Raw genomic sequence first — 168,161 nt, 5'->3', positions numbered from 1 at the left:
ACGCGCAGTCAGAAAACTCCAGCCGCTCTGGCGCCTTGCTCTAACCCGACTTGTACCGCACCTGCTCAAGAGCTAATCACCGGACTGCCCCAGTTGTGTAAGCGCGGCTCCAATAACGTCTCGACTGCGGTTGGGATCGTCGGACTGTGACGTGACGCTGATCGGCGATGGGCCATGACTCAAGCTCGCCGACGCGGTTAATAGCGTGATCTGGGATCCGTGCGAGCACGAAACACAGATACGTCTCTGGATCGATGCTGTTGTGTCTCGCGGTACCAATGAGCTAGAGATTGCGGCCGCGCGTTCGCCTCCGGAGTCTGCTCCGGCGAACAGATACGCCGATTATGCAGAGTTCTGCATAATCATCGTTATGTGCTGTTGTGCATTATGGCGAGTACGATCCGTCTCGCGATTCCCTTCCTAGGCGCCAACGTCTGGCAGAGTGCGGCCGGACGGCGCTAACTCCGCATAATAAAACGTGGTCTGATGGTGTCCCGCTAACCCATCTGCGGAGATCATCATGTTTATCGATGCATGCCTGAACCGTCTAGCCCGGCGAGACGGGCATGCTACATGAGCCACCGAACCAGTTCATCGCTTCGTACATTGCTGAACTGGAGCGCCAACGCTACGCACGAGGTACTGTTGGAGCGTACCCCCCGGTGCCTCGCTCATTTCAGCTATCGGATGAGACGTAAGCGCCTTCGTGCTTCGGCTATTAATGAAACGCTCGTCGAGCGTTTCATACGGGACCACCTGCCCGTTTTGCCGCTCTTCACAATCTTGCCGATCACTTGTATCGGAGATGCGCACTGCACCATCTTTTAGCGCTGCCGTTCACGCTGACCCCATCCCCGCGATGTCGCCGGATCCCGTAGCTCATGAATTGCGCAACTTCCCCTCAGTGTTTGCGAGACACTTGCGGCTTGGAGCGTTCGACGTGCGTCTATCGCGTGCAGCATCTAAAGGTATTTTTCACAAGCTGCATGATGAACGCCTCCGCCGAATCCTTCACCTCAAGACTCCGGCAGTCGACGCATTTCTGAGCGCTATCGCCCGGCGCCACTGGAAACCTGGCTCGCGCTGGGTTATCTGTACGAGTCTGCGTAGCTATCTGAGATTCCAGCCGTTGCGAGGTGACGATATCCGGCTGGTTGTTCAACATTGCCGCTTATCGCCCACTGGCCGCGCCGAAACCGCCCAACGTACTGTCGGATACCCAGCTCGAACGTTTCCTGCAAGCTTTCGATGCCAACACCGCATCCGGTATACGCGATTCCGCCTTAGCTCGCTGCGGCCTTGATCTTGGGCTGCGCAGAGACGAGGCTGAGCACCGCACACTGGACTTTATCGACTGGTGAGGTGGCATTGTGACTTTACAGCACACCAGGAGTCGTCGCGTCCAACGCATGCCGCGTCCGGAACTGGCTGGTGGAACTCTAGCGCAAGTACTTGCGCGAGGGCGCCCGCACACCTGCAGTCGATCGGTGTTCGTGCGTCACCGCGAATCGTTTGGCATTCCGCTAAGCGTCGACGCGATTCGCAATGCAATGAATCGGACATTCATGCGCTGCTGCCTGGATGGCCAGTTCTGCAACATGCATGTGCTTCGAAGATCAACCGTCACTCGCCTGCAAAGGGCGAACGTCTCGATCAAGAAAATCGCTGAATTGCTGCGGCATTAGAGCCTGAACGCGGCCCGCGACTACGCTCGTGTGGATATCGAGCGCCTGCGAGACGTACGGCGAGCGCCCTGAAGATCGGGGGAGCGATCTCAACTGCTCTGCATAATTCGGACGTGTACAAACGCCGACCGATGGCGACGCCTCGCAGCGCGCGTTCGACTGGCAGATTGTGAAATTCGAGCCGGCCGTTATCGCAATAGCGCATGGGCGTTTCCCACTGGTTCAGCGCATAAACAATGGCCCCGCTCGTGTCGGTTTTGCGCGAGAGCCTTTCCATCATAGATGTGAGCCACGCATAGAATCGATCGAGTAGCGGCCGCGCGTGTTCATGACGCTGCGCATGACTCATCGGGCGGTTTGCCAGCGATCGCGTCGGCAATCCTGTATAGCGCGCCGACACGCTCGAGCGCCTCGGTGTTCAACGCATTCGAGCGCTACGTGCCATTCATGGAACTGTTGTCACGCAAGTGCCCAACAGGCAGCCTCCGTGACACGCCCGGTTTCGCAGATGGCCTGGCAACGACCGTACGCGCCGGCTTGCAGCGTACCGTTGAGTGAGCCAGGGTGACGCATCCGGATGCATGCTCTTCTGATCCGGCGTATAGGCAAACCACACCGCTGACGGTGTCGTGTCGGCAGAGGTGCGATCATCGCGCACGTACACCCACAAGCGTCCGGTCTTCGCTGCCGTACCTGCTGCAAGCACCGGGGCCGAGGTTTCGTCAAGGCGCACATGACAGCCGCCCCGCAAGTTTGCAGGCACATACTCAAGCTGTTCGGATGATACCTTCGCCCAACAACTTCATGGCACAGTCGCAGACCATGGGCGCGGATCCGCTCGCATGCTACGATGGTCCGCTCAATACGCATGCATAAGATCGGAGACATAGATGCGTCCGGAGAGTGCAGCCCGTTTCGATGAACAGTTCGCGCCTCGCATCGCCGAGGCGATCGCCGCCTGTTTTGCCACCACCGTGCATACCGAAGTGCTGCCGTATGGCGGCCCCGGGCATCCCACCCGCGTGCGGATTCATGCTGCGCCGCTCACGGAGCTGGGCCATTACGCGCATCCGTTGAATCTGTATCTGACCTGGGACAGCGACGAAATCGAAAGACTGATGGACGCGCGAGGAGAGGCGCGCTTCGCCAACTATCTCGCCGCGCTGCCGCGCAAGCTAAGCGCGTGGACTCACGCGCGCGAACTGGATTTTCTGTCGCATACGCAAGGTGAACCTGTGGCGTTGATCGGCGGGCTCGATTTCGAGTCGTGAGCGGCGCGTGAATGCGCGCGACGTGACGTGACGAATACGCTGAAAACAGGCGCCACATGAAAAACGGCCACTGCGGATACCCCGCAGCGGCCGTTGCCTTAGTCGACGCGGTCGACAGATGCTCAGCTACCCAACGCCGGATCGCTCATGCTGCTCTTGCCGGTCTCGACGTGCCCCGCAAAACGGCGCACGAACGCCGTGTCCGTATCGACCGTGATGGTCAGGTCGTACCAGCCATGCGCGTTGCGCAGATCGAGGTAGAGCTGATCGGTATCGCCGCCGCGCACCGAATGGTTGATCACGTGGTTCGCATCGTACGCGTTGACGATCGTGAACTGGCAACGCGCGCTGCCCACGTTCTCCAGCCGCAGTTGCAGATTGCCGTTCGACACGTCGTAGCCCTCGGCAGCTTCAGGGCGCGCGACGTCCGGGCCGTGCCATCCATTGTGCGATGCCGGTTTGCCCGCGAAGCGGCGCAGAAAACCGTTCGGACCGTGTACCGTGAAATCGTAGGTGCCGTCCGCGTTCAACGGCAACTGGTCCTGCAGTCGCTTGCCTGGTTCGACCGTATAGCTGCGCGGCGCATCGGCGCTCTGAGCGGCATACACGAGGAACACCGCGCCGGTGCGTCCCGTGTTGACGAAGCGCATCGCCAGCTTGCCGCTCGAACCTTCGCTCTGCACGCGCACGAACAGTTCGTATGGCAACGCGCGGGCGGGGCGCACGCCGGGCTCCTGCTTCGGCACCGTCTGCACGGCCGGCGGTTGCGGCACGTAATCCGGATGACGGTTCTGGTCGGGCGGCACATAGGCGCTCGTGCTTGGCAGCGAGGGCGGCGTGGCGTTCGGGTTCTCGAAGTTGAAGGCCGACATCAGATCGCCGCATACTGCACGGCGCCATGGCGTGATGTTCGATTCGCCGAGGTTGTGCTGCTGACCGAAGCGCTTTTCGATGAAGCGGATCACCGACGTATGGTCGAACAATTCCGAGCACACGTAGCCGCCTTTCGACCATGGCGACACCACCAGCATCGGCACGCGTGGTCCGAGGCCGTACGGCGCTGCAGGCGTCTTTGAGTCGCCCGGGTAGATCTCATGCGTGGTATCGACGGTAGACAGACCGTTGGCGTCTGACGAGGGTGCGAACGGCGGCGCGATGTGGTCGAAGAAGCCGTCGTTCTCGTCGTAGTTGATCAGCAGCACCGTCTTGCTCCACACCTCGGGATTCGACGTCAGAATCTGCAGCACCTGATCGATGTACCACGCACCGTAGTTCGTCGGCCAGTTCGGATGCTCGGAATACGCTTCGGGCGCGACGATCCACGAGACTTGCGGCAGCGCGTTGCTCTGCACGTCGCGCTTGAGAATGTCGAAGTAGCCGTCGCCTTTCGCCGCGTTGGTGCCGGTGCGGGCGTTGTCGTAAAGCGGATTGCCGGGCTGCGCGTTACGGTACTGGTTGAAGTAGAGCAGCGAGTTGTCGCCGTAATTGCCGATGTACGGGTTCTGCGTCCAGCCCCACGAGCCGTTCGCATCGAGACCGGTGCCGACGTCCTGATAGATCTTCCACGAGATGCCTGCGTTCTGCAGCACTTCCGGATACGTGGACCAGCCGTAGCCGAGTTCGGAGTTGTCGATCACCGGGCCGCCGCCGCTGCCGTCGTTGCCGACCCAGCCGCTCCACATGTAGTAGCGGTTCGGGTCCGTCGGCCCCATCAGCGAGCAGTGGTATGCGTCGCAGATCGTGAACGCGTCGGCGAGCTGATAGTGAAACGGGATGTCGTCACGGGTCAGGTAGGCCATCGTCGTCGCGCTTTTGGCGGGCACCCATTGGTCGTTGCGGCCGCCGTTCCATGCGGCGTGCGTGCTGCCCCAGTCGTGCGCGAGATCCTGCAGGAATTGCAGGCCCAGGTTCGGCGCAGTGGGGTGGAACGGCAGCACGTAACCTGCATTGGTGGCATCCGCCGTGAGCGGTTGATACCAGACCGGCTTGCCGTTCGGCAGGTTGATCGCGCGGGTGTCGCCGAATCCGCGCACGCCTTTGAGCGTGCCGAAGTAATGGTCGAACGAGCGGTTTTCCTGCATCAGCACGACGATGTGTTCCACGTCGCGGATCGAACCGGTACGGTTGTTCGCCGGAATGGCGAGCGCATTGCGAATGCCCAGCGGCAGCATGCTCAATGCGGTGGCGGAACCGGCGGCTTGCGCGGCGGAGCGTAGAAAATCACGGCGATTTTTTGAAGTCATGGTTTTGGCTTTCGATCTTCGGTTGACGAACGATGCACACAGCGCGCGTGAGGCTGAGCCGCGCGTCGTGTGCGGCGCGAAACTCAATCCACAGTGTGGATGACAGGCGTGGCGAGCGGCGCCGGCGCGGCGGCGGATAGCGTTGCGCCGGCGTCGGATGCGGGTAGTGCCGGGGTTTGAATCGTGAGCGAGGGTGGTGCGGGCGCGGCTGACGAGCGATTGCCCGGCAGAGCCGCGAATGCGGACGGGTTGCTGTTGTTGCCGTCGGCAGTGCTATTGGTCGAGCCCAGCGTGTTCGTGCGGGCTGTGTCGTCGTCGTTGCCGCAGGCGCCGAGCAGCACGCTTAGCGACGTGGCGATCAATGCGCTCGTCAAACGTTTGCGCAGCAAGGCAGGAGCGGACTTCGACTCGACGGACATGGAAATGTCTCCGGCACGGGGAAGGGGCGCCAGGGCATCCATGTGCCGAGGTCAGCGATGCGGCAGCATAATCGCTTACCTGTGTAACTTTTGTGAAGAAAGCGTGCGGAGTTGGGATGCCGCTCATGGCGGCGGTGTATTCGCGCTCATACGTCGCCAGCGATGCAGTTAGCCGAGGCGCCCCTCTTTCCCCTACCGTCTAACGCTCCCCAAAACAAACGCCTCGATCGCCTCATTCAACTTTTGCGGTGCATCCCGATGCGGAGAATGTCCGCAAGCATCGAGTTTGACAAGTTGTGCGTGCGGCACGCTCGCGGCAATCGTATCGATCTGCGCCATCGTGCCGTAGTCGTCGTCATGCCCTTGCACCGCGAGCAGTGGCTCGCGAATCGACGCAAGCTCGGCCGCAATGGTCCACTGCCTGAACGCGGGGTTCAGCCAGATATCGTTCCAGCCATAGAACGCGGAGTCGACGTCAGCGTGATAGCGGGCGAGCTTGTCTCGCAGATTGGTGGATTCATAGAGCCGCTTCGTCTGCGCGATGCTTTCCACCGAGATGTCTTCGACGAACACATGCGGTGCGATCACCACCGCGCCGGCCAGCGCTCCGGGATACAGCGCGGCGTACAGCAGCGCGATCGAGCCGCCGTCGCTATGGCCGATCACCCACATCCGTTTGCGCTCCCGCATGTCGACACCTAGTGTGTCGAGCAAAGCGGGAAGAATGTCGCGCGCCTGAGCCGTCATGAAATCGACGGGCCATTTGATCTCATGCGCACGCGGCGTCGATAGTCCATAGCCCGGACGCGAATAAACCAGCCCGCGCATGCCGAGCCGCTCGCACAACATTTGCGGCCAGTCACGCCACATGGCCACCGAGCCGAGTCCTTCGTGCAGAAACACGGCGATCGGCGCCTTGACCGCCGTTTCGTTAATCCAACGATATTCGATGCGCAGCGGCCCATGCGATACGGTAGCGGGCAATTCAGCGAAGTCTCCAGCCGTGGTGACAGCAGACGCAGCGGCAACGGTGGCGAGAGCGGGTTTCTCCATGGATCACCTTATGACAGTTCGCGCAGTTTGAAGCGTTGAATCTTGCCGGTAGCGGTTTTCGGCAGATCGTCGACGAATACGATGTCGCGCGGATACTTATGCGGAGCAAGCCGTTCCTTGACGAAGGCCTTCAACTCATCCGCGAGTATCTCAGACGGCGCGAAATCACGCTTCAATACGACGAACGCGCGTGTCTTCACGAGCCCGCCGTGATCGACGCCGACCACCGCCGCTTCGAGCACCGCTTCGTGCTGAACGAGCACCATCTCCACTTCGACCGGCGAGACATACTGGCCGCTGACTTTCAGCATGTCGTCGCTGCGGCCCGCATAGAGATAGCAGCCGTTCGGCAGCCGGCTGTACTTGTCGCCGCTGCGAATCCATTCGCCGAGAAACGTCGCACGCGTTTTCTCGCGATTGCTCCAGTACATCAGCGCGGCACTCGGCCCCTTGATATACAGATCGCCGACTTCGCCATCGGGCACCGGCCGGCCGGCTTCGTCGCGCAGTTCCACTTCGTAGCCCGGCACCGGGCGGCCGGTCGTGCCGTATTCGACCGCGCCCGCGCGATTCGACAGGAAGATATGCAGCATTTCCGTCGAGCCGATGCCGTCGAGAATCTCAGCGCCGAAGTGCGCGGTGAAGCGCTCGCCGATCTCACGCGGCAATGCTTCGCCCGCCGACGTGCACACGCGCATGGCGACCTCGGCGCGCGCGGGCAGGTTGGGCGACACGAGCATGCTCGCGTACAGCGTCGGCACGCCGTAGAAAACCGTCGGGCGATGCCGCACGAGTCGCGCGAAAATCGCGTCGGCGGTAGGGCGCTCGGCCATCAGCACGGCGGTCGCGCCGACCGAGAGCGGAAAGGTCAGCGCGTTGCCGAGACCGTACGCGAAGAACAGCTTGGCCGCCGAAAACACCACGTCGCTTTCGACGATCCCGAGCACCGCTTTCGCATACAGCTCGGCGGTCCAGTACAGATTCGCGTGCGTGTGGACCGTGCCCTTCGGTTTGCCGGTCGAGCCCGATGAATACAGCCAGAACGCAATGTCGTCGCCACCGCTCGCGCAGCCCTTGACGGCGGGCGCGGCGGCGTCGATCAACTCGTCGAGCCGGGGCGCATCCAGCGGCGCGCCGTCGAGCGGCTGCGAAACGATCAACTGGCAACCGTCATGGTCGGCGCTATTCAACTGATCCAACGCCTGCGTGACGCCCGGCAGCAATGCACCCGATGCGATCACGGCACGCGCGTGGCTATGCGTGAGCATGTACACGTAATCGGCGGCAGTGAGCAGCGTGTTCGCGACGACCGGTACGACGCCCGCGTACAGCGCGCCGAGAAATGCGATCGGCAGCGCGACGGTGTCGAGCATCACGAGCAGCACGCGCTCCTCGGGATGCACGCCGAGCCTGCGCAACGCGGTCGCGAAGCGTCGCGCGCGCTCTTCGAGTTCGCCGTAGGTGGTGGTGCCGGTGTCGTCGATGTAGGCGATCTTCCCGGCGCGTGCTTCGTTCAACTGAAACAGATACGCGGCGAAATTGAATAGCGGGGGCGGCGGGGCCACCGTCGCGGGGCAATGACTGGCGGCTGTTTCCAGCAGGGCTTCCATATGTCTCCTCCATCTGTGGGGGGCGGTCCGGCTGTTGTGTGCTCTTGATCCGCGTCATGCCTGCAATATGTCATGCGCCGCTAGGCTGGCGGCGAGTGGGTCGTTTGCGTGAGGGTGCCGATGGCCGCTGCTGATGCCTGAACCGCGCAGCGCCGGTGATAGAACCCCAGCGCGCGCAAGCCGCCGAGTTCTTCACCACCGCCCGCGCGGCCTGGGCCGCCATGCAGCGACATCGGCATCACGTTGCCGTGGCCCGTCTGGCTCTGCTGAACCGACGGCGAGATCGCATGCACGCGTCCATGCGAATCGGCGAGTTCGAGTGAGAGCCGGCCGAGATGCGCATCGTCGTTCGAATAGATCGATGCGACGAGCGAGCCCTGGCCGCGTCGCGCAAGCGCGACGGCGTGCGCCTCGGGCAGTTCGCTGCCGTTTGCCGTCACGCGATAGGGCGCGACCGTGGCCACCGGTCCGAAGACTTCGAGGTCGTGCAGCAGCGTCGCGTTGTCCGGATCGTTGACCACGAACAGATGCGGCGCGACGCATGCTGCAATCGCGGGGTCCGCGTCGATCAGCGGTACAGCCGAACCGTCGTACGCGAGCACCGCTTCTTCGCGCAATGCGGCGATGCCGGCGAGCACGTTCTCGTATTGCTCGCGGCTCACGAGCGAGCCCATCCGCACGGTGTCGTTACGCGGATTGCCTACGCTGACTGTCGCGAGCTTCGCTTTGAGCGCATCGAGAACGGCCTCGAGCGCGGTTTCCGGCACGAACGCACGCCGGATCGCCGTGCATTTCTGCCCGGACTTGACGGTCATTTCCCGCACTACTTCCCTGATGAACAGATCGAAGGCGGGCGTGTCGGGCGTCGCGTCGGCGCACAGGATCGCGCTGTTCAGGCTGTCTGCTTCAACGTTCAGACGCGCGCCGTGCTGCACGAAGGCGGGATGCTCGCGTAGCGTCGCGGCGGTGTCGGCCGAGCCGGTGAACGACACCACGTCGAAGGCCCGAATCTGATCGAGCAGACCCGCCGAGCCGCCGCAGATCACCGAGAGCGCGCCGGGCGGCAGGATACCCGCGTCGATCACATCGGCGACCATGCGCTGCGTGAGCCACGCGGTGGCCGTGGCGGGCTTGACGATGACCGGAACGCCCGACAGCAGCGCGGGCGCCGCTTTCTCCCACAACCCCCAGGACGGGAAGTTGAACGCGTTGATGAAGAGTGCGACGCCGCGTGTTGGTGTCAGCACGTGCTGCACGCTGAACGACTGATCCTTGCTCAGTGCTACGCTTTGACCATCGCGTAGCGCGTGCACGTCGCCGAGCGACGCGCCGAGTTTCGCGTAGTACGACAAAGTAAAAATGCCGCCGTCGATATCGACGGCCGAGTCGTTGCGCGTAGTGCCCGAATTCGCGGTGGCGATCGCATAGTAGTCGTCGCGCTTCGCCTGCAACTGCCTGACGATCTCGGTGAGGCGGGCAGCGCGCTGCGCATAGGTCTGCGCGCGCAGTGCGGCGCCGCCCTCGTCGCGCGCAAAGCTGAAGGCCTGCGCGAGGTCGTGACCCGCGCTCGATACGCGCACGAGCGCGGCACCCGTCACCGGATCGGTCAGCGTCACGCCCGCATCGTTGCCGGCGATCCACTGTCCGGCTACGTAGTTCTTCAATAGTTCGGTCATGACGTTCTCACGCGGGAGTGAATTCGATCGCGCCTTGCGGCAACAGATACAGCACCAGCGCCTCACCATTCGCGACGGTCGGCCGATGCGCGGAGCCTGGGCCGTACACGCACCAGCCGGCCGGGTGGCCGTCGAAAGTCACGCCTTCGGTGAGCGGCATGATCAGATCGATCTCGCCATGCGGGTGAACGTGATGCGGACCGGCGATGTCGCGCATGTCGACCACGTCGACGGAAAAGCCGTGGGTCTCGGGCAAGGGCTTGAAGATGCGGCCGTAGCGAATGCCGCCGCCTTCGCGGTTGCACAGCCAGCCTTCGGCGACGCCGGTCCGGCACGCGTTCGCGAGATCGCGGAACGTCGCGCCGTCGGCCGGATAGGTGTCGTTCAGCCACGCGGCGAGCTGGCCGTCGAGCGGCCGGCCGGCGAGTTGCTCAGTGACGCTCGCAATCAGGCGCTGGAATTCATGTGGGGACATGCGACCTCCAGATTGCGCGTTCACCCGCCGCGGCGCCCTGAGGCACCTTAATGCAGGCGTGTCACCGCGCCGTCTCCATGACGCTGCCGAAAGAGTGCGACAGCGTTTGTTATTGCCTTGTTATTTGGCGAAAATTAACCGTTCACCAAGTGCGTGTCAAGCACTATAGTACATATATCGTCGTCATGAGGTGGTAAAACATGAATCAAAAGTACTCTCCCGCATCGCCGCATGAAGCCGCCGCCGCCGACGCGAGCCACCCCGAGCGAATCGAGCGCGGTGCCGAGCGCGAGGAGCGCGATCCGTTTCTCACGGCGATGGGCGAGCGCGTGCGGCTGCTGCGCGCGCGCCGCGGCATGACCCGCAAGACGCTCGCGACCGAAACCGGCTTGTCGGAGCGGCATCTGGCGAATCTGGAATCGGGCGTCGGCAATGCATCGGTGCTGGTATTGCGGCAGCTTGCGGCCACCTTGAACTGTCCGCTCGCCGAAGTGATCGGCGACGAAACCACCGCGTCCGCCGAGTGGCTGCTGATCCGCGAACTGCTGCACGGCCGCGATCAGGCGGCGCTGCAACGGGCGCGCGTCGCGCTCGCCGAGATGTTCGCGCAGGCGCCGCGCGATCCGCATCGCAAGGACCGGGTCGCGCTGATCGGTCTGCGCGGCGCCGGCAAGTCGACGCTCGGGCGGATGCTGGCGCAGGAGCGCAAGGTGCCCTTCGTCGAGCTGACGCGCGTGATCGAGCAGATGGCCGGCTGCCCGCCGTCGGAGATTCATTCGTTGTACGGAGCGAGCGCTTACCGGCGCTACGAGCATCGCGCGCTCGAGGCCGTGATCCAGGAGCACGAGCGCGCGGTGATCGCGTCGCCGGGCGGGCTGGTGTCCGAGGCGGGCACCTTCAACGCGCTGCGGTCGCACTGCTTCACGGTGTGGCTGCAAGCGACGCCGGAAGAGCATATGCGCCGGGTCGTCGCGCAAGGCGACTTGCGGCCGATGTCGGGCAATAAGGAGGCGATGGACGATCTGAAGCGCATCCTGGCCGGGCGCGGCGAGCTATATGGCCGCGCCGACATGACTTTCGACACCAGCGAGAAGACCCTCGCCGACGCCTATCTGCAGTTGCGAGACCGTCTTGCCGCACGGCTCGCCGCGGAATCGCCGGATGACGCCCGGGTGGGCTGACCTGCAGTGGAGCGCCAGGGTTTACTAGCAAACATGCACTAAAGTGCTTTACACGGGGTTGGCGGTGCACTATTGTTCAAAAAACAGATTTTGCATCGTCCAGTCAGGAGACGCCCCATGTACACCGCAGACACCGTCGTTGCGCCGGTCGACTACCGCACCGATCCTTCGCAGTACAAGCACTGGAAGCTGAGCTTCAACGGTCCCGTCGCGACACTTGGCATCGATATCGCGGAAGACGGCGGCATCCGCGACGGCTACAAGCTGAAGCTGAATTCGTACGATCTGGGCGTCGACATCGAACTGCACGATGCGATACAGCGCATCCGCTTCGAGCATCCTGAAGTCAAGACCGTAGTGCTCACCAGCCTGAAGGACCGCGTGTTCTGCTCGGGCGCCAACATCTTCATGCTCGGACTGTCGACCCATGCGTGGAAAGTCAACTTCTGCAAGTTCACCAACGAAACGCGCAATGGTTTGGAAGACTCGTCGCGTCATTCGGGTCTGAAGTTTCTTGCCGCGGTGAACGGTGCCTGCGCCGGCGGCGGCTACGAACTCGCGCTTGCCTGCGACGAGATCTATCTGGTGGACGACCGGTCGTCGTCGGTGTCGCTGCCGGAAGTGCCGCTCTTGGGCGTGCTGCCGGGCACCGGCGGCCTGACGCGCGTCACCGACAAGCGGCGCGTGCGCCACGATCGTGCCGACATCTTCTGCACGGTGGTCGAGGGCGTGCGCGGCGAACGCGCGAAAGCGTGGCGTCTCGTTGACGAAGTCGTGAAGCCGAACCAGTTCGATCAGGCGATCCAGGCGCGCGCGCTCGAACTCGCCGCGCAAAGCGACCGCCCGGACGATGCACAAGGTGTGATGCTCACGCGTATCGAGCGCACCGAGCGCGAAGACGGCCTGACCTACACCACGCTCGATGTCACGATCGATCGCGCGAAGCGTATCGCGACATTCACAGCCAAAGCCCCGCAAACCGAGCCGCCGACGAGCATCGACGCAATCGTCGCAGCCGGCGCGAACTGGTGGCCGCTGCAATTCGCCCGCGAACTCGACGACGCGATCCTGTCGATGCGCACCAACGAACTCGACGTCGGCACCTGGGTCTTCAAGACCGAAGGCGACGCGCGCAACCTGCTTGCCGCCGACGCCACGCTGATGCAGCACAAGGACCACTGGTTCGTGCGCGAGACCATCGGTCTGCTGCGCCGTACCCTCGCGCGCATCGATGTCTCGTCGCGCTCCCTGTTCACGCTGATCGAACCGGGCTCCTGTTTTGCCGGCACGTTCGCGGAACTCGCGTTCGCCGCCGACCGCACTTACATGGCCGCTTTGCCGGGCAATGAAGACGAGGAGCCGGCCATCACGCTCACGGAAGTCAACTTCGGTCTGTATCCGCTCGTCACGCATCAGTCGCGGCTCGCGCGCCGCTTCTACGAAGAGGCCGAGCCGCTCGATGCGGTGCGCTCGCGCATCGGTGAGGCAATCAAACCGGTCGAAGCCGAGCGCCTCGGCCTCGTGACCGCCTCGCCGGACGATATCGACTGGGCCGACGAAATCCGCATCGCGCTCGAAGAACGCGCGGCGATGTCACCGGATGCGTTGACCGGCCTCGAAGCGAATCTGCGCTTCAACGGTCCGGAAACGATGGAGACGCGCATCTTCGGCCGTCTCACTGCCTGGCAGAACTGGATTTTCAACCGGCCGAACGCAGTGGGCGAGAAGGGTGCGCTCAAGGTGTACGGCAAGGGCAGCAAGGCGCAATTCGACGTCTCGCGCGTGTGATGCCCGCCTGAACCTCGGCACCGCGCAGCGACGCAACGCCACCTGGCCGATACGCACCTCTTACCGCCAGCACTGCAGCTTCCGCACAGGGAACCGACCATGTCAACGATCAACTACAGCGAAAAGATTCCGAACAACGTCAATCTCGCCGACGACCGCGCGTTGCAGCGCGCGCTCGAACAATGGCAGCCGAATTTTCTGTCGTGGTGGGGCGATATGGGACCGGAAGGCTCGCACGGCTACGACGTCTATCTGCGCACGGCGGTGAGCGTCGATGCGGGTGGCTGGGCGCACTTCGATCACGTGAAGATGCCGGACTACCGCTGGGGCATTTTTCTCACGCCGGGCGAGCAGGACCGCAAGATCCACTTCGGCGAACACAAGGGCGAAGCGGCCTGGCAGGACGTGCCCGGCGAGCATCGCGCGAATCTGCGCCGCATCATCGTCACGCAAGGGGATACGGAGCCGGCGTCGGTCGAGCAGCAGCGTCATCTGGGGCTCACGGCGCCGTCCATGTACGATCTGCGCAACCTGTTCCAGGTCAACGTCGAAGAAGGCCGCCATTTGTGGGCGATGGTGTATCTGCTGCATCGCTACTTCGGCCGCGACGGACGTGAGGAAGCCGAAGCATTGCTGGGGCGCCGCTCGGGCGACGACGACAACCCGCGTATTCTTGGCGCATTCAACGAGAAAACGCCGGACTGGCTCGCGTTCTACATGTTCACGTACTTCACCGATCGTGACGGCAAGTTCCAGTTGTCGGCGCTCGCGGAGTCGGGCTTCGACCCGCTCGCGCGCACCACGAAGTTCATGCTGACCGAAGAAGCGCATCACATGTTCGTCGGTGAATCGGGCGTGTCGCGCGTGATCCAGCGGACCGCACAGGTGATGAACGAACTGGGTACCGACGACGTCGCGAAGATTCGCGCGGCCGGCGTGATCGATCTGCCGACCATCCAGCGCTATCTGAACTTCCACTACTCGGTGACGATCGATCTGTTCGGCGCCGATCATTCGTCGAATGCGGCGACGTTCTATAGCTCGGGTCTGAAGGGACGCTATGAAGAGAACAAGCGCGACGACGATCATCAGTTGAACGGTCAGAGCTACAAGCTGCTCGACGTGCAGGACGGCAAGCTGGTCGAGCGCGAAGTGCCGATGCTCAATGCGATGAACGAAGTGCTGCGCGACGACTACATCAAGGATTCGGTGGCAGGCGTGGGGCGCTGGAACAAGGTGCTCGAAAAGGCCGGTATCGATTTCCGCATGACGGTGCCGCACAAGGCGTTCAACCGGCAGATCGGCACGTTTGCGGGCACGCGCGTGTCGCCCGATGGCCGCGTGATCAGCGAAACCGAATGGGCCGCGAACGAGGCGAAGTGGCTCGCGTCGCCGGAGGACCGCGCGTTCGTGGCGTCGCTGATGGGCCGTGTCACGGACGCGGGCAAGTTCGCGAACTGGATCGCACCGCCCGCGATGGGCGTGAACCGTCAGCCGATCGATTTCGAATACGTGCGCTTTAACTGAAGCGAGCGCACGCGCAGCACACCATGGTGGAGGAAGTCATGAACGGCCCAGTATCGATCGAAGTGCTCCGGCAGCATCTGATCGATCCGGAAATCTGCATTCGCTGCAATACCTGCGAAGAGACTTGCCCGATCGATGCGATCACCCACGACGACAACAACTACGTGGTCAAGGCGGATATCTGCAATGGCTGCATGGCGTGTGTGCCGCCGTGTCCGACCGGCGCGATCGACAACTGGCGCACCGTGCTGAAGGCGGACGCCTATCCGATCGAAGAGCAATTCACGTGGGACGTGCTGCCGGAACAGAACACGATGGCGGTGCGCGCCGCGGACGAATCGTCGGGCGCGCACGCGTCGGGCGATACGTCCGCTGACGCGAGCGGCATCGAAGTGGACACCGTGCGCGGCTCGGTCGTGCCGCCGTGGTCGGCCGCGAAGCCCTACGTGAATCTCTATACGCACAAGGCGCCGACTACCGCGACGGTAGTCGGCAACTACCGTCTCACCGACAGCACGAGCGACAGCGATATCCATCACATCGTGCTGGATTTCGGTTCGATGCCGTTTCCAGTTCTGGAAGGGCAGTCGATCGGCATTCTGCCGCCGGGCGCGAGCGCCGATGGCCGCACGCATCACGCGCGCCAGTATTCGGTGGCGAGCCCGCGCGATGGCGAACGGCCCGGCTACAACAACGTATCGCTGACGGTCAAACGGGTCTCGCAGCAACACGGCGACGCGATCGACGGCGTGTGCTCGAACTATCTGTGCGATCTGAAGAAGGGCGATGTGGTCAACGTGATCGGCCCGTTCGGTGGCACCTTTCTGATGCCGAACCATCCGAACTCGCATCTGTTGATGATCTGCACGGGCACCGGCTCCGCGCCGATGCGCGCGATGACCGAGTATCGCCGGCGGCGCCGGCTGAAAGGCGCGACCGGCAGGCTGATGCTGTTCTTCGGCGCGCGCACCAAGGAGGAACTGCCGTACTTCGGACCGTTGACGAATCTGCCGAAGGATTTCATCGATACGAATCTGGCTTTTTCACGCACGCCGGGGCAAGCGAAGCGCTACGTTCAGGACGCGATGCGTGAACGCGCGGTCGACGTCGCGAACCTCCTCAAGGACGACAACACGCATATCTACGTGTGCGGATTGAAGGGCATGGAAGACGGTGTGCTGCAGGCGTTGAAGGAGATCGGCGAGCAGCATCGACTGGATTGGGAGGCGCTGTGGGCGAAGTTGAAGCGCGAAGGGCGGTTGCATCTGGAGACTTACTGAAGCTGACGCCGAAGCCAACGATGCCGTGAGTCGATGAAGGCCCCGCATACGCCCATGCATCATGAGCGTGTGCGGGGCCTTCATGTTCCTGCCTCACCGTGAAGGATCGGCCCCGTCCTCGCGCCGCGAAGGCGACACCGCACCGCACGCGCGAATCACCAATTGCACCACTTCCTCGGTGGTAGCGTCGAACGCTTTCTGCGTCAATGCGCGCTTGCCCTTGAGCGCGCGAATCTGCGCGTCGAAGTCGGCGTAGTGCTGGGTGGTGGCCCAGATCATGTACATCAGCGTTTGCGCATTCACCGGCGCGAGCAGGCCACGCGCGATCCAGTCGTCGATCACTTTCACGCGGCTGTCGAGCCACGGTTTTACGCGTCCCTTGAGGATGTCCTCCATATGCTCCGCGCCGTGGATGATCTCGCTCGCCCACACCTTCGAACCGAGCGGCCGGCGGCGCGACAATTCCATTTTCGCGCGCACGTAGCCGGCAATTGCCTCGACCGGATCGTCGCTGCATTCGAACGTGTCGGCTGCCTTGTACCAGTCTTCGAACAGGTCTTCCAGCACGCGCCGGTAAAGCGCGAGCTTGGTCGGAAAGTAGTAGTGCACGTTGGCTTTCGGTAAGCCGGCGCGCTCCGCGATCATCGCGGTGCTCGCGCCATCGAGTCCCCGTTCGGCGAAAACGGCTTCGGCGCACGCCAGCAGATGCGCTTCATTCGACTCGCGAATGTGTGCCTTGCGCCGCCGCAAAGGCGCGCGTGATTCGTCGTTTTCCGTAATTGCGGCCGCCACGTCGTCGTCTCTCATGTTCGCCTTCGGCGGCATCTGTGCCGCGTCGCGCTTCATTCTAGTCGTTTGATGCGGGGTCCACACGCGGATTCGTCGTGCCCCGTCCGCTCGTGCTGCAACGCAATGGCACGCTTCTCGCTCTGCATCTTCTCCGTACTCTAACGAACGAAAGGCATTGATTTGGCGAGGCTAATCGTCTACAACCTGTCCAACTGGACAGGATTGAGAGAGCGGGCGATGCCCTAGGGTTTGCCCTTTGTATGAGAGGCGAACGGGTGCGTCGAACGTGCACCGCGACCGTGCGGACACGCCCCAAAGCCCGCCGCCGATGCACCAGTTTCATGTCGGTTCACCGAAAGGAGCGAGACGAATGAACGCGGTATCCGAAGCGCTGAAACAGCAAGCCGAACCGTCGACGTCGATCAGGATCGACGGCAAGCGGCTGTGGGACAGTCTGATGACGATGGCGAAGATCGGTGCGACGCCCAAGGGTGGCGTGTGCCGCCTCGCGCTCACCGACCTCGACCGGGAAGGGCGCGATCTGATCGTCAGTTGGGCGAAGGAAGCTGGCTGTACGGTCAGTGTCGATCAGATGGGCAACGTATTCATGCGCCGCGCCGGGCGCAATCCCGACGCGTTGCCGGTGATGACCGGCTCACACGCGGACTCGCAGCCGACCGGCGGGCGTTTCGACGGCATCTACGGCGTGCTGGGCGGTCTCGAAGTGATTCGGAGTCTGAACGATCACGGCATCGAGACCGAGCATCCGGTCGAAGTCGTGATCTGGACCAACGAGGAGGGCTCGCGTTTCGCACCGGCGATGGTCGCCTCGGGTGTCTTCGCCGGCGTGTTTACGCTGGACTACGGCCTGTCGCGCAAGGACGTGGACGGCAAAACGATCGGCGAGGAACTCAGCCGCATCGGCTATGCGGGCGATGTGCCTTGCGGCGGCCGGCCCTTGCATGCGGCGTTCGAATTGCACATCGAACAGGGGCCGATTCTTGAAGCCGAACAGAAAACCATCGGCGTCGTGACCGATGCGCAGGGTCAGCGCTGGTACGAGATCACGCTGACCGGTCAGGAAGCGCACGCGGGGCCCACGCCGATGCCGCGTCGTCGCGACGCGCTGCTTGGCGCCGCGCGCGTGGTCGATCTGGTCAATCGCATCGGACTCGACAACGCGCCATTCGGCTGCGCGACGGTCGGCATGCTGCAGGTCCATCCGAACTCGCGCAACGTGATTCCGGGCCGCGTGTTCTTCACGGTCGATTTCCGTCATCCGGACGACGCCGTGCTCGCGAAAATGGACGCGGCGTTGCGCAAGGGCGTCGCCGAGATTGCCGGCGGCGTCGGCCTCGAGACCGAACTGGAGCAGATCTTTTACTACGCGCCGGTAGCGTTCGACGAAGCCTGCGTGAAGTCGGTGCGCGCGGCAGCGGAACGCTTCGGCTATGCGCATCGGAACATGGTGTCCGGTGCGGGGCACGACGCGTGTTATCTGTCGCAAGTCGCGCCGACCTCGATGGTATTCGTGCCGTGCGTCGACGGGATCAGTCACAACGAGATCGAGGACGCCACGTTCGAATGGATCGAAGCAGGCGCCAACGTGCTGCTGCACGCGATGCTCGAGCGCGCATGCGAGCCGGGTTCATGACGTTTTAGCGGTCGCTTTTCGCTCGTCTCAAGTCTTAACGCAGTGCCCATAGAACACGCCGTTCCGGCTCCGCTTCGGCGCAGCCGGCAGGTACGGCTACGTCCTCACATCGAAGAAGGAACGTGTATGGCCATCAAGCAAACCGGCGACGTGGCGGCGCAGCGCCTCTCGCCCGAGCAACTCTCGTGCGAGTTCTCCGATATCGCGCCCTTGTTCGACGCGAGCGCGGCGGCCGCGGCGGCGAGCCGCTGCCACTACTGCTACGACGCGCCTTGTGTGAATGCGTGTCCGACGCAGATCGACATTCCCAGTTTCATCCGCAAGATCAGTAACGGCAATCTGAAGGGCGCGGCGGTGGACATCCTGTCGGCCAATCCGTTGGGTGGTATGTGTGCGCGTGTTTGTCCGACCGAGATCCTGTGTGAAGGCGCCTGCGTGCGCAACCACCAGGATGCGAAGCCGGTGGCGATCGGCGCGTTGCAACGGCATGCAACCGATCACGCGATGGCGCGCGGCGAGCCGCTCTTCAAACGCGCCGCTGAGACCGGGCGGCACGTCGCCGTGGTCGGCGCGGGACCGGCGGGGCTCGCGTGCGCGCATCGTCTCGCGCTCGCAGGTCATCGCGTGACGATTTACGACGCGCGTGAAAAAGCCGGTGGCCTGAACGAATACGGCATCGCCGCCTATAAAACCGTCGACGATTTTGCGCAGCGTGAAGTGGCGTGGCTGTGTTCGGTCGGCGGTATCGGGATCGAGCACGGCGTCGTACTCGGGCGTGATATCCAGCTCGATACGTTGCGCCAGCAGCATGACGCCGTGTTTCTCGCGATTGGTCTCACCGGCGTGCGCGCGCTCGCGCTGGCCGGCGAGGACCTGAGCGGCGTGATGAACGCGGTGGACTTCATCGAACAGGTGCGCAGCACGAACGATCTGGGTACGGTGCCGGTGGGCCGTCGCGTGGTCGTGATCGGCGGCGGCAATACGGCGGTGGACGCGGCGGTGCAAAGCCGCAAGCTCGGCGCGACCTCGGTGACGATGGCGTACCGGCGCGGCGTCGAATCGATGAGCGCGACATGGGCCGAGCGTGATTTCGCGCAGACCTGCGGCGTGACGCTCGTCACGCATGCAACGCCGCTGTGTTTGCTCGGCGAAAGCGGCGTGGTCACGGGTGTCGAATTCGAACGCACGTCGAGTGGCGGTGACGAGGAACGCTTCGTGGTCGAAGCCGACATGGTGCTCAAGGCGATCGGGCAAACGCTGGTGGCGGTCGGCATCGCGCGCGAGCTGCTGACACTCGACGGCAGCCGTATCGAAGTCGATGCAAACCGGCAAACCTCGCTGCCCGGGGTGTGGGCCGGCGGCGATTGCGCGGCCACCGGCGGCATCGATCTGACCGTGCAGGCGGTGCAGGACGGCAAGGTGGCCGCCGCGGCGATCGATGCGCAGTTCGCGCGCACCGCCGTCAAGGCCGCGTAGGTCCGCATAAAACCGCTCGAACCTGCATCAGCATCCAGACAAAGAACAGCAGTCCCCCAAGGAGCCGAACATGGCCGATCTGCGCTGTACGATTGCCGGCATCACTTCGCCGAATCCTTTCTGGCTCGCTTCCGCGCCGCCCACCGACAAGGCCTACAACGTGAACCGCGCGTTCGAAGCAGGCTGGGGCGGCGTGGTGTGGAAGACGCTCGGCCTCGACCCGCATGTGGTGAATGTCAGCTCGCGCTACGGCGCGGTGCAATGGAACGGCCAGCGCATGGCAGGCCTGAACAATATCGAACTGATCACCGACCGTCCGCTCGACATCAATCTGCGGGAGATCGCGCAGGTCAAACGCGACTGGCCCGAGCGCGCGATGATCGTGTCGCTGATGGTGCCGTGCAATGAGCACGACTGGAAATGGATCCTGCCGCTCGTCGAAGACACCGGCGCCGACGCGGTCGAATTGAATTTCGGCTGTCCGCATGGAATGAGCGAGCGCGGCATGGGCGCGGCGGTGGGCCAGGTGCCCGAGTACGTCGAGATGGTCACGCGCTGGGTCAAGGAAGGCACGAAGCTGCCGTGCCTCGTCAAACTCACGCCGAACATCAGCGACATCCGGCTCGGCTCGCGTGCGGCATACAAAGGCGGCGCGGACGGCGTGTCGCTGATCAACACGATCAACTCGATCGTGGCGGTCGATCTCGACGCGATGTCGCCGCTGCCGATGGTCGACGGCAAAGGCACGCATGGCGGCTACTGCGGACCCGCGGTGAAGCCGATCGCGCTGAACATGGTGGCGGAAATCGCGCGCGATGTGGAGACGCCTGATTTGCCGATTTCCGGCATCGGCGGCATTTCGACCTGGCGCGACGCGGCCGAGTTCATCGTGCTCGGCGCGGGCAGCGTACAGGTTTGCACGGCCGCGATGCACTACGGCTTTCGCATCGTTGCCGATCTCGCCGACGGCCTCTCGAACTGGATGGACGAAAAAGGCTACGCGACGCTCGACGACATTCGCGGCCGCGCCGTGCCCAACGTCACCGACTGGCAGTACCTCAACCTCAACTACGAGATCAAGGCGCGCATCGATCAGGACAAGTGCATTCAATGCGGGCTGTGCCACATCGCCTGCGAGGACACCGCGCACCAGGCGATCATGAAAGAAAAAGATGGCGTCCGGCATTTTGAAGTGATGGACTCCGAATGTGTCGGCTGCAATCTGTGCATGCACGTGTGCCCGGTGGAGCAGTGCATCACGATGGAACGCGTGGATAGCAGCGAATACGCGAACTGGACCACGCATCCGAACAATCCGGCGCGCGTGGACGTGGCCGCATGCGCGCCGACAGGGACCGCTGAAGCCGCCGAAACCGCAACCCAGGTGCACGCTCACGCGCAGCCGGCGAAAGCAGCCTGAGGCATGAAGCACCGTTAGCCACGCAACGTAACGTAGCGCTCGTACTGAACCTGTCTTTCCCCAAAGGCCCGACGCGCCAGCAGAAGCCGCGCGGGCCTCAACGATCAAGTGGAGATCTTTCGATGAAGCAGACAGCGCACTCCGTCGATCCGCAGTTCGCGGCCGGCGCGCAAAGCAGCGTCCTCTACAACGACGACCTTGCGCCGACCGGCCCCGCGCAGCGCACCTGGCGGTGGTATCACTTCGCCGCGCTGTGGGTGGGCATGGTTATGAACATCGCGTCGTACATGCTCGCCGCCGGTTTGACGGAGCAGGGCATGTCGCCATGGCAAGCGGTCGTCACCGTGCTGCTCGGCAATCTGATCGTGCTGGTGCCGATGCTGCTGATCGGCCATGCGGGCGCGAAGCACGGCATCCCGTATGCAGTGCTCGTGCGCTCGTCGTTCGGCACGAGCGGCGCAAAACTGCCGGCGTTGCTACGGGCGATCGTCGCGTGCGGCTGGTATGGGATTCAGACGTGGCTAGGCGGCAGCGCGATCTATGTGCTGCTGAACATTCTCACCGGCAACGCGCTGCACGGCGAGGCGCTACCGTTTCTCGGCATCTCGCTCGCGCAACTCGCGTGTTTCCTCGTGTTCTGGGCGCTGCAGATCTATTTCATCGTGCATGGCACCGAAGCGATCCGCCGCCTCGAAAGCTGGTCCGCGCCGATCAAGATCGTGATGTGCGTCGCGCTCGTGTGGTGGGCGACCTCGAAGGCGGGCGGTCTCGGTTCGATGCTGTCGGCGCCGTCGCAATTCGTGCCTGGCGGCAAGAAGGAGGGCATGTTCTGGGTGACCTTCTGGCCGAGTCTCACCGCCATGGTCGGCTTCTGGGCGACGCTCGCGTTGAACATTCCCGATTTCACGCGCTTCGCGAAGACGCAGCGCGACCAGATCATTGGCCAGTCGATCGGCCTGCCGGTGCCGATGGCGTTGCTCTCGGTGATTTCGGTAGTGGTAACCTCGGCGACCGTGGTGATCTACGGCAAGGCGATCTGGGATCCTATCGATCTGACGAGCCGCATGACCGGCATCGGCGTCGGCGTCGCGCTGATCATCCTCACACTCGACACGATGTCGTGCAATCTCGCGGCGAATCTGGTCGGCCCGGCCTACGACTTTTCCAGTCTCTGGCCGAAGGGCATTTCGTATCGCGTGGGCGGCATGATCACGGCGACTATCGCAATCGTGATGATGCCGTGGAAGATTCTCGCCACCACGCAGGGCTATATCTTCACCTGGCTGGTCGGTTACTCGGCGCTGCTCGGTCCGGTGGCCGGCATCCTGATGGTCGACTACTTCTTGATTCGCGGCACGCGGCTCGACACGCGCGAACTGTTCGACGAGCAGGGCGAGTACAGCTACACGGGCGGCTGGAACATCGGCGCGGTGGTCGCGCTGATCGTCGGCGTGTTGCCGAATCTGCCGGGCTTTTTGCACACTGCGTTTCCGGCGTCGTTTCCGAACGTGCCGGCGATCTTCAATACGCTCTATACGTATGCGTGGTTTGTCGGACTCGCGTTGGCATCGATCGTATACAGCGCGTGGATGAAACTGAGCAAAGGACCGAGTGCGCGAGTGGCGCGCGCATGAGTACAGATGAAGTACGCGGATGAAGTACGCAGATGAAGTGCGCAACATCGAAACCAGCAGTTCATAAGGAGGCGGCACCATGACGACCCTGATTCGCGGCGGCACGATTATCGACGCGGAGAACACGTATCGTGCGGACGTGTTGTGTGCGGACCCGCAGGACGGCGGCACGATCCTGCAGATCGGCGCGGACCTGGAGGCGCCGGCGGGCGCCACGATCGTCGATGCGGGCGGCCAGTATGTGATGCCCGGCGGCATCGATCCGCACACGCATATGGAATTGCCGTTCATGGGCACCACCGCGAGCGACGATTTCTATACCGGCACGGCGGCGGGTTTATCGGGCGGCACGACCAGCATCATCGACTTCGTGATTCCGAGTCCAAAGCAACCGCTGATGCAGGCGTTCAACGAGTGGCGCGGCTGGGCCGAGAAGGCGTCGGCGGACTACGGCTTTCACGTGGCGGTCACATGGTGGGACGAGTCGGTCTATCGCGACATGGGCACGCTCGTGCACGAACATGGTGTGTCGAGCTTCAAGCACTTCATGGCCTACAAGAACGCGATCATGGCCGACGACGAAGTGCTCGTGAACAGCTTCTCGCGTTCGCTCGAACTCGGCGCGCTGCCCACCGTCCACGCTGAAAACGGCGAACTGGTGTTCCAGTTGCAGCGCCAGTTGCTGGCAAAAGGCTTCACGGGGCCGGAGGCGCATCCGCTGTCGCGGCCGCCCGAAGTGGAGGGCGAAGCGGCCAATCGCGCGATCCGTATCGCGCAGGTGCTGGGCGTGCCCGTGTATATCGTGCACGTATCGGCGAAAGATGCGGTCGACGCGATTGCGCGCGCCCGCAGCGAGGGTTTGCGCGTGTTCGGCGAAGTATTGCCGGGCCATCTCGTGATCGACGAAGCGGTGTATCGTGACCCTGACTGGAGCCGCGCGGCCGCGCACGTGATGAGCCCGCCGTTCCGCTCCGCCGAACATCGTGAAGCATTGTGGCGGGGTTTGCAGGCGGGTCAATTGCACACCACTGCGACCGATCACTGCGTGTTTTGCGCGTCGCAGAAGGCGATGGGCCGCGAGGACTTCACGAAGATCCCGAACGGTTGCGGCGGCGTCGAGGATCGCATGGCGGTGCTCTGGCATCACGGCGTGAATTCGGGGCGTCTCACGCCGAACGAATTCGTGCGCATCACGTCGACCAACGCCGCGCAAATTTTCAATCTGTATCCACGCAAAGGCGCGGTGCGCGTCGGCGCGGATGCGGACCTCGTGGTGTGGGACCCGAACGCGAGCAAGACGATTTCGGTGAACACGCATCATCAGAAAGTCGACTTCAACGTGTTCGAAGGGATGACGGTGCAGGGCGTCGCGATGCATACGCTCACACGCGGCGCGCTCGCGTGGACCGACGGCGAATTGCGTGCGGTGCGCGGCGCGGGGCGCTATCTGAAGCGGCCGCCTAATTCCGCGTACTTCGATGCGGTGCGCGTCGCCAATAAGCGCAAGGAGCCGCATCCGGTGGAGCGCTAGGCGCTCATCGCGCGAGGGGCTTTGAAAAAAAACAGATGGTTTGCTACAGTCCGCCGAGTCTGCCGGCCGCGAGCGCCGGCGGGGACAGCCGAACGTAAGACTCAGCCACTGCTGTAGCAAACCTGACGGAGCCTCCCGATGAAGCCGATTCGTTCCATTCTGCTGATCGCCCTGTGGCAGGCGGTGGCGGTGGCGAGCCCGGTATTCGCCGCCGACGAACTCGCGCAAATCCGCTCCACGGGCGTGTTCCGGATCGGTACGGAAGGCACCTATGCGCCGTTCACGTATCACGACGAGGCGGGCAACCTGAGCGGCTTCGATGTGGAGATCGGCAAGGAGATCGCACGGCGGCTGGGCGTCAAGCCGCAATTCATCGAAAGCCGATGGGACGGGTTGATTGCCGGGCTCGACGTGAACCGCTACGACGCGGTGATCAATGAAGTGGCCGTCACCGAGGCGCGCAAAGTCAAATACGATTACTCCGATCCGTACATCACGTCGCACGCGGTGCTGATCGTCGCGTCGGACAACACATCGATCAAAAGTTTCGATGACCTGAAGGGCAGGAAGTCCGCCAATACGCTGACCAGCAACCTCGGCAAGATCGCGGCGGCGCACGGCGCGCAAGTGATCCCGGCGCAGGGCTTCGACGAATCGATCGAGCTGCTGACCGCCGGCCGGGTCGATGCAACGATCAACGATTCACTCACGTTTCTCGACTTCGTGAGGCGCTCGCCGGATGCGAAGGTGAAGATGGTCGCCGTCGATACGTCGCCGGACAGCAGCAATAAATCGGCGGTGCTGATCCGCAAGGGCAACCCGAAGTTGCGCCTCGCGATCAACAAGGCGCTTGCCGACATCAGGAAAGACGGCACGTACGAGAAGATCTCGCGCAAGTACTTCGGCAGGGACGTGTTTCAGTAAGTGCCGCGTGCCCGTTTCGAAGAATAGGGCGCGCAAAAAAAGAGGGGGCGTCGCAACGGACGCCCCCTCGAACACGCTAGACAGTCAACGCAGACCGAAGCCTCAAACCGCCACGTCCTCCGCTGCGTCGATCGACGCCGCGTCGAAGAAGCACGCTTGCGCTTGCGCATTGGCGCGCGTGTAAGCGCGATTGATGCCGCTGATCACCGCGCGAATCGAAGCCGTCACGAGGTTCGCATCGATGCCGACGCCGAAGGCGCTGCCGGCCACATCGGCGCCGGCCATTTCGGCGATCGCGACCGCGCGCGCATCGGCGCCCTGGGTCAGCGCGCGTTCTTCGTAGTGCTGGATTCGCACCGGTGCGCCGATCGCGTGCATCAACGCGTCGAGCGGACCATTGCCTTCGCCGCGCAGCACGCGCGCCGTGCCGTTGATGTCGACCGTGAGCTTGATATGTTCGCGGCCGTCACGCTCGGTGAGGCTGTGTCCGATGTAGCGCACCGGGTCAGCGGTCCGCACGTATTCCTGCTGGAACAATTCCCAGATCTGCGCGGGCGTGACTTCCTGGCCGCTCTCGTCGGTAAAGTGCTGCACGGCCGAGCTGAAATCGACCTGCAGGCGGCGCGGCAACACCACGCCGTAGCTCTGTTCGAGCAGATAGGCGATGCCGCCTTTGCCCGACTGGCTGTTCACGCGAATCACGGAGTCATAGGTGCGGCCGAGATCGCTCGGATCGATCGGCATATACGGCACTTCCCAGATCGCGTCGGGCTTCTGCACGGCGAAGCCCTTCTTGATCGCGTCCTGATGCGAGCCGGAGAACGCGGTGAACACCAGATCGCCGACATACGGGTGACGCGGATGCACCGGCAATTGCGTGCATTCTTCGGCGGTGCGCGCGACTTCATTGATGTTGGAGAAGTCGAGCTCAGGGTCGACGCCCTGCGTGTAAAGATTCAACGCGAGCGTGACGAGATCGACGTTGCCGGTGCGCTCGCCGTTGCCGAACAGGCACCCTTCGACGCGATCGGCACCCGCCATCACCGCGAGTTCCGCCGCGGCGACCGCGGTGCCGCGGTCGTTATGCGGGTGGACCGAGACGATCAGCGAATCGCGGCGCGCGAGATTGCGGTGCATCCATTCGATCTGGTCCGCGTAGACGTTCGGCGTGGCCATTTCGACGGTGGCCGGCAAGTTGACGATCGCCTTGTGCTCGGGCGTCGGTTCCCAGATGTCGAACACCGCGTCGCACACTTCTTTCGCGAATTCGAGTTCGGTGCCGCTGAACACTTCCGGGCTGTATTGCAGCGTGAAGTGCGTTTGCGGCGACGCGTCGGCGAGACGCTTCATCGTGCGGGCGGCTTTTTGCGCGAGTTCCTTGACACCGCTCTTTTCCAGACCGAAGACGATCTTGCGGAATTCCGGCGCGGTCGCGTTGTACAGGTGGACGATCGCGCGCGGTGCGCCGCGCAACGATTCGAACGTGCGTTCGATCAGATCGTCGCGGGCCTGGGTCAATACTTCGATCGTGACGTCGTCGGGGATGTGGCCGCCTTCGATCAGCTCACGCACGAAGTTGAAGTCGGTTTGCGACGCCGACGGAAACGCGACTTCGATTTCCTTGAAGCCGATCTGCACCAGCGTCTTGAACATGCGCATCTTGCGCTCGGCGTTCATCGGCTCGAACAGCGCCTGATTGCCGTCGCGCAGGTCGGTGCTCATCCAGATCGGCGCGCGCGTGATGGTGCGCGACGGCCACTGGCGGTCCGTCAAATTGATGGGCTTGAACGAACGGTATTTGGTAGCAGGGTTTTTCAACATTTTCATCATCCGGAAGTGAGACCAGAAAGCTGGGAGTCGACCGGACGACGAAACGATACAGGGCCGCCGGTCGGAAACCGGGGCTGGGTCAGTTACTGTGGAATCAAGCGGTGCTTCGGTGTATCAGATAGAAGCGCGCAGCAGCAGACCTAGCCCGGTAGAGCGGGCTAGTAGTAGCGATAGGGTGGTCTGGGCGCGGTACATAGTGCGCAATAGGAACATATTATCGGGACGGAGTCAAGCGCCGCACTCGCACCGTGTTCGCGCCGGGTCGCTCAGTGGAGGGGTTTTACGAAGCGCAAGGTCATGCGGTCGGACTCGCCGATCGCCGCGTAGCGGGCCCGATCGGCGTCGCCGCCCTCGTAGCTCGGCGGCAGCGACCACACGCCGTGCGGGTAATTTTTCGTGTCGCGCGGATTGCTGTTCACTTCGCTCCTGCCGGCCAGTTCGAAGCCGGCCGCCCGAGCGTGGGCGATCACGTAGTCTTCCGTGACGTAGCCGCTGTCGATGGTCTGTTGCAGCGACGTGCCGGGCGCCGCGCGGTGTTCCTCGACGCCGAGGATGCCGCCGGGCTTGAGTGCTGCATAGAACGCGCGCAGGTTCGCGTCGATCTCGCCGTCCTTGATCCAGTTGTGGATGTTGCGGAAGGTGAGCACGCGGTCGACGCTGGCGTCGGCGGGAAAGCCGCCGAACTGGCCCGCGTGCAGCGTGCCGACCACGACGTTGCCATAGACGGCGGGCGCGGCCGCCAGCTTGCGCGCGAACGCCGCGCGGCCAGCCTGTGCTTCCGCCGACGGCGACCCTTGCGGGCCGTCGTATTGCGCCTCGTACAGCTTGCCGTGGTCGCGCAGATAAGGCGCGAGGATGTCGGTGTACCAGCCGCCGCCCGGCGCGATTTCCAGCACGCTTTGCGAGGGCGCGAGTTCGAAGAATTGCAGCGTTTCCTTCGGATGGCGGTAGATGTCGCGCGCGCGGGCCTGGGCGCTGCGTTGCGGGTTGGAGACGGCGGCGTCGAGCGAGGTGGGAGGGGCGGAGGCTGGCGTTGCTGTCGCTGTCGATGTATTCGACGCTGAGGGACTGGCGCAGGCCGCCAGCAGCAGTGCCAGGCCGAACGCTGCGAGCGGGCCGCGCAACAGGCGTGTAGGGAATTTGGCTTGAACGTTCATGACAGTCATTATCGGGCTCGATCGGGGCGGAAAGAAATCGGCAATCGGCATAAGCATAGGGCGTGGCGGAATTTGCGGCGGCGTCGAAGGCACCGATCGCGGCGACGACCGAATCCGAAGGGGCGCTTAGCGCGTATAAATGACGGGGTCAGCGCCCGCCGCACCTTGATTTTTCGACAGCGCGGACATGATCCCCTTCATTTCACTTTGCCGGAGGCAAGCATGAAACGAATATCGAGGATCCGTAAGCTACAATTCCCGACGGCTTGAAAAACGGAACATCAATGAAGATTCGGATTCTCTCTATCGCCTGCGTCACGACCGCAGCCGCGCTGCTGGCGGCCTGCACGACCGTCCACAGGAACTCGGGTGCATGCGAGCAGTTGATGCGAAGCAAGCTGGCCGCCACGTCGTCGGATACGCTGAAGGTCGCTCATCGGGCCGCGGCCATCCGCGGCTCGCGGGTGGTGGTCGAAGGAACGATCGAGCACGTGATGACGGCTTCGGAAGTGGCGGCCGCCAGGCCAGCTTCGGCCGCGCGGGCGGCATCCGCCGCGCGCGGGGCTGCGAAGGCGAATACCGTGGCTGCGGGCGCGACGGCAGCTTCGGGTGTCGAGGCGTCCTCGAAGAAGCCGGCTGAACCGAAGACTGTGAGACTGCCGGCCGCCGCCGAGTGCACATTCCACGGCGAAGATCTCGACGTGTTCCGCTGGCTCGCCCCGGCCAAACTCGCAGCACCGCCCGCTCAGGCCGCTAGCGAAGCCGCGGGGTGATGCGCGGGAGCTGCCTGTTTGCGGCTTTGGCGGATGCCTTGCGTGATGAGCCGCGCGGAACTTTGCGCCATGCCCAACCATTGTCCACAAGGTTGCCGCGACGATATTGGCGGATGCGCACTTCGAGTCCACTGCCGGATCCGCCATACGGTTTATTGCTCTGCGATCGCCTCCAGGCGCTGCCTTGTCTTATCGCGCACGAGCTTCAACACGCATTCACCGAACGCCTGAGGCCGCCCCTCGAAACACCGCTGCACCGCCTGCGTGTCGATCAACCTCTGCCGCAGCGCCGTGCGCTCGGCGTGCGCGTCGATCATCCGCACGGCGGCGACAATATACTCGTCGACGCTATCCGCCACCGTCCACGATGGCATCTCCACGCGCTCGAACAACGCGCCGTCGATCCGTTCGAATACTTCTGCGCCACGCTTGCAGACGCCGGGCAACCCCAGCGTCAACGCATCGACGATTCCATTGGTATTGCCGAACGGAAACGGACTCAGAAAGAGGTCCGCCCGGTTGATGCGGGCCAGATAGCCCGCGTAGTCGTGAAAGCCGTGCACTCGCGCGCCCGGCAACGCTTTCTCGATCACGGCGCGCATCCGATCGAGCGGCAGACCGGTCGGCACGCCGCTCATGAAGTGAAACTCGACGCGCGTCTGCGCACGCGCGGCGATTTCACGGCACGCGCCGAGAAAGCCCAGATTGAGCTTCATCGCGCTAGCCGTGATGACGATCTCGAGCCGCTCGCGCGGAGGTGGAATGTGCGCGACGATCTCAGGCATAGCCACCGACGGCCGGTACGGCTGGCCGTCTTTCGGTAGTTTCATCAACCGCTCGCTGAAGCAGGCAGGGTCGCCGACATAGTCTTCCTCGACGCTGATGCGGTCGATCTTGTCGGAATGCGTGGTGGCCGGGTGGCCGAGACCGGCGATCTGCAGCGGCGCGACGCGCAGGTTCGACATGAACACGCTCAGCACGAACATGCCGACGCTCGGCATATATAGCACGTCCGGCTGTTCGGCCGAGGCGAACGCGCGGATCGTCGCGAGGCATTCGCCGATATATTCCGGCTCCTCCAGTTCGATGAAGCGATCGAACACCGCCCGCCCGAGGTCGTCGACGGCGTAGCCGAAGCCGAAACCCACCAGTTCGAAATATTCGCGTGCGGCTTCGAGCGTGCGCGAGTGCGTGCGATAAATCGAATGGGCGCCGCTGAACCACTCCAGCACGACGATCATCAGCGGTTTCTTGCCGCGCGACGGAGCGCGTGCGCGTTTCGTGGGCACAGCTTTCGGCCCGGGTAGATCGGCGAGTCCCAGTTGCGCGAGTTTGCGTCGCACGAGCGCGTTGATGTCGCGCTTGATTTCATGGCGACGCGGCGTCTCCGCGTAACTGCAGAACATGTAGGCGTTGTGCAGCAACGCGGTCGGCAGGTCGTCGAGGTCGCGGATCTGCTGCAGCTTGCCGGGCAGCCATTCGATTAGTGCCTCGCGTTTCAGATGCGCGTTCGCCGAGCCCTTGAACGTCGGCGCCAGCAGGACGAGCGCGAGACTGGCGGCGAGCGTTTTGTCGTACGCCCACAGCGCGGCGAAGTCGAGCTCCAGTTCCGACTCGGTCGAATAGAGCGCGCAGAGCTTTTCGACGAAGCGGTCGCCGGCCAGGAATTGCGCGTTCTCCGGGCCACGCGGATTCAGATAGCGTACGACGTGGTCGGCATTGCCGAACGCGGTGGTGGAGAACACGAGGCCGGTCCATTCGTGCAGCGTCAGAAACAGCCTGAAGCACGCGGGCGGCAGGTCGAATTGGGGGTCGGCGAACAGCGTGGAGGCCGCGCTCGCGAGGCGCGTGCAGAAGCGCCGATGCTGCTCGGCCGCCGGCAGGTCGATCATGCCCGACGCGAGAAAGCGCTCGTCGAGGTTGCCGCGCTTCTGTTGCAGCAGCGCCAGCGCGGCGATGAGTTGAACCGACGCCTTGACGTACTGCCGCGTGTAGACGAGGTGTTCGAAGTTGTCGAGCGAAAAGGTGGGTTCTTCCATCGGGCGGTGTTTGAAGATAGGCATGACTAACTATCGTGAAACGAAAAGTTAGCCGGTTCTCGAATTATCACCGCCGCCCTATATCAAATTTACTCCCCCAATCAATTTGGGAAATTTCCGCACGCACTGGGCCCTATACTGGCTACGTGCCGTAGTGAAGCATCGTTCAGAACGCGTAGTAAGGACCCTGGCCGGCCGACGTATTGCGCGAGGCGATCGCCGTATAAACGCGCCGGCCGTAGAAGAACGGCAGGCCCCAGCCGAAGCCGCGGGCGGCAGGACCGGCAAGATTGTTGAACGCGTTGTTCGGCGAGGCGAACAACGCGGTCGAATTGCCAACCGGGAACGACACCGCGCTCGAGGCGCCGTCAACGCCGACTAGCGCGGCGCTGACCGTTTGCGTCGAGCTTGGGCAGTACCAGAAGCCGCATTGTGGGAATTGGGCGTTGCGAAAGAAGATCCCGTTCGAGCCGCTGTCGATATAGCTTTGCGCATAGGTTTGGCCGGCGGCGTTGGTGACGAGGTAGCCGTTCGTCGCATTCGCCTTGACGATGCTGGCGCCGCCGAGCGTGTTGTTCGCCTGGGTCCCGATGCCGAAGATCAGCGAGCCCGACACGCTGGGCGCACCGGTATCGGGGATCGCGGGCAGGTCGATCACCACGCCGTTGTTGTCGAGCGCGAAGTGGCTGACGGGATTGGCGACCTGTTGCGCGAGCGCCTGCGCGCTCGCCACGCAAGCGCCGTTGACGTCGCAACGGTAGTACCAGCGAGGCAGCGCAGTGTTCGCGCAGCCGCTACCGCAGTCGGCTGTGAACAGGCCGATGCCGAGAATGCCGTTGCCGCGCAGGGCGGCAACCGTCAGCATCGCCGGGCCGGAGTTGGCGCAATCGGTGGGCACGCTGGGCAGCGCCGTGTCGGCGATCAGATGGACCGGGATCGACGCGGCTACCTGGCCGGCCATGCGGACGTCCGCGCTGCGCACCGCGCCCCATGCGTAGCCGCTGCCGAACACCGCGCATTCGCCGGTGACGCCGCTACCCGACGGCGCCGCCGCAAGCGCCAGGCTTGCCGGCAGCGCGGAGGCGAGAATCCGCAAGCCATTCGAGCCGGTGTCGACCTGAATGTCGTCGACCGTCGCGCAATTGGTGGTGCCGGCCTGACAGACGGTGACGCTGGTCGTCAGCATGTTGCGCGTCAGTCCGGGCGCGACGTTGACCGCGATCGGCTGGACGTTCGGCGTGTTCGACTGCGGCACATTCAGGTTCGCGCTGGTGTTGCCCGCGCCAGGCGAGCCGCCGCTTGCCGGTGCGCTGGCGGCGCCTGGACTGCTGGCTGCGCCCGCCTGCGACGAACTCGCTGGTGAGCCGCCGCCTCCACCGCCGCAACCTGTCAACGCCGCACAGACGAGGAAGAGGGTGCAAAGTCGAGCCGAGGGTTTCATGGTGGGTATCGATCGTCGAAGGATTGTCCTGATGCGCGTACGCTTACCGCAGGTCGTCCGCGGTGACGCCGGGAGGTAGCGCCGCGGGCAGCCATGCGCGTCCGAAATAGCCGCGCATCGGCCCGCCGGATTCGACGATCACGTCCGGCCGCGCGATCCGCGAGCTGTGGAGATTGGCGTCCACTTGCGGCATGGCGGTCCCCGCGAGGTACGAGTTGGCATACTTGCCGAGCATCGCGTGCAGATCCGGCATGGTCGGGCCTTCCCACGCGTAGCCGATGATCTGGCCGGTGCTCGTCGCGTACTCGTTGATGGTCGTGTTGCCGGCATCGGTCAGGGTGCGCATGCGCAGCGCACCGTTCAGCAGCATGCTCGGCGCGGTCGCGGTCGGGTTCGCCTGACCAGGCATCGTGCCGCCCAATTCGGCCTGCGCGCCAGCGCTCGCACACAGCGCGCCGAGCGCAAGCGCCAAGGCGGCCAAAGAGGGGGAGAAACGGGACTTTGACATGGCGGTTTGCCTCGCGAGCCGGTCTGTTCCGGTTTTATTGAGATGCGGAGGTGACGGTAGCATCCGGGTTTTTGATGGTCACGGAGCATGTCGCCGCCGCTCGATGCGCGGTCAAAATACGTGTTGGGCCGGTAGAGGAAATTGCTTTTGAAAACAAAGATCTGACAAGGTTATAGATGTGAGCCTACGCAGTAGTAGGAAATGTTGGCAAATGTTAAATGTGCGGCGCACGCGCGATTTTCCGCCGTGAGCGCAACGCGTTTTTTCCTGGGCGAAGATTTGCCGAAGACGAGTTTTTGGACTTTGTGCCGGGGGTGTCGCGACGCGTTCAGAACATGCCGTCGGCCGTTCAATTGAGCGGGCAAACCCCAGTTTTTGCACACGGCTCGCCGGGACCGGTAAAATGTTGGGTTGATCCACGGAAACTTGCCGTGGCGTAGCGGAAGGATTCCCCGAACATGACTGATCTTCGTCTTACCAAGCGGTTTGCAGTAATGCTGATGGCAGGCGGGCTGGTCGCCGGCTGTGGCACTTCGTCGCCGACCAAAATCGACTACAAGAGCGACTCCAAATCAAAGCAGGTGTCACTCGCCGTCCCGCCGAACATGATCGACGAGACGGCCGATCAGCGTTCGTTGCCCCCGCAAGGCGGCGAAACGTCGTTGTCCGCGCTCAAGGAGGTTCAGGCGCAAGCGCCGTCGGCGAGCAATAACGTGGCGGTGGTGCCGCCGGTCAGCGGCATGCATATCCAGCGCGACGGCACGGAGAGCTGGCTCGTGATCGACAACAAGGCGCCCGCGCAGGCGTGGGAGCAGATCCGCCGCTTCTGGCAGGAACAGGGCTTCCTGCTGGTGGTCGACCAGCGCGACAAGGGCGTGATGGAAACCGACTGGAACGAGTCGCACGCGCAGATCAGCGACGGCCTGATCCGCAACACGCTGTCCAAGGCAATGGGCAACAGCTATGTGACCTCGGAGCGCAACAAGTACCGCACGCGTCTTGAGGCGGCGCCAAACGGCGGCACCTACGTGTTCATTAGCCAGAAGGGCATGCGCGAGGCGCTCACCGGCACGAACAACGATTCGAGCCAGTGGCAGCCGAAGCCGAACGATCCGGCTCTCGAACAGGAATATCTGAAGCGCCTGATGGCAGCGCTCGCGCTGGCCGATTCGCGCTCGAAGTCGGGCGGTGGGCAAACCGCCGAGCTGTCGCCGGCCGGTGCGCAAGCGGCGCCGAACGCTGCGAGCGCAGGTGCGAAGTCGGCCGCGGCGGCCACGGCGGCGCAGAACGTCGCGCTGTCGGCGCAGCAGCCGATGCCGGATGCGGATTCGGCGAATACCTCGGCGCAGCTTTCGTCGACCGAACTCACGCTCGGCGAACCGTATGACCGCGCGTGGTTGCGCGTGGGCCTCGCGCTCGACCGCAGCAACTTCACCGTCGACGACCGCGATCTGAGCCGCGGCCTGTACTTCGTCCGTTACGTCGATCCGAAGGATATGTCGTCGGTGGAACAGGGTTTCTGGAGCCAGGTGTTCCACGGCAAGAAGGAGAAGGTCGCCAAGCAGTATCGCGTGAACGTGCGCGCGGTGACACCGGACCAGACGCGTGTGGCCGTGATCGACGACAAGGGTGCGATCGACGAAAGCTCGCAGGCCAAGCAGATCATGAGTCTGATGGTCGACCAGCTGCATTGAGCTGGCAAAGCCTGAGCAGATAGCAGGCGAAGCTGATGTTTGAAAAAACGCCCGGGATTGACGTCTCGGGCGTTTTTTTATGGCCACGGGATTCTGTGCGGGCACCGGCGTCCCGCCGTTCGTCGAGCCATGGACGCACGCGACTAGACACCGACATTCGTCCCCGGCCACGTATACGTCTTTCGCTTCCTTCCTGTGAGCGTTATTCACGCTAGCCCGCCAGGAGTGGGCCATGTTCGACGTCATGCCTTACTGGATGCGCGCGGCAAGCCTGCTCGTTTGGGCGCTCATCTGCGGCCGCTTGAGCGCGGGCAAGACAAGGCGGCAAGCCGGTCTCGTGGCGCGGCATACGGCGTCGCATCCCATGAAGTGATCTCTCTCGTTCGCCGATAAATTCAATAACAATCAATGATTTACGGTTGTTCCGCTGCGAACTTCTGTAACTGGCGGGAAAGCTGCGTTTTATCGTTCATAGGGCCGGATTCGATAAGACCGGCATGAGTTGCCGCGTGCCGGCCTCCCGCGGTCCCGCCATTTCCGGCGCCGGCCGACAAACCGGTGCCGCGCCCGATGACGACCCACGCGCGTGACGCGTGGTCTCGCTGGCCCCGTCGCCTATCCTCGTAGGCCGACGGTTTCACCCACACTCTGACCGGAGTGCAGGCTATTTTTCGGATGCGGAATTCGCGGCGATCAAAGCGGAGGCGGGGGCTGCTGTGGCCGATGAGACCCCAGTCAGCGAAGACGAAAAGACACGAACGAAGACATAGCGCGACGCCGGCTGGCGGCGTCGCGCGAAACGGTTTTCAGGTATCGGCCCGGCGCGTGCCGATCCACGGCAGACGCTTGATCACGCCGGTGGCAAGCGCGGTGCCGACCAGAATCACGGCGCAACCTTCTAGCATACCGGGCGACACGCCTTCCCCGAGAAACAGCGCGCCCCACAGAATGCCGAAGATCGGAATCACGAACGTGACGGTGATGGCACGCGCCGGCCCGGCCACCGCAATGAGGTGGAAGAACAGCATGTACGCGACGCCGGTGCACGCGACGCCGAGCGCGATCACCGCGCCCCACGCGTGCAGCGAGATCGGCGTGACCGGCCAGAACATCACGGCGAGCGGCAGCAACACGATGGTCGCGCCGGTCATTGTGCCGGCGGCGACGGTCAGCGCATCGACGCCGGTGAGGTGGCGCTTGGTGTAGTTCGCCGCGATGCCGTACAGCAGCGTCGCGCCGAGCGCCGCGCCGGCCGCGAGCGCGGTGCTCAGCGGCGTCGCGGCCGAGCCGTTCGGTGCGGCGATCTGATCCCATACCAGCATCAATACGCCGAGAAAGCCGATCACGAGACCGAGCGTGCGCAGCGCGCTCAGCCGGTCGCGCAGCCAGAGAAAGCCGACCAGCGCGCCCCACAGCGGTGTGGTCGCGTTGATCACCGAGGTGACCCCCGCCGACAGTGTCAATTCGGCGTAGGCGAACAGGCAGAACGGCGCCGCCGAATTCAGGATGCCGACCACCAGCAGAGGAAAGGCGCGCGTGCGCAGGATCGTCGCCGATTGCTGCAGCGGCCGCCGCGCGAGCAGCACGATCAGCAGAAAGGCCGCGCCGATGCCGACGCGCAGCGCCATCAGCGGAGCCACGCCGAAGTCGGTGACGCCGACGCGGATAAACAGAAACGACGCGCCCCACAGGGCGGCGAGGATCAGCAGTTGCAGCAGGTTTTGAGGTTTCATCGGGATGGCGCCGCGCGCGGTTGAGTCGGGACGCCTGCGCATCGTAGCAGTGCGATCACCCGAAACGTTTCACGTTGGGATGAAACGGCAAGGTTCGGGAGATCCAGGCGTCCGGTGCCTGTGATCGTAAGCGTCGGCGGGGCGTAAGCAAAACGAGCAATTCTCACGCTGTTGTGAGAAAAATTGAGATATGGCGGCGGAGGGAGTGGACGCGCCCTCGGGGGTTATGGAGTTTGTTGCGCCAACAACTCAGCCGAACAAAGCGGCCCGACGGCCACAAAACCAACGCTCTGCTTGCCGCCGCGCCGACAAGCAGAGCACACGCAAACCACATCGACCATCAATGCGGAATCATCCACTGCAAGAAATTCTGCTGCGCCCACACGAGCAAACCGAGCAACACCGTCAACAGAATCGAATGCTTGAAGGTCTTCGCGAACACCACCCCTTCCTTGCCTTTGAGTTCGGTGGTCGCCACGCCGGTCGAAATGTTTTGCGGTGAGATCATCTTGCCCATCACACCGCCCGATGAATTGGTCGCCGCCATCAGCACCGGACTCAGATTCAACTGGTTGGCCGCGACCACCTGCAGATTGCCGAACAGCGCATTGCCCGACGTATCGCTGCCGGACAGAAACACCGCGACCCAGCCGAGGAAGGCCGACACCAGCGGGAAGAACGGACCCACCGACGCGACGCCGAGACCGAGCGTATAGGTGAGCCCCGAATAGTTCATCAGATAGGCGAGCCCGACGATGGTCGCCACCGTCAGGATGGCGATGCGCGTCTGCACCCACGTGTCGGCGATCGCCTTGCCGAATTCGCGCGCGCTCAGGCCGACCACGAACGTCGTGATGAGCGCCGCGACCAGAATCGCCGTGCCGGTGGCGAGCGGCTGGAAGTCCCACACCGCGCCATAAGGCGTGTTGTACAGCGTGATGAACACGGCCTTGTCGAGCCCCGGCCACGGCACCTTGACGTCGCCGATCGTGAAGACTCTCGCGATGGTCCAGACGATCACCACGACCGACACGATGATCCACGGATACCAGCCCTGGCCGCCGCTGATCTTGCCGCGCACCTCGCCGATCCGGTCGACGTTGATCGCGAATTTAGGATCGGCGGCGGGCTTCCAGATGCGCAGGAATGCGATCGTCAGAATCAGCGACACCATCGACGACAACACGTCGGTCAGGCTGTAGTTCACGTAGTTCGACGCGATGAACTGGGTCAGCGCGAAGCTCGCGCCCGACACCAGCAGCACCGGCCACACGCGCAGCATGTTGCGAAAGCCCGCATACACCGCGATCACATAGAAGGGCAGCAGCAGTGCGAAGAACGGCAACTGACGGCCGACCATCTTGGCGAGCAGATCGGACGGCAGGTGCGTCACCGCGCCGAGCACGGTGATCGGTACGCCGAGCGCGCCGAACGCGACCGGCGCCGTGTTGAAGATCAGCGTAAAGGTGAGCGCTTCGAGGGTGGGGAAGCCCAGCAGGATCAGCAGCGAACTGGTAATGGCGACGGGTGTGCCGAAGCCGGAAATCCCTTCGAGCAACGCGCCGAATGAAAAGCCGACTACGACCAGCACGACCCGCCGGTCGTTCGGCAGGTTGTCGATCATCCACATGCGAAAGGCCGCGAAGCGGCCCGAGCGTTGCGCGATGTTGTACAGCAGGATGGCCGTGACCACGATCCACATGACCGGCCAGCAGGCGAACACCGCGCCCGCGAACACGGAGTTCAACGCGAGCCCGACCGGAAACTGCCACACTGACACCGCCACGATCAGACCGACGATCAGCCCCGCGAGCGAGGCCTGCCAGGCCGGCCTGCGCGCCCAGCCGAGCAGAAGCAGCACGACGATGATCGGCAACGCGGCGACGAGGAATGAAGGTAACAGCGCATTGCCGACCGGGGTGAGTAGTTGGTGAAACATCACGTCTCCTTGGTATTGTTCGGCGCGACGCGGGGATCACGAATGAGAGGCGCGTCTCTGTAGCAGGATGGACGAACGTCAGCGGAACGTAAGAGTCGAACCGCATTGCTTATTAAACGGGTGCTGCATGTGCTTCCCAAGCATAGAACCCCGCGCGGGCACGTCAAGAAGGGAAACTACGGGCGCGCAAAAAGAAGTGGCGCAGAGCGGTTGTCCGCACGATACGAAGCACAGTGCATGAAACGGAGCGGGCGCATGCCGCGTCATTGCGGGTGCGCCCGACTTGCAGTCAGTAACGTGGCGTCGAAGCCTGCACGCGACAGGCGTTCAGTGATGCCAATGATGTCCCCATCCTCCACCCCAATACCCGCCGATGCCGATCGACACCGATGGTCCGTAGTAGCCTGGATAGCCGTAATACGCCGGGTAAGCGGGATAGACCGGAGGGGGATAGTAGGCGGGATAAGCCGGCGCCACATAGACGGGCGGCGGTGCTACTGCATAAGCGGGTGCCGCGTTCTGTGGTTGCTGTTGCTGCGCATCGGTCGAACCGGTTTGGCCCGCCGGGACGCCCTGCTGCACGGCCGTCGCGGGCGCCGTTGAATACGGTGAATAGTAAGCAGGGTAGTAGCCGGACGGATAGTAACCGTATGGGTAATAGCAGCCCGACAATGTCACGACGCAGAGGACGCTGCCGGCAGCAACGACTCTACGGGGCAGCCGTAAAAATACGCGCGGCAGCCATGAGCCCCTCGCGCGAACACTGTTGATGACGCGGGACTTCATGACGCGCTCCTCGTTGTGCCGTACACCGTCACCGTCGGCGTAACGAGATGAGCTTACGCTCCCGCGGCGCGAACACGATTGCAAAACCGTAACGGCGTATTTCACGACATTGCACCGCATCGTTCGACGCTTGCGCTGAACCTTCATGACGAGGCGGTTCGAGCGTCGTCATGAAGGCAAGCGTCGTGTTCGCTTTCGAAATACCGCGTGACTTACCGTGCAGTATGCGCCTTCACATCGCTTATTTGCCGACCTGATTACCGATGATGCCGCCCGCCGCCGCACCGCCGATCGTCGACAGCGCATTGCCGCCGATCGCCGCGCCCGCCGCGCCCCCCAGACCCGCGCCGATGGCGGTATCGCGCCCTTGCCGGCTCATGCCTTCACACGCCGAAAGTCCCGCAACGAGAGCGACGATGGTTGCGAGCGTGCCGATTTGTCGAATCGTTTTCATGATGCTGACTCCCGGTTGTTTAATTGAGTTTGTTGGACGTAATCGCCGAAACGTAAGAGGGACGAAAGCCCCCCGTTCATGCATTCGATGTTAGCCGCGCGTCGCGTATCCAGATGTGTGAGCTTGTCAGCGGATTGACGGCTTCGTAATCAAATGTTTCCCTTCGCCCAGCATGCGGCGTGCCCGGCTTCGCACACCCTCGCACAAACGGAAAAGCCCGCCAGTGGCGGGCTTCGATGCTGCAATGCAGGTTCCTGGCGGAACCGGGCGGCGCTCAAGCCATGCCCGGTCTGCACACCGAACCTTACTGCCGCTGATAGATCTCGGCACCTTTCTTCATGAACTCGATCGACTTCACTTCCATACCTTTCTTCAGCGCTTCGTCGTCGGTGACGCCTTGTTGCGCCGCGAATTCGCGCACGTCCTGAGTGATCTTCATCGAGCAGAAGTGCGGGCCGCACATCGAGCAGAAATGCGCGACCTTGGCCGAATCCTTCGGCAGGGTTTCGTCGTGGAATTCGCGCGCCTTGTCCGGGTCGAGGCCGAGATTGAACTGGTCTTCCCAACGGAATTCGAAACGTGCCTTGCTCAGTGCGTTGTCGCGCACCTGGGCGCCCGGATGACCCTTCGCCAGATCGGCGGCGTGCGCAGCGAGCTTGTACGTGATGATGCCGGTCTTCACGTCGTCCTTGTTCGGCAAGCCGAGGTGTTCCTTCGGCGTCACGTAGCAGAGCATCGCCGTGCCGAACCAGCCGATCATCGCCGCGCCGATGCCCGACGTGATGTGGTCGTAGCCCGGTGCGATGTCGGTGGTGAGGGGTCCGAGCGTGTAGAACGGCGCTTCGTCGCACCATTCCAGTTGCAGGTCCATGTTCTCCTTGATCAACTGCATCGGCACGTGGCCAGGGCCTTCGATCATCGTCTGCACGTCGTGCTTCCAGGCGATCTGCGTGAGTTCGCCGAGCGTCTTCAACTCACCCAGCTGCGCTTCGTCGTTCGCATCGTAGATCGAGCCGGGGCGCAGGCCGTCGCCGAGCGAGAAGGCCACGTCGTACGCCTTCATGATTTCGCAGATGTCTTCGAAGTGCTCGTACAGGAAGCTTTCCTTGTGATGCGCGAGACACCACTTCGCCATGATCGAGCCGCCACGCGAGACGATGCCGGTCATGCGCTTCGCCGTCAACGGCACGTATTGCAGACGCACGCCCGCGTGAATCGTGAAGTAGTCGACGCCTTGCTCGGCCTGTTCGATGAGCGTGTCGCGGAAGATTTCCCACGTCAGGTCCTCGGCCTTGCCGTTGACCTTTTCGAGCGCCTGATAGATCGGCACCGTGCCGATCGGCACCGGGCTATTGCGGATGATCCACTCGCGCGTTTCGTGAATGTGCTTGCCGGTCGACAGATCCATCACCGTGTCGCCGCCCCAGCGGATCGCCCACGTCATCTTGTCGACTTCCTCGCCGATCGAAGACGTCACCGCCGAGTTGCCGATGTTCGCATTTACCTTCACGAGGAAGTTGCGGCCGATGATCATCGGCTCGCTTTCCGGGTGATTGATGTTGTTGGGGATGATCGCGCGGCCGCGCGCCACTTCCTCGCGCACGAATTCCGGTGTGATCGCGGTGAGGCCGTTTGGACCGAACGCGCTCGCACCGAACGCCTGGCCCGGATGCTGACGGCCCATCATCGCGGCGAGCTTCTCGCCGTTCGGGCCGCTCGTCTTCAGGCTCTCCAGATACTCGGCGCGGCGCTGGTTCTCGCGAATCGCGATGTACTCCATCTCCGGCGTGATGATGCCTTTCTTCGCATAGTGCATCTGCGACACGTTCTTGCCGGCGATCGCGCGGCGCGGCGTGCGATGCAGGCCTTTGAAACGCAGGTCGGCGGTGGCGGTGTCGGCGGCGCGCTCGCGGCTGAAGTCGCTCGACAGACCCGTCAGCGCTTCGGTGTCGCCGCGCTCTTCGATCCACGCCTGACGCAGCGCCGGCAGGCCCGCGCGGATGTCGATCTTCGCGTCCGGGTCGGAGTAAGGGCCCGACGTATCGTAGACATAGACCGGCGGATTCTTTTCGCCGCCGAAGCTGTCGGGCGTATCGGCCTGCGAGATTTCGCGCATCGGCACGCGGATGTCGGGGCGCGAACCGCTCACGTAGACCTTGCGGGAATTCGGCAGCGGCGCGACAGCGGCTTCATCGACGTGGGCGTCCGCGGACAGGAATTTTGGATTGGCGTTCATCGTATCTCCATGCAAAGCAATGTGGGCCGCTAAGCAGGAGACGAGATGGAAGTAGTCGGAAATCGCGCGAGAGGTGAGGCGATGGAGCTGGAGTGCGAAATCCGTACGCTTCCCTGCGCTGGCATTATCCAGATCAGGTTCAAAGGGTATTTCTCACCCGCGCGGCACGGACCTCCAAGCTCCATGCGACGCAGGACCCCCGCGTTAGCAGCGCACACGATACACCGGCCACCCGCTGCTTGGCAACCCGTCCGGTTGAACCGAACCGCGCATTGGGGCGCGGACCGCCGTGTCCTATGCTGGTGGTGACGGGCTGGCGGGCGAGCTGCCGCGTGCTTGAATTGCAGCAAGATCAGAGCGAGAAATTGTCGGCGGCTTCGGGCTGGTACAGGATCTTGTCGAGCTTCAGCACTTTCTCCGTGCCGCTCGGCGGCGTGAAACGGATGCGCTCGCCGCGCTTCGCGCCGAGCAACGCGAGGCCGGCCGGCGAGAACACGTTCAGGCGGCCTTGCGCGAAGTCCGCGTTGGGCGGATAGACGACGGTCCAGGTCATCTGCTCGCCGCTGGCTTCGTCGGTCAGGGTGGCTTGCGAATTCATCGTCACCACGTTGGCCGGAATTTCGCGCGAGTCGACGATCACGGCGCGTTCGAGGACGTCGTCGAGCATGTCCTGCAGTTTTGCGTTGGCACCGGGCGCGGAGGCGTGCTTCTCGAGGCGGGCGACATCGAGTTCGGTCAGATAACAGGGTTTCGTCTTTTTCATGACGGGTACTCCAATTCGATCTGCATAAAAGAGAACGGCGTGCGTAAGCGTTCAGCCCGGCGCCCGAAGAAAGTCCCCTTGGGGACGACGCGGCCTGAACAGTGGAGCAAGCAGCGTTAGATCGGGAGCCGGGCGGCGAGGAGCGGGAGCGTTCGGGACGGCTCACCGGCCGGACGCGGCGCGAAGTCCGCGCGCGCCTCACCGGTTGCGCGGCGGGGGCGCAAGCGGGTGAGGGCACGGGAAGTCGGGAAGCGCATCGAGGTAGCCGGCAGGTGTCGAAAGAGAAGAGGGTGAAGGCGTTGCCTGAAAACGGAAAGCAGCGCGATAGAAAGGTCCATGTTAGCACGCGGCCGAGTGTCGCCTGATTCGATCCGCGTCGGCCTGGTGCTCGGGCAACGGGCGGCGCGGTGGCACCTGGGATGCATTCAAGCTCATCGTAAAAATGTCGTTAATGGTTCTGTCGGGGTGTGTGAACTGCTGTTGTTCATTGGGTCTGCGGCAAAGGCGGCTGCCCGGTGCGGTGACATCGCGCCGGACGGCATCAGTGATACGAAACGAATCGAGTCGGCTCACGGGAGAGTGCGCATGAAAACCAAAACATCGCGGGCACGGACGCTCGGTGCAGTGGCGGGGGCAATGACGCTGCTGGCGGCGCCATTGATGACGTCGGCTTCCGAGGGCGGCAGGGTGTCGTTCGTGGGTGCGATCGTGGCGCCGCAGCTGCAGATAACGGAAGGTAGCGCGGCTGATGGCGCGCGCGGCGGAGTGGCGGGCGTGCAGACCGCGCAGGCCGGCTCCGCGCTCACGCTGACGTTCAAAGCGCCGCCGGGCGTGACGGGCGGCGCGGATGTCGCGTTGCAGGTGAACGACGGCGTGCCGGCGCGCGACCTCGTGGCGGCGCGTTTCGTCGATAGCGGCGGGCGAATCGCCCCGGCCCGCAACGGTCACTACCAGGTCGGCCGCGACGGCGGCGTGTTGTCGTTGTCGCCGAAGGATGCGCGCACCGATACGCGCGTGACGGTGGTCGTGAGCTACCAGTGACTTCACGAACTCGCGTGCGCGGATTTCAGGTGATGGCGAGAGAAATGTCCCACTGCTGCACACGCTGAAAACACCGGGGATACGTCCCCGGTTTTGTGTTGCAAGTACACCAAAAAGTTACGATTCTTTCGTTCGGCGCGGTGGGCGCTTACTGCATAATGCGATGCGCGCCGCAGCCTTGGCGCGTGTTCGCCCCGGCCCGATTTCTTTCGCAGGCCGCGGCGTTGTGGCCCCTTTGGTCATCTATCGCCTTTCCGTTCCACCGACATGTCCGCCAGCCTCGCCCGTCAGACCGCGTCTTCGATGCGGTGTCCGCCATCCCGTCAGCGGGTTTTCAGCGGGGGCGCAATACCTCGAGCGGCATGGGCGGGTTGAACGCATGTCGCTGCAACGCTCCAGTTTCTTTTCGCGCGGTCTGCCGATCCGCCTGCCGCAGTCGCACGGCGGCCAGATCGCGCTCGCCCTTGCCGTCGTGTATCTCGTGTGGGGCTCGACGTATCTCGCCGTGCACGTCGCCCTCGGTTCGTTTCCGCCACTGCTGCTCTCCGGGCTGCGCAACCTGTTTGCCGGCATAGGCCTGTTCGTCTTCGCGGTGCGCCGAAAACCGGTCTGGCCGAGCGCCGCCGAAATCCGCAATGCCGGACTCGTCGGCACGATGCTGGTGGGTTTGTCGAGTGGCATGCTCGCCTACGGGATGCGCACTGTCGGCACCGGCACGGCGGCCGTGATGGTCGCGACCGTGCCGCTCTTCGCGACGGTGATCGCCGCCGTCGCGGGCCGCAAGATCGGCCGCGGCGAGTGGTTCGCGGTCGGCCTGGGGCTGGTCGGCATCGCGATTCTGAGTCACGGCGACAGCACGCCGGGTTCGGCGGGCGGCAGTCTGGCGATCCTGTGCGGCGCGCTGTTCTGGGCGGTCGGCGCGCATCTGGCCGGGCGTCTGAAGCTGCCGTCGGACCTGTTTCTGTCGACCGCGCTGCAGATCGGGCTGGGCGGCGCGATGTCGACACTGGTCGCCTGGGTCTCCGGCGAACGCATGCTCGACATGCATGTCCTGCCGTTGCTGGCATTCATCTACCTGATGCTGATCGGGACGATGGCCGCGTACGTCGCGTATGGTTTTCTGATTCGCCACACGAGCCCGATCATTGCGAGCAGCTGCATGTACGTGAATCCGGTGGTGGCGGTCGCGCTCGGCGCGTTGCTGCTGGGCGAGCCGGTCACGCGCTCGACGGTGATCGCGACCGTTGTGATTCTGGCCAGCGTGGGCTTGTCTTTCTGGTTCGATTACAGGAAGAAGGGGCTGGCTTGACGTTCGCCCTGGGGTGGGGTTGGTAGCGGCGCGTCTGGAGCGGCCAAAAAACAACCCCCCGCTTCAAAGCGCCGCCGCCACCTCAGCCCCTTCGCGGATCGCGCGTTTCGCATCCAGTTCGCTCGCCACCTTCGCGCCGCCAATCACGTGATAGCGCGGACGACCTGCCGCAGCAAGCGTCGGGGGTAACAGATCGCGCAGCGATTCCTGCCCCGCGCAGACGACGACCGTCTCCACCTCCAGCCACTCTTCGACGCCATCGCGCGCAATCTTCAACCCGCGCTCGCCGATCTCGAGATACGACACGCCGCCGAGCATCTTCACGCCGTTCCTCGCCAGCGTCGCGCGATGCACCCAGCCTGACGTCTTGCCGAGCCCCATGCCGAGCTTGCCGGCCTTGCGCTGCAACAACCAGATCTCACGCGGCGCTCGCGCCGGGGCCGGCGGCTTCAGACCGCCGCGCTCCCGTACCGCGAGATCGACGCCCCATTCGTCGAGCCACGCATCGCGCGGCATTGGCAGCGGCTCGCCCGTGCGATGCAGCAGGAACTCGCTGATGTCGAAACCGATGCCGCCCGCGCCGATCACCGCGACGCGGCGACCCGCCGGCGCGCCGCGCAGCACGTCGACATAGGACAGCACGTTGGGCCCATCGATACCGGCAATCGTCGGCTTGCGCGGCACGATGCCGGTGGCGATGATCACGTCGTCGTAAGTGCACGCGGCGAGCAGCGCGGCATCGACGCGCGTGCCGAGCCGCACGTCCACCCGATGCCGCTGCAGCTGGCTCTGAAAATAGCGGATCGTCTCGCTGAACTCTTCCTTGCCCGGCACACGCATCGCCAGATTGAACTGGCCGCCGAGCGTCGCGCTCGCATCGAACAGCGTCACACGATGCCCGCGAGAGGCCGCCACCGTCGCCGCCGACAAACCCGCCGGACCCGCGCCGACCACTGCGATCGAACGCGCGGCGCGCGGGTCCGTCAGCGGCCGGTAGACCAGTTCGGTTTCGCGTCCCGCACGCGGATTCACGAGACAGCTCGCGCGCTGATTTTTGAACGTGTGATCGAGGCAGGCCTGATTGCACGCGATACAGGTGTTGATTTCGTGCGTGCGGCCCTCGGCGGTCTTCACCACGAAGTCGGGATCGGCGAGCAGGGGGCGCGCCATCGACACCAGATCGCCGGCGCCTTCGGCGAGCAAGGCCTCGGCGACCTCGGGCGTATTGATGCGGTTCGACACGATCACCGGCACGTTGACGGCGCGCTTCAAACGTCCGCTCAACTCGGCGAACGCCGCACGCGGCACCGAGGTCACGATGGTCGGCACGCGCGCCTCGTGCCAGCCGATGCCGGTGTTGAACAGCGTCACGCCGGCCGCTTCGAGGGCTCTTGCGACCTGCACGGTTTCGTCCCAGGTATTGCCGCCTTCCACCAGATCGATCAGCGAGAGCCGGTACACGACGATGAAGCGCGCGCCGCACACCGCGCGCACCCGCTCGACGATCTCGCGCGCGAGCCGCATGCGGTTCTCGATGCTGCCGCCGTAGCGGTCGGTGCGTCGATTGGTGCGGGGGCACAGGAACTGGTTGAGCAGATAGCCTTCGCTGCCCATGATCTCGACGCCGTCATAGCCGGCGCGCTGGGCGAGCCGCGCGCAACGCGCATAGTCGCGCACGGTCTTCGCAATGCCGGCGAGGGTGAGCGCGCGCGGCTTGAACTTCGAGATCGGCGACTTGAGCGCGGAAGCGGACACCACGAAGGGGTGATAGCCATAGCGGCCCGCATGCAGGATCTGCAGCGCGATCTTGCCGCCCTCGGCATGCACGGCCTCGGTCAGCAGCCGATGATTGCGCAGATCGAACACGGAATTCAGCGTGCCGCCGAACGGCAACAGCCAGCCCGCGCGATTCGGCGAGATGCCCCCGGTGACGATCAGGCCCACTCCGCCTTTCGCGCGTTCGCGGAAATACGCGGCCAGCTTCGGGTAATTCCAGAAGCGGTCCTCCATGCCGGTGTGCATCGAACCCATCACCACGCGGTTGCGCAAGCGGGTGAACCCGAGGTCGAGTTCGGCGAGTAAGTGCTGGTAAGACATGGTGAGGTGGCGTGTAAGTTTTGGGTGCGCCCGAACGATACACCGCGCACCGGGCCAGCCCGCCGAGGAAAAATTCTAATCCTCGCAACCCATTGCTCCGTAAGCCATTTATCAGTCGCTCTCAGCCATCGGGCCACCCCCGGCACACGCATTGCTCGAAGCGATCGTCCATCGACACGGACCGCGCCGTCTGGAGAAACAGGCGTGATGTGCAGCAGGGATAGGGAGGGGGCTGCTTCGGAGAGCCGCCTGGGACCGTTCAAACAAATGATGAACGCGGTGTCCGGCGGTGCGGTGTCCGAAGCGGAACGCCCGTAGATCAATGGGTCGAGAGCCCACATCGATATAGGTGAACACAATGAAAATGATCCGAACCATGGCGGCCGTTGTTGCGGTTGCATCTGTTCTGAGCGCATGCGGCGGCGGGTCCGACGACGTCGGCAAGGAACTCGGCCTGACCAATCCGCAGATCCACTTCATTCACGCGATTCCGAGCGGCCCGGCCGTCGACTTCCTCGTGAACGGCAGCGCACCTTCCGGACAAACGAACGTCGCGTACAAAGGCGTGACGAACTTCACCAATATCAACACGGGTTCCACCAACGTCGGCTATGCGGCGACCGGCACGACGACCGCGCTCGCGAGCGGCAACTTCCCGAACGTCGCGAAGGGCCACGAATACACCGTGCTGGCGCTGCCGGGACTCGCCGCGCCGGATATCGGCCTGATCGACGATCCGTTCGACAAGGGGCTGCTGTCCAATAGCGCGCGGGTGCGCGGCTTCAATGCATCGGCGAACGCGACCAACCTCGATCTGTATCTGGTCCAGTCCAGCGCTACCGACATCACCACCGTTTCGCCGACGATGGCGGGTGTCGCATTCAAGAACGCAGTGCCGGCGAGCGGGCAGGATTCGATCTACGTGTCCGGCGGGCAGTACGTGCTGATCGCGACCGCGGCCGGCAGCAAGACGCCGATCTTCCAGTCGCCATCGTTCACGCTGTCGAACAATGCCGACTGGCTGGTGACGTCGGTGCCGATCGGCGGCACGCTGAGCCAGCTGGTGCCGGGGCAGATCCATTTGCTGATCGCGCAGAACGGCAACACCAGCACGCCGAGCATCGAGTTGTCGAATACGCTGACGGGTGAATAAGCGGGTGAGTTAGCCCGACGCGACAGGCGAAGGCCATAGACGACACGTCCTGGGGAGGACGGAGCGGCGATCCACGCGAGTGGGTCGCCGTTTTGTTTGTGCGTGTTGATACGGATGACTACGTATTTGCTGCCAGCAGCTACGTTCCCGGAAAGCGCGCGGAAGGACCGGTGCACGCGCTTCACGCAAGAACGCGATTCAGGTTCACGCAAGAACCCGGGCAAGAGAGTCTGGCAAGAGCCCAACTAAAGACCCGCTAAAGTACCCACAAAAAAAGCCCGCCACGGTTCCCCGTGACGGGCTGTCGAATCTCTGCATGACCCGGCGCCACAAAAGCGCCGGCCCTTCAGCTACTCGCACATAGCCGGCTTACTTGGCTTTTTCCGCCGAGTTCGAGATGGCGTTGCCGCCCTTCGAAATATCCTCGCCCGCGCCGGCCACCGTGTTGCAGCCGGAGAGCGCGGCCACCGAGCCAGCAATGAGAAACAAAGCGATCAGTCGAGCCATGGAAGTTCTCCTTGTCGAGAATGCGTCGATTGACGTGCCGATGGTGCGTGGCACGCGCTAGCTATCGTCCGACCGGGGCTTACGCCAGTCGATCCGGTCTGACTGCATGGTAAAAAAAGGGCGGGGGCGGCGCTGTCAGTTACGCTGCGATTTTGTTGTAGGCGTGCTCCGGTGTTTGCGTCGGCGCACTCCTACAACGCGGCTCGGCGGTTGCCGCGCCGCCTCGCTAGACGGGCGTTCGCGAAGGCGTCGCCGGCGGCAGATCGACCGACGGCGTCGCGGTGCTGACGCTCGGCATCGCCACGTCGATGTCGGTGCCGTTCGGCACGCCGCGCCGGATCTCGAAGTGCCCGCCACGCGCGGCGACTCGCTGACGCATGCCGAGCAGCCCATGCGTATGGGTGCGCTTCAGATCGGCCGGCTGGATGCCGACGCCGTTGTCGGCGATATGCAGCGCCACCTGGCCGTCGCCGACCTGCAACGCGATCGACACCTTCGAGGCCCTCGCGTACTTCGCGGCATTCGTCAGCGATTCCTGCGCGACGCGAAAGAGCGCGATCTCGGTCTGCTCGTCGAGCTGGATGTCGTCGGCGGGCAGGTGCAGTTCGAGCGTCCAGTTGTTGCGCTGCGCGGCTTCGTCGGCGAGCGTGCGCAGCGCGGTGACGAGCCCGAAGTTCGCCAGGACCGTGGGCCGCATGTCCTCGATGATGCGCCGCTTCAACGCGATGCCCTGGTCGAGATTGGCGAGCGCGCGCGTGAGTTTTTCGGAGATGTCGGGCGCGCTGTCCTTCAGCTTGCGGTTGGCCCACGCGACGTCCATCTTGCTGGCCGTCAGGATCGCGCCGAGTTCGTCGTGCAGTTCGCGCGCGAGCTGGGTCTTTTCGTTTTCGCTGACCGCCTGCAAGTGCCAGCCGAGCGCTTCGAGCTGACGTGTGCGTTCAGCGACGAGCTGGTCGAGTCCTTCCTGCTGCGTGATCAACTGACGCTGCACGCGTGCCTGCCGGTCGATCTGGATCCCGAGATTGCGGAACAGGAGGATGAACAGCACGATGTTCAGCGCCGACAGGCCCGCCGCGCACAGTGTCGAGATCCGCTGATCGGCGCGGCTCGCGGCGAGCGCGTGCTGCGCGCGGCGCTCCTCGTTGTCGCGCAGCAGCGTGAGGGTGCTGTCGATCAGCGAGGCGTCGGCGGGATTGACGTCGCTCGCGCTGCCGCATGCGCCGAGATTGAGTGGCTGCGCCGCCGCGTGTTGCAACGCGGCGGCGCCCGCGCCGATGCGCGCTTCGATCAGCGCGAGAATCTGCGTGAAGCTGGCGAGTTCGGCGCTGTCCGCGCGGCCGCCGCGGTAGAAGCGGTCAAGTTGCTGCGTGCTCTGACGAATACGTGCCGCGGTCGAACAGAAAGCGTGGGCGGACGCGTCTTCCTTCGTCAGAAGAAAATGGTTCTGCTCGGCGGACAGGCGCGATAGCTGACTCGCGAGTGTGCTCAGTTGCACGGTGACATCGCGCGCTTCGAGCGCGGTTTCGTATTCGGCGGTGATGCGTTGGCGCGCCGTTTCGAGAATCACGAGCCCGCCCACCGTGATGACGATCGCCACCGTCATCGCAATCGCCCAGCTGCGGGCACGCATCCAGTCGGCGAGTCGCGCTGCTGCGCCTTGGCCGGCTAACGCTGGCGCGCTCGACAGGTTCTGAACATCTGGCACATTCGGCTCCTCGGATGGGCCATCAGTGTAACGTCCGCGGCGTCCGGGGCCTTCACCGCGCATCCCCCGGCGTAACGCCGCCGTAATCCCATGTAAGCGGATTCTCACACGAAAACCGGCGTGCGCCGGAATGCGCGCGGCCCTGCGGATCGATAGGATGGACCTGATCGTTCATTCACTGTTTCCGGAGGAAGCCATCATGTTGAAGTGGGCGTTGTTCTTCGCCGTCATCGCGGTGATCGCGGGGCTTCTCGGCTTTACCGGCATCGCGGCCGGCGCGGCGGCGATCGCGAAGTTCCTGTTCGTCGTGTTCGTCATTCTGTGCGTGGTGTTCCTTGTGCTGGGCTTCGTGGTGACGAAGAAAATCATCGATTAGCGCCGCTGCGGCGAGCCGGTTGCGTGCCATTTCTCCGGTAGCGCGGAGCGGCTCGCGTCAGGCCGATGCCAGTCAGTATCGGTCGATATCCGTCGATACCCACAGAAAAGGAGAGTCGCCATGCTTCACTATGCCGTTGTCTTTTTCGTGATTGCGATCATTGCCGCCGTGTTCGGTTTTACCGGCATCGCGGCAGGCGCGGCCGAAATTGCGAAGATTCTGTTCTATATTTTTCTGGTCGTGTTCGTGGTCACGTTGCTGCTCGGCGTATTCCGAACATAGACCTGCGCGCACCAACGCGTAGTCTTGATCTCTACCGGCGCATCAGGCGCGATTCGTGCGGGATGCGCGGTTTCCCCCAATACCGCAGAAAGGAGAATTTCGATGGCGAACCAATCTGGCGACACCTTTGTGATGGACGTCAAGAAGATCCGCGAGGATGCGCGCAAGCACATGTCGGACGGCGCGGTCACGCAGACCTATGGCGCGGATCTGAAGACGGTGCTGAAGCTGCTCAACGACGCGCTGGCCACCGAAATCGTCTGTGTGCTGCGCTATAAGCGGCATCACTTCATGGCCAAGGGCATCAATTCGGAAGCCGTGGCGGCGGAATTCGCCGCACATGCGGCCGAAGAGCAGGGCCACGCGGACAGCATCGCCGAGCGCATCGTGCAGCTGGGCGGCGAGCCGGACTTCGCGCCGGACGGTTTGAAGACGCGCGCGCACTCCGAGTACAAGGAAGGCGGGAACCTCACGGACATGATCAAGGAGAATCTGATCGCCGAGCGCATCGCGATCGACACGTACCGCGAGATCATCCGCTATCTCGGCGAGAAGGACGTGACGACGCGGCGTCTGTTCGAAGACATTCTCGCCGTCGAAGAAGAGCATGCCGACGATATGGCGGACCTGCTCGCGGGCCGGGAATAAGGAAAACGCACGAGGCAGTGCGGGCGGCGCGGCGCGCGCGGGCGAGTCCGAAGGTGTGCCGCGTCGCAGGCGTCTTTCGTTTCGTGGACCTCCGGCTGAGCCCGTGCCGGAGGTCATTACAATGTCTGCTTTGGAGCGATTCCATCGCGGGGACACCAGACCGATGATTCGAGTGTTGATAGCCGACGACCATGCGATCGTCCGAGGTGGCTTCAGGCAGTTCGTCGCCGACGAGCCGGATATGTGCGTCGCGGCCGAAGCCGCCACCGGCGACGAAACCATCAGCCTCGTGCGGGAGCAGGCATTCGACGTGGTGCTGCTCGACATCGCGATGCCGGACAAGAACGGCATCGACACGTTGCGCGTGATCAGGCAGGTGCGTCCCGAACAGGGCGTGCTGATCCTGTCGGGCTACCCCGAGAGTCAATATGCGATCAACCTGCTGCGCGCGGGCGCGAACGGTTATCTGAACAAGGACTGCGAGCCCGACGAAATCGTGCGGGCGATTCGCGCGGTGGCGCGCGGGCATCGTTATCTGTCGGAGGCGGTGGCCGACACGCTCGCCGACAATCTCGACAAGCCGGCCGCGGGGCGGCCGCATGAAGCGCTGTCCGAGCGTGAGTTCCAGATCTTCTGCAAGCTCGCGGCCGGGCAGATTCCCACCGAGATCGCGGAGGAACTGCATCTGTCCGTGAAGACGGTGAGCACGTACCGCGCGCGCGTGCTGGAGAAGATGCGGTTGGCGAACAATGCCGATCTGACTTATTACGCGATCAAGAACGGCTTGATCGAATAATGGACGATCGAGATACCCTGATGAACAGCGAATCGAACCGAGTTGCCGAGCAAACCCGTCCCGCTCCGTTGCGCGTGCTGCTGATCGAGGATTCGCCGCTGATCCGTCGCAGCCTCGTGGAGGCGATCGACGCCTCGGGTTTGCTGCAAGTGGCCGCGTATGCCGATTCCGCCGATCAGGCGATTGCGCTGCTCAGCGACGAAGCCTTCGATGCGGTCATCGTCGACCTGCAGTTGCGGGAGGGCTCGGGCGCGCCGGTACTGGCCTATTTGCAGCGCGAAGGGCTGATCGACTCGATGTTCGCAGCCGTGCTGACCAATCATGCGTTGCCCGCCTATCGGGAGCGCTGCGAGCAGTACGGCGTGCGCCACTTCTACGACAAATCGTTCGAGTTCGATCGTGTGATCGACGCGCTGCACGAGTATGCGTCGGCGCGAAGCGGCGGGTGAGTGCGCCGTGTGGAAGAGGAGTCGGTGCGGGCTAAAGCGGATGCGCAGACGCGAAGCAAACGCGAACTGGCACTGAGCGTGAGAGCAGCGCGAACCAGATGCGAGATGAGCGCTGTGAGGCAAGCGCTCTGAGGCAAGCGCTCTGAGACAAGCGCTCTGAGACAAGCGCTCTGAGACAAGCGCTCTGAGACAAGCGCGAGCCGAGCACAAGGCAAGACGAGCACAAGGCAAGACGAGCACAAGGCAAGACGAGCACAAGGCAAGACGAGCACAAGGCAAGACGAGCACAAGGCAAGACGAGCACAAGCCGAGCGCTAATCAGCCTTGCAGGAACGCGGGTCGAGCGTGACGCAAGTGCGCCCTCAGCCCGTGCGCCGGCCACTCAGCCTAATGCCCCGCGCGACGGCAGCCGCAAATGATTCCACGCCGCCAGCCCCGCGAAGACGATCCCCGCCACGCTGACGCCGAGCCACCCAAAGGCCGGCCAGACCACCGCGCCGACGCCCGAGCCGAGCGCTCCGCCGATGAAATACGCGACCATGTACACCGTATTCACGCGGCTGCGTGCCTCGGGTTTCAGCGCGTAAATGCGCGATTGATTGGAAATCTGCGCGGCCTGCACGCCAATGTCGAGCACGATCACGCCCACCACCAGCCCGGCGATACTCTTGCCGGACGCGCCGAACACGACGAACGCGAGCGCCACCAGCACGATCGACACGGTGACGATCGCGCGCGGTCCGCGCCGGTCGGCGAACTTGCCGGCGAGCGGCGCGGCCATCGCCCCCGCCGCGCCGACGATCCCGAACAGCCCCGCCGCCTGCGGCCCGAGATGAAACGGCGCGCCTGCCAGCAGCAATGCCAGCACCGACCAGAAAATGCTGAATGCCGCGAACAGCGCCGCGCCGGTCAGCGACGCTTCACGCAGCGCGCGATGCTCGACCAGCAGATGCCACATCGACACCAGCAGCTTGCCGTAGGGCAGCGTCGAGGTCGGCTGGCTCTTCGGCAGGCGCAGGATGATCACGACCGCGAGCGCCAGCAGGGCGACCACGGATGCGCCGAACACCGCGCGCCAGCCGAAATACTCGGCGATCAGACCCGAGGCGGTCCGCGCGAGCAGGATGCCCAGCAGCAGGCCGCTCATCACCGTGCCGACCGCGTGGCCGCGTTCGGCCGGCGGCGCGAGTTCGGCCGCGAACGGCACCGCCTGCTGCGCGATCGTGGAGAGCACGCCGATCGCCAGACTCGCGACGATCAACACCGCGAGCGTCGGCGCGGCCGCCGCCACGACCAGCGCGACGCACATGGCGGCGATCTGCAGCAGGATCAGGCGGCGGCGGTCGAAGCGATCGCCGAGCGGTGCGAGCAGCAGCATGCCGGCTGCATAGCCGAGCTGGGTGACAGCGGGCACCGTGCCGACCCACGACGCGCTGCCCGGAAACGACTGGCGGAAGTTGTCGAGCAGCGGCTGGTTGTAATAGATGTTCGCGACCGAGACACCGGCGATGGTGGCGAGCAGAAACAGCAGGCCGCGCAACGACCGGTCGGCGGAAGCGGGGGTGGAAGCGTCGGAAATGGACATGAGAGCGGCGGGTCGACGGACCGGCCCATGCGCGGTCCTCAAGCGTGCCGATCATACCGGAGCGGGGCGGTTTGTGCTGACGGCGGCGAAGTGTGCGAAAAAGCGTCGGCGGACAGCCGTTTGCCGCATCGGCCCGCAGATTGACGGGTGGTTCGCGCGCTTTGTGTGTCGTAAAGCGGCGTGCTTTCCGGGACAGGTGCAAACGGGGCCGTTCGCGATTCTCGTGATACGTACCGGTGCGGGCTGCTCAGCGATGACATGATTCATGCGATCTGCGTCGAGATAGCGATGCCCGCGAACTGTTTCTTGCAGGCCGTGCTCGTCGCCGCGCTCGGGATGCCGTCTTTCAGGTGGTCCCGGCGCGTGAGCGGCGACGCTCAGTCGATCAACGCGCCTTCGGGCTCGTAAAACGGATAGGGTCCGTCGGCGCGCTCCACATACGCGTGGTGCGTGACGATGCCCGTGGCCGGATCGTAGCGATGCAACGCATACGCCGGCGGTTCCATCACGAACACCGACGGCGCATCGTCGCGCAGATCGAGCCCGACCTGATGGCCGGGCGCCGGCACCGCGGACGCGATCGTGCCGCCGAAGCGCACGAACATCGGCCGATGGACGTGCCCGCAAATCACCCGCTCCACGTTCGGATGAAGCGCGATCAACGCCGAGAGCCTGGCGGATGCGGCAGGGTCGAGCCTCAGTGAGTCCATATGGCCGATGCCGCAGGTGAATGGCGGATGATGCAAGGCCACCACCGTCGGCGTGTTCCCGGCCGCGTCGAGTTGCGCCGCGAGCCACGCGAGTCGTGCGTCGCACAGCGTGCCGGCGCTTTGGCCGGGGACCATCGAATCGAGTGCGATCACGCGCAGCGGCCCGACGTCCACCGCGTACTGCACGAACTCGCCGCCGCTGCGCAATTCCGCGCGCTCGGGAAACGCCGCGCGCAACGCGGTGCGTTCATCGTGATTGCCGACCAGCAGGAAGTAGGGGATGGCCAGCGGCGCGAGCAAGGTCTTCAGGTGTTCGTACTGTTCCGGGTCGCCTTGATCGACGAGGTCGCCGGTCATGATCACGGCGTCGGGACGCGGTTCGAGCGCATTGAGCGCGGCGACGCAGCGCGCGAGGTAGGCGGCCGTGTCGACCCGGCCGTATGCGAGCGCGCCGGGCCGTTTGATATGCAGGTCGCTAATTTGAGCCAGCAGCATGGGGAGTCCTTGTCATTGCGCGCCGGGACATGGCGCGGCGTTGTTACGATAGCGCAATCAGCGCGTCCTGCGAGATCGAGATGCCGACCGGTGTGCCGCGCGCCAGCTCGACGCGCCCGGCCACGTCGATCAGCAGCGGGTCCGGTGCGGCGCCCCCGATCGTCAGACGGGTGCGCTCGCCGAGAAACGCGCTGCTTTCGATGCGGCCGCGCAGATGCGCGCTCGCCGGGTCGGCCAGCCATGCGTCTTCGGGGCGGAAGAAAATCTCGTGCGGCTGATGCGGGTGCGGGCTCGTGGGTGGGGGCATCGACGGCAGCGGCACGGCGCCGCCGCTCGTCATTAGCATGCCGTCGCGCGCTTCGCCAGCGACCCGGTTGATCGTGCCGACGAATTGCGCGACGCTCCGGTTCGCCGGCCGATAGTAGATGTCGCGCGGCGAGCCGATCTGTTCGATGCGTCCCGCGCTCATCACGACGATGCGGTCGCCCAGTTCCATCGCCTCCGCCTGGTCGTGCGTCACGTAGACGGTCGTGATGCCCAGCTCGCGCAGCAATGCATTCATCTCGCTGCGCAAGGTGTCGCGCAGGCGCGCGTCGAGCGCGGTGAGCGGCTCGTCGAGCAGCAGCACGCGCGGCTGCACCGCGAGTGCGCGCGCCAGCGCCACGCGTTGACGCTGACCGCCCGAAAGCTGGTCGATGGGTTTGTCGGCGTGGGCGCTGAGACGCATCATGCCGAGCAACTCGTCGACCCGCTGCCGCGCGGCGGCAGCCGGCATGCGCCTGATCTTCAGGCCGTAGCCAATGTTGCCGCGCACACTCAGGTTGGGAAACAACGCGTAGCTCTGGAACACCATGCCGACCTGGCGCTTTTCGATCGGCAACGCGGTGACGTCGTCGTCGCCGAACGCGATGCACCCGCCCGCGTCCGGTGTTTCGAGTCCGGCGATCATGCGCAGGGTCGTGGTCTTGCCGCAGCCGGAGGGCCCAAGCAGGACCAGCGTTTCACCCGCGTCGATCCGTAGATCGAGCGGTTCGAGCACGCGCGTGCCGCGAAAGGTTTTCGCGCATTGCGTGAGCGTGATCGGAATGGAGGCAGGTTTCATGGCGTGTCGATGGAGTTCGATGAGGGCTTGGCGGAAATGTTCCTGGCGGGATGCGCAGCGCCTGGCACCACGTCGGTCGCTGCATCCGCTGCAAGCTGTTTCGCAGTAGAGCCGTTGCCGCGTTTCGCCGCCGCGCTGCGCTGGCCGGTCGCATCGACGCCGAGCCATTGCATCGCGACGAGCAGAGGCATCGTCATGATGAAGAACAGAATGGTGTACGCGCTGCCGATCTCGATGCGCAACGACGCGTAGGTGTCGGCGAGGCCGACCGGCAGCGTCTTCGTCTCGGGTGTGTGCAGCATCCACGTGAGGTTGAATTCGCCGATCGACAGCGTCAGCACCGCCAGCGCGCCGGCGACGATGCCCGGCCGCGCGTTCGGCAGCACGATCGTCACGAAGCGTGCGAAGAAGCTCGCGCCGAGACTCGCCGCGCCTTCCTCGAGCGTGCGCAGATCGCTGCTCGCGCATACCGCGGCGACCGCGCGCACCATGAACGGCAACGTGAACACCACGTGCCCGACCACGATGAACGCGGCGCTCATGCGAAACCGCGTGAAGCCGCCGTAGATCACCAGCAGCGCGAGCGCGGACGCGAGACCGGGCAGTGCGATCGGCAGCACGAGAAACTCTTCGATGACGCGCGAGAGCCGCGTCCTGCTGCGCGCGAGCACGTAGCCCGCGGGCACGCCGGTCAGCAACGTGATGAGGAGTGTCGCCGCCGCCACTTCGAGCGACAGCCACACCGAGCCGTGATACTGCGTCCACACTTCGACGAGCCAGCGCAGCGTGAGTCCGCTGGCGATGCCCTTGAAGTAGTTGACCGTCAGCCCGGCCATGATCGACATGATGACCGGCACGATCAGAAACGCACACAGCAGCAGCGTGACGAACCATTGACCGGCGGCGAGCCATGTTCGCGCGCCGGGCGCGCGCAGCCGCAAGCGCGAAGCGGTGCCTGAATGAGTCTCAGATCGTGCTGAAGCAGTGATGGAATTCATCGACGTGTTGTCGTCAGGTTGGGATGCGCCGGGTCGGGACATGCTACTCATGCGCTCGCCGCCACCGCCGCGCCGCTCACGCTGCGCGCGAACGCCAGCACGGCCCACGTGACGATGCCGAGCACGATGGACAGACCCGCGGCCGTCACCATGTTCGCGTTGAGGGTGAACTCGGTATAGATGGTCATCGGCAGCACGTCGATGTCGGTGGCGAGCGTGAAGGCCGTGCCGAACGCGCCCATCGCGGTGGCGAAGCACACGGCCCCCGCCGCGACCAGCCCCGGCGACAGCGCGGGCAACACGATGTCGCGCGTGATGCGCCACGGCGATGCGCCGAGCGAGCGCGCCGCTTCTTCGAGCGAGGCGTCGAGCTTGGTCGCCGAGGCCATCACCGTGACGATCACGCGCGGAATCGAGAAGTACAGGTAGCCGAGAAAGAGGCCGCTCATCGAATACGCGAAGACCCAGCGCTCGCCGGTGAGTTTCAGCGACAGCGCGCCGATCAACCCCTGGCGTCCCGCCAGCATGATGACCATGAAGCCGACCACCACGCCGGGAAACGCGAGCGGAAACGTCAGCAGCGCGAGCAGCGTGCGCTTGAACGCGAACTCGCGGCGCGCGAGCAGCAGCCCGGCGATCACCGACAACACCAGCGTCGCCGCCGTGACCGCCGCCGACAGCAGGACGGTCGCGCCGAGGCTCGACATGTAGCGCGGATTCGTCAGCATCGCGCGATAGGTGGCGAACGCGTGGCCGTCGCCGCTCAACTGCGCAAGCGCGGCCATCGGCAGCAGCCAGAACGCGAGGAACACCGCCAGCGCCGGGGCGAGCAACGCGATGCGCCAGCGCAGCGGGAACGTGATGTCGTTCAATGCATCACCTGCAGATAGCGTTCGCCGAAGCTCGCCTGCTTCTCGGCCATCTTGCCGAAATCGACCGCTTTCGCGCGGGCATAGTCGCTCGCGGGCAGGAATTTCGCGGCGGCTTCCGCGCTCATCGCATTGGCACGGACCGGGCGCAGATAGGCGTCGGCCCACAGCTTCTGGCCTTCGTCCGACAGCACGAAGTCGAGCACCTTGCGACCGTTCGCGTCGTGCGGCGCGCCTTTCACGAGGCTCATCACGTAGGGCACCGAGATCGTGCCTTCCTTCGGAATCACGAACTCGACGTTCGCGTGATCCTTGTACTTCGCGCGATAGGCGTCGAAATCGTAGTCGAGCAGGATCGGGATTTCACCGGACATCACGCGCGCGTACGCGGTCTGCTTCGGCACGATCGGCGCGTTGGCCTTCAGCTTGCGGAACCAGTCGAGGCCGGGCTCGAAGTTATCGAGCGTGCCGCCGAGCGCCTGGTTCACCGCGACCGCGCCCGCATAGCCGACGAACGCGCTCGACGGATCGAGGTAGCCGATCATGCCTTTGTATTCCGGCTTCAGCAGATCAGCCCACGAGCGCGGCACCGGCTTGCCTTCGAGCGCGTCCTTGTTGACGAAAAAGCCCAGCGTGCCCGAGTGGATCGTGAACCAGTAGCCTTGCGGGTCTTTCAGGTTGGCGGGGATGTCGTTCCAGTGCGCCGGCTTGTACGGCTGGATCACACCCTTGTCCTTCGCCTGGAATGCCGACGATACGCCGAGGTACACCACGTCGGCGACCGGGCTTTTCTGCTCGGCCATCAGCTGCGCGATCGACTGGCCGGAGTTCTTGTTGTCGAACGGCACACGGATGCCGGTCTTCTGCTGGATCGCCTTGATCTGGCTGGCCCAGTCGGCCCATTCCGGCGGGCAGTTGTAGCAGATCGCGGTTTCGTCGGCATGGGCCGCCTGCGGGGCGACGGCGGCGAGCGCCGCGCCGGTGGCGATCATGACGTGCGCGAGACGGCGCCACAGCGGTTTGAGCGACGAGGCGAAGCGTGAGGGTGAGCGGATCACTGCGGGTCTCCTGGAGAGGACGAGAGCGGGTGGTTTGAGGTTGGGTCGATCAAACGGGCTTTGGGGCTTTCTGCTTTTTGCGAGGCCGCGCAGGTGAGGTGTGTGTGCGACGCATGCGACTCACGTCACTCACAGCCTCGGCGCGGCTCGTGCAGCGGGTCAGGCCAACGGTTGTTCGGTCGCCGCCGAAGCACGCGGCGATGTACTGTCCGTGCGATTCGAAATCGCCGCGATGGTCGCGCCTTCGCGCAAGCTGTGCGGCAAGGTCAATGCGAGCGATGTGTTGGCGGATGCGTCGTCGTCGCCGGTGACACGCGCGAGCAGGCGCCGCCAGGCCGCACAGCCGATCTCGCGATTCGGCGCGCAAATGCTCGCGAGCGGCGGCGACAGCAGCTCGCCCATCGCGAGGCCGTCGAAGCCGAGAATCGACATGTCCTGCGGAATCCGCAGACGCGCGCGACGTAGGCCGCGCATCACGACCATCGCGAGCAGGTCGTTGCTGCAGAAGAGGGCGGTCGGGCGACTCTGTCCGCTCGTCAGATGCGCGAGCACGGACGGCGCCAGTTCTTCCGCGTTGAAATCGACTTCGAGCGCCGGCGCGGGCGTGAGACCGGCTTGCTGCATGGCCTGCGCGTAGCCGAGATGGCGTTGACGCGCGCGGTCCGATGCGGCCAGCGTGCCCGCCAGCATCAGGATGCGGCGATGGCCGTGGGCGATCAGCGAGCGCACGCCGTCGTAGGCGGCGAGCCGATTGTCGACCGATACCGACGGCCGCCGCACCGTGTCGTTGTGCATCAGCACGTAGAGCAGGCCGGCGCGGTCGAGTTCGTCGAGCAGCGGATGCGTGTCGGCGTCGGTGACGGTCAGAATCAGGCCTTCGACGCGCTGTTCGCGCAGCGTTTCGATGGCGTGGCGTTCGCGGTCCGCGTCGTACTGGGTGGTCATCAGCATGAGCCGGTAGCCTTGCGCCGACGCGAGTTCGTCGATGCCTTGCAGGCACTCGGCGAACACCGGATTGGCGAGCGTCGGCAGGATCACGCCGATCAGCCGTGTGCGCTCGCCGCGCAGCTGCCGGCCGAGCGGGCTGGGGCGGAAGTTCAGGGCGTCGATCGATTGACGCACCTTGTCGAGCGTGATCGGGTTCACGGTATGCGGCGCATTGATCGCGCGCGAGACCGTGGCGATGGAGAAGCCCGCGTGGGCGGCGACATCTTTGATCGTCGGGATCATGGTTTCCGCTCTGGCTGTAAACGTTTTCGTGAGCGGATTATCGGGAACGTTTGTGACTGCCGGATGACTCCGGGTTCGAGCGAGGCGAGGGGGAATGGCGGCGGGTGTCTGCGGCACGAGGCGCCGGTTGGTGCGCCCGCCGGGCAATGGTAGAATTCGCGTCCACGCGCGATTGCAGCACCTGCCGGGGTGATGAAATTGGTAAACATAGCGGACTTAAAATCCGCCGCTTAACAGCTTACGGGTTCAAGTCCCGTCCCCGGCACCACGCTTGCAGCAAGAGTCCTACGCTTTTTGCTCCCTTCCTGCGGGTGCGTGGGGTGTCGGTTTTTCTGCCCTGAACCGGATTTCTCGGCTCCTTCATCTTCTGCCCGATCTTCTCGACTGCGGCCGCCAATCTTTCTGTGATCAGGTGCGAATACCGCCTGGTCGACACGACCGACTTGTGCCCGCGCGCGCATCCAACTGTGAATAGGTCGATCCCGGCATTGATCATCTCCGATGCCTCGCCATGCCGCAGGTCGTGGGACTTCGTGTTTGGATAACCGGGCGCGACACGCGCTCGCTTCCATGCTTTCTCGAACTGCTTGATCGTCAAGGTGAAGCGCATGCGGCGCGCTAAGACCGCGACGCACGGGTGACCACCGCAGCGCCAGATCTGGATGCATGCTGAATGCCGGGTTGTATTGATGAGGCTGTCGCGCTCATCGCCGGTGCTATGATCATCTGTGAAACAGGGAGAGCAACATGACTCCGCGCGCGAAGTACCACGACTATTGGTATGAGATTTCGGCCACTTCCGTAGACCCGGATGGTTCGCAATGGCAGGGTGAACTCAGACTCGGCAGGTACGGAACCGGAGAGACCATTCTGGACGGGCACCTCGTCCCAGGATACTTCGACACTGAGCCTCAAGCACGAGACGCCGCCGACGCGTATGCGCGTGTCTATATCGATCAGCTCTGACCGCAGACAGGCTAAGGTGGGTCGATCATGGGTTCAGGCTCCATTCGAGCAGCGGTTGATCGGCGCGGACGTACAACGGATGGCGTGGGGAGCCGTCCTTCGTCGTGCCGAGACACCAGAGGCGCGCGCCGGCATTGCGCATGATGCTGGCGACTCGATTGGCCCGCTCGAGCCTGGCGTTCGATCCCCAGGCGCACACGACGTCGCCACACTCGCGGGCGAAATTCCACAGGTAATCGTCGTTATCGGGACCGACCGGATCAGGATGCGTCCAGAGCGCCGCTGGATTCGTCGAACGCAGCGCGTAGAGGTTCGCAACCGCGAGGCCGTTGCAGTCCCACATCTTCCCGAAGCCGCGGCATCGGCGAATGGTGGGGTCGTCGAGCTGCGCATCTGCGGTGCTTGGGTTGAGCATGATGAACAGGGCCGTCGACTTAACCGGCGCCAACAATTCAGCGGCACGCGTCAGGCGATAGCGATATGCGCCGCAAGGGCTGATAACGGCGCTCACGATTGATCCTCGACAAAAGAAGCGGCGCATAATGCTGAGATCCCTTTGTCAACACGATGGAGGTGGATGTGACCACTCTCGCTATAGACGCCATTCGCATCAATCCGGCGAACGACAGGATTACCCACGTGCGCTGGGCTCCCGTCGACCCGTCGACGCGTGACTGGTTGTCTCCCACCTCGATTGTCGAGGTAGACGAAGTCGTGGCCGCGATACGTCGGGGAGATGCTGTTTGGTCCCTTTTTACTCTTGGCGGCACACGGTACCTGGGGCCAAAAATTGTGACTGTCGCTCACACCAACGGCCACGACGGGATTAACACCGATGTCCCTGGCGATCATGTCGAGAAATGCATCGACGATCTGCCGCGCATTTGATTGCATACCTTTAAGATTGCTCGGCACTGCGCCTGCATTAGTGGTCATGGTGCCCTCACTCATTTCCCGATTGCTTCGCGCGGTGCGCGGATGAACTCTGCTGCCGCTTGCGCGTTGATCGCGTTACCGTAGGCACGTCGGCCGCGACGACAGCCAAGCCACTCGCCCGAGCAAAGCGTTCAACGGGATGTTCGCGCACTCGCGACCGTCCTTGTGATCGCGCGTAGTCGGCGTCGGCCGCGAAGTACGTTCCGTCGCGGATGTGCGGAGCACCGACGCGCGCACACGGGAAAGGTGTCGCCCCGCAGGCGCAAATCCAAGGTTCCCAGGTCATCGAAAACAAGGTCGATCCAAGGCTCGACGCCCCTGCTTGCAACCTGCTCGCCAAAGGCGATTGCAGGGCCGCGCTCCTGGATAGCGGCGCGGGCGAGTTCCAGTGTGGCGGGTGCCCGGTCGTGATCAGAAAGCGGGCGCGAAGCTCGGCATGTGCTTTGCGTGACACAGTAAGGCCATGCCGTCGAGCTTGCGCGCGTCTTCGTCCGTGATCGGGGCCGAAGAATGTTCCGCAGCATCAGGGGGCACGCTGATAGTGACGGCACGCTCTACCGACGCCTCCACATGAGAACGTGGCACAACACAGAATTTCACTTGCCCAGACTCTTCATCGTAGAAGCTGATTAATGCCAACTCGCTCTTGCTCATCAGTCTCCTCTACACAGTTGATAGTTTCCGAACGCGCGCTGTTTGCACAGTACGTAATGAGTTCAGAATTCGTTTCGCCGATACGGTCGAACTGCGCTGACGACGACCTCTTTACACGTTAAGCGAATATCGAGTCCGATATTGGGTTCAAGATCGAACCGGATCAAATCGTCGGGTGCGGCCGACAAGGAGATCTGCATGATCGAGGCTTCTTCAAGCATCGCATCGACATCGATCTCCGAGCTGCGAATATCCAGGAGATCCAGCACGACCAGATAATCGGGGCCTGCGTCGGCGCGAGGGGCCGCGTAACGGTTGTGCAACACCTCCAGCTGGAGATCGATCAGGTAGCGTCCGCGATCAGCCTGCGGCGGTGTCGAATCCGCGGTTTCGAATGGACGCCGCTTTCGTTGTAAAGAGAACGTCGCCACGGCCGAGTCGTGAAAGGACGGATATTCGCCGAGAATTTTAATGAGCAAACCATTGTTTCTCGCCAGTTCCCAGCCCCATGTCCTGTTTTCACTGCTCATTCGTTTCTCCCTCGAAACACGCTCTACCTGCGATTGATCGGTGACATCGGAAAATGAGTGTCATCTCTCACTCCCGCGTCGAAGTTATGGCCGTGTGCGTCCCCGCGACTCTGATGATATTGGGCGCATAGGTTGCCGTTCGAATCGAAGTAATCTATGTCAAGGCCGCTCGGATGGATGCGATAGCCGCCCGGTTCGTTGCCTGTCAGGCGGACTCCGCGTGCGGCGATCTCCTCCGCGTCGCCAATAGTATCCGGCGTGTACTCGAACGGCTGCGCATCCGCCAGTGGCGTCGACAGGTCTGCCGGGAGGTCATCGGTCTTCATCGCGTTGCGGGCAGCGATACGCTTTGCTTGCTGCGTGCCGGGGTCATACGGGCCGGACAGCAAAGGTTCTCCCGGAGGAAACGCAGCGCCCTCGGCCCACGGCGTGGCCCAGCGCGTTACTGCATCGACGAACCCCATAGCAGCCCCGCTGCTGGGCGGCAGCAACCCACTGGCGATACCACCTGGCGATGGCTCTTGCGCGACCAGCACCACGCTCTCGCCACGAATCATCGACCGCAGGGTCTCTACCACTTCGAGATCCGCACCGACTCTCAGGAGCCGCTGGTGCCAGTAAAAATGCGTTCCGAGAAACGCGCGGACGCGCCGCACAAGTGCGGCATCACGAGCCCAGACATCGGCGTATGCGCGTTGCGTGAATTTCTTGCCTTCCTCAACCGCCTGTTTCTGCTCGGCCGTGAGAAAGATTCGCCCACCCTCATACGCATCCCTGCTGTACATCATCCCGCGGTGCGAAGCATCTGATTTGAGTTCCGTTCCCATTGTTCTGTATCGGGAAGTCAAGCAGGTGCCGAAAAGTATCCTGGAACGCGAAGTGATATTGTCAAGAAAGGTTGTGGCTTGCGTTCACCTGGCGCCGCTGTGATTCCTCCGGAACTCGTTGCGCCCGGTGTCGATGTCGCGGAGTATCTCGCGGCCATTCCCGACGTCGCGGCGGCCGGCGTAGCCAGCCGTGTTACGCTCCCTCGGCCGCCGATGAGGCGACGCGCGAACACATACCCACCACCATGCCCCACCTGAAATACCTGACCGGCTACCCGGCGCCTTTGCAAGAGAAGGTGAGAAAGCTTATCGCCGACGAGCAACTGGGCGCCTATCTCAGCACGCGTTACCCGAACACGCACGACGTGCAAACGGACCGCGCGCTGTACGCCTACTGCGCTGACCTGAAACGCGAACACCTGCGCAGTGCCGATCAGATCGACAAGGTCACTTACGACAGCAAACTCGACGTGGTACGCCACGCGTTGGGCCTGCACACGAGCATCTCGCGCGTGCAGGGCGGCAAGCTGAAGGCGAAGAAGGAAATCCGCATTGCGTCGCTATTCAAAGGCGCGGCGCCGGAGTTTCTGAAGATGATCGTGGTGCACGAACTCGCTCATCTGAAGGAGAGCGATCACAACAAGGCGTTCTATCGTCTCTGCGAGTTCATGCAACCGGGCTACCATCAGATCGAATTCGATTTGCGTCTGTATCTGACGCATCGCGATCTGACGAAGAAGCAGGGCTGAAGGCCCTTCAGGCCGCCACTGCCTCGAGCGCCGCCGACGCCTTCAGCAACACCGGAATCGACTTCGAAGTCGGCGTACCCGCGCCATCGGCCACCGACGACAGCGGCACGAGCGGATTCGTCTCCGGGTAATAAGCGCCGAGGCACCCGCGCGGAATGTCGTACTCCACGAGCAGAAAGCCGTCGGCATGCCGCTCGATGCCATCGGCCCACACGCTCGTGATATCCACCCGCTGTCCCGCGACGAAACCCAGCATCGCCAGATCGTCCCTGTTCGCGAACAGCACGCGCCGTTGCCCATAGACGCCGCGATAACGGTCGTCGAGCCCGTAAATCGTCGTGTTGTACTGATCGTGCGAACGCGTGGTCATCAGCGTCATCAGCTTCTCGCCATGCTGCTTGCGCGCCTGATGAATCGGCGTCGCGACGTCGATCGCATGCACGAGGAACTGCGCCTTGCCGCTCGGCGTCTTCCAGATCCGCTCGCGCGACGCCACGCCCAGGTGAAAACCGCCCGGGTTTTTCAGGCGCTCGTTGTAATCGTGGAAGCCGTCGATCACCTTCGCGATGCCGTCGCGGATCAGCGCGTAATCCGCCGCCTGCGCGAGCCAATCCACCTTGCCGCTGCCGAGCGTCGCATGCGCCATCCGCGCGACGATCGCAATCTCCGACAGCAGATTCTCCGACGCCGGCTTGTTCATTCCATACGAGATGTGCACCATGCTCATCGAATCCTCGACGCTCACGCCTTGCGCGACGCCATTCTGCAGGTCGATCTCGGTGCGCCCGAGCGTCGGCAGGATCAGTGCGTCGCGGCCATGCACGAGGTGGCTGCGGTTCAGCTTGGTCGTGATGTGCACGGTCAGATCGCAGGAGCGCATGGCTTCCCACGTGCGCGGCGTATCAGGCGTCGCGATCGAGAAGTTGCCGCCGAGACCGATGAACACCTTCACCTTGCCGTCGAGCATCGCCTGGATCGTGTTGACCACGTCGAGCCCGTGCTCGCGCGGCGGCTCGAAATCGTAGACCTCGCCGAGCCGGTCGAGAAACGCCTGAGTCGGCTTTTCCTCGATACCGACCGTGCGGTCGCCCTGCACGTTCGAATGGCCGCGCACCGGGCACAACCCCGCGCCGCGCCGGCCGATATTGCCGCGCATCATCATCAGGTTCGACAGCAGTTGCACCGTCGGCACCGAATTCTTGTGCTGCGTGAGGCCCATGCCCCACGTCGAAATCACCGCGCGTCCCTGCACGTAGATGTCGGCGAGCTTCAGCACGTCGTCGAACGGCACGCCCGCTTCGGCGACGATGGTGTCCCAGCGCTCGGCGCGCAGATCGTCAGCGAACGCGTCGAAGCCCACGGTGTGTTCGGCGATGAAGCCGACATCCAGCACGCGTTCGAGACCGGAGGCGAGCGCTTCGTCGTCGAGTTCGATCACGCGCTTGGCGACGCCCTTGATCAGCGCGAAGTCGCCGCCCACTTTCGGGCGAATGAACACGGAGCTGATTTTCGTGCTGCCCATCGTCAGCATTTCCACCGGATGCTGCGGGCTCGCGAAGCGTTCGAGGCCGCGCTCCTTCAGCGGATTGATCGACACGATGGTCGCGCCGCGCTTCGCGCACTCGCGCAGTTCGCCGAGCATGCGCGGATGGTTGGTGGCCGGATTCTGGCCGAAGATCAGCAGCGTGTCGGCGTGTTCGAAGTCGTCGAGCGTGACCGTGCCCTTGCCGATGCCGACCGTATGCGGCAAGCCGCGGCTGGTCGCTTCGTGGCACATGTTCGAGCAGTCGGGGAAGTTGTTGGTGCCGTACATGCGCACGAACAGCTGATACAGAAACGCGGCCTCGTTGCTCGCGCGGCCCGACGTGTAGAAAGCGGCGCGGTCCGGATCGTCGAGTTGCTTCAGGTGGCGCGCGATCAGATCGAACGCTTCGTGCCAGCCGATCGGCACGTAGCGGTCGGAGAGCGCGTCGTAGACGAGCGGGTCGGTCAGGCGGCCGTGCTGTTCGAGTTCGAAGTCCGACTGCGCCATCAGTTCTTCGACCGTGTGCTGCGCGAAGAAGGCGGGCGTCACGCGCTTGCTGGTCGCCTCGGCGGCCACCGCCTTGACGCCGTTCTCGCAGAACTCGAAGGTGGACGCGTGCTCGCGATCCGGCCACGCGCAGCCGGGGCAGTCGAAGCCGTCCGGCTGATTCTGCTTGAGCAGCGTGCGGTAGTTGCCGCCCGTCACCTTTTCCTTGAGCAGGTTGATGGCAACGTACTTCAGCGCGCCCCAGCCGGCGGCCGGGTGCGTGTAGGGTTCGATACGGGGTTCGCTGCGAGCTTCGGATTTCTTCATGATCTTGCCGCTGGATAAGGCCTGGCGCGTGTGAACGGCGCTCGTTAAGCCGATGCCTGCAAGACTACTGTGTTCCAAAAAATGCGCTGCATACAGAAAATCGAAAAGCGGAGGGATACAGTTGGCGGATTTCTGTCATAGACTGGCGCTTCCCACCACGTTTGCGTTTGATCCAGGCCCTTGAAACTGTACGAGAAGCTCGCCGATGAAATGACCGAAGCCGTGCGCCGCGGCGTGTTCGCGGCGGGCGAGCGGATTTTGTCGGTGCGCCAGGCGAGCCAGCAGCACGGCGTGAGCATCAAGACGGTGCTGCATGCGTACGCGTTGCTGGAAAGCCGGGGCATTGTCGAGAGCCGGCCGCAGTCCGGCTATTTCGTGCGTGACGCCGCTGCGCGGGCGCTTGCTCCCGCCGCACCGCAGCCGGGCCGCAGCCGGGCGCCGCAAGCCGCGCCAGTGGCGGCCGAGGTGGACGTGAGCCGGCTCGTGCTGTCGACGCTGCGCAGCATCCGCGCGCACGACGCCGTGCCGTTCGGCTCGCCCTATCCCGATCCGTCGCTGTTCCCATGGCGGCGCATCAACCAGTACGCGAACGCGATTGCGCGCCGTCAGGCGAGCTGGAATCTGATCGACGACCTGCCGCCAGGCAACCCCGAGTTGATCCGCCAGATCGCGCGGCGCTACGCCGAAAACGGCATGCCGGTCGATCCCGGCGAGATCGTCATCACGCTCGGCGCGACCGAAGCGATCAACCTGAGCCTGCAGGCGGTCGCCAAACCGGGCGATACGGTGGCCGTCGAATCGCCGACTTACTACGCGATGCTGCACGCGATCGAGCGCCTCGGCATGCGCGCGATCGAAGTGGCGACACATCCGCGGGACGGCATCGACATCGAGGCGCTTGCGCAGGTGATCGCGCGGCAGAAGATCGCCGCGTGCATGGTGATGCCGAACTTCCAGAATCCGCTCGGTTTCCAGATGCCTGACGCGCGCAAGCGGCAACTGGTCGGGCTGCTCGCCGCGCACGAGATTCCCGCGATCGAGAACGACGTCTACCAGGAGCTCTATTTCGGCGAGGCGCGGCCGTCGACGCTGAAGACCTACGACACGAAGGGACTGGTGCTGCACTGCGCGTCGTTCTCGAAGAGTCTGACGGCGTCGTACCGGATCGGCTGGGCGCTGCCGGGACGCTACCGCGCGCAGGTCGAGAAGCTGAAGTTTCTCAATACGCTGACCACGCCTTCGGTGCCGCAGGTCGCCGTCGCCGATTACTTGCGGCAGGATGGCTACGATCGTCATCTGCGGCACGTGCGCAAGGTGTACCGGCAGCAGGCGAGCATCATGACGGCGCTGGTGCAGCGCTTTTTCCCGGTCGGCACGCGCATGTCGACGCCGCAAGGCGGCTATGTGCTGTGGGTGGAATTGCCCGACAGCGTCGATTCGATGCGGCTCTATCAGGCGGCGCTCGCGCGCAGCATCACGATCGGGCCCGGCATGATGTTTTCGACGCGCAACGATTTTCGCCACTTCATCCGGCTCAACTACAGCTATCCGTGGACGGCGCAGACCGAGGCGGCGCTGAAGACGCTGGGTGAGCTCGTCAAACAGATGACGTAAAGATGACGTAACAAGGAGGAGACACGAATGGACGACGATGAAATCGATCCGGTGCTGGCCGCCGTGCTCGCGCAACTGTGGCGCGCGCATCGGGAAACGCCGGGCGGCGCGTGGTCGCTCGCGAAGCTGTCGAAGCAGGCGGGCGTGCCGATGAGCGGCTTGCGGCGCCAGTTGACGGCGCTCGCCGACGGCGGTCTGGTGGACACCACCTTCGACGAGGAGGGCACCGGCACCGCGCGGTTGAGCGAACTGGGCGAGGGGGTGTGCGCGGAGTTGTTCGGCGGCGAGGGCGAGGCGCCGGATGTCGAGCAGGCCGATGAGCCGCCGCCGAAACTTCACTGACGTGTGCGGTGACGCGAGGGACGTGAGGCACGCGAGGCACGCGGGATGACGGGGCCTGGGCGGCTAACTCGCCTGTGTGGTCAACGCCCCCGCACCTCGCACGATGTTGCCTAACGCACCGGCGGCAGGAACTTCAGCAACGCATCGGTAACGGCCTCCGGCTGCTCTTCCGCGACCCAATGCCCCGCGCCGTCGATCTGCACGGCTTGCACGTCGAGCGCGACATGGCGCAGCTCCTCGCCGACGATCGGCCCGAGGCTGCCCGCTCCGCCGATCCCCAGCACCGGCATCGTCAGCTTGCGCTGCGCGAACGCCTGGTTCTGCCGCGCGTCCGCAGGAAACGCCCGGTAGTACTCGAAGCCCGCGCGCAGCGCGCCCGGCATCGCGTATTCGCGCGCGTAGGTTTCTTCGACGTCGTTCGTGAAAGCCCGCGAATTGACCGCTTCGGAATTGTGGAACCACTTCAGGTACGCGAGTTCGCGGCCTGCGATCAACATTTCCGGCAGGTCCTGCACCGCATAAAAGCGGAAGTGCCAGGTGCGCGGCATCTGCACGATCCGATCCCACGGCTCGATGCCGGGCAACGGCACATCGAGGATCGCGAGCCTGCGCACTTCGTCGGGATGCTGCGCGGCATATGCATACGCGACCATGCCGCCCATGTCGTGACCGACCACGTTCACGTCCGGGCCGAGGTTCAGTTGCGCGACCAGCGCGTGGATATCGTCGGCGATGCTGGCCTTCTCGTAGCCCGTCGCGGGTTTGGCGGTGTCGCCGAGGCCGCGCAGGTCCGGCGCGAGCACGGTGTAGCCGCGCGCGACCAGTTGCGGCATCACGAAGCGCCACATGAACGAAGTCGAGCCCCAGCCATGCAGCAGCACGACCGGCGTGCCGTGTCCTTGAGCGAGCAGGTAGTGGTAGCGCACGCCGTTCACGTCGATCTTGCCGTCGCGGATTTTCGCGGATGCCGCGGCCAGCGCGGACGAATCCGGCGCGAGGGCGGCCGGTGCGCCGGCGGCGTTCGTGGCGTCGCCGGCGCTGTGCGCGGCGGGCGTGATGGCCGCGAGCGACATCGACAGCGCAACGGCCAGCAAAGCGGAAGACAGTTTCAGACGCATGATTGTCTCGTTGGGAAAAAGGGCGCCCGCCGGGTCGTCCTTCACGGAGACCCGGGTGTCGGGAGCACAGGGGGGGTGGTTAGACGCGGCGCAGCGCACGCCGACGGACGAACCGGCTCAATCGCGACATGAGCCGCCGCGATGGCGGGCGCCCGTGCCGGGCCGCGAGCCCGGCGACGACGCTGTCCTGGCTGTCCTTAAAGCTGGCTCATCCCGCCATCGACGATGATTTCCGTGCCGACGATGAACGCCGATTCGGGCGCGGCGAGATGCAGCACGGTCGAGGCGATTTCTTCCGCCTTGCCGAAGCGGCCGACCGGCACCTGGGCGAGAATCTGGGCGGCGGTGGCTTCGAGCGCGGCGGCGTCGAGGCCGAGCTTGCCGTACAGCGGCGTTTGCACCGGGCCGGGGCTCACGACGTTGACGCGCACGCCTTGCGGCAGCAATTCCGCCGACAGCGTCTTCGCGAGCGAGATCAACGCGGCCTTGCTCGCCGCGTACACCGACGATGCCGGCATGCCGATATGCGCATTGATCGACCCGTTCATCACAATCGACGCGCCCTTGTTCAGGAGCGGCAGCAAGGCCTGGATCTGGAAATACGCGCCTTTGACGTTGGTGTTGAAGGTGGCGTCCCAGAAGGTTTCGTCGACGTCGGGGAAGGGCGCGAACTTCGCGGTGCCGGCGTTCACGAACACGGCGTCGAGCCGGATGCCCGCGGCGTCGATCGCGGCGGCCAGTTCGCGGGCCGAGGCGATCGAACCGGCGTCGTTGCGCACGGCGAGCGCATTCGCGCCGAGCTGGGTGCGAGCGGTGTCGAGCGCGTCGGCGTCACGTCCGGTGATGACGACACGCGCGCCTTCATCCGCGAAGGCCTTGGCGGCCGCGAAGCCGATGCCGCTGCTGCCGCCGGTGACGAGAACCGATTTACCTTGGAAGCGAGTCATTTTGTTTCTCCGAAAGAGTGTTGCGGGCTGGTGAGAAGGATATTGCGCCTGATAAAGGGCCTTGCCGTACCACTTTCTTGAGGCACTCGTTCGAAGATATCGAACATGTCTGCCCGACACTGCGCCGGACCCCACAATACGGGTTTCGTTATGGGCGGGATAACGGATAAAAATTTTTCCGCTGAAATTGGCCTTCGAATATGGCCCCGTATGCTGACGCCTTGCCCGGACAGTCCGGGCATTGTGGCAGGCACGGTCAACCATCTTCGGAGAATCCATGAAAACAAAGCTGGCGCGAGCGCTGACCCATTCATTGCGCATCAATGCCGTCCGTTCCGTGCTGGACACCGCATGCAACGCCTGCGTCGGGGTCACTGCCGCGGCGCTCCTCGCGTTCGGCGCGGGGCCCGCGGTTGCGGCGAACACGCAGCCGGTCGGCATCGCGTTCGTCTATCTCGGCAATCCGGGCGACGCCGGCTGGACCTATGCGCACGAGCAGGGCGTGAAAGAGGTCGAGGCGAAGTTCGGCGACAAGATCAAGGTGACGCGGGTCGAGAACGTGCCGGAGTCGGCGGATTCGGAGCGCGTGTTTCGCGATCTCGCGGCCAAGGGCAACAAGATCGTGGTGGGGTCGAGCTTCGGCTTCCAGGATTTCGAGCTGAAAGTCGCGAAGGACTTTCCGGACACCGTGTTCGAACACGCGACGGGTTTCAAGAAAGCGGGCAACTTCGCGACCTATGACGTGCGCACCTATCAGAGCGCTTATCTGGCCGGCCTGGTCGCGGGCTATACGACCAAATCGAACACGTTGGGCTTTGTCGGCTCGGTGCCGGTGCCGGAAGTGGTGCGCAACATCAACGCGTTCACGATGGGCGCGCGCTCGGTCAACCCGAGCGCGCGCGTGAAGGTGGTGTGGATCAACAGCTGGTTCGACCCGGGCCGCGAAAAGCAGGCCGCCGAAACGCTGATCGGCCAGGGCGCCGACGTGCTGATCCAGAACACCGATTCGACCGCGACGATGCAGACCGCCGAGCAGAAGAAAGTGCATGCGTTCGGCTGGGATTCCGACATGAAGAAGTTCGGGCCGAACGCGCAACTCGGCGCGTGCGTGAGCAACTGGGGTGTGTATTACACCCATCTGGTCGAGCAGGTGATGTCGAATACGTGGACCAACGCGCCGGTGTGGTGGGGGCTGAAAGAGAACGCGATCGATCTCGCGGACATTAACACCAGCGCCGTGTCGCCGGTCGCGCAAAAGGCGCTGAGCCAGAAGCGCGACGACATCATCTCCGGCAAATTCAATCCGTTTGCCGGGCCGATCGTGGACCAGTCCGGCGCGGTGAAGGTCGCCGCCGGCAAGTCGTTGAGCGACGCGGAACTGCTGCGCCTGAACTGGTTCGTGCAGGGCGTGGACGGCACGCTGCCGAAATGAGCGATTAGTTTGGCTCACTAACTATTGTCGAAGGAGAGCGTCGTTGAGTCTGAGCGATTCGAATGAGACTGTCGCGCAAGCGGCGAACGCGCCGCCACAAGGATTGACGCCGACGCACGAGCAGATCGTGCGGCATCTGCGGCATTCGAGCCGGATCGCCGAGCGCGCGACGCTGCTCGGCCATCATCCGTTCGGCGCGGTGCTGGTCGGGCCGGACCAGGAAACCGTGCTGATGGAGCAGGGCAATGTCGATACGGTGAATCATGCCGAATCGGTGCTGGCGCGCGTGGCGGCGTTGAACTTCACGCCGGAGTATCTGTGGAGCTGCACGCTGTACACGTCGGTCGAGCCTTGCTGCATGTGCGCCGGCACGATGTACTGGGCCAACATCGGGCGGGTCGTGTTCGGCATGACCGAGAAGCGTCTGCTGGAGGCGACCGGCAATCACGCGGAGAACCCGACGATGAGCGTCGATTGCCGCTATGTGTTCGATCATTGCCAGAAGCGGGTGGAGGTGATCGGGCCGATCGCCGAGGTCGAAGCCGAAGTGATGGAGGTGCAGCGGCGGTTCTGGAGCGGGCGGTAGCGAGGGCTTTCTGTTTGCGGCTGTCGGGTTGTGTGTCGGCGCGAGCCGTGGATGAAGGCGTCAGGGAGCGCCACGGGCATACGCATGGATACGCGTGCCCGTGGCGCTCGCTCACTTGCGGGTCTGTCGTCTGTTTATGAAGCACGCCGCCCTATTGCGACGCGCTCGCCTGCATTTGCGATGACCCCACCATCGCGACCCCGCAGAACCAGTCGCTGCCGTGCACCTTGTATTTCCATGGATGGCCGGTCTCCCTGATCACGGTCGAACACTGCTCGTTCACCACCGGGCCGGGGTTCGCCGCCGTGCATTGAAGCAGCGTGGTTGCCGCTGCCTGAGCCGTCGTCGTCGACGGTTTTCGCCGACCACCGGATGCATCCGGCGCACCCGGTTCCGTTGCGACAGCGTCTGCGCCCGCGCTCGACGGCGCAAGTGGCGTCCCTGTCCGCATGCTGTCGATCAGCCGCTGCAACTCCTCGATACGCGTCGCATACCACGTCCCCAGACACGCCGCGTCGCGGCAATTCGCTTCGCGCCATGCCCACTTGCTGTCGCTGTCATCGAGAAACGCACGACGGTCGACGACTCGCCGACGCGCTTTCCAGTACAGTTGCCCGAGCGTGTCGTCGAGCTTCGAAAGCGCGGGATCGTTGCAGATCATGCGTTCGGTAAGCGAGCGTCCCCTGTGACAGTCGAAGCTGGTGGCGTGGGCGGGCAGATGCGCGAGCATCAGACCGGCGATCAGAAGCGGACGAAAAACTTTCATGGCGTTCCCGGCGTTGCGTGGATTTCTCATGCAACGGATGATCGGCCGGGCAGCCCGAACGCAGACGCCCGAAAAACGCGTGACTTCGGGCAGGTCGTTACCAAATCTTGCTCCGCATGCGTGACGCAGAGCGGGCGGATGCGTCGCGCGACACGCCGGCCGAACGTGTTCACGCATGCGCCGTGCAAGTGCGCGGTTGGCGCACGCATGGCGCAGTGAGGTGAGCTGCGTTGCGTCTGGGAACCTCGGGCGCTCATGCGCTCTACGCTCATAAGTACACACGTTGGCCGGCAAGTCGCAAGCGGCCTTTGAAACGGGAGAAGGAATGAAACAACATCTGGTTCGATGTCTTTATGTAGCAGCCGGCTTGCTGGCGCTGCCCGTCGTGGCCGACGCGCAGTCGCAGGCTTTCACGGCGAGCGGCGTCAACGTGCGCGCGGGCCCTGCTGCCGATTACCCGATCGTCGCGCAATTGCCTCCCGGAGTACCGGTGACGGTGATGGGCTGTATCGCCAACTACCAATGGTGCGATGTCGCGGCGCCGAATCTGCGCGGCTGGGTGTTTGCGTCGCTGCTCAGTTCGCCATACCAGGGTGGCAACGTCCCGCTGATGAACTATGGCACGGTGCTCGGCCTGCCGATCCTCGGTTTTTCGATTGGCGATTACTGGGGCAACTATTATCGCGGCCGGCCCTGGTACAACCAGCAGTCGCGCTGGGCGCATCATGCGCCGCCGCCTCCGCCGCGACCCGGGGCGGGACGCCCGCCGGGACATCCGGGCGCGCGTCCGGGCGGGTATCCGCCGGGGTATGCAGGCGGACGGCCACCAGGCGGTCCGCAACCCGGGCATGCAGGCGGACGGCCGCCAGGCGGTCAGCAACCGGGGAACGCAGGTGGTCGGCCACCGGGCGGTCCGCAACCGGGGAACGCAGGCGGTCGGCCACCGGGCGGTCAGCAACCGGGGAACGCAGGTGGTCGGCCACCGGGCGGTCAGCAACCGGGGAACGCAGGCGGTCGGCCACCGGGCGGTCAGCAACCGGGGAACGCAGGCGGTCGGCCACCAGGCGGACAGCAAGGCGGCACAGGTGGTCGTCCCCCGGGTGGCGAATCACACGGCGGCGGTGGCAACCACCCCCAAGGCGGCCCTTCGCAAGGCGGGGGCGGAGGCCGTCCGCCCGGCGGAGGGAACGGTTGAGGAAGCTGAAGCGCCGAAGCCCGCTGCCCAGGCCGCGCCACGTCAGTGCGGCTCAGGCGGGCTCCGGCCCAACGTCCACGTCGGCCACGACGACCTTGACGCCATCAAAATCGGCGGCATACGCGCAGGCACTTCATCAGCCTGGATTCGCGCAACCGCGTACCTCTGCGCCGTCCCTATCTGCCGCCGTCTTCAACCCATCCCCATACGCCCTGTCATGCATTAAGAATATTCCGCACCGGCTTCGCGTAAACCCCGGTGTGCCGCGTACACTAGATTGCCGATGTTGGGTTGGGGGGCGCATACATGACTAGCGAAGCGACATCAGGTGGCACGATGGGAGCAGCGCCAGAGGGCACCCACTATCGGCCCGATCTGGCCGAGGAGGTGTTGGCGTCAGAGCGTGGCGTGTTGCGGCTGATTACCCGCAACACGCCGCTGCCGGAATTACTCGATGAAGTATGCCGCCGCGCGGAAGCGCTGCTTGGCGAAGGTGCGTCCTGTTCGATCCTTCTGCTCGACCCCGACGGCGTGCACGCCAGAGTCGGCGGCGCGCCGTCGCTGCCGCCGCAATTCAGCGCGGCGATCAACGGCGTCGCGATCGGTCCGCGGGTCGGGTCCTGCGGCACCGCGATGTACGAGCGGCGCCTCGTCATCGTCGAAGACATCGAAATCGATCCGCTGTGGGCGGACTATCGGCACCTCGCGCTGCCGCTCGGCTTGCGCGCCTGCTGGTCCGTGCCGTTCGAGAACGACGCCGGCACGGTCCTCGGCGCGTTCGCGGTGTACTACCCCACCTCGCGCCGGCCGAGCGCCGAAGCGGAGGCGATTCTGCGCGACATCGGCAGCAGCGTCGGCCTCGCGGTTCATCAGGACGTGATGGCGCAGCGTCTTGCGCATAGCGAAGAGCATCACCGGCTGGTGGTCGATCATCTGAGCGAAGGCATCGTCGTGCAGTCGCGCGCGGGTGTCGTGCTGGCCTGCAATCCAAGCGCGCAGCGCATGCTGCGTACGACCGCTCAGATCATCGGCCGCAGTATCCGGACGGTGATGACGCGCAGCTATCACGAGGACGGCACGCTCGTCAGCGAATCCGACCGTCCGACCTCGCGGGTCCTGGCGACCGGCAAGCCTATCCTCGGCGTCACGATCGGGGTGGAACTCGTGGGGGGCGACGTCGTGTGGATTACCGAGAACGTCGTGCCGATCATCCGGCCGGGCGACAGCGAGCCCAGTTCGGTGCTGATCTCGTTCACCGACATCGGCCCCGTGCGCGAAGCCCAACAGCAGCTCAAATTCCTCGCGACTCGCGACTCGCTCACCGGTCTGTACAACCGCGCCTATCTCACCGAACGGATGCGCGACCTGTTCGAGCCGGGCGCGGCGGCCGGCGGCGAACTGGCGAGCGTCGCCGTGTTGTTCGTCGATCTGGACGGCTTCAAGAAGGTCAACGACACCGCCGGTCACGAGGGCGGCGACGCGTTGCTGTGCAGCGTCGCGGAGCGGCTTTCGGCCTGCGTCGGACGCCGCGATACGCTCGCGCGCGTGGGCGGCGACGAGTTCGTGATCGTGATCAGCGCGTATGAGAACAGCGGGCATCTGATCGGGCTCGCGCGCCGCATCCTCGACATGATCGCGGTGCCGTTCGCGGTGGCGGGCAACGAGTACTACCTGGGGGCGTCGATCGGCATCAGCCTGTTTCCCGAGGACGGCCAGGACGTCGCCACGCTGATGCGCAACGCCGATTCGGCGATGTATCACGCGAAGCAGCGCGGCCGCAACAACTTCCAGTTCTTCACCGCCGAGCTGAACCAGCATCTGCAACGGCGCTTCACGATCGAGCAGTCATTGCGGCGCGCGCTCGCCGCCGACGAGCTGAGCCTCGTGTACCAGCCGATCGTCGACAGCCAGGATGGCCGCACGATCGGCGCGGAAGCGCTGCTGCGCTGGTACAACGCCGAGCTCGGCAACGTGTCGCCGGGCGAATTCATTCCGGTCGCCGAAGACGCGGGGTTGATCGTCGAGATCGGCGGCTGGGTGCTGGCGCGGGCCTGCGCGCAGGTTGCGCAATGGCGGCGCACGCTCGCGCCGGATCTGATCGTCGCGGTGAACCTGTCGCCGCGGCAATTCAACGACGGGCTGCTGGAGCGCATCGAAGGCTGTCTGGAGGAGTCCGGGCTCGAACCCGCGGCGCTCGAACTGGAGATCACCGAACGGCTGCTGATGAGCGACAGCGAAACGGTGCTGCCGATCCTGAGCGCGCTGAGCGCGATGGGCGTGCGCATGTCGGTCGACGATTTCGGCACCGGCTATTCGTCGCTGTCGTATCTGAAGCGCTTTCCGCTGCACAACCTGAAGATCGACCGTTCGTTCGTCGCGGGCTTGCCGGATCATCGCGATTCGATCGCGATCACGCAGGCGGTGGTGGCGATGGCGCATTCGCTCGGCATGAACGTGACCGCGGAAGGCGTCGAGACCGTCGAGCAGGCGGCCTTTCTGCGCGCGATCGATTGCGACAAGCAGCAGGGGTATCTGTACAGCCGGCCGGTCGGCGCGAGTGCGTACGCCCGCCGCTTGTGCGACGCGCAGTTGAGTCTCGCCGGGGAGTCTTGAGCGCGGCGGGAGGGGAGGGGGTCGCCGGATTGAGGGCCGCTGTTCTTCGTGTGAAGAGAGGCTGGCATGGGGATAGGCAGATGTCCATGCCAATGCCCGCGAAGCGCCCGAGCCGTAGCGCTCAAGCCGCATACGTAGACGCCCGCAAGCTCGTCGTCACGGTCTCCAAGGCACGCCTGCCGGCCCGATTGTTCAGATTGCCAAACAAGTGCCTTCGCGTTCCCGGTATTTATCCGCGGGTGCGGACTCCCTAAAATTCTCCCATTGGAACGTAAATCGAGTTCGGCGCCGAAGCGGCGCCGGGCGATGGGAGTCGTCATGCCGGCCTTGATCAGGAATCAGCTTTATCGGCCATCGGTGGTCCTGCCGATGGTTGCCCTCATGCAGGTGATGGTGTCGCAGGACTTCAATCTCGGCCAGGTCGGCTGGGTGGTCGCGGCGCGTGGCGCGCAGGCCGCACTGCAACGCTCGCGCGAATTGATCTGCGCGGTGCATTGCCACGCCTGAGCCGCAGCGGGAGACAAGTTTCGGTGATGCACGGCAATCACGCAGCCACCGCGAGGTAACGACGCAGCAATCGGCAACACCGCATCGCGACGCGAGGCACTAAGGGTAAGATGCTACGACCTGCACCCCAGCCTCGGGAGAGTCGCCATGCCACAGCACTTCGACGCAGTCGTGATCGGTACGGGACAGGGCGGCTCGCCGCTCGCGGTACGTCTTGCTCAAAGCGGCCGTCAGACCGCGGTGATCGAGCGTGCGGCCTTTGGCGGAACCTGTGTAAACGTCGGCTGCACGCCGACCAAATCCTATGTGGCCAGTGCCCGCGCGGCGCATGTCGTGCGCCATGCGGCTGAACTCGGCGTGCAGGTGAGCGGCTCCGTCAACGTCGATCTCGCCACGGTCAAGGCACGCAAGGACGGCATCATCGGCCAGTCGCGCGACGGGGTCGAGAAATGGCTGCGCGGCACGGACAACGTCACCGTGTTCAACGGCCACGCGCGCTTCACCGGCGCGCATACGCTCTCGATCAGCGGGCCGGGCGGCCTGGTGCTGAACGAAATCAGCGCCGACGAGATATTCATCAATACCGGCACGCGCGCCGTCGTGCCGCCGCTCGAAGGTCTGGAGCGGATTCGCTATTACACCAACTCCAACCTGCTCGAACTGACCGAGCTGCCGAGCCGTCTGGTGATCGTCGGCAGCAGCTATATCGCGCTCGAATTCGCGCAGATCTTTCGGCGCTTCGGCAGCGAGGTGACCGTGCTGGTGCGCGGCGAGCGCGTGCTCAGCCGCGAGGATGCCGACTTCGCCGAGTCGGTGCGCAAGGTGCTCGCCCGCGAGGGCGTCGAGTTCCGCTTTGGCGTGCAGCCGTCGCGGGTCGAGCCGCATCCGCATCGCGCGAACGACGTGTGCATCGGCTTCGAGCAGAACATTCCCGCGCTGGAGGCGTCACACCTGCTGTTCGCCACCGGCCGCGAGCCGAATACCGACGATCTCGGCCTCGCCGACGCAGGCATCGCGGTGGACAAACACGGCACGATTCCCGTTGACGGCCAGTTGCGCACCAATGTGCCGGGCGTGTGGGCGATCGGCGACGTCAACGGACGCGGCGCGTTCACGCATACGTCCTATGACGACTTCCAGATCGTGGCGGCCAACCTGCTCGACGGCGGCGCGCGCAGCGTCGATACGCGGATCATGGCCTATGCGGTATTCGTCGATCCGCCGCTCGCCCGCGTCGGGATGTCAGAAGAAGAGGTGCGCAGGAGCGGGCGCGCCGCGCTGATCGCCACCATGCCGATGTGTCGCGTGGGCCGCGCGCGCGAGCGCGGCGAGACCGACGGCTTCATGAAGGTGATGGCCGACGCGCAGAGCAAGCGGATACTCGGCGCGGCGATTCACGGCGTCGAAGGCGACGAGGCGATTCACACGTTCATCGACATCATGACGGCGGGGGCGCCGTATCCGACCTTGCAGTATGCGATGCACATCCATCCGACGATCAGCGAGCTGGTGCCGACCCTGCTCGACGGGCTCAAGCCGATGGCATGACGGGCCGGGCACGAACGATGAAACGCGCGCTTGTCACGGGCAATCTGTTCGATCTCGGGGCGTTGATCGGCGCCGATGCGAACGCCGAAGAGCAGGTCGACGCGCTCGTCGAGCAGGCGGGCGTGACGATCGAACGGATCGTGTCGACGGGGCAGGCGAGCCCGCCCGGCTTCTGGTACGACAGCCCGCGCGCCGAATGGGTCGTGCTGCTGAGCGGCGCCGCGACGCTGGAATTCGAAGGCAGCGCCGAGCCGCATCCGATGAAGCGCGGCGATCACGTGTTGATCGAAGCACATCGCCGGCATCGGGTCGCATGGACGAGCGACACGGAGCCGAGCGTGTGGCTCGCCGTGTATTGCCCCGATGTGGCGGATGGCGCGTCGGGTTGAGCGGGCTCGCTCCATAAGTTCGCGCCGTTTCTCCAGCCTGTCGGCGCAGGCAGCGTAGGCAGCGTAGGCAGCACACGCGCGCACGCAGCCCAGGAACGTTCACTCTCATCGGGCACGCGCATCGACAAAGCATCACAGCATCGCGGATAATCGGCAGCGGCGCGGTTCATCCGGCGGACGCGGGCGAGCGGTGCGTCCAACTACATTCTTCATCAGGGAACCCCACCGATGGGCAAGGGACGAGTCGAGGCCTTCAGCGATGGCGTGATCGCCATCATCATCACGATCATGGTGCTCGAACTGAAGGTGCCGGAGGGCTTCGATCTCGCCTCGCTGCGGCCGGTGGTCCCGGTGTTCTGCGCATACGTGCTGAGCTTCATCTACGTCGGCATCTACTGGAACAATCATCACCACATGTTCCATGCCGTGCAGAAGGTCAACGGCGCGGTGCTGTGGGCCAATCTTCATCTGCTGTTCTGGCTGTCGCTGCTGCCGGCCGTCACGCATTGGCTCGGCGAAACCCATCTGGCCGCCTGGCCGACCGCGATGTACGGCGTCGTGCTGTTCATGTCGGCGATCGCGTATTTCATTCTGACGCGCGTGCTGATCCGCGAACACGGCAAGGAATCGACCATCTCCAAGGCGGTCGGCAACGACTTCAAGGGCAAGGTGTCGGTCGTGCTTTACCTGCTCGGCATCGGGCTCGCGTTCGTTCTGCCGTGGGGGTCGGCTGCACTCTATACGCTCGTCGCGGCATGGTGGCTGATCCCGGATCAACGCATCGAACACGTGCTGGGCGCGTAATTGATGCTGACACTCAAGCTCCTGCTGGTGCCGGCTTTTCTCGCCGCGCTGACCGTGGCGGGGCGCGTTTGGGGGCCGTCGGTGGCGGGGTGGCTCGCGGGGCTGCCGGTCGTCGCCGGGCCGATCGTGCTGCTGCTCGCGTTGGAGCGCGGGCCGTCGTTCGCGGCGCAGGCGTCGGCGGCTTCGATTGCGGCGATTGCCGCGTCGGAAGCGTTCAATCTTGCTTATGCGTGGACCTGCCGGCGCTTTGCGTGGCCGCTCGCTTTTGCCGCCGGCATGGCGGCGTGGCTGGGCGCCGCGATGCTGCTGGTGCAACTGCCCGGCTCGCTCGTAGGGGCGTTCGCGGCGGCCTGCGTCGCGGTGATGGTGTCGCAAAGCGGCCTGCCGCGCGTGACGGGCCCGGTGCCGGCGGCGCGCCTCGGGCTCGCCGATCTCGCCGTGCGCATGCTTGCCGGCGCGCTGCTCACGGTCGCGGTGACGACCTTGTCCGCGTCGATGGGCGCGAAGTGGAGCGGCGTGCTGTCGGTGTTTCCGCTGCTCGCCATCGTGCTCGCGGTGTCCGCGCAACGTGCGCATGGCGCGGACTTCGTCGCCTTGCTGATGCGCGGCATGGTGATCGGGCGCGGCTCGTTCGCGGCGTTTTTCGCGGTGACCGCCATCCTGCTGCCGCGATACGGTGTGTGGTGGAGCTTCGCCTGCGCGGCGCTGATCTCGATCGCCGTGCAGGGCGCGACGCGGCGCATGCCCGGCGTGCGGCGGCCTGCGCAAGTTTCAGCCGTGTCGCGCGAGCTCGCCGGTCAGCAGACGGAGTGAGGCCGTTTGGCCGATACTTGACGGCATGACTTCGCGCAGCTCACGTTCCCAGGCCACCCGTATCGGGCTCATCTCCGATACGCATAACCTCATGCGTCCCGAAGCGCTGAACTATCTCGCCGGCTGCGACGCCATCATTCATGCGGGCGATATCTGCAATCAGGCGGTGCTCGATGCGCTGAGGCAGATTGCGCCGGTCACGGCGGTGCGCGGCAACAACGACACCGGCGACTGGGCCGCGCCGCTGCCGACCCATGCGACGCTGACCGTGCAGCAGGTGACGATCCGCGTCGTCCACGATATTGCCGATCTCGGCGCCGATCCGCGCAGCGAAGGCGTCGGCGTGGTGGTGAGCGGCCATTCGCACAAGCCGTCGATCGGGGAGCGCGATGGCGTGCTGTTCGTCAATCCCGGCAGCGCGGGACCGCGGCGTTTCAAACTGCCGATTTGCGCGGGCATCCTGATTGTTGAAGGCGCGCACGCGAGCGCGTCGTTCGATTCGCTGTTGACGTAAAAAAACGGGCCGGCAAAAATTTGCCGGCCCGTTTCCGAGAGACTCGCACTCAACGTGGCGCGGTTAAGGCTACACCGCTCAACGCAGTGCGCCTGCGCAACTCACACTCACGCACGCGCCGTCGCGGCCGCCGCGTAACGCTCATCCATCTCCTCGGCTTCACGCTCGCCGCGCAGCACCGCATGCGCTTCGGCACGCGTGGCCACGCACGGGCCCGAACCGAGCAGCGGCTTGCGCGCGGTTTCACGCAGCGCGAGCACCGACACGATACCGATCAGCGATGCACCCATCAGGTAGTACGCGGGCATCATCAGATTGCCGGTATGGTCGACCAGCCAGGCCGTGACGAGCGGCGTCGTACCGCCGAACAGCGACACCGAAATATTGAAGCCGATCGCGAGCGCACCGTAGCGGATCTTCGTCGGGAACAGTGCCGGCAGCGCCGACGGCATCACACCGGTAAAGCACGACAGCAGCACGCCGAGAATCATCAGCCCGCCGAACACCGGCAGCACCGTGCCCATGCGGATCAGCAGCAGCGCGGGCACCGACAGCGCGAACAGACCCACGCAACCGAACAGCATCACCGGCTTGCGGCCGATCGTGTCGGACAGACGGCCGGCGGCGAGCGTCATCGGCATCATCAGGATCATCACGAGCAGCACGAGGAACAGGCCGTGCGTTTCGTTGAAGTGCAGCGTGGCCGACAGATAGCTCGGCAGATACGACAGCGCCATGTAGTCGGTGACGTTGAAGATCAGCACGAGGCCCACGCACAGCAGCAGCGGCTGCCATTGCTGCGCGAGCAGCTGCCGGAACGATTGCTTTGGCAACGCCTTGTCTTCGGCCTCACGTTCTTCGGCCTGCTTTTTGAACGCGGGTGTTTCTTCGAGCTTCATCCGGATGTACAGACCCACCAGACCGAGCGGCCCGGCGATCAGGAACGGCACACGCCAGCCCCACGACAGCAGCGCGTCGTTCGACAGCGTCGCGGTCAGCACCGCCACCGTGCCCGCGCCGAGCACGTAGCCGATCAGCGTGCCGAACTCGAGGAAGCTGCCCATGAAGCCGCGGCGCTTGTCGGTCGAAAATTCGGCGATGAAGGTCGCGGCGCCGCCGTACTCGCCGCCGGTCGAGAAGCCTTGCACCAGACGCGCGACCAGCAGCAGCACCGGCGCGAAAATGCCGATCGTCGCGTAGCTCGGAATCAGACCGATCGCGAAGGTGCCGAGCGCCATCATGATCATGGTCATCGCCAGCACGCGCTGACGGCCGATGCGGTCACCCAGCGGCCCGAACACCATGCCGCCGACCGGCCGCACGAGGAACGCCGCGGCGAAGGTGCCGAACGTGGCGATCAACTGCGCGGCCGGACTTGCTGACGGGAAGAACACTTTGCCAAGCGTGACAGCGATGTAGCTGTACACGCCGAAATCGAACCATTCCATCGCGTTGCCGAGCGCCATCGCGCCGACGGCTCGCTTGAGGAGGGATTTGTCGACCACGGTAATGTCGTCGAGAGAGAGGCGTTGTTCTTCTTTGTGATGTCGCCAGAAGCCGTTGCTGGAAGCCGTCAAGGTAAAAACTCCAATGACTGCGACGAAACTCATGATGCGCATGAACGTTTCGCCACGGTTGCTGGGAAGGGTCGTTTCGCGAACAAGGCGATGACTGTTCCGCCGCCGGGACCGGCAACGCAGTAGAGGGCGCAAAAGAAAAACAGAACGCCCGTGCCTCGCGAGACATGTCGCGAAAAAACACTCGTCTAGATTGTGCTGACTGTTGCGCCTGCGTGGCCGTGGAAGGGGGGCAGGTGCATGAGGACGCCGGGTGGCTGGAAGCTGGCCCGCGCGCCGCTGGAAGGCTTGAAACGAAAAAGGCCGGTTGCTTTATTCGCCGCTCATGGCAAGAGCTGAAACGGAGAAACGACCGACGAGCCTTCTTGTATATAAAACTGTTCGACTCAGCATGGAACGCGCAGCGCGCCACGATGAAACGAAATGTCAATGAAGGTGAATTGCTGTTTGAACGACGCACATGATAGCACGATGGCGGACGATCGCGCAAACCTGGTGGCCGAAGGGTGCCTTGCGAGGGCGCTCGATCCCTTGACGGGCGGGGGATTGCGGCGGATTCGGGCGGTTCGTCAACGCACCCTGAAAACGGTAGGAAATGAACCGTTTCGATCATTTTCAGGTTGGCGCCTACGGGAAAAATGGGCGGCCAGAAGTGCCGGGATGGGTGGCGACAACGGCGCGAATCGTGCCAAAAAGAGGCCGATAAGCCCTCGCAATGAAGCGGTCAAGGTCGCGAGGTGTCGCCAAAGGCAGCAAGCGGAGCCACGCAAGCCCGCAAAGGGCGAAAAAAATCCGCGTTCGCGGCGCGGATTTTTTCATCGATGCGTGCGGCTCACGCCGCTACGACGGTGTCTCAAGCCGACGGCGGCACGTAACCCTGCGCGGTATCCGCGCCTTCGCCGAAGAAGAACTTTTCGGTCTGCTTCATCAGATATTGGCGCGCGCGCGGGTCGGCCATGTTCAGACGGTTTTCGTTGATCAGCATGGTTTGCTGCTTCAACCACGCTTGCCACGCTTCCTTCGAAATGCCTTCGTAGATCCGCTTGCCGAGTTCGCCGGGCAGCGGCGGGAAATCGAGACCTTCGGCTTCCTTGCCGAGCTTGGCGCATTGAACCATACGAGTCATGCTGTGCTTCTCCTGTAATCGATATGTGGGGCTGGGCGCCGCTCAGAGCTGCTTCATCAGCACGAGCGACTTGCGCTGCCAGTTATAGAGTCTGCGGCGGTCTTCAGGCAGATCGTCGACCGTGACCTTGACGAAGCCGCGCTTGAGGAACCAGTGTTCGGTGCGCGTGGTGAGCACGAAAATGCGCGTGAGGCCGCGAGCCCGCGCGCGCTGCTCGATGCGTTTGAGCAGACGCTCGCCGTCGCCGGTGCCTTGCGCTTCGGGCGCGACCGTCAGGCACGCCATTTCGCCGATGCGCTCCTGCGGATACGGATACAGCGCCGCGCAGCCGAACAGCACACCATCGTGCTCGATCACCGAGAAATGGTCGATGTCGCGCTCGATCTGGTGACGGCCGCGCCGCACCAGCGTGCCGTCCGATTCGAGCGGCTCGATTAGCGAAAGAATGCCGCCGACATCATCCGGCGTGGCTTCGCGCAGGCTTTCGAGGTTCTCGTACGAGATCATCGTGCCGACGCCGTCGTGCAGGAACAGTTCGAGCAGCAGGCTGCCGTCGAGCGCGTAGGGGATGATGTGCGCCCGCGCGACGCCGCCGCGGCATGCGCGGATCGAATGCTTCAGGTAGAAGCCCGCGTCGCCGGTGACTTCGCCGCTTTCGTGCAGCTTGTACGCGTCGTCGAGCGACAGTTCGCGGACCAGTTCGGGACCGTCTTCGCCGGCTTCCATCAGGCCCGGCGTTTCGGTCAGGAACACGATCTTGTCGGCGCGCAGCGCGATGGCCGCAGCCGAGGCCACGTCTTCCATCGCGAGGTTGAACGCCTCGCCGGTGGGCGAGAAGCCGAGCGGCGAGAGCAGCACCAGCTTGCGGCTCGCGAGCGAATGGCGGATCGAATCCGCGTCGATCTTGCGCACCACGCCGGTGTGCGCGAAGTCGACGCCGTCCAGAATGCCGACCGGCCGCGCCGTCACGAAGTTGCCCGAGACCACGCTGATGTGCGCGTGCGCCATCGGCGTGTTCGGCAAGCCCTGGCTGATCGCCGCCTCGATGTCCAGACGCACTTCGCCGGCCGCTTCTTTCGCGGACTCCAGCGCGCGCGCATCGGTGATGCGCATGCCGTGCGAGAACTCCGACTCCACGCCATGCAGGCTCATCTGCTCTTCGACCTGCGGCCGCGAGCCATGCACCAGCACGATCTGGATGCCCATGGCCTGCAGCAGCGCGATGTCGGACACCAGCGCATTCAGGAGCCCCTGATGCACCACCTCGCCGCCGAAACCGACGACGAACGTCTTGTTCCGGAACGCATGGATATAGGGGGCGACTGAACGCATCCAGTCGACGAATTGCGCATGCTGTGCGAGGTTTTCCGTTGTTCCGGCGGGGGCCGGAACGCTCGCGGGCGCGGGGACGAGGTCGGTTTGGGAATTCATGCCGGGGATTATAATGCGCCCCCATGTCGAATGTACCCAAAAGTCCCGCTGCGGCGAACGAGAATCCGGCGCCGGCCGCCGATCCGATGAACTCAGGCGACGCGCAGCGCCGTCCAGCGCAGGACACCGAGCCCAACACGCCGCACGCGGCGCGCGAATCGCGTCGTGCGGCGCAGGTCGCGCAGCCGTCGGCGCAGAAAAAAAATCCGCCGCGTGAGGGTGATGGCCCGCGTGCGCAGGATGATGGCGGCAGTGGCATGTCGCAAGCCGCGCGGGCGGATGAAGGCCGGAGTCCGGGCCACGGTCGGGAGCACAAGCAGGAACACGCGGATCGTGTGGAGAATGTGCCGCAAGGCCAACGGCCCGGGCGTGGTGACGGGCAGCGTGGGCAGTCCGCGCGCGCTGCGGGAGCGAATCAGGGGCGGCGTGGCGGCGAGCAGCGCCCGCCATCGGCACGTGCGCCGGGTTCGGACCAACCGCGGCGCGGCGACGAGCAGCGCGGACAGCCTTCTCATGCGGCGGGTCCAGCTCAGGATACGCGCGGCGACGCCCGCGCGGACCAGCCAAGCCGCGGGCCGGCGCAAGGCGGCGCGCCGCGGCGCGAATCCGGAGCGCCCGCGCAAAAGTCACAGCAAGCCGCTGGTCGCGACCGCAACACTGGCAGCCGTGAGCCACGGGCAGCGAACGAAGCACGCGAACCGCGCCCGACGCGCGAATCACGCCCGCCGCGCGCGCAGCGCGTGGTCGAACCGAACCCGATTCCGCCGATCACCTTCCCCGAAGCGCTGCCGGTCTCCGGCCGCCGCGACGAGATCGCCAAGGCAATTGCAGAGAACCAGGTGGTGATCGTGTCGGGCGAAACCGGCTCCGGCAAAACCACCCAGTTGCCGAAAATCTGCCTCGCGCTGGGGCGCGGTCTCGGCGCGGGCGGCTCGGGGCTGATCGGCCACACGCAGCCGCGCCGGATCGCTGCGTCGGCGACCGGGCGGCGTATTGCCGAAGAGCTCGGCACGCCGTTCGGCGAAGTGGTCGGCTACAAGGTGCGCTTTACCGACAACCTGTCGCCGGGCGCATCGGTCAAGCTGATGACCGACGGCATCCTGCTCGCCGAAACGCAGACCGATCCGCTGCTCAAGGCGTACGACACGCTGATCATCGACGAAGCGCACGAACGCAGCCTGAACATCGATTTTCTGCTTGGCTATCTGAAGGAAATTCTCGCGAGGCGCCCCGATCTGAAGTTGATCGTGACCTCGGCGACCATCGACGCCGACCGCTTCGCGCGCCACTTCGGCAGTGAGGAGAAGCCCGCGCCGGTGATCGAGGTGAGCGGGCGGCTCTATCCGGTCGAGGTGCGCTACCGGCCCGTTGTCGAGGACAGCCCGGCGGTGAAGGCCGCTCAGGGTACGTCGTCGGGATCCTCGTCCGCGCGCGGCGACAGGCCGAAGACCCAGCGCGAAACCGACCGCGATCTGATGGACGCGATCGTCGATGCCGTCGACGAACTGTGCCGCGAAGGCCCCGGCGACGTGCTGGTGTTCCTGCCCGGCGAGCGTGAGATCCGCGACGCCGCCGAGGCGCTGCGCAAGCATCACCCGCCGCATACGGAAATTCTGCCGCTGTTTGCGCGGCTGTCCGCGGCCGAACAGGAGCGCGTGTTCCGCACCTCGAACGCGCGCCGCATCGTGCTCGCAACCAACGTCGCCGAAACCTCGCTAACGGTGCAGGGCATCCGTTACGTGGTCGATACTGGCCTCGCACGCGTGAAGCGCTATTCATACCGCAACAAGGTCGAGCAGTTGCAGGTCGAGTCGATTGCGCAGTCCGCAGCCAACCAGCGGGCGGGGCGCTGCGGCCGGGTCGCCGATGGCGTGTGCATTCGCCTCTACGAGGAAAGTGATTTCCAGGGCCGCGTGCGCTTCACCGATCCGGAGATTCTGCGTTCGTCGCTGGCGTCGGTGATTTTGCGGATGAAGTCGCTGCATCTGACGGCGATCGAAACTTTCCCGTTCATCGAGCCGCCGCCGGGCCGCGCGATCGCCGACGGCTATCAACTGCTCAACGAACTCGGCGCGGTCGACGACGACAATCAGCTCACGCCGCTCGGCCGCGAACTCGCGCGCCTGCCGCTCGATCCACGCGTCGGCCGGATGATTCTGGCCGCGCGCGATCAGCAGGCGTTGAAGGAAGTGCTGATCATCGCGAGCGCGTTGTCGGTGCAGGACCCGCGTGACCGGCCGATCGAAGCGCAGGAGCAGGCCGACCAGGCGCATCGCCGTTTCGCCGACGAGCGCTCGGAGTTTTTGCAGTGGCTGAAAATCTGGAACTGGTTCGAAGAAGCGATCGCGCACAAGAAGTCGAACAAGCAGTTGCACGAGGAATGCCGCAAGAACTTCCTGTCGCAACTGCGGCTGCGTGAATGGCGCGACGTGCACTCGCAACTGCTGACGGTGGTGCGCGAGCACGGCTGGCGTCTGAACGAGGCGGAAGCGACTTTCGAGCAGATCCATCTCGCGCTGCTGACGGGGCTGCTCGGCAATATCGGCCTGAAAGCCGACGATGAGCCGTATTACCTCGGCGCGCGCGGCATCAAGTTCTATCTGTGGCCGGGCTCGGCGCTGGTGAAGAAGGCGGGCAAGTGGGTGATGGCCGCCGAACTGGTGGAGACGAGCCGTCTGTACGCACGCTGTATTGCAAAGATCGAGCCGGAGTGGGTGGAGAAGATCGGCGCACATCTGCTGAAGAAGTCGCTCTCCGAGCCGCACTGGGAAAAGCGCGCGGCGCAGGTGTCGGCGTTCGAGCGTGCGATGCTGTACGGTCTGCCGATCTATCACCGGCGGCGCGTGAGCTTTGGCAAACAGGACCCGGCGCGCGCGCGCGAGTTGTTCATTCGCGGCGCGCTGGTCGAAGGCGAGTTCGATACGAAGCTGGCGTTCTTTGCGCACAACCGCAAGTTGCTCGCCGATATCGAGCAGTTGGAACACAAGTCGCGGCGCCAGGACGTGCTGGTCGACGACGAACTGATTTTCGCGTTCTACGATCAGGCGTTGCCCGATGGCATTTACACGGGCGCGTCGTTCGAGCGCTGGTATCGCGACGAGGTGAAAAAGAGCGGCCAGCCGGAAGACAAGCTGCGCCTGCTGTATCTGTCGCGCGACGATCTGATGCGGCACGAGGCCGCCGGCGTGACGACCGATCTGTTCCCGAAACGGATGACGATGTCGGGCGTCGAGATGGCGCTCACCTATCACTTCGAGCCCGGTACGCCCCGCGACGGCGTGACGCTCGCCGTGCCGCTCTATGCGCTGAATCAGGTGGACGCGCGGCGCTGCGAGTGGCTCGTGCCCGGCATGCTGAAAGAGAAGACGCAACTGCTGCTGAAGTCGCTGCCGCAGAAATTGCGGCGGCATTGCGTGCCGCTGCCGGAATTCGCGGCGGGCTTCGTCGAGCGGCACAGTGGGCCGCGTTTCGGTGCGGGCACGTTGCTGGAGTCGCTGATCGCCGATATTCGCGAGCAGACCCAGGTCGCGATGAAGCAGGCGGACTTCAAGCTCGAAACCTTGCCGCCGCATCTGTTCATGAACTTCAAGGTCGTGGATGAGCACGGGCGGCAGCTTGCGATGGGCCGCAATCTGTCGCAACTGCGCGCCGAACTCGGCGGGCAGGCGCAGCAGCATTTCCAGAAGATCGCGTCGAGTGCGGCGGGTGCGGCGTTGGCGGATGCGGGGGGCGGCGGTGTGGCGACGCCTTCGCAAGGAGCGGGGGCGGCTGGCGCGGCGCAGCGCGGCAAGGGCGCGACGGGTCCGCAAACCACAACGCCGGACGGTGCGGCGGGCACGGCGCTGTATGAAAAACTGACCACCTGGAATTTCGGCAAGCTCCCTGAATTGCTCGAGATTCGCCGGGGCGGCCAGACGCTATTCGGCTACCCGGCGCTGGTGGATCGCGGCACCCATTGCGATGTCGAAGTGTTCGATTCGCCGGATGAAGCCGCGCGGATTCATCGCGCGGGATTGCGCCGGCTTTTCGCGTTGCAGCTGAAGGAGCCGATCAAGTATCTGGAGAAGAATATGCCGGGCCTGCGTGAAATGGCGATGCAGTTCATGCCCCGCGGCACGCAGGAAGAACTGCGCGATCAACTGATCGACACCGCGCTTGATCGCGCCTGTCTTCAGAACCCGCTGCCGGACGACGAGCTCAGTTTCCACACGCGACGCGACGAGGGGCGTAGCCGCCTGACGCTGCTGGCCCAGGAAATCGCGCGGCTGGTCGGACAGATTCTCGGCGAATACGCGAGCGTGACGAAAAAGCTGGTGCAGGCGAAGTCGTTCGCGGCCGCGCATGCCGACATGCAGAATCAGCTGGATGGACTGATCGGCAAGCGCTTCGTGGTCGATACGCCGTACACCCAGTTGGCGCACTTTCCGCGCTACCTGAAAGGGATGGCGCTGCGCATCGACAAGCTGAAGGCGGACCCGCCGCGCGACGCCCGGCAGTTCGCCGAGTTTGCCCCGCTGTTGCAGAACTATCAGCGTGCGGTGGCGCAGCGGGGCGGTGTGCTCGATCCGCGCTTGTCGGAGTTTCGCTGGTTGTTGGAAGAGTTGCGGATATCGCTCTTCGCTCAGGAGTTGCGTACGCCGATGCCGGTTTCGGTGAAGCGCTTGTATAAGGTTTGGGAGTCGATGCAGCGGTGAGGGTTGTGTGTTGGGTGGTCGTTGCTGAGGAAGTGTGGGGGCGGGGCGCTACGGATGCGTCCGTTGCGTGCCGGTGATGCGCAGTACACTCCTGTCGGCTTCGGCTTCGGCTTCGGCTTCGGCTCTCCATCGTCGAGGCGGATGCTGTTGTGTTTGTGTGAGGCCGTGGGCCCGCCCGGGTCAGGCAATGCGTGAGGTCATGCCTTGTGAGAATGACGTCCCGCCACAAAGGGCGCGGGCGTTTTAACCCGCGCTCGACATGACCACGCAACCACGCTGAAACCATCACAGCGGCTGGTCCTTGAAGCGGACCGGCTCCATGACCTCCACCTACCAGTGCACGCCTGCACCGATCGACGCGCCAAACTCGCCGCGCGAGTCCGTACTCGCTTGCAGCTTGTAAGCCCACGTTCCCTTTTCCGACATCTGCGACATGCCGATGGCCAAGGCCGACTGGCCGCCATACGTGCCGCCCGCCATCGCGAACATGCCGCGACCCGGCAGGACTGCCTGCGGTAAGCCTGCTATCGCCAACGCGGACGCAGTGCCGCCGTATCCGTCACGTCGGGCCGAGCGGATCTGATCGTCGGTGTAGCGGTTCGCCTGACTGAGCACGCCGCCCACGGTCTGCTGTAACTGATTGACGTTGACTGCGTCGGTGCCTTGCACCCCGGCTGCGACATTGATGATCTGGCGTTCCTGACCCGCCGTGCCCACCGACACCGTATCCGCACGGTCCGCGACCGAGCCGTGACCCAACGCGACCGAATTGTCCGCACTCGCATGCGCTGCCGCGCCAAGCGCGATTGCGTTACTTCCGCTGGCACTCGCACTCGCACCGATGGCGGTCGCACTTGCGCCCGTGGCCCGCGCGTTCGCGCCCGCCGCGATCGAGTGCGCGCCCGACGACACTGCGCTTTCGGTTTCTCGACTGCCTTCCGCGCTGATGAACGGGTTCGCCTCATTGGCCACGGCGTTGTTGACCATACCATTGACGACAGCGTTCAACTGACCGAGGTTGACTGCGTCAGATGCATCCACGCCATTGGCGACGTTGTGGATGGCAGTGCCGCCGTTCGATGCGTCGTTGCCCAGTGTGACGCTGTTGCGATTGAGACTGCCGTCGGCGTTCTTGTCGTACATCAGCGCGCCGTCGAGTTTTGTGGCGGTCGCTTCGTCCTGATCGCTGATCGTTTTCAACTGAGCGACGTTGACCGCGTCGGTGTCAGCGGTGCCGGCGGCAACGTTGTGAATCACGGTGCCACCGCCTGCCGCATCGCCTGCGAGAGTGAAGCTGTTGTGGTTGATGCTGCCGTCGGCGTTCTTGTCATATATCAGCGCGCCTTCGAGTTTTGTAGCAGTGGCCGTGGTCTGATCGCTTACCGTGTTCAACTGGGCGACGTTGACCGCGTCGTTGTCGGCGATACCCGCAGCGACGTTGTGAATCACGGTGCCACCACTTGCTGCACTGCCGCCGAGTGTGACGCTGTCGTGGTTCACGCTGCCGTCGGCATTCTGGTCGTACATCAGTGCGCCGTCGAGTTTTGCGGCATTAGCCTTGCCCTGATCGCTGACTGTATTCAATTGGGCAACGTTGACCGCATCCGTGGCAGCGGTGCCGTCGGCGACGTTGTGAATGACGGTACCGTTGCCCGCCGCATCGCCTGCGAGTGTGACGCTGTCCCGGTTGACACTGCCGTCGGCGTTCCGGTCGTACATCAACGCTCCGTCGAGTCTTGTGGCGGTGGCATTGCTCTGATCGCCGACCGTGTTCAACTGGGCGACATTGACCGCGTCAGTGTCGGCGGTGCCGGCGGCAACGTTGTGGATGACTGTGCCGCCGTTTGCGGCGCTGCTCCCGAGCGTAACGCTGTCCCGGTTGATGCTGCCGTCGGCATTCTGGTCATACATCAACGCGCCGTCGAGTCTTGTGGCGTTGGCATTGCTCTGATCGTTGACTGTTTTCAATTGAGCGACATTGACCGCGTCGGTGTCAGCGGTGCCGGCGGCAACGTTGTGAATCACGGTGCCGTCACTTGCGGCAGTGCCGCCGAGTGTGACGCTGGCGTGGTTCACACTGCCGTCGGCGTTCCGGTCGTACATCAGCGCGCCGTCGAGTTTCGTTGCGGTCGCCTCGCCTTGGTCGCTGACCGCTTTCAACTGGGTGACATTCACCGCATCGGTATCGGCGGTGCCGGCAGCGACGTTCGTAATCTGGCGCTCCTGGCCGACCGAGCCTACCGACATCGTGTTCGCCCGCTCGGCCAGCGAATCCCGGCCAATCGCGACGGCGTTGTCCGCGGTAGCAGACGCGCCGTAGCCGAGCGCGACACCTGCGTCGCCGACGACGGCCGAGTGCGCGCCGATGACAGTCGCGTTCGAGGCACCAGCAACGGCCGACGCGCCTATCGCCGTGGCATCTGCCTCACCGGCAACCGCACCCGCCCCGATCGACGTAGCGTTCGGCGCGTCTGCCACGGCATTCGCGCCGAAGGCCGCCGAGCCCGTGCCGCCCGCGCGGGCCCTGGCGCCGACCGCTGCCGCATCGGCGCCAGTGGCAGTAGCGCCAGCCCCCGCCGCGAGGGCATAGGCGCCCGTCGCGACGGCGTCATCGGAACCGTCGACGCCGCCTTCGGCTTTGAAGTAGCGCTGCGTACCGCTTCGGGCAATCGCATCGACCTTGCCGTCGATCCCGCTCAACTGGCTGACATTGACCGCGTCGGTCGGCAGCGCGCCAGCCGCGACGTTCGTCAGGCGACGTTCGTTGCCCGTCGAACCGAGCGAAACTTCGCCCGCTGGATCGGGAGCCGCGATCAAGCGGGCGCCGAGGCCGACCGGAGCATAAGCGGGCTGTGTCAGGTCGGCAGTGGTGGTGGAGTTGGCACCCAACGCGACGCTATTCGCAGCGCTGGCAGTGGCGTGGTTGCCGAGCGCGATCCCGTCGACGCCGCTGACGCTCGCGCGGTTGCCGAGCGCCACGCTGCCGTCAGCCGCCGCCGATGCCAGACTGCCGCCGGCGAAGGCTGCGCTGCCCTGCGTTTGCGCGCCGTAGCCTACTGCGGTGGAGGCGGAGCCGGAAGCTGTCGACAGTGCGCCGAATGCGGAAGCGGCCGCGTCCGTTGCGGTGGCCCCCGAGCCAGACGAGATGGAATCGAGGCCCGTTGCGACCGCGTTCAAGCCGACTGCGGTTGCACGGTCGTTCAGCGCGCTGGCGTTCAGGCCCGCTGCCATTGCGCCGGCGCCGAGCGCCCGCGTGCCCGCCCCCACCGAAGTGGCACCGCTGCCTTGTGCATTGGCGTTCAGGCCGACTGCATTGGCGCCGTCTCCTTGCGCATTGGCATTCGAACCGGCGGCCATCGCGGCGTTGCCCTGCGCTCGGGCTTGCGCGCCTAGCGCAATTGAGCTGGAGCCCGGTGCGCTCGCCTGCTTGCCTACCGCGATGGCGAAGTCGCCCGAGGCATCGGCTGCCGAACCTGACTCGATCGCATCCGCGCCCGCAGCGAACGCCGACGCTCCACTCGCAAAAGCCGCGGCGGTGAGTACGGCGTGCACGATGGCTTTCTTTCGCGCCGCCGCGCGATTCTTCCCGAAGTCTGCAGGCCCGGAGACAACCGGCGCCGCGTGCGCCGCTGCGCACCAGGTCATTGAAATACGTTCATTCATCGTGTGAGAACCTCCACGTTATTGTGCGAGTGGACGGCGGCGCGTGACTGAAGGTAATTGATCGGGTTCATTGCCCTGATCAATCGCTAAAAATACGAGGAAAAATAGCGGCTCCTTTTTGCGCTCGTGCTTTTATGCCTTTTCACGCCCGAAACTCCGCGCCACGACCGATGGGTCGACGGGAATGCGCGTCGCGGCGAGGAGTGTTGAATTATCTGGTCCGTAGCCCAGGTTGGGGTATCAGCAAAATCTTAAATGGGTGAAGTGAATAATCTGTATAAATTAATCGGGATTATTTTTATCTGCCAATGGATAAAATAAGGAGTGGTCTGATTCTCTCTGATAGTTGGTTATCGGGCTTTGCGATTATTTAAATATCTGGCCGAATGGGATAGGTCGCAAATCGTCTCAACCCGGATACGCAATATCCCTGCATTCAAAAACCGTTTCCCGTTGCGCTGCGCCCGTTCGTTCCGAGCGCCGCCGCGCTTGCTCACGCCCCTTACTTTCAGCACGCCGCGTATCGACCTACGTCAACCGCTGACGCCGGCAAACGTTCTACAATGACCGTTGTTCTCCGAAGTGAGTTTTCATGCGTAAATTTTTTCTTCCCGGCTTGACTGCCACGTTCGCCGCAAGCGCGGCGCTGGTCGCCGCCGCAGGCTTTTTTTCTCCCGCGGCTTACGCGAACAACGTGATCGTGCTCAATTCCGGTGAAGCCACGCTGAGCCTGATCGACGAGACCACCCGCCAGGTCATCGGCACGGTGCCGACGGGCAAGGAGCCGCATCACCTGATGGCCACGCCGGACAATTCATCGCTGATCGTCGCCAACTCGGTGTCGAACAATCTGATGTTCGTCGATCCGAAGTCGGGTCAGGTGCAGCGCTGGGTCGAGAACATCGAAGATCCGTATCAGATCGGTTTTTCGCCCGACCGCAAGTGGCTCGTCACCACCGGTCTGCGTCTGGACCGTCTCGACATCTATCACTACGACCAGAAGAACCAGATGACGCTGGCCTCGCGTCTGCCGCTCGCGGTCATGCCGAGCCACATGGCATTCACGAACGACAGCAAGACGGTGTTCGTCACGCTGCAGGTGTCGGGCGAACTGGCCGCGATCGACTTGCCTACGCAAACCGTGAAGTGGAAGATGAAGGTGGGCAAGGTGCCGGCGGGCCTGTGGATGACACCGGGCGAGAAGTATCTGCTGGTCGGCATGACCGGCGCGGATTACGTCGCGGTGGTCGACTGGCGCAACCAGAAGGTCGTCAAGACCATCCCGACGGGCAAGGGCGCGCATAATTTCCGTTCGCTGGCCGACGGCAAGCACGTCGCGGTGTCGAACCGCGTGGCGAGCACGATCAGCATCATCGACGAGGACACGCTCACCAACGTCGGCGACATCACCGGTTTGATGCCGGGGCCGGACGACATGGAACTCTCGGCCGACAAACGCTATCTATGGGTGACGTTCCGCTTCGCGAAGCATATCGGCATCATCGACCTGAGCACGCGCAAGCTGATCCAGACGATCGCGGTGGGCCGTTCGCCGCACGGCATCTATTTCTTCAATCGCGCGCCGGTGACGGCGCCGAACGGCGCATAAAGCCGGCGCCATGCCGCACGCAACGCGAGTCACGACGGATGAGGTAACCAGGCCAGCATCATGTTCCATCTGATTTTTTCTTCGCTCGACAGCTTCGTGTCAGCCATGCAGACGCTGCTGTATGTCGACGTGGTGCAGCCGCTGCTGTTCCGCTTCGACCTGATGGACTACGACGAGGACACCTACGACAGCCTGTACTGGGTGATCGTGGGCGTGCTCGAGGTGCTGGCGATGTACGCGATCCTGCGCCCGCTCGAAGCGCTGCGTCCGGTGGAGCAGTGGGAGAGCCGCAAGGCGGTGCGCATCGACGTGCTGTACACGTGGATCGCCAAGCTCGGCATCCTGAACCTGTTCTTTTTCTTCGCGCTGCAGCCGTTTTTCGACAACGTGCAGGGGTGGCTGCGGCTGCACAATATTTCGAATATCGAATTCGACAATCTGTGGCCCGGCGTCACTACGCAGCCGCTCGTCACGTTCGTGATGTACCTGCTGGTGCTCGATTTCGCGGGCTACTGGTATCACCGCTGGGAACACCGGATCGGCGTGTGGTGGGAACTGCACGCGGTGCATCACAGCCAGCAGCAGATGTCGCTGTGGTCCGACGACCGCAACCATCTGCTCGACGATCTGCTGCAGGCATCGTTCTTCGCGGTGATCGCGCTGGTGATCGGCGTGCCGCCGTCGCAGTTCGTCGTGCTGGTCGCGATCACGAACCTCGCGCAAAGCGTGCAGCACGCGAACATCCGTCTGTACTTCGGCTGGCTCGGCGAGCGGCTGCTGGTCAGCCCGACGTTCCATCGCCGTCATCACGCCATCGGTTACGCTCACGCGGGGCTGCAGTACGGCTGCAATTTCGGCGTGCTGTTTCCGTGGTGGGACATGCTGTTCCGCAGCGTCTCCTGGAGCCGCGAGATGGAGCCGACCGGCATCAGCGATCAACTCGAAGGCCGCCGCTATGGCGACGGTTTCTGGGCGCAGCACTGGCTTGCGTTCGTACGCATCGCCGCCAGGCTGACGTCGAAACGTCGCCCGGGTGAACGCAACGACGCAGCCGCTGTCTGAGCCGCCTTTCCCGCATGCCGCCGGTTTCCCCGGCCGCGCTTCCCGTGGTTTATCCTGTGCACGTTTGCGCACGCGTTCGCGGCCCGCTGGCCGGTGCGCCGGGCGCTTCGCCTGATTCCTCCGTTTCGCTCACCGACACAGGCTCGCATGAATGATCTGTTGCGCTCGTTCGGGCGCGCGCTTGCCAGCGCGCTCCACCCGCGCATGCTCTGGCTGACCTTCAAGCCGTTTCTCGCGGCTACGGTCGGTTGGGGCGTGATCCTCTGGTTTTTCTGGCAGACGCTGGTCGGCGGCACCCGGCTCTGGCTCGATAACTGGTCGTTTACGGTCACGCTTTATCGTCTGTTCGACTGGCTCGGCTTTTCGGCGCTGCATGCGGCAATCGCGCCGTTCATCGTGATTGCGATGGCGATTCCGCTGATCGTCGTCACGGTGTTGCTGCTGATCGCCACGCTGTCGATGCCCGCGGTGATCCGTTTCCTGTCCGCGCGCCAGTTTCCGGCTCTGGAAATGCGGCGCGGCGGAACATGGTACGGTAGCCTCGGCCAGGCGTTGTGGACCACGCTGGTGTGTCTGCTGCTGCTGATCGTTACGTTGCCGCTGTGGCTCGTACCGCCGTTCTTCGCGCTGATTCCGCCGCTGTTGTGGGGCTGGCTGACCTATCGCGTGATGAGCTACGATGCGCTCGCATTGCACGCGACGCGCGACGAGCGGCGCGCACTGGTGCGCCGGTTCCGGTTGCCGCTGCTGTTGATCGGCATCGCGAGCGGCCTGCTGGGGTCGCTGCCGACGCTGCTGTGGGCGTCGTCGGTCTGGCTGATCGTGCTGTTCCCGGTGATCACCGCGATGACGATCTGGATCTACGCGTTCATCCTCGTGTTTTCGGCGTTGTGGTTCGGCTATTACTGTTTGCGCGCGCTGCAACGCATGCGCACGGAAGAGCATGGCGGCGTGCGTCAGACGGCGCCGGTTCCTTATTGACTGGTATTGATCAAGCAAAAAGAGGCGGCAATGGCATTTGGCGTCATCATCATCGGCGATGAAATCCTGTCGGGCAGGCGTGTCGACAAGCATCTGCCGAAGGTCATCGAGTTGCTGGGCGCGCGCGGTCTGTCGCTCGGCTGGGCGGAGTACATCGGCGACGACCCCGAGCGCATCACGGCGACGCTGCGGCGCACGTTCGCCACGGGCGACATCGTGTTCTCCACGGGCGGCATCGGCGCCACGCCGGACGACCACACGCGCCAATGCGCGGCGGCCGCGCTCGGCGTACCGCTGGAACTGCATCCGGAAGCCGCGAAGCTGATTCAGGAGCGCATCCGCGACATGTATCCGGTGAACGCGGCGGCGCCGCTCGATCTGGACTCGCCGGAAAACCAGCATCGGCTGAATATGGGCACGTATCCCCAGGGCGCGTCGATCATTCCGAACGGCTACAACAAGATTCCCGGCTTCTCGATCAGGCATCATCATTTCGTGCCGGGCTTCCCGGTCATGGCGTGGCCGATGATCGAGTGGGTGCTGGATACGCAGTACGCGCACCTGCACCACGCGACGCCGCATGCGGAAAAGTCGTTGCTGGTGTTCGAACTGCCGGAATCGCGCATTACGCCCCTGATGGAAAAAATCGAAAGCGATTTTCCGGGCGTGCGAGTGTTCAGCCTGCCGAGCGTCGGCGATGCGGAACGCGGCGGCGTATATGCGCGCCATCATATCGACCTGGGCGTGAAGGGCGAGCCGGAAGCCGTGGCGGCTGCGTTCGTGAAGCTGCGCGAGGGCGTGCACCTGTTGGGCGGCGATATCGTCGAGCCCGAGTCGATTCCGGCGGCGAAGCCGCGCGGCTGAGGCACGGCATGTGGCGGGCGGGGCTGCGGTTCGAGGCTGCCCGCGCCGCAGCGGTTACTCGGCCTTACCAGGCAGCCGGCGTGTGCGCGGCCGGCTGATTCGATCGAGGCCGGCTCACATCATCGGCCTGACACATTAAGCGCCGACGATGTGTCCGTGATGACACGGTGGCCGACCTGATGGTTGATCACGTGAAGACGCCGCGTGCCTGCTGCTCAACGGAAGCGGCCGGCGGCAGCCAGTCCCAGTCAAGCCGCAAGCTGGCGCAGCCCGCTTCTTCGCCGACCCGCTCCGTCCCCGCTCCATCATTACGCGCCGATCCACGGCAATCCGCGAAAGCACCAGCCCGAGACCGTCTTCCGATGCCCCTGGCTGTCCTTGTCGCCTTCGAAGCCTTCCAGCAGGTCGTACGCTTTCGTGAAGCCGGCTTGCGTCGCGGCAATCGCGGCGAGCTTCGAGCGCGCGGCGCTGCGGCACAGAAACAGTACCGGCGTATCGTGCGACGCGACCTGGTTCAGTTGCGCAATGAATTCCTGATTCGGCACCGCGCCCGGGTAGCGCGTCCATTCCACGTGCGTGTATTGCCCGTCGCCGATGACCGGCCGGCCGACCCAATCGAGTTCGGCACGGGTGCGCACGTCGACGAGACGCGTGCTCGGATCGAGTTGCAGCAGTTCGAATGCCTCGGCGGGCGATACCGCGCCGGCGTAGGGCAGTTGGTTCTCGGTGCGGCGGGTATCCGCCTGGGCGTACAGCTGTTCGAGCGTGCTCATGAGCGCCAGTCTCCTTCGGACCAAATGATCATTCTAGCGCGCGGCGAGCGCGACGCACGCGCCGCCGGCCGGACGGGTTGGAGTGCTGGCTACCTAAAATTGCGCGCGCAATTACGGTGCATTTTTGTCGAAATGCACCAAAATAAGGATATCAAGGTATTTCAGGATATCGAACGCACTAATGTGGTGCGATGGCCTGTGCTCCAATATCAGGGCTGCATGCCGGCCGGTGCGTCTATTCCCCGTCACCGCGCGCGCAGTATCGATTTGCGCCGCCTTGGCGCATACGTGGCACAGAAGCTGCTTTACTGGTGCCGATCGATTTGGCCCGGCAAGTTTTTCTGTTCATTCGTGGCGTTTGAGGGTGGACGCGCCGGGACGGGTCAGCTAGATTGGGCGGCGGCTGAATCCGCCGAATTCGTTAATCAGGAGATAGGTTATGAGTAAATCCGTGGCCGACGTCGTTCAACTCGTCAAAGACGAGGACGTCAAGTTTGTCGACTTCCGTTTCACCGACACGCGCGGCAAAGAGCAACACGTTTCGGTGCCGGTGTCGGCATTCGATGAAGACAAGTTCGAAAGCGGCCATGCGTTTGACGGTTCGTCGATTGCCGGCTGGAAGGGCATCGAAGCATCGGACATGTTGCTGGTCCCGGACGCGAACACGGCGTTCATCGACCCGTTCTACGAAGAATCGACCCTCGTGCTGACCTGCGACGTCGTCGAACCGGCTGACGGCAAGGGCTATGAGCGCGACCCGCGCTCGCTCGCGAAGCGCGCTGAAGCGTACCTGAAGAGCACGGGCCTGGGCGACACCGCCTTCTTCGGTCCGGAACCGGAATTCTTCATTTTCGATTCGGTCCAGTGGAGCACGGACCAGTCGGGCTGCTTCATCAAGATCGGTTCGGAAGAAGCACCGTGGTCGTCGGCGAAGGAATTCGAAGGCGGCAACACCGGCCACCGTCCGGGCACGAAGGGCGGCTACTTCCCGGTCGCTCCGGTCGACACGTTCCAGGACATCCGTTCGGAAATGTGCCTGTTGCTCGAACAGATCGGCATTCCGGTCGAAGTGCACCACCACGAAGTCGCGGGCCAGGGCCAGAACGAAATCGGCACGAAGTTCTCGACGCTGGTGCAACGCGCTGACTGGCTGCAGCAGATGAAGTACATCATCCACAACGTCGCGCACACGTATGGCAAGACGGCGACGTTCATGCCGAAGCCGGTCGTCGGCGACAACGGTTCGGGCATGCACGTTCACCAGTCGATCTGGAAGGACGGCCAGAACCTGTTCGCAGGCAACGGCTACGCAGGTCTGTCGGAATTCGCGCTGTTCTACATCGGCGGCATCATCAAGCATGCCCGCGCGCTGAACGCGATCACGAACCCGGGTACGAACTCGTACAAGCGTCTCGTGCCGCACTTCGAAGCACCGGTCAAGCTGGCCTACTCGGCACGCAACCGTTCGGCTTCGATCCGTATTCCGCACGTGTCGAACCCGAAGGGCCGTCGTATCGAAACGCGTTTCCCGGATCCGCTGGCGAATCCGTACCTGTGCTTCTCCGCGCTGATGATGGCGGGTCTGGACGGCGTGCAGAACAAGATTCACCCGGGCGAAGCCGCCGACAAGAACCTGTACGACCTGCCGCCGGAAGAGGATGCAAAGATCCCGACCGTGTGCGCCGGCCTCGACCAGGCGCTGGACTCGCTCGACGCGGACCGCGAATTCCTGACGCGCGGTGGCGTGTTCACGGACTCGATGCTCGACGCGTACATCGAACTGAAGACGGGCGAGCTGCAACGCTATCGTCAGTCGGTGCACCCGATCGAATTCGAAATGTACTACTCGCTGTAAGCGGCCATGGCGCTTCGCCCTTCACCCGGCGAAGCGCTTTGCCCGACGCTCGCGATCGGTCACGAAGGGACGGCGGCGCCGTCCCTTTTTCGTTAGGCCGCGCATCATTTTCGCGAGTCGCTTTTGCGTTGCTCGGGTAGTGAGCAACACAAAAGCGGCATACCTGATTTTTCACCATCTCCTACCGGCCAGACTGCAAGATGGTTCTCAAGAATCTGATCAAGGCAAGGAAAGGGCACGAGCAGTCGCTCTCGGACGATGCGCAACTCGTGAGTTCCGGTTTGCTGCCGGGCTTCGAGACGCTGCCGACCGTCGTGCTGGTGCTCGACAAGCGAACGCTGCGCGTCGCGTTCGCGAACCCGTCGGCGGAGTCGATGCTGGAAATGTCGCGCAGGCAGCTGACGCAGATGACGTGGCCGGACATCTTCTCGAATGCGGACGAACTGGTCGCGACCATCACCGCGATCGCCGCGCACCGTTTTCACGCGACGCATCTGGACGCCGTGCTCGAGCGCCCCGGTCATGAACCGCTGCATGTGCATGCGATCGTCGGCTTCCTGGAGAGCGCGCAGGACTACGTGCTGCTCGAACTGTTCGAGAACGAGCGGCATCTGCGTACCGATCGTGAAGAACGCATCAACGACCTCACCGCGGTCAACAAGCAACTGATCCGCAATCTCGCGCACGAAATCAAGAATCCGCTCGGCGGGATTCGCGGCGCGGCGCAACTGCTCGAGTTCGAACTCGGCGAGCGTCAGCGCGACGAATTGCGCGAGTACACGCAGGTGATCATCAAGGAGTCGGACCGGCTGCAAACGCTGGTCGACCGCTTGCTGGAACCGCACCGTCATCCGCACATCGTCGGCGACGTGAACATTCACGAAGTGTGCGAGCGCGTGCGCCAGGTGATTCTCGCGGAGTTTCCGCGCGGCCTCACCATCGAGCGCGACTACGACGTGAGCGTGCCCGACCTGCGCGGCGACAAGGAGCAACTGATCCAGGCGCTCCTGAACATCGTGCGCAATGCGGCCGAAGCACTGCGCGAACGTATTTCGCAAGGCGATGCGCGGATCGAATTGCGCACCCGCATCGCGCGCAAGATCACGATCTCGAAACGCTTATGTAAGCTGGCACTGGACTTGCATATCATCGATAACGGCCCAGGCATTCCCGAGGAAATCCGTGACCGCATTTTCTATCCGCTCGTGTCGGGGCGCGAGGACGGCAGTGGTCTCGGTCTGACGCTCGCGCAGACGTTCGTGCAACAGCACGACGGTCTGATCGAAGTGGAAAGCCGGCCGGGCCACACCGAGTTTCAGATTTTGCTGCCGCTCGACTGCTAACCCCACACGCATTTCAAGACTTCTGACCGACCCATATGAAGCCGATCTGGATAGTAGACGACGATCAATCGATTCGCTGGGTGCTCGAAAAAGCGCTCGCCCGCGAAAACTTCGCGACTCGCAGCTTCGCGAACGTCCGTGAGGCCTCGGCCGCGCTCGATCACGACAGCCCGCAGGTGCTGGTGTCCGACATCAGGATGCCGGGCGGCTCCGGCCTCGAATTGCTGCAAACCGTACGCGACAAGGTGCCGGGCCTGCCCGTCATCATCATGACGGCGTTCTCGGATCTCGATAGCGCGGTTGCCGCGTTCCAGGGCGGGGCGTTCGAGTATCTCGCCAAACCGTTCGACGTGGACAAGGCGGTCGAACTGATCCGCCGCGCCGTCGACGAAAGCATGCGCGGCGAACAGCCGTGGGACGAGCGCGTCGCCGAAGCGCCCGAAATGCTCGGCCAGGCGCCGGCGATGCAGGACATGTTTCGCGCGATCGGCCGCCTGTCGCATTCCGCGGCCACCGTGCTCATTACCGGCGAATCAGGCACCGGGAAGGAACTGGTCGCGCGTGCGTTGCACCGACATAGCCCACGCGCGAACGGTCCGTTCATCGCGCTGAACACCGCCGCGATTCCGAAGGATCTGCTGGAATCCGAACTGTTCGGCCATGAGCGCGGCGCGTTCACCGGGGCGCAGGCGATGCGCCAGGGACGTTTCGAACAGGCCGAGAACGGCACGCTGTTTCTCGACGAAATCGGCGATATGCCGTTCGATCTGCAAACGCGTCTGTTGCGGGTGCTGTCGGACGGGCAGTTCTATCGCGTCGGCGGTCACAACCCGTTGCGCGCCAATGTGCGCGTGATCGCGGCGACGCACCAGAATCTCGAATCGCGCGTACGTCAAGGCCTGTTCCGCGAGGACTTGTATCACCGGCTCAACGTGATTCGCCTGCGCTTGCCCGCATTGCGCGAACGCAGCGAGGACATTCCGCTGCTCACGCGGCACTTCCTGCAGAAGAGCGCGCGCGATCTCGGTGTCGAATCGAAGCGCGTGTCGGAAGAAGCGCTCGCCTATCTCGCGTCGCTGCCGTTTCCGGGCAACGTGCGGCAGTTGGAGAATCTCGCCAACTGGCTCACGGTGATGGCGCCCGCGCAGACTATCGAGATCAAGGACTTGCCGCCTGACCTCGGTCCCGCACAAGCCGGCGTGAGCGATCTCACCGGCGGCGTGGCGGCTGGGGCAGGGACGGGCGACGAGGGCTTCGCCGGCAGTGCGCCGGTCAACGGCGCGAGCGCCGCGGCGCATCCGGCCGGCGCGGTGGGCACGCCGGTCGCGACCGCGGTGAGCGCGTGGGAAGGCGGCTTGCGCACCGAAGTCGCGCGGCTCTTGCGCGAAAACTCGGCAGACGTGATGGACGAACTCGCACGCCGTTTCGAAGCGGCGGTGATTCGCGAAGCGCTCGACTTCACGCGCGGGCGCAAGGTCGAGGCGGCGGAGCGCCTGGGCATCGGTCGCAATACCATTACGCGCAAGATTCAGGAACTCAATCTCGAGCCCTGAGCAAGGCGTCGTTGCAGCGGCGGGGCGGGGCGCGAGCCGCCTCGGCCTGCCGTTGCGGCGCAAGCCCGATATCGCCCGTTATCCGGGCCGCGGGTTCCCGCAAGGCATAATCAACGCTGTTTTCATTCGACAGCCGACGATGCCCGCTCCTCTGAACTCTCCCGCTTCCTTCTCCTGGCCGCTTTCCCCTGATCCGTTCCTGTCGCTCGAAGCACTCGACGACCCCGCTGCGCTCGCGTGGGTCGAACAGCAGAACACCCGCACGCGCGCTGCATGGTGTAGCGGCGCGCAATTCGAGTCGCTCAGGCAGCGGCTTGCCGATGCGTATCTGCCGCGTGAGCGTCCGGTGATTCCCGATCGGTGGAAAGACTGGGCTTACGATCTGTGGCAGGACGAGCGCAATCCGAAGGGCATCTGGCGGCGCACGACGTGGGCGGCATGGCGCAGCGGCGCGCCGGTCTGGCAGAACCTGCTCGATTTCGACGCGCTCGGCGCCGCTGAAGGCACGCCGTGGGTGTGCGTCGAACTCGACATTCTTTATCCGGACGGCGATCGCGCGCTGATCACGATGTCGCCGGGCGGATCGGACGCGCAGGTGGTGCGCGAGTTCGACATCGAGGCGCAGCGTTTCGTCGACGACGGCTTCGTGATCGCGAAGGCGGGCAAGCACACGGCGTCGTGGATCGATCGGGACACGCTGTACGTCGGCTGGGACAACGGCCGCAAGACGCTGACGCGCTCCGGCTATCCGCGCGACGTGCGGCGCTGGACGCGCGGCACCGCGCTCGCCGACGCGCCGGTGGTGTTCAGGGGCGCGTTCGGCGACATCGGCGTGGAGGCGCACTACGATCCGGTGGAGCGCCGCCATACCGTGGTGAGCAGCGTCGATTTTTTCGACTCGCACACGTATTACCTCGATAGCGCCGAGGGTGCTGATGTCGCCATCGACGCGTGGCGTCAGTACGACGTGCCCGCGCACGTCGCGGTGGGAGGCTGGCAAGGCTGGCTGCTGCTCGAACCGCGCCTCGACTGGGATAGCGATGGCGCACATTATCCGGGCGGCGCGTTGCTGGCGATCCGCGAGGACGCGTTTCTGCGCGGCGAGCGCGACGTGCTGCCGCTATTCATGCCGACGCCGCTGACCTCGGCCTGCGAGTGGACGCATACGCGCAATCACCTGATCGTGTCGTACCTCGACGACGTGCAGAACAAGACCTTGCTGTGGACACCGTCGCAAGACGCGGATCACGCATGGCATTGGCAGCAGCGCCTCTTTCCAGCACATGCCGACGCACAGGCCGACGTGTCGCCTGTCGAGCCGACGCTGAACGACGAAGTGTTCGTCGATACCGATGACTATCTGCAGCCGCCTGCGTACTGGCTGGCCGACCTCGCGCGGGAGAATCTGAGCGAGTGGGAATTGATCGACCGCTGGCCGACCCAGTTCGACGCGACGCGCTTCGCCGTCACGCGCGGGCATGCGGTGTCGGCGGACGGCACGCGGGTGCCGTATACGGTGATCGGGCCGCGCGCCGCGCAATCGTTCGACCCGTCGCATGAACCGCGCCCCTGCCTGTTGAGCGGCTACGGCGGCTTCGCGATTCCGCTTCTGCCGAGCTATCTGACCGGGCAGGGCATCGGTTGGCTGGAGCGCGGCGGCGTGTATGTGGTCGCGCATATTCGCGGCGGCGGCGAGTTCGGCACGCGCTGGCACACGGCGGCGCAGGGCGAGGAGCGCCAGCGCGCATTCGACGACTTCATTGCGGTCGCCGAGGCGCTCATCGACACCGGCGTGACGAGTGCCGCGCAGCTCGGCATTCAGGGCGGCAGCAACGGCGGTTTGCTGGTGGCGGCATGCATGGTGCAGCGTCCCGAGTTGTTTGGCGCGGTCGTGTGCGAAGTGCCTTTGCTCGATATGAGCCGCTATCACCTGCTGCACGCGGGCGCGTCGTGGATCGACGAATACGGCGACCCGGACGAACCCGATGAAGCGCGTGTGCTGGCCGCTTACTCGCCGTATCACCGCGTGTCGGCGGGTGTCGCGTATCCGCCCGTGCTGTTCACCACTTCGACCGCCGACGATCGCGTGCATCCCGGCCACGCGCGCAAGATGGCCGCGCGCATGCAGGCGCTCGGCGCGCCTCTCGCGGACAATGTCTGGTATCGGGAGAACACGGAAGGCGGGCACGGGGGCTCCGATGAACTGGAGCAGGCCGAGCATGACGCGATGGTCTTCGAATTCCTGTGGAGCGTGCTGGGCGTGGGCGGCTCCGCGCAGGCCGACACGGCGGTCTAGGGCGCACGCTGCGCGTGGTGCGAGGCGTTAGCGACGCGTCGCACCGTCGTCGAATCGGTGGCTCAGCCGAGCAGCGCGAAGACCGGCGCGTGATCGGACGGCTGTTCCCATTTGCGCGGCACCTTGTCGATGTCGCACGCCGAGCATGCGTCGGCCAGGGGCTTCGACAGCAGGATGTGGTCGATGCGCAGCCCCGCATTGCGGCGGAACGCCATCATCCGGTAGTCCCACCACGAGTAGATCTTCTCCGGCTGTTCGAACTGGCGGAACGCATCGAGCAGGCCGAGTCCGATCAGCCGCACGAACGCGGCGCGTTCTTCCGGCGAAACGAGGTTCTGGCCTTCCCATGCTTTCGGATCGTGCACGTCGCGATCTTCGGGCGCGATGTTGTAATCGCCGAGCAGCGCGAGCTTCGGATGCAGCGCCATTTCGCTTGCGATCCAGTCGTGCAGCGCCGCGAGCCAGCGCAGTTTGTACGCGAACTTGTCGGTGCCCGGCGCCTGGCCGTTCGGGAAGTACGCCGAGATGATGCGCACGCCTTCGATGGTGGCCGCGATCACGCGTTGCTGCGGATCTTCGAAGCCCGGGATGTTGCGCACGATGCTGCTTTCGTCGACGTCCAGCCCGTCGCGCACCAGAATGCCGACACCGTTATAGGTTTTCTGTCCGGCATACCAGCTCCGGTAGCCTTTCTCGGTGAGTTCGGCGCGCGGGAATTTCTCGTCAGGCAGCTTCAGTTCCTGGAGACACAGCACGTCGGTGCCGCTGGTTTCGAGCCAGTCGATCACGTGCTGCTGGCGGACTTTAAGAGAGTTGACGTTCCAGGTGGCGATTTTCATGACATTCTCACATTCTTGCGGGGCAAGGTTTCGCGGGGGCCTCGACCCCTCGTTTTACTCGAGCGCTCAGGTTTGCCGCGTGTCGCGCGGACGACGGCTATTCGACTCATCGCGCGGCTGACGTCGCGCTTGATTCCGCAGGCGATTCCAGTAGTCCCGCATCTTATCGCGCGAGAGCGGGGCCGGTGAAAATTGCCCGCGCGGCGCTGCAAAAATAAAAGCGCGATGGCGGGATGTCGCGGCGTATAGTGGGACCACACACTTTCGCACGATTGCGAGTCGGAGAGTCATCATGGCCGAACTTTACCCCGCCCTTTATAAGGACTTCGAAGTGCACCCGCTGGTGTTTTCGCGGGCGTTCGACAAATTCGACGGCCACAAGCGGCACGCCGAGGGCTACGACGTCGCGGTGCGCGTATGTCGTCCGGGTGCGATCAGCGGCTCGAAAGCGAGCCGCGTGTTTCGCCTCGTGCTGCCCGCCACGATCGCGGATTTCGGCGTGGCCAAACGCAGCGCGAGTCAGTACGGCGCGGACATCATCGATGGCAAGGTGGAAGGCGCGACGGTCCAGGATCTTTGACGCGTTTCACGAACGAGTGCCTCTGCGTATGCGATCGTTCGCGGAATAATTCGCACAATGGTTTGACGTATTGTGATCTGCCAGATATAATCTTTTTTCTCTGACGCGGGGTGGAGCAGTCTGGCAGCTCGTCGGGCTCATAACCCGAAGGTCACAGGTTCAAATCCTGTCCCCGCAACCAAAGCATTACAAGGCTTTGCAAGATTTCAGGGGCTTAGGCAGTAAGCGAAAAAGCACTCAGAAATCTGGCAAATCCGCTGTGACAGAAGCCCGCGCTAGCGGGCTTTTTGTTTTGTGGCTTCTGACGGCTTCACACTGTCGCTCTTGCCTTGCTACCTGCCGACTTCGTAACCGAACGACAGCACGCGCGCGATGTGCCTTCTCAGCCCCTTTGCTGAATCGCTTGTCGCGAGTCCTTGCAGGGGCGCGGGAAACCGAGACGCGCCGAACCCCCGAAAGAAGTGCAAATGCAGGGCGTTCCCGCGAGACTTGCATCAGGCAGTCATACCGGAGGCAGGCTTGAAGAAGCGCAGGCAGCCTTTGACGACAAGTCGGTCCGGGATATCAATCATACGGATGCCGAAACATCTTTCGCCTCGCGAATGCGCAAGCACTATACATAGCGGACAGTCACGTTGCATGCGATGCACGACTTATGCCTTGCGGCCGGCTCGCTTTTTTTGAGCGTAGATCAAAGCACCGGTTTCGACCGGGATGAACGGAGCCTGAAAATGATCGATCAGGAAATCAATGAATGCTCGCGCGCGCGCGGTCTGATTGCGCTGGCTGGAATAGTAGACAAACAGATCGGCGGACGGCAATTCCGTGTCTGGCAGGACCAGTTTTAACCTGCCGCTCTGAACATACTTCGCCAGATCCCATTCGGAACGAATCAGGATCCCATGCCCGTCGAGCGCCCAGCGCAGCACGATGTCGCCATCGTTGCTCGACAGGGCGCCTTTGACTTTCAGTGCCTCGGTGTGGTCGCCCTGCACGTACCTCCAGACGCCATAGGCATCGTTGTTCTGGCGATGAATGATGCAGCGGTGGCGGGCGAGGTCCTCGACGCGCGCCGGCGTCCCGAAACGCTCCAGGTATTTAGGGGAGGCGCAAAGAAAACGGCGGTTGCTCATGATGCGCCTCGCACTCAGCCGGCTGTCCGGAAGCTCGCCGAAACGGATCGCCATATCGAATGCCTCCTCGACCAGATCGATGGGTCGGTCGGTCACTTCGAACTGGATTTCGACATTCGGAAACCGCTTCGCGAAGTCGGACACGAGCGGCGCGATGGTCGTGCGCCCGAAGCCGAGCGTCGCATTGATCCGCAACAGCCCATGAGGGTCGGACCTGGCACCCGATATCTCGTCTTCCATCTGCCGGACCTGCCCGACGATTTGCGTCGCGTAGCGCAGATAGGTCTCGCCTTCCGGCGTGAGACTGACGCTTCTCGTCGTCCGGTTGACCAGCCGCACCCCCAGCTTCTGTTCGATCAGGCCCAGCCGTTTGGTGGCGGCCGGTGGGGTGAGATCGAGCGCGCGCGCCGCTCCCGACAGGCTTTTGAGCTTGGCGAGGAGGATGAAAAACGCGAAATCGGATGCCGGGTCGGTTGCCACTTCAGTTGTTCACCTAAAGTAAAAAATGAAATGAATCAAAGCGAATTCTAACGCCTCGATTCGCGGATAAGCTAGTTTCCATCGCAGCCAGGTGCATGCAATGCGTGCCTAAAACTCAGGAGACACTGTCATGAGAATCGTGGAAATCCGCGAAAAAACCGTTCCGATCAGCTCCCCGATCCGCAATGCCTATATCGACTTCCGGAAGATGACGCTGAGTCTCGTCGCCGTGGTGACGGATGTCATCCGGGACGGAAAGCCGATCGTGGGTTATGGCTTCAACTCCAACGGCCGCTACGGCCAGGGCAAGCTGATGCGCGAGCGTTTCATTCCGCGCATCCTCGAAGCCGATCCCGCCGCGCTCGTGAACGACGCCGGCGACAACCTCGATCCGCACAAGATCTGGGCGACCATGTTCACCAACGAGAAGCCCGGCGGTCACGGTGAGCGCTCGGTCGCGATCGGCACGATCGACATGGCGATCTGGGATGCGGTGGCAAAGATCGAGGGCAAACCGCTGTTCCAACTGCTGGCGGATCGCTATGGCAACGGCCAACCCGAGCGCAAGATTTTCGTGTACGCGGCGGGCGGTTATTACTACCCGGGTCAGGATCACGGGAAGCTGAAAGACGAAATGCGTAGTTATGTCGACCGTGGCTATACGGTCGTGAAGAAGAAGATCGGCGGGGCCTCGCTCGACGAAGACCTGCGCCGCATCGACTCGATTCTGAGCGTACTCGGCGACGGGCAGAAGCTGGCCGTCGACGCCAACGGCCGTTTCGATCTCGACACGGCGATCCAGTACGCGAAGGCGCTCTCGCAATACGACCTGTTCTGGTACGAGGAACCGGGCGATCCGCTCGACTACGAACTGCAGGCGACCTTGCGTAACTACTACGACAAACCGATGGCGACCGGCGAGGACCTGTTCTCGATGCAGGACGCCCGCAACCTGATTCGCTACGGCGGCATGCGTCCGGATCGCGATTGGCTGCAGTTCGACTGCGCACTGAGCTACGGCCTCGTCGAGTATCTGCGCACGCTCGACATGCTGCATCAGCACGGCTGGTCGCCGAGCCGCTGCATTCCGCACGGTGGACACCAGATGTCGTTGAACATCGCGGCCGGCCTGGGTCTCGGCGGCAACGAATCCTATCCCGACCTGTTCCAGCCGTATGGCGGCTTCCCCGACGGCGTGAAGGTGGACAACGGCTACATCACCATGCCCGATCTGCCGGGTATCGGCTTCGAAGGCAAAGCCGATCTGTTTGCCGAGATGCAGAAGCTGTCGGCCTAAGCCGTCAACCGGCAAACGCGCCGACTCAGGCGTCGGCGCAGCGTTCACAAAAATAGACAAAGGGAACGCAGGCGAAAGCGGTCCGTGCTCACCGCAGTGGGAAGTCCCGCTGCGATGAGCACGAGCTGACTTTCATTAAAAGATGCCACGCATAGGAGACAGTCATGCGGGTTTCAAAGATCGGAAAATATCTTTCCAGGCTCTACGTACAGGTTCTGATTGGCATTGTCGCCGGCGTCCTCGTCGGCCATTTCTATCCTGACATCGGTTCCCAACTCAAACCACTTGGCGACCTGTTCATCAAACTGATCCGGATGCTGCTTGCTCCGATCATTTTCGCCTCCGTCGTCGTCGGTATCGCTCGCATGAGTGATCTTCATGAGGCCGGTCGCGTTGGCGTCAAGGCGGTCATCTACTTCGAAATAGCATCGACGATTGCGCTTGCTGTTGGCCTCATCATCGTGAACGTGATCAAGCCGGGCAGTGGCATGAACATCGACCCCGCGCATATCGACAGTTCCGCGATTGCCGCCTACACCCACGCAGCACGGCAGCACGGCATGCTTGAGTTCTTCATGAGCATCGTTCCGAACAGCATTGTCGGAGCGTTCGCGAATGGGGATATCCTACCCATCATCTTCTTTTCACTGCTGCTCGCCATCGCGCTCGCCAGGCTGGGTCCCCGTACCGCGCCGTTCGTCGACATGCTCGATATGTTTCTTCAAGGCATGTTCGGCGTCGTGCGAATCGTGATGTACGTCGCGCCGATTGGCGCTTTTGGCGGTATGGCATTCACCATCGCGAAGTACGGCATCGGCACGCTGGCCTCATTCGGCCAGTTGATGCTGTGTCTTTATCTGACTTCGATTTTCTTCGTGGTCGTGGTGCTTGGACTGGTGATGCGGATGAGCGGACTGTCGCTGTGGAAGTATCTCCGCTACATCAAGGACGAAATTTTCATCACCCTCGGCACGGCGTCGACCGAAGCGGTGCTCCCCCAAATGCTGATCAAAATGGAGAAGATGGGGTGTTCACGCCCCGTGGTCGGCATGGTGTTGCCAACGGGCTATACCTTCAACGCCGATGGCACGGCGATCTACCTGACCATGGCTTCGATGTTCATTGCACAGGCGATGAATATCCACCTAACTCTTTGGGACCAGTTGCTGCTGCTCGGCGTGTTGCTGCTGACGTCCAAGGGATCTGCGGGTGTGGCGGGGGCCGGATTCGTCGCGCTGGCTGCCACGCTGGCTTCAATGCACAAAATCCCTGTGTCCGGGCTGGTGCTGCTGCTGGGAGTCGACCGCTTCCTCAACGAGGCGCGTGCAGTCACGAACCTGATCGGCAACGGCGTGGCGACGATTGTAGTAGCACGATGGGAAGGGGCGATCGACATGAACAGGGCCCGAGCGACGCTCGACCGTGCCAATACGAGCATTGACGCACGGGAGTCCACCGACGAGGCATTGGTGGATCGAGCGCATTCGAAAGACGCTATTATCCGGGCCCACACGCATTGAGTCGTGCAGTCGATTTCATCACGCGTATCACCGCCGTGACCACGCCATCCGACAAAGCGAACGTTCGCGGGGCAGCTCTGGATTGCCACGAACTCCCGACGTCGGGGAAGCTCGCGATCACCCCGGCGAGGCAGATGATCAACCAGCGCGACCTCTCGTTGGTCTACTCGTCGGGCGTCGCGTTCGCGTACGAGTATGAGGAAATCATGCGCGTACGTGTAGCAAGATACGCAACATACAGGTTCAGGACCGGACTGGAATTCCTGATTGACCGTGACGTTGGCCGTGCGGAGACAGGAGCGGCAGGTCCGCCGCATTGATTGGCTTGTTGTGCGCGATGCGCAGTTCCGCCGGTCATCAGCAGCGCGGCTGATGGCGAACACGCATTCATGCGGCATTCCGGTCTCGCCGCGTGCAACCAGTCGGCCCCGCTGGCGATGGTCCGGCAATCAACTGCAACGCCCTGATCGTCTGCAACCGTGACGAGGCATAAGACGTCAGCGGTATCAGGCGCCCACCCTCGACCTTGTCACCGATGCGCAGGCTATTTCACCTGATATTCAACTCACTCCGTGTCAATCGCCCATTCCACCGCCGCTTGCGCATGCAGTGCGGTCGTATCGAACACCGGCAGCGCGGAATCTTCCGGCTTGATCAGCAACGTGATTTCAGTACAGCCGAGAATCACCGCCTGCGCGCCACGCTCGGCCAATGATTGGATCACACCTTGATACACCGCTCGCGACGCATCCTTCACCTTGCCGTGACACAGTTCGTCGTAAATGATGCGGTGCACGTCGGTGCGGCCGGCTTCATCGGGAACGAGCGTTTCGAGGCCGTAGCGCTCGCGCAGGCGGCCCGTGTAAAACGTCTGCTCCATCGTATAGCGCGTGCCGAGCAGGCCAACCCGTTCGATACCCGCGGCCCGCAGCGCATCGCCGGTCGGATCGGCGATATGCAGGAACGGCACCGTGATCGCCTGCTCGATCGACTCGTACACGCGATGCATCGTGTTGGTCGCGAGCATCACGAGATCGGCGCCGCCGCGTTCGAGCTGGCGCGCGGCATCGGCCATCTGCTGACCGAGCGCGCTCCAGTCGCCCGCGCGCTGGTTCGCCTCGATCGGCGCGAAGTCGACCGTCAGCATCAGACTGCGCGCGTTGTGATGACCGCCGAGCCGTATCTTCGCGTGACGGTTGAGGAGTTTGTAATACTCGGTGGACGACTCCCAACTCATCCCACCAATCACGCCGATCATTTTCATCTGCCTGCTCCGTGAACGGATGACGGCTGCCGGAACGCCCGGTATGCACCGTCCTGAACGCCGAGTATAGGCGCGCGGCGAAGCGTGCAGCCGGTACGGATTGCGCGCCGCGCGCCGGTACGGAAGCCGGGGCGCGCATCCGGATAAAACACCGCACGACCTTTTCTGTCGCCGATAGAATCGTAACCAGTCAGAAGCGGGCAAAGGGAGAGACATATGGATCTGATCATCCGCCGCGCGATGCTGCCGTCAGGCGCCGCGCCACAGGACAGGCACCCGGTCGACATCGGCATCGATGCGGGCCGCATCGTCGCCGTCGAGGCGAACCTCGCCGCGAGCGCGGGCGAAGAAATCGATGCGGCGGGTTCGCTCGTCACGCCGCCGTTCGTCGATCCGCATTTCCACATGGACGCAACACTGTCGTACGGCTTGCCGCGTGTGAACGCGTCGGGCACGCTGCTCGAAGGCATTGCGCTGTGGGGTGAGCTGAAGCCGGAACTGACGCAGGCGGCGCTCGTCGAGCGCGCGTTGCAGTATTGCGACTGGGCCGTCGCGCGCGGTTTGCTGGCGATCCGCAGCCATGTCGACGTGTGCGATCCGCGCCTGCTCGCGGTCGAGGCCCTGCTCGAAGTGAAGCGCCGGGTCGCGCCGTATCTCGATCTGCAACTGGTGGCGTTTCCGCAGGACGGCGTGCTGCGCAGCGCCGGCGCGTTCGAGAACCTCAAGCGGGCGATCGCGATGGGCGTCGACGTGGTCGGCGGCATTCCGCATTTCGAGCGCACGATGGCCGACGGCGCGCAGTCCGTGCGCCTGCTGTGCGAGTACGCGGCGGAGCAGGGCTTGCGCGTCGACATGCATTGCGACGAGTCGGACGACCCCATGTCGCGCCACATCGAAACGCTTGCGGCCGAAACGCAGCGGCTCGGTTTGCAGGGGCGCGTCACCGGCTCGCATCTGACGTCGATGCATTCGATGGACAACTACTACGTCAGCAAGCTCCTGCCGTTGATGCGCGAGTCGGGCGTCGCCGCGATCGCGAATCCGCTCATCAACATCACGCTGCAGGGCCGCAGCGACACCTATCCGAAGCGGCGCGGCATGACGCGCGTGCCGGAGATGATGGCGGCCGGCATCAACGTCGCGTTCGGCCACGACTGCGTGATGGACCCGTGGTACAGCCTCGGTTCGGGCGACATGCTCGAAGTCGCGCACATGGGCTTGCACGTCGCGCAGATGACGGGCGTCGACGGCATGCGCGCATGCTTCGACGCGGTCACGGTGAATGCCGCGCGGATTCTCGGTCTGGAAGGCTATGGCATCGCGCCGGGATGCGCGGCCAATCTGGTGCTGCTCGACGCGCGTGATCCGGTCGAGGCGATCCGCCTGCGCGCCGCGCGGCTCGCGGTGGTGAGCCGTGGCAAGGTGGTGAGCCGCGCGCCTGCTGCGCGGGCGGCGCTGTCGCTCGAAGGGCGTCCGGCGCAGGTGGACTTCAAGCTGCATCGCGGCTAGCGGCTAGCCGCCGGCGCGCCGCGGCAAGGTTTGCGGTTCGCGTGCGCAGGCGTTGGCGCAAGAAAAAGCCGGCGCCTGCCCACGCAGGCCGCCGGCTTTCTTCTGCGGCACCGACATCGACATCGACGGCGCTCAGCAACACGCCGCTCGATGCTTGAACCGGTTAATGCACCGAGCCCGGCGCCATGCCGTTATGACGCAACAGCGCGTCGATATTCGGCTCGCGGCCACGAAACGCCTTGAACGATTCCATCGCCGGACGGCTGCCGCCCACCTCCAGAATCTCCTTGCGATAGCGCATGCCGGTCGTCTGATCGAGCACGCTGCCGCTCGCGGCTTGCGCCGCTTCTTCGAACGCGGCGTACGCGTCGGCGGACAGCACTTCAGCCCACTTGTAGCTGTAGTAACCCGCCGCATAGCCGCCCGCGAAAATATGGCTGAACGTGTTCGGCCAACGCGAGAACGATGCTTGCGGCACCACGTGAAAGCGTTCGTTGATCTCGCTCGCGAGTTCGGTGGCGCTCTTCGTGCCGCTCGCGTCGAAGCCGGTATGCAGTTGCATGTCGAACATCGAGAACACGATCTGACGCAGCGTGCCCAGACCGCTCTGGAAGTTCTTCGCGGCCAGCATCTTGTCGAACAGCTCGCGCGGCAGCGGCTTCGCTGTTTCGACGTGCGAGGTCATGTCGCTGAGCACGTCCCACTCCCAGCAGAAGTTCTCCATGAATTGCGACGGCAGTTCGACCGCGTCCCACTCGACGCCGTTGATACCCGAGACGCCCAGTTCATCGACGCGCGTGAGCATGTGATGCAGCCCGTGACCGAACTCGTGGAACAGCGTGATGACTTCGTCGTGCGTGAAGCAGGCGGGTTTGCCGCCGACGGGCGCTGAGAAATTGCAGGTCAGGTACGCGACCGGCGTTTGCACGCCGCCGTGCGAGTGCTTGTGACGGCCGCGCGCATCGTCCATCCAGGCGCCGCCGCGTTTGCCTTCGCGGGCATACAGGTCGAGGTAGAACTGTGCGACCAGACCGCCGTCCTGATTCTCCACGCGGAAAAAGCGCACGTCCGGATGCCACACGGCCGCTTCGTCGCGACGGATGCGCACGCCGAACAGCGTTTCGGTGACCTTGAAGAGCCCCTTGAACACCGCGTCTTCGGGGAAGTACTGTTTGACCTCGTTCTCGGAGAACGAATAGCGCTTCTGGCGCAGACGTTCAGCGGCAAACGTCATGTCCCACGGTTGCAGCTCGCTCATGCCGAGTTCGTTCGCGGCGAATTCGCGCAGCTCCTTCCAGTCCTGTTCCGCATGCGGACGCGCGCGCGTGGCGAGGTCTTCGAGGAACGTCATGACCTGGGCGGGTGATTCGGCCATCTTCGGCGCGAGCGAGACTTCGGCGAAGTTGCCGTAGCCGAGCATATGCGCTTCTTCCGCGCGCAGCTTCAACTGCTCGGCGAGCACCGATGTGTTGTCCCACTCAGGCTTGCCGTTGCCATATTGCGCGCCGAGCTCGGATGCGCGCGTCACGTACGCGCGGTACATCGCTTCGCGCATCGGACGATTTTCCGAGTACTGCATCACCGGGAAATATGACGGGAAGTGCAGCGTGAATTTGTAGCCGGTCTTGCCTTCGCGTTCGGCCGCTTCCTTCGCGGCTTCGATCACGTCTTCGGGCAGTCCGGCGAGTTGCGCTTGCCCGCCCGCTTCGACGATGTACGCGTAAGCGTTGGTCGCGTCGAGCACGTGGTCCGAGAAGGCCTTCGACAGCCCCGCCTGCTTTTCCTGCAGTTCGGCGAAGTGCGGCTTCTGGTCTTCCGGCAGTTCGGCGCCGGACAGACGGAAATCGCGCAGCGCGTTGCCGAGGATCTTCTTGCGCTCGCCGGTCAGCGACGCGAAATCGCTGCTCGCGTTCAGCGCCTTGTACTTCTCGTACAGCGCGAGGTTCTGTCCGACGCTCGACCAGAATTCGGTCACACGCGGCAGATTTTCGCCGTACACGGCGCGCAGTTCGGGCGTATCGGCGACGGCGTTCAGATGGCCGACCACACTCCACGCGCGCGACAGCGGTTCGGTGGCGCGTTCGACCGGCTCGACCACATCGGCCCACGACGCGGGCGTGACCGGCAGCGCGGCGCGTTCGACCGCGGCGGCCGCGTCGGCGAGCAGCACATCGAGGGCGGGCGTGACGTGTTCAGGGCGGATGTCGGCAAAGCGCGGCAGGTCGGAAAAATCGAGGAGCGGATTGTCGTGATGCGAGGGAGTAGTGGACATGAGGCTTCCTGTCTGACGCGGGTGAACGGGTAATCGGTGCATCGACGGGGCGCGCGCGGCCGCCTGTGGCACCCGATAAGAACATTATTGGGGCGGGACGCGCCGATTCCAATCCGTCGGCTGACAAATTATCAGATGTCGCGGCTCCGTGGGCGAATCGCATGCGGTATGCGGCATGCGGCATGCGGCGTGCGACATGCCGGCGGCCCCACGCGCGGTCGAGCACCTTGGGGGGCTACTGCAGCCGCTGCGTTTCTGTGCGAAAGCGAACGGTGCGCTTTGCTGCCCTGCCGCAATCTGACGTGTCGCTAGCAGTGAGCGATGTTTCCTGTCAGAGGTGTCGATGAACCCGCTTTCGCACGCTTTAAAGCGCAACGGCAACAACTTCGACCTCGTGCGGCTGCTGGCCGCCGTTGCCGTCGTCTATGGCCATTCGTATCTGCTCCAGGCGCCGGATGGCACGACTGACTGGGTGGAAAATGCGCTCGGCTTCGATGGTTTCGGCGCGTTCGGCGTCTACGCATTTTTTCTGCTGAGCGGCTTGCTGGTGACCGCCAGCTTCGACCGGCAACGCTCGGGGCCGCGTTTCGTCGCGTTGCGGATTGCGCGGCTGTGGCCGGCGGTGGCGGTCGGCTCGGTCGTGACGGTGTTCATCATCGGGCCGCTTTTTACGACGCTGCCGCTGCGCGAATACTTCGCCTCCGGGATGACGTGGGCGAACCTCGACAACTTCTCCACCATCGTGCTGAAGACCCGTTGGACGCTGCCTGGCGTGTTCGAGCACAACCGCATGCCGCACGAGATCTGTGCAACGCTGTGGACGCTGCCGATCGAAGTGCGCTGCTATCTGATCGTGCTCGTGACCGGCATGCTGGGGCTGCTGTCCAGCCCGCGCGGCGTGCTGCTGGCGGCGGCGCTCGGCGGCGCCGCGATCGTGTTGCGCGTGCATCTGCCGCATCTGCAACTGGGCACGCGGGATTTCAGCCATCCCGCCAACGGCTATTCGTTCTGGCCGGAGCCGTTCTTCATACTGGGGATGCTGCTGTACGGCTGGCGCGAGCGGGTCGACATCAACGGCCTGACGGCGCTGGGGTTCGCGATGGTGTTTCTGGTCTTTCGCGATACGACCGGCGCGCAGCCGCTCTTCTATCTGGCCTTCGTGTACGGCGTGCTATGGGTGGGAACGACGCCAGTACTGCGGCGCTTCGTGCCGCGTCACGACTACTCGTACGGCATTTATCTGTACGGATTCATGGTGCAGCAGTGCATCGCGAATAGAGCGCCGCAGTTGAGCCACGGGATGTCGCTGGTGGTCGCCGCGCCGTTGATCCTCGTGAGTGCGGCACTGTCGTGGCACTTCGTGGAGCGGCCGGTGCTGACGTGGTGTCGCACGCGCCTCGCGCCGCAGCACAGGCCGCCGGCGACAGGCATCGCTGCGGGGGATCAGGCGATCCGTTGAGGCGGTGCGCGCGCTGCGCACCGCTGCCCGTGAGTGCCGCTGTTTCCTGCGCCGGGCTTCTGTGCGCGAAGCTCGGCGCCAAGGGGGCGCGGAAAGTCTCTTCGCCGGCGAACATGCTTCGCCGGCTGTTTCTTTGCGGGCCGCCGTTACGCCTTCGCGTCCGCTTCGCGCTCGGCGGCTTCGATCGTGTTGACGAGCAGCATCGTGATGGTCATCGGGCCGACGCCGCCCGGCACCGGCGTGATGTAGCCGGCCACTTCCTTGACGCCCGCGAAATCGACGTCGCCGCACAGCTTGCCGGCGTCGTCGCGATTCATGCCGACGTCGATCACGGTCGCGCCCGGCTTCACCATGTCCGCCGTCAGGATGTTGCGCAGGCCAGTGGCCGCGACCACCACGTCGGCGTTGCGCGTGTGCGCGGCCAGTTCGCGCGTCTTGCTATGGCAGATCGTCACGGTCGCGCCGGCTTCGAGCAGCAGCAGCGCCATCGGCTTGCCGACGATGTTCGAGCGGCCGATCACCACGGCGTTGGCGCCTTTCAGGTCGATCCCGTACGCGTCGAACATTTTCATCACGCCGTAGGGCGTGCACGGACGAAACAGCGGCTGGCCGGTCATCAGCGCGCCGGCATTGGCGACGTGAAAGCCGTCGACGTCTTTTTCCGGCGCGATCGCCTCGATGACCTTGTGGCTGTCGATGTGTTTGGGCAGCGGCAGTTGCACCAGAATTCCGTGGATGCGCGGATCGCGGTTCAGTTCGTCGATGCGCGCGAGCAGGTCGGCTTCCGGCAGGTCGGCCGGATAGCGGTCGAACGACGAGCCGAGGCCGTTGTCCTGGCACGCCTTGACCTTGTTGCGCACATACACTTCGCTGGCCGGATTGTCGCCGACCAGCACGACGGCGAGGCCCGGCTGATGGCCGCGGGCGGTGAGGGCGGCGGCGCGCGCGGCGACGTCGGCGCGCAGAGTCTTGGAAAGGGCGAGGCCGTCGATCAGTTTGGCAGTCATGGTCGGGTCGAGATAGGCAGTTTGGAAAGCGGAACAGGGCGCGGACGCCTGAAGGCGCCCCGCGCGATGGCGCTTTTCAGCGGGAACGGGTCGGCACGTGAAAAGCGCGCGGCGCGAATCGGAGATAGGCGCGGCTGCGAAGTCCGACATTATACCGGGCCTGTTTGACGCGCCATGCGTGGATTCGCGTCGCGCACAGCGCGACCGCCAGGCCATTGCCCCCTTGCCGCCAAGGTCACGCTTACGGCTGCACCGCCTGCCAGCTCTCGTCCGGATCGAACGCTTTGACCGCCGCCGCTGCACGCGCCGTCTGAGGCCCGAGGTCCTTCTGATACACCTGCCCGTCCTGATTGACGATGAAACTCATCACCCCGGTCCGGCCATACTCGGCGGGCGACGCGATCAGCCCGAACCCTCCGCTCATCACGCCGTTCTCGACATGGTTTCGCGCCCCGCCTTTTGCATGCGGCCCTTGCGCGGTGAGGATCCGGTAGTGATAGCCGTGATACGCCTGCGTCGGCAGCGTGCCGTTGGGCATCGTGGCGGCGAGCGGCCCGAGCGGGCTTTCGGCTTCGCCGGGCGCCGTCGGCCAGTACAGACCGTCGTGCTGTCCGCGCGTACTGACGAAGCGCTGCGCGTAATGCTGCGTCAGGTTGTGATAATCGTTCTGTGCGTCGACATAGGCGAGCGAGGTCATGATCGCCGCGCGTTCATTGCGGCCGATGCGGCGCGTCAGCATTTCATCATGCGCGGCACGCGGATCGAAGCGCCAGCCCTGCGCCGTTTGCACGAGCGGAATCGGCAAGGTCCAGCCGCTGTCGCCGACCGCCACGTGCGCGGTGGCGTGTCCTTTGCCGGTGGCCGGATCTTCGACGATCTGATGCCCCTTCGACCACGCGCCGAGGAACTGGTAGATATCGTCCTCGCCGATGTCCGCGGTGGGGATGAAGCGACGAAAGTCGCCGCCGAGCACATGCTTGAGCGCGGGGTCGTCATTGCTCGCGACAGCGTCGACGAAAGCGTTGGCGGCAGCGTCGGCGCTCGGGTAGACGGCTTGCGCATGGGCGGTGCCCGTGACAGCCAGCAGCGCGCCGATGCAGCCGACGGCGGCGGCCAGTGTCCGAACCTGAACGCGGGCGCGCAACGTGCCCCGGGGTAATAAGCGCATCATCGAGTCTCCTCTTGAACGTTCAACGGCGGTGGCCCATGTGACCCCCGCCCCCGCCGCCGAACCTGCCACCCCCGCCGCCCATTGCGCCGCCCCCGCCACCTCTCTGGACGCCGCCTCCATGTGCGCCAAGGCCGCCACCACCCTGGTAAGACTGGCCGCCGCCGTGCGCGCCGAAGCCGCCGCCCGCATGCTGTCCACCACCTGCACGCTGTCCTTCGCCCGCCATTCCGGCGCGGCTCGCCTGGCCGCGCTGCGCGTCCAGCCGCGCGGCGTTGCCGTCGCCAGCGCCGCGCAGCGCGTTGTCGCGATTCATATTCTGCGCGTGGTTCTGCAGGTTCTGATTCGTGACGCCGCCCTGGTGAATCCCTTGCACGCGCTGGCTCGCGCTGCCGCCCATCTGCTGGCCGGTGCGCTGCTGCAACGTCTGCTGCGCCTCGGCGCGCGCGTTGTCGCGGCCGCGATACGCATCGCGCTGCGCGGCGCCGAGATTGTTGTTGACGTTGTTGCGGTTCACGTTGGCATTGCGATTCCAGTTCGTCGTGTTGCTGTTCGCGTCGATCCGGTGGTTCACATTGATGTTGTTGTAGCGGTTCACATTGACGTTGACGTCGTGCGTATTCCAGTTGAAGCCGCCCCACAGTGAGTTCGCCACGGCCACGCCGGTGCCGAACGCGAGACCTGCGGCGAGCCCGCTCGCCACCGCATAGCCGGGCGGCGGAGGCACATAGACCGGCGGATAGGCCGGATACGGCCACGTGCCGTAGACCACCGTCGGGTTATAGGTCGGCACGTACACGACCTGCGGATTGGCCGGCACGATCTGGATTGTGCTCTGTTCGACGACGACCTTCTGCTGTTCGCTCGTCTTCAGATTGCCGGCTGCCTGGGCCTGCTTGCGCAGGCGCTGCACGGAGTCCATCACGTCATTGGGCTGGGCGAGGAAGGCGCTGCCGAGTTGCGAGACCCAGTCGGGTTTCGCGGACATCGTCGCGAGCACCTGGGGGAAGGCGACCAGCGATTGCACGCTCGGGTCCCACGATTCGCCGGCGACCGCCTTGACGGCGTCGTCGCCCTGCAGCTTCGGGTTCGCTTTGGACCAGGCGGCCGCGGCCTGTACGTGCTGCGGGAACGTGGAAGCCATCAGCACCTGCGCGAGCAAGGCGTCGGGATACAGCGCGATGGGGGCCGTCAACGAATCGAGTTGTTGGGTCGAGACCTTGGCGGCGCTTTGCGCAAGCACTGCGTCCGGCATGACGAGCCCGGCGACGAGCGGCGCCCCGACAAGGGCGGCGCAGGCGAGCAAAACGCGCGAGCGATGCGCTGCAGATCGTTTCACGATGACATCCTCACGGTCGGGTTACAGGCGAAACGTCGATGCGCGGCACGCGCCACGGCGATGCGTCACGCTGGAATCGGAGAGAGCACAGGCAGGCGAGGCGAGGTGTAGCGGATGAATGGGCAGCCGCGTGCGAGTGATGCGGATGCGGTGGACGACGCGACAATGAAGCGGCAACGATGCAGGAGGTGCGGCATGCGGGCCGCGTGGTCCGCATGCGGCGTTTCGCGAAACGCTGTGCGCCGTGTACCGCGTGTCGTACCCGCATTGATTGCGCATCAGCACCTCCTAAGGAGTTCTGTATAAATTAGGGGGCGTAGCGGGGCTTGTCAATCATGTCGGACGAAAGTGGTGTATTAGAAACGGACCAGCCGGGGTGAGCAATTACCGGGCCGCGCATCGTGACCGGCACTGCAATAGGGAAGACGGCGCGGGGGATGGCGCGCAAATGCAAACGCGGGAAGGGTGCCGTGCGCGAGTAGCGCAGGCATGGAACCGGTGCGGGCCGGACGCTTCTGCAGTCCGGCCGTGGGCAATGCGATGGGCTCTTGCGGGGAATGCCGCCCGTCGGATTTATTGCGCGGGTTGCGGCTTGTTCGACAGCGCGAGTCGCAGCAGATCGGCGACCGTGTTGACGTTGAGCTTTTCCATGATGTTCGCGCGATGCGCTTCGACCGTCTTGATGCTGATGCCGAGGTCGTCGGCGATCTGCTTGTTCAGGCGGCCCGCGATGATGCGCTCGAGCACCTGATGCTCACGTGCGGTCAGCTTGCCAAGACGCTCGGCGGCGGCGCGTTGCTGCTGCACGCTGGTGCTCTCGGTGCGCGCCTTGTCGAGCATGCGCTCGACGAGCTTGCGCAACTCGGCTTCGTCAAACGGTTTCTCGATGAAGTCCATCGCGCCTTTTTTCATCGTCGACACGGCCATCGGCACATCGCCGTGACCCGTCACGAAGATGATCGGCAGCGACGCGTTGTCGGCGATCAGGCGTTCCTGCAACTCGAGCCCGCTCATGCCGGACATCCGCACATCGAGGATCAGGCAGGCGATCTGGCCCGGATGCTGATGCGGCTGCCATGCGTCGATGAACTGCTCGGCGCTGGAGAAGCATTGCACGCGGTAGCCGTTCGCCTCCAGCAGCCAGCGCAGCGAATCTCGCACGGCCTCGTCGTCGTCGACGACAAAGACAGTTTCCTGTGTGGTGACTGGGCTGTTCATAGCTCTCCCGTAACGGTTTGTGGTGTCGGCGCCTCTGACCCGCCGTTGCTCGGGCCGTCAGGCTCTCCAATAGGCAGACTGCAATGGAACGTGGCGCCTGTGATGTGGCCGTCGGACTCGACGTTGTTCACCACCCACAGACGGCCGCGGTGCGATTCGATAATCGAACGGCAAATGTTCAGCCCCATGCCCATACCATCGGACTTGGTGCTGTAAAACGGTTCGAACAGCCGCTCGGCTGTCGCTTCGTCGACGCCCGGACCCTGGTCGACGACGCTGATGCAGACAAAGCCGCTCTCCAGCCGCACGACCACCCGGATCACCGGATCGACCGCATTCGGGCGGGCTTCGGCCATCGCCTCGGCGCCGTTCTTCAGCAGGTTGACCAGCACCTGCTCGATCAGCACCGGGTCGACGTAGATCACCGGCAGGCGCGAGCGCAGATCGGTGACGATGCGAATGCGACGCTTGCGCGTTTCGATCTCGGCGAGCCCCACCGCGTCCGCGACGATGTCGGCGACGCGCGTGGCTTGCCGCTTCGGCTCGCTGCGCTTCACGAACTCGCGGATGCGTTTGATGATCATGCCGGCGCGCACCGCCTGCTGGGCGGTTTTTTCAAGCACCGGCAGCAGATTGTCGGGCGTCGTGCGACCGGATTTAACCAGCGCGACGGTGCCGGAGCAATAGTTGTTGATCGCGGCGAGCGGCTGATTGAGTTCGTGCGCGAGCGACGAGGCCATCTCGCCCATCGTCATCAGGCGGCTCGTGAACTGCAGCTTTTCGTCCTGCTGGCGCGCCAGTTCCTGCGCCCGCTTGCGGGTGGTGATGTCGGTCGCGATCTGCATCTGCGCGAGGTGGCCGTCCACCCACTGGATGTACTGACGGCGCACTTCGAACCACTTCTGGATGCTTTGCACGTAGATTTCCTGCGCATCGGCGGTGCTTTCGGTCAACGCGGCCGCGGGCAGGCCCGCGTAGGTATCCACCATATCGATCGAATCGGACGACGCCTGTGCGCTATCGAACCCGCCGCCCGCCAATTCCAGATGGCCGTCGGGGCGAATACCGAACAGGTGCCGGTAGTAGCGATTGGCGAACAGCAGCTCGGCTTCGTCGGCGGCCAGCACCGACACCGCGGCGTCGAGGCTTTCGAGCACGGTGGTGAAGCGTTCGTGGGCGGCGGCGAGTTCCTCGCGCGCGCGTTTCGGTTCGGTGATGTCGGTCATCGACGACATCCAGCCGGTCTGGCGGCCCGAACTGTCGATCAGCGGCGATACATAGAGACGCGCATGGAACAGCGAGCCGTCTTTCCTGCGCACCCGCAACTCGAACCCCGAGGACGGCGCCTTGCCGCGCAGTGTCATGTCGAGCTGGCGTTGCATCTCGGGATAGGCGTCGCGCGGCCAGTAGGCGAACGGCGCGTTCTTGCCGACCAGATCGCTCTCGTCCCAGCCGGTCATCCGGCAGAACGCGGGATTCACGTGGGTGATGCGCCCGTGCATGTCGAGCACGCGCATGCCGATCAGCACCGAGTTTTCCATCGCGCGGCGGAAGAACGCTTCCGCGTACAGCGCCTGCTGCGCTTCGAAGCGCTGGCGCGTGTGCTTCCACAGACTCCAGAGGCTCCACAGCACGAAGCACGAGAGGCCCGCCACCAGCCACACCAGCGTGTTGTTGGTGAAGTTGGTCATCTGCGGGAACGCGTAGACGCGCACCGAGATGCCTTGGCCCGGCGGATCGAGCGGCAGGTCGTAGAACATGTCGCGCGGCAGGCGCGGGCGGGTTGACGTGGTGGTCAACTCGCGGTTGTTCACGTCGATGATCGAGATCTTGTATTTGGCCGACAGCTCGGGCGGGATGTCGCGCTTGAGAATGCCTTCGACCGAGAACACCGCCGCAATCGAGCCGAGGAACTCGCGGTCGCGGAACACCGGCGTTTGCAGCGTGATATAGCCGTTGCCGAGGTCGTCGTAGATCAGTGGCGAATAGACCTGGCGGCGCGTGTCGCGCGCTTCGGTGAAGGCGGCTTTGACCGCTTCGTCCATCTGCGCGTCGTTGGGCCTCGCGAGCCGCTGGCCGAATACGGGCAGGGCGGTATTGGGCCAGCGCGGCTGCTGCGCGCTGGTGTACCAGTTCATGTAGAGGATCTCGGGATGCCCCTGCATGATGTCCGTGGTGGACGCCTGGAACGAATGCGGATCGGCGTGGCCGGTGGCCAGATCGCGTGCGAGCGCCTGAATCTGTTCCTGCGCGCCGGTCATGGACAGGCGGATCTGCTGCTGCGCCCACGCGACGTTACGGTAGAGGGTGTCTTCCTGCTGCTGCTGTTCGCGCCGGTTGAGGCTCCACAGGATCAGGCTCATGACGACCAGGAAAACCAGGATCGACAGGAGCGGCGTCAGCAAATAGGAATTCGACCACCATGGTCCATGGTGCCAGCGGGAGGACGGCGTCGAATCGCCCGGCGAACCGGCGGTGCGCGCCGAGCGAGCGAAAAGCCGTTCGGTCAACATGCGTGGCATTGTAGCGCAGCGCGTGACTGACAAATGGCGCAAAAAAGCACGGAAAGTACCGTTAATCGGCGCAAACTAGCCGACGTATCCGCCGATCGGCAGTCAAACCAGGTTGCGTCGCAGCAATTTTCCGCATTATGAGAAGTGATCTCGTCATTTGAAAATTTTGTTGCGTGGACGTCGGGAGCCTTATTACAATCGGCCGGAGCTGCCGCGGTCGTGCTTCGTCCGCGTCGTCTGTCCAAAGAGCGTTCCTCTATATCCAGGAGACGAGCATGTCCGCTGTACCCGACGAAGTCATGAAATATGTCGCCGCTGAAAAAGACGACGATCCCCAGGAAACCGGCGAATGGCTTGAAGCGCTGGATGGCGTGATTTCTGCTGTGGGCCCCGACCGTGCCCACTACCTGATCGAGAAACAGATCGAGTTCGCCCGCGTGCACGGCGAACATCTGCCGTTCTCGGCCAACACCCCGTACATCAACACGATTCCGGTCGCGCGCCAGGCGAAGATCCCCGGCGACCAGGACCTCGAACACCGCATCCGCTCGTACACGCGCTGGAACGCCATCGCGATGGTGCTGCGTGCGGGCAAGGAAACCAACGTCGGCGGCCACATCGCGTCGTTCGCTTCGGCGGCCACCCTGTATGACGTCGGCTACAACCATTTCTGGCACGCACCGTCCGCCGCGCATGGCGGCGATCTCGTGTTCGTGCAGGGCCACTCGTCGCCGGGCGTCTACTCGCGCGCGTTCCTGCTCGGCCGCCTGACCGAAAACCAGCTCGACAACTTCCGTCAGGAAGTGGGCGGCGAGGGCATCTCGTCGTATCCGCACCCGTGGCTGATGCCGGACTTCTGGCAATTCCCGACCGTCTCGATGGGCCTCGGCCCGATCATGGCGATCTACCAGGCGCGCTTCATGAAGTACATGCAGGCGCGCGGCATCACGAAGACCGAAGGCCGCAAGGTCTGGGCCTTCCTCGGCGACGGCGAGACGGACGAGCCGGAATCGCTCGGCGCGATCGGCATGGCCGGCCGCGAACGCCTCGACAACCTGGTGTTCGTGATCAACTGCAACCTGCAGCGCCTCGATGGCCCGGTGCGCGGTAACGGCAAGATCATCCAGGAACTCGAAAGCGAATTCCGCGGCGCGGGCTGGAACGTCATCAAGGTGATCTGGGGCAGCCGCTGGGATGCGCTGTTCCAACGCGACAAGTCGGGCGCGCTGATGCGCCGGATGATGGACGTCGTCGACGGCGAATACCAGACGTACAAGTCGGAGTCGGGCGCGTATGTGCGCGAGCACTTCTTCAACACGCCGGAACTGAAGGCGCTGGTCGCCGAATGGTCCGACGAAGACATCTGGAATCTGAATCGCGGCGGCCACGATCCGCACAAGATCTACGCAGCGTTCCAGGAAGCATCGAATTCGAAGGGCCAGCCGACCGTCATCCTCGCGAAGACGATCAAGGGCTACGGCATGGGCGAAGCCGGCCAGGCGATGAACATCACCCACCAGCAGAAGAAGATGCAGGTGGAGCAGCTGAAGAAATTCCGCGATCAGTTCCGTCTGCCGATCGCCGACGAAGACCTCGTCAACGTGCCGTACCTCAAGTTCGAAGAAGGTTCGAAGGAACTTGAGTACATGCGCGCTCGCCGCCAGGACCTCGGCGGCTATCTGCCGGCGCGTCGTCAGAAGGCGGACTCGCTGCCGGTGCCGGAACTGTCGGCGTTCGAGCCGTTGTTGAAGGGCACGGGCGAAGGCCGCGAGATCTCCACGACGATGGCGTTCGTGCGGATCCTGAACATCCTCCTGAAGGACAAGGCGCTCGGCAAGCGCATCGTGCCGATCGTGCCGGACGAGTCGCGTACTTTCGGTATGGAGGGCCTCTTCCGTCAGATCGGTATCTGGAATCAGGACGGCCAGAAGTACGTGCCGGAAGACTCCGACCAGCTGATGTTCTACCGCGAGTCGGAAAGCGGCCAGATTCTGCAGGAAGGCATCAACGAAGCCGGCGGCATGGCCGACTGGATCGCAGCCGCGACGTCGTATTCGACGCACGGCGAAATCATGATCCCGTTCTACATCTTCTACTCGATGTTCGGCTTCCAGCGTATCGGCGACCTCGCATGGGCGGCGGGCGACATGCGCTCGCGCGGCTTCCTGCTGGGCGGCACCGCGGGCCGCACGACGCTGAACGGCGAAGGTCTGCAACACGAAGACGGCCACTCGCTGCTGTGGGCCGCTTCGGTGCCGAACTGCATCAGCTACGACCCGACGTTCGGTTACGAACTCGCGGTCATCATGCAGGACGGTCTGCGCCGCATGGTGGCCGACCAGGAAGACGTGTATTACTACATCACGGTGATGAACGAAAACTACGAGCACCCGGCGATTCCGCAGGGCGACGCTGTAGCGGCCGACATCATCAAGGGCATGTACGCGTTCCGCAAGGCCGAAGCTGACAAGAAGGCGCCGCGCGTGCAGCTGATGGGCGCGGGCACGATCTTCAACGAAGTGATCGCCGCCGCCGACCTGCTGAAGAACGACTGGGGCGTCGCCGCCGACCTGTGGAGTGTGCCGAGCTTCACCGAACTGGCGCGCGAAGGCCACGAAGTCCAGCGCTGGAACCTGCTGCACCCGACCGAAGAGAAGAAGCTCTCGCACGTCGAGAAGCTGTTGAAGGACGCGCAAGGTCCGGTCATCGCATCGACCGACTACGTGCGTGCGCTGACCGAGCAGATCCGTGCGTTCGTGCCGCAGAAGTTCGTCGTGCTGGGCACGGATGGCTATGGCCGTTCGGACACCCGCGAAAAACTGCGCCACTTCTTCGAAGTCGACCGCTACTGGGTCACGGCTGCCGCGCTCAATGCGCTGGCAGACGAAGGCACGATCGAACGCAAGGTGGTCGCCGAGGCGCTCAAGAAGTACAACCTTGATCCCGCCAAACCCAACCCGATGACCGTCTAAGGCATCATTCCCCGTGTGCCACGGCGTGCGCGCCTGCTTCTGATCGACGGAGGCAGGCTGCGTGCGCGGCCCAGGAGACACTAACAATGAGTCAAGCGATCGAAGTCAAGGTGCCGGACATCGGCGATTACAAGGACATCCCTGTGATCGAGGTGCTGGTGAAGGCGGGTGACACCGTCGAGAAAGAGCAATCGCTCGTTACGCTGGAATCCGACAAGGCGACCATGGACGTGCCGAGTTCGGCGGCCGGCGTCGTCAAGGAAGTGAAGGTCAAGGTCGGCGACAACGTGTCGGAAGGTTCGCTGATCGTCGTGCTGGAAGCCGCTGAAGGCGGCGCGGCTGCTGCGGCTCCGGCCGCGGCGCCTGCTGCCGCGCCGGCGCCCGCGCCGGCTGCTGCGCCCGCACCCGCTTCGAGCGGCGGCGGCCTGCAGGAAGTCAAAGTGCCGGATATCGGCGACTACAAAGACATCCCCGTGATCGAAGTCGCGGTGAAGGTCGGCGACCGCGTCGAGAAAGAGCAGTCGCTGGTGACGCTCGAATCCGACAAGGCGACCATGGATGTGCCGAGCTCGGCCGCCGGTGTCGTCAAGGAAGTGAAGGTCAAGGTCGGCGATACGGTCTCGGAAGGCTCGGTAATCGTCGTGGTGGAAGCCGAAGGTGGCGCTGCCGCACCGGCTGCCACACCGGCTGCGAAACCGGCACCCGCCGAAAAGCCGTCCGATGCGCCGGCGACGCCGTCGCCCGCACCGGCTGCACCGTCAGCGCTTGCGCAAGCACCGTCGATTCCGGCAGGCGAGGGCGGCACGCGCCACGCGAGCCACGCGTCGCCGTCGGTGCGCAAGTTCGCACGCGAACTCGGTGTCGATGTGACGCAGGTGCAAGGCACGGGTCCGAAGGGCCGCATTACGCAGGCCGACGTGACCGCTTTCATCAAGGGCGTGATGACCGGTCAGCGTGCAGCGCCGGCAGGCGCGGCGCCGGCGGCCGCAGGTGGCGGCGAGTTGAATCTGCTGCCGTGGCCGAAGATCGACTTCACGAAGTTCGGTCCGATCGATCCGAAGCCGCTGTCGCGTATCAAGAAGATTTCGGGCGCGAATCTGCATCGCAACTGGGTCATGATTCCGCACGTCACAAACAACGACGAGGCGGACATCACCGAACTCGAAGCGCTGCGCGTGCAGTTGAACAAGGAAAACGAAAAGGCCGGCGTAAAGATCACGATGCTGGCGTTCGTGATCAAGGCCGTGGTGTCGGCCCTGAAGAAATTCCCGACGTTCAACGCGAGCCTCGATGGCGATAACCTCGTGTTCAAGCAGTACTACCACGTAGGTTTTGCCGCCGATACGCCGAATGGTCTGGTGGTGCCGGTGATTCGCGACGCGGACAAGAAGGGTCTCGTCGAGATCGCCAAGGAAATGACCGACCTGTCGAAGGCCGCGCGCGACGGCAAGCTCAAGCCGGATCAGATGCAAGGCGGCTGCTTCTCGATTTCATCGCTCGGCGGGATCGGCGGCACGCATTTCACGCCGATCATCAACGCGCCTGAAGTCGCCATTCTCGGTCTCTCGCGCGGTGCGATGAAGCCGGTGTGGGATGGCAAGCAGTTCGTGCCGAAGCTGATGTTGCCGCTGTCGCTGTCGTATGACCATCGGGTTATCGACGGGGCTGAAGCTGCGCGCTTCAATGCGTATCTTGGGGCGCTTCTTGCCGATTTCCGGCGTGTGATTCTTTGATGGTGATGTTGCGCGGGGCGCTGACTGTTTGTCTGTGATCCGCGCACTTTTGTAGAACCTGCATGCTTGTCGGTCTATTAGCGTCGCCCCTGTGCGGGGCGGCACTTACTTTTCTTTGTACCCCAAGGGCACTTCCTTCGGGGTGTCTTCCAAAGAAAAGTAAGCAAAAGAAAGGCGCGTCCTTCGGCGGACAGCAAAGGATGATTCTGTCCGTCGCGCTGCCAGCTTTTGGGCCATAGCGGTAGGTTCTTCGCTCATCACGATCAATAAGAGAAGGGGACAACATGAGTCTCGTCGAAGTAAAAGTGCCGGATATCGGTGACTTCAAGGACGTCGATGTCATCGAAGTCAATATCAAAGCGGGCGACGTCATCGAGAACGAACAGGCGCTGATGACGCTCGAGTCCGATAAGGCCTCCATCGAAGTGCCGAGCGATACCGCAGGCACCGTCAAGGAAGTCCGCGTCAAAGCCGGCGACAAGGTCTCGCAAGGCACGGTGATTGCGCTCGTCGAAACGTCCGCGGACGCGGCGCCTGCTAAAGATGCACCGAAGGCCGCGGCCAGGGAGCCTGAAAAGGCCCCGGCGCAAGCTGCGGCTGTGCCCACGCCCGCTCCGCAAGCCGGCAGTTTCTCGGGCAGCGCGGATATCGAGTGCGACATGCTCGTGCTCGGTTCGGGCCCTGGCGGCTATTCGGCCGCGTTCCGCTCGGCCGACCTCGGTATGAAGACGGTGCTGGTCGAGCGTTATTCGACGCTCGGCGGCGTGTGTCTGAACGTCGGCTGCATTCCGTCGAAAGCGCTGCTGCATACCGCGCTCGTGATCGACGAAGCCGAAGCGCTCGGCTCGCACGGCATCACGTTCGGCAAGCCGCAGATCGATCTCGACAAGCTGCGCGACTTCAAGTCGGGCGTCGTCAAGAAGCTGACCGGCGGCCTCGCCGGCATGGCCAAGGCGCGCAAGGTCGAAGTGGTGACGGGCACCGGCGCGTTCGTCGACCCGAATCACATGGAAGTGCAGACCGAAGGCGGCAAGAAGGTCGTCAAGTTCAAGCAGGCGATCATTGCCGCCGGCTCGGAAGCGGTGAAGCTGCCGTTCATTCCGGAAGACCCGCGCGTGGTCGATTCGACCGGCGCGCTTGAATTGCGGCAGATTCCGCAGCGCATGCTGGTGATCGGCGGCGGCATCATCGGCCTGGAAATGGCGACGGTGTATGCAACGCTCGGCGCGCAGATCGATGTGGTCGAAATGCTCGACGGCCTGATGGCCGGCGCGGACCGCGACCTGGTCAAGGTGTGGGAGAAGTACAACAGCAAGCGTTTCGCGAACGTCATGCTGAAGACCAAGACCACCGGGGCCGAAGCGAAGGACGACGGCATCTACGTGTCGTTCGAAGGCGAGAAGGCGCCGGCTGAAGCGCAGCGCTACGACCTCGTGCTGGTGGCCGTCGGCCGTACACCGAACGGTAAGCGGATCGGTGCGGACAAGGCTGGTGTCGCGGTCACCGATCGCGGCTTCATCGACGTCGACAAGCAGATGCGTACCAATGTGGCGCACATCTTCGCGATCGGCGATATCGTCGGTCAGCCGATGCTCGCGCACAAGGCAGTGCACGAAGGCCACGTCGCCGCCGAAGCCGCGCATGGCGAGAACGCCTACTTCGACGCGCTGCAGATTCCGTCGGTGGCCTACACCGATCCGGAAGTGGCGTGGGCCGGCAAGACCGAAGACCAGTTGAAGGCCGCGGGCATCAAGTACGGCAAGGCGGTGTTCCCGTGGGCCGCTTCGGGCCGCGCGATCGCCAACGGCCGCGACGAAGGCTTCACGAAGCTGCTGTTCGACGAGGAAACGCATCGCGTGATCGGCGGCGGGATCGTCGGTCTGAATGCGGGCGACCTGATCAGCGAAGTCTGTCTCGCCGTCGAAATGGGCGCGGATGCGACCGACATCGGCAAGACGATTCACCCGCATCCGACGCTGGGCGAATCGATCGGGATGGCCGCCGAGCTGTATGAAGGTGTCTGCACTGATTTGCCGCCGCAGAAAAAGAAGTAAAGCCGTTGGGCCCGTCCGCTTGCGGGCGGGATCGAAGGAGCAAAAAGAAACGGCGCGTCCCGTCAGGAACGCGCCGTTTCTTTTTCGTTGGGCAACAGGGCAGGGCGCTTGTGGCGCCGCAACGACACACCCGGCGGCGGCTTACGCGTGCTTGCCTCTTCTGTCGGGCAGCCGGCAAAAAAATCCCGGCCTTTGGCCGGGCAAACGATACGTTGTTCAACGTATCGGAGCGTTCGGCCAATCAAACCGTGTGAGCGGCAACGGCACGACGCTGTTGCTTACGATAACGCCGACACTGCTTGCGCGGTGCCGGCGTGAGGTACTGCCCGAAAGCGATGCCTGAAGCTTAGACTGCCTTCTTGGCCGAGCGCGATGCTTGCGCAGCGGCTTGCGAAGCTGCCTTCGACGCGGCGGTAGCGGCTGCGTTGAAGTTGCTTTCGGCGATTTCGACAGCTTGCTTGGTCGCCTTGTGAACCGTTTCGTACGTGGTGTTGGCGGCGGTGATAGCCGACTTCATCACGGCGACGGCGGTTTCCGAACCGGCCGGTGCGTTCTTCGCGACGTTTTCGACGAGCGACTGCACCTTGCGGTTTTGCTCTTCGAACTGGGCTTCCGCAACGCGGGTGAATTCACCTTGAGTTGCCGAAACGATTTCATACACGTGGCGACCATACGACAGCGCCTTTTCAGCCACCGGCTGTGCGAGGCTAGCCTGCAGCGCCAGCAATTCCTGCGCGTCCTTCACCGACAGCGCGCGTTGGGCATTTTCCTGGCTTTCCGCGAGCGTCGACTTGACGACTTGCAGGTTCAGCTCAACCAGCTTTTCGACGCCTTCGAATGCTTTGGTCGTCAGGCCGAACAGCGTTTCGAAGTTGGCTTTCTGGGCTGCGGCGAATTGCTCAGGGGTCAGCAGAGTCATGGTTTACGCTCCTGGATTGCGGTCTGTCTGTGCGGACCGCATTGGGTGGGTGGCGAGACGGAAGATCGTCTCCCCGGACCGCGATGTATTGTGCATCGCAGCAATGGTTCCCATTTTAGGATGACCACAATGAATGTCAAGCGCTTTTTGTGCGTTGCACAATTTTAATAAAATGCTGATAAAACAAGAGGTTATGCAGTAAGCATGTCATACGTGTGACACCGGTCGATTTGACTTTGGCACCGTGCCGGTGCGGTATAAATGGGTATTGGGAACCAGTTTGGTGAGTTTTTTCTGCTGCTGAAGCAGGATCGCGCGGGGAACGGTAACATCCGCATCTCACGAAAAATCGTGAGATGGACAATTCGATGTAAACCGCAAACTGTCATGGAACGTTAATGCTTCATGCCGGTCGAATGCGCGTTGGCGGTCTCCAGCAGGCATTTACAAGATGAACGCGAGGCCCCAGCGACGTCTTGCCATATCGGCGGCGCTGCATCTGCCCGATGCTCCAACCGTATTTCCCCTCATCAAGGTTGTCTCGAAATTGCCGTTAAGCTGCAGGAATCCCTCGATTCGGGCGGATGGCGACAAGGGCGAGACGTAGCACGTTGGCGATCGTTTTTTTCGATCGACGTGCGGCACTTATTTGTGTTTTTGCGATCGGAGCTTACAAGCCGGTTTAAGGAGCGCCTATAAGTGCTTCAAATTGCTAATTTTTCGTTGTTTTACTACACTTGCGGAAACCTCTCGCCGCTCCCTACCGAACACCCATGAAAACCGACATGTTTTCGTCGCTGAAAGTGATCCACGGCGCGGCCCGCAGCACCGCTCTGTCGGTGGCCGTCTCCCTGGTCGTCGCAGCGGCGTTTGCCACGCCCGTCAGCAGCCTTGCCGCCACGGCTGCTGCAACCGCAAAAACCTCCAAACACGCTAAAGCCGCGAAGAAGCCGGCCGCCGCCGACGCCAAGGTGTCGAGCAAGTCGGCGAAGGCCAGTAAAGGCGCGGCGGTGAAAGCCGCGGCCGCTGCGGACGACGATGCGCCGCGCGCCAGCGCCAAGCGCAAGCGCGTGAGCTTCACGTCGAACGGCCGTCACCACTCGGTGGTGCGCCGCGTCGCGTACGAGCCGCGCCAGCCGACCGTCGGCCAGGCTTTCGGCCTGCACGAAACGCCGGACGCGCTGATGTTGCGCTCGAGCGTCGCCTACGTGATCGACCAGAACTCCGGCGAGCCGCTGTTCGACAAGAACTCGCGCGCGGTGGTGCCGATCGCGTCGATCACCAAGCTCATGACGTCGATGGTGGTGCTCGATTCGAAAGAGTCGATGACTGACCAGATCGAAGTCACCGACGAAGACCGCGACTATGAGAAGAACACCGGCTCGCGTCTGTCGGTGGGCTCCGTACTGTCGCGTGAAGACATGCTGCACATCGCGCTGATGGCCTCGGAAAACCGGGCCGCCGCTGCGCTGTCGCGGTATTTCCCGGGCGGCCGTCCGGCGTTCCTCGCCGCGATGAACGCGAAGGCCAAACAACTCGGCATGACCGATACGCACTTCGAAAACCCTACGGGATTGACGAGCCAGAACGTGTCGAGCGCGCGCGACCTCGTGAAGATGGTCAACGCGGCGTATCAGTATCCGCTGATCCGCAAGTTCTCGACCGATCACAGCTACGAGGTGTACACCGGCAAGCGCTCGCTGGCGTACAACAGCACCAATGCGCTGGTGCGTAATCCGACGTGGGACATTGGTCTGCAAAAGACCGGTTTCATTAACGAAGCGGGCGAGTGCCTCGTGATGCAGGCGACCATTCATGGCCGTCCGATGATCATGGTGCTGCTCGATTCGTCGGGTAAGTACTCGCGTTTCGCGGACGCCACGCGTCTGCGCACGTGGCTGGATAACGGCGGCGACCAGCCGCGTATCACCAGCGCGGATGCCGGCGGTCCTGGCACCTGAAGCGCCGTGGTATGGCGGCGGGTTTCTCGACCTTCCGTCCATGAATAAAAAAAGCCTCGCATTTTCGCGAGGCTTTTTTTATTGCAACGGCGCGGAAGTGACTGCCGTTTCAGGCGTGATGACTGCGCGAATGATCGTGCGGCGCTTGCGGCCGATAGCCGAGCGCTTCGGAAATCATCAGCGCGGTCTGGCTGAGCTGCCCGAGCCACGAGTCCTGCAGGCGGTCTGCCGGGGCCGATAGCGACAGGCCGGCGACCAGCTTGCCGGTGTCGTCGTAGATGCCGGCCGCGATGCAACGCACGCCCAGTTCCAGCTCCTCGTTGTCGCGCGCGCAGGCCTGCTGGCGCACGTGCGACAGCTCGCGCTCCAGCTTGCTCAGATCGGTGATGCTGTTCTGCGTGTGGCCCGACAGACCGGTGCGCGTGGCATAGGCTCGCACGCGGGTGGATTCGTCGGCAGCGAGGAACAGCTTGCCCACCGAAGTCAGATGCAGTGGCGCCCGCCCGCCGATGGCCCGCACCACCTGCATGCCGGAACGTTCGGAATAAGCGCGCTCGATATAGACGATTTCGTCGCCCTGGCGTACCGACAGGTTTACCGTTTGGCCGGTCTGCCGGTGCAGTTCGCGCATCGGCGTCAGCGCCGCGTCGCGCACCGACAGACGCGCCTTCACCAGATTGCCCAGTTCGAGCAGGCGCATGCCGAGACGGTAAGTGCCGGGATCCGAGCGGTCGACCAGCCGGCACATCACCATGTCGTTCAGGATGCGGTGCGCGGTGGACGGATGCAACTCCGTGCGGATAGCGAGTTCTTTCAGGCTGACCGGGTCGCTATGCGCTGCGAGTGCATCGAGCAGGCGCATCATGCGTTCGATCACCTGGATCGAAGTTTTGGGATCCGGGTTCGTATCGCTCATGGGAGGAGTCGGTTGACGCGTCAAACAGCGGAAATTGATTGTATCTCGTATAGTGAAAAAAGCGAACGCGGTTCGAATGCCTGCTCCAATTTGCGAGGCGTTCGTCCTATGCCTTCCGGCCGTTGGTATTGTGCGCCAAACAGCGGATAATCAGGGACGTTTTCCCGAAGGAGGGCTCATGCGAGTCGGATTGTTCGTCACCTGCCTGATCGACCTGATGCGTCCCGAGATTGGCTTTTCGGTCATCAAACTGATCGAAGGCGCCGGTTTCGAGGTGGTGGTGCCACCGGCGCAGACCTGTTGCGGGCAGCCCGCGTACAACTCGGGAGAGCGGCGCATTGCGCGCGATCTGGCCGAGAAAACCCTGCGCGAGTTCGAACAGTTCGACTACGTGGTGGTGCCGTCGGGGTCGTGCGGCGGCATGATCCGCGTGCACTACGGCGACCTGTTCGCCGACGACCCCGAACTGATGAACCGCTACGGCCGGGTGCGCGCGAGGGTGTTCGAACTGACCGATTTCCTCGTCAACGTGGCTAAAGTGCAATTACAGCCCGGCGAGTTCACGGGCCAGGTGACGTACCACGACTCCTGTTCGGGGTTGCGCGAACTCGGCGTGAAGAGCCAGCCGCGCGCGTTGCTCGCGCAAGTGGGCGTCGCAGTGACGGAGATGAAGGACTGCGAGCATTGCTGCGGTTTCGGCGGCACCTTCGCGGTCAAGTACGGCGATATCTCGACGGCGATCGTCGACGAGAAGTGCGCGAACATCAGTGCCAGCGGCGCCGGTACGGTGGTGCTCGGCGATCTTGGCTGCATGCTCAACATCGAAGGCCGTCTGCGGCGAACCGGAAACTCGACGACGCGGGTGCTGCACATCGCTCAGGTGCTGGCGGGAGACGTATAAGGCACGGGGGCCGTCGGTCGCCGCTTGCTGCTTGTCGCTCCACTCGCGCCGTTCATTCACGCATACCGACTCGCGCGTTCCGTGCCGCGCGTCGCGTTTTCGATTCCGCACAAGGCCGCCATGCAAATCCAATCGATGCAGTTCAAGGCTCGCGCCGGTCAGAAACTCGCCGACCAGCGTTTGCAGCAGAACCTGACCAAGCTGTCCACCAAGTTCGTGTCGGCCCGCGCCACGGCAATGAGCGCGATCGACTTTCCCGCCACTCGCGCCGCGCTCAAGGAGCGCCGCAATCGCGCGCTGGACAACCTCGACGTGTGGCTGGAAAACTTCGAACGCGAGGCGAGCCGGCGCGGCGTGACGGTACTGTTCGCCGAAACGACCCAGGAGGCGGCGCGGCTCGTCTGCGACATCGCGCGGCGCCACGATGTGAAGAAGGTAATCAAGACCAAATCGATGGTCACCGAGGAAATGCGCCTGAACGAGGTGCTCGGGCAAATGGGCGTGCAGTCGATCGAAACCGATCTCGGCGAATACATCCTGCAGATCAACGACAACGAGCCGCCGAGTCACATCATCGCGCCGGTCGTCCATAAGGATAAGGACGAGATCGCCGACCTGTTCGCGAGGACGCATGGCCGGCCGCGTCTGAGCGAGATTCCCGAGATGACCCGCGAAGCGCGCGAGATGCTGCGGCCGCATTTCATGAGCGCGGACATGGGCGTGACGGGCGGTAATTTCGTTGTTGCGGAAACGGGCTCGGTCGTCCTCGTCACGAACGAGGGCAACGAAGGCATGTGCACGGTGATGCCGCGCGTGCATGTCGCGGTCACTGGCATCGAGAAGGTGCTGCCGACGCTCGAAGACCTCTCGACGGCGATGCGCCTGCTGCCGCGCTCGGCGACCGGGCAGAGCACGTCGAACTATTTTTCCGTGCTGACGGGGCCGCGCGGCGAGCGTGACCAGGACGGTCCCGAGCATATGTACGTGGTGCTGGTCGATGGCGGGCGCACGGGGCTGATCGGCGGCGATTTTCAGGAGATGCTCAGGTGCATCCGCTGCGGCGCGTGCATGAATCATTGCCCGGTCTATCAGAAGGTCGGTGGCCACGCGTATGGATGGGTTTATCCTGGGCCGATGGGTTCGGTATTGACGCCCAGCTATGTCGGACTCGACAAGGCGCTGGACTTGCCGCAGGCCGCGACCTTGTGTGGCGAGTGCAATAGCGTGTGCCCAGTCGGGATTCCGCTATCCGATTTGCTGCGCAAGTTGCGGGAGAAGCAGGTGGAGCGGCGTCTGCGTCCGTGGAAGGAGCGCGCCGGGCTGGCCGTGTGGGGTTTTCTGGCGCTGCATCCCGACGCTTATGCGCTCTTCACCAAGCTGGCCGTGCGCGTGCTGGAGCGGATGGGCGGACGCAATCGTTCGATTGCCAAATTGCCGTTCGGCGGCGCGGGCTGGACCAACACGCGCGATATGCCGGCGCCGGTCGGCCGTACGTTCAGGGAGTTGTATGCGGCGCAGCGTAGCCATATTGGCTGAGCTGAGCGGGCGACATTGCGCGTGGCTGTGCGAAACCGTCGGCGGCTCGGTGAAGCGCGCTGGTAACCCGGTATCGGGGAGTGAGCAGAACAATTGGGATTGACGAGCCGCCGCGGTGTGCGGCAACTCAAAGGCCTTTATCGGACGGGGTGATTCGCCGCTCTGGAGTGAAGCGGGCGAAACCGATGCCCGCATCACGTCGCTTTGCACGCGGCTCTTAATGCTGCGTTATCGTTCCACCGGATTGGCGACCGGAAGTGTCTCTTGCCGGTCTTGCATGGTCACCGCTGATGCGCCCGCCGCCATTGCCCACCTGCTGCTGCGGCGGTGACTGCGGCATTGACTGCTGCGGCGGCCCCCCCGCTCCGGGCCGTGGCGCATTCGATCCGCCAGGTCCACGCGGCCCGCCAACCGCGCCCTGCGGAGGCGGGCCGCCGTTCGGCTGCCCATGCCGGCCGCCGTTGTCGCCGCGGTTGTCGTGGTTCCCGTGGTTGTCGTTATTCGGCCGGCCCCGTTCTGGGTAGCCCCGATAGCCGGGCCCCGGTCCGTAATAGCGCCCCGGTCCGCCGTAGTAGCCGGGGCCCGAGTAGTTGCTATACCCCATATAGACATTGGTTTGCGGCACGGCCGGCCCGCCGGCGGCGTAGCCGTCATAACCGTCATAGGCGCCGTAGCCGCCGCCATAACCATTGCTATACATCGGCGTGCCGTCTGGATAGACCGCGCAGCCGCCAAGCAGGGCGGCGACCACGAGGCCGGCGAGTGGTGCAAGACGTTTCATTTGGTGAGCCAGTGCGAGAGGATTACTTTTGTAAGACCGCCATTATCCCTGTCTGTCCTACGCAGTTTGTATATGTTTGTAAGGATGTCTTTTTCGTGCCAACGCGTACTCTCCCACGCGACGTAATCAACAATTGACTGTTCCATTTGGAGCAACGCTGTATCTCGTGAAGGTGGGTTTTTCCTGATTGCGAATTCCTATAGCATTTGCACTGGGCATAGTGCGCCACAAGCTCATGCGCCCCTAATTGGAAAAACGACATCATGAAAAAGACAATATCGGTGTACTGGCCCCTTGCCATTGTTGTGCCGCTCGCCGCAGCTGCTTATTTGCATATTTGCGGCAGTGCTGCTTCGCGCGCTCCTCAGGCCATGCTGGATGCTGATCAACTGACTGCGGAACTCGCGCGCGCCGTCTCGTACGGCATGATCGACGCGGCTTCGGCCCTGCCTGCCAAGCCGATGCGCGCTGCGACCGCGATGCCGCTTGCCGAGGCATCCTGAGTTCGGGGCCAGATAGGCCTCGCTGGGCGTGCGGCTTGACAGGCTGGCGTCACGTCTAAGCCTCTGCAACGACCTTCGGCGAGAATTTGCCCGGCTTTGTATAATCGCGGCACTGTTTATTCGCCATCAGACTCGCCTGAAAAAGCGCCTGAAACTTCAGATGAAAACCGTGTCCGTCTGCTTCGTGTGTCTGGGGAACATCTGCCGTTCGCCGACGGCGGAAGGCGTGATGCGCCATCTCGTCGATGAGGCGAAGCTCGCGGAACGCATTCTGATCGATTCCGCCGGTACGGGTGACTGGCACATCGGCGCGCCACCCGACGAGCGTGCGCGGCATGCGGCTGGGCAGCGGGGTTATGAACTGGCCGCATTGCGCGGTCGCCAGATTGCCGCGATGGACTTCGAACGCTTCGATCTGCTGATCGCGATGGACGACAAAAACGTCGCCGCGCTGAGCCAGATCTGCCCGCCGGGGCAGCGCGACAAGATCCGGCTGTTGATGGAGTTCGTCCCGGAAGCGGACGGCCGTTGGGGCGGCACTCGCGAAGTCGTCGATCCATATTTCGGCGGCGCGGAAGGCTTCGAGCAGGTGCTGGATCAATGCGAAGTTGCCTGCCGCGGGTTGATCGCCGCGTTGCGTCCCCAGTTGCTCGCGTAATTCCCGCAGCGGTGCATTCAGGTGCGCCGGTTATTAAGTAAATGACCCAAATCGCAATAGGGATACTTGACTAAATCGCTCATGTATTTATACTTGACCAAACTTGTCGAGAATTGCGGTTCCCACACCATATGAGACTCACCACGAAAGGCCGTTTCGCCGTCACGGCGATGATTGACCTGGCGCTGCGCCAGGAGCAGGGCCCGGTGACGCTTGCGGGTATCAGCCAGCGCCAGCATATCTCCCTGTCGTACCTCGAGCAGCTGTTTGGCAAGCTGCGTCGTCACGAAATCGTCGAGTCCGTGCGCGGACCAGGCGGCGGCTACAATCTGGCCCGCCGCGCCGAAGACGTGACGGTGGCCGACATCATCATCGCGGTCGACGAGCCGCTCGATGCCACCCAGTGCGGCGGCAAAGGGTCATGCGAGGGCACCAAACAGCACGACGGCCACTGCATGACGCATGAACTGTGGTCGACGCTGAACCAGAAAATGGTCGAATACCTCGATTCGGTCTCCCTCAAGGATCTCGTCGATCAGCAGCGTTCGCGCGAAGGCGCGCCGGCGGTGCTGCGCGACAGGCGCAACGAAGCGCCGGCGGTCGAGCCTGTTCGCACCGTGCCGAAAGGGCCCAATTCCGTTTTCAACATGGCCGGGTCGTGAGGCGCGGTATCTAGCATTCGCCGCAGCCTGATCAAGAACCCAGAAGCCAGAGCACATGACGTCCCCGGAGCAATTGATGAACAACGACTCTCTCCATCTGCCCATCTACATGGACTACAGCGCTACGACGCCGATCGATCCGCGCGTGGTGGACAAGATGATTCCGTATCTGCGCGAGCAGTTCGGCAACCCCGCATCGCGCAGCCACTCGTATGGCTGGGACGCGGAGCGTGCAGTTGAAGAAGCGCGTGAGAACGTCGCCGCGCTGGTCAACGCCGACCCGCGCGAAATCATCTGGACCTCGGGTGCAACGGAGTCGGACAACCTCGCGATCAAAGGCGCGGCGCACTTCTACAAGAGCAAGGGCAAGCACATCATCACGGTGAAGACCGAGCACAAGGCCGTGCTCGACACCTGCCGCGAACTCGAGCGCGAAGGCTTCGAAGTCACGTATCTGGACGTCAAGGACGACGGTCTGATCGACCTGGAAAAATTCAAGGCCGCGCTGCGCCCGGACACGATTCTGGTGTCGGTAATGTCGGTGAACAACGAGATCGGCGTGATCCAGGACATCGAGGCAATCGGCGAGATCACGCGCGAGAAGGGCATCATTTTCCACGTCGATGCGGCCCAGGCTACCGGCAAGATCGCCATCGACCTGCAAAAGCTGAAGGTTGATCTGATGTCGTTCTCGGCACACAAGACCTACGGCCCGAAGGGCATCGGCGCGCTCTACGTGCGTCGCAAACCGCGTATCCGCATCGAAGCGCAGATGCACGGCGGCGGTCACGAGCGCGGCATGCGTTCGGGCACGCTGGCCACGCACCAGATCGTCGGTATGGGCGAAGCGTTCCGTATCGCACGCGAAGAAATGGCGACGGAAAACGAACGCATCCGCATGCTGCGCGACCGTCTGCTCGCCGGCCTGTCGGAAATGGAAGAAACGTATGTGAACGGCGACATGGAAAAGCGTGTGCCGCACAACCTGAACATCAGCTTCAATTTCGTCGAAGGCGAATCGCTGATCATGGCGGTGAAGGACGTGGCGGTGTCGTCGGGCTCGGCTTGCACGTCGGCTTCGCTGGAGCCGTCGTATGTGTTGCGTGCTCTCGGCCGTAACGACGAGCTCGCGCACAGCTCGATCCGCTTCACGGTGGGCCGCTTCACGACCGAGCAGGACGTCGACTACGTGATCAACCTGCTGAAGAGCAAGATTTCGAAGCTGCGCGACTTGTCGCCGCTGTGGGAAATGCACAAGGACGGGATCGATATTTCGACCATCCAGTGGGCAGCGCACTGACGCGCCGTTGGACGATGTCGAATTCATCGAATTGCAAATTGCAGGTTGAAACGGATCAAGGAGTGTAATCATGGCTTATAGCGACAAGGTTCTGGACCACTACGAAAACCCGCGCAACGTCGGTTCCTTCGCAAAGGACGACGATGCGGTCGGCACCGGCATGGTCGGTGCGCCGGCCTGCGGCGACGTGATGAAGCTGCAGATTCGCGTGGGCGCGGACGGCGTCATCGAAGACGCGAAGTTCAAGACGTATGGCTGCGGTTCGGCCATCGCGTCGAGCTCGCTCGTCACCGAATGGGTGAAGGGCAAGACGCTCGATCAGGCGATGTCGATCAAGAACACGCAGATCGCTGAAGAACTGGCGCTGCCGCCGGTGAAGATCCACTGCTCGATCCTCGCGGAAGACGCGATCAAGGCAGCGGTCGCCGACTACAAGCAACGTCACGGTGAAGCGGTCGTCGAAGGCGACAAGCAGCACGCTTGAGCGGTCGTTGCGGCGCGGGGTTGAGCGCGGTTGGGTGACAGGAAGCGGACGGAGCCGATTCAAGGCGCCGTCCAGCATGAGCGATATTTGATGCACAGAGGGCAGCAGGGCGTAACGCGCCGCACGGGGATCGACACCCGCGCGACGCGCGCACTGCGCAATGAGAAACGCTATGGCAATTACGTTGACCGAAAAGGCAGCACAGCACGTCCAGAAGTATCTGACCCGTCGCGGTAAAGGCGTCGGGCTGCGCGTGGGCGTGCGTACGACCGGTTGCTCCGGCCTGGCCTACAAGCTCGAGTACGTGGACGAACTCGCGGCTGAAGATCAGGTGTTCGATTGCAACGGCGTGAAGATCATTGTGGACCCGAAGAGCCTCGCCTATATCGACGGCACGGAACTCGACTTCGCACGCGAAGGGTTGAACGAAGGCTTCAAGTTCAACAACCCGAACGTGAAGGACGAATGCGGTTGCGGCGAGTCGTTCCGCGTGTAAATCCGAAGACTTCCGCGTGCAGCGGACCAAAGGCGGCGCGGGCCGCCTTTTTAATTTGATCCGCGCATCCGCCGCCGCGCCTGGCCGGTTGGCCTTTCACGCTTCGCCGCGTTTGCGCTTTCGAGCCACATTTTTAGACTGCACTCCGGTGCGCTTTCATCAACGGACTTTTAATCCGATGGCCTCGCTGAACGATAGCCACTTCGACCTGTTCGATCTGCCGGCGCAATTCGCGCTCGATGCGGCGACGCTCGATCACGCGTACCGCACGGTGCAGGCGCAAGTGCATCCGGACCGCTTCGCGGCAGCCGGCGACGCGCAAAAGCGTATCGCGATGCAATGGGCAACGCGCGCGAACGAGGCGTATCAGACGCTGCGCGATCCGCTGAAGCGTGCCACGTATCTGCTGTCGCTGCGCGGCATCGATGTCGGCGCGGAGAACAACACGGCGATGGAGCCGGCGTTCCTGATGCAGCAGATGGAGTGGCGCGAAAGCATCGAAGACGCGGCCGCGGCGAAGAACGTCGACGCGCTCGACGCCTTGCTCACCGAGCTGCGCGACGAAGAGCGCATGCGGTTCGGCAAGCTCGGCGCATCGCTCGACAGCGGCGCGAACCAGGCAGCCGGCGAAGCGGTGCGGCAATTGATGTTCATCGAGCGGGTGGCGTCGGAAATCGGCGTGCAGATCGAGCGGCTCGAGTCCTAGCGTGCGGCGGTGCCGTGGGTGGGTTTCCCCAGACACGGATGCAGACGCAACTTGACACGGAGCACGAAGCACGAAGCAAAGCACCGGCCAGCAGCCGTAGCATTACATCCAGCAACGCGAAAATTCAGGACGGGGCAAAGCGGCCCCGAGAAGATCCAGATGGCCTTACTGCAAATTTCCGAACCCGGCATGGCGCCGGCGCCTCATCAGCGGCGTCTGGCGGTCGGTATCGATCTCGGCACCACCAACTCCCTCGTCGCTGCGGTGCGTAGCGGCGTGCCCGATGTGCTGCCCGACGAGCACGGCCACGCGCTGCTGCCGTCGGTGGTGCGTTACCTGGAAAAGGGCGGCCGCCGGATCGGCCGCACGGCCAGGGCCGAAGCGGCGAGCGATCCGCGCAACACGATCGTCTCGGTCAAGCGCTTCATGGGCCGAGGCAAGGCGGAAGTGGAGGGCGCTGAAAACGCGCCATACGATTTCATCGACGCGCCCGGCATGGTGCAGATTCGCACCGTCGATGGCGTGAAGAGTCCGGTCGAAGTATCGGCCGAAATTCTCGCGACGCTGCGTCAGCGCGCCGAAGACACGCTCGGCGACGAGCTGGTCGGTGCGGTCATCACGGTGCCGGCGTACTTCGACGAAGCCCAGCGCCAGGCCACCAAGGACGCCGCGCGTCTGGCCGGCCTGAACGTGCTTCGCCTGCTGAACGAGCCGACTGCGGCCGCGATCGCCTACGGCCTCGACAACGGCTCCGAGGGTCTGTACGCGGTGTACGACCTCGGCGGCGGCACCTTCGATCTGTCGATCCTGAAGCTCACCAAGGGCGTATTCGAAGTGCTCGCGGCGGGCGGCGACTCCGCGCTCGGCGGCGACGATTTCGACCACGCGCTGTATCGCCACGTGCTGGAGCAGGCGGGAATCGCGCCGCAGACGCTCGCAGCGGAAGACGTGCGCCTGCTGCTCGACAGCGTACGCACGGCCAAGGAGGCGTTGTCGGATGCGCCCGAGGCTACCCTTGCGGCGACGCTCTCGAGCGGCACCAGGCTCGATCTGACGATCACTGAAGCTACTTTTGAAGCGATCACTCAGGCGCTGGTGCAGCGCACGCTCGGGCCCACGAAAAAAGCCCTGCGCGACGCCAAGGTCACGACCAAAGAGATCAAGGGCGTAGTGCTGGTCGGCGGCGCGACGCGCATGCCGGTGATTCGCCGTTCGGTCGAAACGTTCTTCGGCCAGCCGCCGCTCGTCAACCTCGACCCGGACCAGGTCGTCGCGCTCGGCGCGGCGATCCAGGCCGATCTGCTCGCGGGCAACCGCGGCGCGGACGGCGACGAGTGGCTGCTGCTCGACGTGATTCCGCTGTCGCTCGGCGTCGAGACCATGGGCGGGCTCACCGAGAAGATCATCCCGCGCAACTCGACGATTCCGGTCGCTCGCGCGCAGGATTTCACGACCTTCAAGGACGGCCAGACCGCGATGGCGATTCACGTCGTGCAAGGCGAGCGCGAGCTCGTCAGCGACTGCCGTTCGCTCGCGCGTTTCGAACTGCGCGGCATTCCGCCGATGGCGGCCGGCGCAGCGCGCATTCGCGTGACCTACCAGGTCGACGCGGACGGTCTGCTGTCGGTGTTTGCGCGTGAGCAGGGCTCGGGCGTGGAAGCATCGGTGGTGGTCAAGCCGTCGTACGGTCTCGCCGACGACGACATCGCCCGCATGCTCGAAGACAGCTTCTCGACCGCGGAAGTCGACATGCGCGCGCGTGCCTTGCGCGAGGCGCAGGTCGAAGCCCGGCGTCTGGTGGAAGCGACCGACGCCGCGCTCGCCGCCGACGCCGAATTGCTCGACGACGAGGAGCGCACCGCGCTCGACGCGCTGCTCGATGCATTGCGCAAAGTCGCGCAGAGCGACGACGCCGGCGCGATCGAAGCCGCGACCAAAACGCTCGCCGAGGGCACCGACGAATTCGCCGCCCGCCGCATGAATAAGGGCATTCGCCGCGCGCTCGCTGGCCGCAAGCTCGACGAGATCTGAGCGTCGCGGGCCGGCAGGCGGGCGCGCCGCGCCGGCCACGGACGCTCAAGCGCGCCGTGCGGACTTAAAAAGTCCCCACGGCGCCAGTAAAATGGTGCGGAGCCCGTTGATGGCCGCCGCGCCTCAGACCCAAACGGAAAATGTATGCCTCAAATCGTTGTGCTGCCCCACGTCGAACTGTGCCCGGAAGGCGCGGTGATCGACGCCGTGCCCGGCAAGAGCATTTGCGACAATCTGCTCGAGAACGGCATTGAAATCGAGCACGCGTGCGAGAAGTCCTGCGCGTGCACGACCTGTCACGTGATCGTGCGTGAGGGTTTCGCCGCCTTGACGCCGTCCGAGGAAGACGAGGACGATCTGTTGGACAAGGCGTGGGGGCTCGAACCGGCTTCGCGTTTGTCGTGCCAGGCGATGGTGCCGGCGGAGCAGGACCTGGTCGTCGAAATTCCGCGTTATTCGATCAATCACGCGAAGGAAAACCACTAACAGGAGGATGCAGCCATGAAGTGGACCGATACGCAAGACATCGCGATGGCCCTGACTGACAAGCACCAGGACATCGATCCGCAACAGGTGCGCTTCACCGACTTGCACCGCTGGGTCACAGAGCTGGAAGGATTTGACGACGATCCTGACCGTTCGAACGAAAAGATCCTCGAGGCGATTCAGGCTGCATGGATTGAAGACGCGGATTATTGAACGCGACGTGACTGATGAGTGCGTGGCCGAATGCGTGAGCTGTTCCGCTTCCGCTGGCTCGCGGCAAACAAAAAAGGCGATTCCATTGGAATCGCCTTTTTTAACGTCCGCGGAAATGCCGGACTGCCTCCCTTGGCCTTTGCGTTGGCCTAGCCTGCTGCCAGCGTGCCGTTTTCGACCCGTACGCGCTGGCCTTGCTGGAACGGCGGCGCTTCGTGATACGTGAAATAGCGCGTCTTGCCGTCTTCCATCCGCACCCGCACCGAATACGACGTCGAGCTGCGGATGTGCTTTTCGACCGAGTTGCCGGCGAGGCCGCCGCCGAGCGCGCCGAGCAGGGTCATTGCGGTGCGGCCGCCGCCTGCGCCGAACTGATTGCCGACTACACCACCGGCCACCGCGCCGCCGACTGCGCCGATTCCCGTGCCATGCCCTTCCTGACGGACCGCCGAAATGGCGACGACCGTGCCGCACGTCGAGCAATAGGCGGGGGATGAGGGAGGTTGTTGCGCGTATTGCGGCGCAGGTTGTGCCTGTTGCTGCTGGGCATACCGTGGTTGCTGCGGCGGCGTGGGTTCAGGTGCGGGCTGTTGAGCCTGCTGCGGCGCTTGCTGTTGCGCGAGCTGCTGCTGCGCCGGCCGGTCAACCGGCGTCGCCGAATCGACTACGCCCGGTTGTGTCGTCACTTGCGCGGCCTGAGTCTGATCGGTCTGCGCGCCGCTGCTCGACGCCTTCGGAAACAGGCCCGTGACGGCTGCAGTCGCGGCGAGGCTCGCGATGATGACCGCAGCCGCCGCGCCAGCGACCAGCGGGTGAATGCGACGTTGCTGCGCGGGTTGGGAATCGTTGGTGGGCTTGTCCATGTTGGCCTCCGTCTCTGGCAGAGTCGACTTTTATTGAGACTGAGTGTCCGGCAATTCGATCCCGTTGGCGTATCAATTTGTAACTGGCTACCGTGCGCCTTCGCGGCCATGTCCTGGCAAGGCGGGCGGGGCGCCTTGGCCTTTGCAACGTTCAACACAGATGCCCGTTGCAGGGACCTGACCGCGCTTCTTCAGGTTTTACCTATGGTTACAAACCATCGAACACGCGTATCACCCACAGCCTTGTGCGCGTCGCAAGAAAAAACGCCCGGCTTCGAGCCGGGCGTTTGCTTTGATGCGAACCGCGTAAAGATCAGTCTTCGCGGCGCAGATGCGGGAACAGAATCACGTCGCGGATGCTCGGGCTATCCGTGAGCATCATCACCAGACGATCGATGCCGATACCGCACCCGCCCGCCGGCGGCATGCCGTATTCGAGCGCGCGAATATAGTCCGCGTCGTAGAACATTGCTTCCTCGTCGCCGGCGTCCTTCTGATCGACCTGTTTCCTGAAGCGGGCCGCCTGGTCTTCCGGATCGTTCAGTTCCGAGAAGCCGTTGGCGATCTCGCGGCCCGTGATGAACAGCTCGAAACGCTCGGTGATGCCGTCGACCTTGTCCGACGCGCGCGCGAGCGGCGAGACTTCGATCGGGTAGTCGATGATGTAGGTCGGCTCCCACAATTGCGACTCGGCGGTCTCTTCGAACAGCGCCAGTTGCAGCGAGCCCACGCCCGCGTTCAGGAACTGCGGCTGTGACGCGTCGACGCCGAACTTCTTCAGCTCGGTGCGCAGGAACGCGCTGTCGGCGAGTTGCTCATTCGTGTATTGCGGCGCGTATTTCTGGATCGCCTGGGTGATCGTCAGCCGATGGAACGGCTTGGCCAGATCGAGCTCGCGGCCCTGATAGGTGATGGTCGCCGTGCCCAATGCGTCGATCGCGGCCTGGCGGATCAGCTGCTCGGTGAAATCCATCAGCCACTTGTAATCGGTGTACGCGGCGTAGAACTCGATCATCGTGAATTCCGGATTGTGGCGCACCGACACGCCCTCATTGCGGAAGTTACGGTTGATCTCGAACACGCGCTCGAAGCCGCCGACCACCAGGCGCTTCAGATACAGCTCCGGCGCGATGCGCAGGAACATCTGCATGTCGAGCGCGTTGTGATGCGTGGTGAACGGCTTGGCCGCCGCGCCGCCCGGAATCGGATGCAGCATCGGCGTTTCGACTTCCATGAAATCGGCGTCGGCCATGAACTTGCGGATCGACGAGATCGCCTTGGTGCGCGCGACGAAGGTTTTGCGCGTTTCCGGCGTGACGATCAGATCGACGTAGCGCTGGCGATACTTCATTTCCTGGTCCGACAGACCGTGGAACTTGTCCGGCAGCGGACGCAGCGACTTCGACAGCAGACGCAGTTCGGCGCAGCGCACCGACAGCTCGCCCTTGTTGGTACGGAACAGCACGCCGCGCGCCGCGACGATGTCGCCCATGTCCCACTTCTTGAACGCGTCGTACGTTTCCTGACCGATGTCGGCCGGCGTGATGAAGAACTGGATCTGACCCGAACCGTCGCGCACGGTCGCGAAGCTCGCCTTGCCCATCACGCGCTTGAGCATCATGCGGCCGGCGATCGCGACTTCGAGTGGATTCGCTTCGAGTGCTTCCTTGTCGGCGTGCTCGTACTGTTCCTGCAGATCTTCGGCGTGGTGCGTGGGACGGAAATCGTTCGGATAGGCGACGCCTTGCTCACGCAGCTCGCGCAGCTTTTCGCGGCGCTCGGCGATGATCTTGTTGTCGTCCACCTCGGGCGCGACTGTCGGCTGGGCCGCATTAGGCTGGGTCGATTCGGTCATGATGATGTGTGTTCGGTGGCCCGCATCGGCATGCACCGGAGTGCGCCGGATGCGGGAGGCCAGTCAGTGTAAAAACCTCAGGCGGTAAAAAGATGCGGCGCGGCTCTTTGCAAAGCCGCGCCGGTTGCGCGGGTTACACGCCCTGTTTCAGGCTTGCGCTGATGAACGGGTCGAGGTCGCCGTCGAGCACGCTCTTGGTATTGCTGATTTCGACGTTGGTGCGCAGATCCTTGATACGGCTGTTGTCCAGCACGTACGAGCGGATCTGATGACCCCAGCCCACATCGGTCTTGCCGGCTTCGAGCTTGTCCTGCTCTTCCTGACGCTTGCGGATTTCCGCTTCGTACAGGCGCGACTTCAGCATGGCCATCGCTTCGGCGCGGTTGCGGTGCTGCGAACGGTCGTTCTGGCATTGCACGACGATGCCCGAGGGCATGTGCGTGATACGCACCGCGGAGTCGGTCTTGTTGATGTGCTGACCGCCCGCGCCGGACGCGCGGTACGTGTCGATGCGCAGATCAGCGGGGTTGATGTCCACTTCGATCGAGTCGTCGATCTCTGGGTACACGAACACCGACGAGAACGACGTATGACGCCCGCCCGACGAATCGAACGGCGACTTGCGCACGAGGCGGTGCACGCCGGTTTCGGTGCGCAGGAAGCCGTAGGCGTATTCGCCTTCGATCTTGATCGTCGCGTTCTTGATGCCGGCGACGTCGCCGTCGGTCTGCTCCAGCACTTCGGTCTTGAAGCCCTTGCGTTCGCAGTAGCGCAGGTACTGGCGCAGCAGCATCGACGCCCAGTCGCACGCTTCGGTGCCGCCGGCGCCGGCCTGGATGTCGAGAAACGCGTTATTCGGGTCGGCCGGATTCGCGAACATCCGGCGGAATTCCATGTCGGCGACGCGCGACTCGAGCCCTTGCGCATCGGCTTCGCAGGCGAGCAGCGTTTCGTCGTCGTTTTCTTCACGCGCCATCTCGAACAGATCCTGCGCGTCGCGCAGGTCGTTGTGCAGCGAGGTGAGTTTGCCGACCGTGTCGTCGAGCAGTTTCTTTTCCCGGCCGAGGGCCTGGGCATGCTTCGAGTCGTTCCAGACGTCCGGGTCTTCGAGTTCCCGGTTGACTTCGATTAGACGCAGTGCTTTGTCGTCGTAGTCAAAGATACCCCCGTAGGTCGGCCGCGCGTGCGCGCAGGTCCGCCAGAGAGGCTTCGATCGCGTTGAGACGTTCCGCTTCCATGTCGATCTTTTATAGCTTCGTAAAAAGGGGAAATTATAGCCGATCGATGCGCCGCCCCGGCGGCTCTCGAGCGATCCGGCGCGGGTTCAGGGTTGATTTTGCGGAGATTTTCGACGTTTTTGCGGCGCCGTCGACGCGATGGCGCGCGGCGCCAGGCGTCGGCGGTTCAGTCTGCTGCTTCGGTCTGGTCGCGTCGGTTGGTCCAGTTGGTCCAGTTGGTCCGGTCGGTCACTGCGGTCGGCCACGTCACCTGGCCCGCTTTCGCGGCGTACCGCAGTGGCTTGCGCCAGTTGCCCACGTCAGCCCGCCGCCTCAGCTCGCCGCGTGCTCGACGATCAGTTGCACGCGCGACACGCCGTTCCACGTGTCGCTCGCCAGCCGGTAGGCGACGGTGGTCCGCGCCGGCAGCGTGTCGGTGTGGTTGAACCAGATCGCGTTGAAGCGCTGGCGGCCGCGCACGAGCTGCAGCTTCAGATGCTTGTCCTTCACCAGCGCCTGCGACGCGATGTCGAATTCGCCCGAAAACACCGGCGCCGGGAAGCCCTGACCCCACACGGCCGCGTCGAGCATCTCGACGAATTGCGGCGTGAAGTAGGCGTCTTCGAGTTCCCCGTCGGTTTCCACCGTGCGCGACAGTGCGTCCTCGGACAGCCACTCGCGGCCGACCGCCTCGAACGCGGCGGTGAAGCGCGGCACGTCGGCGGCGGCGAGCGTCAGGCCCGCAGCCATCGCGTGGCCGCCGAATTTGACGATCAGGTTCGGCTCGCGCTTCGAGATCAGGTCGAGCGCATCGCGCAGATGGAAGCCGGGGATCGAGCGGCCCGATCCTTTGACGGTTTGGCCGCTGTCGTCGGCGAGCGCGAAGGTGAACGAGGGCCGGTGGAATTTCTCCTTCAGCCGTCCGGCCACGATGCCGATCACGCCCTGATGCCAGCCCGGATTGAACAGCGTGATGGTGGTCGCCCCTTCCGGGTCGATGGCCGAGAGATCGTCGAGCGCCTGCTGCTGCATGCCCGCTTCGATCTCGCGGCGCTCGCGGTTCATCGTGTCGAGTTGCTGCGCGAGGTCCCATGCGCGGCCGATGTCGTCGGTGGTCAGGCATTCGATCCCGAGCGACATGTCCGACAGGCGTCCGGCCGCGTTCAGCCGCGGCCCGAGCGCGAAGCCGAGGTCGAAGCCCGACGCGCTGCGGGCGTCGCGCGCGGCCGCGCGAAAGAGGGCGGCGATGCCCGCTTGCATCTTGCCTTTGCGGATGCGCTGCAAGCCTTGCGCGACCAGCACGCGGTTATTGCCGTCGAGCTTGACCACGTCGGCGACCGTGCCGAGCGCGACCAGATCGAGCAGGCCGTCGAGGCGCGGTTCGGGAAACGCGTCGCCGAACACGCCACGGCGGCGCAATTCCGCGCGCAACGCGAGCAGCACGTAGAACATCACGCCGACGCCCGCGATGCACTTGCTCGGGAACGTACAGCCAGGCTGGTTCGGATTGACGATCGCGCGGGCGGCGGGCAGTTCGTCGCCGGGCAGGTGGTGATCGGTGACCAGCACGTCGATGCCGAGCGCGTTGGCCGCCTCGACGCCGTCGACGCTGGCGATGCCGTTATCGACCGTGATCAGCAGATCCGGTTTGCCCGACGCGCCGCGCGCGGCCAGTGCGACGATCTCGGGCGTGAGGCCATAGCCGTACTCGAAGCGGTTCGGCACCAGATACTCGATCTGGCCGCCGAACATGCGCAGGCCGCGCACCGCGACCGCGCAGGCGGTGGCGCCGTCGCAGTCGTAGTCGGCGACCACCAGCATGCGGCGCTGGTGCTGGATCGCGTCGGCGAGCAGCACGGCGGCGTCTTCGCACCCCTTCAGCGCGACGGGCGGCACGAGCCGCGCGAGACCGGTTTCGATTTCATCGGGCAGGCATACGCCGCGTGCCGCGTACAGACGCGCGAGCACCGGATGCAGACCGTGGCGGGTGAGAATTTCGGCGTCGACGGGAGACGAGGCGCGTGTGACGATTCGAGTCATTCGGAAAGGCCGTGGAGCATGCGGTAAATCATTCGATGAAGAGCGAGGCCAGCACGCGCCGCCGCCAGAATTTGCGCAAATCGCCGCGCGTGACCGTGAGCGTCACCGAGCCGGTGTCGCCGCACAAGGTCATGCCGAGTTCGGCGAGTTGGCCGGATTGCAGTGCCGCGAGCGCGGGTTCGAACCAGTCGGTTTGCACGGCGGCGAAGGCGTCGTTCCAGCGCGCCCAGTCCTGCTCGATGTAGGGCGCGGAGAACGGGTCGAGTTCGACCAGGGTGGCGCCGGTTGGACTATTGGCGCTCCTGGTCCCGCCGTTGGTTGCGCCGTTGCTGTTGCCGCCCGCTTCACGGTGCGTGGACCCGCTGGTCGCCGCGCCTGTCCCATTGGCCGTCGCGCCGGTCGATACGCCCGTCACGCCACCGGAGAGCGCCGCAAACGACGCTGGCGGCGCACCTGTCTCGACACGGGCGCTCATCGCGAGACCGCGTGTCGCCGCGGCGTCGGAAAACACCCGCGCGAACGGGCTGCGCACCGGCTGCGCCGCGCCCTGCGCGTGAAACCAGATGGAGTTGACGGCCGGCAGGCCGCGCGCCTCGCGCGCTTCGTTGACCGGGTGCTCGAACCACGCCATCTGCACTTCGTTCTGCAGCTTCATCCACGCGCGCGAGCGCTCGCCGGAATGCGCTTCGTGCGGCAGCCAGATTTCGATGTTGCGGCCGCTCGCGCGCAACGGCGAGGCGCCCGCCAGCGTGCCGAAGCCGTCGCCCGACAGATACCAGCGTGTGGGTTTCGGCGCCTCGATGCGCACGCCGAGCTCCTCGATGAGCGGCCGCGCGACGGCGAGCAGCGCGCCGGCTTCGTCGTCGGACAGGTCGAGCGAGGCGGGATCGATCAGCACCAGGTGATCGTGCGCGATGCGCACATGCACCGGCTGGACGCAGGCCCAGGTCGCGTCGCCGGGATCGCCGCCGTCGGCGCGCAGCATGTACGGGGCGAGCGGCGCTTCGTCGGCGGCCGCCGCGCCCGCTGGCAGTGCGCCGAACTGGCGGGCCACCCAGCGCTCGTGCGGCAGCGTGCGCTGAAAATCCTCGCCGACCACCCGTTCGACCAGCGTTGCGCGCGCGATCAGCCGGTCGAGGGCCGGGCTCTGAATGTCGTGAAGGGCGGTGGAGGCGTCCGCTGCGGCGGGCAGCGCGAAGGGCAGCAGAAGATGGAGACGGTTGGCGAGCATGATGCTGCGCATTGTAGGGCAAAGAGTGCGAGTATTCCGACCATCAGCTTCCCGTTCGACGCATCCGCGGCGGCGCCCGGCCCGGCGGTGGGGTACGCGCCATGTGGACGTCGCAGAGAGCCGCGCGCGGCGGCACCGCGCACATGACGATGGAGACCGGCATGACGCGTGAACTCAAAACCGAGCAGGAACTGTTAGAACTGGTCGTGAAGGCGCTCGATGCCGACCCGGTCACGGCGGGCTGGATTCCGACCGGCTTCCACGAGACCGTCGAGGACGAGGGCGGTTGCAATTGGGACATCAGTCATCTGCATCGCGACCGGAAGGATGCGGATGTGCGCGAGGTGGCGAGCACAGCCGCGGCGGGGATCATCAATGAGCTGCGCGGGCGCTATAACTTGCGGTAGCGGAGGTGGATGCCAGGCGCCGGGCGCCAGCGAGGGACGAACGGGCAAGGGGGCGCGCGAAGGGCAAAGGACGCGCCACGGAAACTCGCCCCATGAACACCCTCACGCCAAACCTGGCGTCCCCCGCCGAATGCGGCTTCTTCCGTCACCAGACCAGGCCTCGCCGGACCCCGCCGCCTTCACAGCGCGAGCCCGTTCCCTATGGCCTTTGCGCGAGCGGGCGGCATTGTATGGCAAACTTCGCGCTTGATCGGCGGTGGCATCGGGAGATGCGGCGGTGACGGCAGCGGCGGCGCAGCGTATCCACCGCGCAGCGGAACGCCGCGGCGCACGTTTTGCTACTTAGCGACACGGCGACGCCGGAACCATCCGCGCTGCCGCGACACCAACGATCACACGCTCGGGCCGCGCGGCGGGCGCTCCACGCCTTTCGCGCGCAGCGCAAAGCAGAACAACGCAGCCGAAGAACGCAGACAAGGATTCGCTTGAAATTTCCCTACGAATGGCAGATTGGCTGGCGCTACACGCGCGCCGGCAAACGCACGACCGGCAACGGCTTCATTTCGTTCATCGCGCTGGTGTCGATGTCGGGCATCGCGCTCGGGGTCGCGGCACTGATCGTCGTGCTGTCGGTGATGAACGGTTTCCAGAAAGAGGTGCGCGACCGGATGCTGTCGGTGCTCGCGCACGTCGAAATCTTTTCGCCGACCGGGTCGATGCCCAACTGGCAACTGACCGCCCAGGAAGCGCGCCAGAACAAGGAAGTGATCGGCGCGGCACCGTATGTCGAAGCGCAGGCGCTGCTCACGCGCCAGGACGCCGTGAGCGGCGTCGCGCTGCGCGGCGTCGAGCCGACGCTCGAGCCGGAAGTGTCCGACATCGGTAAGGAAATGAAAGGCGGCAAGCTGACCGATCTCGTGCCGGGCGACTTCGGCATCGTGCTCGGCGCGGACCTCGCCACCAATCTCGGCGTGCAGCTGAACGACAAGATCACGCTGGTCGCGCCCGAAGGCACCATCACGCCGGCCGGCATGCTGCCGCGCCTGAAGCAGTTCACCGTGGTGGGCATCTTCGAGTCGGGGCATTACGAGTACGACAGCACGCTCGCGCTGATCAACATCAAGGACGCGCAGGCGCTGTTCCGCCTGCCCGCGCCGACCGGCGTGCGGCTGCGGCTGACCGATATGCAGCGCGCACCGGAAGTCGCGCATCAGCTTGCGCGCACCTTGTCGGGTGATCTGTACATCCGCGACTGGACGCAGCAGAACAAGACCTGGTTCTCGGCGGTGCAGATCGAAAAACGCATGATGTTCATCATCCTCACGCTGATCATCGCGGTGGCGGCGTTCAATCTCGTTTCGTCGCTGGTGATGACTGTGACCAACAAGCAGGCCGACATCGCGATCCTGCGCACGCTCGGCGCGCAGCCCGGCTCGATCATGAAGATTTTCGTCGTGCAGGGCGTGACGATCGGCTTCATCGGCACGGCGACCGGCGTCGCGCTCGGCTGTCTGATCGCGTGGAGTATTCCATGGCTCGTGCCGATGATCGAGCACATGCTCGGCGTGCAGTTCCTGCCGCCGTCGGTGTACTTCATCAGCGAATTGCCGTCCGAGCTGATTCCGGCCGATGTCGCGCGCATCGGCATCATCGCGTTCCTGATGTCGGCGGTGGCGACGCTTTACCCGAGCTGGCGCGGTGCGAAAGTCCGTCCCGCGGAGGCGCTGCGCTATGAATGACCGTTCCGCTAATCTTTCCATGGCCACTCAGGACACCGCGCCGTATCCGTACGTGCTCGAAGCAACCGGCATTTCCAAATCGTTCGTGCAGGGCGGCCTGAATGTGCAAGTGCTCAACAACGCGCAACTGAGCGTGCGACGCGGCGAGAAGCTGGCGATCGTCGGCGCGTCGGGCTCCGGCAAGAGCACGCTGCTGCACGTGCTCGGCGGTCTCGACGACCCGAGCGCGGGCCACGTTTCCGTGATGGGCAAGCCGTTTACGCAGCTCTCCGAGCGCGAGCGCAACGACTTGCGCAATCGCGCGCTCGGGTTCGTCTATCAGTTCCACCATCTGCTGCCTGAGTTTTCCGCGCTCGACAACGTCGCGATGCCGCTGCGAATTCGCCGCATGACGACCGAAGCCGCGCGCCGCGAAGCGCTCGAGGTGCTGGAGCGGGTCGGCATGGGGCATCGCGCGAAACATCGGCCGGGCGAGCTGTCGGGTGGCGAGCGCCAGCGCGTGGCGATCGCGCGGGCGCTGGTGACTAAACCGGCCTGTGTGCTGGCCGACGAGCCGACCGGCAACCTCGACGGCGGCACTGCCGACACGGTGTTCAACCTGATGCTCGAACTGTCGCAAACGCTCGAGACGAGTTTCGTGATCGTCACGCACGATCCGGAACTGGCCGGCCGCTGCGACCGCATCATGAGGCTGCGCGACGGCGTGCTGCACGAAGAGCCGCCGGTGCCGGTCTGAGGCCCGAGCGCTTGCCGCTTGCCGCGAGCGGGCGCCGCCAGTTTCACGAGGTAGGTCATGTGGATCGATACGCACTGTCATCTCGACGCTTCTGAATTCGACGCCGACCGCGACGCGGTCGCGGCGGCGGCGCGCAGTGCGGGCGTGGCGCGCATCGTGATTCCGGCAATCGGCCGGCAGAATTTCGCGGCGGTGCGCGAGCTCGCGCACCGGATCGACGGCGGCGCGTATGCGCTCGGCATTCATCCGCTGTTCACGCCGGGCGCCGACGAGCACGATCTCGATCTGCTGCGCATGGAGATCGAGACGAGTCTCGATGATCCTCTGTTCGTCGGCATTGGCGAGATCGGGCTCGACTATTTCGTCGACGGTCTCGACGATGCGCGCCAGCAATTCTTCTACAACGGTCAACTGCAACTCGCGCGCGAATTCGACCTGCCGGTGATCTGCCACGTGCGCAAATCGCAGGATCAGGTGATCAAGGGGCTGCGGCGGCATCAGATCCATCGCGGCATCGCGCACGCCTTCAATGGCAGTTTCCAGCAGGCTCAGGCCTATATCGACCAGGGCATGCACCTCGGCTTCGGCGGCAATCTGACGTTCGAACGCGCGCGGCAAATCCGCCGGCTCGCCGAGCAATTGCCGTTCGAGGCGCTGGTCGTCGAAACCGACGCGCCGGACATCGCGCCTGCGTGGATGTACAAGCAGCGCAACTCGCCGGAACAGATTCCGGGCATCGGTGCGGGCCTCGCCGAACTGCGCGGCATGGGTGCCGACGCGACCGCCCTAGGCACAACGGCTAACGCGCTCGCCGCGCTGCCGCGACTCGCACTTTCCTCTGCATAATCGATCTCGTTGGTCTGAGTGGTTCGCGCCGGGCGAAACCCACGCCCGGCGGGCTTGCTGACGTCTGCTCGCCGCGCGTGATGTCGTCCGGCGTCGCTGGACGGAGGGCGAATGCGGGCAGGATGGTGCGGTTTTGCGTTGGGCGTGATCTGGCTGCAGCGGCAGGCGGCGTTGCCGGATTGGCGGGGATGGTGCGGGCTGGTTGTGCTTGGGATGACGGCGTGTGTCGTGGCGGCTTGGGGGGTGCGCGAGGCGCGCCTGGGTTCCGTTTTGGCGTTGGGTCAGCCGCAGGTTTCATGCTCAACTGCACACTTGCGTCGGTTGCAATTCAACCGCCGTGTGCGATCGTTCGCCGGCTGGGGCGCCGTATGGTGCGCGGCCATCTGCATGGGCTTCGGCTATGCCGCCGTGCGCGCCGAAATACGGCTGGCGACGAGCCTGCCGGCCGCGTGGGAAGGCAGGGATGTCGACGTCGTCGGCAGTATCAGGGGGCTGCCGTCACGCGACGGAAAAGGCGCGCGTTTTCTCTTCGAAGTCGAAGCCGCCGACGCGCCGATCGACGCCTTCCCGCGCGTGATTCAACTTTCCTGGATCGCCGACGATGCCCCGGCGCCGTCCCTTGCGCCGGGCGAGCGCTGGCGTCTGACCGTGCGGCTCAAACGGCCCCATGGCAACGCGAACTTCGGTGTGCGCGATGCCGAAGCGAACCTGCTCGCGCGCAACGTGCGCGCGACCGGCTATGTCAGCGCGCCGGCTCACGCTATCCGTTTGCCGGGCGAGGCGCGCGGCCCGCGCGTACTCGTGGACCGCTGGCGCGCGGCGTTGCGCTCGCGGATCGATGCGGTGCTCGGGGACGCGCCGCATCGCGGGATTGTCGTGGCGCTGGCGGTCGGCGCGCAGGACGAAGTCAGCGCCGCCGACTGGCTATTGATGCGCGGCACCGGCACGAGTCATCTGGTGGCGATTTCGGGCCTGCATATTGGCTTCGTCGCGGGGCTGGCCGGCTGGCTCGCGGGCGCGGTGTGGCGGCGCTCCGGATGGATCGGGCGGGACTGGCCGTTGCGGCTGCCGGCGCAAGTCGTTGCAGTCATCACCGGCGCGGGCTTTGCCGCGCTGCATGCGGCGCTCGCCGGCTTCAATGTGCCGGCGCAGCGCGCGCTGTGGATGGCAGGTGTCGTCGCACTGGCCTTCGTCAGTGGGCGCAATCTCGCGCGCTCGGTGGTGTTGGCGTGGGCGCTGGGGCTCGTGCTGCTGATCGATCCGTGGGCGGTGGTGTCGGCGGGATTCTGGCTGTCGTTCTGCGCGGTGGCCGCCATTCTGTTCGCGATGTCGGGACGGCCGCGCGTGAGGGTTCGACAGCGAGTTCATGAGGACAGCGAGGGCGGTGGGCCTGGCGATGGTGATGACGCTGCCGGGGCTGTAGCGGCCCACGAGAAACCCGACAAATTGGCGTCGCTGCGCGCCGCGCTGAAGCGCCGCCTGCCTGCATGCGCCGAACGCCTCCTCGGCGCCGCGCACGTACAGCTCGCGGTGACGCTCGCGCTCGCGCCGCTCACGGTCTACTGGTTCGCGCAGATTCCGCTGATCGGTCCGCTCGCCAATGCGTTTGCGATTCCATGGGTGAGTCTGCTGGTCACGCCGACGGTGCTGGCCGGCATCGTATTGCCCGCGCCGCTGGATGCCTGGGCATTCAACGCCGCGCATGCGCTGCTCGAGCTGCTGGCCGCAGGGTTGCACATGCTGTCCGGGCCGGCCTGGACGCTCTGGTGGCTGCCGCAACCGGACGCCTGGGCGTTGGCCGCGGCGGCGCTCGGTGTGTTCTGGCTTCTGGCGCCGCGCGGCTGGCCGCTGCGCTGGGCCGCGCCCCTCACGTGGTTGCCGCTGCTGCTGCCGGCGCCGCCTGGGCCACCGCCCGGCAGTTTCCGGCTGACGGCGCTCGACGTCGGGCAGGGCACATCGGTGCTGATCGAAACGGCGCACCACGCGTTGCTGTTCGATACCGGACCCGGCCCGGAATCGACCCACGCCGGCGAGCGGGTGGTCGTGCCGTTCCTGCAGGCGCACGGCGTGACGGCGCTCGACACGCTGATCATCAGTCACGCCGACTCCGATCACGCGGGCGGCGCACCGGCCGTGCTCGATGCGATCGAGGTTCGTCAGATGGTGGCCGCATTGGCGCCAGACCACGCGCTGTGGGCGGGCGCGAAGCAGCACGGCGCGGCCACGCTGCCTTGCGCGGCGGGGCAGCGCTGGCAGTGGGACGGCGTCGAGTTCGCCATGCTGTGGCCGGATGCCGGGCCGCTGCAGGGCAAGCCCAATGCGCATTGCTGCGTGCTGCGGGTCGCCACGTTGCCGGGCGCGGCGAGCCAATCCGTCACGCATGACCGGACCGCGCAGCCGCCCATCGCGGCCTTGTTGAGCGCGGACATCGAGGCGCCTGCCGAACGCGTGCTGCTCACGCGCGATCGCGGTGCATTGCGCGCTCAGGTGCTGGTCGTGCCGCATCATGGCAGCAAGACCTCGTCGACCGAGCCGTTCCTCGACTCAGTCGAGCCGTCCATCGCGTTATTTCAGGTAGGCTATCGCAACCGCTTTCATCATCCGAACGTGGGCGTGTTCGAGCGCTACAAGGCGCGCCATATCGAACTCGCGCGCAGCGATACGGACGGCGCGGTGCGCGTCGACGCGAGCCCGGCGGCGCGGGGCGCGGCACTGACGCTCGAGCGCTATCGCGATACGCAGCGCCGCTACTGGATGGATCGCTGATGGCGCGGGCCGGCGCGTTGGTCGACGTGTTGACCGATGAGTCGCCGGCGGCATACGCAGAAAGAACGCCGCGACGCCAAGGCCGGTGCACGGGAGCAACGCGCACGCATTCGCGAAACGCGCCCCGCGAAAACGTACGCGCAGGCCCACAAGCAAAAAACAGAACGGAGATAGCCGCAGTTGAAAAACATCATTCATTTCTCGCACGCGAACGGCTTCCCGGCGTCGACCTACCGGACCATCTTCGCCGAACTCGCCGACGACTATGAACTGCGCTCCATCGAGCGTATCGGCCACGACGCGCGCTTTCCTGTCACGCAGGACTGGCCGCATCTGGTCGAACAGCTGCTCGACGACATCGCCCGCTCGTACGAGCAGCCGGTGTGGCTGGTGGGCCATTCGCTCGGCGGTTATCTGTCGCTGATGGCCGCGCTGAAAAAGCCGCAGTGGGTGAGGGGCGTGGTGATGCTCGATTCGCCGGTGATCGCCGGCTGGCGCAGCAGCATGCTGCGCGTATCGCAGTGGACCGGGCTCGACGAGCGGCTCTCGCCCGCGGCCGCCACGCGCACGCGCCGCACGCACTGGGCGAGCCGCGACGAAGCGTGGCGGCACTTTCATGCGAAGCCGGCGTTCGCGCGCTGGGACGAACGCATGCTGTCCGACTACATCGACTTCGGCATTCCGCAGACTTCGCCCGACGGCGGGCGCACGCTGGCCTTCGACCGGCGTACCGAATATCAGATCTACAGGACTTTGCCGCACACGCTCGGCGCGCGGCTCGCCCGGGGTGCACCGGTGCCGGTCGGATTCATCGCGGGCACGCGCTCGAAGGAAATTCGCCAGGCCGGTCTCGATGCCACGCGCCGCGCCACTCATGGTCACCTCGAGTGGATCGAGGGCAGCCATCTTTATCCGATGGAAAAGCCGCTCGAAACCGCGCGCGCGGTGCAGCGGATGTTGCACGAGCTGGAGCGGGGCGGCTGAGGGCTGCTCTCAAGCCGCGCGTGAGTCACGAACGGGAGAGCTATCCGAACGGCTTCAGGATCGATTTTTGGGGGGGGGCAACTGCATGCGCGAGCGTGCGCAGGAAGCCGGAACCAAACGCCGACAGGCGGCCGCCGATGCGGCGACGCACGCGTCGGGCGTCGTCGTCTTTGACAGCTCGCCTCACAGCGCCTGCCGAAACAAGCCGCCGCCACCTTGACCGGATGCCCCGGCGCGCATCGCCCCGTCGACAGTCGCACGTGCGGCTCGCCTAACCGCCAGCCGCCAGCCGCCGGTCAAAAGCGGTGCATGATCGGCGCGCGGCGCTTGCCGCCGCCGCGGCATCCGCACGCGCAGATGTCGCTCGGATTTTGCTGGGTCGGGCCCTTGCTTTACGGTATAATCCGTTTTTCCCGCGAGCATCCAGCGATGACCAAATATGTTTTCGTCACCGGCGGCGTAGTATCTTCCCTCGGCAAGGGTATTGCCGCCGCTTCCCTCGCCGCGATCCTCGAATCGCGCGGTCTTAAAGTCACCCTCCTCAAGCTCGATCCGTACATCAACGTCGACCCCGGCACGATGAGTCCGTTCCAACACGGCGAAGTGTTCGTGACGGAAGATGGAGCAGAGACTGACCTCGACCTTGGCCACTATGAGCGCTTCATCAGCACGAAGATGCGCAAGGCCAACAACTTCACCACGGGCCAGATTTACGAATCGGTGATCCGCAAGGAACGCCGTGGCGATTATCTCGGCAAGACCGTGCAGGTCATCCCGCACATCACGAACGAAATCCAGGCATTCATCGAGCGCGGCGCAGCTTCTGCGACGTGCGGCGAGCCGGATGTCGCGATCGTCGAAGTGGGCGGCACCGTCGGCGACATCGAATCGCTGCCGTTCCTCGAGGCCGCGCGTCAGATGAGCCTGCGCATGGGCCGCAACAGCGCGTGCTTCGTGCACCTGACGCTGGTGCCCTGGGTCGCCACCGCCGGCGAACTCAAAACCAAGCCGACGCAACACAGCGTGCAGAAGCTGCGTGAAATCGGCATCTCGCCGCACGTGCTGCTGTGCCGCGCCGACCGCCGCATTCCCGACGACGAGCGCGCGAAGATCTCGATGTTCTCGAACGTGCCGGAAGACGCGGTCATCTCCGTGTGGGACGCGGACAGCATCTACAAGATTCCGCAGATGCTGCACGACCAGGGTCTGGACGCGATCATCTGCGAAGAGCTGAAGCTCACGCCGAAGCCTGCGGATCTGTCCATGTGGTCCGACCTCGTCGAGAAGCTCCAGCATCCGAAGCACGAAGTGACGATCGGCATGGTCGGCAAGTATGTCGATCTGACCGAGTCGTACAAGTCGCTGATCGAAGCGCTGCGCCATGCGTCGATGCATACGGCCACGCGCGTGAACATCGAATACATCGATTCTGAAGAAGTCGAGACGCAAGGCGTCGAGAGCCTCAAGCATCTCGACGCGGTGCTCGTGCCGGGCGGCTTCGGCCGTCGCGGCACCGAAGGCAAGATTGCCGCGATCCGCTATGCCCGCGAAGCGAAGGTGCCGTATCTCGGCATCTGCCTCGGCATGCAACTGGCTGTGATCGAATTCGCCCGCGACGTGGTCGGCCTGAAGAACGCGAACAGCACCGAGTTCGATCAGGAAACGGAGAACCGCGTGGTCGCGCTGATCACCGAGTGGTACGACCGCGAAGGCCGGGTCGAGAAGCGCACCGAAGAATCGGATCTGGGCGGCACGATGCGCCTCGGTTCGCAACGTTGCCCGATCAAGCCCGGCACGATGGCCGAAGAGATCTACGGCAAGGACGTGAACGAGCGTCACCGTCACCGTTATGAAGTCAATAACCGCTTCGTGCCCCAACTCGAAGCGGGTGGTCTTATCATCAGCGCGCGTACCCCGAGTGAAGATCTGCCGGAAATGATGGAATTGCCGCGCAGCATGCACCCGTGGTTCGTCGGCGTGCAGTTCCACCCGGAATTCACGTCCACGCCGCGTGACGGTCATCCGCTGTTCAAGTCGTTTGTCGAAGCAGCGCTTGCGCGTCAGCAGTCGCGTGCGGCGAGCGAAGTCGGGGAGAAAGCATGAAACTGGGCGATTTCGAAATCGGACTCGACAAGCCGTTTTTCCTGATCGCAGGCACCTGTGTCGTCGAATCCGAACAGATGACGATCGACACGGCCGGCCGCCTGAAGGAAATCTGCACGAAGCTGAACATTCCGTTCATCTACAAATCGTCGTACGACAAGGCCAATCGCAGCAGCGGCAAGTCGTTCCGCGGTTTGGGCATGGACGAAGGTTTGCGCATCCTGTCGGAAGTGAAGCGTCAGCTCGGTTTGCCGGTGCTGACCGACGTTCACGCCGAGCACGAGATCGAACAGGTGGCATCGGTGGTCGACGTGCTTCAAACGCCGGCTTTCCTGTGCCGTCAAACCGACTTCATCCACGCTTGCGCGCGTTCGGGCAAACCGGTCAACATCAAGAAGGGCCAGTTTCTCGCACCGCATGACATGAAGAATGTGATCGACAAGGCGCGTGACGCGGCGCGTGAAGCGGGTCTGTCGGAAGACCGCTTCATGGCGTGCGAACGCGGCGTGTCGTTCGGCTATAACAACCTCGTGTCGGACATGCGTTCGCTTGCGATCATGCGCGAAACCAACGCGCCGGTCGTGTTCGACGCGACCCACTCGGTGCAGTTGCCGGGCGGGCAGGGCACGAGCTCGGGCGGTCAGCGCGAATTCGTGCCGGTGCTGGCGCGTGCCGCGGTGGCGGTCGGCGTCGCCGGTCTCTTCATGGAAACGCATCCGAATCCGGCGCAGGCCAAATCGGACGGCCCCAACGCCGTGCCGCTCAACCGCATGGCCGATCTGCTCGAGACGCTGGTAACGCTCGACCAGGCCGTCAAGCGCGCGCCGTTCCTCGAAAGCGATTTCAACTGATTCAGCTGTTCGCCGCGTGTCACGATTGGCTTGCATAATGGGCGCCATCGTCGGCGCGCGGCGAATGTGCGCAATGGTCGTCGAACGTATCGGCGCGCGAGTTGTCTGTCGGGGAGACCGGCAGGTGCCAGATACAGTGTCACAGTAAAGAATTCAACGTCATTTCTTGAGGAAACCATGAGTGCTATCGTAGATATCATCGGTCGAGAGATTCTCGATTCGCGAGGCAACCCCACGGTCGAATGCGACGTGCTGCTCGAGTCGGGCACGATGGGCCGCGCCGCGGTGCCGTCGGGCGCGTCCACGGGTTCGCGTGAAGCGATCGAACTGCGCGACGGCGAAGCCGGCCGTTACGGCGGCAAGGGCGTGTTGAAAGCCGTCGAGCACATCAACACTGAAATCTCCGAAGCGATCATGGGCCTCGACGCTTCCGAGCAGGCCTTCCTCGACAAGACCCTGCTGGAACTCGACGGCACCGACAACAAGTCGCGCCTCGGCGCGAACGCGATGCTGGCCGTGTCGATGGCCGTCGCGAAGGCTGCCGCTGAAGAAGCCGGCCTGCCGCTGTACCGCTACTTCGGCGGCTCGGGCGCCATGCAACTGCCGGTGCCGATGATGAACATCGTCAACGGCGGCGCGCACGCGAACAACAGCCTGGACATCCAGGAATTCATGATCGTGCCGGTCAGCCAGCCGACCTTCCGCGAAGCACTGCGCTGCGGCGCCGAAGTGTTCCACGCGCTGAAGAAGATCCTGTCGGATCGCGGCATGAGCACGGCGGTGGGCGACGAAGGCGGCTTCGCGCCGAACTTCGGCAGCAACGACGAATGCCTGTCGACCATCCTGCAAGCCATCGAGAAAGCAGGCTACCGCGCCGGTGAAGACGTGCTGCTCGCGCTCGACTGCGCAGCCAGCGAGTTCTACCACGACGGCAAGTACCAGCTGGCCGGCGAAGGCCTGCAACTGTCGTCGACGGAATTCGCGGACTACCTGGCGAACCTCGCCGACAAGTTCCCGATCGTGTCGATCGAAGACGGCATGCACGAAAGCGACTGGGCAGGCTGGAAGACGCTGACCGAGAAGCTCGGCAAGAAGGTGCAACTGGTGGGCGACGACCTGTTCGTCACCAACACGCGCATCCTGAAGGAAGGCATCGAGAAGGGCATCGCCAACTCGATCCTGATCAAGATCAACCAGAT

The 168,161-nt window shown here is 64.0% G+C and carries 138 protein-coding genes, 2 tRNA genes, 3 pseudogenes and 1 riboswitch (1 of these 144 only partly in view); of the genes and pseudogenes, 81 read left to right on the top strand and 62 right to left on the bottom strand.

The window, feature by feature from the left end; all coding sequences use genetic code 11:
* Window positions 1–76 precede the first annotated feature (76 nt).
* A pseudogene (locus PQQ53_RS12500) lies at window positions 77–336 on the bottom strand (transposase domain-containing protein); the annotation flags it as partial.
* A gap of 818 nt (window positions 337–1,154) precedes the next feature.
* Between PQQ53_RS12500 and PQQ53_RS12495 the strand changes: the two are divergent.
* A complete protein-coding gene (locus PQQ53_RS12495) occupies window positions 1,155–1,361 on the top strand; it encodes a site-specific integrase (RefSeq protein WP_408324269.1) in 207 nt (68 codons plus the stop codon).
* 439 nt (window positions 1,362–1,800) lie between these two features.
* Here the strand turns inward: PQQ53_RS12495 and PQQ53_RS12490 are convergent.
* A pseudogene (locus tag PQQ53_RS12490) lies at window positions 1,801–2,457 on the bottom strand (IS66 family transposase); the annotation flags it as partial.
* Between the two features lie 118 nt (window positions 2,458–2,575).
* Between PQQ53_RS12490 and PQQ53_RS12485 the strand changes: the two are divergent.
* Complete coding sequence (locus tag PQQ53_RS12485; RefSeq protein ID WP_408148198.1) at window positions 2,576–2,956, top strand: DUF5594 family protein; 381 nt, start codon at window positions 2,576–2,578, stop codon at window positions 2,954–2,956.
* Between the two features lie 122 nt (window positions 2,957–3,078).
* Here PQQ53_RS12485 and PQQ53_RS12480 read toward each other — a convergent pair whose 3' ends face one another.
* The 6 genes from PQQ53_RS12480 to PQQ53_RS12455 form a co-directional block, all read right to left on the bottom strand.
* On the bottom strand, window positions 3,079–5,199 hold the full coding sequence (locus tag PQQ53_RS12480; RefSeq protein WP_408324267.1) for a phosphocholine-specific phospholipase C: 2,121 nt from the start codon (window positions 5,197–5,199) through the stop codon (window positions 3,079–3,081).
* Window positions 5,200–5,282: 83 nt separating this feature from the next.
* Window positions 5,283–5,618 (bottom strand): hypothetical protein, encoded by a 336-nt coding sequence (locus PQQ53_RS12475; protein ID WP_408148202.1) that lies wholly within the window; start codon window positions 5,616–5,618, stop codon window positions 5,283–5,285.
* 192 nt (window positions 5,619–5,810) lie between these two features.
* On the bottom strand, window positions 5,811–6,671 hold the full coding sequence (locus PQQ53_RS12470; RefSeq protein WP_408156995.1) for an alpha/beta fold hydrolase: 861 nt from the start codon (window positions 6,669–6,671) through the stop codon (window positions 5,811–5,813).
* Window positions 6,672–6,679: 8 nt separating this feature from the next.
* A complete protein-coding gene (locus PQQ53_RS12465; protein WP_408324266.1) occupies window positions 6,680–8,281 on the bottom strand; it encodes a benzoate-CoA ligase family protein in 1,602 nt (533 codons plus the stop codon).
* An 80-nt stretch (window positions 8,282–8,361) separates the two neighbouring features.
* Window positions 8,362–9,957 carry a 3,4-dehydroadipyl-CoA semialdehyde dehydrogenase gene (locus PQQ53_RS12460; RefSeq protein ID WP_408324264.1) on the bottom strand — a complete coding sequence of 532 codons (1,596 nt, stop codon included), beginning with the start codon at window positions 9,955–9,957 and terminating at the stop codon, window positions 8,362–8,364.
* Window positions 9,958–9,964: 7 nt separating this feature from the next.
* The gene (locus PQQ53_RS12455) at window positions 9,965–10,432 is read right to left on the bottom strand and encodes a DUF4863 family protein (RefSeq protein ID WP_408324262.1); all 468 of its coding nucleotides are present in this window, start codon (window positions 10,430–10,432) and stop codon (window positions 9,965–9,967) included.
* A 200-nt stretch (window positions 10,433–10,632) separates the two neighbouring features.
* On the opposite strand from PQQ53_RS12455, the gene PQQ53_RS12450 reads away from it, so the two are divergent.
* From PQQ53_RS12450 to boxA, 4 genes are all read left to right on the top strand, one after another.
* Window positions 10,633–11,613: a helix-turn-helix transcriptional regulator gene (locus PQQ53_RS12450; protein ID WP_408324260.1), complete on the top strand. Its 981-nt coding sequence runs from the start codon at window positions 10,633–10,635 to the stop codon at window positions 11,611–11,613.
* 117 nt (window positions 11,614–11,730) lie between these two features.
* Window positions 11,731–13,401: a 2,3-epoxybenzoyl-CoA dihydrolase gene (gene boxC / locus PQQ53_RS12445; protein ID WP_408324258.1), complete on the top strand. Its 1,671-nt coding sequence runs from the start codon at window positions 11,731–11,733 to the stop codon at window positions 13,399–13,401.
* A gap of 99 nt (window positions 13,402–13,500) precedes the next feature.
* The gene (boxB, locus tag PQQ53_RS12440; protein WP_408148216.1) at window positions 13,501–14,928 is read left to right on the top strand and encodes a benzoyl-CoA 2,3-epoxidase subunit BoxB; all 1,428 of its coding nucleotides are present in this window, start codon (window positions 13,501–13,503) and stop codon (window positions 14,926–14,928) included.
* Between the two features lie 38 nt (window positions 14,929–14,966).
* Entirely contained in the window at window positions 14,967–16,208 is a 1,242-nt protein-coding gene (gene boxA, locus PQQ53_RS12435; RefSeq protein ID WP_408324256.1) for a benzoyl-CoA 2,3-epoxidase subunit BoxA, read from the top strand.
* A gap of 93 nt (window positions 16,209–16,301) precedes the next feature.
* On the opposite strand, the gene PQQ53_RS12430 is transcribed toward boxA, so the two are convergent.
* On the bottom strand, window positions 16,302–17,054 hold the full coding sequence (locus PQQ53_RS12430) for a TetR/AcrR family transcriptional regulator (protein ID WP_408148323.1): 753 nt from the start codon (window positions 17,052–17,054) through the stop codon (window positions 16,302–16,304).
* A gap of 313 nt (window positions 17,055–17,367) precedes the next feature.
* Here PQQ53_RS12430 and PQQ53_RS12425 point away from each other — a divergent pair, with 313 nt between their 5' ends.
* The 6 genes from PQQ53_RS12425 to PQQ53_RS12400 all read left to right on the top strand — a co-directional run bounded on the left by PQQ53_RS12425 (window position 17,368) and on the right by PQQ53_RS12400 (window position 25,636).
* The gene (locus PQQ53_RS12425; protein WP_408324254.1) at window positions 17,368–18,651 is read left to right on the top strand and encodes a Zn-dependent hydrolase; all 1,284 of its coding nucleotides are present in this window, start codon (window positions 17,368–17,370) and stop codon (window positions 18,649–18,651) included.
* A gap of 126 nt (window positions 18,652–18,777) precedes the next feature.
* On the top strand, window positions 18,778–20,127 hold the full coding sequence (locus PQQ53_RS12420; protein WP_408324252.1) for an NAD(P)-dependent oxidoreductase: 1,350 nt from the start codon (window positions 18,778–18,780) through the stop codon (window positions 20,125–20,127).
* Window positions 20,128–20,197: 70 nt separating this feature from the next.
* On the top strand, window positions 20,198–21,547 hold the full coding sequence (preA, locus tag PQQ53_RS12415; protein WP_408148224.1) for an NAD-dependent dihydropyrimidine dehydrogenase subunit PreA: 1,350 nt from the start codon (window positions 20,198–20,200) through the stop codon (window positions 21,545–21,547).
* A 122-nt stretch (window positions 21,548–21,669) separates the two neighbouring features.
* Window positions 21,670–23,181, top strand: a complete 1,512-nt coding sequence (locus PQQ53_RS12410) for an NCS1 family nucleobase:cation symporter-1 (RefSeq protein ID WP_408156972.1) — start codon at window positions 21,670–21,672, stop codon at window positions 23,179–23,181.
* Between the two features lie 79 nt (window positions 23,182–23,260).
* Window positions 23,261–24,712: a dihydropyrimidinase gene (gene hydA / locus PQQ53_RS12405; protein WP_408148228.1), complete on the top strand. Its 1,452-nt coding sequence runs from the start codon at window positions 23,261–23,263 to the stop codon at window positions 24,710–24,712.
* A 138-nt stretch (window positions 24,713–24,850) separates the two neighbouring features.
* The gene (locus PQQ53_RS12400; RefSeq protein WP_408324250.1) at window positions 24,851–25,636 is read left to right on the top strand and encodes an amino acid ABC transporter substrate-binding protein; all 786 of its coding nucleotides are present in this window, start codon (window positions 24,851–24,853) and stop codon (window positions 25,634–25,636) included.
* A 102-nt stretch (window positions 25,637–25,738) separates the two neighbouring features.
* On the opposite strand, the gene leuA is transcribed toward PQQ53_RS12400, so the two are convergent.
* Window positions 25,739–27,457, bottom strand: coding sequence for a 2-isopropylmalate synthase (gene leuA / locus PQQ53_RS12395; RefSeq protein WP_408148232.1), 1,719 nt, complete (start codon window positions 27,455–27,457; stop codon window positions 25,739–25,741).
* 275 nt (window positions 27,458–27,732) lie between these two features.
* Window positions 27,733–28,632, bottom strand: coding sequence for a class I SAM-dependent methyltransferase (locus PQQ53_RS12390; protein ID WP_408156964.1), 900 nt, complete (start codon window positions 28,630–28,632; stop codon window positions 27,733–27,735).
* 275 nt (window positions 28,633–28,907) lie between these two features.
* Between PQQ53_RS12390 and PQQ53_RS12385 the strand changes: the two genes are divergently transcribed.
* On the top strand, window positions 28,908–29,396 hold the full coding sequence (locus tag PQQ53_RS12385; RefSeq protein WP_408324248.1) for a hypothetical protein: 489 nt from the start codon (window positions 28,908–28,910) through the stop codon (window positions 29,394–29,396).
* A gap of 152 nt (window positions 29,397–29,548) precedes the next feature.
* Here the strand turns inward: PQQ53_RS12385 and PQQ53_RS12380 are convergent, their stop codons facing one another.
* The 3 genes from PQQ53_RS12380 to PQQ53_RS12370 all read right to left on the bottom strand — a co-directional run bounded on the left by PQQ53_RS12380 (window position 29,549) and on the right by PQQ53_RS12370 (window position 33,384).
* The gene (locus PQQ53_RS12380) at window positions 29,549–31,435 is read right to left on the bottom strand and encodes a glycosyl transferase family 1 (protein ID WP_408324281.1); all 1,887 of its coding nucleotides are present in this window, start codon (window positions 31,433–31,435) and stop codon (window positions 29,549–29,551) included.
* 166 nt (window positions 31,436–31,601) lie between these two features.
* Window positions 31,602–32,876 carry a DUF3443 domain-containing protein gene (locus tag PQQ53_RS12375; RefSeq protein WP_408156960.1) on the bottom strand — a complete coding sequence of 425 codons (1,275 nt, stop codon included), beginning with the start codon at window positions 32,874–32,876 and terminating at the stop codon, window positions 31,602–31,604.
* Between the two features lie 43 nt (window positions 32,877–32,919).
* Window positions 32,920–33,384 (bottom strand): DUF2844 domain-containing protein, encoded by a 465-nt coding sequence (locus PQQ53_RS12370; protein ID WP_408324246.1) that lies wholly within the window; start codon window positions 33,382–33,384, stop codon window positions 32,920–32,922.
* A 458-nt stretch (window positions 33,385–33,842) separates the two neighbouring features.
* Between PQQ53_RS12370 and bamC the strand changes: the two genes are divergently transcribed.
* Complete coding sequence (gene bamC, locus PQQ53_RS12365; protein WP_408148241.1) at window positions 33,843–35,078, top strand: NlpB/DapX family lipoprotein; 1,236 nt, start codon at window positions 33,843–33,845, stop codon at window positions 35,076–35,078.
* Window positions 35,079–35,310: 232 nt separating this feature from the next.
* A complete protein-coding gene (locus PQQ53_RS12360) occupies window positions 35,311–35,451 on the top strand; it encodes a hypothetical protein (RefSeq protein WP_408324245.1) in 141 nt (46 codons plus the stop codon).
* A 433-nt stretch (window positions 35,452–35,884) separates the two neighbouring features.
* Here the strand turns inward: PQQ53_RS12360 and PQQ53_RS12355 are convergent, their stop codons facing one another.
* From PQQ53_RS12355 to PQQ53_RS12330, 6 genes are all read right to left on the bottom strand, one after another.
* Entirely contained in the window at window positions 35,885–36,811 is a 927-nt protein-coding gene (locus PQQ53_RS12355) for a DMT family transporter (protein WP_408156956.1), read from the bottom strand.
* 340 nt (window positions 36,812–37,151) lie between these two features.
* Window positions 37,152–38,750 carry an L-lactate permease gene (locus PQQ53_RS12350; RefSeq protein WP_408148245.1) on the bottom strand — a complete coding sequence of 533 codons (1,599 nt, stop codon included), beginning with the start codon at window positions 38,748–38,750 and terminating at the stop codon, window positions 37,152–37,154.
* A 327-nt stretch (window positions 38,751–39,077) separates the two neighbouring features.
* Complete coding sequence (locus PQQ53_RS12345) at window positions 39,078–39,536, bottom strand: hypothetical protein (protein ID WP_408324244.1); 459 nt, start codon at window positions 39,534–39,536, stop codon at window positions 39,078–39,080.
* A 241-nt stretch (window positions 39,537–39,777) separates the two neighbouring features.
* Window positions 39,778–39,990 carry a YMGG-like glycine zipper-containing protein gene (locus PQQ53_RS12340; RefSeq protein ID WP_168668529.1) on the bottom strand — a complete coding sequence of 71 codons (213 nt, stop codon included), beginning with the start codon at window positions 39,988–39,990 and terminating at the stop codon, window positions 39,778–39,780.
* Between the two features lie 304 nt (window positions 39,991–40,294).
* Window positions 40,295–42,226, bottom strand: a complete 1,932-nt coding sequence (gene thiC, locus PQQ53_RS12335; protein ID WP_408148249.1) for a phosphomethylpyrimidine synthase ThiC — start codon at window positions 42,224–42,226, stop codon at window positions 40,295–40,297.
* A 92-nt stretch (window positions 42,227–42,318) separates the two neighbouring features.
* Window positions 42,319–42,437, bottom strand: a riboswitch (TPP riboswitch).
* A 141-nt stretch (window positions 42,438–42,578) separates the two neighbouring features.
* On the bottom strand, window positions 42,579–42,989 hold the full coding sequence (locus PQQ53_RS12330; RefSeq protein ID WP_408148251.1) for a GreA/GreB family elongation factor: 411 nt from the start codon (window positions 42,987–42,989) through the stop codon (window positions 42,579–42,581).
* Window positions 42,990–43,574: 585 nt separating this feature from the next.
* On the opposite strand from PQQ53_RS12330, the gene PQQ53_RS12325 reads away from it, so the two are divergent.
* Together PQQ53_RS12325 and PQQ53_RS12320 are read left to right on the top strand one after the other, a co-directional pair.
* The gene (locus tag PQQ53_RS12325; protein WP_408148253.1) at window positions 43,575–44,030 is read left to right on the top strand and encodes a hypothetical protein; all 456 of its coding nucleotides are present in this window, start codon (window positions 43,575–43,577) and stop codon (window positions 44,028–44,030) included.
* A gap of 379 nt (window positions 44,031–44,409) precedes the next feature.
* Entirely contained in the window at window positions 44,410–45,339 is a 930-nt protein-coding gene (locus PQQ53_RS12320; protein WP_408148255.1) for an EamA family transporter, read from the top strand.
* 63 nt (window positions 45,340–45,402) lie between these two features.
* Here PQQ53_RS12320 and PQQ53_RS12315 read toward each other — a convergent pair whose 3' ends face one another.
* Window positions 45,403–47,436 (bottom strand): oxidoreductase, encoded by a 2,034-nt coding sequence (locus tag PQQ53_RS12315; RefSeq protein ID WP_408324242.1) that lies wholly within the window; start codon window positions 47,434–47,436, stop codon window positions 45,403–45,405.
* A gap of 358 nt (window positions 47,437–47,794) precedes the next feature.
* Here PQQ53_RS12315 and PQQ53_RS12310 point away from each other — a divergent pair, with 358 nt between their 5' ends.
* Entirely contained in the window at window positions 47,795–48,589 is a 795-nt protein-coding gene (locus tag PQQ53_RS12310) for a DUF4397 domain-containing protein (protein ID WP_408148259.1), read from the top strand.
* Between the two features lie 369 nt (window positions 48,590–48,958).
* Here PQQ53_RS12310 and PQQ53_RS12305 read toward each other — a convergent pair whose 3' ends face one another.
* Together PQQ53_RS12305 and PQQ53_RS12300 are read right to left on the bottom strand one after the other, a co-directional pair.
* Window positions 48,959–49,096, bottom strand: coding sequence for an entericidin A/B family lipoprotein (locus PQQ53_RS12305; RefSeq protein ID WP_121317209.1), 138 nt, complete (start codon window positions 49,094–49,096; stop codon window positions 48,959–48,961).
* 226 nt (window positions 49,097–49,322) lie between these two features.
* Window positions 49,323–50,960 (bottom strand): sensor histidine kinase, encoded by a 1,638-nt coding sequence (locus PQQ53_RS12300; RefSeq protein ID WP_408157007.1) that lies wholly within the window; start codon window positions 50,958–50,960, stop codon window positions 49,323–49,325.
* A gap of 40 nt (window positions 50,961–51,000) precedes the next feature.
* Between PQQ53_RS12300 and PQQ53_RS12295 the strand changes: the two genes are divergently transcribed.
* The 5 genes from PQQ53_RS12295 to PQQ53_RS12275 all read left to right on the top strand — a co-directional run bounded on the left by PQQ53_RS12295 (window position 51,001) and on the right by PQQ53_RS12275 (window position 53,352).
* Window positions 51,001–51,177: a DUF1328 domain-containing protein gene (locus PQQ53_RS12295; protein ID WP_408148328.1), complete on the top strand. Its 177-nt coding sequence runs from the start codon at window positions 51,001–51,003 to the stop codon at window positions 51,175–51,177.
* 120 nt (window positions 51,178–51,297) lie between these two features.
* A complete protein-coding gene (locus PQQ53_RS12290) occupies window positions 51,298–51,459 on the top strand; it encodes a DUF1328 domain-containing protein (RefSeq protein ID WP_075643714.1) in 162 nt (53 codons plus the stop codon).
* A gap of 102 nt (window positions 51,460–51,561) precedes the next feature.
* On the top strand, window positions 51,562–52,107 hold the full coding sequence (locus tag PQQ53_RS12285) for a ferritin-like domain-containing protein (protein WP_408148261.1): 546 nt from the start codon (window positions 51,562–51,564) through the stop codon (window positions 52,105–52,107).
* Window positions 52,108–52,270: 163 nt separating this feature from the next.
* Window positions 52,271–52,903 (top strand): response regulator, encoded by a 633-nt coding sequence (locus PQQ53_RS12280; protein ID WP_408148263.1) that lies wholly within the window; start codon window positions 52,271–52,273, stop codon window positions 52,901–52,903.
* A gap of 20 nt (window positions 52,904–52,923) precedes the next feature.
* Window positions 52,924–53,352, top strand: coding sequence for a response regulator (locus PQQ53_RS12275; protein WP_408156950.1), 429 nt, complete (start codon window positions 52,924–52,926; stop codon window positions 53,350–53,352).
* A gap of 382 nt (window positions 53,353–53,734) precedes the next feature.
* Here the strand turns inward: PQQ53_RS12275 and PQQ53_RS12270 are convergent, their stop codons facing one another.
* The 7 genes from PQQ53_RS12270 to PQQ53_RS12240 form a co-directional block, all read right to left on the bottom strand.
* On the bottom strand, window positions 53,735–54,937 hold the full coding sequence (locus PQQ53_RS12270) for an MFS transporter (protein WP_408156948.1): 1,203 nt from the start codon (window positions 54,935–54,937) through the stop codon (window positions 53,735–53,737).
* Window positions 54,938–55,314: 377 nt separating this feature from the next.
* Window positions 55,315–56,142 carry a phosphodiesterase gene (locus PQQ53_RS12265; protein ID WP_408148269.1) on the bottom strand — a complete coding sequence of 276 codons (828 nt, stop codon included), beginning with the start codon at window positions 56,140–56,142 and terminating at the stop codon, window positions 55,315–55,317.
* A 43-nt stretch (window positions 56,143–56,185) separates the two neighbouring features.
* Window positions 56,186–57,244, bottom strand: coding sequence for an ABC transporter ATP-binding protein (locus PQQ53_RS12260; protein ID WP_408324240.1), 1,059 nt, complete (start codon window positions 57,242–57,244; stop codon window positions 56,186–56,188).
* Window positions 57,241–58,242 (bottom strand): ABC transporter permease, encoded by a 1,002-nt coding sequence (locus PQQ53_RS12255; protein WP_408324238.1) that lies wholly within the window; start codon window positions 58,240–58,242, stop codon window positions 57,241–57,243. Before PQQ53_RS12255 ends, PQQ53_RS12260 begins: the two co-directional genes overlap by 4 nt.
* Window positions 58,243–58,289: 47 nt before the next feature.
* A complete protein-coding gene (locus PQQ53_RS12250; RefSeq protein ID WP_408148275.1) occupies window positions 58,290–59,114 on the bottom strand; it encodes an ABC transporter permease in 825 nt (274 codons plus the stop codon).
* The gene (locus PQQ53_RS12245; protein ID WP_408324280.1) at window positions 59,111–60,103 is read right to left on the bottom strand and encodes an ABC transporter substrate-binding protein; all 993 of its coding nucleotides are present in this window, start codon (window positions 60,101–60,103) and stop codon (window positions 59,111–59,113) included. Before PQQ53_RS12245 ends, PQQ53_RS12250 begins: the two co-directional genes overlap by 4 nt.
* Before the next feature lie 225 nt (window positions 60,104–60,328).
* Window positions 60,329–61,399, bottom strand: coding sequence for a LacI family DNA-binding transcriptional regulator (locus PQQ53_RS12240; protein ID WP_408324237.1), 1,071 nt, complete (start codon window positions 61,397–61,399; stop codon window positions 60,329–60,331).
* Between the two features lie 183 nt (window positions 61,400–61,582).
* Between PQQ53_RS12240 and PQQ53_RS12235 the strand changes: the two genes are divergently transcribed.
* Window positions 61,583–61,667: transfer RNA gene (locus PQQ53_RS12235), tRNA-Leu, on the top strand.
* Here PQQ53_RS12235 and PQQ53_RS12230 read toward each other — a convergent pair.
* A complete protein-coding gene (locus tag PQQ53_RS12230; RefSeq protein ID WP_408324277.1) occupies window positions 61,638–62,057 on the bottom strand; it encodes a tyrosine-type recombinase/integrase in 420 nt (139 codons plus the stop codon). The genes PQQ53_RS12235 and PQQ53_RS12230 overlap by 30 nt on opposite strands.
* 333 nt (window positions 62,058–62,390) lie before the next feature.
* Window positions 62,391–62,876 carry a DUF1643 domain-containing protein gene (locus PQQ53_RS12225; RefSeq protein WP_408324235.1) on the bottom strand — a complete coding sequence of 162 codons (486 nt, stop codon included), beginning with the start codon at window positions 62,874–62,876 and terminating at the stop codon, window positions 62,391–62,393.
* Between the two features lie 68 nt (window positions 62,877–62,944).
* Here PQQ53_RS12225 and PQQ53_RS12220 point away from each other — a divergent pair, with 68 nt between their 5' ends.
* Window positions 62,945–63,253, top strand: coding sequence for a hypothetical protein (locus PQQ53_RS12220; protein WP_408148281.1), 309 nt, complete (start codon window positions 62,945–62,947; stop codon window positions 63,251–63,253).
* A gap of 459 nt (window positions 63,254–63,712) precedes the next feature.
* On the opposite strand, the gene PQQ53_RS12215 is transcribed toward PQQ53_RS12220, so the two are convergent.
* From PQQ53_RS12215 to PQQ53_RS12205, 3 genes are all read right to left on the bottom strand, one after another.
* Window positions 63,713–63,955, bottom strand: coding sequence for a hypothetical protein (locus PQQ53_RS12215; RefSeq protein WP_408156934.1), 243 nt, complete (start codon window positions 63,953–63,955; stop codon window positions 63,713–63,715).
* Window positions 63,956–64,017: 62 nt separating this feature from the next.
* Window positions 64,018–64,485 (bottom strand): hypothetical protein, encoded by a 468-nt coding sequence (locus tag PQQ53_RS12210; protein ID WP_408324233.1) that lies wholly within the window; start codon window positions 64,483–64,485, stop codon window positions 64,018–64,020.
* A gap of 23 nt (window positions 64,486–64,508) precedes the next feature.
* Window positions 64,509–65,312 (bottom strand): hypothetical protein, encoded by an 804-nt coding sequence (locus PQQ53_RS12205; RefSeq protein WP_408324231.1) that lies wholly within the window; start codon window positions 65,310–65,312, stop codon window positions 64,509–64,511.
* Window positions 65,313–65,557: 245 nt separating this feature from the next.
* On the opposite strand from PQQ53_RS12205, the gene PQQ53_RS12200 reads away from it, so the two are divergent.
* On the top strand, window positions 65,558–66,061 hold the full coding sequence (locus PQQ53_RS12200; protein ID WP_408324229.1) for a M48 metallopeptidase family protein: 504 nt from the start codon (window positions 65,558–65,560) through the stop codon (window positions 66,059–66,061).
* A gap of 7 nt (window positions 66,062–66,068) precedes the next feature.
* Here PQQ53_RS12200 and PQQ53_RS12195 read toward each other — a convergent pair whose 3' ends face one another.
* Window positions 66,069–68,399: an FdhF/YdeP family oxidoreductase gene (locus PQQ53_RS12195; protein ID WP_408148292.1), complete on the bottom strand. Its 2,331-nt coding sequence runs from the start codon at window positions 68,397–68,399 to the stop codon at window positions 66,069–66,071.
* Window positions 68,400–68,579: 180 nt separating this feature from the next.
* Between PQQ53_RS12195 and PQQ53_RS12190 the strand changes: the two genes are divergently transcribed.
* Both PQQ53_RS12190 and PQQ53_RS12185 read left to right on the top strand, forming a co-directional pair.
* Window positions 68,580–70,013, top strand: a complete 1,434-nt coding sequence (locus PQQ53_RS12190; RefSeq protein WP_408324227.1) for an aminotransferase-like domain-containing protein — start codon at window positions 68,580–68,582, stop codon at window positions 70,011–70,013.
* 27 nt (window positions 70,014–70,040) lie between these two features.
* A complete protein-coding gene (locus tag PQQ53_RS12185) occupies window positions 70,041–70,355 on the top strand; it encodes a helix-turn-helix domain-containing protein (protein ID WP_408148297.1) in 315 nt (104 codons plus the stop codon).
* Window positions 70,356–70,465: 110 nt separating this feature from the next.
* Here the strand turns inward: PQQ53_RS12185 and PQQ53_RS12180 are convergent, their stop codons facing one another.
* Both PQQ53_RS12180 and PQQ53_RS12175 read right to left on the bottom strand, forming a co-directional pair.
* Window positions 70,466–71,473 (bottom strand): alpha/beta fold hydrolase, encoded by a 1,008-nt coding sequence (locus PQQ53_RS12180; protein ID WP_408324225.1) that lies wholly within the window; start codon window positions 71,471–71,473, stop codon window positions 70,466–70,468.
* Window positions 71,474–71,670: 197 nt separating this feature from the next.
* Complete coding sequence (locus tag PQQ53_RS12175) at window positions 71,671–72,420, bottom strand: SDR family oxidoreductase (protein WP_408156922.1); 750 nt, start codon at window positions 72,418–72,420, stop codon at window positions 71,671–71,673.
* Between the two features lie 277 nt (window positions 72,421–72,697).
* Here PQQ53_RS12175 and PQQ53_RS12170 point away from each other — a divergent pair, with 277 nt between their 5' ends.
* Entirely contained in the window at window positions 72,698–73,852 is a 1,155-nt protein-coding gene (locus PQQ53_RS12170) for a BMP family ABC transporter substrate-binding protein (RefSeq protein WP_408324223.1), read from the top strand.
* A gap of 49 nt (window positions 73,853–73,901) precedes the next feature.
* Window positions 73,902–74,438 (top strand): nucleoside deaminase, encoded by a 537-nt coding sequence (locus PQQ53_RS12165; protein WP_408324275.1) that lies wholly within the window; start codon window positions 73,902–73,904, stop codon window positions 74,436–74,438.
* 151 nt (window positions 74,439–74,589) lie between these two features.
* On the opposite strand, the gene PQQ53_RS12160 is transcribed toward PQQ53_RS12165, so the two are convergent.
* The gene (locus tag PQQ53_RS12160; protein ID WP_408324221.1) at window positions 74,590–75,204 is read right to left on the bottom strand and encodes a lysozyme inhibitor LprI family protein; all 615 of its coding nucleotides are present in this window, start codon (window positions 75,202–75,204) and stop codon (window positions 74,590–74,592) included.
* 325 nt (window positions 75,205–75,529) lie between these two features.
* Here PQQ53_RS12160 and PQQ53_RS12155 point away from each other — a divergent pair.
* The 9 genes and pseudogenes from PQQ53_RS12155 to PQQ53_RS12115 all read left to right on the top strand — a co-directional run.
* A pseudogene (locus PQQ53_RS12155) lies at window positions 75,530–75,772 on the top strand (SH3 domain-containing protein); the annotation flags it as partial.
* Between the two features lie 241 nt (window positions 75,773–76,013).
* Window positions 76,014–76,625, top strand: coding sequence for a hypothetical protein (locus tag PQQ53_RS12150; RefSeq protein ID WP_408324282.1), 612 nt, complete (start codon window positions 76,014–76,016; stop codon window positions 76,623–76,625).
* 80 nt (window positions 76,626–76,705) lie between these two features.
* Entirely contained in the window at window positions 76,706–79,012 is a 2,307-nt protein-coding gene (locus tag PQQ53_RS12145) for a putative bifunctional diguanylate cyclase/phosphodiesterase (RefSeq protein WP_408148306.1), read from the top strand.
* 318 nt (window positions 79,013–79,330) lie between these two features.
* Window positions 79,331–79,519: a hypothetical protein gene (locus tag PQQ53_RS12140; RefSeq protein ID WP_115105230.1), complete on the top strand. Its 189-nt coding sequence runs from the start codon at window positions 79,331–79,333 to the stop codon at window positions 79,517–79,519.
* Between the two features lie 147 nt (window positions 79,520–79,666).
* The gene (locus PQQ53_RS12135) at window positions 79,667–81,067 is read left to right on the top strand and encodes an FAD-containing oxidoreductase (RefSeq protein ID WP_408324219.1); all 1,401 of its coding nucleotides are present in this window, start codon (window positions 79,667–79,669) and stop codon (window positions 81,065–81,067) included.
* 17 nt (window positions 81,068–81,084) lie between these two features.
* The gene (locus PQQ53_RS12130; RefSeq protein WP_408148311.1) at window positions 81,085–81,456 is read left to right on the top strand and encodes a cupin domain-containing protein; all 372 of its coding nucleotides are present in this window, start codon (window positions 81,085–81,087) and stop codon (window positions 81,454–81,456) included.
* A 228-nt stretch (window positions 81,457–81,684) separates the two neighbouring features.
* Window positions 81,685–82,260, top strand: a complete 576-nt coding sequence (locus PQQ53_RS12125) for a TMEM175 family protein (protein WP_408148313.1) — start codon at window positions 81,685–81,687, stop codon at window positions 82,258–82,260.
* Window positions 82,261–82,263: 3 nt separating this feature from the next.
* Window positions 82,264–83,073: a hypothetical protein gene (locus PQQ53_RS12120; protein ID WP_408324217.1), complete on the top strand. Its 810-nt coding sequence runs from the start codon at window positions 82,264–82,266 to the stop codon at window positions 83,071–83,073.
* A gap of 25 nt (window positions 83,074–83,098) precedes the next feature.
* Entirely contained in the window at window positions 83,099–83,587 is a 489-nt protein-coding gene (locus PQQ53_RS12115) for a metallophosphoesterase family protein (protein WP_408324216.1), read from the top strand.
* 107 nt (window positions 83,588–83,694) lie between these two features.
* On the opposite strand, the gene proP is transcribed toward PQQ53_RS12115, so the two are convergent.
* The gene (proP, locus tag PQQ53_RS12110) at window positions 83,695–85,197 is read right to left on the bottom strand and encodes a glycine betaine/L-proline transporter ProP (protein WP_408324273.1); all 1,503 of its coding nucleotides are present in this window, start codon (window positions 85,195–85,197) and stop codon (window positions 83,695–83,697) included.
* 203 nt (window positions 85,198–85,400) lie between these two features.
* Here proP and PQQ53_RS12105 point away from each other — a divergent pair, with 203 nt between their 5' ends.
* Entirely contained in the window at window positions 85,401–85,628 is a 228-nt protein-coding gene (locus PQQ53_RS12105) for a hypothetical protein (protein WP_408324214.1), read from the top strand.
* A 389-nt stretch (window positions 85,629–86,017) separates the two neighbouring features.
* Here PQQ53_RS12105 and PQQ53_RS12100 read toward each other — a convergent pair whose 3' ends face one another.
* From PQQ53_RS12100 to PQQ53_RS12090, 3 genes are all read right to left on the bottom strand, one after another.
* On the bottom strand, window positions 86,018–86,290 hold the full coding sequence (locus tag PQQ53_RS12100) for an oxidative damage protection protein (protein ID WP_408148319.1): 273 nt from the start codon (window positions 86,288–86,290) through the stop codon (window positions 86,018–86,020).
* A 42-nt stretch (window positions 86,291–86,332) separates the two neighbouring features.
* Window positions 86,333–87,721: an amino-acid N-acetyltransferase gene (argA, locus tag PQQ53_RS12095; protein ID WP_408148321.1), complete on the bottom strand. Its 1,389-nt coding sequence runs from the start codon at window positions 87,719–87,721 to the stop codon at window positions 86,333–86,335.
* A 92-nt stretch (window positions 87,722–87,813) separates the two neighbouring features.
* Window positions 87,814–88,236: a hypothetical protein gene (locus PQQ53_RS12090; protein WP_408324213.1), complete on the bottom strand. Its 423-nt coding sequence runs from the start codon at window positions 88,234–88,236 to the stop codon at window positions 87,814–87,816.
* 225 nt (window positions 88,237–88,461) lie between these two features.
* Here PQQ53_RS12090 and hrpA point away from each other — a divergent pair, with 225 nt between their 5' ends.
* Window positions 88,462–92,415: an ATP-dependent RNA helicase HrpA gene (gene hrpA / locus PQQ53_RS12085; protein WP_408324211.1), complete on the top strand. Its 3,954-nt coding sequence runs from the start codon at window positions 88,462–88,464 to the stop codon at window positions 92,413–92,415.
* Between the two features lie 330 nt (window positions 92,416–92,745).
* Here the strand turns inward: hrpA and PQQ53_RS12080 are convergent, their stop codons facing one another.
* Window positions 92,746–95,967: a YadA family autotransporter adhesin gene (locus tag PQQ53_RS12080; RefSeq protein ID WP_408324209.1), complete on the bottom strand. Its 3,222-nt coding sequence runs from the start codon at window positions 95,965–95,967 to the stop codon at window positions 92,746–92,748.
* Window positions 95,968–96,670: 703 nt separating this feature from the next.
* On the opposite strand from PQQ53_RS12080, the gene PQQ53_RS12075 reads away from it, so the two are divergent.
* The 4 genes from PQQ53_RS12075 (at window position 96,671) to PQQ53_RS12060 (ending at window position 100,594) form a co-directional block, all read left to right on the top strand.
* Entirely contained in the window at window positions 96,671–97,687 is a 1,017-nt protein-coding gene (locus PQQ53_RS12075) for a YVTN family beta-propeller repeat protein (protein ID WP_408324207.1), read from the top strand.
* Window positions 97,688–97,747: 60 nt separating this feature from the next.
* A complete protein-coding gene (locus PQQ53_RS12070; RefSeq protein WP_408156340.1) occupies window positions 97,748–98,749 on the top strand; it encodes a sterol desaturase family protein in 1,002 nt (333 codons plus the stop codon).
* A 147-nt stretch (window positions 98,750–98,896) separates the two neighbouring features.
* A complete protein-coding gene (locus PQQ53_RS12065; protein ID WP_408324206.1) occupies window positions 98,897–99,730 on the top strand; it encodes an EI24 domain-containing protein in 834 nt (277 codons plus the stop codon).
* Between the two features lie 30 nt (window positions 99,731–99,760).
* A complete protein-coding gene (locus tag PQQ53_RS12060; RefSeq protein WP_408156337.1) occupies window positions 99,761–100,594 on the top strand; it encodes a competence/damage-inducible protein A in 834 nt (277 codons plus the stop codon).
* 308 nt (window positions 100,595–100,902) lie between these two features.
* Here the strand turns inward: PQQ53_RS12060 and PQQ53_RS12055 are convergent, their stop codons facing one another.
* Complete coding sequence (locus PQQ53_RS12055; RefSeq protein ID WP_408143955.1) at window positions 100,903–101,367, bottom strand: rhodanese-like domain-containing protein; 465 nt, start codon at window positions 101,365–101,367, stop codon at window positions 100,903–100,905.
* 24 nt (window positions 101,368–101,391) lie between these two features.
* On the opposite strand from PQQ53_RS12055, the gene PQQ53_RS12050 reads away from it, so the two are divergent.
* The 5 genes from PQQ53_RS12050 (at window position 101,392) to PQQ53_RS12030 (ending at window position 108,414) form a co-directional block, all read left to right on the top strand.
* Window positions 101,392–101,814: a hypothetical protein gene (locus PQQ53_RS12050; protein WP_408324205.1), complete on the top strand. Its 423-nt coding sequence runs from the start codon at window positions 101,392–101,394 to the stop codon at window positions 101,812–101,814.
* Complete coding sequence (gene glnA, locus PQQ53_RS12045) at window positions 101,807–103,222, top strand: type I glutamate--ammonia ligase (RefSeq protein ID WP_408143959.1); 1,416 nt, start codon at window positions 101,807–101,809, stop codon at window positions 103,220–103,222. Before PQQ53_RS12050 ends, glnA begins: the two co-directional genes overlap by 8 nt.
* A gap of 200 nt (window positions 103,223–103,422) precedes the next feature.
* Window positions 103,423–104,565 carry a nitrogen regulation protein NR(II) gene (gene glnL, locus PQQ53_RS12040; RefSeq protein ID WP_408143961.1) on the top strand — a complete coding sequence of 381 codons (1,143 nt, stop codon included), beginning with the start codon at window positions 103,423–103,425 and terminating at the stop codon, window positions 104,563–104,565.
* A gap of 35 nt (window positions 104,566–104,600) precedes the next feature.
* Window positions 104,601–106,118, top strand: coding sequence for a nitrogen regulation protein NR(I) (ntrC, locus tag PQQ53_RS12035; protein WP_408143963.1), 1,518 nt, complete (start codon window positions 104,601–104,603; stop codon window positions 106,116–106,118).
* Window positions 106,119–106,257: 139 nt separating this feature from the next.
* Window positions 106,258–108,414, top strand: coding sequence for a prolyl oligopeptidase family serine peptidase (locus PQQ53_RS12030; RefSeq protein ID WP_408324203.1), 2,157 nt, complete (start codon window positions 106,258–106,260; stop codon window positions 108,412–108,414).
* A 62-nt stretch (window positions 108,415–108,476) separates the two neighbouring features.
* On the opposite strand, the gene xth is transcribed toward PQQ53_RS12030, so the two are convergent.
* Complete coding sequence (gene xth / locus PQQ53_RS12025) at window positions 108,477–109,253, bottom strand: exodeoxyribonuclease III (RefSeq protein ID WP_408143967.1); 777 nt, start codon at window positions 109,251–109,253, stop codon at window positions 108,477–108,479.
* Between the two features lie 292 nt (window positions 109,254–109,545).
* Here xth and PQQ53_RS12020 point away from each other — a divergent pair, with 292 nt between their 5' ends.
* Together PQQ53_RS12020 and PQQ53_RS12015 are read left to right on the top strand one after the other, a co-directional pair.
* Window positions 109,546–109,833 carry a hypothetical protein gene (locus tag PQQ53_RS12020; protein ID WP_121317276.1) on the top strand — a complete coding sequence of 96 codons (288 nt, stop codon included), beginning with the start codon at window positions 109,546–109,548 and terminating at the stop codon, window positions 109,831–109,833.
* A 104-nt stretch (window positions 109,834–109,937) separates the two neighbouring features.
* Window positions 109,938–110,014 (top strand) — tRNA-Met (locus tag PQQ53_RS12015).
* Between the two features lie 472 nt (window positions 110,015–110,486).
* Here PQQ53_RS12015 and PQQ53_RS12010 read toward each other — a convergent pair.
* Window positions 110,487–111,446, bottom strand: a complete 960-nt coding sequence (locus tag PQQ53_RS12010) for a LysR family transcriptional regulator (RefSeq protein ID WP_408143969.1) — start codon at window positions 111,444–111,446, stop codon at window positions 110,487–110,489.
* A gap of 130 nt (window positions 111,447–111,576) precedes the next feature.
* On the opposite strand from PQQ53_RS12010, the gene PQQ53_RS12005 reads away from it, so the two are divergent.
* Both PQQ53_RS12005 and dctA read left to right on the top strand, forming a co-directional pair.
* Window positions 111,577–112,743 (top strand): mandelate racemase/muconate lactonizing enzyme family protein, encoded by a 1,167-nt coding sequence (locus tag PQQ53_RS12005; RefSeq protein ID WP_408143971.1) that lies wholly within the window; start codon window positions 111,577–111,579, stop codon window positions 112,741–112,743.
* Window positions 112,744–112,907: 164 nt separating this feature from the next.
* A complete protein-coding gene (gene dctA / locus PQQ53_RS12000; RefSeq protein WP_408324202.1) occupies window positions 112,908–114,263 on the top strand; it encodes a C4-dicarboxylate transporter DctA in 1,356 nt (451 codons plus the stop codon).
* Between the two features lie 565 nt (window positions 114,264–114,828).
* Here dctA and PQQ53_RS11995 read toward each other — a convergent pair.
* Window positions 114,829–115,527, bottom strand: a complete 699-nt coding sequence (locus tag PQQ53_RS11995) for an aspartate/glutamate racemase family protein (protein WP_408324200.1) — start codon at window positions 115,525–115,527, stop codon at window positions 114,829–114,831.
* A 216-nt stretch (window positions 115,528–115,743) separates the two neighbouring features.
* On the opposite strand from PQQ53_RS11995, the gene PQQ53_RS11990 reads away from it, so the two are divergent.
* On the top strand, window positions 115,744–117,036 hold the full coding sequence (locus PQQ53_RS11990) for an amidohydrolase family protein (RefSeq protein ID WP_408324199.1): 1,293 nt from the start codon (window positions 115,744–115,746) through the stop codon (window positions 117,034–117,036).
* A 163-nt stretch (window positions 117,037–117,199) separates the two neighbouring features.
* Here PQQ53_RS11990 and PQQ53_RS11985 read toward each other — a convergent pair whose 3' ends face one another.
* Window positions 117,200–119,308: a M3 family metallopeptidase gene (locus PQQ53_RS11985; RefSeq protein WP_408324197.1), complete on the bottom strand. Its 2,109-nt coding sequence runs from the start codon at window positions 119,306–119,308 to the stop codon at window positions 117,200–117,202.
* A 343-nt stretch (window positions 119,309–119,651) separates the two neighbouring features.
* On the opposite strand from PQQ53_RS11985, the gene PQQ53_RS11980 reads away from it, so the two are divergent.
* Window positions 119,652–120,767, top strand: a complete 1,116-nt coding sequence (locus PQQ53_RS11980) for an acyltransferase family protein (RefSeq protein ID WP_408143980.1) — start codon at window positions 119,652–119,654, stop codon at window positions 120,765–120,767.
* 146 nt (window positions 120,768–120,913) lie between these two features.
* Here PQQ53_RS11980 and folD read toward each other — a convergent pair whose 3' ends face one another.
* The 5 genes from folD to fixL form a co-directional block, all read right to left on the bottom strand.
* Window positions 120,914–121,774 carry a bifunctional methylenetetrahydrofolate dehydrogenase/methenyltetrahydrofolate cyclohydrolase FolD gene (gene folD, locus PQQ53_RS11975; RefSeq protein ID WP_408324195.1) on the bottom strand — a complete coding sequence of 287 codons (861 nt, stop codon included), beginning with the start codon at window positions 121,772–121,774 and terminating at the stop codon, window positions 120,914–120,916.
* Window positions 121,775–122,015: 241 nt separating this feature from the next.
* Window positions 122,016–122,945 (bottom strand): DUF2950 domain-containing protein, encoded by a 930-nt coding sequence (locus PQQ53_RS11970; protein ID WP_408156325.1) that lies wholly within the window; start codon window positions 122,943–122,945, stop codon window positions 122,016–122,018.
* A gap of 19 nt (window positions 122,946–122,964) precedes the next feature.
* Window positions 122,965–124,281 carry a DUF3300 domain-containing protein gene (locus PQQ53_RS11965; protein WP_408324193.1) on the bottom strand — a complete coding sequence of 439 codons (1,317 nt, stop codon included), beginning with the start codon at window positions 124,279–124,281 and terminating at the stop codon, window positions 122,965–122,967.
* 573 nt (window positions 124,282–124,854) lie between these two features.
* The gene (gene fixJ, locus PQQ53_RS11960) at window positions 124,855–125,499 is read right to left on the bottom strand and encodes an oxygen response regulator transcription factor FixJ (protein ID WP_408143986.1); all 645 of its coding nucleotides are present in this window, start codon (window positions 125,497–125,499) and stop codon (window positions 124,855–124,857) included.
* Window positions 125,496–128,012: an oxygen sensor histidine kinase FixL gene (gene fixL, locus PQQ53_RS11955; protein ID WP_408143988.1), complete on the bottom strand. Its 2,517-nt coding sequence runs from the start codon at window positions 128,010–128,012 to the stop codon at window positions 125,496–125,498. Before fixL ends, fixJ begins: the two co-directional genes overlap by 4 nt.
* Before the next feature lie 275 nt (window positions 128,013–128,287).
* On the opposite strand from fixL, the gene aceE reads away from it, so the two are divergent.
* From aceE to lpdA, 3 genes are all read left to right on the top strand, one after another.
* Window positions 128,288–130,984 carry a pyruvate dehydrogenase (acetyl-transferring), homodimeric type gene (gene aceE / locus PQQ53_RS11950; protein WP_408143990.1) on the top strand — a complete coding sequence of 899 codons (2,697 nt, stop codon included), beginning with the start codon at window positions 128,288–128,290 and terminating at the stop codon, window positions 130,982–130,984.
* An 86-nt stretch (window positions 130,985–131,070) separates the two neighbouring features.
* The gene (gene aceF / locus PQQ53_RS11945; protein WP_408324191.1) at window positions 131,071–132,717 is read left to right on the top strand and encodes a dihydrolipoyllysine-residue acetyltransferase; all 1,647 of its coding nucleotides are present in this window, start codon (window positions 131,071–131,073) and stop codon (window positions 132,715–132,717) included.
* Between the two features lie 284 nt (window positions 132,718–133,001).
* The gene (lpdA, locus tag PQQ53_RS11940; RefSeq protein ID WP_408324190.1) at window positions 133,002–134,771 is read left to right on the top strand and encodes a dihydrolipoyl dehydrogenase; all 1,770 of its coding nucleotides are present in this window, start codon (window positions 133,002–133,004) and stop codon (window positions 134,769–134,771) included.
* 346 nt (window positions 134,772–135,117) lie between these two features.
* On the opposite strand, the gene PQQ53_RS11935 is transcribed toward lpdA, so the two are convergent.
* On the bottom strand, window positions 135,118–135,690 hold the full coding sequence (locus PQQ53_RS11935) for a phasin family protein (protein WP_095418901.1): 573 nt from the start codon (window positions 135,688–135,690) through the stop codon (window positions 135,118–135,120).
* 773 nt (window positions 135,691–136,463) lie between these two features.
* Here PQQ53_RS11935 and pbpG point away from each other — a divergent pair.
* The gene (gene pbpG, locus PQQ53_RS11930) at window positions 136,464–137,651 is read left to right on the top strand and encodes a D-alanyl-D-alanine endopeptidase (RefSeq protein ID WP_408143996.1); all 1,188 of its coding nucleotides are present in this window, start codon (window positions 136,464–136,466) and stop codon (window positions 137,649–137,651) included.
* Window positions 137,652–137,760: 109 nt separating this feature from the next.
* Here the strand turns inward: pbpG and PQQ53_RS11925 are convergent, their stop codons facing one another.
* Complete coding sequence (locus tag PQQ53_RS11925; protein ID WP_408143998.1) at window positions 137,761–138,567, bottom strand: IclR family transcriptional regulator; 807 nt, start codon at window positions 138,565–138,567, stop codon at window positions 137,761–137,763.
* Between the two features lie 178 nt (window positions 138,568–138,745).
* On the opposite strand from PQQ53_RS11925, the gene PQQ53_RS11920 reads away from it, so the two are divergent.
* Together PQQ53_RS11920 and PQQ53_RS11915 are read left to right on the top strand one after the other, a co-directional pair.
* Complete coding sequence (locus PQQ53_RS11920; RefSeq protein WP_408156313.1) at window positions 138,746–139,468, top strand: (Fe-S)-binding protein; 723 nt, start codon at window positions 138,746–138,748, stop codon at window positions 139,466–139,468.
* Between the two features lie 120 nt (window positions 139,469–139,588).
* The gene (locus tag PQQ53_RS11915; protein WP_408324188.1) at window positions 139,589–141,004 is read left to right on the top strand and encodes a lactate utilization protein B; all 1,416 of its coding nucleotides are present in this window, start codon (window positions 139,589–139,591) and stop codon (window positions 141,002–141,004) included.
* Window positions 141,005–141,221: 217 nt separating this feature from the next.
* On the opposite strand, the gene PQQ53_RS11910 is transcribed toward PQQ53_RS11915, so the two are convergent.
* Window positions 141,222–141,785 carry a hypothetical protein gene (locus PQQ53_RS11910; protein ID WP_408324187.1) on the bottom strand — a complete coding sequence of 188 codons (564 nt, stop codon included), beginning with the start codon at window positions 141,783–141,785 and terminating at the stop codon, window positions 141,222–141,224.
* 263 nt (window positions 141,786–142,048) lie between these two features.
* On the opposite strand from PQQ53_RS11910, the gene PQQ53_RS11905 reads away from it, so the two are divergent.
* From PQQ53_RS11905 to iscX, 10 genes are all read left to right on the top strand, one after another.
* Complete coding sequence (locus PQQ53_RS11905) at window positions 142,049–142,288, top strand: hypothetical protein (protein WP_408156307.1); 240 nt, start codon at window positions 142,049–142,051, stop codon at window positions 142,286–142,288.
* A gap of 160 nt (window positions 142,289–142,448) precedes the next feature.
* Window positions 142,449–142,946: a low molecular weight protein-tyrosine-phosphatase gene (locus PQQ53_RS11900; protein ID WP_408144008.1), complete on the top strand. Its 498-nt coding sequence runs from the start codon at window positions 142,449–142,451 to the stop codon at window positions 142,944–142,946.
* A 131-nt stretch (window positions 142,947–143,077) separates the two neighbouring features.
* Window positions 143,078–143,608, top strand: a complete 531-nt coding sequence (gene iscR, locus PQQ53_RS11895; RefSeq protein ID WP_042322770.1) for a Fe-S cluster assembly transcriptional regulator IscR — start codon at window positions 143,078–143,080, stop codon at window positions 143,606–143,608.
* A gap of 76 nt (window positions 143,609–143,684) precedes the next feature.
* Window positions 143,685–144,908 carry an IscS subfamily cysteine desulfurase gene (locus PQQ53_RS11890; RefSeq protein ID WP_408144011.1) on the top strand — a complete coding sequence of 408 codons (1,224 nt, stop codon included), beginning with the start codon at window positions 143,685–143,687 and terminating at the stop codon, window positions 144,906–144,908.
* Window positions 144,909–144,978: 70 nt separating this feature from the next.
* A complete protein-coding gene (iscU, locus tag PQQ53_RS11885) occupies window positions 144,979–145,392 on the top strand; it encodes a Fe-S cluster assembly scaffold IscU (RefSeq protein ID WP_327628466.1) in 414 nt (137 codons plus the stop codon).
* Between the two features lie 172 nt (window positions 145,393–145,564).
* The gene (gene iscA / locus PQQ53_RS11880) at window positions 145,565–145,888 is read left to right on the top strand and encodes an iron-sulfur cluster assembly protein IscA (RefSeq protein WP_408144014.1); all 324 of its coding nucleotides are present in this window, start codon (window positions 145,565–145,567) and stop codon (window positions 145,886–145,888) included.
* Window positions 145,889–146,066: 178 nt separating this feature from the next.
* Window positions 146,067–146,594 (top strand): Fe-S protein assembly co-chaperone HscB, encoded by a 528-nt coding sequence (hscB, locus tag PQQ53_RS11875; RefSeq protein ID WP_408144016.1) that lies wholly within the window; start codon window positions 146,067–146,069, stop codon window positions 146,592–146,594.
* A 159-nt stretch (window positions 146,595–146,753) separates the two neighbouring features.
* Window positions 146,754–148,625 carry a Fe-S protein assembly chaperone HscA gene (hscA, locus tag PQQ53_RS11870; protein ID WP_408324185.1) on the top strand — a complete coding sequence of 624 codons (1,872 nt, stop codon included), beginning with the start codon at window positions 146,754–146,756 and terminating at the stop codon, window positions 148,623–148,625.
* A gap of 144 nt (window positions 148,626–148,769) precedes the next feature.
* A complete protein-coding gene (fdx, locus tag PQQ53_RS11865) occupies window positions 148,770–149,111 on the top strand; it encodes an ISC system 2Fe-2S type ferredoxin (protein WP_175160925.1) in 342 nt (113 codons plus the stop codon).
* 15 nt (window positions 149,112–149,126) lie between these two features.
* The gene (gene iscX, locus PQQ53_RS11860) at window positions 149,127–149,324 is read left to right on the top strand and encodes a Fe-S cluster assembly protein IscX (RefSeq protein WP_408144020.1); all 198 of its coding nucleotides are present in this window, start codon (window positions 149,127–149,129) and stop codon (window positions 149,322–149,324) included.
* A gap of 149 nt (window positions 149,325–149,473) precedes the next feature.
* On the opposite strand, the gene PQQ53_RS11855 is transcribed toward iscX, so the two are convergent.
* The 5 genes from PQQ53_RS11855 to PQQ53_RS11835 all read right to left on the bottom strand — a co-directional run bounded on the left by PQQ53_RS11855 (window position 149,474) and on the right by PQQ53_RS11835 (window position 156,542).
* The gene (locus tag PQQ53_RS11855) at window positions 149,474–150,187 is read right to left on the bottom strand and encodes a glycine zipper 2TM domain-containing protein (protein ID WP_408324183.1); all 714 of its coding nucleotides are present in this window, start codon (window positions 150,185–150,187) and stop codon (window positions 149,474–149,476) included.
* A 313-nt stretch (window positions 150,188–150,500) separates the two neighbouring features.
* Entirely contained in the window at window positions 150,501–152,042 is a 1,542-nt protein-coding gene (gene lysS, locus PQQ53_RS11850; protein ID WP_408144024.1) for a lysine--tRNA ligase, read from the bottom strand.
* A 133-nt stretch (window positions 152,043–152,175) separates the two neighbouring features.
* Window positions 152,176–153,280, bottom strand: a protein-coding gene (gene prfB, locus PQQ53_RS11845; protein ID WP_408156300.1) for a peptide chain release factor 2 whose coding sequence is annotated in 2 segments (ribosomal slippage) — window positions 152,176–153,198 and window positions 153,200–153,280 — 1,104 coding nt in all. Because the reading frame shifts where the segments join, the coding sequence is not laid out codon by codon here.
* Window positions 153,281–153,592: 312 nt separating this feature from the next.
* Window positions 153,593–155,299, bottom strand: coding sequence for a single-stranded-DNA-specific exonuclease RecJ (gene recJ, locus PQQ53_RS11840; protein WP_408144028.1), 1,707 nt, complete (start codon window positions 155,297–155,299; stop codon window positions 153,593–153,595).
* Window positions 155,300–155,327: 28 nt separating this feature from the next.
* Window positions 155,328–156,542, bottom strand: coding sequence for a regulator (locus PQQ53_RS11835; RefSeq protein WP_408156298.1), 1,215 nt, complete (start codon window positions 156,540–156,542; stop codon window positions 155,328–155,330).
* 89 nt (window positions 156,543–156,631) lie between these two features.
* On the opposite strand from PQQ53_RS11835, the gene PQQ53_RS11830 reads away from it, so the two are divergent.
* From PQQ53_RS11830 to eno, 9 genes are all read left to right on the top strand, one after another.
* The gene (locus PQQ53_RS11830) at window positions 156,632–156,937 is read left to right on the top strand and encodes a hypothetical protein (RefSeq protein ID WP_408144032.1); all 306 of its coding nucleotides are present in this window, start codon (window positions 156,632–156,634) and stop codon (window positions 156,935–156,937) included.
* A 485-nt stretch (window positions 156,938–157,422) separates the two neighbouring features.
* Window positions 157,423–158,676 (top strand): lipoprotein-releasing ABC transporter permease subunit, encoded by a 1,254-nt coding sequence (locus PQQ53_RS11825; protein WP_408144034.1) that lies wholly within the window; start codon window positions 157,423–157,425, stop codon window positions 158,674–158,676.
* Window positions 158,669–159,412: a lipoprotein-releasing ABC transporter ATP-binding protein LolD gene (gene lolD, locus PQQ53_RS11820; protein ID WP_408144035.1), complete on the top strand. Its 744-nt coding sequence runs from the start codon at window positions 158,669–158,671 to the stop codon at window positions 159,410–159,412. Before PQQ53_RS11825 ends, lolD begins: the two co-directional genes overlap by 8 nt.
* 57 nt (window positions 159,413–159,469) lie before the next feature.
* Window positions 159,470–160,258 carry a TatD family hydrolase gene (locus PQQ53_RS11815; protein WP_408144037.1) on the top strand — a complete coding sequence of 263 codons (789 nt, stop codon included), beginning with the start codon at window positions 159,470–159,472 and terminating at the stop codon, window positions 160,256–160,258.
* A 111-nt stretch (window positions 160,259–160,369) separates the two neighbouring features.
* A complete protein-coding gene (locus tag PQQ53_RS11810) occupies window positions 160,370–163,024 on the top strand; it encodes a DNA internalization-related competence protein ComEC/Rec2 (RefSeq protein ID WP_408324181.1) in 2,655 nt (884 codons plus the stop codon).
* Window positions 163,025–163,204: 180 nt separating this feature from the next.
* On the top strand, window positions 163,205–164,008 hold the full coding sequence (locus PQQ53_RS11805; RefSeq protein ID WP_408144039.1) for an alpha/beta fold hydrolase: 804 nt from the start codon (window positions 163,205–163,207) through the stop codon (window positions 164,006–164,008).
* A gap of 429 nt (window positions 164,009–164,437) precedes the next feature.
* The gene (gene pyrG, locus PQQ53_RS11800; protein ID WP_408144041.1) at window positions 164,438–166,111 is read left to right on the top strand and encodes a CTP synthase; all 1,674 of its coding nucleotides are present in this window, start codon (window positions 164,438–164,440) and stop codon (window positions 166,109–166,111) included.
* Complete coding sequence (gene kdsA / locus PQQ53_RS11795; protein WP_408324180.1) at window positions 166,108–166,962, top strand: 3-deoxy-8-phosphooctulonate synthase; 855 nt, start codon at window positions 166,108–166,110, stop codon at window positions 166,960–166,962. The genes pyrG and kdsA overlap by 4 nt, the downstream gene beginning before the upstream one ends.
* Window positions 166,963–167,139: 177 nt before the next feature.
* A protein-coding gene (gene eno / locus PQQ53_RS11790) for a phosphopyruvate hydratase (protein WP_121317352.1) crosses the window boundary here: on the top strand, window positions 167,140–168,161 show its 5' portion. 262 nt of this gene lie beyond the right edge of the window; the window shows 1,022 of its 1,284 coding nt (coding positions 1–1,022); it begins with the start codon at window positions 167,140–167,142; the stop codon falls past the right edge of the window.

The sequence above is a fragment of the Paraburkholderia strydomiana genome (genome assembly GCF_046030495.1).
GTDB lineage: Bacteria > Pseudomonadota > Gammaproteobacteria > Burkholderiales > Burkholderiaceae > Paraburkholderia > Paraburkholderia strydomiana_A.
This window is presented reverse-complemented; position numbering and strand designations above follow the sequence as displayed.

What these genes read in the sequence shown, in the direction of transcription:
- PQQ53_RS12485 (WP_408148198.1), top strand. Translation starts at nt 2,576, where the DNA reads ATGCGTCCGGAGAGTGCAGCCCGTTTCGATGAACAGTTCGCGCCTCGC.
- PQQ53_RS12480 (WP_408324267.1), bottom strand. Translation starts at nt 5,199, where the DNA reads ATGACTTCAAAAAATCGCCGTGATTTTCTACGCTCCGCCGCGCAAGCC.
- PQQ53_RS12475 (WP_408148202.1), bottom strand. Translation starts at nt 5,618, where the DNA reads ATGTCCGTCGAGTCGAAGTCCGCTCCTGCCTTGCTGCGCAAACGTTTG.
- PQQ53_RS12470 (WP_408156995.1), bottom strand. Translation starts at nt 6,671, where the DNA reads ATGGAGAAACCCGCTCTCGCCACCGTTGCCGCTGCGTCTGCTGTCACC.
- PQQ53_RS12465 (WP_408324266.1), bottom strand. Translation starts at nt 8,281, where the DNA reads ATGGAAGCCCTGCTGGAAACAGCCGCCAGTCATTGCCCCGCGACGGTG.
- PQQ53_RS12460 (WP_408324264.1), bottom strand. Translation starts at nt 9,957, where the DNA reads ATGACCGAACTATTGAAGAACTACGTAGCCGGACAGTGGATCGCCGGC.
- PQQ53_RS12455 (WP_408324262.1), bottom strand. Translation starts at nt 10,432, where the DNA reads ATGTCCCCACATGAATTCCAGCGCCTGATTGCGAGCGTCACTGAGCAA.
- PQQ53_RS12450 (WP_408324260.1), top strand. Translation starts at nt 10,633, where the DNA reads ATGAATCAAAAGTACTCTCCCGCATCGCCGCATGAAGCCGCCGCCGCC.
- boxC (WP_408324258.1), top strand. Translation starts at nt 11,731, where the DNA reads ATGTACACCGCAGACACCGTCGTTGCGCCGGTCGACTACCGCACCGAT.
- boxB (WP_408148216.1), top strand. Translation starts at nt 13,501, where the DNA reads ATGTCAACGATCAACTACAGCGAAAAGATTCCGAACAACGTCAATCTC.
- boxA (WP_408324256.1), top strand. Translation starts at nt 14,967, where the DNA reads ATGAACGGCCCAGTATCGATCGAAGTGCTCCGGCAGCATCTGATCGAT.
- PQQ53_RS12430 (WP_408148323.1), bottom strand. Translation starts at nt 17,054, where the DNA reads ATGAAGCGCGACGCGGCACAGATGCCGCCGAAGGCGAACATGAGAGAC.
- PQQ53_RS12425 (WP_408324254.1), top strand. Translation starts at nt 17,368, where the DNA reads ATGAACGCGGTATCCGAAGCGCTGAAACAGCAAGCCGAACCGTCGACG.
- PQQ53_RS12420 (WP_408324252.1), top strand. Translation starts at nt 18,778, where the DNA reads ATGGCCATCAAGCAAACCGGCGACGTGGCGGCGCAGCGCCTCTCGCCC.
- preA (WP_408148224.1), top strand. Translation starts at nt 20,198, where the DNA reads ATGGCCGATCTGCGCTGTACGATTGCCGGCATCACTTCGCCGAATCCT.
- PQQ53_RS12410 (WP_408156972.1), top strand. Translation starts at nt 21,670, where the DNA reads ATGAAGCAGACAGCGCACTCCGTCGATCCGCAGTTCGCGGCCGGCGCG.
- hydA (WP_408148228.1), top strand. Translation starts at nt 23,261, where the DNA reads ATGACGACCCTGATTCGCGGCGGCACGATTATCGACGCGGAGAACACG.
- PQQ53_RS12400 (WP_408324250.1), top strand. Translation starts at nt 24,851, where the DNA reads ATGAAGCCGATTCGTTCCATTCTGCTGATCGCCCTGTGGCAGGCGGTG.
- leuA (WP_408148232.1), bottom strand. Translation starts at nt 27,457, where the DNA reads ATGTTGAAAAACCCTGCTACCAAATACCGTTCGTTCAAGCCCATCAAT.
- PQQ53_RS12390 (WP_408156964.1), bottom strand. Translation starts at nt 28,632, where the DNA reads ATGACTGTCATGAACGTTCAAGCCAAATTCCCTACACGCCTGTTGCGC.
- PQQ53_RS12385 (WP_408324248.1), top strand. Translation starts at nt 28,908, where the DNA reads ATGAAGATTCGGATTCTCTCTATCGCCTGCGTCACGACCGCAGCCGCG.
- PQQ53_RS12380 (WP_408324281.1), bottom strand. Translation starts at nt 31,435, where the DNA reads ATGGAAGAACCCACCTTTTCGCTCGACAACTTCGAACACCTCGTCTAC.
- PQQ53_RS12375 (WP_408156960.1), bottom strand. Translation starts at nt 32,876, where the DNA reads ATGAAACCCTCGGCTCGACTTTGCACCCTCTTCCTCGTCTGTGCGGCG.
- PQQ53_RS12370 (WP_408324246.1), bottom strand. Translation starts at nt 33,384, where the DNA reads ATGTCAAAGTCCCGTTTCTCCCCCTCTTTGGCCGCCTTGGCGCTTGCG.
- bamC (WP_408148241.1), top strand. Translation starts at nt 33,843, where the DNA reads ATGACTGATCTTCGTCTTACCAAGCGGTTTGCAGTAATGCTGATGGCA.
- PQQ53_RS12360 (WP_408324245.1), top strand. Translation starts at nt 35,311, where the DNA reads ATGTTCGACGTCATGCCTTACTGGATGCGCGCGGCAAGCCTGCTCGTT.
- PQQ53_RS12355 (WP_408156956.1), bottom strand. Translation starts at nt 36,811, where the DNA reads ATGAAACCTCAAAACCTGCTGCAACTGCTGATCCTCGCCGCCCTGTGG.
- PQQ53_RS12350 (WP_408148245.1), bottom strand. Translation starts at nt 38,750, where the DNA reads ATGTTTCACCAACTACTCACCCCGGTCGGCAATGCGCTGTTACCTTCA.
- PQQ53_RS12345 (WP_408324244.1), bottom strand. Translation starts at nt 39,536, where the DNA reads ATGAAGTCCCGCGTCATCAACAGTGTTCGCGCGAGGGGCTCATGGCTG.
- PQQ53_RS12340 (WP_168668529.1), bottom strand. Translation starts at nt 39,990, where the DNA reads ATGAAAACGATTCGACAAATCGGCACGCTCGCAACCATCGTCGCTCTC.
- thiC (WP_408148249.1), bottom strand. Translation starts at nt 42,226, where the DNA reads ATGAACGCCAATCCAAAATTCCTGTCCGCGGACGCCCACGTCGATGAA.
- PQQ53_RS12330 (WP_408148251.1), bottom strand. Translation starts at nt 42,989, where the DNA reads ATGAAAAAGACGAAACCCTGTTATCTGACCGAACTCGATGTCGCCCGC.
- PQQ53_RS12325 (WP_408148253.1), top strand. Translation starts at nt 43,575, where the DNA reads ATGAAAACCAAAACATCGCGGGCACGGACGCTCGGTGCAGTGGCGGGG.
- PQQ53_RS12320 (WP_408148255.1), top strand. Translation starts at nt 44,410, where the DNA reads ATGTCGCTGCAACGCTCCAGTTTCTTTTCGCGCGGTCTGCCGATCCGC.
- PQQ53_RS12315 (WP_408324242.1), bottom strand. Translation starts at nt 47,436, where the DNA reads ATGTCTTACCAGCACTTACTCGCCGAACTCGACCTCGGGTTCACCCGC.
- PQQ53_RS12310 (WP_408148259.1), top strand. Translation starts at nt 47,795, where the DNA reads ATGAAAATGATCCGAACCATGGCGGCCGTTGTTGCGGTTGCATCTGTT.
- PQQ53_RS12305 (WP_121317209.1), bottom strand. Translation starts at nt 49,096, where the DNA reads ATGGCTCGACTGATCGCTTTGTTTCTCATTGCTGGCTCGGTGGCCGCG.
- PQQ53_RS12295 (WP_408148328.1), top strand. Translation starts at nt 51,001, where the DNA reads ATGTTGAAGTGGGCGTTGTTCTTCGCCGTCATCGCGGTGATCGCGGGG.
- PQQ53_RS12290 (WP_075643714.1), top strand. Translation starts at nt 51,298, where the DNA reads ATGCTTCACTATGCCGTTGTCTTTTTCGTGATTGCGATCATTGCCGCC.
- PQQ53_RS12285 (WP_408148261.1), top strand. Translation starts at nt 51,562, where the DNA reads ATGGCGAACCAATCTGGCGACACCTTTGTGATGGACGTCAAGAAGATC.
- PQQ53_RS12280 (WP_408148263.1), top strand. Translation starts at nt 52,271, where the DNA reads ATGATTCGAGTGTTGATAGCCGACGACCATGCGATCGTCCGAGGTGGC.
- PQQ53_RS12275 (WP_408156950.1), top strand. Translation starts at nt 52,924, where the DNA reads ATGAACAGCGAATCGAACCGAGTTGCCGAGCAAACCCGTCCCGCTCCG.
- PQQ53_RS12270 (WP_408156948.1), bottom strand. Translation starts at nt 54,937, where the DNA reads ATGTCCATTTCCGACGCTTCCACCCCCGCTTCCGCCGACCGGTCGTTG.
- PQQ53_RS12265 (WP_408148269.1), bottom strand. Translation starts at nt 56,142, where the DNA reads ATGCTGCTGGCTCAAATTAGCGACCTGCATATCAAACGGCCCGGCGCG.
- PQQ53_RS12260 (WP_408324240.1), bottom strand. Translation starts at nt 57,244, where the DNA reads ATGAAACCTGCCTCCATTCCGATCACGCTCACGCAATGCGCGAAAACC.
- PQQ53_RS12255 (WP_408324238.1), bottom strand. Translation starts at nt 58,242, where the DNA reads ATGAATTCCATCACTGCTTCAGCACGATCTGAGACTCATTCAGGCACC.
- PQQ53_RS12245 (WP_408324280.1), bottom strand. Translation starts at nt 60,103, where the DNA reads ATGATCGCCACCGGCGCGGCGCTCGCCGCCGTCGCCCCGCAGGCGGCC.
- PQQ53_RS12240 (WP_408324237.1), bottom strand. Translation starts at nt 61,399, where the DNA reads ATGATCCCGACGATCAAAGATGTCGCCGCCCACGCGGGCTTCTCCATC.
- PQQ53_RS12215 (WP_408156934.1), bottom strand. Translation starts at nt 63,955, where the DNA reads ATGAGCAAGAGCGAGTTGGCATTAATCAGCTTCTACGATGAAGAGTCT.
- PQQ53_RS12210 (WP_408324233.1), bottom strand. Translation starts at nt 64,485, where the DNA reads ATGAGCAGTGAAAACAGGACATGGGGCTGGGAACTGGCGAGAAACAAT.
- PQQ53_RS12205 (WP_408324231.1), bottom strand. Translation starts at nt 65,312, where the DNA reads ATGGGAACGGAACTCAAATCAGATGCTTCGCACCGCGGGATGATGTAC.
- PQQ53_RS12200 (WP_408324229.1), top strand. Translation starts at nt 65,558, where the DNA reads ATGCCCCACCTGAAATACCTGACCGGCTACCCGGCGCCTTTGCAAGAG.
- PQQ53_RS12195 (WP_408148292.1), bottom strand. Translation starts at nt 68,399, where the DNA reads ATGAAGAAATCCGAAGCTCGCAGCGAACCCCGTATCGAACCCTACACG.
- PQQ53_RS12185 (WP_408148297.1), top strand. Translation starts at nt 70,041, where the DNA reads ATGGACGACGATGAAATCGATCCGGTGCTGGCCGCCGTGCTCGCGCAA.
- PQQ53_RS12180 (WP_408324225.1), bottom strand. Translation starts at nt 71,473, where the DNA reads ATGCGTCTGAAACTGTCTTCCGCTTTGCTGGCCGTTGCGCTGTCGATG.
- PQQ53_RS12175 (WP_408156922.1), bottom strand. Translation starts at nt 72,420, where the DNA reads ATGACTCGCTTCCAAGGTAAATCGGTTCTCGTCACCGGCGGCAGCAGC.
- PQQ53_RS12170 (WP_408324223.1), top strand. Translation starts at nt 72,698, where the DNA reads ATGAAAACAAAGCTGGCGCGAGCGCTGACCCATTCATTGCGCATCAAT.
- PQQ53_RS12160 (WP_408324221.1), bottom strand. Translation starts at nt 75,204, where the DNA reads ATGAAAGTTTTTCGTCCGCTTCTGATCGCCGGTCTGATGCTCGCGCAT.
- PQQ53_RS12150 (WP_408324282.1), top strand. Translation starts at nt 76,014, where the DNA reads ATGCAGGCGGACGGCCACCAGGCGGTCCGCAACCCGGGCATGCAGGCG.
- PQQ53_RS12145 (WP_408148306.1), top strand. Translation starts at nt 76,706, where the DNA reads ATGACTAGCGAAGCGACATCAGGTGGCACGATGGGAGCAGCGCCAGAG.
- PQQ53_RS12140 (WP_115105230.1), top strand. Translation starts at nt 79,331, where the DNA reads ATGCCGGCCTTGATCAGGAATCAGCTTTATCGGCCATCGGTGGTCCTG.
- PQQ53_RS12135 (WP_408324219.1), top strand. Translation starts at nt 79,667, where the DNA reads ATGCCACAGCACTTCGACGCAGTCGTGATCGGTACGGGACAGGGCGGC.
- PQQ53_RS12130 (WP_408148311.1), top strand. Translation starts at nt 81,085, where the DNA reads ATGAAACGCGCGCTTGTCACGGGCAATCTGTTCGATCTCGGGGCGTTG.
- PQQ53_RS12125 (WP_408148313.1), top strand. Translation starts at nt 81,685, where the DNA reads ATGGGCAAGGGACGAGTCGAGGCCTTCAGCGATGGCGTGATCGCCATC.
- PQQ53_RS12120 (WP_408324217.1), top strand. Translation starts at nt 82,264, where the DNA reads ATGCTGACACTCAAGCTCCTGCTGGTGCCGGCTTTTCTCGCCGCGCTG.
- PQQ53_RS12115 (WP_408324216.1), top strand. Translation starts at nt 83,099, where the DNA reads ATGACTTCGCGCAGCTCACGTTCCCAGGCCACCCGTATCGGGCTCATC.
- proP (WP_408324273.1), bottom strand. Translation starts at nt 85,197, where the DNA reads ATGAGTTTCGTCGCAGTCATTGGAGTTTTTACCTTGACGGCTTCCAGC.
- PQQ53_RS12100 (WP_408148319.1), bottom strand. Translation starts at nt 86,290, where the DNA reads ATGACTCGTATGGTTCAATGCGCCAAGCTCGGCAAGGAAGCCGAAGGT.
- argA (WP_408148321.1), bottom strand. Translation starts at nt 87,721, where the DNA reads ATGAATTCCCAAACCGACCTCGTCCCCGCGCCCGCGAGCGTTCCGGCC.
- PQQ53_RS12090 (WP_408324213.1), bottom strand. Translation starts at nt 88,236, where the DNA reads ATGAGAAGGCTGTCCGCGCTGCTCGTCGCCGCGCCGCGGTTGGTCCGA.
- PQQ53_RS12075 (WP_408324207.1), top strand. Translation starts at nt 96,671, where the DNA reads ATGCGTAAATTTTTTCTTCCCGGCTTGACTGCCACGTTCGCCGCAAGC.
- PQQ53_RS12070 (WP_408156340.1), top strand. Translation starts at nt 97,748, where the DNA reads ATGTTCCATCTGATTTTTTCTTCGCTCGACAGCTTCGTGTCAGCCATG.
- PQQ53_RS12065 (WP_408324206.1), top strand. Translation starts at nt 98,897, where the DNA reads ATGAATGATCTGTTGCGCTCGTTCGGGCGCGCGCTTGCCAGCGCGCTC.
- PQQ53_RS12060 (WP_408156337.1), top strand. Translation starts at nt 99,761, where the DNA reads ATGGCATTTGGCGTCATCATCATCGGCGATGAAATCCTGTCGGGCAGG.
- PQQ53_RS12055 (WP_408143955.1), bottom strand. Translation starts at nt 101,367, where the DNA reads ATGAGCACGCTCGAACAGCTGTACGCCCAGGCGGATACCCGCCGCACC.
- PQQ53_RS12050 (WP_408324205.1), top strand. Translation starts at nt 101,392, where the DNA reads ATGATCATTCTAGCGCGCGGCGAGCGCGACGCACGCGCCGCCGGCCGG.
- glnA (WP_408143959.1), top strand. Translation starts at nt 101,807, where the DNA reads ATGAGTAAATCCGTGGCCGACGTCGTTCAACTCGTCAAAGACGAGGAC.
- glnL (WP_408143961.1), top strand. Translation starts at nt 103,423, where the DNA reads ATGGTTCTCAAGAATCTGATCAAGGCAAGGAAAGGGCACGAGCAGTCG.
- ntrC (WP_408143963.1), top strand. Translation starts at nt 104,601, where the DNA reads ATGAAGCCGATCTGGATAGTAGACGACGATCAATCGATTCGCTGGGTG.
- PQQ53_RS12030 (WP_408324203.1), top strand. Translation starts at nt 106,258, where the DNA reads ATGCCCGCTCCTCTGAACTCTCCCGCTTCCTTCTCCTGGCCGCTTTCC.
- xth (WP_408143967.1), bottom strand. Translation starts at nt 109,253, where the DNA reads ATGAAAATCGCCACCTGGAACGTCAACTCTCTTAAAGTCCGCCAGCAG.
- PQQ53_RS12020 (WP_121317276.1), top strand. Translation starts at nt 109,546, where the DNA reads ATGGCCGAACTTTACCCCGCCCTTTATAAGGACTTCGAAGTGCACCCG.
- PQQ53_RS12005 (WP_408143971.1), top strand. Translation starts at nt 111,577, where the DNA reads ATGAGAATCGTGGAAATCCGCGAAAAAACCGTTCCGATCAGCTCCCCG.
- dctA (WP_408324202.1), top strand. Translation starts at nt 112,908, where the DNA reads ATGCGGGTTTCAAAGATCGGAAAATATCTTTCCAGGCTCTACGTACAG.
- PQQ53_RS11995 (WP_408324200.1), bottom strand. Translation starts at nt 115,527, where the DNA reads ATGAAAATGATCGGCGTGATTGGTGGGATGAGTTGGGAGTCGTCCACC.
- PQQ53_RS11990 (WP_408324199.1), top strand. Translation starts at nt 115,744, where the DNA reads ATGGATCTGATCATCCGCCGCGCGATGCTGCCGTCAGGCGCCGCGCCA.
- PQQ53_RS11985 (WP_408324197.1), bottom strand. Translation starts at nt 119,308, where the DNA reads ATGTCCACTACTCCCTCGCATCACGACAATCCGCTCCTCGATTTTTCC.
- PQQ53_RS11980 (WP_408143980.1), top strand. Translation starts at nt 119,652, where the DNA reads ATGAACCCGCTTTCGCACGCTTTAAAGCGCAACGGCAACAACTTCGAC.
- folD (WP_408324195.1), bottom strand. Translation starts at nt 121,774, where the DNA reads ATGACTGCCAAACTGATCGACGGCCTCGCCCTTTCCAAGACTCTGCGC.
- PQQ53_RS11970 (WP_408156325.1), bottom strand. Translation starts at nt 122,945, where the DNA reads ATGATGCGCTTATTACCCCGGGGCACGTTGCGCGCCCGCGTTCAGGTT.
- fixJ (WP_408143986.1), bottom strand. Translation starts at nt 125,499, where the DNA reads ATGAACAGCCCAGTCACCACACAGGAAACTGTCTTTGTCGTCGACGAC.
- fixL (WP_408143988.1), bottom strand. Translation starts at nt 128,012, where the DNA reads ATGTTGACCGAACGGCTTTTCGCTCGCTCGGCGCGCACCGCCGGTTCG.
- aceE (WP_408143990.1), top strand. Translation starts at nt 128,288, where the DNA reads ATGTCCGCTGTACCCGACGAAGTCATGAAATATGTCGCCGCTGAAAAA.
- aceF (WP_408324191.1), top strand. Translation starts at nt 131,071, where the DNA reads ATGAGTCAAGCGATCGAAGTCAAGGTGCCGGACATCGGCGATTACAAG.
- lpdA (WP_408324190.1), top strand. Translation starts at nt 133,002, where the DNA reads ATGAGTCTCGTCGAAGTAAAAGTGCCGGATATCGGTGACTTCAAGGAC.
- PQQ53_RS11935 (WP_095418901.1), bottom strand. Translation starts at nt 135,690, where the DNA reads ATGACTCTGCTGACCCCTGAGCAATTCGCCGCAGCCCAGAAAGCCAAC.
- pbpG (WP_408143996.1), top strand. Translation starts at nt 136,464, where the DNA reads ATGAAAACCGACATGTTTTCGTCGCTGAAAGTGATCCACGGCGCGGCC.
- PQQ53_RS11925 (WP_408143998.1), bottom strand. Translation starts at nt 138,567, where the DNA reads ATGAGCGATACGAACCCGGATCCCAAAACTTCGATCCAGGTGATCGAA.
- PQQ53_RS11920 (WP_408156313.1), top strand. Translation starts at nt 138,746, where the DNA reads ATGCGAGTCGGATTGTTCGTCACCTGCCTGATCGACCTGATGCGTCCC.
- PQQ53_RS11915 (WP_408324188.1), top strand. Translation starts at nt 139,589, where the DNA reads ATGCAAATCCAATCGATGCAGTTCAAGGCTCGCGCCGGTCAGAAACTC.
- PQQ53_RS11910 (WP_408324187.1), bottom strand. Translation starts at nt 141,785, where the DNA reads ATGAAACGTCTTGCACCACTCGCCGGCCTCGTGGTCGCCGCCCTGCTT.
- PQQ53_RS11905 (WP_408156307.1), top strand. Translation starts at nt 142,049, where the DNA reads ATGAAAAAGACAATATCGGTGTACTGGCCCCTTGCCATTGTTGTGCCG.
- PQQ53_RS11900 (WP_408144008.1), top strand. Translation starts at nt 142,449, where the DNA reads ATGAAAACCGTGTCCGTCTGCTTCGTGTGTCTGGGGAACATCTGCCGT.
- iscR (WP_042322770.1), top strand. Translation starts at nt 143,078, where the DNA reads ATGAGACTCACCACGAAAGGCCGTTTCGCCGTCACGGCGATGATTGAC.
- PQQ53_RS11890 (WP_408144011.1), top strand. Translation starts at nt 143,685, where the DNA reads ATGAACAACGACTCTCTCCATCTGCCCATCTACATGGACTACAGCGCT.
- iscU (WP_327628466.1), top strand. Translation starts at nt 144,979, where the DNA reads ATGGCTTATAGCGACAAGGTTCTGGACCACTACGAAAACCCGCGCAAC.
- iscA (WP_408144014.1), top strand. Translation starts at nt 145,565, where the DNA reads ATGGCAATTACGTTGACCGAAAAGGCAGCACAGCACGTCCAGAAGTAT.
- hscB (WP_408144016.1), top strand. Translation starts at nt 146,067, where the DNA reads ATGGCCTCGCTGAACGATAGCCACTTCGACCTGTTCGATCTGCCGGCG.
- hscA (WP_408324185.1), top strand. Translation starts at nt 146,754, where the DNA reads ATGGCCTTACTGCAAATTTCCGAACCCGGCATGGCGCCGGCGCCTCAT.
- fdx (WP_175160925.1), top strand. Translation starts at nt 148,770, where the DNA reads ATGCCTCAAATCGTTGTGCTGCCCCACGTCGAACTGTGCCCGGAAGGC.
- iscX (WP_408144020.1), top strand. Translation starts at nt 149,127, where the DNA reads ATGAAGTGGACCGATACGCAAGACATCGCGATGGCCCTGACTGACAAG.
- PQQ53_RS11855 (WP_408324183.1), bottom strand. Translation starts at nt 150,187, where the DNA reads ATGGACAAGCCCACCAACGATTCCCAACCCGCGCAGCAACGTCGCATT.
- lysS (WP_408144024.1), bottom strand. Translation starts at nt 152,042, where the DNA reads ATGACCGAATCGACCCAGCCTAATGCGGCCCAGCCGACAGTCGCGCCC.
- recJ (WP_408144028.1), bottom strand. Translation starts at nt 155,299, where the DNA reads ATGACTCGAATCGTCACACGCGCCTCGTCTCCCGTCGACGCCGAAATT.
- PQQ53_RS11835 (WP_408156298.1), bottom strand. Translation starts at nt 156,542, where the DNA reads ATGCGCAGCATCATGCTCGCCAACCGTCTCCATCTTCTGCTGCCCTTC.
- PQQ53_RS11830 (WP_408144032.1), top strand. Translation starts at nt 156,632, where the DNA reads ATGTGGACGTCGCAGAGAGCCGCGCGCGGCGGCACCGCGCACATGACG.
- lolD (WP_408144035.1), top strand. Translation starts at nt 158,669, where the DNA reads ATGAATGACCGTTCCGCTAATCTTTCCATGGCCACTCAGGACACCGCG.
- PQQ53_RS11815 (WP_408144037.1), top strand. Translation starts at nt 159,470, where the DNA reads ATGTGGATCGATACGCACTGTCATCTCGACGCTTCTGAATTCGACGCC.
- PQQ53_RS11810 (WP_408324181.1), top strand. Translation starts at nt 160,370, where the DNA reads ATGCGGGCAGGATGGTGCGGTTTTGCGTTGGGCGTGATCTGGCTGCAG.
- pyrG (WP_408144041.1), top strand. Translation starts at nt 164,438, where the DNA reads ATGACCAAATATGTTTTCGTCACCGGCGGCGTAGTATCTTCCCTCGGC.
- kdsA (WP_408324180.1), top strand. Translation starts at nt 166,108, where the DNA reads ATGAAACTGGGCGATTTCGAAATCGGACTCGACAAGCCGTTTTTCCTG.